The sequence below is a fragment of the Streptomyces peucetius genome, assembly GCF_025854275.1.
GTDB lineage: Bacteria > Actinomycetota > Actinomycetes > Streptomycetales > Streptomycetaceae > Streptomyces > Streptomyces peucetius_A.
In genome coordinates, this window is record NZ_CP107567.1 from 7,020,254 (window position 1) to 7,250,939 (window position 230,686).

Genomic DNA, 230,686 nt, shown 5'->3' on the forward strand with positions numbered 1-230,686 from the left:
GCCGTTACGCGTCTGGTAGCGCTCCCCGGAGAGCCTCAGCATGTCGTTCTCCCCCTGCCGCATCGCAGGGCTGTCCGACTAGGTCGCGCCGCCAAGGACCGTACCGAGGTTCTTCTGGAACTCGCCGAGCTGGTCGAGCTGGGTGCGGGTCAGCTCGTTCGGGTTGTCGGGGCTGGACAGGTCCGCCCAGAACTCCAGCATGCCCTTCGGGCCGACCTGGGTGGCGAACTTTTCCTGGAACAGCGGGTCGTTCCTGTACGAGGCGAGCAGCCCGTTGAGCTTCTGGAACTGCTCGGGCGACATCTCGTCGCCGTGCTCCTCGATGAGCTTCGTGGCCTCTTCCGCCTTGCGCAGCGCTTCGATCGCGGAGTCCCGGTCGCCGTACGAGGCGCCGGAGAAACCGTACTCAGCCTGGTCGACCAGGGCGCGCAGCACGGTCGCCGCCGTCGAGTCGCTTTCCGTCGCACGGTTCAGGATGCGCTGGACATCGTCCCGCAGGTGCTCCGCATCCTGCGGTGAATGGTCGGGGATTTCGTGGCCCTTCGCGGCACGGTCCGGGTGGAGGATCACCGTCACGGTGAAGCCGCCGCCGCCGATCGGGGTCACCGTGAGGTTTTTCTTGCGGCCCCGCTCCAAGGCCTGATCGAGCCCCAGTTTGTAGCCTTCGAGCTCGTCGCGGGTGCCCCGCAGGATGTCATGGATCGACTTGGCCTCAGTGTGGGCGTCGCCGAACTCGCCTGCGGTCTTGGTGACGAACTCACGCGAGACCGTCGCGTTCGCACCCGCGCAGTTGGCCCTGTCAGCCTTTGCCTTGAGATCGTCACGGGCATCCGTCTCCAGCGTCTTGAGCTTGTCCACCACCCCCTTCCAGGCCGTGATCGCCTGGTTGAGCTGAGTGAAACTCGCGTGGCGCAGCGTCTCGAGGTCCATCAGCGCTGCGTCCTCTCCGTGAATCCGGCGTCAAGTGTCGCGATACTGCTCACGACGCTGTGGATGTGGTACTCGTCACCGGCGTGGGCGCCCTTGGTGTAGTCCATGTGGTTGGAGATGTGGGCACAGGCGTCCAACAGGGTTTTGAGCTGCTTCTCCCACTTGTCCTGCACATGATTGAGCGCTCCGCCCAGTGCGAAACCCTGGGTGCTCAGGTCCTTGGCGGCGGTCTGGCTGATGGACCAGGCGTCACGGCCATTTTTGCCCAGATTGTCGAACAGCCGGAACGCTGCGTCACCGACCGCCGCGAGGTCCTGCTGACTGGCCCTCAGCTCAGGGCCACCGGAGGACGCACCGCCCCCCTCGGCCGGGAGGCCGTTGAGGTGCATTGCCGTCGAACCTCCGTCAGCGGCCTCGCTCTTGAGTTACTCCCACTCGTCCCAGGCCATTCAGGCCCCCTCCCCCGTGCTGTCCGCTCTCCTGTTCAGGAGCGAAACAAGATTCGATCTTTCATGCCGAGTGTCAACCTAGCAACTGGCAGTCCCGGCAGGGCTCCCGGACGGGCTGCCGGCAGAGCGGTCCCGTCTGCGGCGAGGCCTGTTGGCGCGGACTGCTGCACGAGAACGGGTGTGTCTGGTGGTGCGCGAACGTCCTAGGGTGAGCGGCATGATCTCTGAGGGAATCGGCGGCGCCCCGCGAACCCGGTGGGCGGCCGCCGTGGCGGCGGTCCTGACGGTGGCCGTGGGACTCGGGGTCAGGGCGCTGCTGGGGGGAAGCGTTGCCGAACACGCGGGGGACGCGCTGTACACCGTCCTGATCCTCGCCCTGGTGGTTCTCGTTGCCCCCCGGCTGCGGCCGCTGACGGCCGCCGGTGCGGCGCTGGCGTTCAGCTGGGCGGTCGAGCTGTTGCAACTCACGAATGTGCCCGCCGAGTTGTCCCGGCGCAGTGTCGTCGCCAGGCTCGTCCTGGGCTCCACTTTCAACGCGCCCGACCTCCTCTGGTACGCCGTGGGCGCGGCCGCGGGGTGGTGCGGCCGCCGTGCGCTCGCCGGCCGCCGGGCTCGGCCGGCCCCGGCGTCCGCCGCCCGCTCCTGACGCCGCTCGCCCCGGCGCCACCCGGAGGCGCCGCCGGAGGGTTGCGCTCAGATGAGCGCGCGCGTCACGATCTGATCTCGGCCGCTTCCGGAGTCTTGCGTTCCAGGTCATGGAAACGTTTCCATCTCCTCGTGTAAACGTTTCCATGGGTTCATCGGCCCATGGCGCGAAGGCTCACGGAAACCACAAGGAGGTGGTCCGGACATGGCCGGCATCAAGGATGTCGCCGCTGCGGCGGGGCTGTCCGTCGCCACGGTCTCGCGGGCGCTCAACAACCACCCGTCCGTCAGCCCTGACGCCAGGGCCCGCGTCCTCGCCGCCGTCGAAGCGCTCGGCTACCGTCCCAACGCCGTCGCCCGGTCGCTGCGCACCGACCAGACACGCACCATCGGACTCGTCATCAGCGACGTCCTCAACCCGTACTTCACGGAGCTGGCGCGCTTCGTCGAGGAAGAGGCCCGCACCCTCGGCTACAGCGTCATCATCGGCAACGCCAACGAGGAGCCCGACCTCCAGGACCATCACGTCCGCACGCTCCTCGAACGACGCATCGACGGACTGCTCGTGTCGCCCGCCGACGGACGCTCCCCGCTGATGGTGGACGCGGCGGGTGGCCGGACGCCCATGGTCTTCGTCGACCGCTGGATCCCCGGCGTCGACGTCCCCGTCGTCCGCGCCGACGGCCGGCAGGCGATCCGCGACCTGGTCGCCCATCTGCACGGCCTCGGCCACCGCCGGCTCGCCATCATCGCCGGCCCGGCGGCCACCACCACCGGCCACGAACGCGTCGAGGCCTTCCGCGAGGCGCTGCGGGAGTACGGGCTGCCCCTGCCCGACGCGTACATCGGGCAGGGCGACTTCCAGGCCGACAGCGGCCGCCGCGTCACCGAGGAGTTCCTCGCGCTGCCCGAGATGCCCGACGTCGTCTTCGCCGCCGACAACCTGATGGCCCTCGGCGCACTCGACGCCGTCCGCGCCCGGGGCCTGCGCGTCCCTCAGGACATCGCCCTCGCCGCGTTCGACGACATCCCGTGGTTCGTCCACACCGATCCGCCGGTCACGGCGATCGCGCAGCCCGTCGCCGACCTGGCCAGAGCCGCCGTACGGGCACTGGTCGACCTGATCGAGGGCAGGCCCCCGCAGTCCGTGACCCTCCCCGCCCGCCTCGTCGTACGCCGCTCCTGCGGCGAGACGCCCTCCACCCCCTCCCCGAACAGGAGCAACTTGTGAGCAGCCAGGACGAGTTGCTGCGCATCGAAGGAATCCGCAAGACGTTCCCCGGCGTGGTCGCCCTCGACTCCGTCGACTTCGACCTGCGCCGCGGCGAAGTGCACGTCCTCCTCGGCGAGAACGGAGCAGGCAAGAGCACCCTCATCAAGATGCTTTCGGGCGCCTACCGCCCCGACAGCGGGCGCATCCTCGCCGAGGGACACGAGGTCCGCATCCACGGCGCGCAGGACGCCGAACGTCTCGGCATCGCCACCATCTACCAGGAGTTCAACCTGGTGCCCGACCTGACGGTCGCCGAGAACATCTTCCTCGGCCGTCAGCCGCGGCGCTTCGGCATGATCGACCGCAGGACGATGGAGGCGGAGGCGCAGAAGCTTCTCGACCGTGTCGGCGTGCGGGTCTCGCCCCGGGCGCGCGTCCGTGAACTGGGCATCGCCCGCCTCCAGATGGTGGAGATCGCCAAGGCCCTCAGCCTCGACGCCCGCGTCCTCATCATGGACGAGCCGACCGCCGTCCTGACCTCCGAGGAGGTGGACAAGCTCTTCCGGATCGTCCGGCAGCTGCGCGCCGACGGCGTCGGCATCGTGTTCATCACCCACCACCTCGAGGAGATCGCCGCACTCGGCGACCGCGTCACCGTCCTGCGCGACGGCCGCTCCGTCGACCAGGTACCCGCCTCGACCCCCGAGGACGAGCTCGTACGGCTCATGGTCGGCCGCTCCATCGAGCAGCAGTACCCGCGCGAACGCCCGAAGACCGGCGAGCCGTTGCTCTCCGTCCGCGGACTGACCCGTAACGGCGTCTTCCACGACGTCAGCTTCGAGGTGCGGGCCGGAGAGGTCGTCGGCCTCGCCGGACTCGTCGGCGCCGGCCGCACCGAGGTCGCCCGCGCCGTCTTCGGCGCCGACCCGTACGACAGCGGCAGCGTCGACGTCCTCGGCCGGGCCCTGCCCACGCACGACGTCACCGCCGCGATGGGTGCCGGCCTCGGCCTCGTACCCGAGGACCGCAAGGGCCAGGGCCTGGTCCTCGACGCGTCCGTGCAGGAGAACCTGGGCCTGGTCACCCTGCGTTCGGCGACCCGCGCCGGGCTCGTCGACCTCAAGGGCCAACGCACCGCCGCCGCGCGGATCGCCGAGCAGCTCGGTGTACGGATGGCAGGTCTCGGCCAGCACGTACGGACCCTGTCGGGCGGCAACCAGCAGAAGGTCGTCATCGGCAAGTGGCTGCTCGCCGACACCCGGGTGCTCATCCTCGACGAGCCCACCCGGGGCATCGACGTCGGCGCCAAGGTCGAGATCTACCAGCTCATCAACGAGCTCACCGCCTCCGGGCACGCCGTCCTCATGATCTCCAGCGACCTGCCGGAGGTGCTCGGCATGAGCGACCGGGTGCTGGTCATGGCCCAGGGCCGGATCGCCGGCGAACTCGACGCGCAACAAGCCTCCCAGGACGCGGTCATGGCCCTCGCCGTCACCGCGAACCCCACGACGAACACCGCAGTGAACGAAGAGGAGAGCCCCCGTGGCCACTGACACGCTGAAGAACGACACGGGTGCGAGCGGCGCCTCGACGGGAGGTGCCGCACTGCGCCGCATCCTCCTCGACAACGGCGCGCTCACCGCGCTCGTCGTACTGCTCGTCGCGATGTCGCTGCTCTCCGGCGACTTCCTGAGCACCCAGAACCTGCTCAACGTCGGCGTACAGGCCGCCGTGACCGCGATCCTCGCGTTCGGCGTCACGTTCGTCATCGTCGCGGCCGGCATCGACCTGTCCGTCGGCTCCATCGCCGCGCTCTCCGCCACGGTGCTCGCCTGGACGGCCACCAGCGAAGGCGTGCCGGTGTGGCTGGCCGTCATACTCGCCGTCGCGACCGGACTGGCCTGCGGATTCGTCAACGGCGCGCTCGTCTCGTACGGCAAGCTCCCGCCGTTCATCGCGACGCTCGCCATGCTGTCGATCGGCCGCGGGCTGTCCCTCGTCATCTCGCAGGGCAGCCCCATCGCCTTCCCCGAGTCGGTCTCCTCCCTCGGCGACACCCTCGGCGGCTGGCTGCCGGTGCCCGTCCTCGTGATGATCGCGATGGGCCTGATCACCGCCCTGATCCTCGGCCGCACCTACATCGGCCGCTCCATGTACGCCATCGGCGGCAACGAGGAGGCCGCCCGTCTGTCCGGCCTGCGCGTCAAGCGGCAGAAGCTCGTCATCTACGCACTGTCCGGCCTGTTCGCCGCCGTCGCCGGTATCGTCCTCGCCTCCCGCCTCGCCTCGGCGCAGCCGCAGGCCGCGCAGGGCTACGAACTCGACGCGATCGCCGCGGTCGTCATCGGCGGCGCCAGCCTCGCGGGCGGCGTCGGCAAGGCGTCCGGCACCCTGATCGGCGCGCTGATCCTCGCCGTGCTCCGCAACGGCCTCAACCTCCTGTCGGTCTCCGCCTTCTGGCAGCAGGTCGTCATCGGCGTCGTCATCGCCCTCGCGGTGCTGCTGGACACACTGCGCCGTCGCGCCGGATCCGCAGGCGGCGGCTCCGCGGCCGCCGGGACCGGAAGCGGGGGCGGGAGCGCCGGGAACGGGGGGAAGAAGAAGAGCGCGGCGCAGTTCGCGATCGCCGCGGTGATCGTCGCGGCCGTGGTCGGTGCCGTCACCCTGCTCAACCCCGGCTCGTCGTCCACCACGACCCGGATCGGCATGTCGCTGTCCACACTCAACAACCCGTTCTTCGTGCAGATGAAGGACGGTGCGCAGGCGGAGGCGAAGGCCGCCGGCATCGAACTCACCGTCACCGACGCCCAGAACGACGCCTCCCAGCAGGCGAACCAGCTGCAGAACTTCACCAGCTCCGGAGTGAAGTCGATCATCGTCAACCCGGTGGACTCCGACGCGGTCGGCCCGGCCGTGCGCGGCGCCAACAAGGCCGAGATCCCGGTGATCGCCGCCGACCGCGGCGTCAACAAGGCGGAGACCGAGGCCCTGGTGGCCTCCGACAACGTCGCCGGCGGCAGGCTCGCCGCGAAGACGCTGGCCGAGAAGCTCGGCGGCAAGGGCGAGATCGTGATCCTTCAGGGCACCGCCGGCACGTCCGCCAGCCGCGAGCGCGGCGCGGGCTTCGCCGAGGGTCTCAAGGACTACCCGGGCATCAAGGTGCTCGCCAAGCAGCCCGCGGACTTCGACCGCACCAAGGGCCTCGACGTCATGACGAACCTGCTGCAGGCCAACCCCGGCGTCGACGGCGTCTTCGCGGAGAACGACGAGATGGCGCTCGGTGCGGTCAAGGCGCTCGGCAGCCGGGCCGGGAAGTCGGTGTCCGTCGTCGGCTTCGACGGCACCCCCGACGGCCTGAAGGCGGTCGAGGCGGGCACGCTGTACGCGTCGGTCGCCCAGCAGCCGGCCGAGCTCGGCAGGATCGCCGTGCGCAACGCGGTCAGGGCCGCGCAGGGCAAGGAGGTCGAGAGCACGGTGAAGGTGCCCGTCAAGGTGGTCACCGCAGCGAACGTCGCCGACTTCTCGTGATGTCCCAGGAAGGCACATCCCGTATGTACGACTACGACCTGCTGGTCGTCGGCTCCGCCAACGCCGACCTGGTCGTCGGTGTCGAGCGCCGTCCCGCCGCGGGCGAGACCGTCCTCGGTTCGGACCTCACCGTCCACCCGGGCGGCAAGGGCGCCAACCAGGCGGTGGCCGCAGGCCGCCTCGGGGCCCGTACCGCACTGCTCGCCCGCGTCGGCGACGACGCCCACGGGCGGCTGCTGCTCGACTCGCAGCGGGCGGCCGGCGTCGACACCGCGGGCGTACTCGTCGGCGGGGCGCCCACCGGCGTCGCGCTGATCACCGTCGACCCGTCGGGCGACAACAGCATCGTCGTCTCACCGGGCGCCAACGCCCGGCTGACGCCCGACGACGTGCGGGCCGCGGCGGAGCTGCTGGGCCGGGCCCGGGTCGTCTCCGTGCAGCTGGAGATCCCGCTCGGGACGGTGGCGGAAGTGGCCCGCACGCTGCCGCCCGGCGCCCGGCTCGTCCTCAACCCGTCCCCGCCGGCGCCGCTGCCCGCCGATGTGCTCGCCGCGTGCGACCCGCTGGTCGTCAACGAGCACGAGGCGCGGTACATCCTCGGGGAGACGGGCGAGGCGGGCGAGGCGGGCGAGACGGGCGAGACGGGCGAGACGGGTGAGGGTCCCGAGGAGTGGGCGCGGGCCCTGCTGGCCCTCGGCCCCCGCTCGGTCGTGATCACGCTGGGTGCACAGGGCGCGCTCGTCGCCGAGGACGGCGCGGACGCCGTCCGCGTGGCCAGCCCCAGGGTCGGCGCGGTCGACACCACCGGCGCGGGTGACGCCTTCACGGCCGCCCTCGCCTGGCGGCTCGGCCTCGGCGAACCTCTCGCCGCGGCCGCGGCCTTCGCCGTGCGCGTGGGCGCGGCCGCCGTCACCCGCGAGGGAGCGCAGGAGTCCTTCCCGACGGCACAGGAGGTCGGCGCCCTGTGAAGCGGTCCGGCATTCTCAACCGCCATCTCGCGGGCGCGCTCGCCGAACTGGGCCACGGCGACGGTGTCCTCGTCTGCGACGTCGGCATGCCGATCCCGGCCGGGCCGCGCGTCGTGGACCTGGCGTTCCGCGCCGGGATCCCGTCGTTCGCCGACGTGCTGGAGGGGCTGCTCGACGAACTGGTCGTCGAGGGCGCGACAGCCGCGTCCGAGGTCCGCGAGCGGAACACCCCTGCCGCCCGGCTGCTCGAAGAGCGCCTGCCGGACCTGGTGTTCGTCCCGCACGACGAACTGAAGGCGTTCACCACGGGAGCCCGCCTCGTGATCCGCACGGGGGAGGCCCGCCCCTACGCGAACGTCCTGCTGCGCTGCGGCGTCTTCTTCTGACGCCCGCCCCGCCGTGTCAGGGCCGCCCTCTGGGGCCGCCGTCGATCCCGCAGGACCGCTGCCGCGAGGTGGCGGTCCTGCGGGCGCGCCGCCTCAAGTGTCAGTTCGCAGCGCGCAACTGATCCAGCTCACCGCTGATCGCCTTCCGCAGCGGGTCGTGCCGCGGGCCCAGAGCGAACCGCTCGTCGTTCCATCCGTCGCGCGGATACCGCCACACCGGCATGCGCACCAGGTCGGAGGGCTCCCACGCGAATCGCGGCCACACATGCGCGTGCAGAAACCCGTCGGTGTTGCCGAGGATCTCCAGATTGACCCGCCGGAAGGCCGGGTCCATCGTGCGGCAGGCACGCTCGACGGCCTCCCCGAGCCGATCCATGTCGGACAGGAACAACAGCCGCCTCTTCCTGGGAAGATCCGACAGCCTCTCCACGTCCGGGTCATCCACCAGCAGCACGGAATAGCCCGGTAGGAACTGCACGTCACCGATCACTGCGAACCCGGCGTCCAAGCGCCGCAGGGTTCTCACCTCTCAGGGCGCTTCCGATCCGGTCCGTCCGCCAGTCGTCAACCATGGCCGGAATCTACCCGCGGCGACTGCGCGTCTCCCGGCCGGCGCCGAAGCCGCCGTGGAACGTGTCCGGCGTCCCTGCGGAAGCGGGGGCTCAGGTCAGCAGCCGGATGCCGGGGGACCGGTCGTCGGCAGCGAGCGGGGCTGCGCAGTGAGCACAGGCCGTGCTCACCGGGCGCACCATGTTGCTCTGCGTGCTGAACGCCCCTTCCTTCCCCGACTCGGCGCAGTGGTATCCGAGGTACAGACGGACCCACGGGGCGCGCGTCAACGCTGTCGCCGGTCGGTCGCGCTTGGTGTCGTGGAACGGTGCCCACCAGTAGTCGACGACGGACCGGATCCTCAGCCGGTCCTGCACGCTGGTGACGTCGAAGCCGGCGACACGGGCCGCTGCGGGGTGCTCGACTCTTGCGTCTCCCGTGCACACCGCCCGTTCCTCGCCGTACTCGAAGCGAGTGGTGCGGCCGGTGCGTTCGCAGACGAAGCAGTCCAGACTCAGGTCGAGCTTCCTCTGCCAGTGCAGGTTGTGGAAGTGCTCGCGCGGCGGCGGCAATGTCAGTTCGGCGGTGATCTCGACGGCTCGCAGCATCGTCCGATCTTCCCAGGCGCTCGCCGCGCACACGGCCAGGAGCCGGTGGACGCCACCACGACGGCGGTCGGCATCTGCCGCAGATTCGCCGAGCGCCCTTCCGTCCCTCCGCGCGGATCTCGCCCTGCTGCTGGCCGTTCACGGCGTCTGCATCGCCCGGCGGCTCTGTGCCGAACACCGGCAGGCAGACTCCACTCGTCCGGATCGAGATCCTGTTGTTGATACAGGGCCTCTCGATCGGCATGGTGATCGGCCCCGTCACGGCCGCATTGATCAGCAACCTGCCGTTGGAACAGGCCGGTGCAGGATCGGCCGTCACCAACACCGTGCGACAAACCGGCAGTGTGATCGGAATCGCAGTAGGCGGCACGATCATGTCGATCATGTACCGACGTGCGATCGAACCTTCGCTGGAGGGTGTACCCGGTCCGGTGCAGGATCAGGCGCGAGTTTCCGCCGAACAGGCCCGCCACGTCGCCACCGCTGTCCACCGTCCCACTCTTGCCCAGGCTGCTGACAATGCGTTCATCCATGCCATGCACGTCGGCGCGGGCTGGATCGCGGCCATCGCACTCCTCGGAGCAGCTGTGCTGCTGATTGCCTTGCCTGCTGTCGGAAAGAAGAAGGGTCCGATACCGGAGCCGGACTGCGAAGAGGCCCGCAGCTCCGTCTGAGAGCGTGGGGGCAGAACCCGGGCTCAGGCCCGCCGCAGGGCAGCATCAAATACCAGCTTCCGCAGCTCAGCAGGCACATTGGGCGCATCGCGCCAAGCGTCTGCGATCGCGAGAAGCGCCTCCCACGCGAGCTCGGCGGCCACGCCGGGCTGACCACTGTCGATCTCGGCGAACAGCCGCTTGCAGAGGACGTTGGTGACGTCATACAGGGCGCCCGAGGCGCGGGCCACATCGGCCACACCCGAGTCCGCAGCATGAGGGTTCACCGGGAAGCCGAATCGCAATCGAACCCGCGGAGTAACTCCGCCCATGAACGAAGTCACGCAGAGCGCAGAGTTGATCTCGGGTCGGCAGGGACGGCTGGACAATGCGCTCGGTCACCAGCCGACTCTGTCGGTGCTGCCCCCCGCCGGCCCCCCCGACGCTGGTTCCAACTCCCGTGGCCAGGTTCCGACTACCGTGTCCCGGCTCATCCAGACCTCTGTTCATCGCCGCCGCAGACCGCCACTATGGCGCAGTCATCGCATCCATGACGCATCGTCATGTCGGTTAGGCGCACGCCGAGAACGGACGATCATGAACAGAGGCCTCACCACGGCGGTGGTCGCCGCCGCACTGTCCCCGCTCCTGGCCGGCCTCGGGGTGATCTCCCCCGCCGCGGTGGAGGAGCCCCGGCCCGGCACGGCCGCGGGCCGTGCGGCCGTACGACCCGCTCCCGCCGCCACCGACTGGACGCCCCCGCTCAGCACCCGCGGCCGCTACATCGTCGACGCCCACGGCACCCGCTTCAAGCTCAAGTCCGGCAACTGGCACGGCGCGAGCGGCACCTGGACCGGATCCGGCGACCGGAACGACCCGGCGAACCACCACGCGGGCGAAAAGGCGGACCGCATCCCGCTCGGCCTCGACCGCGCTCCGCTGTCCGAGATCGTCGACGGCTTCCGGGAGCTGGGGCTGAACAGCATCCGGCTGCCCTTCTCGAACGAGATGGTGCACGACGAGCGACCCGTCGCCGATACCTCCGTAGCGGCCAATCCCGCACTGCGCGGCCGGACTCCGCTCGAGGTCTACGACGCCGCCGTGGCCGCCCTCACGGACGCCGGGCTGGCCGTCGTCCTCAACAACCACACCAACACCACCCGCTGGTGCTGCGGGATCGACGGCAACGAACGCTGGAACGCGAGCCGGAGTGATCAGCAGTGGCAGGACGACTGGCTCCTCATGGTCCGTCGGTACCGCGGCAACCCGCGCGTCGTCGGCGCCGACCTCTACAACGAGGTGCGCCGCTCCGTCTGGGACGACCCCAACTGGGGCCTCGGTGACCGGCACGACTGGTTCGCCGCGTCGCAGCGCCTCGGCGACCGCATCCTGCAAGAGGCGAACCCGGACCTCCTGGTGATCGTCGAGGGCATCAACTGGACCGGCATCCCCGTGGACGGCCTCCCGCACGAGCGTCCCGCCCTCGAGCCCGTCCAGCGGCTCTCGCACACCCTCGTACGGTCGGGGAAGCTCGTCTACTCCGCCCACTTCTACGGCTACACCGGCCCACGCCACAGCGGTGCCACCGGCATCGGCGAAACGTCCGACCCCCGCTACCGCGACCTCAGCCGGGCCGAACTCTTCGACGTACTGGACCGCCAGGCCTTCTACGTCACCGCCCAGGGCGACCGGCACTTCACCGCGCCGGTGTGGATCAGCGAGTTCGGGGTCGGCGGACGAAACGAACACGGCGAGAAGCAGCGGGCCTGGTTCGAGAACTTCGTCGACCGTCTCATCGCCACCGACGCGGACTTCGCGTACTGGCCGCTCGTCGGCTGGCACGAGAACAAACAGGGCAACGGCTGGGCCCTGCTGCACTGGGACGCTGCCGGCCGGCGCATCGGTGTCTTCGACGGCGACGACTGGCGGGCCGGCGCCTGGAGCCGGCTGGTCGGCGCGGTGGGCCGGACCGGAACGGTCCCGCCCACCGACCGCTGGTCGATGCTCAGCCCCGACCACGGCGACTTCGTCCAGAGCCTGCGGATGCGCGCCGCCGGGGACTGGGACGCGGGCGGCCGCAAGGCCGCATGCCCCGACGGACAGCGCCTCGCCGGCCTGAGCCGCACCGGCAGCCGGAGCCTGTGCACCGACACGGGGGCTCCCGCCCTGTGGGCGGCGGACGGCCGGTACGAGGTGGTCCGTGACGAACGGCATGTGCCGCCGGGCGGCGACTGGGCGGCCGGCTGGACCAAACTCCAGTGCCCCGCCGACCACTTCCTCGTCGGCTACAGCCTCCGCGGCGCCGCCGTCTCCACCGCGCTCTGCGCCGCTGCCCGGAGTCGGCTGGGGACCCCCGGCCGCACCGTGTGGTTCGACCGGGGAGACAACCGCCCCGCGGCTGCCCACGGCGGCGACTTCGCCCACGGTCACTTCAAAGGCCAGTGCGCACACGACGAGTACGCGGCGGGCGTCGCGTACACGGGCCGCCTGGGATCGTCGCGCACACCGGACGCACTGCTGTGCCGACCGCTCGACTGGCCGTTCCCCGGGAGCCGGCTGCGCTCAGCGCAGGGCCTTGACCCGGCTCAACGCGGCCACACCGGCGGCGGCGAGGGCGATCTGGACGAGCCACTCGATCCAGTCGACGCCGTCGGTGTCCGCCACACCCAGCGCGGCTGCCAGAGCCGTGCCGACGAACGCGGCCACGATGCCGACGGCGATCGTCCACAGGACGCCGATGCGCTGCCGTCCCGGCACGACCAGTCGCCCGAGTACGCCGATGACGATGCCGATCACGAGCGCGCTGACGATGCCCGATATCTCCATGGGACACCCCTCTCGGATTCTCGTCCGGGCGGCTTCCGTGTCCGCCGAACCGGCCTACGAGTGCCCCATGCGTGGGAAGTCACGCCTCCTTCGCGGCAGTCCCGTCGGTGCGGTGCTGCCGCAGGCCGCGCGGGCCGAGGAGGGCCGCACCGTCGCAGCCGTCCCTCGGGGCGCGGTGGCAACTTGTGCAACCTTCCTGTTTCGGAGGCGAGTTGGGGGGAAACGTTGTCAGGCCGGGCCGAACGCAGGGCACGGCACCACCACGCGGACCACAAGAACGGGAGACGCCAGTGACGGATGGTGCGAGGAAGACGTTGCGCAGACTTGCCGCCGCCGCGAGCGCGGTACTGACCGTGGCGGGTCTCGGCCTGGCGGCGGCCCCGCCGGCCGCAGCGGCCGACTACTACTACGAACTGCCGTATCCGGCGGGTGAGTCCTACCGCGTCACCCAGGGGCCCGAGGGCACGTACTCGCACACCGGGCCCTACAACGAGTACGCCTGGGACTTCGGGCTCCCCGCGAACTACGAGGTCTCCGCCGCCCAGGGCGGCACGGTCCTGGTCTCCGACTGGTCACCGTACTGGCAGAACGGCATCGAGGTGATCATCCGGCACTCCAACGGCCGGTGCACCCACTACGCCCACCTCAACCGGGCCATCTACAACACAGGGGACTGGGTCCCACAGGGGCGCATCATCGGCTGGTCCGGCGCGACGGGCGCGGCCGACGGCGCCCACCTGCACTTCCAGGTCATCGACTGCAACACGCGCGTCGGCATCCCCGCCACCCTCCAGGGCTGGACACCCCCGACCGGCTCCTGGCCGGTGAGCGTCAACTCGCGCGCCTGACCGGGCCGCACCGCCCGTTCCGCACCCGGGCCCGTCCGCCGGGTGCGGAACCGCGTCCGGAAGCACCGCCGACGAACGGCGGGCGCTCGGCGCCGCGTCGGCGGCCGACGGCGCGGCCGGCTGCGCCAGCCGCCAGCCGTCCACCGCAGCCGTCGCCGTCCCCGTGTACCTCCGTACGCCGTCATGGACAGCGGACCGGGCGGGTCAAGAGCTGTGCACGTAGCAGGTGTAGTCGCCGGTCACCGACGTCTCCGTCTTCCCCGCTCCGTGAGAGACGCTCACCGACGACGACCCGTAGATCACGTACCCGCCCGGACTGCGGCTGTCGCTCACCCAGTCCTTCGGAGCGTCGGCGTACGCCTCGCGGCACAGCTCCGACGCGAACGTCCTCCCGTTCTCGACGGGCTTCTTGCCGGGGAAGCTCCGGTCCACCGTGACCTGGGCGAACACCCGTATGTCGTGCGGCTCCGCGCAGTCGACGGGGCGTACGACTGCTGGGCCGGTCATACCGGTGTCGAGGGCGGCGCAGCGCCCGCCCGCAAGCGTGCCGACGGGAACCAGCACCTTCGAGGCGTCCTCGATGCCCTTGGCCGGTTTCCGGGTCTGCAGTGGTTCGCCGAAGGCGCTCAGCCGGTACGACGCCTGCAGGCGGGTGACGCCGACGATGACCTTGTTCGCGTGGAGGCTGTCCAGGAGGGGCCCGAGGTCGGCGCTCACCTCGGTCAGCCGCCCCTCGGTGTCCAGCCGGACGGACAGCTCGACAGGCTCGGAGCCCCAGCTGCCTCTGCCGGTCTTCAGGGCCCGGGGCAGCAGTTCGGCCGCCACCTCGGGAAGTGCTGTCACCCGGTAGACCCGGCTGCCGTCCGCCTCCCGCTCGGGCTCCACCCGGGGAATGGTGCGGGGGACGAGGTCGGCGAGGGTGCCGCTGAAGGGCGCCACGTCACCGGCGGCGTGTCCTGACAGGTCGCCGGTGGGACTGCCGAGCTCGTTGAACGCGGCGGGCGTGAAGCGCAGCCAGGTGGAATCGTCGCGACGGACGTAGACGTCGTCGGCCGCCGTGGCCAGGGTCCGCTTCACGTTCGAACCCGGCTCACCGAGGAACTCCGCGTCCTTCTCGGGGAAGTCTGCGGGAACGTGGGCGACGAAGGTGGCGCGTGACGTCTTCCCGGCGTAGTCCTGGCTGCCGGTGGTCCGGTGCACGGCCTTCTCGCCGGCAGCCGTCGTGTACGTCAGCGTGGACACGAAGCGAGCGGTGCCCGCCTGCCGGGTGGCCGCGGTCGCCGCGTGGAACTGCTCCGCGAGCGGCTGTCCGTAGACCGCCTGCCCAGGTTCTGCGGCGTCGCCCGTCCCGCACGCGGCCGTACCGACCAGCGCCGGCAACAGCACGAGGGCGACTCTCCAGTGACCTGCGGTCTTCACGTTTTCCCCACCTCTTGTATGTCTTGTGCGCACACATGCTCCTCGCTCCGTGCGGGATCGCACCAGCACGGAAGGATCACGATCACCGCAGGTCAGAGCGGTGGATCCCGGCCGATGACCGACCGCCGCCACGTCTCAGGTCGTGAGGCCTGTCAGCGGTGCGGATAAGCAGTGGAGGCCCGGTCGTCGGTGATGACAAGGTGAGGCACATGCCGTCGCCCGCACCCGAACAGCTCCTCCGTGAACTGCACGCCTCGCTCACACTGCGCAAGCGCCCGGAAGATGTGGCCCGGCTCATCCAGGATCTGTACGCCGCCCAGGGCACTGACCTCGACGCAGCGACCGAGACGGCGCTCGCCAAGGCCGCTGAGCACTCGCTGCGCAACCTCTGGCACGGATACACATCGATGCGGGAGGAGTTCGCCCGTCCGGTCGGCGCACAGCGCCAGCTCGCCCGGGCAGCGAGCCTGTTCGTAAGCGTGCCGGAGCTGCCGGACGACGCCGGGGACGATCCCGCCCGGGTCGAAGCGGTGATCCGACGAGCGGGTGAGGAGATCGGCCGCGCGTACGGACAGAACGACTTCGGCCTCGACCGCCGCAACCGGGCCGAGCGCACGGCGGCAGGCCTCGGTGAGATCTCCAAACGCCAGTACAACAAGCGCTTCCGACTGCTGCGCCGCATGGAAGCCAAACTGGCCCGGCTCGTCCACGAGCAGAGCCGCCGCGAAGTGACCATCACCGGCAAAGGCGCGCTCGCCCGGGCCCTGCCGTACGGGCTGTTCGCCACGGACACGGACACGGCAGCCTTCATCGCCTACATCACGGCACGCGGCTGCATGCGCAGTGTCTTCACCAACGGACGGCAGCGTCAGGTCTACGACGAGGTCGCCGAGGCCCTGTTCCAGCGCCTGCGGAACGGTCCCACGCGGACCTGCTGGTACGCGGTCGCGCACGTGCACCCCACAGCCGAAGTGCTTGCCCAGGTGTCCGACCAGGACCTCACACAACTGCTGGTTCAGTGGAACAGATTCCTGCGCAAGGTCGCCGGCCTGCTGGAGGACGCCTGGAACCGGCATCCACTGGAACGCGACACGATGATCGTGCGCTGTGGCGACGACTCGTCGACGTGGAACCAGGCCGCTCAGGCCTGGAACACGGCCAGGGCGCACTGGTTCGCGCTGCTGAGCGAGTTGGGCCATGACGAAGTCCTGGACCGGATCTGCCCCGGCAAGGTGCCCCGCCTGATGGCGGCCGACGTGGCGTACTGGCACCGCATGAGCGGCGGCGGGCTGCATCCCGACACCTACGTCTGGGCTGAGCTTCCTCTCCCCTGGGAGGTACTTCGCGGTGAGAAGGAATGCCCGCGCTCGCTCGTCGAAGCAGTCTGCGCCCGGCATCGGGTGGACCCGACAGCCGGCGCCTGGACCGCTCCCCGGCCAGTGGCTGAGGCGGTCGACTTCCGGCGGACGCCCGAGACGGTACATGGAGTCGCCGTCGCCGACCCACTCATGGCCGGCGCGCTCCGGTCGGCAGGGGTCTTCTCCGGCAAGGACAAGCGTGCTGCCGCTCAAGAGTGGACGTGATCGGCGACAACCTCCGCGCGCGCCCGCCCCGGCAAATCGGTTGACCCACGCGGTGGCCCAAACAATGATCACGGTGGCGACGAGGAAGCTCTGCGGAGGAGCGCCCGGCTCTGATCCCGGGTGGACGCAGGTTCGAATCCTGCCCTCGTCGCCTCCTCACGTCCACTTCCCGGAACAAGGTCTCCGAGTCCGGCACCGGCAACCTTTGCTCGCCCGGCGGCGACTGGCGGAGAAGCAATGGCCCCGAACATCGCTTCCTCACCCCCAGGAGGGCACGTGCGAATTGGACAAGGCGGGCGCCGCAGGCGTTCGAGCCGTATGCCGAGAGTTGTAGGAGTCGCTGCCTCCGTAGCGGCTGCGGGCTGCCTGGCCGTCGGCAGCCTGGCAGTGGCGTCGCCGAACGGGACGGTCGGGCCGGACGGCACGCACGGGACGACGATGTCGTCCCTGCCCCGGCCGGCGGCCGCGCTCAACGCCGGCGCCGTCACCGTGCAGGCGGAGAACCTGGACCGCGGACTCGTCAGTGTGCACGACGGCGCCGGCAACCTCGTCAGCTGGCGGCTGCTGGCCACCGACCCGGCCGGAGTCGCGTTCAACGTCTACCGCGGCGGCGTCAAGGTCAACTCCGCGCCGATCACCGGCTCGACGAACTTCCGCCACCACGACGCGCCCGCCCACGCCGACTACCAGGTGAAGGCCGTCGTCAACGGCCAGGAGCAGGGCTCCTCCGCGCACGCCGTCCAGTTCCGCGGCGGCTACCTGGACGTCCCCGTCTCACGGCCGCCGGGCGGCTTCGGGTTCACCTACTCCGCCAACGACGCCTCCGTGGGGGACCTCGACGGCGACGGCGACCTGGACATCGTCCTGAAGTGGGACCCCTCGAACTCCAAGGACAACTCGCAGGCAGGCGTCACCGGAAGCACCGTCGTCGACGGCTACACGCTCCAGGGCGAGCGCCTGTGGCGCATCGACCTCGGCCGCAACATCCGCTCGGGCGCGCACTACACCCAGTTCCAGGTCTTCGACTACGACGGCGACGGCAAGGCCGAGGTGGCGATGAAGACCGCCGACGGCACCCGCGACGGCAGAGGCACGGTGATCGGCAACTCCGGGGCCGACCACCGCAACAGCGAGGGCCGGATCCTGAGCGGCCCCGAGTACCTCACGATGTTCAGCGGCTCCACCGGAGCCGCGCTGTCCACGGTGGACTACGTGCCCGCGCGCGGCAACGTCTGCAACTGGGGCGACTGCTACGGCAACCGCGTCGACCGCTTCCTGGCCGGCACCGCCTATCTGAACGGCAGCACCCCGTCCCTCATCATGGCCCGCGGCTACTACACCCGTAGCGTCATCGCCGCATGGGACTTCAGGAACGGGCAGCTGACCCGCCGCTGGACCTTCGACACCAACAGTTCCACCAACGCCGGCAAGGGGTACGACGGCCAGGGCAGCCACAGCCTCTCCATCGGCGACGTGGACGGCGACGGCAGGGACGAGGTCGTCTACGGTGCGATGGCCGTCGACGACAACGGCCACGCGCTGTGGACCACCCGCACCGGTCACGGCGACGCACAGCATCTGGCCGACCTCGACCCCGACGACCCGGGCCTGGAGTACTTCAAGGTGTCCGAGTCGAGCAGCCAGCCCTCCTCGCTCTACATCGACCCTGCCAACGGCAGCATCCGCTGGAGGACCGGATCCGGCAGTGACAACGGCCGCGGCGTCGCCGGTGATATCTGGGCCGGCAACCGCGGGGCGGAGATGTGGTCGGCCGCCGACTCCTCCATCCGCGACACGAACGGCGCCACGCGCGGCCGCGAGCCGTCGTCCGCCAACTTCCTCGCCTGGTGGGACGGGGACACGACCCGCGAACTGCTGGACGGCACACGCATCGACAAGTACGGCACCGGCGGCGACACCAGGCTGCTGACCGGCTCCGGCGTGCACTCCAACAACGGCACCAAGGCCACGCCGTCGCTGTCGGGCGACATCCTCGGCGACTGGCGCGAGGAGGTCATCTGGCCGAGGAGCGACGACAACGCGCTGCGGATCTACTCCACGCCCGTCGCGACGGACAAGCGGTTCGTGACCCTGCTCCAGGACCGGATGTACCGCACGGGCCTGGCCTGGCAGAACACCGCGTACAACCAGCCGCCGCACCCGGGCTTCTTCCTCGGCGGCTGAGACCGGCCCGCGTCGGCACGCGCCACCCAGCGGGCACAGTCGGCACCCTGGCCCGCGGGCAGGCCGCCCCGATCGGCGGCCTGCCCGCGGCAACGGCCTGACCGTCAGGCGTCGGCGACTGCCTCGGTGCCCGCGGCGCCGACCAGTTCGCCCAGTGCCTCCGCGAGCGCGCCCAGGCCGGGGCCGGCGGGGCCGCCGGGCTCGGTCATGTAGACGTCGCGGCGTATCTCGATCATCAGCGCGCTGACGCGCCGGTCCTTTTCGTAGTGCTTCAACGGCACGTACGCGCCCGCGAACGGGCTGTTCAGACCCGTGCCGCCGAAGCCCGCGAACGCCTTCTGTGCCGCGGCCCGCAGCTCCGGCGGGGTGTGGAAGGCGTCCGTGCCCAGGCAGATCGGCGGCCGGGGGCCGTCGCCGTGCAGCTCGTACGGAAGCGGCTCGGTCGGGTACGAGTGGACGTCGATGACGACGGCCCGCCCCACGGCGCCGAGCCGCTCGTCCACGGCGGCCGTCATGGCCGCCGCGTAGGGGTGGAAGTACCGGTCGATCAACGGCTGCCCGTCGAAGCCGGCGGCGCGCAGGTCCGCGCGGTGGGTGGTCCGGGTGTAGACCGCGCCCATGCCGACGGCGAGCATCTCCTCCCGCTCGTCGGGGAAACGCTCGGGGTCGATAACCAGCCGGGACAGCTGGTTGACGAACCGCCAGGGAGTGACGGCCGCGGCGGCGGCCGCCCCGGCCGCGATCCCGGAGGTGTGGGAGTCGGTGATGTGGTCCAGCTCCCGCTCCAACGCGGCGTCGTCGAGCACGATGCCGCCGCGCACGTCGGCCGGCACGGCGCGGGAGGAGTGCGGGACGTGGAGGATGACGGGGGAGTCGGGGGCGCCGGGGAGGAGGCGGAAGGACGCCGAGGTGTCGGTCACGTGTGGTTCCTTGCTGTGCGTGGATCGAGCTCGGAGAGGCAAGCACGCCTCCCCACCAGGAGTGTGGTCTGCCCGCGCGGTGTTGGGCGACCAGGGAAGGACTCTAACGGGAGGGTCTGACAGCCCAGTCGGACCCGGTCGCCCGTCAGCCCTGGGCGACCTCGACCGGGACGACCGGGGCGACCCGGAGGCGTTCCTGCCCCGGGCCCCACCCGCGGCGCCGTCCCGTCCGGGCCGCGGGTAGCGTGCCGGTATGACGTACACCCGGCGGACCGGTCCGGAGCCGGCCTCCGCACCGATGACGGACGAGGGCGGCGGCCGACTGCCGCGACTGCGCTTCAAGGACGTGGTCGTGCGCGGAGCCGTGCAAGGGCTCGTCGCCGTGGTGCTGCTGGCGGTCGGCTCGCTGTTCGTCGCCGACCACCACGGCCGCGAGACGTTCCTGGCCGTGGTGGGCGGGTTCGCCATGGCCGGCTCGGGGGTCGGCGTCGTGTTCGGGGGCCTGTTCTGGGCTGTCTGCGGGGGCGACGTCAGACGGTGGCGCGACTGGCGGACCATCACCGGACAGACCGGAGCAGTGACCGTCATGGCGCCCGCGCTCGTCCGGCTCGGTGTGCTCGCGCTCGTACTGTTTCCCGGGGCCTTCGGCCTCTACCACCTGGTCGACAACGCGCCGTACGACAGCTTCCTCCACGGGTCCTGACCGGCCTGCCCGCCGGATGTCCTGATGCGGCACCCGGTGCGCTGTGGCCGATGCTCGACGTTCATGTTTGTGAATGAAAGTCGAGTATGAGTATTGACGGCGCCGTTCGGTGCCCTTAGCTTTCCGGGGAAAGCGCTTACCCCAAGCGATTGGTCAGTGCTTACCCGCTCCGGGGAGCGGTACTCCGTTCCACGCACGCGTTCACCATGCAGAACACCGCACCGTTGCCCCGGACCGATCGAACGTCAGCCCTGCGCAGTTGCTCGACCCCCCATTCACCGACCGCTGGTCGCACGAGTCAACGAACCTGGAGACGAACGATGCAATTGAGAGCCGCCATCGCGTCCGCCGGCCTGCTCACCGGCGCGCTCGTCGCGCTGTCCGCCAACCCGGCGCAGGCCGACTCCGTCCGCTACGAGGCCGAGAGTTCCTCCGCCGTCTGCACAGGCACCATCGACTCCGACTGGAGCGGCTACACCGGCAGCGGCTTCTGCAACGGCACCAACCAGACCGGCGCCTACGCGCAGTTCACCGTGAACGCCCCCGCCGCGGGCACGGCAACGCTGAAGGTCCGCTTCGCCAACGGAACAGGCACCGCGCGGCCCGCGAGCGTCACGGTGAACGGCTCGACGGCCGCCTCGGCCTCCTTCGAGAGCACCGGCACATGGGACACCTGGTCGACGAAGACCCTCACGGTGCCCGTACGGGCCGGCAGCAACACGGTTCGGCTCAGCCCCACGTCCTCCGCCGGCCTGCCCAACATCGACCACCTCGACGTCGAGACGAGCGGCGACACCACCACCCCGCCGCCCTCGGGCTCCGCGCTGTACGTGGCGCCGAACGGCAGCGACAACGCGTCCGGGACGCAGTCCGACCCCACGACCCTCACCTCCGCGATCAGCCGCGTCACTCCCGGCGGCACGATCTACCTGCGCGGCGGGACGTACCGCTTCTCCCAGACGGTCACCGTCCCCCAGGGCAACAACGGCACCTCCGGCGACCGCACCGAACTGTCCGCCTACCCGGGCGAGACCCCGGTGCTGAACTTCTCAGCCCAGAGCGAGAGTTCGTCGAACCGCGGACTGGCCGTGAACGGCTCGTACTGGCACGTCAAAGGCATCGTCGTCGAACGCGCCGGTGACAACGGGATCTTCGTCGGCGGCAGCAACAACATCTTCGAGCGCACGGTGACACGCTTCAACCGCGACACCGGCCTTCAGCTCTCACGGATGCTCTCCAGCACCCCCCGGGACCAGTGGCCTTCCAACAACTTGATCCTGAGCGCGGAGTCGCACGACAACGCCGACTCCGACGGCGAGGACGCCGACGGCTTCGCCGCGAAGCTCACCTCCGGACCGGGGAACGTCTTCCGCTACGCCGTCGCCCACAACAACATCGACGACGGCTGGGACCTCTACACCAAGTCGGAGACCGGCCCCATCGGCGCCGTGACCATCGAGGACTCCCTCGCCTACGAGAACGGCACCCTCTCCGACGGCACCCAGAACTCGAGCGGTGACCGCAACGGCTACAAGCTCGGCGGAGAGGACATCGAGGTCGACCACGTCATCCGTCGCAACATCGCCTACGACAACGGCAAGCACGGGTTCACCTACAACCGTAACCCGGGCACGATGACGGTCTCGGACAACATCAGCATCGACAACGCCCAGCGCAACTTCTCCTTCGACGCGGGCACCTCGGTGTTCCGCAACAACACCTCGTGCCGCAGCGGCGACGGGTCGAACGACAAGACCGTGGGCAACGTCGACGGCTCGAACCAGTTCTGGTCCGGCTCGAACGGCTCCCGCTGCTCCTCGTACGCAGGCGCCCTGAGCTGGTCCTACGCCGCGGACGGCCGCCTGAACGTCAGCTTCGGCGGCCGGTCCGCCACGCCGTAGCCGACCCCGTCACGCAGGGCGCCGGCTCCGGCCACGCCCGCCATCGCCGCCCGGCCCGTCCGGTTCGTCCGGACGGGCCGCCGCGTACGAACGGAAGGCGTCGTCGCGCGGGCCCGGCGCGGGCAACCACGACCGCAGGACGGCGGCGGAGGGCGGAAAGAGCGCGGCCGGCAGCGCGTTCACCTCGAACCACTGCCACCGCACGATCTTGTCCGGCTCCCGGACCTCCGCCGTGCCCGTGATCCGGTCGACCCACGCGGCCGCCGTGACACGTGCCATGCCGGCAGCCGCGTCGACCAGCACCGCGCCGATCCGCACATTCGCGGCGTCCGCCGTCAGCCCGGTCTCCTCCGCCAGTTCGCGGACCGCCGTCTCCTCGAATCCCTCCCCGGCGTCGACCTTGCCACCGGGCAGCTCCCACCGCCCGTCGTGCCCGAGCCCCAGAAGTACCCGCTGCCGCGGGTCGCGTACGACGACACCCACACCGATGAGCCCGTTGGGCGCAGGACTCGCCCGCTCCGGACGCTCGGCGGGAACGGGGCTGCCGGGGCTGCCAAGGGCCATCTCCGAACCTCCTCCAGGACGGACGACGTCGACGCCTCGGCCACCTGCCCGAGAGGTCCGCTGCGCCGAACGCTACCGGCCCGGACGGGCCCCTCTCCCGCCGGGCCGTGGGGAGCGGTCGGCGCGCTCATGCTCCCTCCAGGCAGGGGCCGGGGCCTGCGCGTTCAGGCGCTGATAGATTCGCCGGCCATGCGATCACGTGAATACGACCTCGACTTCCGCGACCGGGCCGGACGGATACGCGCCTGGGGCGCCGGCCTGCTGTCCCTGGCGGCCGTCCTGTGGGCGTGGTGCGCCGTGTTGCTGCTCACCCCGTACACGGTCGACGAGGAGCCCGACGACCGCTACCCGGCGGAGTGCGAGTCACGGCTGTTCACCGACCGCGGGACGGCCAACGAGGGCCTGTACAGGAACGACCACTGCCAGAACGAACGCGACTGGCCCGAGGCCCTGGCCGTACTCGGACTGTCCGTACCGATCTCCGCCGCGGGCACGACGCTGCTCACGATCGGTGTCCTGAGCACGCGGATGAGCGCCCACGCCGAGGCGATGCGCGAACTGGACCGGCTCGCCGACTCCCGATAGCCGCAAAGCCGAGTACTTCTCACAGAGCTGCATCGAAGCTCTGGACCGCGCTCTGCGCGTCACTTCGCGGGTTCGATGGAGAACACCTGGCCGCCTTTGTCGACACAGCGCCGCGCCATGACGACCTCGAACCGTCTTCGCCCTGGTGGCCCTGTTCTACGAACCGGATGTCGGCCGACTGCTGTTCGACGGCCGGCCGGCCACGGAGCCAAGCCGCGCCGAGTGCCGGGCGCGTAACGCCGTCGTCGACCAGAACACCCACGTCGTACAGGGCTCGCTGTGGGACAACATCACCTACGCGGTGCCCGACGCGACCGAGACGGATGGCGGGTGGGTCGTCGAGCTCGCCCAGCTCGGAGAGCTGGTGGCACGGCTTCCGGGAGGGCTGGCCTGCCCGCTCAGCGAACGCGGGCGGAAGCCTGTCGGCGAGTGCTCCGTGCTGTTGATCGCCCACCGCCTCCCCAGGGTGCAGCACGCCGACAAGATCGTCGCGATGGAGGACGGACGGGCCGTCGCCTGCGGACGTCACCAGGACCTGCTGTCGACGAGTCCGGCCAACCGGGGAACTGGCATCGACGCAGATGATCCGGGGCTCCGGACCGGGCAGGAGGTTACGCCGGCCGGTGGGTTCCGCTGTTCGCCTCCGGGGCGGCCCCGCGCCGACACGGGCGCGGAAGATGACGTCCGGGAGAGGGGACAGCTTGTACGGCCCGGTCATCACCGACTCAGCTCCCGGGGCGACACCGCCCCGCCGCCCGCACCCACCACCCGCGGCCGGAGCGAGCCCGCGTGTCCGGCGGCCCGGCGTACGCACGCAGGCCCTCCCGGCTTCCGGGGAGTCCCCACGTGCGGAGCATCTCCGGGAAGCCGGTCCACCGCCATGCGTCCTCCTCGACCGAGGCCAGGACCCGTACGAAACGTTGCTCACGAGGGTCCAGGTCCCCGAACACCGGCAGCACGCCGGGGCGTTCCGGCCCGAAGGCCAGACGCAGGCCGGCCCTGGCGACGGCGAAATGGGCGGGTACCGAAGCTGCCGCCAGGCCGTCCGTCACGGCGTCCAGCGTCTCGGTCGGGTACAAGTCGGTCAGCTCCGTGAGACAGGCCGTGGCATAGCCGCGCAGACCGCCCTCGTGGAACGGAACTCCCGGAGGGCCAGGCTCCGGAGGCTCCGCCTCGGCAGCCGCCAACTCGCCGAGCGCCACCGCGCCCACAGCGGTCTCGACGTCCATGCCGCGCACACGTACCAGTGCCGTCGCTGCCGCCCAGCGCACCGTCTGCTCCTCGGCCGCGAGGAACGGCTTCAGGCGGCCGGCGAGCGCGGCGTCGCCCAGCAGACCTGCCGCGACGAGCGCTGTGGCGGCCACAGCCGGTAGCGCCTCGTGATCGAGCAGCCGCAGGAGACCGGGCAGAGCGTGCGCGGCCTCCTCCGGGAACCAGGCGAGGAGGTGCGCCGCCGCGGCGCGCACCGACGGATCCCTGTCGTGCAGCAGCCCACACAGACCGGGCACCTCGCGCCGCACGGCGTCGTACGCCGGCAACTCCGCTTCGTCCGACCGGAGTTGCCCCTCGAGGTCGAACGTGGCGCGCCACCTGTCGCGTGCTCGGTGCTCCTCTTCGTCGGGAGCCCGCGGCGGCAGGCGATTCGACGGTGGTGGCCAGCTGTCTGCGAAACGCCAGTGCTGTCGGACGATGGCTGGCCCGGCTCGGCTACGGGACCGCGGAACGTCCCGTCCTGGTGATCGCTGCTGGTGAGCGGTGGCCGGACGGAAGCCTGCGGCCTGCGCTTGAGGACTTGCTGGGTGCCGGGGCGATCATCGCCGAACTGGAGTCACGAGGAGCTGGCCCGCTGTCCTGCGAGGCGGCTGCCGCAAGGACTTGCTTCGCGCAGACCGCCGATGTCACGAGTGCCGTGGCTGCCTGTTCCTCGGGCATTGAACTGGCCCGGAGCGGGTTCGCCGACGACGTGGCCATCGCCACGGAGTTCGACGCCAGCGTGACCGTGCCCGTCCTCACCGACGGAGCCTTCGACCACGGCACCGACGCCACGGCATCGATCCCGAACCCATGAAGTTTCGGCAGCACCTTGCACGAGTTCGCCGGAACATGTGCGCTTTGGAGAAGGACTCGTTGGAGGCGATGGCGACACTGTTCTTCTCCTTGCGTTCGGTCAGGACCTGGAAGAGAAGTTCGGCGCCGCGGCGGCCGAGTTCCATGTGTTGGGTGGGGGACGGGACGCCGTGCACCGTTTCCGGTGTCGGTTTCCCCGTCCCCGCCCGCCGAACCGGACGTGCTTGGCCGAGCATCCGGCTCTCCACGTGATCCGACGTGTCAGGCGAGGTATTCGCTGACCTGGCCGACGAAGGCCACATCGTCGTGGTTCGTCCGGCGGAAGCGTGCTCCGTCGGGGTCGACCTCGTCGATGTTGTATGGCGTGCTGATCTGCGCTCCCCGGAACTGGTAGCGCTGGACCTTCGTCTTCGCCGGGTTGTAGAGGACGATCCCGCCCTCGGTGATGCGGTCGGCCCCGTAATAGCGGCGCCGCAGCTGTTTCCAGGTCAGGTGGGGATGCTTGTAGCGAATCCAGAGAAGCAGTCTCCACCACGCGTACCAGCCGAGGTAGGAGAACGTTCTCTTGGATGCGCCGTAGCGGAAGTAGGCAGCCCAGCCTCGAAGGACCGGGTTGACCGTCCGCAGCACCTCCTCCAACGAGAGCGAGGTCGTGCTTCGCCCCGTCAGTTTCTTGATCTTGTGCATCACCGACGCCAAGGCGGGCTTGGACGGGATGGTGAGCACGACGCGACGGCCGTCGCCGAAGGGCCTTCGCTGGATGTGGAAGCCCAGGAAGACGAAGCCGTCGTCGATGTGGGTGATGTGGGTCTTCTCGACCGAGAGGGTCATCTTCAGCTTGCGGGCCAGCAGTTCACCGATCTCCGTCTTGAGCGTTTCGGCTTCGGACTTGGTGCCGTGCACCAGCACGACGAAGTCGTCGGCGTATCGCACCAGACGGTAGTTCGGCAGCCCTTTGCGCCGTCGGGATTGCCGCCGTGCTCCGGGGTTCATCTCGGTGTTCCAGATCCGCGAGAAGTGCCGGTCCAGAACGGAGAGATAGATGTTGGCCAGCAGAGGGGAGGCGACTCCTCCTTGCGGAGTGCCCGTGAGGGTCTCCGCGAATCCACCGTGCAGCTCGACGACTCCGGCCCGCAGAAAAGCGCTGACCAGCCGCAGAACCTTGCGGTCCTTGATGCGCTCGGCCACCAGGTCCATCAGGACGTGATGGTCGACGTTGTCGAAGCAGGCCTTGATGTCGCCTTCGATGACCCAGTCGTAGGTCGACGGCTTGCGGGTGAAGTGGTGGATTTCGGCGATGGCATCCTGAGCCCGACGTCCGGGTCGATACCCGTAGCTGGACGGGTAGAAATCGGCCTCGAAAATCGGCTCCAGGACCAGCTTGAGGGCCATCTGCGCGATGCGGTCCCGCAGGGTCGGGATACCCAAGTAGCGGACTTTGCCGTTCTTCTTGGGAATCACTGCCTGCTTGACCGGCAGGGCAGTGAAGGACCCGTCCTTGAGTGAGGAGCGAAGCTCCTCCAGGAACGGAATCACTCCATGACGTTCCTCGACGTGGTAACGGGTGACCGCATCCACGCCTGCTGGTGAGGGCGGCTGCGGAGTTCTTCGGGCCCGGCGTCGGGGTCGGCTGCTTTGCGGGATATGCGGGTCTCGATGTCAAGCCACTGGTCGTAGTGAGCCGAGGCAGGGCTCGGTGTCATGCCGTCCACTCCGATGCGATCGATGGTGAACTGGCCCCCGGCGAGGAGTTGGGGAGGTTGCTTCACAGCCCCACGAAGCGTTGTCAGTGGCCGGGGAGACACTGGTGCCATGAAGTCTTGCTCACCCACCGCAGCCAGTTCGTCCGAGAATTCCCTCACCTGGGTCGAGTCGATGGGCGTGTCGGCGGCCGTGGCAGAGTCCAGGTGTGCGGCCAGTTGAGTCCCGGCTGATGGCCACCAGAATTCCAGGTGGATGGCCGTCCGGCCTGCGGTGTTCCTGATTGCTTCCGTAGACGAAGGAGACCCCTTCGTTCGGTTTGCTGGTGTATGCGAAGCATCAGCGAATCGGTCGAAGAGGTCCTGTGACGAAGTCTGACAGAGAGATCATGGAGATATTCGAGGCGTACGACCTGACCGAGACGGTCTGGTCGGCAGCCGCCCTCACGGGGCACGACCCGAAGACGGTCAAGCGGTATGTCGAGGCCCGCGCCAGCGGGCGGAACCCGTACGAACGCGAGCCGCGGCCGAAGATGATCGACGCGTTCCTGGAGAAGATCGAGGAGTGGGTCGAGCAGTCGAAGGGGACGATCCGCGCCGATGTGGTCCACGACAAGCTGGTGAAGATGGGCTACCCGGGCAGCGCGCGCTCGACTCGGCGGGCGGTGAACGCGGCGAAGACCGCGTGGAAGGCCGGCAAGCGGCGGACCTACCGTCCGTGGATCCCCGAGCCCGGGTGGTGGCTGCAGTTCGACTGGGGCGAGGGCCCGAAGATCGGCGGGCGGCGGACCTGGTTGTTTTGCGCGTGGCTGTCCTGGTCCCGGTTCCGGGTGGTGATCCCGGTCTGGGACTGCACCTTGGGCACCCTGGTCGCCTGCCTGGACACCACGCTGCGGCGGATCGGCGGGGCGCCGACCTACGTGCTGACCGACAATGCCAAGACGGTCACTGTCGAGCACATCGCCGGGATTCCGGTCCGGCACCCGCAGATGGTTGCCGCGGGCCGGCACTACGGCTGCCAGGTCGTCAGTTGCGTTCCCTATGACCCCGAGTCCAAGGGCGGCGCGGAGGCCACGGTCCGCATCGCGAAGGGCGACCTGGTCCCGACCGAGGCGAACCTGCTGCCCGCCTACGACACCTTCGCCGAGCTCGCGGACGCCTGTCTGATCTGGTGCGACACGGTGAACACGCGTCGGCACCGGGCGACCGGGCAGATCCCGGCCGACCGGCTCGATATCGAACGCACCACGCTGCACGTCCTGCCCGCCGAGCCGCTGGCGCTCGCGCTTGGTGAGGAGCGGGTGGTCGGCACTGACCGCACCGTCAGCTTCAACTCCGTGCGCTACTCGACCCCGCCCGGCTACACCGGTGCCAGGGTCTGGTGCCGGGTCGTCGGCGACGAGCTGTCGATCACCGCCCGCACCAGCTCCGGTGACCTGTCGGAGATCTGGCGTCACCAGCTGTCCACGCCCGGCGTCCCGCAGATCATCGATGCGCACTACCCCGGCCACCCCGATGGCCGCTCGGTCCATCAGCCCAGGCTGCGACCGCGCTCGGAGGCGGAGGTCGCGTTCGTGGGCATCGGCCCGGGAGCCGGCCGCTGGCTGAAGGAGGCCGGTCCGCCGGTGCGTCCCGGATCCGCGCCAAGATGGCCCATGCCGTCGAGCTCGCCGTGGTCCTGGGCAACGACCGGGTCGACCAGGCCCTCGGGCTCGCGGCTGCGGCCGGGCGCTTCGCCGAGGACGACCTGGTCTCGATCCTGGAACACGTCGCGGCCAACAAGCACGTCGGCCAGGTCGTCCGCGCGGACGAGGCCCACTCCGTCCAGAACGGCACCATCGCTTGGCAAGCCCTGGGGCGACAGCAGAGGGCGGCTGGGGAGTCGAGGGCCGACTGACCGCAGTCAGTCGCCGATGAACCACAGGTACAGGTGCAGCCCGCGTTCCACGACCTGGCACAGCTCGCGGGCCTGCACGACCCAGTCACCGCCCAAGTCGGCTGGAAGCCGGTCGAGTTCCGCCAGCAGCAGCGGCACTTGCCGCTGGTTGAAGACCGCATCCCCATACGGCGTCAGGGCCCAGAGCATCGGGAACTCCGCCGGGTCCAGATCCGCGAAGCCGGCCGTCCACTCCACACCGGCTTGGGCGCGAGCCACGACGTTCCTGCTGTCCCCACGCACCGCCATATTGATCATCCGCCGAGCCTATCGGCGCCCACCGCGACCCACGAAGGAATTATCGACCGTGACGTTTCCCCAGGCTCCGGCCCTGCCCGAGGAGCTGGACAAGCTGATGCGCCGGATGCGCCTGCCCTACACGCGCAAAGCCGCACCCGATGTTCTGGCGACCGCCCGGGCCCAGCGGTGGGATCCCGCCGAAGTCCTGCGACTGCTGATCTCCGAGGAGGTCACCGGCCGCGACGCGGCCACCCGGCGCCTCCGGCGCCACTCGGCGAACTTCCCCATCGGCAAGACCCTCGCGTCCTGGCGGGCCGAAGACTCCACCATCCCCGAACCTACCCAGAACTCTCTGATCACCCTGGAGTGGATCGGCCGCGCGGAGAACCTGGTGATCGCCGGCCCGTCCGGGACCGGGAAGTCGCACTTCACCGAGGGGCTGGCCCAGGCCGCGATCGAGAAGGACCTGCGGGTCGCCTGGTTCACCCTGGAGACCCTCGCCGCCGCGATCGGCAAGTCGAAGGTCGACGGCTCGACCGCCCGCACGGTCGCCCGAATCTGCCGGGCCGATCTGATCGTGATCGACGACATCGGCCTGCTTCCGGTCGGCGAGGACGCCGCCGAGGCGTTCTACCGAATCATCGACGCCGCCTACGAACGCCGCTCGATCGCGGTGACCAGCAACATCCGCCCCTCAGGGTTCGACACGATCATGCCCAAGACTCTCGCCGGGGCCAGCACCGACCGCCTCATGCACCACGCTCACCTGGTGACCACCACCGGCGACTCACACCGCCTCGCCGAGGCCCTCGCCGGCAAGGGCGTGGTCCTCTTGACCTAACCCCCCATCCCCAGGAACACCGCTGGCCACAGGCATGGATTTCTGACGGCCACCAGCCCGGACACCCGATGGCCGCCCACCTGGGCATCTCAATGGCCGTTGACAGGGCGGCCCTCTGATCGTCGTACCGGTTTCCGTATTGGACGGATGGCACGGTTGCACGGAGTCGGGTCTGGTCATTGGCGACGGGGACGTCCCGGACGACTACGACCGCGCCTGCGAGGTGGACGGTCTCGCGGGAGTGATTGCCATCGGTGGAGGCGGCCCGCGAGGGCTTGTCCTGGCGGACGAGCCCGCCACCACCTGCTATTTGCCGGAACCCCGAGTCTTCGTCCGCTGGCTCGGAGCCAACTCGGATGCCGATCTGATCGAAGCAGCCAGCGCCGTCCTCACCGACCCCACGACCGAGTGGGAAGAGTGCGGTGTCTGGGAGACGGACGGGCCGGCAGTGCTCATGGACTCTGTCACCGCCGGGAACGAGCTGGACGTCGAGTACCCCACCGGCGGCGGACTGCCGGAGCAGGCGCCCGTCGCGATACCACCCGGCCGCTGGACGGTCCGCGCCGTCCACACCTCGGCAAACGAGGAAACCTCGGTGGGTCTTGTTCAACTTCTTCCTGGTCACAGAGCCGATGACCTGGTCCCATCACTGGGAACATGACGTCAGGAGGCTTCTCCCTCGAGTGGCTGAGGAGTCCGTCAAAGATCTGCTCGCGGGCCATCTGTCCCTTGGCCGCCCGCGTCGTCCCGCCGGCGTTCGAGCGTGGGCCGGAACTCCATCGTGGCGACGAAGAGCGTGCAGGGCTCGCCGAATGACTCGAGACGGCAGTTCATCTCGACCGGACGAGCGCAGCAGCCGTTTCCGAGCATCCGGCGGTGCATCATCCGGGCGGAGCTCGGCCATCTCCGAGCCTCGGCGTTCGCCGGTGGCTGCTGGGCGAGCGTAAACGGCCTGGCCACGACCACCCGCCACCACAACACCGCCCTGCACGCCACCACCCCCCTGGGCACCGGCCTCCTCAACACCGCCTCCTGACAGCAGTGGTGGGGAGTGTGGGCGCGACCGTGCTGCGACGGCAGTGCACCTCCGGGTCCGCCTGGGAGCCGATGCCGCCTTGGGGCGTCAGGAATGGCCCTCGCCCGCGTTGCTCGAGTGGTCTTCCGGCGCCCGTCCCGGTCCGCGGCGCCGCGCGAACCGGGCACGAGCGGCCGCGTGTGCGTCGCGCAGAAGCCGCACAACGGTGTCCGTCGTCCGCTCACCGGGATTGACGACAGAGATCCAGCCGACAGCGCCGTACACCGGGTGCGGCATCACGGTGTCCGCTGCCGCGTAGTCGCGAGGGCGGCGGAGGCTGTGCGGCTCCTCGCCGGTGAGCTCCTGGAACGTCGCGCGGTCGAGGTGGATGTTGACACGCCGGCGGCCTGGAGGGTCGAGGTCGGAAGCGGTGTCGTCGGGGTAGTCCTTGGTGACGATCGTCGCGTAGGGCTGGGCGTTCGCAGGTGTCCGGCCGTCGGGGGCGTAGTAGAAGAACGCGTCCCCCCACGCGATCTCGGGGAAGTCGCTTCCCGGTTCGGGGAGAAGTACGAGCGCGCCGTCGAATCCTCGTACGGTCGCGATGATCTGTTCCATACTCATGGTTCAAGCATCACCTTCAAGTGCTCATGTGGGGTTGGCAGGTGGGCGAGACCACGAGCGGCTGGCGACGAGTCCCGCTCAGAACAGTCGATGTCGCCAGGGAGTCGGGATACTCGGTGCAACAGGTCCGCGACCTGGAGCGGCTGGGCGTGATTCCCCCGGCCGCTCGATCGAGCAACCGCTACCGCGCCTATACACCTGTGCACGTGCACGCTCTTCGCGCTTATCGCGGACTGGCACAGGCCGTTGGGCCTGTCGAGGCACGGAAGATGCTTGCGGAACTGCGAAAGGCGACGATCGCTGTGGCCGCCGCGGCGATCAACTCGGTGCATGTTCGGCTTGCGCGGGAACGGGACGAGGCTCTGCGTGCGCAGAAGGCGTTGCGTGCGATCCAAGCGGAGGGGGCCGTTGACGAGTTCGAGCAGGAGAGCGACACCATGACGATCACCGAGCTCGCCGGAGCAATTGGTGTACGTCCGTCGGCCCTGCGGTTCTGGGAGCAGGAAGGGCTGGTCGCCCCAGAGCGCGTCACGTCACTGAGAGCACGGCGCTATGGCCCTACGGCGATCGGAGCGGCCCGCATCGTCGCGGCCCTGCGCGGCAGTGGTTACGGCGTTTCCGCGGTGCGCGACGTCATGAACTCCCTGCACCGGCTCGACGGCCTGGAAGAGACCGAACGCACCCTGCAACAGCGTCTTGACCAGATCGCCGGACGCACCGTTGCGCTGCTTCGGGCGGGCACAGATCTGGCAGCCGTCATCGCGTCCGATCAGGAACCCGACGACCGCCTGTCCGGAGCCACCGACGGCAGGTGACACCCGGCCGGACCCCCGACCGGCACCTGGCGACCGCCGGAGGCGTGCCTCCAGGGCACGCGCCGGCCGTCCTGCGCAAGCTCTCCCTGCTCCAACCTCACGCCTCCGGGCGCGCGGTGACATCCTCGGTGCTCACTGACTTCGGCCGCGGGGAGTCACCAGCCCACCGCCTCGGGGCGGCGGCGTTGCGGCGGGCATCACCGGAGCGGGAGGTCGACTCCGTACTCGTCTCTGGGCCGGGGGCCGTGGATGCGCCGGTCTGCCTCCGGGATGGCGACGTCGTTGATGCTCGCCTCCCGGCGCCGCATGAGGCCACGCTCGTCGAACTCCCAGAGCTCGTTGCCGTGACTGCGCCACCACTGGCCTTCCGCGTCGTGCCACTCGTATTGGAAGCGGACGGCGATCCGGTCCTCGTGGAACGCCCAGAGACTCTTGCGCAGCGCGTAGTCCAGTTCGCGCTCCCACTTGGCTGCCAGAAAGGCGACGATCTCGTCGCGGCCGTTGATGAACGCGTCCCGGTTCCGCCACCTCGAGTCCGGCGTGTAGGCCCGCGCCACCCGATGGGGATCGCGGGTGTTCCACGCGTCCTCGGCAGCCTGGACCTTTTGCAGGGCCGTCTCCTGCGTGAAGGGCGGGTAGGGCGGGCGGTTTTCCGGCACTGCTGCCTCCTCGTCGCGGTGAGAACGTTCGTTCTCAATGATGGGTCTAAGGTAGGGAACGACCGTTCTCAACGTCAAGGAGTCTGGCATGCCCGCCCCGCTCACCGATGAGCAGAACCGTCTGGACCGCGAGGCACTGCTCGACGCAGCGGAGAGGCTCCTCTGCGAGCGTGGCATCCAGGCGGTCGGTATGGACGAGATCCGTGCGGCATCCGGCCTGCCGCTGAAGCGGATCTACCGGTTCTTCGCGGCGAAGGAGGACTTGGTGGTCGCGATGCTCAAACGTCGCGACCTGCGGTGGAGGGGAAACCTGTCCGCCCGCGTGGAGCAGGTTCCGGATCCGCACGAGCGTGTACTCGCCGTCTTCGACTGGCTTGCCGAGTGGTTCGCCGAACCCGGTTTCCGTGGATGCGCCTGGATCAACGCGTTCGGCGAACTCGGGGCGTCGTCCGAGGCGGTGCTGGCCGAAGTCCGGTCGCACAAGGAGAAGTTCCACGATCAGGTCGCGGTGTGGGTCCACGCCACCGGAGTCCCGGTGGTCGAACCCGTATTCCTGCTCGCCGAAGGAGCGATCGTGACAGCCGGCATCAACGGCGACCCTGCCCCGGCCCGTCACGCACGCGCAGCCGCCGCCGTACTGCTCGGGAGGCCCTGATCCCTGGCCGCACCGGCCGGCACCGCCGCGTCGGCCGACACTGCCCCTCCAGCCCCACGGGGCAGCCGGGAGCGGGCTGCCGCGTGCGTCAGCCCGTCAGGTTGGCGTGAGACATCCGGTCAGGTCGGCAGGCGGACCCGGCCACCGGTCTTCGCTCGGAGCGTGGCTTCCAGCCGGTCGCATGCCTCGGTCTGGGCGGCGATCCGCTCGAACCTTCTCCCGCCCGACGCAACGCCCCTCATGGGCCTCATGCGACGGTCAGCGGCGAAGGAGTACGTGTCGCGGAATCTGCGCGGTCAGCGGCGGCTCGGCCTCCCCCTCGTACCCCAGGTGCAGTTCGTGCCGCGCTCGTGTCGCCAGGACGTAGTACGCCATGCGGAGGGCCGCCGATGTGGGGTCGGTCCCGGCGTCCGTGTGGGTGTCCGGGACCACCACGTGGTCGAAGCCGAGGCCCTTGGCGCTGGCCCGGTTGACGATGACGACGCCCGGCCGCGCCAGGTCGAGGGTGCGGTAACGTCCCTGAGTCGCCTGGGCGGTGTACATCTGGGGTTTGAGGCGAGGCGCGGTGCGCTCCAGCCGGGTCAGCAGGTCGAACTGGGCCATGGTCGAATTCAGGACGACTCCGATGGTGCGCCGCGGGTATGACTGCGCCATGCCGACGAGCAGGTCGGTGACCGCTCCCGGGCGGGAGAGGGAGTGGAGAAACGGCGGAGGTCCGTCGCGCTCGGGCAGCGCCGGCACGATGCGGCCGACGTGGAAGTGCTGTGCCAGCTCCGCGATCTGCCGCGTATTGCGATGGTTTCCGTCCACCTCCCGCATCTCGCACCCGCCGAGTGCCTTGCCGATCTCTGCCAGTGTGGAGTGGGTGTCGGTCAGGCGCTGGCACTCGTCCGCGTACACGGTGACGCGGGCGCCGAGCACACGGCAGAAGCGGTAGAAGCCGACGGGCAGGTCCTGGCCCTCGTCGACGACGACCGAGAGACCGGGCACCGGTTCTGTCAGCGCCGCCTGCTGGACAAGGGCACTCCAGTCGTACCAGCCGTCGTCCGTGCGCGGTGCCTCGACGCCCGCCCGGTCCTGGTACCACCGTGCCAGCCACGAGTGCGCAGTCGCCACGACCACACCGTCCCGTTCGGGGCCGAGCGCCTTGACGGCGGGGTTGATCGCCTGCCGCAGCAGGTTGGAACGCGTCAGCAGCACGGACGGCCCACCCGTGAGGGCCAGCATGACCGCGCGCTGCGACGCCAGCAGGCTCTTGCCACTTCCGGGTGGTCCGCTGATGACGTGATGCCCGTCGAATGGAAGGCCCTCGAGCGACGCCCGTTGGCCCGGCGTCAGGTCCAAGTAGGTGACAGTCATCCGTGCGGTCACTCCATTGCTGCCGCTGCGGCCGACCGGGCAGCCGCGACGATCGGTTCGAAGTAACCGGGCACCTGCGCGCCGCCGACGACGAGCGCCCGGTCCAGGAGCGTGTTGCCCGTCTCGCAACTGGTTTCGGGCAGTAGGGCGCACGCATGGCAGGCCGCGCGGTTGAGGTTGTCGAAGCCCTGCCCCGTGTGCTCGGCGCACAGCGGATCGGCCGAGCACCAGGCGGCGGCCTCCGTCATCCGCAGCAGCGTCTCGGCGAGCCGCGGCGCCTCACCCTGCCGAACCAGGCCGCCCAGGGTGCCTTCGGCGTCCCCGGCGGCGGTGTAGATCAGCACCCCGTACTGATCGTGCTCAGGCCGCCCGTACACCCGCTCCCGCAGACTGGCCGTCGAGTACCCCGACTCGAACGAGAGCTGGCGGATCAGCAGATGCGCCAGCGTGTGCAGCAGCACGAAACGCGGGGACAGTTCGTCGCCGGCCACCCTGGCGAGCCGGTCGGCCTGGAACGAGCGCGTCAGGTCGTCACGCATACCGGCGACCCGCTCACGCACCCGCTGGTCCTGCTCCCAGGCGTTCAGCTCGGCCTTGTCGAGGGTGAGGAAGACTCCTTCGCCGAAGACTTCGACGGCGGGCAGCCAACGCGCCTTTCGCGCCGTGTCCGCCGGGACGAACGACGAGTTCGGTGAGACCCGCCGGAACCCTTGCAGCGCCCGCACTTCGCGCAGCCGGTCCGCCAGCACGATCCGATCGACCCGCCTGCCCAGCCCTGCCCACGGCTCCGTCGCCTCATGGGTGAGCCCGAGGTCTGTCGCGCGGACGGCGAAGTCGCGGGTCGCGGGCGGAGCGGGGGACATGAAGGCCGCCCACTCCTCGCGGCTCAGGTCGGGGACGACCGGCTCGTCGGGGGCGTCCTGCGGAAGGGTCCCCTTGGCAGTCGGGGGAGCGGCGGCGCCCGTCTCCTCTGTGAGGAGGGCGTCGAGCAGTGCGTCGTCCGCTCCTGTGTCCTCCTTGATCATCTCTCGGAAGGCGTCGGCCCGCGGCGTACCCGCCACCCGGCACAGCGGCACCCACAGATCCGACGAGCGCACTCGTTCGGCCAGAAGCTCGTCACCGAACATGGCCGGGGCCTCGCTCTCGGGGATGTCGAGCGCGCTACTGACCACCGGGTAGTACACGTTGCCCGCCGTACGCTGGACGATCTGGACCGGCTTGACACACTCCGCGGCCTCGTTCCGCCGCTGCCACGGGTTCCGCCCGGAGCAGCGCATCCCGTGCGTACCGAGCACGTCGAGCAGATCACGGGATGCGTCACAGCCCGTGGCCGTGCAGACCACGGACAACGCCTCGAGTCCGGTGGCCCGCTCCGACACGTTGAAGCGCAGCCTGTCACGCGTCGTACACGCCTGCCGCGCTGCCGGATCAAGGCCGGAGTGCGCCCAGAACCACCAGTCGACGTCTCCGAGGTGTCCGCCCGCACAGATCTGCACGAACCGCATGGGCGCCAGCTGCCGCACCGGCGAACAGCTCGGGCAGCGCGGCGGTGTGCCCGGCTTCTCGTCCGCGATGCGCCAGCGGACCATGCGGCGGCACGCGCCGCAGAACAGCCACGAGGGGAATCGGATGTACGGGGCGCCGGCCGCGTCCTGCCGGTCGAACCGGTCGTCGGCGGCCGGGGGAGCGGCGTAGAACCCGCTCACCTTCAGCTGGTTCGCCAGCCGCGGGGATTCGACCGGCTGCCGCTGCTTGGGCCAGTCGCCGATGCCGGTCGCCACGAACGACTCGCCCTGGATGTCGAACACGGCCCCGACCCCGAACGGCAGCACCGTCTGGGCCTGCCGCACCCGCAGTCGCCTGCTCACAGGTCCGCCCCCTTCACCGTCACCTGGCACTCCCGGTCGACGTTCCGCATCGAGTGCGGGGTCTCCCACAGGCCCCCGTACTGCTCGAAGTTCTTCAGCAGGTTCATCTGTCCCTTGCCCTGGCTGCGGTAGTACAGCTCCTTGCCCTCCTTGCGGGCGTCGAGCGCCTGCTGCTGCCAGGCCGACAGCAGTTCGTCCAGTTCCTCGTGCACGGCCGAGGCGGCCTGCGGATCACCGGCGGCGGCACGTGCAGCCAACTGCTCTGCGAGCGCGACCACGGCCGGCAGCCGGTCCAGCACGTCGCCCGCCTGGTTCTCGGCGGACAGGCCCAGCCCGTGCCGTACGAGGATCACCAGCGCGGCGTGCAGCGCACGGCGACGCGACGGTGTCGACCACGGCGTCACACTGGTCGGTTCGACATGCCGATACAGCGACCGGTGGTAGACGTCGAACGTCTCGTAGTGCGAACGGTCCCTGGGGCGTGTGGCGTTGAAAAACGTCACCACCAGGCCCGGCACCGAATGACGGCCGACCCGGCTGGTCGCCTGGATGTACTCGGCCGTGGTTTTCGGCTGTCCCTGCATCAGCATCATGGCGAGCCGCTTCACGTCCACACCGACCGACAGCATGTTGGTGCAAGGCAGGAACGACACCGCGTCTGAGGCGGTGTACGGCTTCTCCAGCCGGTCCAGCAGCACCGGTTGCTCCGCGCGCGGCAGGTTGCTCGTGAGCTCCTGCACCTGATGGTCGGTCAACTTCCGCGTGCCCCGGCCGCCGTCGAGGCCGGCCAGCTGCGCGGGGATGTCGTCTGCCGCGGCCGTTACCGTACGGCCGAGCTCGCGGAGGCTGTGGTGGTAGGCCACCAGCGTCCAGTACGCGTCCCGGTGCTCCTCCGGCAGCTCCCACGCCCCCTGCAGCATCGCCGCAGCCGTGGCGACGGAAGCCCGGCCGGCCGTGTGGCCCTGCGCCATCACGCCGACATAGCGACGGCCGGGCCGCGAGGCGTCGGGCTCTGCGAAGTACGAGTGGCGTGCGTCGAGCCCGGCGGGCGGGAACAGCTGCACCTCGCTCCCGTACAGCGCGCGCACCTGCTCCCCGGAGCGGCGGATCGTCGCCGTGGACGCCACCACCTTCGGGCCGATGCCGTCGCGGGTGCACAGCCCGAGCACGGCCGACTCGTACAGGCCGACCGTCGAACCCAGCGGACCGGTCAGCAGATGCAGCTCGTCCTGGATGACCAGCGACGGCGGTGCGTGCCCGGTGCCGGAGCCGAACAGGCGCCCCGAGCGGGGCTCCCATGCGAGCCGGGCGAACTTGTCCACCGTGCCCAGCACGAACGTCGGTGGCCGGTCGTACAACTGCTCGTCTACGACGGACACCGGAAGCTCGTCGTGGAAGACACACGCGTCCCGCGGGCAGAAGAACGCGAACGAGCCGGCCTCGGCCCGCACCCCGTAGTCCCCGATGTCAGGCGACTTGTGGCTCGGCAGGATGCGTGTCCCGCACCAGGGGCACCGGTCCAGGATGAACACGTCCTCGGGCCGGGCGGCGCCCCGCACGTCGCGGAAGGCCTGCTGCGCCGCCTCGTAGGTGTTCGGGGACGTCGCCAGACCCACCCACAGCCCGATGGAGAACGGCTCCTCGCCGAGCGTCGCCGGATCCTCGCGCCGCAGTTCCTCCAGCGCGCACACGGTGGTCGCGGCGCGCTGGAACTGCTGGGTCGTGAGCAGGCTCAGCGTGTAACGGCTGAGGACCGCCGTGCCCCCGCCGTCCGGCTCACGCCGCCGCAGCACCATCACGAACGCCGCCAGCAGCAGATACGCCTCGGTCTTGCCACCACCGGTGGGGAACCAGATCAGGTCAGTGACGCTGCGGTCCTGGTGGCGCGGATCGACCACGCCGTCGAGTGCCAGCAGGAAGAACGCCAACTGGAAGGGGCGCCATGCGGCATCAGGGTAGGGCTCGGGGTCGGCGGCCACCGGGTCGCGGCGCGCTCGCCGCTCGCCGGCCTGGTCACGTGCCGAGTGGCGCATCTGCAGGGCCATGGCCCGGTTGGCCGTACGGAACGCCGCCACCAACTCGGGCCGCCGGGGGTCGCACAGGGTGCGTACGCCGGACTCGATCCGGTCGACCACCGCCGCGATCCGGTCGAGGATCCGGTCCGCAGCCTCCCTGCCCCACATGGGGATCTCGGTGTTCCGCTGCTGCTCGTACCACTTGCGGTAGTCGGCCGCGAACCCCAGCAGTTCGTCGCGTAGTTCATCGGCGGGGACATCTCTGTCCGCCAGATGCAGCACCCGGAGCACGGGCAGCCCGACCGGGCCGGCGGCCTTGGCGGCCGGCACTTCGGACTCCGGCATGACGGCGGCCGCCACACCGATGATGTGCCCGGCCTGGTCGTGGACCTCCTTGACCGCGCAGCCGTGGCCGACCGCGTGCGTGAGCACGTGCCGGTACTGCAGCCGCAGCTCCTGCTCCTCCGGGTCGCGGCTGGCGAGCCGCACGCTCGGGTAGGGCCGGATCCGGCCGCCGACGGGCCGGGCCTCGAGCCGCACCTGGAAGAGCATCCGGTCCCACTGCGTCACCCGCCCGCTCTCCGCCGTCGCGGGGGCAGCGGTGTGCGCGGTGTTCACCAGCGCCACGGTGACGAGTTGCCCGCCGCCGAACCGGCGCCGCCGCACCCGGATCTCGGTCCGCTTGTCGAGCACCGTCCTGCGTTCCTCGTCCGCCGCGAGCGTGATCGTCTCCACCGGGAGTGTGTCGCGGTGCCAGCGCCTGCCGCGTTCACCCTGCCGCGTCTCGTACCGCGCCGCCCCGCACAAGACCTCCACGGCAGCGGCATCCGTGTAGAAACTGAACCCGAGCGACGACGGCAACCACGAGTTGGACTCCGGTATCGGGTCCGTGGCCGGTGCGGCGTCCTCCGCCGCGTCTTCGGCGCCAGGGCCCTCCAGCACTTCAGCGGTCTCGGTCAGCCGCCGCTGGAGATCGGCGTCCTGCGGGTACAGCGTCCCCATCAGGTATTGGCGGTCCGGCGGCGCGTCCAGTACCTCGTCCTCGCCGAACGCCGGACCGACCAGCTGCAGGCGCAGGTAGTCGACGAGCTCGTCTCGCGGATTCACGTACTCGGTTCTCCTTGTTGTCGTGGTGAGGGAAGCGCCCTGGCGCTTCGAAGTACTGCTACGTCAGGCGGTTCAGCCCCGCCGCCACCACCTGCGCGGATCCGGCCCCTGTGGCTCTGCAGGAGGCGGCGTGGGGACGGGCCCCGGCGTCATGGCCCCCGCCGCCAGCTCGGCGATGCGCGCCCGTGCGGCCTCCTGCACCTCGGCGACACGCCGCTCGGCCCACCGCTCCACCGCCTGCACACGCTCCGTCGCCTCGTGCTCCAATGCCTGCGCCGCTTCGACCCGCTCGGCGAATGCGGCCTCGGCCTCCTGCAGCCGTTCCTCCAGCGCGGCCAACTGTCGGCGCGACGCCTCCTCGACCTGACGGATCCGGTCCGCGTACTCCCGCTCCATCTGACGCAGCGCATCGCCGTGGGCCTGCCGGGCCCGTTCCTCTGCGGACTCCTGAGCCTCGGCAGCCTGCAGCTCGGCTTCGCGTCGTGCTCCGGCGGTCCGCAGCTCGGCTTCGCGTCGTGCCTCGGCGACCTGCCGCGCCACGTCAGCCTGTGCCTCGGCCCGCGCCTTGTTCCGCTCGTCTGCCCGTGCCCGAGCAGCCTCCTCCGCCACGGTGGCGGCGAGCTCCGCCTTCATGCGCTGCACCGTCTCGAGCGTTTCGGCCTCCGCCTGGGCGCGGGCCCTGTCGCGCTCTTCTGCGCGGGCCGCCGCAATCTGCGCGGCCACGCCGGACTGCGCCCGTTGCTGCACCGCGTGCGCCTCCGCCAGCGCCCGGTTGCGTTCCTCGGCGCGGGCGCGTGCGATGCGTCGGCCCACATCGGCCTCCAGCGCCAGGAGCCTCGACTCCACGTGCGTGGCGGCGGCTTGTGCCTCATCCAGGGCGACCTGCGCAGCGCTGTCCACGGGCTCCGGTGCGGCCGGCGGCTGCACCGCTTCCTGCGGTTGCACGTCAGTCCTGGCCGGATCCACCCCGGGCTCCGGCTCCGTCTCTGATCCGGAAGTGCCTGGGCGGCTCGGCTCGAACTCCTTGAGTGCCTGTGAGAGCGCCAGGCGTCCCTCGGGCTTCACCAGAGGGTGCGTGGCCAGATAGGCCCTGGGGGACCGGCCCAGCAGGGCTGGCGACGGGCACTCGAAGAAGTCCTCCGGCCGCAGCCGCCGCTCCTTGAGAGAGTCCAGCACCTTGACGAGCACCTCGAGCGCCTGCGTGACCGGCCGGTCCGGCAACTGGTCCCCACCAGCCACCTTGGCGACCGTGAGCGCGGGATACAGGCCGAGGATCTCACCCAGGAGCAGGTGACCGAGGGCGAGATGCACATAGTGCGCCATCCATCGCACACTGCGGTTGAGCGTCACGGACAGCTCGACGGCGTCTTCCCATCGCCCTGTATAGAGCTCGTGCGCCTCGGCCTGTCGCGCCGCCGGCTCTTCAGCGGGCCGAACCGATTGCGGATTCAGCTCGGACTCCGGCTCGGCTCCGGACTCCGGCTTCGGTGCGGCCGTCGGCTCCGTTTCGGGCCGCAGCTCGGGCTCGTCGGGGTGTGTCTGAGGGGCCGGCGTGTGAGCGTCAGGCTTTTTCTCCGCCGCAAGGCCGCTCCCCTGCGGCCCCGTCGCCAGGGTCGGGCTTGCATTCGATGTGCCGGTCTCCTCGGGCTCTTCGGGCTCCGCTGCGTCCGAGACCGGGGGCAGCAACAGTGCGCGGCGCTGTACCGCTCGGGCAAGAGCCCGCTGACGGAGCTCCCTCCGGCGCTTCAATGCCTCGTGTTTCCGCTTGGCGGCGAGTTTCGGCGCGTCCCACCTGAAGCCGACCAGAGAAAGAATGACCTTGCGCTGTGCCGGGATGCGGTCGCCTGTCTCACCGGCTTCCGCGCGCTGTTCGGCTGCCCAGCGCCCCAGTGGAAATCCGTCCTCGAGGTGGTCGTGGCTCGGGCGGGCGTGTCCTTCCCGGGCATGGAAGGAGCGCATGGCGTCAACCCCGGCGCGCCATTGGCTGTTTCTGAGGGCCTTGCTGACCGAGCTCACGGGGTTGCCGCTCTGGGCCGCTGCCAGCATGCGGTTCAGCGCAGTAATCGGATCGGCCGCGGTGGCCTCCAATGCGAACCTCAGGACGGCGAACACCTGACTCTCCAGCTGCCTCACCCGCTCGCGCGTCACGCCGAGCTCGGCGCCGATGACGTCCAGTGTGGCCGGCTCCTCGTCGTCGAGTCCGATGCGCCGGTTCACAACATGGGCGTAGCGCTCGGGAAGCAGTGCCACGAGATCGTGCACGTTCCGGTCCGCGCAGGACTGCAGGACGGCACCCTCGACCGACGGCAGCGCAGTGCGGGCCGTGATCAGCTCTCCGAGGTGGGCGCCGTCGCCGATGATCCGGTCCAGCGAGTCGGTGACCCGGCTGATCCGACGGATCTCCTCGACCTTTGTGATGGACATCTCGCAGGCCACGGCCACGGCGGCGGCACTTCGCGAACGGCCGGCAGAGAGCAACTCGCGCTCCACGCGAGCGACCTTGCGGACCTGCTCGTGCATGTGTACGGGGATGCGGATGGGGCTTCCCTCGCCGGCCACGGCCCTGGTCGCGGTCTGTCGTACCCACCATGTCGCGTACGTGGAAAACTTGTTGCCTTGCCGAGGGTCGTACTTGCGGGTGGCTTTGATCAGCCCGAGGGTGCCGTGCTGGTACAGATCCTCGTAGTCCAGGCCCTGGCCGATGTACGCGCGTACGACGGAGTGAACGAGCCGCTGGTTGTGTGCGGCGAAGCAGTCGCGGGCCCTGCGGCGTACGTGCGTGGCCGGTAGCTGCGCCAGTTCTTCGGCGGTGGGCTCGACGCCGATGCGGTCGGGGCCACCACGCAGCAACACGCTGAGACCGACTTCCTCATCAGCCAGAAGAATGCGCTTGTCGGGGCGCACGTTGAACCGGTCTTCCTCGAGGAGTGTCAGCGCCGCCGAGACGGCCCGGTCGATGTCGCCGTCCTCCGGCAGCGTCGGTGCCCCGGCTTCCGCACTGGGCACGGGGAGAGCAGGGGCCGGTGGAGTGCCGGTGTCGAGGGCTCCGGGAACGGCCTCGGAGCGTGGCGACGTAGCGGCACGGGTCGATACGGCCACCACGTCGGCGACCACGGTGAACCGCGCCGCCGCTGCGGCCCTCAGCTCCGCCGACTCGGTGCCCGTGAGCCCTGCGAGCCTCGCCGCGCCGACAACGACCCGTTCCGGCACCGAACCGTCCGCGGAGTACCGCGCCACCAGATTCAGCGCCGTCCGAACGCGCGACCGAGTCGCGCCCCCCGTTTGTGTGGTACTCGTGCGCGGCCGTACAACCTTCTTCACATCCTGCGAGTCTGAAGTGGTTGAGAACTGAACAACTGAGGTGTCCAGGCGCAGTCCCATCCGGTCCAGCTCGCAGAGCAGCCTCGCTCGCGCGGTGTCGTCGAGCCCCAGGTCCGCCACTTCGGCTTCGAAGGCAGCCGGCTGTACGACGCCGTCCACCGCCGCCTCGACCAGGTTGCGATACAGGGCTGCGAGCGAGGTCCTGAGATCCAAGGCCACCCAACTTTCACGCGACAAGTGACGGGCTGGTTTGGACCGCCCGGTTCACGAGTCACCATACGCTCAATCCGTTTACGTTGTAAACACTACATTGCATTGGTCAAGAGTCGCTCAGTCGTGTACGCTGTGCCGGCCGGATCGGTCCATCGGTGACGATGGGGTGCCGGCAATCGCCAAGGGGAGGCGTGCGCCCTGGATCAAGGGGGCACACAGGGAGCGCGCACGAGGGAGTGGCCATGGACCTGGAGACGGTCGCGGGACGATTCCGGCTTCGCGGACCGGTTGGCACCGGGAACATGGGGGAGGTCCACCGAGCCGAAGACCTGCAGGCCGGGGAGGGAACGCCCGACCGCCTGGTCGCCGTCAAGCTGATCCTCCGCCACCGCTCCGGCGCCGTCGTCGACACCCGCGCCGACGCCAAGGCCGTCGACCGGTTCGCCCGCGAGGTGCGGATCATGCGCCGCCTGATGCACCCCAACATCACCCGCATCATCGACGGCGGCGTGGACGCGAACTACGACACCGCCAAGGGCGGCCTGCCCTACCTCGCCATGGAGCTCCTCGACGGCGACACTCTCGGCGACCTGGTCGACGAGGAGTCGCAGCTCCCGATCGCCTGGGCCGCAGCCATCGGCGCCCAGATCGCCGACGGACTCTCCCACGCTCACACAGCCCGCGTGATCCACCGTGACCTCAAGCCGCGCAACGTGATGCTCACCCGCGGCGGTACCGTCAAGGTCCTCGACTTCGGGATGGGCCGTATCGCCGACGATCCCGAGGACGCCCGCCTCACCAGCAGCGGCGTCGCCGTCGGCACCGCCCGCTACATGGCCCCCGAGCAGTTCAAGGCCGGCCTCGTCACTCAGGCCGCCGACCTCTACGCGCTGGGCTGCGTGCTCTACGAGATGCTCACCGGCGTCCCGCCCTTCACGGACGGCTCCGCCTACGACCTCGCCGAGAAACACGTCAACGCGGCCCCCACCCCCCTGCGCCTGATCCGTCAGGACGTCCCGCGTGAGCTCGTCCGCCTCGTCGACCGGCTCCTTGCCAAGGACCCGGCCGAGCGCCCCGCCGACGCCGCCGCCGTGCGCGACGCCCTGCTCCCGCTCGCCGCCTTCGATGGCGCCGGCTCCGAGATTCCCACCTGGGGTGCCTTCGACCCCGTCGAGGGCCTTCGGGTCCTGCGCGCCGCGCAGAAGACCGCCGCCCAGCAGCCCGTCGCCGCCGCCACGGAACCCGCCCCCGACGACGAGCCGCATCGCCCCGCCCCCGCCCCCGGCATGGACGTCTTCGGCGTCCATCGCACCCTCATCAAGGACTACCGATCCTTCACCGAGGGCGGCACCGTCATCCGCGACGAGGCGGTCAAGCAGTTCGTCGCCGACGACCTCAACGCCAAGTCCCAGTGGCCCGACCCCTGGCTCTCCCTCAACCCGTTCTTCGCAAGTGGCGGCACCGTCCTCGAACTCGCCGGCCAGAAGGTCCTGCACGAGGAGTGCGCCCGGATCTTCCAGGCGAAGAAGACCGAGGGCGGCACTGTCTGCGACGGCCGCCCCCTCACCCTCCACCAGCACCAGCGCGAAGCGATCGACGCCGCCAACTCCGGCGCCTCGTACGTCCTGACCACCGGAACCGGCTCCGGCAAGTCGCTCTCGTACATCGTTCCGATCGTGGACAAGGTGCTGTGCGAGCGCGACGCCGAGGGACCGAGCGCGAACAAGCGCGTGCGGGCGATCATTGTCTACCCGATGAACGCCCTCGCCAACAGCCAGCTCAAGGAGCTGGAGAAGTACCTCCGCGACGGCTACGGCGCCGGCCGTGAGCCCGTCACCTTCGCCCGCTACACCGGCCAGGAGGACGACGCCCGCCGCAAGGAGATCCGCGACAACCCACCGGACATCCTGCTCACCAACTACGTGATGCTCGAACTGATGCTGACCCGCCCCGCGGACCGGGCCAGCCTCATCAAGATGGCCCGCGGCCTGGAGTTCCTCGTCTTCGACGAGCTCCACACCTACCGCGGCCGCCAGGGCGCCGACGTCGCCCTGCTGGTCCGCCGTGTCCGCGAGGCCTGCCAGGCCGCCGACCTCCAGTGCATCGGCACCTCGGCCACCATGTCCACCGAAGGCACCTGGGACGACCAGAAGAAGGTCGTCGCCGACGTCGCCACCACCCTCTTCGGCACCAAGGTCCGCCCCGAGCACGTCATCGGCGAGACCCTGGTCCGCGCCACCGACCCGGCACCGGACACCGTGCCCGCCGAACGCCTGCGCACACCCGCCGCCCCGCGCGCCTACGCCGACCTGGTCCGCGACCCGCTCGCCCGCTGGATCGAGACCCGCTTCGGCCTCGCCACCGACGAGACCACCGGCCGCCTCGTACGCCAGCGGCCCGCGAAGATCGAGGACGCCGCGAAGGAACTCGCCGCGCAGTCCGGTGTCGACGAGGCCGCCTGTATCGCCGCGATCCGCGCCACTCTCGAAGCCGGTTCACAGGCCAAGAACCCGGTCACCGAACGCCCCCTTTTCGCCTTCCGCCTCCACCAGTTCCTCTCCAAGGGCGACACCGTCTACGTCACCCTCGAGGACAAGACCTCACGCCACCTCACCCGCTCCTACCAGCTCGAACAGCCGGGCAGCGGCGGCAAGCTGCTGATGCCGCTCGCGTTCTGCCGCGAGTGCGGGCAGGAGTATCTGACGGTCTGGCGCGACGAGAAGAACGGCGACGTCCGCTACGAGGCCCGCCGCGACACCATCGCCACCGGCGGCCGTCAGGGCGACGGCTACCTCTACATCGACCCCGACCGCCGCTGGCCCGCAAGCCCGCAGCAGGCCGTCGTCGACCGCCGGCTGCCCGAGTCGTGGCTCGAGGTCGACGACAAGGGGCAGGAGGTCGTCCGCAAGTCCTACCGCGACCGCGTCCCACGCCCTGTCACCGTCGATCCGCTCGGCTACGAGGGCCGCGGCGAGCTGGATGCCGCGTTCATCCCCTCCCCGTTCCTGTTCTGCCTGCACTGTGGCGTCTCCTACGAGCAGACCCGTGCCAAGGACTTCGCCAAGCTGGCCACCCTCTCCCAGGAGGGCCGCTCCTCCGCGACGTCCCTGATCTCCGCGTCCGTCGTCCGCTCGCTCAAGTCCGTCCCGGCCGAAGCCCTCGACAAGGAGGCGCGCAAGCTCCTCACCTTCGTCGACAACCGCCAGGACGCATCCCTCCAGGCCGGCCATTTCAACGACTTCGTCCAGATCACCCAGCTGCGCGGCGCCCTCTACCGGGCGGCACTCGACGCCGGCGAGGACGGCCTGCACCATGAGGACCTCGCCTCCGCCGTCGCCAACTCGATCGCACTCGACCCGGTCGACTACACCGGCGACAGCGACCTGCCCCCGGCCCTCGCCCGCAACGCCGCCCGCACCCTGCGCGACGTGATCGCCTTCCGCCTCTACCTCGACCTCGAACGTGGCTGGCGCATCACCATGCCCAACCTGGAGCAGACCGGCCTGCTGGAGATCGACTACGAGGACCTGGCCTGGGTCGCCCAGAAGCAGGACCGCTGGGCGAACACCCACCGCGCGCTGCGCGACGCCGACGCCGCCCTGCGCGCCGAGATCATGAAGACGCTCCTCAACGAGATGCGCCGCGGTCTCGCCATCGACGTCGCCTACTTCCGCGACGACTTCGACAGCCTCCAGCGCGCCAGCGAGGAGCGCCTGATCGACCCGTGGATCCTGACGGCCGCCGACAAGCCGAAGGTAGCCACCGTCTACCCGCACCCGTCCCGCCCCGGACTGGACCGCTCCAGCGTGTTCCTCTCCGCCCGCGGCAAGTTCGGCAAGTACCTGAAGCGCGCCGACGCCGCCTTTGACGAACTCGACCGGGACGACCTCCAGCTCGTCATCGAGGAACTGCTGAAGGTCCTCACCAAGGCCGGCCTGGTCAAGGAGGTCTCCGAGGCCCCGCAGCGCGCCGGCCGCTTCCGCCGCCCCACCGGCCCCGCCCCGACCGGCTACCGGGTGGCCGCACAGTCCCTCATCTGGCGCGCCGGTAAGGGTGAGACCGGCGCCCACGACCCGCTGACCCGCACCTATCAGAGCGGCGACGGCCCGCGCGTCAACACCTTCTTCCAGCAGCTCTACAAGGACGCCGCGAACGAACTCGCCGGCCTGTTCGCCCGTGAGCACACCGCGCAGGTCTCCCCGGAGGAGCGGCAGAAGCGCGAGGACGCCTTCCGCGACGCCGAACTGAAGCTGCTGTACTGCTCGCCGACGATGGAGCTCGGCGTCGACATCTCCTCCCTCAACGCGGTCATGATGCGCAACGTGCCGCCGACGCCCGCCAACTACGCCCAAAGGTCCGGTCGAGCGGGCCGCAGCGGCCAGCCGGCCCTCGTCACCACGTACTGCGCCACCGGCAACAGCCACGACCAGTACTACTTCCGCCGCTCCGAACGCATGGTCGCCGGCGCCGTCGCCCCGCCGCGCCTGGACCTCGCCAACGAGGACCTGGTCCTCTCCCACCTCCAGGGCATCTGGATCGCGGAGGCCGGGCTCAAACTGGGCCGCGCCATCCCCGAGGTGCTGGACGTCTCCTACCCGGACACCGGTGACCGGCCGCAGCCCGCCCTGGGTCTCCAGCCCGACATCCGCGACGCCTCCCTCGACGGCGACGCCCAGCGCCGCACCGTCGACGCAGCGCTGCGCGTACTCGCCCCGCTGATCCCGCAGTTCGCGGAGACGACATGGTGGTACGACGACTGGATCCAGGACCGCGTCCGCACCGTGCCCGTCCGCTTCGACGCCGCGTTCGACCGCTGGCGCGACCTGTTCCGGTCCGCCCTGGACGACCAGTACATCCAGAACAAGCGCCGCCTCGACTACAGCCTCACCGAAGGCGACCGGATGCGTGCCAACGCCCGCCGCCGCGAGGCCGAGACACAGCTCAACCTGCTGATGAACGAGAGCGTCGACAGCAAGTCCGTGCTCTCCGACTTCAACCCGTACCGCTACCTCGCCTCCGAGGGCTTCCTGCCGGGGTACTCCTTCCCCCGCCTGCCGCTGGCCGCCTACATCCCGACCGTCGGCCGACGGCGCGGCGACGGCGACTACCTCCAGCGCCCCCGCTTCCTCGCCATCCGCGAATTCGGCCCCGGCTCGCTCATCTACCACGAGGGCGCCCGCTACCAGGTGACCCGCATTCAGCTCCCGCCGGACGCCTCGGGTGACCTCGCCACCACCGAGTCCCGCCGGTGCGCCCAGTGCGGCTACCACCACGACCCCAAGGAACGCGCCGACCGCTGCGAGATGTGCGACGAGCCGCTGGGCTCGGCCACGTACGGCCTGCTGCACCTGCACACCGTCTACACCACCCGCCGCGAGCGGATCTCCTCCGACGAGGAGGAACGCCGCCGCGCCGGGTTCCGCCTGGAGACCTCCTACCGCTTCCAGGACCACGGCACCCGCAAGGGCCGCCAGGACGCCAAGGTCACCGACGCGTCCGGCGAGCAGCTCGCCGTCGTCGCCTACGGTGACTCGGCCACCGTCCGCATCACCAACAACGGACGCGTCCGCGCCAAGAAGGACGAACCGGCCGGCTACTGGCTCGACCTCGCCGACGGGCGCTGGATGAACGACCGCGACGCCGCCGACGCCTCCGGCGACTCCGGCGAACTGCCCGTCATCGACGACGACGGCAACGAACGCCGCCGCAAGAAGCGCGTCATCCCCTTCGTCGAGGACCGCCGCAACATCCTCGTCGTCACCCTCGACGAGCCGCTGCACGAGCCGGTCGCCCTGTCCCTGATGTACGCGCTGGAGCGCGGCATCGAAGCGGCCTACGAGCTGGAGGACTCCGAACTCGGCAGCGAACTCCTCCCGCCGGACGACGGACCGCGCAACCGCGTCCTCTTCATGGAGGCCGCCGAAGGCGGAGCGGGCGTGCTGCGCCGCCTCCAGGCAGAGCCGGGCGGCCTCGCCAAAGCGGCCCTGCGCGCACTGGAGATCTGCCACTTCGACGCCGACGGCAACGACCTCGCCCAGCCCGCATCCGAACGGCCCTGCGCCCGCGGCTGCTACGACTGCCTGCTCACCTACGGCAACCAGTCCGACCACGCCCACATCAACCGGCACTCCATCAAGGACCTGCTGCTGCGCCTCGCCTCGGCGACCGCGGAGCGCGAGAAGCGCGGCGAGTCCCGCACCGAGCAGTTCCAGCGACTGCTAGGGGAGGCCGGCGCCACGCCGACCGCCGCCGAGGCGGCGGTGGGCGCCGCCGTGGCCGAGGGGGTGAGCGGGACCGTGACCGAGGCCGTCGCCCAAGACAACCTGCTCACCTGGCTCAAGGCCAAGGGCCTCAACCTTCCCGACGACGGCGAGACCCTCATCACCGAGGCCAACGCCCAGGCCGACTACGTCTACCGTCTCGGCAACCTCAACATCGCCGTCTTCGTCGACCTCCCCGGCACCGAGACGACCGCCCTGCGCGACGAGGACGCCGAGGAACGCCTCCTCGACGCCCGCTGGGACGTCGTCCGCTTCCCGCACGACGCCGACTGGGACACCATCGCCGCCGCGCACCCCCGCTACTTCGGCACTGCCGCCCACTGACGCCTGCTCACCACAAGGACTTGATCACCGACATGGCACTCACATACTCCGCCGGTTCCCTGGTGACGGCGCGCGGCCGCGAATGGGTGGTGCTCCCCGAGAGCGCATCCGACATGCTCGTCCTGCGGCCCCTCGGCGGCTCCGACGACGACATCGCCGCCGTCTTCCCCGCCTTCGAGGACGTCAGGGGCGCCGAGTTCGCCGCCCCCGAACCCTCCGACCTCGGCGACCAGCGAGCCGCCGGCCTGCTGCGCACCGCCCTGCGCATCGGCTTCCGCTCCGGCGCCGGCCCCTTCCGCTCCCTCGCCGGCATCGCCGTCGAACCCCGCGCCTACCAGCTCGTCCCGCTGCTGATGGCGCTGCGCCAGCAGACCGTCCGCATGCTCATCTCCGACGACGTCGGCATCGGCAAGACCGTCGAGGCGGGACTCGTCGCCTCCGAACTCCTTGCCCAGGGCGAGGCCACCGGCCTCGCCGTGCTGTGTTCGCCCGCGCTGGCCGAGCAGTGGCAGGGGGAGCTGCGCAGCAAGTTCGGCATCGACGCCGAACTCGTGCTCTCCTCCACCGTCTCCCGACTGGAGCGCGGCCTGGACCTCGGCCAGTCCCTCTTCGACAAGTACCCGCACGTCATCGTCTCGACGGACTTCATCAAGTCCACCCGCCACCGCGACGACTTCGTCCGCCACTGCCCCGACCTCGTCATCGTGGACGAGGCCCACACCTGCGTGGCCGCCGACGACGCGGCCGCCGGCGCCCAGAACCAGCTGCGCTACGAACTCCTCAAGCGCGTCGCGGCCGACACCGAGCGCCACCTGCTGCTGGTGACCGCCACCCCGCACTCCGGCAAGGAGTCCGCGTTCCGCAACCTGCTGGGCCTGGTCAAGCCCGAGTTGGCACGCGTCGACCTGGACAGCGAGGCCGGCCGCAGGCTCCTCGCCCAGCACTTCGTGGCGCGCAAGCGGGCCGACGTACGCCAGTACCTCACCAAGGAGGACGGCCTCAGCGACGACAGCCTTGCCGAGAAGACCGCCTTTCCCTCCGACCGGTACTTCAAGGACGAGACGTACAAGCTCGCCCCCGCCTACCGGGCCCTGCTCGACGACGCCATCGCCTACGCGAGCGAACGCGTCGAGGCAGCGGGGGAGCAGGGCAAGCGGGAGGCCCGTATCGCCTGGTGGTCCGCGATCGCCCTGCTGCGCTCGCTCGTCTCCTCGCCGCGCGCCGCGTACCAGACCCTCCGTACCCGTTCGGCCGCCGCGGTTGCCGCCTCCGCCGAGGAGGCCGACCGGCTCGGCGCCCCGCTGACCAGCGACTCCGCCGACAACGATGCACTCGAAGGCATGGACGTCGCCCCCGGTGCCGAGACGGAGGAGTCCGACGAGAACGCGGGCAGCCGCCTCGCCGAACTCGCCGACCGAGCGAAGGCGCTGGAGGGACCGGAGGGCGACCTGAAGCTGAAGGCGCTCATCAAGCACCTCAAGGGGCTTCTCGCCGACGGCCACAACCCCATCGTCTTCTGCCGCTACATCCCCACCGCCGAATACCTCGCCGACCAGCTGTCGAACGACCCGCAGACGAAGAAGCGCGGCCCGCTCGGCGCGAAGACCGTCGTCAAGGCCGTCACCGGCACGCTCTCCCCGCAGCAGCGCATCGAGCGCATCGAGGAACTGGCGGCCGAGGCCGGCCCGGACGCAGCCGCACGCCGCGTGCTCATCGCCACCGACTGCCTCTCCGAAGGCGTCAACCTCCAGCACCACTTCGACGCCGTCCTCCACTACGACCTGGCCTGGAACCCGACCCGTCACGACCAGCGCGAGGGCCGCGTCGACCGCTACGGGCAGAAGAAGGACCAGGTCCGCGTCATCACCCTGTACGGCGACGACAACGGCATCGACGGCAAGGTCCTCGAAGTGCTCATCAAAAAGCACCGCCAGATCAAGAAGGACCTCGGCATCTCCGTGTCCGTACCGGACGAGATGTCGACCGGCGTCACCGACGCGATCGTGGAATGGCTGCTGCTGCGCGGCCGCGAGGGCGAACAGCAGACGCTGTTCGGTGCGGACTCCTTCCAGCAGAGCTTCGGCGACCTGGAGAAGGACTGGAACTCCGCCGCCGAGAGGGAGAAGGCCTCCCGCTCCCGGTTCGCCCAGCGTTCCATCCACCCGCAGGAGGTCGCCCGCGAGGTCGCCTCGGTGCGCGAGGCACTGGGCAGCGCGGGCGAGATCGAGACCTTCGTACGCGAGTCCCTGGGCGCACTCGGCGGCGTATTGCTTGACGCCGGCTCCGACTTCACCGCCGAGGTGGGCGGCACACCCGCCGGCCTGCGCGACGCGCTCGCCCCGGTCGTCGGCGCGGAGGTCGTGGAGAAGGACCGCCCGATCCCGTTCCGCCACGACCCGGCGGTGGCGCGCGGCGAGGCCGCGCTGGTGCGCACGGACCCGGTGGTCGGCGCGCTCGCGGGACATGTCCTGAACGCCGCGCTGGACAAGGACGCGGAGGGTGTCCGCCCGGCCCGCCGTTGCGGCGTCATCACGACGGATGCGGTCGACACCCGTACGACGCTGCTGCTGGTCCGCTACCGCTTCCACCTGACGCTGCCGTCGCGGAGTGGCGAGAAGCAGCTCGTCGCGGAGGACGCCCGGCTCCTCGCCTTCCGGGGCGCGCCGAAGAACGCGGAGTGGCTGACGCAGGAGGAGGCGGTGGCGCTGCTGGACGCGACGGCGTCCGATAACACGCCCGCGGACTTCGGTGAGCGCACCATGACCCGTATTCTCGGCCAACTCGACGTGGTGACCGAGCATTTGGAGTCGTACGCCGACGAGCTCGCCGTTGAACTGGACGCCTCCCACCGCCGGGTACGCGCCGCGTCAGGCGAGATCGTCCGCGGCCTGACCGTAACACCGCAGAAGCCCGCCGACGTCCTCGGCGCCTACGTCTACATGCCCGCCGCCGTGTCCGGAGAGGCCGCCGCCTGATGTCTGCCACCACCCGCAACCAGGTCTTCTCCGCCGTCCAGACCGTCGGCGCGCTGCTGCCGGCCGACATGCTGGTCCGCATTTCCGAGGCCAAGGCGTCCAAGGGCCTTGGGGGCCTCGCCCCCGCGGACTACCGCATCGCGGGCTCCCGGTCGGTTCGCGACGAGGCCGAGCGCCACTGGGACCATCTCAAGTCGCTGTGGCGGGAGCTGCGCGAGAAGCTCCCCGCCGAGCCCGAGGTGTCGGTACGCCCGGACAGCACCGGCTACGCCCGCGCCAACTGGGTGGAGCCCCTGTTCGAGGCGCTGGGATTCGGTCATCTCAGCCAGGTCGGGGCGGAAGGTATCGCGGCCTCGGACGGCAGCAAGACCTTCCCGGTGAGCCACCGCCGTGACTACACGCTCGTGCACATCACCGCCTGGAACGCTGCGCTGGACAAGCGCCTCGGCCCCGGTATCCCGGCACCCCAGTCGCTCCTCCAGGAAGCGCTGAACCGAACCGACCCGCACCTGTGGGCCCTGCTGACGAACGGCCGTCGGCTCCGCCTGCTGCGCGACTCCAGCGCCCTGGCCACCACGTCGTACGTCGAGTTCGACTTGGAAGCGATCTTCGACGGCGAACTGTTCAGCGAGTTCGTGCTCCTGTACCGGCTCTTGCACGCCTCACGGTTCAGTGCCCCGGACGGCGCCCCCTCGCAGTGGAACTGTTGGCTGGAGGTGTGGCGGGACGCCGCGATCCGCCTCGGCGCACGCTTCCTGGACGACATCAGCGAAGGCGTGCGGCTGGCCCTCAAGGAGCTCGGGACGGGCTTCCTGAAGCACCCGGCCAACACGGCCCTGCGGGAGAGCCTCGACGCCGACGCCTACCATGCCGCCCTGCTGCGCCTCGTCTACCGCCTCCTCTTCATCTTCGTCGCCGAGGACCGCAACGCCTTGCACCCGGACGGCGCTGGACTGGAGGCGCGGCAGCGGTACGCGGCGTACTTTTCCACCTCCCGGCTGCGCGAACACTCGCGCCGCCGACGTGGCACTTCCCACTCCGACCGGTACCAGGCCCTGTCCCTGGTCCTGGACGCCCTCGGCCACGAGGGGGGACGCCCCGAGCTCGGCCTGCCGGGCCTTGGCGGCCTCTTCGACGTGACGGATGCGGACGCACCTCTGCGCGGGCTGAGCCTCTCCAACGAGCACCTGCTCGCTGCCGTGCGCCACCTCTCCGTCGTACGGGACTCGGAGGCCGGCCGGCTGCGGAAGGTGGACTACCAGACCCTGGACGCCGAAGAGCTGGGCGCCATCTACGAGTCGCTGCTCGCTCTTGTCCCCAAGTACAGTGCCCGCAACCGCTCGTTCGAGCTGGTCGTACGAGCAGGCAACGAGCGCAAAAAGACCGGCTCGTACTACACCCCCAGCTCACTCGTCGACGTCCTGCTCGACTCGACGCTGGATCCGGTGATCGACACGGCCCAGGAGCGCGGCGAGAAGCGCGCCACCGAGAAGCGGCAGACAGGCGCGGAAGCAGCCAAGACGGTGGTCGACGAGCTGCTGTCCCTGACCGTCTGCGACCCGGCATGCGGGTCGGGCCACTTCCTGGTGGCGGCAGCGCGACGCATCGCGAAGCGGGTGGCTGCCGTCCGGGACAACACTCCGGAACCGACGCCGGACAGCGTGCGGCATGCCTTGCACGAGGTCGTTGCGAGGTGCGTGTACGGAGTCGACCTCAACCCGATGGCCGTGGAGCTGGCCAAGGTGTCCCTGTGGATGGAGGCTCTGGAGCCGGGCAAGGCCCTGGGCTTCCTCGACGCACACGTCAAGCTCGGCAACGGACTCATTGGTGCGACACCGGCGCTCCTGCGCGGCGGCATCCCCGACGAGGCGTTCAAGGCCGTGGAGGGCGACGACACGGCGGTCGCCCGCAGGTGGCAGCGAGAGAACAAGGAGCAGCACAAGGGCGTCTTCACCTTCGACGCCGAGGCCGACGCGATGATGAGCGTGACGAACGCGAAGTTCGCCTCCGAGCTGCGCACGCTCGTGGACAGCTCTCCCACGGACGAGCTGGGCCAGGTTCGGGCGCTGGCGGCGCGCTACCACGCGTGGGTCGAGTCCCCTGCGTACGTCAACGCGCTCCACGTTGCGGACGCCTGGTGCGCGGCCTTCATGTGGAAGAAGACGGACGCGGCGCCGGCCGCAGTCATGCAGGGCGTCTTCAAGTCGCTCCAGAACGAGGAGGGTTCGGGTGCAGGCGCGCTGGAGGAGACCCACCGCGAGATCGTCCGGCTGAGCCAGGAGTACCGCTTCTTCCACTGGCACCTGGAGTTCCCGGAGGTCTTCCAGGTGCCGGAGGACCCGGCGGCGGAGGAAGTCGACCCGGTGACAGGGTGGGCGGGGGGCTTCAGCTGTGTGCTGGGGAACCCGCCATGGGACAAGGTCGACTTCGAGGACAAGAAGTACTTCAGCGTGGTCGAGCCGTCGCTGGCAGAGATTTCGGGGACTGCTCGGCGCACGGCCATCGCGAAGTGGGCGGCGGAGAACCCGGAGGAGGGCGAGCGGTACACGGCTGCACGGCGGCGGGTGAAGTCGTCGTTCCTGTTCCTGGGGTCGTCGGGGGCGTATCCGCAGCTGCGAAAGGGACTGTCCGTCAAGGGCGTCAATTCCCTCCAGACGGACCAGCTGTTCACGGAACGGTTCGTGTCCGTGACGGCTCCGGACGGGCGCTGCGGGACGGTCGTACCCACGCAGATCGCCACAGGCGCGGGGGCGCAGTTCCTGTTCCAGGACTTGACGCGGCGTGGTGCGGTGAAGCACCTGTACGACTTCGAGAACGGCAAGCGGGAGAAGCTGTTCCCGGCGGTTCACTCCAGCTACCAGTTCGCGCTGATCTCGCTGACCGGTCGCGGCATGAGAGAGGAGGCTGCGCAGTTCGCATTCTTCCTGGGGCATCCGGACGAGCTTGCCGACGGTGGCGCTGTTTTTGCCCTGTCGCCCGAGGAGATCGCGCTCATCAATCCGAATACGGGGACGCTGCCGGTCTTCCGGACCCGGAGGGACGCGGACCTGACGGCTGCGATTCAGCGGCGGATTCCGGTGCTGGTGAAGGAGGGGGATGAGGGCGGCGATCCTTGGAGTATTACCTTTAGGCGTCTCTTCGACATGACCGACGACTCCGACCTGTTCCGTGGCCGAGTCGCGCTGGAGGCGGAGGGCTGGACTTTGGATGGGAACGTCTTCACAAGGGACGGAGAGCGGATGCTGCCCCTGTATGAAGGCAAGATGGCTCATCTATTCGACCACCGCTGGAACTGCTACTACGGACTGGAAAACGACGACTACGAATCCGTGCTGCTGGAGGATAAGAGGGATGCGTATGGGGTGGCGCTCCCTCGCTACTGGATCCGGGAGAGTCGTCGCGTCCGCACGGACCGCAACCGTAGAGAGGTGGACGTCCCCGGTGTGAACCTCCGCCTGGAGGCGCTTGAATGGGAGCGGGAGTGGCTGCTTGGCTGGCGCGATGTCGCTCGGACAACAGATGAACGGACCGCTATTCCGGCTTTCCTGCCGAAGGCGGGCGTCGGTCACACCTTCCCGCTGATGTTCCCCGCCGGCTCCGTCGAGCTGACCACGGCACTGGTCGCCGCCCAGAGTTCGCTGGTCTTCGACTTCGTGGCCCGCCAGAAGGTCGGCGGCATCCACATGGCCTTGATGACCTGGAAACAGCTTCCCGTCCCGCATCCGGACGACCTAGCTCCCCACACTGCCTTCATTACCCCGCGCGTGTTGGAACTCGTCTACTCGGCCTGGGAGATGGAGCCTCTGGCCCTCGACCTCGGCGACACCGACGCGCCCTTCACCTGGAACGAAGACCGCCGCGCTCAGCTCCGCGCCGAGCTCGACGCGTACTTCTTCCACCTCTACGGAGTTTCCCGCGAGGACGCCGACTACATCCTGGAGTCCTTCCAGACCGAGAACGGCGGTCTGAAGAACAACGAGATCGGCAAGTACGGCGAGTTCCGCACCAAGCGCCTCGTCCTCGCCGAGTACGACCGCATGGCGGCGGCCGGCGTCAGCCTGATCAACCCCCTCGTGGACGGCGAGAACTACACCTCCACGCTCATTCCGCCCCCGGGCCACGGCCCCCGCCACCCGGCAGCCTGACATCCACCACGCCTGCGCGGCCCGGTTCGGGGGAGAGCCCCGGCCCGGGCCGCGACCGGAAAGGACTCGACCATGGATGACGAGATACAGCTGTTCAGAGACGGTGATGGCCTGGCGGTCATCGGAGACCCGGCGGCGGTCGAACGCTTCCTCGTCTCGGAAGGACTGCCGACGAAGGGCTCCGGAACGCGGCGGTTCGGGTCTGTCCTCGGCGACGCGGCCGGGTTCGTGCAGGCGGGTTCCGACATCGCCGCCGGCTCGGGGCGCTGGGTGAAGCTGAGCAAGGAGTCCGCGCAGCGGATCGACAAGATCGGGCTGAGGAAGAGCGCCAAGACAGGTTTCGAAACAGGCGTGCTGAAGGGGCCCAAGGGCCAGAGTAAGGGGTTCGTCGAGTTCGCGAAGGGGTCGGGACCGCTCCGGGGCAACCCGGCGCAGCTGGCCAACATCGCGACGGTCATGGCACAGCTGGCGATGCAGCAGGCCATGGACGAGATCGCCGACTACCTCGCCACGATCGACGAGAAGGTCGACGACGTGATCCGCGCCCAGCAGGACCAGGCAGTGGCGCAGATGATCGCAGTGGACTTCGTGATCAAGGATGCCATTACCATCCGGGAGCAGGTGGGCCGGGTCTCCGAGGTCACGTGGTCGAAGGTGCAGGAGTCGCCGACGACGATCGCGTACACCCAGGCGTACGCGTTGCGTCAGCTCGACGCACTCGCGGAGAAGACGGAGCGCAAGAGCAAGATCGGTGATCTCGCCAAGGCGTCCAAGGAGATCGAGACGAAGGCTCGGCAGTGGCTCGCCGTTCTGGCGCACTGCTTCCATCTCCAGGACGCCTTTGCCGTGCTCGAACTCGACCGGGTGCGGGAAACGGATCCGGATGAGCTGGACTCGCATCGCCTCGGGCTTCGGGCCGCCCGGAAGAACCGGATGGATCTCATCGCAGAGAGCACTGAGCGTCTGGTGGACAGGATGCACACGGCCGCCGGCACGGCCAACGCGAAGGTGCTGCTGCACCCGACCACGTCTCGGGAGGTGGTGTACGCGCGCAATCACGTCGAGGTGGCCGTCGTCGACTTCCACGGGCGGCTCGGGATCGAGCGCGATCAGGAATCGCTGGAGGCGCGACGCTGGAAGGACGCGGCCGTGGAAGTGAGGGACAAGGCGCTGGAGAAGGGCGCGGAGAACGTCGATGCCGCCTGGCGCCTCGGCACCGAGACCCTCGACCGGGCCAGATCGGCGACGGGCAAGCTCTCCAGCGGGATCGCCGAGCGAGCGCGCCGCCAACGCGGGGACGAGGAGGAACGCGTCGCGGAAGGCTGAGAGAGCGGAGACCGTGAGCCAGGTGGGCCCTCGAGGTCTGCCGCGAGCCGGGCCTCACGTGGGCTGCTCCGGCCTTGTCAGCGGCCTCCTCCTCTGAGATCCATGCGCCGACGGTGAGTGGTCGCTGCTGGAGCCAGCGGACTGAGGCCCCACCAGCACCCTCGACTGCGATGAGCCCCGAAACAGCCCAGCCCGCCCCCGGACGGGCCCGCATCTCAGGAGTCTTCTGCCATGATCCCGCCCAAGCCCGCCGATGAGCCCACGCTCCCTGCCGCTACTGTCGCCGCGCCCGCCAGAGTCCGACCGTCCAGCCGCGCCGCTGTACTGGCGGCCGTTTGGACGGTGCTCGTCGCCGGGGTGTCCTCCGGCGTCACCGTCGCCATCGTGGGCGGCGACGACCCAGGCGGGACTTCCGCGCCCGCGTCCAGCCCGTCGGTATGGCAGGACACGCGCACGTACCCCGACGATGCCGCGCAGGGTCCGGAGGAGCAGCCCAGTCCGTCTCCCACCGCTGACAGCTACGCCATGGGGGAGAAGGCGGAGAGCGGCGGCGCGACCGTGGTCGTCAAGAAGGTCCGCGAGTCCGCGACAGTGACCATCGACGACTTCGAGACGACCAAGACGCTCAAGGCCGGCGCGGGCGCAAAGTACGTCATCGTGGAGACCACCGTCTACAACGACGGCACCAAGTCCTTCGATCCCGTATGCGGCGGTGGGATCTCGCAGGGTCTCATCGACGCCAAGGGCCGGACGTTCGACGTCATCGAGGACGTGTATCTGGTCGAGGAGAACGCCAAGGCCAAGGCATGCGGTGAAGAGGTACAGCCTGGGTTCAAGCGCGACGCGTTCTTCGTCTACAAGCTTCCCGCCGACGCGCGCCCTGCCCAGTGGGCGTTCTCCGGCTCGCGGGGCCAGGTTGAGGAAGACCAGGCGGTCGTGACGATCGCCGGTACTGCCGCAAACTGACGCCCCACCGCCGTGACACCTGGACGCGATCGCTCATCACCAGAGGGCGGTTCACCAACTGACCTCCGCGGAGGGAGAGCCTGGCTGCGGATGCCTCCGTAACGCACGGCGAGCATCCGCTCGGCGGCTGCATGGTCCGCGGCCGTCCGGAGCCGGTTCTATCGGGCGGCGGTGAACTGCACGAAACAAGCCCAACCAGCAGGGCCCACCGCAATATGGGGCAGGCCCACGTTCTTGGAATCGCGTACGAGCACCGCGCCATCGGCAGCGGCGACCTCAACGCACTCGCCCCCGTCCCCCGCGCTGTAGCTGCTCTTGAACCACTTGAGTGCAGGAACGCTGTATGAGTTCGGCTCGACGTTCATGAGTCTCCCAGCATCTTCTCGATCAGGACCAAGGACTCGTGAGGGCTGAGTGCTTGGCCACGGACGCAGCCGTACCGCGCCGCCAGGATACGTACTTCCTCGGGGTCAGTGATGAGCCGATTGACGCTCTGAACCTCAACGTACGCCACAGGCGGCTTGCCCTTCGGAGCGAGAAGGATGAACGGACCTTCCAGAGCAGCGTGGTCCTCGCAGCTCATCGGAAGCACCTGGACTGTCGTGCTGCGCAATCGGCCGAGTCGGAGGAGCTGACGCAGCTGCTCTCGCCGGACAGCATCGCCTCCTGTCATGCGGCGCAGCACGGATTCGTCGATGACGGCGCTGACCATAGGGGAGGGCCAGAGCGTGAGTATTTCCTGCCGCGCAAGCCGGGCAGCGACTCGTTGCTCAATCGTCGCTTCGTCAAGAAGCGGCTGCCGAACGAGGAAAGTTGTCCGTGCGTATGCCTCGGTTTGTAGCAAGCCAGGCACGGTCACGGTGCTGAAGAAACTGATCTCGACAGCTTTGCTCTCCAACTGGGCGTAGTCCCGAAACCACGCCGGATGCTTCACCCTCGCCCGCGCCTTCGCCCGCTGTACGTCCTCCGTAGCCGCCCGCAGCAACCCACCCGCGCCCAGCAAATCGTCCGCCGCAGCCAGGAACTCCGGTTGCGGCGTACGCCGTCCCCGCTCCAGCGAGGAGATCAGGTCCTCCCCGTACCCCAACCGGTCGCCCAACTCCCGTTGCGTCAGCCCTGCCCGCTCCCGAAGCAGCCGCACCTGCCGGCCGATCGCGCGGAAGAGGTCCGACGCGCCGTCGCCGTCCTCGTCCTCCGGTGGCTCGGGCCGCCGCCCGTTTCCCGCGTCCGACATCGACATTCCACGACCCCCGTCCGTCCGACACCCGGTCCGCACACCACCCGCGGCGCCCGCCCGTACGGCATTCTCCGTACCGAAACCAGCGGCCCTCACCAGGCTAGAACGCCCGTCCCCACCTCCCGCCCCTCGAGCCTTCAATTCACCCGAACCAGTCCCACCGCTCCAAGACCGTGTGCCGTTGGCAGCGCCTCCGCCGGGCGTGCTTCGCCCCGAGAAGCGTTTTCGAAGGAAGGGGCCAACACGGAACAGCGTTCTCCTCCTACCGGTCGGACAGTCGGCCGATACCCGTGCAGACGTGCCAACGCACTCGTACTAAGTTGATCACCACGTCTGCAACGGGGGAGGCAGCACAGTGAGCGGGCTCGCACCTGACCTGAAGTTCATTGCCGAAGGAATGATCCGCGGCTCCATGGGACTCATCGAGTCCATGCGCGGTGCCCGCGACACCGCCATCGCGCTCGGGCACGAGCTCGCACGGCAGCATGGCATGGCCGGTGACGACGACGCGGGGCGGGCGTTCGCCAAGGTGTACGTGTCCGCTGCCTCAGCCACTTTGAATCAGATGGGATTCAGCTCCTATGTCCTTGGGGAAACGAGCCGCGGCCTCATGCGCACCGCGCGCGAGTTCATGTCCCAGGAGAGCAAGCTGGTGTCCCAATTCCTGGGGAAGCAGGTCGACCTGACCGTAGGGATGGGCGACCCGGGGGCCGACTGCACCGAGAACTATCTGGGGCTCGGCCGCGAGCTCCCCGAGGTGGTCGGCGAGACGGCCTGGCACGACCAGTACGCCCCCATGGGAAGGAGCGACCGGTTCCGGGGCTCGCAGGAGAAGATCCGGGACGTCGCCGGGTCCTGGCGCCAGGCCGGCACTCTGATGCAGCGTTTCCTGGAAGACGCGCAGACCTATTCCGGCACCGCCGGGAAGGCCCACTCCGGTGAGGCCGCCGACGCCTTCCGCGCCTACGTGAAGCACTTCGTCGGTCTCACCTGTCCTCCGGCGAAGGCGGAGGTCGACGAGCCGCTGGTGACCAATCTGGTCGCCGCCTGTTCTCAGCTGGCAAAGGCATGCGACCGGTACGCGGACCACGTCGAGGCGGCCAAGGAGAAGATCCAGCACCACCAGAACGACCTGTTCACCGTCGACATGCCTTGGGACCAGCCGATGTTCGGCGCGAACGGGTACGACGGAGGGCTGCGCGACGCGGTGCTCAGCGACCCGTGGATACAGGACCTGGGGAACGTGGCGCATGCGCTGGATTCCTCGGCCGAGCGTGTCAAGCTGCCGCAGCCCGACGGCCCGACCCCTCCCGGCCTTCCAAGCGTGCCGTTCTTGCCCCCTCCCATCCGCCTTCCCATACCGGTGCCGATCCGACTGGCGGCCTTCACAGGGAGCGCCCCCGCGCTGCTCCCCACCGTCAATCCCGTTGACCCGGCAATACCCTTCGCCGACCCGATACCGCCCGCTCCGGGCACCAGCCGTCTGCTCAACGCCTCGGAGCAGCAGCAGTTCCGCGCCTGGGCGAACTCGCTCACACCGGGCGGACTGGCCGGCGGCGGCGGACCGCACAGCCCGGACAACGCCTACCAGCTGCGCATCGCGGGCTACCCCGAACGTGAGGTCCCGCTGGCGGGCCGAAAGCGTGGGCTGATGGTGGACGGCGTACGTCCGGCCGACGGCCACCTCGTCGAGGCGAAGCACGTACGGGACCCGGACTGCAAAAAGAAGAGTTTCAGGTCCCTGGACAGAGTTGAAGACACGCTGACCAAGCCAGTGAGGGTCAACGACAAGGGAAAGATCGCTTGGGACCCTGTCGTGGACTCCATGTACGCCGGTGACGAGAAGGAACTCGTCCGGTACAAGCAAGCCATGGCCAACCCGGCGAACAGCGAGATACGTGGTTTGGAGATCGTCACCAACGGCCGCGACAACGCAGCCTACTGGCAGTCCATGATGGCCATGACGGGTACGCCCGGTTCAACGCGATACGTGCCGTGACACGAAGGAACACAGTGCCGACCGAACGAAACATCCGCACCAACTTCGCCTTCTACCCGCCTGCGGAGGCCAAGGACGCCTGGCAGTCCACACTCCTGTCCCTCGAGCGGGCCCTGCGACAGGCGTTCCCCGAGCCCACCGTGGAATACCGGACCTCCGGCATCCACCACATCAAGGTGCTCGACTTCGAGATCGAACTCGCACCTGACGTGTGGATCGACGGCACCGCGGCGATGGAAGCGCCGGACTACGCGTACATCACGCTCACCGACGTGACCGCCGACGAGGCCGCCGTCTTCGCCCAGTGGCTCCGCGACTCCTTCGCACCCGCGCCGCACCTCGTCCGTTTCTCCAGCAGTCTCGCGATGGCGAACGGAGAACAAGAGCCGTGGCCTGTGCCGGCAGAGGGCGATGGCGACGGCATTCTGGCGGAGATGCGCAGGCACATCGAAGCCTTGGACGGACTGTAGACACACAATGGGCACCGAACCGGACATACGGGTATGTCTGCCGTGGGTCCTCGGTGTGCCGCTGGTGGGTCTTCACGTCGTCGCGGGGTGGTTCTGCCGGACCGCGCTTACCGCCCGGCTTTCGGGACCGTGGGACGACGACGCCCGCGCCGGGTCTCCTTGTCCTGCCTGCTGACCATCGCCGCCGCGGGCCTCGCTCTGCTGATCACCCGCACCCCGTCGGCGCGAGGTCGGCCGCAGTGACCTCCACACCTGTCCGGGCGATCCCCTGTCGTGGTCAGGTCGTCATCACGGCACCGTGAACCAGCAGATGTCACCGGAGTCGGGCAGGCGGGAATGCTCCTCGACATCTGCTGTGATTCGCGCCAGAACCTGAGTTTTGTCCCCTGGCCAGGGCGCAAAGGGGTCCTTCGTCGACTCCGTCAGATCGCCGGCTCGTGCTCCTGCGTCGTACAAGTCGCCGACGATCCGTAGGAGCAACGCCAGCTGCTCCTGGAACGACGCGCCGCGCCCGAGGAGGGTGCCTACGGAGCCGCTGATGACAGAGAATCCCAGCCAGTCGTCCTCGGCGTACTGGGCCAAATAATCCAGCTCGCGGCGGTATGCATCCTGGTTCACCATGAATCAGTCCCCGTGTTGCGGTATGTGGAAGCGTTTCATGTCCAGGCCGTCCACGCCGTTGTAGTCGATGGTTGCTCCACCGGATTTGCTGAACGGTCGATAGGTGACGGTCGCCTTCGGGTCGTCCGACAACTGCCACACCTCGATGTTTCCCTTCGGCGTGGTCTTGACATCGGGCTCGCCCAGTTTGGCATGCAGATCCAGGCGGATCCTCTCCAGCTGCACGTCATCGATCATTCTGACCCCGGGGCTGTCTTCCTCTCCCATCATATTGCCGTCGCCGTCGACGGCCGTCTCGCGAGCGGAATCATGACGAACCTGGTCGTCGGGGTCGAGGCATTTCAGTCCGAGTGGGTCCAACCAGCCGAACGGGTTGGGCACGAACGCATGATGGTTGGGTGCGGCACTCAAGCCCAGCGGATCGGCTGAGAGATAGGCGGCGACTTCGTCGTCGTAATAGCGGAAGTAGTTGTAGTTGAGGTCGGTTTCCGAGTCGCGGTACTGGCCCGGAAAACGGATAGGGCAGTCGGCCGACGACGAGCCGGGCGGTGCCGGCAGGCGGGTGCCCCATACGGTGGTGCGTTGTTGCCAGGCTATGCGTCCGTCCGGTGTCACCAGCTCCGTGGGGGTCCCGACGACGTCCGTGATCACCGCGTGGAAGCGCGCTTCGCATTCCGTCGGGGCGTCACGGTCTACTTGGGCCAGAGGACGATGAGTGCCTGGGGCGTAGTCCCAGGTAGTTGTACGCCCCTCCATCGTGGTCTGCTCGACGAGCCGGGTGCCGTCCCAGGTGAATGTGATGCGCTCCGTGATCGTGCCGTCGTCTGCCCGGCGGTGTTTGGCAGTACGGCGGCCCAGCGGGTCGTAGATGTACTGCCAGTGGTCGCCGTCGGGTGTGGTCGCGTCGGTGAGGCGGTCTTCCGAGTTCCACGCGAAGGTCCACGTGCGCTGCTGCCCGTTCAGCAGCTTGCGCGTGCGGCGGACGAGGCGGCCTTGGGCATCGTGTTCGTACACCGTACGCCCGGCCCGGCGGATCAGGGTTCCGCCGAAATCACGGTCGCCGGTGGAGGGGTGGTGCGGGGCGGTGGCGTGTGCGAGGTTGCCGAGGTCGTCGTAGGCGTACTTCTCGGTCCAGCCGTGCGCGTGGACGGCGGTGATCCGACCGGTCGGATCGAGGTCGTAGCGTCGGGTGCCGGTGGTCAGTTCCCGGATCTCGGTGACGTGGTTGTCTGCACGGTAGGCGTAGGTACGGTGTTGGAGGAGATCTTCGCCGGCCTCCGGACCGCGGGTGAGCGACTGTACCGTGAGGCGGTCGACGGAGTCCCAGATCTGCACAAGGCTGATGCCGTCGCCGAAGGAGCGAGAGGTCTCGCGGCCGGCTGCGTCGTACTCGAAGTCCAGCCTGTGTCCGGTAGCTGTCAGTCGGGTGGGGCGGCCTTCGGCGTCATAGGCCCATTCGGACAGGGTGCCGGCAGGCGTGCGGCGCGAGATGCGGTGGCCTCGTGGGTCCAGTGTGTAAAGGCTGGTGCGGCCGCCGACCGACTCGGCGACGAGGCGGCCGACGGCGTCGTACTCGCGGTGAAGGTCCACGTCGGGATTGGCGGCATGGATCAGGCGGCCCGCAGGGTCGTAGGCGTGGACGGTTTCCGTGCCGTCGTCGGCGCGCGTGGTCACCGTCCGGCCGAGTGCGTCACGAGTGAAACGGAGTGTTTCGCCCGCCCCGTTGGTTCGGGAGGACAGTCGCCCTGCTGCGTCGTAGGTGTAGGCGAGGGATCGGCCGTTGAAGTCGGTTTCGGATGTCAGACGGCCGGCAGGGTCGTACTCGTAGCTCCACGTCAGGCCCTGAGGGTTGGTCACCTGCTTCAGCCGTAGCTCGGTGTCGTACGAGAAGGCGTAGCGCGCGCCGTCCGCGTCGGTACGGGTGGCGGGCAGGTCGAAGTGGGTGTGGGTGTGCCGTGAGGTGTTGCCGGCGAAGTCTGTGTGTGCGACGAGGTTGCCCTCCCCGTCCCACGCCCACGTCTCGCGCGTGCCGTCCGGACGCTCGCGCCAGGCGGGCCTGCCGTCGATGGTCCATCCCTGCCTGGTGGTGTTCCCGAGGGGGTCAGTCATCGCCGTGATACGCCCGTGCGGGCCGCGGCGAACAGACGTAGTGTTGCCGAAGGGGTCGGTGACCGCCATGGGAAGACCCGTCTCGTCGGTGGCGATGACGGTGGTGTGCCCCAGTGCGTCGGTGACGGCGCTCAAATGGCCGTGGTCGTCGTACGCGTATTGGGTCAGGGCGCCCGCAGGGTCGGTGGCTGAAGTGCGATTCCCGCGTGTGTCGTACGTGTATCGCCAGAGGGCGCCGTCCGGCTCCCGTACCTCTACCGGCAGGGCCAGTTCGTTGTACTTGGCAGACCCCGTCGTGCCATCCGGGCGTTCCGCGCGCTGGAGTCGACCGGAGTCGTCGTACGCGTAGCGTGTTGTGTTGCCGAGCGGGTCGGTCACGGCGAGACGCAGCCGGTTGGTCTTGTCCCACTCCGTGTGGGTGGTGTTGCCGAGAGGGTCTGTCACTGCAACCACTTTGTACGCCTCGTTGTAGACGTAGGTGGTCCTGTGACCGAGGGAGTCGGTGTAGACCGTGGTGCGGGCCGCATCATCGTAGTGAAGGCGGCCGGTCATCATGCCGTCCGAGCCGACGGTCCGCAGGACGCGCCCGCGCCGGTCGTAGACGTAGCCGAACTTGGTACCGTTGCGGTCGGTCCACGCGGTGATTCGGTGTTCGGCGTCGTACGTGTAGCGCAGGGCCTCACCGGTGGAGTTGACGACCTCTGTGAGGTCACCTACTGCGTTGTAGACGAAGGTGGCCAGCGATACACCCTGCTCCCTCGTGCCCGTTCCAGAGCCGAGGAGTCGCAGGCCGGTGACACGCATCTGGGCGGGATCGGTGTCGATGGCGATGCGGTATCCGCCGGAGTGGGCGATCTCTACGGGAAGCCCTTCAGGGCTGTATCCGACGGTGATGCGGTGTTCGTTGCGGTCGGTGATGGCGTGGAGAGCGAGTTCGGTCGCCTCAGCCACGGGCAGAGGCGCGAAGTGGAGGGTCCGGTCACGCTCCGGCATGTGGATCGTCATCGCGCCGCCGGGCTCGCCGTCCCAGTTCAACGGCCAGTGCGGGCCGCTGATGGGGAGGGTCTCCATATCGGGGCGAGGAATGGGATACCGCAGCAGCATGCCGTCGTCGGCGATGTAGACGACGCCCTTGTCGTCCATTTCGAGTCGTTGGTCGAGGGTGGCGGCCCACGTGCGGCCGAACCAGCCTCCGCATGTGTGCCCGGAAACGTAGCTGCGTTCGAGAACGAGGGGAAGGGCCCCAGGGAGGGAGACGTCGGTGGCGAGGATGACCATTTCGCCGGTTGCTACGTCGATCGGCTCGCCGGTAGTGCATTTCTCACTACCGCACTTGTCATGCTTCCCCGGTTCGCCGTCTGCCCGGTCACCGGCGCTTCCGTCGCGGCCAAGGGCGTTCTGGCGATCAGTCAGACGTTTCAGAGCACTTCTGGCCGCGCTGCCGCCGCGCACCACTGCGCCGCCACCGCCTGTGGCGAGGGCCAACAGCAGGTCAGGGGTTAGTTGTCCGGCGGCCCGCCATGGGTTTCGCGACCACTCGTCCCAGTTCGCGACGGCCTTGGCGAACTCCTTCGGGTTCTGCACAGCGTAGGCCGCCCCATCGGCCATGCCGGCAAGTTGCATGGCGAAGCCGTTGACGTCACCGTCGGCCAGCGGTTCCACGATGCCGAAGAGGTTGTCCACGCCGTCCGTGAAGCCACCCCAGAAGTCGCCTCCCTTCTCCTTCGCAGCCGCCAACCCCTTGGGCTTGTCCGGTGCGTCCTTGGCGCTCTTGTTCAGTTTGCGCTGTGAGTCGGCGACGACTGTTTGGAGCTCTTCAATAAGCTTGTCGAGCCGTTCTATGCACTTGGTCATGGCAACGGCGCCGGGGTCGCTCTCCGGCGGGCGCTCGGGCAGTGGATCGTCGCTGCGCTCCACGGCAGGGTTGTACGCCTCGACGTCCTCCCAGTGACGCTTGGATGTCGCCCGAGCCTCGTCAGCGCCCTCAATTATCGGGGTGCAGCGCTTCTGCACAGAGCGAAGTTTGTCAGCGTATGCATCGAGGGCGGAGGCCGCGAGGAGGAAGTGCTTGTTGGCCGAGCTGAGCTCCTTGGGCAGACTCTCGATCGCCTCCTCGAAGGCGCTCGCCCCTTCGCCTGCCCACTCCTTGAGCGACAGCACTTGCAGCTGATCACGCCCGTCGTAGAAGGCTCCGGCGTAGGCGCGCAGTTCGATGACCAGGTCGTCGACCTTGTCCGGATCGCCGTAGATCAGGTCCTTCGGCGTACAGCCGGCCGGTATCCGCTCCGGTGCCGGCCTGTCGTCCAGCATTATGCGCTCACCTCTGTGGGGTCTGGCGGCCATTCCTCCTGGAGGAACTGCTTCGGAGGGTCGAACGTGGGCTTCCCGACGTTGTCCCATGTCCACTTGCCGAAATCGCCGATGGGCAGTTTGGAGATGTTGTCCGCTGTGGGGGAGAAGTTCTGGACGCCCAGCAACTCCGCCAGCATGTAGGCGGCGATCACCTCATGGAGGCGCGCAGCGACCTCGGTGGCGTGGTCGGCGACTTGGCCCATGCCAAAGCCCCAGGCCGTCAGGAAGCCTTTTCCGGAGTCCAGGATCTCGAACGTTGCGTTGCCCTGGAGATGCGCGGCCAGCCTGTCCCTGTGGTCCTTGACATTGCGAGCGGCGACGACCGACTCTTCCAAAGGGTCGATCATCTTCCGCACCGAGGTCCACTCGATCCTGTAACCCTCGCCGGGCTTCATACCGTCACCACTTTGGCGTCCGTGCATGGCGTCATGACTCGTCAAGGCGCAGGTCCCCCTGGATGTCTTGTCGGTTCCGGTCGCGGGCGGCCGCCGGTTCCAGCAGCGCGTCCACATCCAGCAGGAACGGTTGCTCACTGAGGGGGTCCACCAGGGCCCGGACGCCTTCGGGGAGGAGCTCTGCGATGTCGCCGGCGGTGGTGAACGCCCATGCACACGCACCGGCGAAGAGGGCCAGGTGCTTCACCGACGTGAACAGAGGCACCACTGGCCCCAGCTCAGTTTCGCAGACCAAGAAACCCGGCTGGTCGGGCCGTTGGAAGTACAGGCGCGTCGCTCGCGCCGCAGCAATCTTCTCGCCATCCGACATGCTCGTAGCCGCTTCTCGCCGCGCCTGATCCGCCAGCATCTGCAGGCCGCTGGATTGATGCACGCCACCCCCACCCGTGTTCATGCCAAGAATGATCACATGGGGCATATTGCTGGCGCAATCGAGCTATGGGCACGTCAATGCCGTGGTGGTCCACAGCCCGGCCAGTGCATGCGCCACGTCTACCGCACCTGCCACCAGCACCGGCGAGTTGAACGAGAACGCGCGCCCGTCCGCGTCGAGCACCGCCCGGCCCCGGTCCCGGCAGAGCGCCACTCCCGCCGCGACGTCCCATGGCTTGGGCGCGATGCACACGCATGCGTCGAGCCAGCCCTCCGCCACGCCCACCAGGTCGAGGGCCATGGAGCCCTGCATCCGGACCCGGTAGGCCTCGTCCTGGACGCGGTCGAGGAACCGGCGGGGCCCGCCGTGGGCCGAGCCGGTGCCGGAGACGCCCACGACAGCGCGGGCCAGGTCGTCGGCCGAGGGTACGGGTGCCTTCGGGAGCGGTGTCGTCCAGCGCCGGCCGAGAGCGGGGGCGTGCACCACGCCCACCAGCGGTTCGCCGTCCTGCACGTAGGCGAGCGATACGGCGTACATCGGCCCGCCCCGCGCGAAGTTCATCGTGCCGTCGATCGGGTCCAGCAGCCAGCACCGCGCGGGCAGTGGCAGTGGCTGCCCCGCCGCCGACGATTCCTCACCGACGACCGGGATGTCCGGTGTACGTGCCGCCAGCACCTGCGTCACCCGGGCTTCCACCTCGACGTCGGCCGCCGTCACCTCCTCGCCCGACGCTTTGAAGCGTGCGGTGGACCATTCCCGGCCCGCCGTCGACAGCCAGTCGACCGCAGCGTCGACTGCCTCCTCGGCGACGGGCAGCAGCTTGCCGCTCAAGTCAATCACGCCGGGACCAGAGGGAGTTCCAGCAGCGTCTCGGCGTGGGCGCCGTGCTGCCCCATGACGTAGAAACTGAGCCGGTCGAAGACCCACTCCTTGGGCAGAGCGACCCGGTCCTGCGCGGTGCGGACCAGCTCCAGGGCGGTTTCCTCCTCGGCACGGCCCAGCGTGATGTGCGGGGCGTAGGCGTCCCCCGTGTAGCGGTAGCCGTAACGCTCGTAGCTGGTCCGCTCGTTCTCCGTGAAGCGGGAGACGTCCTTGTCGCCGTCGAAGGCCGCCCGGTCGAGGTGCGGGTCCAGTGCCGCCAGTGCGGCCTTCTGCAGTGCTTCGAGCCGTGGCGGACGCTCCAGGGAGAGGAACAGCCAGCCGATCGGCTGGTAGACCACGCCCGTGCTGGACAGCGACACCTCGCCCCGCAGTCCGCCTCCGGCCGCCGACCCACCGATCGACTCCAGCGCCTGCGCCGGATCGAGCGAGCCCGCGAACGGGCCCTGGAAGACGGTGACATGGGGCAGGTTGCCGTCCGGATGCAGGGGAGGTTGCAGAGCGGTCTCACCGCCTATGTCCCGCTGCAGTTGTACGGCGGCACGCAGATGGTCCGCTCGTGGAAGCAGTGCGACACCGAGCCATCTCGTCACGGGTGAGCTCCTATTTTCTTGATCACGTGCAGCGCCGCGTCCAGTCCGCGCCGCATGCAGGCCGCCGGGGACTCGCCGTGCAGCCACCCCGCGACGACGCCTGCGTCGAACGCGTCGCCTCCGCCCGTCCTGTCCACGGGTTGCACGGGGACGGTCGGCTCGTGGATCAGTTCCCCGTCGGCAGTGGCCCACACGGCGCCCTCGGCGCCCATGGTCACTATCACATCACCCGCGACCGCTTCAGCGATGCGTAGCGCCGTCCCGGCTGTGTCGGGTGCGCCGCGGGCGTACGGCAGGCGGGCAGCCTCATCGGCGTTCATGAAGTTGAGCGACGCTCCACGCGCGAGTGAGCGCATGTCCCTGCCGTTCCACTCGACGGAGACACTGCGTCCGGCCCGGTGCGCGAGGTCGACGACCCGTGCGAGCGAAGGGGTGGGCTCGCCCACGACGTGTACGTGATCCGATCCGCGTATGTCGTCGTCCGTGACGGCGTCGAAGGCGAGACCACGGTCTGCGCCCGCGAACGTCAGCATCCGCTTGCCGCCGCCTGACGACAGGACGACGGCCATGCTCGTCAGTGATCCCGTCTGCACCTGCACGAGTGACGTGTCGACACCTTTCGCACGCAGCACCTCCAGGCACATCGCGCCGGCGGCGTCGTCACCCACGGCGGACACCAGCCGGGCGGAGCACCCCTGACGCACGAGCCCGACCGCCGTGTTCGATGCCGCGCCTCCCGGCAGCACACGGCACTCTTTGCCCCGCAGCTTCTCGTGTTCCGCCGGCAGACGGTCGGCCTGGGCGATGACGTCGAAGTTCACACCGCCCACGACGAGCACACGCTTCGGCTGCCCGGTCACGGCCGCCCCCAGCGGTAGCTTTCGAACAGCACGTGACGCACCAGCCGTTCGCGACTCTCCGGGACGCTCTCCGGCGGGAACGAGGCATGGGTCACCAACTCGCGCACCAGACGCTCGTACGTCTCGTCGTCCGAACCGCACTCGTGGAACGACCGCATCAGCTCCCGATACAACTCTCCGGGACGCATGTCCAGCTCCTCCAGCCATGCCCGGTTCGCGATGAACACGTTCGCGGCGGCGGAACGCAGTCGCGTCTGGGTCCGGGCGGGGAGCATGTCGGAGTTGAGCAGCTCGAAGTACGCGTCGTCCTCCTGCGCGTGCATACGCAGGTTCTGGCCGCCGACCGCCAGGACGTCCCTGTTCAGATGGAACAACTCCAGGCCGAGATGGTGCGGTACGTCGAGGACCGTTACGCCCATGTCCGCCAGACCCGCCTCGTCGGTCGACAGGGCCGAGAGCAGGTTGGCGAACATGTCGCTGTGCTTGGGCACCGCGATCTGCGCACCTGCCGGATCGGCCAGGAACTCCTTCGCCGTCACGCCGCCCCACCGGCCGGCACGGGCGCCCAGCAGATAGAAGTTACGGCCGCCCATCGAATAGCCCACCCGTCCCACGGGCACCACCTGGTCGCGGATGGTCTGATCCGTCTCCAGAAGGTGCAGCACACGCTGCTCGTTGTACACCGCTGCGTCGAGAAGCCGGGCAGAGACGTCCCGCACGAGATTGTCCGACCAGGGGAGCTGGACCGGCACCACATGGTGGCCGCGCTGCGCCAGCGTCCGCTCCAGGCCGCAGGCGAGCAGTACGGCCTTCACCACGATCAGGGTCGAGTCGGCGAGGCGGGTCGTGCCGGTACCGCGCCGGCGGTCGGAGAGTTCGTGCCGGACGGCGTCCTCTTCGAGGGATCGGCTGGTCTGCCCGTACCAGACCGCCAGTTGGGTCAGGGCGTTGAGACACGGCCGGACGTCCTCGGCGGAGATCTCCTCGGTCGGTGAATCCTGCGCATGACTGCCGTAGTTGCCGTAGTTCTGGATCGTACGCACGGCCAGAACGACCTTGGGAGGCACCAGATTCTTCGCCGACAGCACGGTCAGCAGGGACTCGAGCGTCGGCTTCGAGCCGATGGCCTCGCGAATGGCGATGTCCAACAGGATCGACTCCGCTGCTCTCCTCGCCGTGCCGAGGAAGACCTCGGGGTCCGATTGGGCGTACCTCAGAGCCTTTCTGTACAGCCGGAGCGGCTCCCCCTCGTTGCCCGTCACCCCGTGCCCGCATCCTCTTCTCTCAGGTCCGCGGACAGAAACCTAACAGCGTGATCAAGGCCGGGTACAGGCAGTATCCGGTCGCTGTGCCGACGATACGTCGTCCTGCCGTGAGGGCGATCAGCGAATGTCGCTCGAGTCCCTGCCGCGCAGGGAGGACAGCACAAGACGTCCGTAACGTGTGGTGAGGACCAGGGCGGTGGCGGCCAAGGCGGCAACGAGCGCGGCGACGACGGCGGTCGCGCCTTTAACGCCGAGCACTTGGAGAACGCTCAGCGCCGTGCCCACGGGCAGTCCCAGGATGGTGAGGACACCGAGGGCACCGGCGATCTGCTGACTCTCCTGGGTCTGGACGAGCCGCGCGTAATCGGCAGCTTCGGCGAGGATCTCGCTGAAACGCTCGGGCAGGCGGTGCTGGGCCTGGAAGCTCAGCAGCAGTTCGTTTGCGGGGCCGTGGGCGGTGAGGTGTTGGCGCCAGTAGGTGCTGCGGAAGGCGGCGATGTGGCGCTCGAGGGCGGACACCCGGCGCGCGAGTTTCGGGCCGTCGAAGACACCCGAGAGCCCGTCCGTGAGCTCGTCGATGTGGTCGCGCTGGACAGTACCGAGGAGGAGGGCGTCCAGGTAGACGGTGCGGCAGTGAAGTTGTGCGAAGCCGTAGAAGTCGCCGTCGCCGGGGTCGGCGCGGTGCCCGAGGAACGCGGCACCGTGGCGCAGCACCAGGGCGCTCCAGTCGGCGGATATCCGCAGGGCGTGCGCTGTGCGATCGGGCCACTGTTCGAGTGGTGTGGGGAAGTCGGCGTCCGTGGAGCGCGAGGCGAGGTGCCAGAGCCATCGGTCTGCCGTCTCCGGCAGCCGGCCGTCCTGACGCAGAGCGGGCGTATGGTGCGCGTCGGGGGTGAGGAAGGCGACCGTGTACGGGCGGGCGATGGCGAACGGGGCCGTGGCGCCGCGTGGCTGGGCGACACCCTCGAGCAGCACAGCGGGGGAGAGCGGCCCGTCGAGCGGGTCGGGGGCGGCGGGGCTGCGGTGGCCGATGGCGCGCAGCGTCTCCAGCAGGGCAGGTCCCTCGACATCGAAGTGCAGTACGGCGAGGGCGAGGTGGGGGTGCCGAGCTGTGGCGGTACGCAGTAACTCGATTCCGCGCAGGTGCAGCGACTGGTGTCGCATCTCCATGAACCGGTGCCAGCGACAGGGCCGTTCCGGAGTGCCGTAGAGGGCTCGGGCGGCGGCCGGGGTGAAGTACGTCTGCCGGGTGGCCGTGTCCGTGCGGCGGGAGCCGAGGTCGAACGGTATCGGCCCGGTCGGCCAGTCGGGCGGAGCGGTCAGCCGCACGGGCACCACGACGGCCATTGCCTGCCGGACGCCGGTGACGGAGCTGAGGTCCGTGGTCAACGGGTGTGCCTCCGATGCGCAACCGATGGTCAAGTGCCGGACGGTCCTCAGGATACGGATCTTCGCGGGAGGGGCGCTCTGGGCTTCGAGCGATCGCGCGTTTCGCCACGCACGACGGGCGGTACTGAGGGTGGCGGCCTTCCGTACAGGCCGTCGCCGTACCGACTGCCCGGCTGGTCAGCCGCGTGTGCGCCCCGCCACGCTGAGTGACATGAACGCATCTCATCATCAGCTCGTCACCCCGCAGCAGCCCGAACGTCCCGCCCCCGACGGCCGCCGTTTCACCGTGCTGCTTTCGCCTACACGGCGCGGAGCACGCCTCGCTCGCCGACTGACGGGACGCCAACTCGCCGACTGGCAGGTGCCGTCCGAGGACGCCGAGCACATCGTCGCGGAGCTCGCCGCCAACGCGGCCCAGCACGGCCGCGTACCTGGACGTGACTTCCGGCTCTACCTCGCCCTCGACAGTGCCGGCATCCTGCGGATCGAGGTCACCGACGTACGCGCCGAGCGGATTCCCGGCACTGCGACGGCGCCGGAGGCCGAGCAGGAGAGTGGACGCGGCCTGCTGATCGTCGACGCGCTCGCGGACGACTGGGGCGTCGACATCAGTCCGGAGCCGCCGGCCCGCAAGACCGTCTGGGCGACACTTGCGCCGCCTACCGCGCCCTCGTCACCGAGCGTTGAGCGACGTCATGCCGCGGCGGGGCTCAACCAGCGCACGTGACGGAGAACGGGGATCACCCTGAGGTGCGCGAAGGCGATCACGGGTGTCTCGTCGTCCTCGGCCGGGAAGTGCACGGCGTGCCGGAACCTCTCGTCTTCCTGTGGAGCCTTGAGGTCGCAGGCATGGCCCTCGAGGCTGCCGGACTCCGCGCGCACGGAGACGCCTCGCCGGGCTGCGAGGGACCGCAGCTGCTCGTGGCCGAAGCGGTCGGCCAGTTCCGCCGTGGTGAAGGATTTCTTGATCCGGGGCCGCTCCCCGTCCACCCAGACGGTATAGGCCATGATCCGCAGGGCGGCTGTGCCCGACGGGCGAGCGATGCCCACGCGCAGCCGGTTGTGCAGGTTCGACAGGGCCGCGGGAATGGCGGGGACCACAGCAGGCTGGTAGAGCACCAAGTCACGCTCCTCGTTGTTCCACCGGGTGTCGTGAACCACCAGCGCCGGGCGGCCTGACAGCTGCAGTGTCCACTCCGTTGCTGTACCGGTCGCCGCCACACCGCTGCATGTCGTGCCCGATTTCCGGGGCAGGGTGGCACCGCGTTCCAACAGGAGACCGCTCACGAGCATCATGATCGGCGATCAACCTCCGTAGATGATGGGAATTGCCGGCTGTAAGCAGGCATCGGAAGCCCGGCATTGGCGCATTCAATTCACCTGCGCCGTCCATGGCTTGCAGCCCGAGGTGGTGAAGAACTCGCCCTCGTTCAACGTCACGAGGGCCCGCCCCTCGGTCATGTCGTTGGTGAGGACGGAACCGCTGTCTCCCGAGGCGTCGCTCATTCGGGCCCAGTAGCAGCCGCCGGAGACGTCGGCCGGACCCTTGGCCGTGTAGGTGCCGGGAACGAGGAACTCGTCGTCGAGCGAATCGAGGGCGTCCTCGTAGTCCGGAGCGTCGTCCGTCACCTCGTACGTGCCCGGGTGGACTCACAGTGTCTCTCCCAAGGCATCGTCGATGTCCGCGAGGGCTGCTTCGAACTCGCGCCGGGCGTCTTCGGCTGCCTGGTCGTCTGCTGCCTGAGTGGCGGCGGGCGGGGACGGCGACGGTGCCGATGTCTCGGTGACCGGGGTGCTCGGCGTTGCCTTGGCTGCGGAGCCGGAGCCTGCGCAGCCGGTGAGACCGAGGGCCACCAGAACCGTGGCGGCCACGACGGGTCTGCCGTTCATGGGTGCTCCGCTTCGTGATGTGTGTCAACGTGTCCCGGTCGATGCGCAGCTGCCCGAACCGACGATCACGGGCATTCCGTCGTCCGTCCGGTAGACGGCAACGGACCAGCGCGTGTAGTTCCACTTCTCGTTGCTGCCGAATTCCGTCATGAACTTCCTGCAGCCGGTCTTGGAGACGATGCTCAGGAGGTGTGACTGCTGGGCCCGTCCGACGAGGCTGCCGGAGCTGTCCCAGGCCCACACGTACGCGGCGTTCTCGACGGGGTCGAAGCCCAGGGTGACGTCACCGGAGGTGAAGGGGTCGAGGCCGTGTCCTTCGGCGGCACGCTTGTTCCATGCAGCGGTCACCGCCTTGACCGTGGCATCAGCGACACGTATCTCGGCTTGGTCGCTGCTCGGTATACCCGCGGTGGTCAGGCCGGCCTCAGAGCCGTGCCATTGGCCGGCGATCTCGGTGAAGCAACCCCCGGTGGCCCGCCCGAATCCGAGGAACGGCGGGTCGAACTGCACCTCGGCGTCCTTCCACAGCACGTAATAGCGACCGTACAGCCATGTGGTGGGGCTCTCCTCGAGGCGGCGCGCCAGTACCGTGCACGCCGCCATTTCGCCTGCCCTGCGGAACACCTCCTGGTTTTCGAGGGGCAACTGGGGTACGGGGCCGCCGGTGACCATCACAGTCTGCGCACGCTTGTTGAAGGTGACAGTGGCATCCATGTAGTCCATGCCCTTGGTTGCGAGCATCGACGTCACCAGGCTGCGGATCTGCTGGGCGGCCTCCTTCTCCTCCGGGCTCCTCGCGGACGTGCTGGCCCTCCATTCCGAGGTGTGCGGCTGGTTCTCCTCCACACGTGTGAAAGCGGGATCGAGCACTCCGGCCAGCGGGTCGTGAGGGACATCCACGGTGCGTGGATCGACCGGCCGTTCGTTCCTACCATCGTCGGATTCGGCCGGGCCGGTTTGCGTGGGGACGGCGGACGGGACGACCGGGTCCTCGGTGGTGGTGCGGCTGTCGGCGGAGGCGCCGGCGGTACTCTTCGCGAGACCTGACGGAAAGGCCAGGGCACCACCCGTGATGCCGCCGACGACGACCGCGGCGATGAGAACGGACACGACGGTGCGCCTTCGGTGGAAAGGCCGGGGGAAGTGCCACGCGGGATCGTCCAGGTCAGGCATCTCCCACTGTGCCGCGACCAGTTCACCGACACGCGTCGGCTCGAGTCCGACTCCGTCCGCGAGGACCTGCGTGGCCTGGGATGCGAGGAGGTGTGAGCACCTCTCTTCCGCCGAGGATGCGGTTATGCGGTCGGCGGGCTCCTTGGACAGTGCCTCGGTGACGATCGCTCGCAGGTCGGCGGGTATCCCTTCGAGATCGGGGTCGCCCGACATGACACGGAAGGCCACGACGTCCGGGGCCCCACCGCCGAACGGCAGGCGGCCGGTGGCGGCGTAGGCGATGAGCGCACCCCACGCGAACATGTCGCCTTCCGAGCCCGCGGTGCCGCTGCGATAGTGCTCAGGGCTGATCCAGCCTGGCGTGCCTGTCATGACGCCGGTGCGGGTGACGCTGGTGCCGTCGACGGCGTGGGCGATACCGAAGTCCAGGAGCCGTGGGCCGGCGGGGGCGAGGATGACGTTCTGGGGCTTCACGTCCCGGTGAACGACGCCGGCGGCATGGATGGCGGCCAGCGCTTGAGCGGTACCGGTGGCGAAGGCGTAGAGGGTGCCACCGGTGAGCGGGCCGTGCTCGGCCAGATGACGGCCGAGAGAGGGGCCAGGGGCGTACTCGGTCGCCAGCCACGGGGGGTCGGCCTCGGTGTCGGCTGCCAGGAGAGGGAGAAGACAAGGACCCTGCACCCGGGCCGAGAGCAGGACCTCGCGTCGGAAGCGGGCGAGGAACTCGGGGTTCTCGCACTGCGCTTGGTGCACGACCTTGACCGCGACCCGGTGTCCGTCGGGCGTCAGACCTGCGTAGACGGTGCCCATGCCACCGACCCCCAGACGACCGGTGATCCGGAACCGGCCGATGCGGGACGGATCGCCGGGGCGGGGCGGCTGGACTCGTCCACCGGAGCCGGCAGCACTCACAGGAAGTCCGTTTCTGGTGTGCGGTCGAGTGACCGGCGGCTGAAGAGAGAGCGAGCAGAGGTTCCCGGCGTCGCACTGCGGTGGCGGCTCGGGCCGGGACGCGGGCGGCCGCCGTCCCGGAAAGCGGATTCGCAGCGCAGACTGTACACGGGTGCGAGGAGTCGCGACTAGAGTGTTGCGTTGGCGATGTAAACGGGTGTTTCCTGAGTTCAGGTTGGCCGATGCCGACCCCGTGAGGACGTCGTGTGAGGCCGACGCACTTGCGTGCCTGGACGCGAGCAGTGGAGGGGCGTATGCGCATCATCGAGGGAACGCCGCGAGAGATCGCCGAGTACCTGCAGCTCACCGGTCAAGGAAGGGGCGGGGCAGTTGGCGTCGAGGGTGTCGTGGCCGAGGAGACCGTCGTCGAGTCCGTTCACGTCGAGACGGACATTGCTTGGCCCGACATCGAGCGGCTGGTGCACGACCGGGCGCGGACGACGAGTATCGCGACACGCGTGCTCGACTACCTGCGCAGCGCGGTGGCGTTGGGCGATGTCGAGATCGGGCCGGGGGTGTCGGAGCGCACGCACGACGGCCTCACCGACTACATCATGGTGCGGGACGCAGGGCCCAAGCCCCAGCGGTACGGGGCTGTCGTCTACGTGAAGGCGACGAACGGCGGGCTCACTCTGCGGCTCACCGAGGAAGATGTGACAGATCTGGACGACGACCCCCACATCGGCTTCCGGGACGTGCGCGACGGCCATCAGTACGTGGTGAACTGCCCGCTGCGCAGCGAGAGCGCGATGAAGCTGGCGCTGTCGCTCACCGAGCGTGCCCTGGCCAAGGTGCGGGCGTAGCCGCAGCGCGCGCCGGTAGGGTCCGTAGAACGTGATGGTTGAGGAGTGAGTGTGAGCGAGCAGCCGGGCGGGGCTCCCGAGCGCGTGCAGTACCCGGAGTTCCTGCTGCGGTTGCCGGGCGGGGGGCCGCAGGCACGTGGCCGCCTGCTGGCCGAGAAGGGGACGAACGGAAGCCAGAAGTTCGTCGTCCTGGCGGGCGCTCCGGCCAGGCCCGAGGTCGTCCCCTCCTTTCCTGGCCGTATGCAGTCGTCGCACCGCCTTCGCGAGTCACTGATCGCGGAGGGGTTGATCACGGAGTCGACGACTTGGCCCGGGTGGCTGGAGACGGTCCGCGACATCGAGTGCAACTCGCCTTCGGCCGCCGCGGAGATCCTTGTCGGTCGCAGCGCCAACGGCTGGGTGGAGTGGAAGACCGCCGACGGGCATCCGCTGGCCGACTTCCTCAGCAACGCGTGGTGGGGCCCCAACAGGGCATGGCTGGTGCGTGGCTCCAACGTCTCCGGAGTCGACCTGGTGCAGCGCATGTGGCTGCCTGCGCAGCAGGTTTCCGTCCCGGCCGGCCGGTTGCGGCAGGGTGTCGAGCCCGGTATGGCGAAGGACCGGCTCCGCGCCATGGTGGAGGAGGATTACGACGCCGCCGCCACGTACAACCAGAAACGGGAGCTCGTCGAGGAACTGCATGCCTTCGTCTCCCGAATGAGGCCGGGCGACGTGGTGTGCACGATCTCCGCCGGGCGGCTCCATGTCGGTGAGATCACCGGCTCCGTCGAACAGATCGCCTCCGACGACGGCCGGTCCAATCTGCGGCGCCCGGTCGAGTGGCAGGCTGCCGGCTATCCGTACGAGGAGCTCCCGGAGGAGCTCCAGCAGAAGCTGTCCGTGCAGCATGACGTGGTCGACCTGACCGTCGTCAAACCGTTGCTCGAAGGGCTCGGGCTCTCCGACGCCGAGCTGGCCATCGAGGCCGAGGCGACCGCCGACGCCGACGCGAGCGCCGAGATCGCCGCTATCACCGAACGCCGCCGGGAGCTGGAGCTGCCCGAGCCCGGCCAGGAGCTCGCCGACGAGCTCCTTGTGCACGACGTGGCGTGGCTGCGAGAGGTGCGCGACCTGCTCTGGGACGAGCGTCAGCTCGTCCTGTACGGGCCGCCCGGGACCGGGAAGACCTACCTCGCGCTCAAGCTCGCCGAGTTCCTCGGAAGCGGTCCCGAGCAGGTGAAGCTTGTGCAGTTTCACCCCTCCTACTCGTACGAGGACTTCTTCGAGGGCTTCCGGCCCCGAGAGGATCCCGAGACGCGGGAGGTGGCGTTCCGACTCACTGCCGGGCCGCTGCGTGAGCTCGCCGACCTCGCGTCCCGCGAGGGCAACCGGCACATCCCGCACTTCCTGATCATCGACGAGCTCAACCGGGCCAACCTGGCGAAGGTCTTCGGCGAGCTGTACTTCCTGCTGGAGTACCGCAACAAGTCCGTGCGTCTGACCTACTCCGGGGACGATTTCGCGCTGCCACCGAACCTTTTCGTCATCGGCACCATGAACACCGCCGACCGCTCCATCGCGCTCGTCGATGCCGCCATGCGCCGCCGTTTCGCGTTCGTCGAACTCTCCCCGCGCGCGGAGCCGACCAACGGATTGCTGCGTCGTTGGCTCGCCGACCGGAAACTGGGCGCCGAGCCCGCCGACCTGCTCGACGCCCTGAACGCACGCATCGACGACCCGGACTTCCGCATCGGACCGTCGTACCTCATGAAGAAGGGGGTGTACCGGGACGGGGGCCTGGAGCGGACGTGGCGCACGAAGGTCCTGCCGTTGCTGGAGGAGCACCACTACGGCGACGGCATCGACGTCAGGGCACGCTACGGACTCGAGGCCCTTCGCAAGCAGTTGGAGTCCGGGGCGTGACCACCATCGATCTCGTCGAGCACGCACCGCCCGAGCCGCACCGCTTGGCGGACGCCGTCGGCCGGGCGCTCGCCGCCTCCGGCGTGGTCGATGCCAGTCCCGACCCGTACCTCGCCGGGCACTGGCGGCTGCGCGCCGGCAGCAAGGTAGGCGCGCTGACCCTGACCGCCCCCGGAGCCGGGCCCGTCACCCTGCGCATCGCACCCAAGGTGCCGATCGCCCGGCTGTTCTTCCTCCTCGGTTACGCGCTCTCTCCGAATCTGGCACCCGAGGGCGACCCGGTGGACGTCGCCGAACACTCCGGGGTCCTCCCCGCGTTCGCGCACGCCTTCGAACGGCAGACGGCACGAGCGCTCGCACAAGGGCTCGTCCAGGGCTATCGCACCATCGAGGAGAGCGCCTTCGTCGTACGCGGCCGCATCAGGGAGGCCGATCAGATACGGCGCCGCTTCGGCAGTACGCTTCCCGCGGAGATCGTGCACGACGAGTACACCACCGACATCGCCGAGAACCGCATCCTGCGAGCCGCTGTGGAACGCCTGATGCGTCTACCAGAAATTCCTGCAGATGTGCGCCGGCGTCTCGCGCACCATCGGGCGCGACTGGCGGACGTCGCCTGTCACGTAAGCGGACGTCCTCTGCCCTCCTGGCGCGCCACCCGCCTCAATACGCGCTACCACCACGCACTCCGCCTGGCCGAGAGCCTCCTGCGCGATGCCTCGGCCGAGCACGGCGCGGGCGGGCTGCACATCGACGGTTACCTCTTCGACATGAACAAGCTGTTCGAGGACTTCGTCTGCACCGCGCTGCGTGAAGCCCTCGTCCCTTACGGTGGCCGCGGTGAACTCCAGGCCCGCGGCGTGCATCTAGACCGGGACGCCGCCGTCCGCATGCGCCCGGACCTCGTCTGGTACGCCGATGACGGTACGCCCCGCGCGGTCGTCGACGCCAAGTACAAGGCGGAGAGGCCCCAAGGGTTCCCCGACGCCGACCTGTACCAGATGCTGGCCTACTGCACCGCGCTCGGCCTGTTCGAGGGGCATCTTGTCTACGCCAAGGGCAACGTCGGGCACGCGTCACACCGGATCCGCAACGCCGGCATCACCATCCACCAGCACGCGCTGGATCTGGACCAGTCGCCGACGGTGCTCCTGGCCCAGGTGCAGGCCCTCGCAGGGCGGCTGGCCGGGACCACCCCCGTATGATCTTCATTCATGCTCCAGCGGCGCAAAGGAGTCCGTTCCGTGCCTCAGCTCGCCTTGGCGAACACGTTCTGGGAAAGCTTCGACGCCCTGGAGAAGCACGTCAAAGCCGGTGTGCGCAAGGCGATGGACAAGTTCCAGAAGCTGAGCGTCGCCGAACTGCACGCCGACAAGGGGCTCCACCTGGAGTCGGTCGACAAGGCGCGCGACCCCAGGATGCGGACCATCCGCATCAACGACTTCTGGCGCGGAGTCGTCCTCGCCCCCGACGACGGCAGTGACACCTTCCTGCTGCTGAACGTCGTGCCGCACGACGACGCGTACACCTGGGCGGCGAAGCGCCTCTACACCGTCAACATTGCAACCCGCGGACTCGAGGTGCGCAACGTCGCCGCCATCGAGCAGCTCACCCCGGCGCTGGAGAAGGCGGCGAGCGCGGCGCCGGCGCTGTTGTTCGCGCAGTACAAGGACAGCGTCCTACGGGACCTCGGCATCGACGACCAAGTGCTCAAGGCCGTGCGCACCATCATCGACCGGCCTCAGCTGGACGCGTTCGGGACACTGCTGCCCGAGGACCAGTTCGAGGTACTAACGTTCCTTGCCGAGGGGTTCAAGCCCGCCGAGGTCTACCGCGACGTCGTCGCCGTCCGGCGTCCGGCGCAGGCAACGGCCGAGCCGACCGAGGACCTGGCCACCGCCATCGCCAACACCAGCAGCCGGATCACACTGATCACCGAACCCGACGAACTCGCGGACATCCTGGAGAAGCCCTTCGCCGCCTGGCGGGTCTTCCTCCATCCGTCGCAGCGGCGACTCGCCTACCGGGTCTCGTACAACGGCCCGGCACAGGTCTCGGGTGGGCCGGGCACCGGCAAGACCGTCGTCGCGCTGCACCGGGTCAAGCACCTGCTGTCACGCTCGCCCGATTCACGGGTACTCCTCACCACCTACACGAACGCGCTGGCCGCCGCTCTGAGGGAGAACCTGGCGCTGCTCCTGGACGACGAGGCGCAGCTGGCACGGGTGGATGTGACCACCGTCAACGCCTACGCCCACCGGATCGTCCGGCAACTCGGCGGGCGGTCACCGTCCCCCATCGGTGACCAGGAAGAGCGCCGGATCTGGCAGAAAGTGGGCAAGCAGCTCGGTCTGCCGTGGACCGAGCAGTTCCTGGCACAGGAGTACCGGCATGTGATCCTCGCTCAGGGCGTGCGGTCGGCAGAGGAGTACCTGGCCGCCACACGCAAGGGCCGTGGCACGGCGCTCGGACCGCTGAAGCGGGCACAACTCTGGAGGGGGGTCGAGTCCTTCCACTCCGCGCTGGCGGAGAAGGGGGACAGCACCCACCTCCAGGTGTGCGACGAGGCGGCACGCCTGCTGGATCGTGCCGACCGGTCCGTTCACGGTTACGCCCACATCGTCGTCGACGAGGCGCAGGACCTGCATCCTGCCCAGTGGCGTGTACTGAGGGCAGCGGCCGAGGCGGGGCCCGACGACCTGTTCATCACCGGCGACCCGCACCAGAGGATCTACGACTCGAGGGTTTCACTCGGTTCGCTGGGAATCTCCGTGACCGGCCGCTCCAGCCGACTGCGAGTCAACTACCGCAGTACGGAGGAGATCCTTCTGTGGTCGACCCGCATCCTCGCCGACGTGCCGGTCGACGACCTCGGCGGTGACGGCGGCGACAGCCTGAGCGGCTACCGGTCGCTGCTGCACGGTCGCAGGCCGCACGTCGACGGACACCCGTCCGAGCAGGCAGAGGTGACCGCGCTGGTCGAGCGGGTGCAGGAATGGATCGAGCAGGGGATCCGGCCGGCCGAGATCGCGGTGTGCGCGAGGTTCAACGTGCTGCTGGACAAGGTGCGCGACCGTTTGGACGCTGCCGGCGTTCCCATGGTGAAGGTCAAGGACAGTCCGCCCGCGGACGCCGACGGCGTGCGACTGGCGACGATGCACGCCATGAAAGGGCTCGAGTTCCGTTGCGTCGCAGTGGTGGGAGTGACCGCCGGAGCCGTTCCGTTCGCGCGCGAGATCACCCCGACCGAGGTCGACCGGCTGCAGCACGAGTCGGACATGCTGCGGGAGCGGTGCGTGCTGTTCGTGGCCTGCACCAGGGCACGGGAAGCTCTGCACGTGTCGTGGAGCGGTTCCGCGAGCCCGTTCCTGCCGGCGTGAGGCCCGGCGCCTCGGTCATCCGTCCGCCGGTGGCGGTGCCAGCGCACCGCCCGTGAGGCCGTCGCGTGCCAGGGACGCGGCACGCTCGCTGAGCTCGGCGAGCTTCTTCACATGCTCCTCGAACTCCGAGAGCGCGCGGAAAGCGGCCCCGTAACGGCGTTGCTCGTCGATGCCCATCTGTGGGATGCGTGCTCCTCGGGCGTCCGTGCGAAACGTTCCGCTGGCGCTGGTCGAGCGCCGGTTGTTGGCGGCGCTCCTGAGAAACCCGTTGAGATAGTCGGTGTCGAGTTGCTCGCTGGTCGACACCGCAGAGTCCGCGGACGTCTCGATCAGCCCGGCGCGCGCCAGGTCGGAGAGGCTGACCGTGGCGCCATCCTGCAAGGTGCCGGTAGCTCCGGCCTCGAGGACGGGGAGAAGATCACTCAGCACGGCCAGTTGCTCGCCGATCGCGCGCCGGGTGGCCGCGTACTCGGCGGCGAAATCGGTGAGCCTTGCGGCGATGTGCGCGGTCGGCGTCAGATCGACCGTGTCGTCGAGCAGATCGATCCGTGACACCTCGGCGCTCTGGTCGGCACGTGGTTCGAACGGCTCCGAGGGATCGTTCTCGGTGAGATCCGTCATGCGCACGAAGTCGGTGCCGGCACCGGTGTCGGAGCCCGTGGGCCGCTTGAGCAGCCACAGGTGGACCGACAGCGCGTGTGCTGCGGCCAGGCCCGGCGGCAGAGCGACGACGTGGGTGAGGAGTCCCCGGCGCACGATCTCGGCACGGATACGGCGACCCGCCTTGCGATACGCCACGGAGGCCGGCATCACCATGACCACCACGCCGCCGGGGGCGGTGTGGAAGTAGCAGTGCTGAAGCCAGGCCAGTTCACTCTCGGCACGCGAAGGGACACCGAATTCCCAGCGCGGGTCCAGCAGAAGGTCCTCCCGGCCCCAGTCGGCCACACCGACGGGCGGCTCGCACACCACGAGGTCCGCCTTCAGGCCGCGGTGTGCGTCCGCGCGCAGGGAGTCGCCCGTGCTGACAGTGACGTCGAGGATGCCGGTCAGGCCGGCACGCAGGGCCGCATAGCGGGCGTTGACCGGGTCGATGTCCTGACCGACGAGCGCACGCGCGCGGGGCCCGAAGGCGAACAGCAGCGAACCGATACCGCAGGCCGGATCGAAGACGGTTCCCTGCTGATCACCCGCGAAATGCTGAATGGCCCGGATGAGTTGCGGTGAGGTGATCCCGTCCGACCCGGCCCGGCCGGAGGCTTCGATATAGCGTGCTGTGAGGTCGGTCAGCAGGTCCGCCGGTGACATGCCGGCGGTCAGCTCGTCGATGAGCGCGTCGAGGGCGGGATCGCTTTCGGCTCGACTCGTGTCGTCTTCGTCGCTGAGGATCTCCGCGACCGTGGTGAGCCCCCGGATCACGTCTTCACCGTGCGCGCCTCTCAGGAACTCCCACAGTCGGACCTCGGCGGACAGCTCCTGCCCCTTGCGCTGCTGTTCGAGCCAGGCCCGGACCTCGGTCAGTGAGAAGAGCGGGCTGCTCGAGCTCCCGGCGGCGGGCGCCGGGAAGTTCCCGTGACGCCTGCGCCAATTGGACACAGCGGCACGCGTGACTCCCGCGAGCCGGGCGATCTCAGCTGCGGTGACGAGGGGCTCTGTGGGGGGCCGCACGGCGTCATCCTTCATGGTCCTCACGGTACACGGTGGGTTCGGGAAAGTGAGTGGAGCGCGTGTGTTGGCGTTGTAAACGAACTCAGAGTGACGGAGTGAGTGCGGCGGAGGGTGCTGTGGCGTCGTTGCTCGCCTCGGGTGGCGGCCTGGTCGGAACGGGTCTGCACAGAGGGCAGGCGGCGATCTCTCATCGAGAGAGTGAATCTGTTGGCATGGCTTTCGCGATAATACTTACCTTGAGGGGTATTCGTTGGGGCGGTGTCCCGCGTTTTTTGCTGGGACAGGAGAAGTGTCGTGAGGAACCCCCATCAGCCCCACCGACCGGTTTGGTCCGAGGGCCAGTGGCCGTACGGCCCGCCCCCGCTGCCGCCCGCCCACCTGCGGAAGAGGCCGTCCCGCGCCAAGGCGTGGCTGACGCACGGCGGTACGGCGTTCGCCGCCCTGATTGCCGGCGCCCTTGTCGCCGCCGTAGGGATCTGCGGCAGCGGCGAGGTGGAGGCGGGCACGGACACCGGGGCCGCCGTGCCAACGCCCACCGCGACGGCGACCGGGACCGCGAAGGCGGCGCCGGCGCCGGCCGTGACACGACGGTCACGGCCGAGCCTGCGCCGCTCCTGACGACCGCGGTGCCGGGCCGGGTGACCTTCCCACAGGGGGAGCACTTCCGGACGGAGGGCTGCGCGCAGTGGGCGGGTCGGGTGACCGACCGCCTCCGCCTCGAGGTGACGGGCCGGCAGGCGTACATCACCTGGCGCTTTCGCCCGTCCCGGTAGGGGAGGCCGGGTGCGCGGCGGCACCAGCCGTCTCGCCCGTGCGGCGGAGGCGGCCGCGACCCGGGAACGACGCGTGGGCCCGGGATCGCCCGGGACGATCGACGGGTTGGTCTTCACACGCCCGGATCGGAGCATCACCATGTTGAAGCAGACCCTGCGCACCGCTGCCGTTGTCGCCCTCGTGGCCGCCGTGGCCGCACCCGTTGCCGTCGCGGCACCCGCCTCCGCCCCGCTGGCCGCACGTCCCCCTGCCGCGGTCGCCGCGCTCGTGCCCGGAGCAGCCCCCGCCGCCCAGGCGGCCGTTGCCCGCACCTCAGTCCTCGAGGGGGAAGCACGGCTGGGTTACGAGGTCGCCGAGGAGGCGGTGCGAGTCACTGTCGACGCCCGATCGACCTACGCCGTGGGCAGCATCCCCACGCGCTCCTGGGGTACGTTCCGCATCTCCCACGCCATCGACGGCCGTGACTACTGGGGCGACTTCGAGGTCGACTGCCTGACCACCGGCGGGCCCACCGCCACCGTGACCGGCCGGCTCGTCCGTACCAGCGCGGACCACCTGTGGCAGACGCACCTGGATCCCGGCACACGCATGGGTCTGAGCTTCTACGTTCCGAGGGACAAAGAGGCCCGTGTCGGGCTGTCCGGCGCGACGGCGAGGGGTGCGCCGCTGCTGACCCGGTGCATGGCGCCCGCCGCCGACATGGCGGTCGTCGACGGGGGTTACACGTTGCGGGACAGGGAGACGAAGGGGCCGGGCGACCGTCGAGGGTGACGTCCGGGGGCACATCGGGCGTGCCATCGGCGCGTTGCCGGCGCTGCCGTGGGCGGCGATGAGTTCCGGCGACGTCACCGGTCTGCTCTTCTGACGGCACAGACATGAGGAGACGACCATGACCGAGTTCGAGACCCGCACGCTGGACACGACCGGTGCCACGATCCGGTACGACGTGCGGAGCGGCCCGACCGCGGGCGGGGGTGCCGGCGAGCCCGCCCTGCTCCTGGTCGGGTCACCGATGGACGCCGCCGGGTTCGCCACGCTGGCGTCGCACTTCACGGACCGGACCGTGGTCACCTACGACCCGCGAGGCGCCGGCCGGAGTGTCCGGACGGACGGGGCGGCGGAGACCCTGCCCGAGGAGCACGCCGACGATCTGCGGCGGGTGATCGAGGATCTCGGGGCCGGCTCGGTGGACATGTTCGCGAGCAGCGGCGGTGCCGTCAACGCGCTCGCCCTGGTGACGCGTCACCCGGACCTGGTACGGACGCTCGTCGCACACGAGCCGCCGGCGGCGCCCGTTCTGCCGGACCGGGAAGCGGCGTTGGCAATCTGCGCCGACATCCACGCCACGTATCTGCGCGACGGCACGGGGCCCGCGATGGCGAAGTTCATCTCGATCGTCAGTCGCAAGGGCCCCTTCCCGGACAACTGGGCGGACGAGCCCGCCCCCGACCCCGCCGCCTTCGGACTGCCGACCGACGACGACGGCTCCCGCGACGACCCGCTGCTGGGCCAGAACATGCGTGGCTGCACCTCCTACCAGCCCGACTTCAGCGCCCTGCGCGCCGCCTCCACGCGCATCGTCGTCGCCGCGGGCATGGAGTCTGAGGGCGAGTTCTGCGCCCGCGCGGCCACGGAGATCGCAGCCGGACTCGGCACCGAGCTGGTGGTCTTCCCCAGCGACCACGGCGGCTACTTGGGCGGCAAGTACGGACAGCACGGCGCGCCTGCCGAGTTCGCGCAGACTCTCCACGAGGTGCTGGACACCGCCCACTGACCGGCGCGGACCCATCCGTGCGAGTACGAGCCGGCAGCCGCGCCTCTGCGAGGTGCCAGGGCGTGTCAGCGGTGGCCGGTCACCGGGTCCATCCAGGCAGGGACCAGCACACCGGCACGGTCGTAGAACTGCAGGGTGCTGATGCTCAGGGCCCTTGACCAGGTCGAGGGTCGATTCCGTTCGAGTGCGACCACGTGTCGCGCGATCCGAGCGACCAGCGGTGCTTACTGTCTTCTTGGCTTTGTCCCCGATACGCGATCCACCGCACTCGAGGAGAGCAGCATGACCGCTACCTACACCTTCGATGTCTTTTCCAGTCTCGACGGCTTCGGCGCCGCCGGCGGCAACTGGACCGGCTACTGGGGCAAGCAGGGCCCCGAGCTCCTCGATCACCGCCTCGCCCTGTACCGCGAGGAGCAGCGGATGGTCTTCGGAGCCAACACGTATCGGGCGTTCGCGCGGATGCTGGCTGCGAGCACCGAGGAGTCCGAAGTGCGTGACCCATGGGTCACACGGATGAGGGGCCTGCCGGCAACGGTGGTGTCGACCACATTGGAGGGATCCCTCGACTGGCCGGATGCGAAGGTCGTGAGCGGCGACGCCGTCGACGTCGTCGCTCGGCTCAAGGAGGAGTCCGAGGTGCCGTTGCGCTCGCACGGCAGCCTGTCGATGAACCGGGCGCTGATGGCCGCCGGCCTGGTCGACCGCGTCCAGGTGACGCTGTTCCCCGCGATCACCGGCCGGACCGGGCTGGATCCGATCTTCCAGGGTGCGGCCGACTTCGACCTCGAGTTGATCGAGCACCGGACGCTCGACGGCCACATCCAAGAACTCATCTACCGGCCCACCCTGCATGTGTGACGTTCCTTTTTCCGTCCCCAGTCGAGCTCCCGGTCGACCGTCCACTCGACGTGGTACTCGCCGCCGGGCTTTTCACGAGGTCGACCAGCACCGTTCTTCACGGATGAGGCACGGATGCGGCCCAGCGGCGGGGAGTTCGTCACTCGCGTCATGTCATGAGCGGCCGCCCGGCCCGGTGGCCGGCTCGTGCTCGGTGGTGCCGGGGTCGGTGGCGCCGGGAGCGGGGCGTTCCGCCGGGGTGGCCGAGGGCGAGGCGGTGGCCGCCAGGCGGAGGAGTTCGTCGACCGGCCATTGGTCGTAGACGTGCTCGCCGTACTTGGCGGCGAGCACGCGGCCCTCGCTCGCGATCAGGAAGTCCGCGGGCAGGCCGAGCCGGCCGCCGTTCGGTGTGCGTGAGGGGAGACGTTCGCGGCCGCGCAGGACGTGCCGCAGGCCGCTCGTCACCGCCCGGACGATCGGCCACCAGGCCCGCGGGCTGAGCAGTGCGCGCGGCGTGGACTCCACTCCGAACTGGGCGTAGAGCCGTTTGGCGGGGTCCGCGACGACGGCGAACGGCAGGTCCTCGACGTGCCGGCGCAACTCCTCGGCGGGCGAATGGAACACCACCACCTCACGGATCCCGGCGGCCTCGATCTCGTCGTGTCTGCGCACCACCGACCGCAGATGCAGGTTGCAGACAGGGCAGCCCGCGAACCGCCGGAACTGGAGGTGGACCAGCCGGTCCGGGGCGGGAAGCTCCACCTCGGCGCCGGAGACGGCCGTGAGACGACGCGCGGAGACGGTGTCGCCGGGCCTCGTCGTCGTGCGGGGCATGCGCATGGGCGGTCCTCCCGTTGGTGCGACCGGTGAGTGTACGACGTACGCCTACAAGCGTAGGCGTATCCCGTACGCTGTCAACCGTCATGCCGCGCCCCCGTTCACTCACCCACGCCCAGCTGGCCTCCGCCGCCCTCGCCGTCATCGACCGCGACGGGCTCGCCGGACTGTCGATGCGTGCCGTCGCGAAGGAACTCGGCATGAGCACCATGGCGCTCTACCGGTACGTGGACGACCGGGAGGAACTCGAGCAGCTCGTCGTCGAGCTCGTGCACAGCACCGTCGACACCCGGGCCCCGGATCCCGACGCGCCATGGCGCGAGCGGGTCGAGACCATGGTGCGGCGCCTGCGGGACGCCATGAGCGCCCACCCGGCCGTCGTGCCTCTGACGCTCGCCCACCGGCATCGGACGCCCAGCGGGCTGCGCTGGTCGGAGACGGTGCTCACCGTCCTCACGGAGGCGGGCATCGACGGCGAACGGCGGGTCGTCGCCCTGCGGGGTCTGCTCAGCTACGTCATCGGGGCGATCCAGCTGGAGCACCTCGGCCCCTTGTCCGGCGCGGGCACGCGCGCCATCACCGAACTGCCGCCGTCCGCCTACCCGCTCATGACCGAGACCGCCCGGTACGCAGGCAACGTCGGCGCGGACCGGGAGTTCTTCGAAGGCCTCGCCATGGTGTTGCGTGGCATGGAAACGGCGCGCGAGGCGTGAGCGCGCCCGGGCCGCCGGCCGGCGGCCCCGCCAAGTGCCGTCACGTCACCAGGGGATGACGGCAAAAGCCTCCACCTCGACCAGCAGCTCCGGCCGCACGAGGGCGGCGACCTGTACCGCTGTGTTCGCCGGCGGGCGCGTCGTGTCGATGCAGGCGTCCCGGGCGGACCGCGCCTGAGGCAGGACGGAGATGTCGGTGACCCAACGATAGGGCGCAGAAGCCTTGTTGCCGGTGCCGGTGCCGGTGCCGGTTGCGGTTGCGGATTCGAGAGACGTGGAGGGTGTGCCCGGCCCGACGTCATGATGGCGGCATTTGCGATGACACACCTGCCGCAGAGGCGCTGATCGTGGTGGACGTCCAGTCGGCCTTCGTCACTGGTGGCGGGGCGGTGCCGGACGCGGCCCGGCTCGTGGAGCGGACGACGGACCTGATCGCGCGGGCGCGGCGGAGCGGGGCGCTCGTCGTCCACCTGCAGAACGACGGGGCCCCGGGGTCGGACGACGAGCCGCACACGCCTGGCTGGGAGCTCCACCACGCCGTCGAGGCCGGCCCCGCAGAGGTTGTCGTCCGCAAGCCCCGGGACGACGGCTTCGAAGGGACGCCGCTGGGTGACCTGCTCGCCGCTTCGGGGGTGAAGGCGCTCGCCGTCTGCGGTGTGATGTCGGAGATGTGTGTCCAGGCGACCGCCCGTACGGCTGCGGCGCGCGGGTACCGGGTCGTGCTGCCGTACGACGCGCACGCGACGCAGGACATCCCCGCGGCGCCGGGGATCAGCGACCGGATACCGGCGGCCACAGTCTCGCGTGTCGTCGCATGGGCCCTCGGGGGCGGCGGTGTCGAGACCACCGTTCGCGCGTCGGACGTCGCGTTCACCGCCGCACTGGCAGGGTCCGCCTGAACCGCCTGAACCGCCTGAACCGCCTGAACCGCCTGAACCGCCTGAACCGCCCGGCCCTGTGCTCGGCGGCTCGCCCAGCGCCCGGCCAGGTCTATGTGCAACTCACGGGTTGCGGGTGTGTTCAGTGATATGCAACTCTGGAGTTGCACTCAATGGTGACGGACGAAGGAGCCCCTCATGAGCGAGGACCGGATCGAACGCGAAACCCTGATCGCCGCCCCTCTGGAGCGGGTCTGGTCGCTGGTGGCCGCACCCGGGTTCTGGGTGGACGACACGGCGGCCCTGTCGGGCGCGGTGGCGGAGGAAGGCGCGTCGATGGTGGCGAAGAACGCCGAGTACGGCGACTTCCCGGTGCGCGTGGAGAAGGTCGAGCCGCCTGCCTACCTGGCCTATCGCTGGGCCAGCGCCTTCCCGGGAGAGGAACTGCGCGAGGACAACAGCACCCTCGTCGAGTTCACGCTGACCGCGGAGGGCGACAAGACGCGGCTGCGCGTCGTCGAGAGCGGATTCGCGGCGCTGGCCGGGTCCGAGGAACTGCGCGGCAAGGCGATGGAGGACAACTCCGGCGGCTGGCCGCAGGTGCTCGACGCGCTCAGGAAGCGCGCGGAACAGCCGTCCGCGTGACGGACGAGCAGCGGCGCGACGCGGCGGCCGAGGACGTCGACAGCGTCCTGGCCGCGCTCGCCGACCCGACGCGACGCCGACTGCTCGACGTACTCGCCGCGCAGGGCGAACTCACCGCGACGAAGCTCGCCGAACGGCTTCCCGTCTCCCGGCAGGCGGTCGTCAAGCACCTCGCCGTCCTGGATGCCGCCGGTCTGGTCTCCGGCGACCGGGTGGGGCGCGAGGTGCGGTTCGCGGTACGGCCTGCGGCGCTGAACCTGACGGCACGGTGGATGGCCGCACTCGCGGCCGACTGGGACCGGCGGCTGGCCAGGATCAAGCGCGTCGCCGAGGCGCCGGAGCGGGAGGCCGACCCCCACCGGGCGCGGGACGGGGGAGCGGAACAGGACCGGGGCGAGGGCCGGGAACACGACCGGCACCAGGGGCGGGACGACCGCCGGGAAGGGGGCCAGCGCCAGAGGCGTGACCAGAGCCGGGACCGCTGAGGCCGGCAGGTCTGTCCGTGCGGGAGCGTCCTGCGCGGACAGGCGGCCGGCCGGGGGCACGGAGGAGCGGTGTTCGCCCGCCGCCCGGGGACCCGGAGGGGGAGAGGGTGTGGTTAGGGTCTGTGGCATGTCTGCCGGTCCTGATTCCATGTCCGCCGCTCTCACGCTGCGCCCCGCGGCCCGCGCCGACCTGCGGGCGGTGCTCGCCCTGCTCGCGGACGAGGAGCGCGTGGTGGACCCGGCGACGGTCGCGGTCACGGAGGCGTACGAGCGGGCCTTCGCGGCGATCGACGCCGACCCGCGCAACGAGATGCTGGCTCTGGTCGAAGACGCCGACGGCCGGGGGAACGGCGGCACGGTGGTGGGCTGCCTGCAGGTGACGTACATCCCCGGGCTCGGCAAAGGCGGTGCCGAGCGGGCTCTGATCGAGGCGGTACGGATCCGCGCGGACCGGCGCGGCGGCGGGCTGGGCCGGACCCTGATGGAGCGCGCGGTCTCCCGCGCCCGCGAGCGGGGATGCGCGCTCGTCCAGCTGACCAGCAACAAGCAGCGCGAGGACGCGCACCGCTTCTATGCCGCGTTGGGTTTCTCCCCCAGCCATGAAGGGTTCAAGCTCGCACTCTAGGATCGGCCGCCCGTCGTGATCGTCCGGGGCGCAGGCCGCAGCGCGGGCTCCTGGGCTCCTTCCTCCGGACTCGCGATGCACGGCACCGGGCGCCCCGCTCACTGATCCGGCCCGACTCAGACGGAAGACCTCTGGTGCTGCGGTGTTCCGGCCGGCGTCGGCACCGGCATGTCCAGTGCGCGGGCCAGGGCGGCGGTGACGGGGGCCGCGTGGTCGGGGAGATGGGCAGCCGCCCAGTCGGCGGCCAGTCGGAGGAAGCAGGCCAGGTCGCGCTCGGCGCCGTTGAGCAGGCGGCGCAGTTCGGGGACGGGCAGTTCGATGACCGGGCTGTCGTCCTGCTCCGCGTCGACCGTCAACCGGACAGCGTCCCCTGCGCGTTCGAGCATCGGGGTCGGGTCGTGACCGAACCAGCCCCGGCCCCCGGCACCGTCACCTCCGCTGTGGCCGTCGACCGCGTCGAACCATTCGCGCCAGTCCTCCAGCCCGTTGCAGCAGCCGGGCACCAGCGTCGCGCCGTTGACTGTGTCGGTGACCCGCAGCCCGCCGGGCGCGAAGAGCGGGGCCATGGTGAGCAGTCCGTGCAGAAAGCTTCCGAGGGGATCGACGGGACGGGACGGGCGGTAGTCGTGGTCCGGGTCGACGTCGTTGCACGCGGCGATCCGCATCACCGCCGTGCCGACCTGAGCGGGGTCGAGCGCGCCGTTCAGCGGCAGGAAGCCGTGCGGCCCAGGGTCGGCCACCGGCCACAGATCGAAACCGGCGGGTGCGTACGTCTCCAGGACGGGCTGTAAAACGATCACCCGGAGAGTGTGCGGCAGAGCGGGCCCTGATCGCACTCGGATTTCGGTGCCGGCGCCCGAGCAGGCGTCGGCCGGGTACGCGCCTCCCGCCGGCCTCTGCGGTGGCCGCGCGTGGGCGGGGTCACGCGTCCGCCGCGTACCGCCAGAGGTCCCGCATCGGCTCGGGGAACGACGGGCTCGACATCTGCAGTTGGGTGAGCAGGATGGTGACCGCGCCCGTGGACGGCGTGATGTGCGCGGCGGTGCCGGTGCCGCCGACCCAGCCGTAGCGGCCGGGGACGCTCCACGGCTCGACCGCCTCGATGTCGACGGCGCCGCCGAAGCCCCAGCCCATTCCCTCCAGGAACAGGCCGCCGGCCTTGCGCTGGGCCGGGGTCAAGTAGTTGGTGGTCATGCGCCGTACCGACTCCGGGGTGAGCAGGCGTCGGCCGCCGCCCGCGGTCCCCTCGGCGAGGAGCATGCGCGCGAAGGCGTGGTAGTCGTCGACGGTCGACACGAGACCGCCCGCTCCGGACGGGAACGCGGGCGGGGTGCTCCACTGGCCGTCCGGGGCGTCCGCCAACTCGGGCGTGCCCGCAGGGCCGGGCACGTAGTAACTGGTGAACCGGTCCAGCTTGGCGCGAGGGACGTGGAAGGCCGTGTCGGTCATGCCGAGCGGTTCGAAGAGGCGCTCCGCGAGGAAGTCGGGCAGGGGAAGGCCGGAGGCCCGGGCGACGAGCATGCCCTGGATGTCGGAGCAGATGTTGTACAGCCAGGCCTCGCCCGGCTGGTGCAGCAGCGGGATCCGGGACAGTGCCGCCATCCAGGCGTCCGGCGCCGGGACGCTCCGGGGCTGCGGCGGGCCCTGCTTCAGCTCGCTGACCAACGGCGCGACCGCCGGCAGGGAGAAGTCGGAGGGGAAGCCGTGTCCGGCGCGGGAGGTCAGCAGGTCGAACACGGTGATCGGCCGCACCGCCGGCACCACGTCGTCCACGGGACTCTCCGGCGTACGGACGACCATCGGCGACGCCAGCTCCGGCAGCCAGGTGCCGACCGGGTCGTCCAGCGCGATCCTGCCGTCCTCGACGAGCATCATGACCGCCGCGGCGACGACGGGCTTGGTGATGGAGGCGATACGGAAGATCGAGTCCCTCACCATCGGGGCCGTGCCCGCCACGTCGACGTGGCCGACGGCCGCCACGTCCACCTGATCACCGCGGCCGACGAGAGCCACCGCACCCGGCACCGAGCCGTTGTCGACGTGCCGGCTCAAAAGTTTGTGCAGCATGGGGCCACCTTCTCGCGCTGGACGGACGTGAAGAAGGACCGCCACAGCGACGAGAACTCATCGGTCGGCGACACGCGCATCAGGCACGCCGCCTCACCAGCCGGGGTGCCGCCTCGATCAGCCGCTGCCAGTGCCGGTGCGCCGGTGCCGTGACGCCGCGCCGCAGGTCGGCGGCGGCCGCCTCGCGTGCCGCCGCCGACCTGCGGGCGCCTCTCAGCCCCGCAGATGCCCCAGCACGGAGGCCACCGCCCGGGTCACCGCCTCGCGTGCCGGTTCGGTGTGATCGATCGTCTCGAACCCGTGGTGGCCGCCCGGTACGTCGACGATCTCGACGTCGGCCCCGCACTGCTCGGCGGCCGTCAGGAACTCCTCCACCGTGACCGCGATCTCCGCCATCTCCAGTTCCACCCGGGTCAGCACGACCGGCAGCCGTCCCGCGGACCGCACGGCGGTCGCGGGCCGCAGGCGCTCGTCGGAGATTCCCCAGCTCGGCAGCGGCGCAAGGACGGGGTAGGTCACGGCCACGCACCGCAGCCACGCCGGAGGCGACGCCAGGTACGCCGCGGACAGCAGTCCGCCGGCGGAGAAGAACCAGATCGCGACGCGCTCCCCGTCGACGCGCGGATCGGCTCGTACGAGGTCGACCGCCGCCGCGACGTCCTCGGCGGCACGGCCGTAGTCGGCGAGGCTGTGCAGCCCGTGGTCCAGGGTCACGCCGACCGCGCCCAGGCTCGCCAGGTACTGGGCGCAGCCGACGAGGCCAGGCCAGTCACGTGGTGTCGGACGCACCTCGGCCGGTACGGGACCGCCGTGGACGAGGACCACGGCCGGTCGCGGCCCGTCGGCGTCCGGCAGGTGGAGGTCGACCTTTCCCAGCCGCTCGCGGCGCCGCTCGGGCACGTCCAGCAGGAACGGGCGCAGATGCGCGGGCGGTTCGCCGGCCGTCCCGGTCAGACGGTGCCCCTCGTCGGCGGCCGCCCGGAGCAGCACCTCGGCCAGTTCGCCGGGGGAGGAAAGCATCGGCCAGTGGCCGGTGTGGAGTTCGAAGAACGTCACCCGCGGGTCCGTCAGGGCCTCCAGGCGGGGATCGCCCAGTCCCACCAGTGCCTCGACCATGGCGATGCTCGACCCGTTCGCCGTGCACAGGACTCCCGTCGACGGCAGCTCCAACACCGCGTCGGTCAGCCGGAGCGGCTGGGTGAGGGTGGCCCGCGGCTGCGGCGCGGCAAGTTCGGAGAGCCGGGCCAGCGCCTCTTCGGAAAGACCGGCGGTGCTGCCCCAGCGCTGCCATCCGTCGGCCGCCGGCGGCGGGATGCGCCAGTCGTCGTCGGGGCCGGCGACGGACTGCGACAGGCGGTCGCGGACCGCCGGGTCGGTCACCGAATGGAGGGCCGGCTCGCCGTCCTGCGGCATGCCCGCGTCCAGATGGACGATCCGGGCGATCCGCTCCGCGCGCCGGCCGGCGGCCCCGAGCACCGGATGGATGCCGTAGTCGTGACCGACGATCACCACCTTGGGCGTGTCCACCTCGTCGATCAGCCGCACCACGTCCTCGATGTGCGTCTCCAGATCCGTGTCGGCGCCCGCCAGGTGCCGGCGGTCGCCCATGCCGGTGAGCGTCACCGGATACGTCCGTGCCCCCGACTTCCGCAGCTGATCAGCCACCTCCTGCCAGACCCGGTCACCGGTGAACGTGCCCGACACCAGGATGAATGCCGTCATGAAAGTCTCCTCGCACACCTCGGTCCCCGCGGTTGGCCGCAGAGGCCGTCCGCCGTGGCAGGTACGGTAGGAACTCCCCCTGAGGGAGGTTCAAGCCTTGTCCGACGACGGCTCTCTGCGTGATGTCGTGCCGCCTTTCGGCACGGCCTCGCCCGACGGCATGTGGAGCATCGGAGAACTCGCCGAGCAGGCCGGCGTCACCGTCAAGACGGTCCGCTTCTACTCCGACCGGGGCCTGCTTCCCGAAGCCGCCCGCAGCAGTGGAGGACACCGCCGCTACGGCCACGAGGCGGTCGACCGGCTCCGGCTGATCCGTTCGCTGCGCACCCTCGACCTGCCCGTCCCGGACGTGGGCCGGGTCCTCGACGAGGAGGACGCGCTGGAGGACGTCGTGGCGAAGCAGCTGCGGGAGGTCGGCTCCCGACTGGCCGCACTGCGCTGGCGGGAGGCCGCCCTCCAGCTCGTCCAGGACTGCGCCCCGCAGGAGCGTGTCGAACGGCTGCGCCTGATCGGCGCGGTCTCCGCCCCGCCGAGCACCGCCCCGGTGGCCCGCTTCTGGCGGCGCTGGCTGCTGCCCGCACGGCTCCCGTCCCGGCTGGTCTCCGCGATCGTCGAAGCGGCGGTCCCGCAGCCTCCCGCCGACCCGGCTCCGGAGCAGGTACTGGCCTTCGCCCGGTTGCACGCCCTCACCTCCGGCGACTGCTCGGGCACCGGACCCTGCCAGCCCGCCGCACACCGGCCGGAGGCCGGCTTCCGCCCCGCGGTGCTCTACGACGGGCTCGTCGAGGCCTACGCGCTGGCGTCGGCGGAGTTGCGGTCGCGGCGGTCACCGCACGAGGGCGAAGCGCTGGACTGCTTCGTCTCCGCCTACGCCCACGCGTGCGGCGCCCGCGACACCCCCGCGTTCCGCCGCGGCCTCAGCGGGCAGCTCACGCAGGACCCGCGGATCGACCGCTACTGGGACCTCACCGCCGAGGTCCGGGGCGCGTCGGAGCCGACGGCGGGCGCCGCCCACGACTGGCTCTGCGCCGCCCTGGACACCGGGACGGCCCGGCCCCCCGCCTGAACCCCGGGACCGTGCCCGCGGCCTGAACCCCGGATCGTGCCGCGGCCCGAACCGGCGCCCTGCGGCGCGGCGGTGGCTGAACTGCCTTGCCTCCGGCATCAGTTGCTTGCCGCGTCCGGTCCCCCCTGAGAAGATCACGGGATCGTCCGCACCGCAGAGACCGGACGTCGAGCATCCAGGGAGCCTCGCATGACCGGGACCGAGCCGGCCGCCACGCCGATCGACACGACCAGGCCGCACCCGGCCCGGGTCTACGACTGGTTCCTCGGCGGCAAGGACAACTACCCGGTCGACGAGGAACTCGGCCGGCACATCATGGGCGTGGACGGTACGGCCAAGCATGTGGCCAGGACCAACCGCTGGTTCATGCAGCGCGTCACCCGCTGGCTCGCCCGCGAGGCCGGTGTCCGCCAGTACCTCGACATCGGCACCGGCATCCCCACCGAGCCCAATCTGCACCAGGTGGCCCAGGCCGTCGCCCCCGAGTGCCGCGTCGTCTACACCGACAACGACCCGATCGTGCTGACGCACGCGGAGGCCCTGCTGCGCAGCACTCCCGAGGGCGTCACCGACTATGTGCAGGCCGACGTGCGCGACACAGGCCGCATCCTCGCGCAGGCCCGCGAGAGCCTTGACTTCACGCGTCCGGTCGCCCTGTCCCTGGTGGCGCTGACGCACTTCCTCGGGGACGACGACGCGCCCCACGACCTGGTGGCCCGCCTCGTCGACGCGCTCCCGTCCGGCAGTTACCTCGTCCTGTCGCAGCTCACCGCCGACTTCGACCCCGTGGCCGTGCAGCGGGGTGTGGCCATGTACGCGGCAGGGGGTGTCACTCTCGCGCCGCGGACGCGGGCCGAGATCGCCCGGTTCTTCGACGGCCTGGAGACCGTGGAGCCCGGGATCGTCCAGCTGACCGACTGGCACCCCGAACTCGGTGTCGACGAGACCGTCGACGAGGACGCCGTGATCTCGCTGTACGGCGCGGTGGCCCGGAAGCCGTAGACCGGGGCCGTTCCGTCCGGTCGGGCGAGGGGAGGCCGGGAGAAGCCGGGCAGGGCAGGGGAGTACCTCCACCGGCCCCCAAATTTCGCTTATGATGCACCGGTGTTCGATTCCCGGCACATCATGACGTTCCATGAGGTGGTCAGGACCGGTTCGTACTCGGCCGCCGCCCGCGCCCTGGGCTACACCCAGCCGGCGATCACCCAGCAGATGAAGGCCCTCGAACGGGACGTCGGCACACCCCTGTTCGTCCGGGTGGGCCGCGGGATGCGGCTCACCGAGGCGGGGGAGGCGCTGGCCAGGCACGCGACGGCCATCCTCGACTCCATGTCGGCCGCCCAGGAGCAGATGAACGCGCTCACCCGGCTGCGGGCCGGCCGGGTCCGCGTCTGCGCCTTCCCGAGCGCCAACTCCACCCTCGTGCCCGAGACGCTGGCCCGGCTGACGGCCGCCCACCCGGCCATCCGCGTCGATCTGCTGGAGAACGAGCCGCCCGAGTCGCTGCGGCGCCTGGCGCGCGGCGAGTGCGACGTCTCGCTCGCCTTCACCTACCCCGGTCTGCACGAGCAGGTTCCCGATGACCTGGTGGAGATACCGCTCCTCGAGGACCAGTTGACCGTCCTGCTGCCCGCCGGGCACCAGCTGGCCCGCCGGCGGGTCCTACGGCTCACCGACCTCGCGGGCGAGCGCTGGATAGCGGGCTGCCCGCGCTGCCGCGCCAACCTCCTGCACGAGTGCGCGGAGGCGGGCTTCGTGCCGGACATCGCCTTCATGACCGACGACAACCTCGCCGTGCAGAGCCTGGTCGCGGAAGGGCTCGGGGTCGCCATGATCCCGGCGCTCGTACTGAACTTCATGCGCCACGCGAAGGTGGCCGGGCGCCCGCTCCAGCCCGCCTCTCGGCGCAAGATCTCCGCGTACGTGCTGCGGGAGCACCTGCGCGTTCCCGCCACGGCGCTCGTGCTCGACGAGCTGAGGACGGTCGCCGCGAACAAGACCGGCTGCTGAGCCGGCACCGCACCCCCGCACCGGACCGGACCGACCCGCACCGCTCGCACCGCACCGCTCGCACCGCACCGCTCGCACCGCACCGCTCGCACCGCCCGATCCGCATCGTCCGATCCGCACCGCCCGGACCCTCGCCCCGGACCGGCCCGTATCCATAAGCGCCGCTTGGGACGTGCGAAGAGAACGTCGTTGGACGTCATGGTTCCGCCGGTCCGACGCTGCCCGTATGACACAGGCCTCCATCGCTCCGGGCGCCTTCACCGCCGCCCGCACCACCGAACGTCTCGACGCCCTGATCGCCGACGTCCGCGAGGCCGTCGGGCGCGGTCTGCCGCCCGACCTGACGGCGTATCTGGTCGGCGAGCGCCTCGCACCGCACCTCGGCGCCGCAGACCTGCTCACCGCCGAGCAGCGCGAGAGCGATCCCGCCCGCTACCGCCAGCACCTCCTGCACGCCGAGCACGACGGCAGCTTCTCCGTCGTCGCGCTCGTCTGGCTGCCCGGCCAGGGGACGTCCGTGCACGACCACGTCTCCTGGTGCACCACGGGCGTCCACGAGGGCCAGGAGCGCGAGCGGCGCTACCGGCTGGTCCCCGCCGCCGGCGCGGACGGCACCGCGCGGCTCGTCGCCACCGCGGACGTGGTCAACGCACAGGGCGAGTTCTGCGGCTTCGCGCCGCCCGGGGACATCCACCGGGTGTGGAACGCCGGCCCCTCGGCGGCGATATCCCTGCACGTCTACGGGGCGGACATATCCCGCCTCGGCACCAGCGTCCGGCGGGTCTACGACCTGCCGGCCGACCGCTGATGGCGCTCCTGCGGGAGCGTCCGGCCGCCGCGGTCCGCCGCAGCGGCCCGCGGCGCACCCGGCGCCACGGGCTCGTGCTCGCGGTGGCCGGAGTCGCCCTCGCCTGGTCCGTGCACCGGCTGCTGCCCGCCGTTCCCATGCTCACCGCCGCCGTCGTGTTCGGTGTCGTCGCCGCCCATCTGCCCCGTCTGCGGGCGACCGTACGGGGAGCGGCGCGGCCGGGGCTGTCGTACGCCGCGAAGCGGCTGATGCGCGTCGGGATCGTGCTCCTCGGGCTGCAACTCGGCCTCGACGACGTACGCCGCCTGGGGTGGGCGACCGTGGCCATGGTGCTGGTCGTCGTGACGGCCACGCTGCTCGGGACCTGGTGGCTCGGGCGGCGGCTGGGCCTGCCGGGGGACCAGCCGCTGCTCGTGGCCACCGGGTACGCGATCTGCGGTGCCTCGGCGATCGGGGCGGTGAGCGAGGCGACGGACAGCGACGAGCGGGACGCGGCCACCGCCGTGGCGCTGGTGACCCTCTGCGGGACGCTCGCCATCGCGGTGCTTCCGCTGCTCCAGGGGCCGTTGGGGCTTGGCGACGCCGAGTTCGGCCGGTGGGCCGGGGCCAGCGTGCACGACGTCGGCCAGGTCGTCGCCACAGCGCAGACCGCCGGCGGCCCGGCGCTCGGCGAGGCCGTGCTGGTGAAGCTGATGCGGGTGGCGCTGCTCGCCCCGCTGGTCGCCGTCGTGGCGCTGTCCGTACGGCGCAGGCGCAGCGAGACGGCAGGGTCCCACGGCGCCGGGCGCGGGCGGACCCCGCTCGTGCCGCTGTTCGTCGTCGGCTTCCTCGCCGCGGTGGCCGTGCGCAGCACCGGGCTGCTGCCCGCCGCCGCGCTGGACGCCGCCCGCATCGCGCAGGAACTGCTGCTGGCCACCGCCCTGTTCGGGCTCGGCAGCGCCGTCCACCTGCCCTCGCTCGCCCGCACCGGCGGCCGTGTGGCCGCCCTCGGACTGGTCGCGTGGCTGGTGGTCGCGGGTGTGTCGTACGCCGGGGTACTGCTGACGGCCTGATGAGCGCGACGTGAGCGCGGCCTCGCTGCGGTGCCCGGGACCGGGACTCCCATGGCTTCACGATCACGGCCGTATGTGGGGTTGAGCCGTGATCGGTCGGCATCCCGGCTGTCCCGGGCACGAGAGGGAAGTTAGGGCCGCCGGAGGGGCGCCGCCTATCCGGAACCGGAGATGTACCTATACGCAAACAACCAGCCGGTGCGGACGACCACCGCCCCGCCCCTGCCCCGCACCCTCCCGCCGGGTCACTCCGGGCGCGGGGAGCGGGTGCGCGCAAGACTCTGCCGTGACTGCGACTCCAGCTTCCGCCGGGCCCTGGACACGTGCTGCTCCACCGTACGCGGCGACAGATGCAGCGTCGCCGCGATCTCCCGGTTGGTGAGGCCGGTCGCCGCAAGGTCGGCCACCTCCTGCTCGCGCGGCGACAGTTGGTCCCCGTAGCTGGGACGGCCGCGCGGCCGTTGCTCCTCGGAGGGCTGGTGCGACCGCAGCTCGGCCCGGATGCGGGCGGCGTCCCAGACCGCGCCCAGCTCGGTCAACTGCTCGACGCACGAGCTCAGTTCGGCGACAGCGGCAGCCGTGTCGGTCCCCGCCGCCAACCGGCAGCGGGCGGCCCCCTCGGTGGCCAGGACCGTCGCGTACGGGCGCGGGAGGCCCGCGTAGCGGATGGCCGCGCGGCGGTACAGCTCAGCGGCCTCCCGCTGGTCGCCGTCCGCCTCGGCGAGCAGCGCGCGGCACCAGTTCAGCGCCGCCGACGACGCGGGCGCCTGCCGCCCCTCGAGCCCCACCTCGTACTCGAGGACCATGCCGTGCGCCGTGTCCCGCCGGCCGGCGCGCAGCGTCGCGTCGACCGCCCAGGGCGCGAGTTCGGCAGCCCACACCCAGACGCCCTTGTCCCTGATCCTGTCCCATGCCATCGACGCCTCCGCCACGGCGGACTCGACGTCGTCGCGGACCAGCGCCATACGGATCAGCGCACCCGAGGCGGTGGCCACATGCGGTACGGCGGAGCCGTTCGTCTCCCGCGTGCCCTCACCGGCCAGCCATGCCGTCGCCTGCTGCCACTCGCCCCTCGACAGTGCCATCAGCCCCAGCACCGTGCGGCCGTCGACGCCCTGGCCCGGCATGGTGTCGGCCTCCGCCACGAACGCGCGTGCCCGGGCGGGCAGTTCGGACCAGTTGCCCTCGGCCCAGTCGAGCAGCAGCAGGGTGCCCCGGGCGCCCTGTTCGACGTACGAGGCCCCGCTGCGGGTCGCCAGTTCCACACCTTCGGCGAGCAGCTCGCGCGCGGGGCCGAGCTGGCCGAGCCAGAGCGCGCCGTCCGCCGCGTTGCACAGGCCACGGGCGACGTGCTGACGGCAGGCGGGGTCCTCCGTCTCCCTCGGCAGCTGCTCCAGCACCTGCCAGGCCCCCGGATCCCCGATGTACATCAGCGTGCCGGCCCGGTTGGCGGCGACCGCCGTGGCCGCCTCCTCGTTGCCGCTGTCCGCGCCGGCCTTCTCCGCGCGCTCCAGCCAGTACATGTTCCGTTCCAGCGGGACCGTCGACAGCAGGGGCATGGCCAGCGCCGCCATGGCCCTGGCCGCCATCAGCGGGCGTTCCTGCAGCTCCTCCACCGCCTGCTGGAGCTCCAGCCAGCCCTGCATGCCGGCGACCGCCTGGTTGCAGAGCAGCAGCCCCAGGTCGAGCCGGATCTGGCCGCGCACGGCGGCGGGCAGGGACTGCTCGTCGAGAATCTGCCGCAGCACCGTCACCGTCTGGTCGCTGCGCAGTCCCAGTACCGCACTGTGCGCCAGCAGCGGCGCGAGCCTGGCCCGGGCGGCGAGCGGCACCGTGGGACGGGACAGGGTCCGCTCGAGAAGGTCGATCGCGGCCTGGTGATCGCCCTCGGCCGCGCACTGCAGCGCCGCGTGCTCGACGGCCCGCAGCCACGCCTTCACCTGGCCGCCGTGGCGGCGGTGCCGGGCCAGTGGCACCCACGGCACCGGATGCCGGCGGCCGAGCGCGGCGGCGGCCCTGCGGTGCATCTCCCGCCGGACCGGGCCGGGAACCTGCCCGTACACGGCCGCCGCCGCCATCGGGACGAAGAACCCGTACCGCCCCTCGCCGTCCTCCCGCAGCACACCCGCGCGCAGCGCGTCGACGAGGGCGTCCCGTCCCTCCTCGACGGTCAGGCCGGCCACGGCGGACAGTTCCTCGCTCTCCACCGGCTCGTCGAGCACGGCGGCGGCCCAGGCGACGGGCCGTATGCGCTCCCGCAGTGCCGCGGTCCGGCCGAGGGCCAGTTCCGCGAGGCGGGGCGGCACGCCCGCCGCGTCCAGGTCCCTGACCGAGAAGCGCTCCCGGCCGTCGCCCGACTCGCTCAGCAGCCCGACGACATCGGCGACGACCTGCGGCACTCCGCCGGAGCGTTCGACGATCCGCGTGATCAGGTCCGAGGGGCAGCGGCTCTCACCCAGCCCATCGGCCACCAGCGCACGGACCTGCCCGGCGTCGAGCGGGGCGAGCCGCAGCCGCAGGACCGTGAGGCACGCGGGGAAGTGGGCGCCCCTGCCGAGCGCCAGACCGGGCTCCGGCAGCTCTTCGGGGCGGTACGTCACGACGGCGGTGAGCCCGTCCGGCGGCCGGTCCACGAGCCTGCGCAGCAGATCGAGCGCGGCGCCGTCGGCACGGTGGGCGTCCTCCGCGACGAGGAGGAACCGCTCGCCCCTTTCGCCCCGTTCGAGCAGCGGGGCGAGGGCGGCGGACAGCCCGGCGGCCCGCGCGTCCGTGGCCGGCGGAGCTGTCGTCCGCGGATGGGCGGGCTGCGGACCGGCGGGCTGGGGACCGGCGGGCCGCTCGTCGGTGGCACGCTCGTCGAGGGCACGCTCGTCGGCGGCGTGCGGATCGGACGCGCGTGGATCATCGGCCTGCGCGGCCCGCGGATCCGTGGCGGCGGAGGAGGCCGGCGCCGCCGCACGGCGCGCCCGCGCGCCGCCCGTGGCCGGCGGCGCCGCGGCGGCCTGGGGGCGGCAGACCGTGACTCCGTACGACGAGAACGAGACGGTCACGCTGTGTACGGACTGGTTCACGGCGGTCGCGACGAGCCGGCTCGCCAGCCGGGTCTTGCCCGTCCCCGCCGCCCCCTCGACCAGCAGCAGCGCGGGACCGCCCGGACCGGACCTTCGAGCGGGTGGCGCGGACAGTGCCCGCTGCAGCCATCGGTCCGCCGCCTCGTCACTCGACGTGTCCACCGAATCACTCTCCTAGGTGTTTCCCAGGCATTTCGATTCTTTGCGTATACGGGTTTCAGTGTCCCTGATTGAACGCGAGGTGTCCGAATACGAATGTTGAGGTGCCGCAGAAGATCTGCATGGCTTTCGACGGCCCGGTGAGACCAACGCTCGCGGCCGCTGGACCTGAGTCAGGGCGACACCGCCCGACCGAACAGGAGCCCAAGTGATTGCCATAGAACGTGCCCCGAGCCCCGCCCCCCGGCGGGCCGGGCCCACCTCCACGCTGCGAAGCCTGGCCCACTGCGCCATGCCGGCTTCGCCGGAGGCCGCGCGCGCACTACGGCGCTTCGCCCGGGCAGCCGCACGCCGATGGCGGCTGGCCGAGCACTTCGACGAGGCACTGTCCGTCATCGTCACCGAACTGGTCACCAATGTGGTGCTGCACAGCGGCAGCCCCTGGGTGTCCACGGTGATCAGCGTCCGTGAGGACGCGCTGACGGTCGAGGTCATGGACGGAGGCTGCTGGAAACACCGGGTGAGCCGCCGGCAGGAACCGCTCGACGCGGACGTCCCCTGCGGGCGTGGGCTGCGCCTGGTCGACGCCTACGCGACGCGAACCGTGACCCACCGGATGGAGCGGGGCAGCGCGGTGCTCGCGGAGATCGCGCTCCACGGAACGCCGCCGCCGGTCGTGCGCGACCCGATGCACGCGCTCGACCCGTATCTGTGACTCCGCCGGAGCGGCCCGGCGCTACGGGGCGCTGGCCCCGTACCGGCCACGGGCCGTCGGGTCTTCCCGGCCAGGGACGGCCTGGACCGTCCGGCCAGGGACCGCCCGGCCTGTCCGGCCACGGGCCGTCCGGCCCGCCCCGGCGAGAGGATGCCGGGTACACCCAGCCAGTGACCGCCTGAGGCCGTCCGGCCGGGGATCGCCTTGCCCGTCCGGCCAGAGGCCGCCGGGCATGTGCCGTCGAGCCGCTCCGACCACGTCGGAGAGGAGCCGCCCCGACCACGTCGGAGCGGCCCCGCCGCGAGAGGACCGCTCAGCGCGCGCCGAGCAGGTGGTCCATCGCCAGCTGGTCGAGGCGCTCGAACGCCATTCCGCGCTCGGCCGCGGCGTCCACGTCGAACTCCTCGAACGCGGACCGGTCCGCCAGCAGCGCGGCCAGACCGTCCCCGGCCGTCGGACGCGCCAGTTCGTCCAGGCGTGAGGCCCGCAGCGCCTCCTGCACCTCGGGGTCCGCCCGGAACGCCGCGGCACGCTCCTTGAGGATCAGGTAGTTGCGCATGCAGCCCGCCGCCGACTCCCACACGCCGTCGAAGTCCTCGGTCCGCGGCGGCTTGAAGTCGAAGTGCCGCGGGCCCGCGTACCCGGCCGTCTCCAACAGGTCGACCAGCCAGAACGCGGAGCGCAGATCACCGGCGCCGAAGCGCAGGTCCTGGTCGTACTTGATGCCGCTCTGCCCGTTCAGGTCGATGTGGAAGAGCTTGCCCGCCCACAGCGCCTGTGCGACGGAGTGCGGGAAGTTGAGGCCCGCCATCTGCTCGTGGCCGACCTCCGGGTTGACGCCGTAGAGCTCCGGCCGCTCCAGCCGCTCGATGAACGCCAGCGCGTGGCCGACCGTCGGGAGGAGGATGTCGCCGCGCGGCTCGTTCGGCTTCGGCTCGATGGCGAACCGCAGGTCGTAGCCCTGCTCGGTGACGTACTCGCCCAGCAGGTCGAAGGCTTCCTTCATCCGGTCCAGCGCGACCCGCACGTCCTTCGCGGCGCCCGACTCCGCTCCCTCGCGGCCGCCCCAGGCGACATACGTCTCGGCGCCCAGCTCGGCGGCCAGATCGATGTTGCGGATGGTCTTGCGCAGCGCGTACCGGCGCACGTCGCGGTCGTTGGCGGTGAAGCCGCCGTCCTTGAAGACGGGGTGGGTGAAGAGATTGGTCGTGGCCATCGGCACGACGAGGCCGGTGGCGTCCAGCGCCTGCCGGAAGCGCTTGATGTGCGACTCCCGCTCGCCGGCGCTCGCCCCGAAGGGGATCAGGTCGTCGTCGTGGAAGGTCACACCGTAGGCGCCGAGACCGGCGAGCCGCCGGACGGACTCAGCAGGGTCCAGGTGCGGCCGGGTCGCGTCCCCGAACGGGTCCCTGCCCTGCCAGCCGACCGTCCAGAGGCCGAAGCTGAACTTGTCCTCGGGGGTGGGGGTGAAGCGTTCCGTCATGGCCATGTCCGCCTTGGATCACTGGTTTGTTTTCCGACCTTACTAATAATGCACGGATACCCTGGATGACAGAAGCCCTCCTGGGCCTGTTGTCGCGCGGGCGCGTGACGTAATTTGTTCCCAGCTCGGCCTAATGGCCGCGCACGAGGCTGACGGAGAGGTGCGGCAATGCCTGCGAACGCGGTCGTCATCGGGGTGGACAGCTCCACTCAGTCCACAAAGGCGGCGTTCACCGACGCCGCGACCGGGCAGCTCCTCGCCGTCGGCAGGGCACCCCACCGGGTGACCGGCGAGGCGGGCGCGCGGGAGACCGACCCCGAGGTGTGGTGGGCGGCGCTCGCCGAGGCCGTCTCCGCCGGCCTCAAGGAACTGGACGGACTCGGCGTCAGGGCGACCGCCGTCACCGGCATCGCGGTCGCCGGACAGCAGCACGGGCTCGTCGTCCTCGACCGCGCCGGTGCGCCCCTGCGGCCGGCACTGCTGTGGAACGACACCCGCTCCGCCCCGCAGGCCGCCGCACTGACCGAGGCGCTCGGCGGCCCCGACGCCTGGACCGCCCGCACCGGCTCCGTGCCCGTCGCCTCCATGACGGCCGCCAAGTGGCAGTGGCTCCGGGAGAACGACCCCGCCGCCGCGGCCGCCGCCGCGGCGGTGCGTCTGCCGCACGACTTCCTCACCGAACGCCTCGCGGGCGTCGCCGCCACCGACCCCGGCGACGCGTCGGGCACCTGCTGGTACTCGACCGCGACCGGCGCCTACGACCCCGAGCTGCTGGACCTCGTCGGCCTCGACGCCGCACTGCTGCCGCCCGTCGCCCCCACCGGCGGCGCGCGCGTCGGCTCGCTCACCGCCGCTGCCGCCGGGCGGCTCGGACTGCCCGCCGGGATCGCCGTCGCCGCCGGAACGGGCGACAACATGGCCGCGGCGGTCGGACTCGGCCTCGGCGGGGCGGGACTGCTCGACCATCCGGTGCTCAGCCTCGGCACGTCCGGGACGGTGTTCGCCGCGACCCGTACCCGACCCGCCTCCGCCGCGCTCGCCGGGTTCGCGGCGGCGGACGGCACGTACCTGCCGCTCGCCTGCACCCTCAACTGCACGCTCGCCGTCGACAAGGTCGCGTCCCTGCTGGGCCTGGACCGGGAGGCCGCAGAGGCGGGCGGCGAGGTGGTCCTGCTGCCGTACCTCGACGGCGAACGCACCCCGGACCTGCCGGGTGCCTCCGGCCTGCTCACCGGACTCCGGCACTCGACGACCCGTCAGCAGATCCTCGGCGCGGCCTACGAGGGCGCCGCCGTGACCGTGCTGCGCGCCCTCGACGAAGTGCTGCGCGCCTGCGGCCAGGACCCGGCCGCACCGGACACGGCGGCCCGCCCGCTCCGGCTCGTCGGCGGCGGGGCGAACGGCCGCCACTGGGTCGAGACCGTCCGCCGTCTCTCGGGCCGCCCGCTCCTCATCCCGTCCAGCGGCGAACTCGTGTCCCTGGGCGCGGCGGCACTCGCCGCTGCCGCGGCGACCGGGCACGACGCGGTGGCCCTGGCCGCCGGCTGGGGAGCGGCGGCGGGGACGGAGCTGCCGGCGGTGGAGCGCGACATGGAGACGTGGGAGCGGGTGTCCGCCGCGGTGGAGCGGGCGAGCGAGGCGCGGGTGGGTTGAGGAGGAGTGGCTGCGGCGGTCCGCGGGGCGCGGGTGGGTTGAGGAGGAGTGGCTGCGGCGGTCCGCGGGGCGCGGGTGGCTGTGGAGTTGAGCCAGTGGGGCGGTCCGCGAGGCGCGAGTTGAGCCGACGGGGCGCGGTTGGGCCGGCGCGGGGCGGGCGACGCCCGCGGCCCCTTCGCGTGACCGCGTGACCGTGCGTACGCGCCGACGGAGGTCCCGCGGGGTCAGTGCGCGGCGCGCGGCGCGTAGGCCACCGGGTCCGTGAGCACGTCCTGGACGACGAGGGCCGCCGCACCGCGCGCCGCGTCGGCGGCCGGGGAGGACGCGCGCACCCGGGAGCCCGCCGCCGGCCAGAGACCGGAGACCACACGTGTCTCCAACTCCGCGCCCACCGGCGGGGCCAGCCACGGCAGCAGCGGACGGTAGATGCCGCCGAGCACGACCGCGTCCGGGTCGAAGAGATTCACCGCACCGGACAGGGCACGGCCCAGCGCACGCCCGGCCCCGGCCAGCGCCGCCAGCGCGGCGGAGTCACCCTCGCGGGCACGGCGTTCCAGCTCGGCCACGCCGGAGGCGCCGGAGAGCTCGTCGAGGCCGGCCGCCCGCAGCAACGCCGACTGGCCCGCGTACTGCTCCAGGCAGCCGCGTGATCCGCAGCGGCAGCGGGGGCCGTCGTCGGAGACGGACACATGGCCGATCTCGCCCGCGAACCCGTTCGCACCGCGCAGCAGTTCGCCGCCCAGCACCAGCGCGCCGCCGACCCCGATCTCACCCGTCAGGTACAGGAAGCTCCGTACGTCCCCGAGGCCGCCGAACCACAACTCGGCCAGCGCCGCCAGGTTCGCCTCGTTCTCCGAACGCACCGGCAGCGCCGGCTCCTCGGGCCGCAGCGCGGCCAGTGCCCGCTCGAACGGCGCCTCGGCGGGGACGGCCGTCCAGCCGAGGTTCGGCGCCTGGAGGACCGAACCGCCGGAGACCAGGCCCGGCAGGGCCAGCTCCGCGCCGACCGGCCACAGCTCCTGCTCCGCGGCCGACCCGAGCGCCCGGGCCGCGATCCGCGCGGCCCGGCCGAACACCTCGGCCGGTGCGGCGCCCCGGTTGTCCAGATGCTCCACGAGCCGCACCCGGTCGGTGCCGGCGAGGTCGACGACACACACCGACACATAGTCGACGTTGATCTCGACGCCGATGCCCGCGACTCCCGTGCGGGCGATCTTCAGCACCGTACCCGGGCGGCCGGCCTGGCCGCTGAACGTCTTGCCCGACTCGGACAGGAAGCCGCTTTCGAGCAGCTGCTCGACCAGGGAGGAGACGGCGGCACGGGTCAGCCCCACGCGGGCGGCGACGCCGGCGCGCGTGGCCTCGACCTGGTCGTGGACCGCCCGCAGCACCAGGCTGAGATTGTGCCGGCGCACCGTCTCGCGGTCGGCCTTCGTGCCCAGGGGGGCGCGTCGGGCCTCCGCGGGCGTGCGGGCGCTGCCTGATTGATTGCCGTTCATATTGCCGCCGAGCCTATGGGATGGCGTCGGGCCGCATCGCTGCGGCTTCCCGAACCGGGGCACGTCCCGCGGCGGGGGACGGCGTCGCGGTGGTGCGGGCGGGCGGCGCCTGCGGCGGGCTTGTCCCCTCCCCGCCCCTTCCCGAAACCGGGGCTCCGCTCCGAGCCCCGGTCCGCCCTCTGGGCGGTGCGCGGGCTTCGCCCGAGCGGTGTCGCCCTCCGAGGGGTTTCGGGGCTCCGTCCGGGCCCCGGTCCGCCCTCTGGGCGGCGCGCTGGATTCGCCCACCTGTGCCGCCCTGCGGGGTGTTCGGGGCTCCGCCCCCCGTGCCCCGGTACGCGCTTCGCGTGGGGGCCACGATCTCCCCCTACGGCCTGGCGGCCGTGGGTGGGGGTGCCTCCCCGGCCGCCAGGCGTAGGGGGAGTGCCCCCGAGCCGGGCTGGATGTGCGGCTGCGCGGCACCCGGCTCGCCGGGCACGTCAAGCCTTGCCGGCGTTTGAGGCGCGGGGGTTTGGGGCGCAGCCCCGACCGGGCCGGCGACTTCAGCCCCGCCGGCGATTTAGGCGCAGGAGGTGCGGTGGGGCGGAGCCCCGACGGGTCCGGCCGTACCCGGCCCCGTCGGCGATTGAGGCGCGGGGGCCCCGGGGGCGGAGCCTCCGGTTACGGGAAGGGGCGCGGTGGGGCGAACAGGCCCCGCACAGCGGAGACGCAGGCGTGCGCCCGCATCACGCGCCCGCCGGGTCCGTCTCGCGTTCGTCGTGGGGGGTCTTCGCGGTGCGCAGTTCGCCGTCGCTCAGCGGCGGGCCGGGCAGGGGCGGCAGCTTCGGGCCGCGCAGCACCGCGAGGGCGATCTCCGGCCTGACGAGCGAAGCAGTCGGCGCGGACAGCGTCATCACGTCGAACAGTGCCTTGGCGACCAGGGGCCGGCCCGTGGCCGTGAGCATCAGCCGGTCGACGTAGCTTCGCAGGAGCCGGGCCGCGGGTCCGGGGTCCTTGCCGATCGCGCCGGGGTAGAGGATGTCCTGCCCGGTGGCCAGGTCCCAGGCCGTGGCGACCGGGCCGGCGACCGCCCGCTGGACGCGGCGGCCGAGGCCCGGGGAGGCCGCGTCCCGCGCGGCCGCCAGGGCCTGCCGCAGTGCGAGGACGCCCTGCGCGGCGACCGACATGCCGTGCCCGTAGACGGGGTTGTACGTGGCGACCGAGTCGCCGAGCGCGACGAAGCCCTCCGGCCAGTCGCGGATCTTCTCGTAGTAGCGCCGGCGGTTGACGGTGCTGCGGGAGACGACGACGTCCGTCAGCGGTTCGGCGTGGGCGATGAGGTCCGCGACGACCGGGTGCCGCACGGAGCGGGCGAAGTCCTCGAACTCGTCGGCGGCGTTGGTCGGCTGGCCGCCGCGCGTACCGGACAGCGTCACCAGCCACCGTCTGCCCTCGATGGGCACGATCGTCGCGGTGCAGCCGGGCCGCGGCTCGCGCGCGTCGGCCTGGACGTTGACGACCGGGTAGTCGTCCGAGCCCTCGGGCGCCCGGAAGATCCTGCTCGCGTACGCGAGGCCCGAGTCGACCTTCTCCTCGCGCACCTCGTCCACGCCCAGGGCCCGCAGCCATTCGGGGGCACGTGAGCCGCGGCCGCTCGCATCGACGACGAGATCCGCCGGGAGGACCCGCTCGCCCTCCGCGTCGCTGCGCACCCGTACACCGTCGACCCGCCCGGCGGGGCCTTCGAGGCCCAGCAGTTCGGTACGTTCGAGGAGCGTGACCGGGGAGCCGGCGAGCACCTGCTCCCGTACGACCCAGTCGAGCAGGTCCCGGCTGCACGCGACGAGGAACTGCATCTCGGGGAAGCGGCGGAACCAGCCCTGCGACGACATCGACACCAGCCCCGTGGGCAACGGGATCCGGCGGGCGCCCGCGGCGAGCCAGCGTGCCGTGGTGCCGGGCATCAGCGACTCGATCGCCCGTGCCCCGCCGGACCACAGCAGATGCGCGTGGTGGGCCTGGGGGAGGCTCTTGCGCGAGCGGGGCCCGTCGGGCAGGACGTCACGCTCGACGACGGTGACCTCGTCCACGTACGCGCCGAGGACCTCGGCCGCCAGCATGCCGGCCAGGCCGCCGCCGATCACGACGGCTCTGCGGCCCGGGTTCAGGCGGGTTCTCAAGGGATCGCTGCTCATAGGGTGCTGCTCTCTGACCTGGCCGAACGCATGCGCGCTGCTTCGACGACGGGTGAATGACGCAGCGCGAGGGACATGCGCACGAGGTCGCGCGGTCCCGCGGCTGCCACGGATGTGTAGGCCTCGGCAGACCTGACGATCTGCCCCTCGGGGTCGGCCGCCCGGGCCCGCAGGGCGGCGGCCACCATCGCGGCGTCCGCCACCGCGTGGGCCTGCCGGGGATCGGCTCCGCCGGCGAGCGCCTCGGCGTAGGACTCCTCACGCAGCGCGTGGTCGAAGTACGGGTCCAGCTGCAGCATCCCGTCGTGGATGTCGGACTCCCGCTGGATGACGCGCAGTTCGGCCGGCGAGAACAGCGAGATGCGTACCGAGGGCGTGCCCTGCGGCGCGATGGAGCGCAGTTCGCGCCAGAGCGTGCCGAGGCGGCGGTAGACCGCCCAGGCGTGCCAGCTGTCGGACAGGCGCTGTCCGACGAGGGGCAGGATGAAGCCGGCGGCGCTCAGCAGCGCGCCGGCCGAGGCCAGCGGCGGTGCGGCCAGTGTGGAGAGGTGGTCCCAGTCGTGTCCCGCCCAGCGTGCGGTGACGGCGGACGACTTGGTGACTCCGTACGCGAGATTGAACAGCGATCCGACGACGATGATGACCAGGCCGCCGCGGAGCCAGCCGCTCACCTTCAGCGACCAGCGCCAGCACAGCACGGTCATGCCCACCGCGGCGACGCTGTGGGCAGCGAGGTAGAGCGCGATCATCTCGCGGATGTAGGGCGTCCTGGCGTAGTACGTGTCCAGGTCCCGCAGCCGCTCCACGGGGGCGTCGCCCAGCAGGAAGAGGACGACGAGCGCCACCACGACCACGCTGTACGCGGCCATCCAGCGCAGCGAGATCCGCCGGGTCTCCTCCGGCGGTCCGCCGCGCCAGTTGACGAGGAGCACGAGGCAGGAGGCGCTGAACGCGGACAGGATGCAGTAGACCAGCGGCGCCGAGAAGTTGGGCACGCCGGTGATGCGGTTCACCTCGGCGATGGTGGGCGGCGCGGCGAAGAAGAACGTGGACGCGCCGAGGATCAGCAGGGCGCACACGGACCGGAGCAGCGGGTCGCGCCAGTCCCGCCTCATCCCCGGTATTTTGAACGCGAGTGCGATTCCCAGTGCGGCGGCGGGGATGTAGTAGTCCGGTCCGTTCACGCCTCAGCCCTGTGGCCCGCGGTAGCCCAGGGACGCCTCGATACGACCGGCGAGGCCTTCGCGGCGGACGGGCCCACGGCCGTTCGAACCGGCGAGCCAGGCACGGCACTTGCTGCCGAGCAGCAGGCCGAAGCTCTCGGCCTCGTTCTCCTCCGCCTGGTCGAAGCGGGTGCGCGCCGCCACCTTCAGGACGGTCGCCTGCAGATCGGCCTCGTCGGACAGCAGCCGTGCGGCCACGGCCGCGCCCTCGACATGGTGGCTGCAGTGACCTGCCTTCATGTGCCACAGCTCGTGGCCGAGAATCACCAGTTGGTGGTCGGGCGCCGTGCGCTCCTCGATGACGACGAGGTCCTGCTCGGCCATGTCGAGCCACAGTCCGCTGGCGGTGCCCGGCGGGAAGGACGCCGTGCGGTAACGCACCGGCCTGCCACGGTGTTTGCTCATGCCCTTGCACAGGGCGGAGTAGAGGTCGGCGGGCTCTGCGGGGGCGGGGAGATCGATTCCGCCGACCAGCTCGCCGCACAGTCTGCGCATCTCTTTGCCTATGCTCACCGCTCTCCTCTCCCCGTCAGAACCTTCACAGACACGTCCAAATCCAAGCCTGTCCGGAAATCAGGGCTCTGTGCGAGTGTCCGGAGCGGGCTTCACGCTCTCCAGGAGCATGTCGAGCCATTCGGTCACCTTGTCCCGGTGCTTGTCGCTGGGCAGTTGCGCCGCCCGCCAGGCGATGCCGCGTACGCCGTGGTCCTGGAGCAGCCGCTCCAGCGGGTCGCCGGCGTCGCCCGCGTAGTCCTGGAGCAGGCGCTGCTCGGTGCGCCGGAGGGCGCCGTCGAGCGCGTCGGCGTCGTCGGCGGTGAGGAAGCCGGCGTGCACCTTGAAGAAGCGCTGGATCGCGTCACAGTGCTCCATCGTCGGCCGGCGGTCGCCGTTGATGAGCGCGCCCGCCTGCTGGCGGGACATCCCTGCCCCGTCGGCTATCTCCTGCTGGGTGTACCGGCGGCCGTTGGCCTTGAGCCGGGTACGTCGCAGCAGGTCGAAGCGTTGCAGAAAGCGTGCCTGGAGGTCGGGTTCGCCCGCCGGGCGCCCGTCGAGGAGGGCGCGCACGACATCGGCGGGAACGCCGGACGCCTCGGAGAGCTTCTGGACGTCGAGAACCTCGCCGTGGCTCATTCCGAGCTTGTCCGCGAGTTCGGTGACCCGGGCAAGTGATGCCGCCAAAGGGCCTGTGGCCGTTGGACCCGGAACCGAGAAGCCGTCTGTCACCAGTAGGTCTCCTAGATCACGCGAGGCAGCCCCGCATCCTGTGAGGCTGCCGGAAGTTAACCCTATTCCTGTCGTGGCAGCCAAGGTCTTGCCACAGCTGTGGCGCGAATTGAGCGCTCAGCGCCGTGAAATGCCACGATAGTTGACATCCCCTTGTTCGCGGTAGCAGGATCGCCACGCGGTGTGAAGATCCAAAGGGTGCTGTCGCAGCGGGACTTGCGACGAGCGCCGAGAAGGGTGGCGTTCTCGATGACACACGAGGTGGGCGTCGGGCGCCGGGGTGTCCGCGGACGCCCGAGCGCCGCCGGCACTGCTCGGGCCGCGGCCCGCACGAAGCGGCTCGGTGACGCCCTCAGACGCCGCCGCGAGGAACTCGGACTCAGCCTCGAGGAGGTCGCGGCCCGCCTGGGCATCACCGCCTACACCTACGCCACCTGGGAGCGCACGCCCGGCCGTGACTGGCCGGAGGACACGCTGTGCGCCCTCGTCGACGCCCTGGAGCTGAACGACCAGCAGGGCGGCCGGCTGCTGCGCCTCGCCGCCGACCCCGAAGCGCCCGTCGCGGCCGGTGGCGCCTTCGGCGGGCACACGCCCGTCAGGCCGTCGGGCCCGGTGCCGCCCTCACGGCCGGTGCGCCGGCCCGACCCGCACCGGCCCGCCGTCCCCGTGCCGCCGCCGGTGCCCGTGCGTCCGCCGGATCAGCAGCCGCCGGTACGGCCGGACGGGCCCCAGGACCCCGAGACGCAGTCCTACCTCCGGGACTACGCCGCGGTGATGGACACGGTGCCGCTGCCGTCGGTCCTCTTCGACCGGCACTGGGACGTCGTGCACACCAACCCGGCCTTCGACGCCCTCTTCCGTGACATCGGCCCGCACCCCACGGCCATGCCGGACCGGAACTTCCTGCGGTTCGTGCTCTTCCACCCCGAGGCCCGGACGGTGCTCGGTGAGCACGAGACCAGCTGGTGCCTGCCGTTGATGGCCCAGCTCGCCGCGGCGCTCGACAAGCACGGCGACGACGGTGCGCTTCAGGCCATTCGTGACGACATCGCCGACGACCCGATCATGGACGCCGCCTACCGGTGCGGGCTGCCGCACTGGATGAGCGCGGTGGGAGCCGCGGCGATCCATCACGACGGAGCCGTCCGGCCGGTGAACCACCCCGATCCGCGCTGGGGCCGCACGGACTGCCGGATCATCGACGAGACCCCGGTGACGCTGCAGGACCAGGGGTATACGCGGATGACGCTGGCCCTTCGCGAGAACCGGTCGGCCGGTGCGCCGGGCGTGGGCCGTGGCAGGGGCCACCTGCGAGCCGTCTCCGGCGGCTGACGGGGCGCGTGTCCCTTGTCTTTCCCGGGGGCTCCGCCCCCGGGCCCGCGCGCCTCAATCGCCGGCATGGCTGGAACTTGCCCGTCTCGTCGGGGCTCCGCCCCGAACCCCGCGCCGCAATCGCCGGCGGGGCTGGATGTGCCCGGCCGGGCTGGTTTGCCGCGGAGCGGTTCCGGGCGGAGCCCGACGGGCCCGGTACCGACGAACCCGGTGCTGACGGCCTGGTGTCGACGGGCCCGCTGTCGACGAACCCGGTGCTGACGGTCTGGTGTCGACGGCCCGGTGACGGCCGGCCCCGTCGGGTCAGTCCATCGAGGCGACGGCCCACTCCGCCACGACCGCCACCGCAACGCCGGTGCCGAGGACCAGGGTGGCCCACCGGGTGCGTCCGGCGCGGCTGAGGACGAGGGCCGTGCCGGAGAGGATCAGTGCGATGCCGTAGAAGCCGACGGTGAGCACCGAGTGCGTGCTGCCCAGCCGCAGCACCAGCGTGGCGGCCACCGCGAGCATGATCGCGGACGAGAGTGCTATCCGCACGCCGCGGGCCTGGCGCGGTGTGAGGCCCTGCCGTTCGGGGCCTGTGTTCGCTTCTGACATGCGCAGAAGCCTATCCCGGTGGTTGTCCTCGTGGTCCGGTGGGATCAGTTCATCCCCTGGCCGGCCCGCCCGCCACCGCGGGCCACCGCGGCGTCGTGCCGGTGATCTGACACACCATCAGGTAAAGCGGAATGGGTGGCGTATAGGGGCTCGGGCCCGTCGGCCGGCGGATGAGCCGGGCGTCGGTCGCGGGCACCCTGGCCCCGGGGGCGTAGTGGGAGGGGAACGGCCATGTCAGGTCCAGGTCGGAGCCGGCCGGGACGATCCACCACCACCACGCGCCGTCGGCGAAGACGCAGCCGGTGCTCTGCAGTCTGCCGAGCAGGCGGAATCCGTGACGCGCGGGCACGCCGACCGCGTCGCACCCGAGATCGGCGCGGAGGACGGCTGGGACGTCGAGCCGGGTGAGGTGGTCGGCGTGGTCGTGGCGTACGCCCCGGGAGCGGAGCGGCGCCAGGTTCCTCAGCACAGCAGCTCCGCCGCCGGCGGTCCGTCGCCGAACGGCGGCCGTGGCGCGTACGGCAGTTCCGCCCATACGACGCGGCCGGTTCCCGGCGCGGCGTCGTACGTGCCCCATGCGCAGCTCACCGCCTCGACGAGCAGCAGACCGCGTCCGCGCTCGCCCTCTGCCCCGTGGCAGACGCGCGGACCGGTGGCCGCGCAGCCCTGGTCCTGGACGGTGATTCGCAACCGGTCGGCTCCGAGGTGGAGTTCGCAGGCGACCAGACGGCCGTCGGTGTGCACGATGGCGTTGGTGAACAGCTCGGAGACGACCAGCAGTGCCGTCTCGTGCGGGTCCCCGTCGACGCCCCGGGCCGTCAGCCGTGCGGAGACCAGCTTTCTCGCCCGCGAGACATGTTCGACGCGCGCCGGCAACTCGAAGGCGTACCGGGTGAGATCGGTCCCCGCGCAGGGGGCCAGGAGCTCGGGGGCGAGCGCGTCACGGTTCACACGACCACTCTCCCGCTGCAACCATCACCTTGGCAACCCCCACTCTGAAAAATGCAGAGTGGGCATATTCATCGTCCGGGTGCCGTGGCACACTGCTCGCACCAACAGCACGTGGGGAGGTCTCGAAGTGAGTGAACCGCGGTCCGCCCCCACCGTGGGTCAGGTCGTTCTCGGCAAGCGCCTGCAGGATCTGCGGGAACGCGCCGGTCTCAAGCGCGAGGAAGCCGCGAAGGTGCTCCGCGTCGCCCCCGGCACCATCCGCAGGATGGAGACCGCCGAGGTCGCGCTGAAGATCCCGTACGTGCAACTGCTCCTCGGCGCCTACGGGATCGGCGACGAGGAGGCCCGCGGCTTCGTGGAACTGGCCGAGGAGGCCAACAAGCCCGGCTGGTGGCAGCGTTTCCACGACGTCCTGCCCCACTGGTTCAGCATGTACGTCAGCCTGGAGGGCGCCGCGAGTCTCATCCGTGCGTATGAACCGCACTTCGTGCCCGGACTGCTCCAGACGGAGGACTACGCCAGAGCGATCATGCTCGGCGGAGCCATCGGCCACACCGACCCCGAGGACGTCGAGCGGCATGTGTCGCTGCGCATGGAGCGCCAGTCCCTGCTGACCCGGCCGGACGCCCCCCGCCTCTGGGTGGTCATGGACGAGACGGTCCTGCGCCGTCCCGTCGGGGCACCGGGCGTGATGAAGGGCCAGGTCGAGAAGCTGCTCGAGGGCGCCAGGCTGCCGAACGTGACCCTGCAGGTCGCGGAGTTCGCGGCAGGCCACCACCCCGGGACGTACGGGCCGTTCGTCCTCTTCCGGTTCGCCGTGCCCGAGCTCCCGGACATGGTCTACAGCGAATACCTGACCGGCGCCGTCTACCTCGACGCGCGCCCCGAGGTCGCCACGCACCTCGAGGTCATGGACCGCATGGCGGCACAGGCCGCGTCGGCACAACGCACGAGGGAGATCCTCGACGATCTCCGCAAGGAGCTGTGAATGGACCGCATATACAACGGGATGCCGGCCGCCGAGCTCGGCGAGGACGGCTGGCACAAACCCTGGAGCGGCGGCAACGGCGGCAACTGCGTCGAGACCATGAAGCTGGCCGACGGCCGGGTGGCGGTGCGCCAGTCCGCCGACCCCGAAGGCCCCGCCCTGATCTACACCCCGGGGGAGATCGAGGCGTTCATAGAGGGAGCGAAGTCCGGCAAGGCGGACTTCCTGGTCAGCTGAGCTGCTGCCGCGGGGGCAGCAGCGTCACCAGGAAACTCTTCCCGGCGGACACGTTCCCGGCGGAGTCGACCGTCCGGTACTCGACTGTGTGGGTGCCGTAGTCGGGCGTCGCGTCGTCCCAGGGAACCACGCGGGGCGTGCCCAGCTTGCCGTACACCAGGTCGTCGATGACCGTGCCCTCCGGTGTGAAGCGGTACGGCGCGTCGGCGTCGGTGGGCCAGCCGTAGTACGTCTGCCAGCCGTCGCCGTCGACACGGAACTCGCTCACAACATGGCCCTCGTGGTCGTCGCGGGCGGTCAGACGCATCGTGAACGGGCCGTCGTACACGTACTCCACCGGCCGGCCCGGACGGCGGACCGTGCGCAGCGGCTCTGACAGTTCGTACGTGCTCACGGCGGGGGACGCGTCCACCGTCCAGGCGAGTTCGGCCGCCGTGCCCGGGATACGGGCCGTCAGCCGGTGACTGCCGGGCCGCAGCCTCAGCGCGCCCAGGTCCAGGTCCCGGTCGTTGCCCGGGTTGGCCACCGGACGGCCGTCGAGCGCCCAGCGCACCGCGACCCGGCGGCCCGCCGGATGGGTGGTGTCGGCATGGACGACGGAGGCGGCGCCGACCGGCGCGCCGGTCGGCGTGTGACCGGTGAACGCGGGCTCCACCGTGTCCGGGGGAGTGGTCAGCGAGGTGTCCACCGTCCACGTCACCGTGCGGGTCAGCGCCTCGGACTCCCGGATCGCCGGGTCGCGCACGAACGGCGTGGGGTCCGTGACGGTGGCCGTCAGCGTGTGCGTGCCGGGCCGCATGCCGATCCGGCGCAGATCCACCGTGCGGGCGTCGCCCACCGCGCGCAGCCGCTTGCCGTCCAGCCGCCACACGACGTCCAGTTCGCCCGCCACCGGGTGCAGGGTCTCCACCCACACGGTCCGGTCGGCGCCGACGGCGGCGGTGTTCGGGGCGTGGTCCGCGACGATGTTCACCTTGGCCGAGATCCTCTGCACCATGATCTCGCGCTGGACCTGGTCGAAGGGGTAGCCGAGCGTCTTCATCATCGAGTGCCTGCTGGGCCGCCACACGCCTTTCGTGCTGTACAGCCCGCCCTCGTGAGCGCCGATGGGCCCGCCCGCCACGGACTCCTCGCCCAGCCAGCGCCACCACTTGGCGCGCTGCTGCCGCATCTGGTCCTCGGTGAGCAGCGTGTGGTGTGCGGAGGCCGGTTCACCGCCCTCGTACGCACCGCCCGGGACACCGCGCGCGTAGTAGTCGTACTCGTCCTGCAGCCTGCCCAGCGAGTGCCCGATCTCGTGCGGTGTGATCAGCGACGACAGCGCGTTGCCGCCCGACGCGGTGGCGTACGTGCCGCCCGCGCCGCCGTACGTGTCGCTGTTGGCGAGCGCCACGATCTGGCGGTTGGCGCTCGCGGTGCCCGGCACCAGGTCGGCCAGCGCGGTCGCCGCGCCGCTGTCGACGGTGAGCAGCCGCTGCACGCTGTTCGCGTTACAGCCGCCCCAGAACCCCATGCCGAGCGGGGTGTCGCGGCGCGGCGCGTCCAGCGAGGGGTCGCAGTCCACACCGGATTCGGCGGACGGCAGCTCGACGGCCCACACATTGATGTACGACCGGTACGACGCGAACGGCTCCGTCGACCAGAGCACGTTCATGTGCTTCTCGACGTCCGCCCGGAAGGCGGGCATCTCCTGTGCCGTGTACCCGTCGCCGAGTACCACCAGGTTGAAGCGCTTGTCGGCCGGCCCCGTGGACTGCACCGGCACGACCCTCGCCCCGTCGGTCACCGGGGGCCCGGCATGGGCGTCCGGCGCGGCCGTGCCCAGCGCGAACGCGACAAGGACAGCACCCGCGGTGGTCAGCAGCGCCGCCCGGCGGCCAGAGGAACCGGCTGAGGTCATGGTGATGCAGCGTACGGGTGTCATCAACGCTGCGTAAAGACGAGGGAGTTGACCAAGTGCTCCGCGGGAGAGGGAAGTCGCAGGGGACGGTTGCCGGGGGTGATGGACCCGAGGACACGTGCCGCGCGGGCCCCTGTGCACGCGGGCACCGTGCCCGCGACGCCGTGAACGGTCAGAAAGCCCAGCACGGCGAAGGCGTCGCCCCCAGCGGCCGCAGCGCGTCCGCGACGGTCCGCGCGGTCAGCCGGGTGAGCGTGGCGACCACGTCCTCGTGCGGCAGAGCACCGAAACCGGCCAGCGCGGCACGCAGATACCCGGTGTGGAACAGCTCCTTGCCGGTGGTCTTCGGCGGCGGCAGCCGGTAGTACGGCTCCGCCAGCAGCCGCCTCAGCAGCGGCTCGTGCACCCGGCCCGCCGCCGCCGTCGCACCGTCCTCGTCGTACGCCCGCCGGCCGCCGGTCGACTCCACGACCGCCGCGTCCACCAAGGCGTTCGCCGGACCCGTGTCGAAGGCGACCGGACCGGCAGGCGTCGCCCGCCACGGTCACATTGGCGATCCCGCCCAGATTGAGCGCCACGGGTACGCCCGGCCTGCCGCGCAGCCACAACACATCACCAGGCTCACCAGCGGGGCGCCCTGTCCGCCCGCCGCGACGTCCCGCGGCCGGAAGTCGGACACGACCGGCCGGCCCGTCGCCTCCGCGATCCACGCCGGCTGCCCCAGCTGCAGCGTGTCGTGCACCCGGCCGTCCTCGGCCCAGTGGTACACGGTCTGCCCGTGCGAGGCGACCAACCCGGCCCGGCCGCCGCACAGTTCACGGTCCGCGCGGACGGCGGCCGCCGCGAACGCCTGCCCGATCCGGGTGTCGAGGCGGCACACCCGCGTCAGCGTCGTCGTCGTCGCCGGCGGCAGCGCGTCGGCCAGGGCCGCACGCAGTCGTCGTCGTGTCCCTCGCTGATCAGACCGGCGAGGTCGGCGGCCACGGCGTCGATCGCGTCGTACGACGTCCCCGACATCCACCGCCGACTTCTCGCGGTAGGTCACAAGTTGGCGTGATAGTTTGTGAGCTGTGCCACTCACGTGAAGCGGGCGTTCAAGTACCGCTTCTTTCCAACGGATGCGCAGGCGGCGGAGCTGTCGCGCACCTTCGGTTGCGTGAGGAAGGTCTACAACATGGCGCTCGCGGCTCGTACGGAGGCGTGGGCGCGCCAGGAGCGGGTCAACTGCAACGCCACGGCGGCGATGCTGACGGCGTGGAAGAAGACCGATGAACTGGCGTACCTGAACGAGGTGTCGTCGGTTCCGCTCCAGCAGGCGCCTCGGCACCTTCAAGTGGCGTTCACCAACTTCTTCGGCAAGCGGGCGAAATACCCGCGCTTCAAGTCCCGTAAGAAGTCCCGCAAGTCCGCCGAGTACACCACCAGCGCCTTCCGTTTCCGCGACGGTCGGCTGACCCTTGCGAAGATGAGCGAGCCCCTGGCGGTTGTGTGGTCCCGTCCCCTGCCCGAGGGTGCCAAGCCCTCGACGGTGACCGTGTCCCAGGACGCGGCCGGGCGCTGGTTCGTGTCCCTGCTGTGCGAGGACCCGTCCGTCAAGACCCTCCTCCCACCGATCAGGCGGTCGGTGTGGATGTCGGCCTGGACCACCTGCTGACGCTGTCGACCGGGGAGAAGGTCACCAACCCGAGGCACGAACGTCGCGACCGTGCCCGGCTTGCGAAGGCTCAGCGGAACCTTGCCCGCAAGGCCAGGGGCGACGGAGCGAACCGGGCCAAGGCCCGCCGCAAGGTCGCCCGTATCCACGCCCGGATCGCCGACCGGCGCCGTGACCTGCTGCACAAGCTGTCCACTCGACTCGTCCACGAAAACCAAGTGGTCGTGATCGAGGATCTGACCGTTCGGAACATGGTGAAGAACGGCAAGCTCGCCCGCGCCATCAGTGATGCGGCGTGGCGCGAGTTCCGCTCGATGCTGGAGTACAAGGGCCAGTGGTACGGCCGCGACGTGATCGCGGTCGACCGCTGGTTCCCCTCCTCCAAGCTGTGCTCCACCTGCGGCACCCTCGCCGAGGCGATGCCGCTGAACGTCCGTACCTGGACGTGCGACAGTTGCGGCACAACCCACGACCGGGATGTGAACGCGGCGAAGAACCTTCTGGCCGCCGGGCTGGCGGTGTCTGTCTGTGGAGCTGGTGTAAGACCTCAACGGAGTACTCCGGGCGGGCAGTCGGCGACGAAGCAGAAACCCCCACGGCGCGAGCCCTGAGAATCCCCCTCGTTCACGAGGGGGAGAAGTCGATCCTGATGCTTGCCTGCCACCGGCCGCAACGCGCCCTCATCCGCCGGCGGCCCGGCCGCCGCCTGCCCGCCGCGCCACCGCCGCAGCACCCACCCGACGAGCACCGCCACGGCCGCGAGGGCGTACGCGGTCGTGCCGATCGTCTCCCCGTCGGCGTCCAGATGCACCGTCACGTACTTCGCCGCACCGGCCGCCGCGACACCCAGCCACTCCCACCTGCCGTCGAGCGCCACCAGCGCCACCAGCAGCAGCGCGTACCAGGAGTAGCCGGGAGTCAACAGCAGGAAGGCCGTACCCGTCACCGGCAGCGCCCCGCTCCACGGGCGCTCGGGGTCGCCGCGCCGCAGCACGTACCCGACGACCACCACGGTCACGACCACCACCGCGGGCAGCGCCCACGAGTCCGGCAGCACCAGCCGCAGCAGCGCGTACCGGTTGCGGGCGGACGGGTCGTCGTAGCCCTCCTCCTCGGTGTAGCCGCTCAGATAGCCGAGCACGGAACTGTTCGACAGCAGGACGTACGGCAGGTACGACAGCGCCACGAGGGCCGCCGCCGGCACCAGGACCGCCGCCGCGTCCCGCCACCGCCGCACTCCCGCCAGCGCGCCCGGCAGCACCACCGCCGGCAGCAGCTTCGTCGCGACCGCCGCGCCGAGGAGCACCCCGCCCTCCACACGCCGGCGGACCACCACCGCGAGCCCCACGACCGCCAGCAGCACCCCGAGCACATCGACGTGCGCGTTGTTCACCGCCTCCAGCGGAACGGCGGGACACCACGCCCAGTACACCGCCGTCCGCGGATCGCCTCGCCGCCGCAGCACGAGCACCAGCGCGACCGTCGTACCGACGGCGATCAGTGCACCGCCGGTCTGCAGCGCCTTGTGCCGCGCGTCGTCCGGCGAGACGGCGTGCACCAGCAGGAAGTAGCCCTCCGCGAACGGCGGATAGATCGTGTGGACACCCGGCCGGTTGATCCGGGTGCAGTGCACCTCGCCCTTGGGCCCGGCGATCCGCGCCCGCTCCGGCATCTCGCACTCCGCACCGGTCGGGAAGAGCCAGTCGTCCCGCAGATCAGCCAGCTCCGGATCGGCCGGCGGATGGTCGTACGGCGAGATCCCCGCTGCCTGCACCCTGCCGTCCCAGGCATAGCGGTACGAGTCGGTGCTGGTACGCGGCGGGGCGAGCAGCCCGGTCGCGGCGACCGCGATGCCGCCCGCGACGATCAGCAGCACCGCGTGCCGCACCGGCGCCCGGCGCACCGCGAGGGCCGCCGCGGCGAACAGGATCCAGCAGACGGCGTACCACCAGGCCAGGCCGCCGGGATCGGTGATGTAGCCGTCCTTGCGTACGGTCACGGCGAGCACGGAGGCCAGGCCGGCGACGAGAACGCCGGCCGTGAGTGAGCGCATGTTGATCACGGCGCCCAGCCTGGCAGCCGAACCGGCCCGAACGGCGCAGCCGCCTCCCGACGTCCGCGTTCCGTAAGGTGTCGGATCCCTCCTTCGGGTGGCTGACGGGGTTCTCATGGAAGACATGAGGATCAGCAGGGGCGTACCGCCGCTCACCCTTCGGCCGCCGACGTTCGCAGGCCGGCTCCACGACGCCCGCACCGCCACCGCCGTCGGCCGGTGGCTCGGCGCGGCGATCGTCGTGTGCTTCCTGACCGGCGTGCTCAGCCACTACGTGCAGCGGCCGCCGGACTGGCTCGCCGGCATACTGCCCAGCCGCCCCTCCTGGGGCTACCGGGTCACCCAGGGGCTGCACGTCGCAAGCGGCATCGCGGCAGTACCGCTGCTGCTGGCGAAGCTGTGGGCCGTCTACCCGAAGCTGTTCGTGTGGCCCGCGCTGCGGTCACTGCGGCACGCCCTGGAACGGCTCTCGGTGGCCGTGCTCGTGGCGGCGGCCGTCTTCCAGCTCGGCACGGGCCTGCTGAACACCGTCCAGTGGTATCCGTGGCCGTTCTCCTTCGTCCCCGTGCACTTCGCGGTCGCCTGGCTGCTCCTGGGCGCGCTCGTGCTGCACATCGCCGTCAAGTACCCGCAGATCAGGGCCCACTGGGGCAGGCGCTCGCCCGGGACGCTGGAACTCCCGGCCGAGGACGGGCCCGACCGGCGTTCCCTGCTCGCCGGGGTCGCGGCGGCCGTCGGCGCGGTGACCCTGACGACCGTCGGCCAGTCGCTCACACCGCTGCGGCGGCTCGACCTGCTCGCGCCCCGCCATCCCGACCACGGCCCGCAGGGCCTGCCCGTCAACCGCACGGCCGCGGCGGCCCACGTCAGCCGGTCCACCGTCGCCGACTGGCGGCTCACCGTCACCGGCCCCCGCCCGTACACCCTCACCCTCGACCAGCTCGCCGCCCTCCCGCAGCACACTGTGACCCTGCCCATCGCCTGCGTCGAAGGCTGGAGCAAGTCCGCACGATGGACCGGCGTACGCGTCCGTGACCTGCTCGAACGCGCCGGCGCGCCGCCCGGCAGCGCACTGCGGGTGGTGTCCGCGGAACGGCGCGGCGCCTACCGGGTGATGGAGATGGGCGGCGGCTACACCGACGACCCGCTCACTCTCCTCGCGCTCCGCCTGAACGGCGAGGTCCTCTCCCTCGACCACGGCTACCCCGCCCGGATCATCGCCCCCAACCGGCCGGGCGTGTGGCAGACGAAGTGGGTCAGCGGGATGGAGGTCATGTGATGCGGATCGCGCTGGGCGCTGCCGGCGTCGCCCTGATGAGCATCGGCCTGGCCCTCCTCGTTGCCGGCGGGCAGTTCAAGGACGTCGCCCTGTGGCTGGCCGGCGCAGTCGTCCTCCATGACCTCCTCGTCGCACCGCTGGTTCTCGCCGCCGGCCTGCTCCTGGCCCTGCTGCCGGCCCGCGGCCTGCTGCGCGGCGCCCTCGTCACCGCCGGCTGCCTGACGGCGATCGCCCTCCCGGTCCTCCTCGCCCCGGGCACCCCGGGCAACCCCTCCGTGCTGCCCCTGGACTACCCGCACAACTGGCTGCTGTCGCTCGCCGCGGTGGCCGCCGTGACCGGTGCCGCCCTGGCGTGGCGGTGGCTGCGAGGCAGACGGGCGCGACGCACCAGGACAGGCGGAGGGCATCAGGGCCTGTGATGTCGTGATCAGTCGGCGGGTTCATCGAGCCCAACCGGCCGATCGGTCACTGCGGGCGTCAGCCGGCCGCACCGTCGTCGGCCGGAGTCCCGGCGGGCGTGCGATCGGCCGGGCGGCGGCCCTTGGGCTGCTGCGGTTCGGGCAGCACCGGCGCAGGCGGTACGGCACGCTCCACCGGCCGGTCCGCGGACACGGTGAGCGGCTCGCCGTGGTGCAGGATCCGCAGCGGGTTCCCTCCCTCCATGGTGTAGCGCGCCGACTGGCGGCGGATGTCCACCCGCAGCCTGCGCCCCTGCACGAGCACCGTGAACCGCAGACCGGTCAGCCGCTCCGGCAGCCGGGGCGAGAACTCCAGCGTGCCCGCCGTGCCGTCCTTGCCCTCGTGCCGGCGCATGCCGCCGAGACCGTTCACCAGGGCCATCCACGTGCCGGCGAGGGAAGCGATGTGCAGCCCGTCGCGGGTGTTGTGCTCCAGGTTCTCCAGGTCCATCAGGGCCGCCTCGCCCAGATAGGCGTAAGCGAGCCGCATGTGCCCGGTCTCCGCGGCCATCACGGCCTGGCAGCAGGCCGAGAGTGACGAGTCCCGCACGGTCAGCGGCTCGTAATAGGCGAAGTTGCGTGCCTTCTCGTCAGGCGTGAAGTCGTCCCCGCAGGTCACCATGGCGAAGACCAGGTCGGCCTGCTTGACCACCTGCTTGCGGTAGAGGTCGAAGTAGGGGAAGTGGAGCAGCAGCGGGTACTGCTCGGACGAGGTGTTCGCGAAGTCCCAGTGCTGGAAGCCGGTGAAACCGGCCGACTGCTCGTGCACGCCGAGCGCCGCGTTGTACGGCGTGGCGATCCGGGCGGCGGCGTCCCGCCAGGCGGCGGTCTCCTCGTCGTCGACGCCGAGTTCCTCGGCCCGGTCCGCGTGGCGTGCGGCCGTGTCCGCCGCGGCCAGCAGGTTCCGCCGCGCCATCAGGTTGGTGTAGAGGTTGTCCCGCGCGATGGCGCTGTACTCGTCGGGACCCGTGACTCCGTCGATGTGGAAGACGCCTTCCGGGTCGTGGTGGCCGAGCGAGTGCCAGAGCCGGGCGGTCTCCACCAGTAGTTCCAGCCCGGGGCCTCGTTCGAACGCCTCGTCGCCGGTCGTCTCCACGTACCGCGCCACGGCGAAGGCGATGTCCGCGTTGACGTGGAAGGCGGCCGTGCCGGCGGGCCAGTAGGCCGAGCACTCGGCGCCGTTGATGGTCCGCCACGGGAACGCCGCTCCCGCCAGCCCCAGCTGCCGGGCCCGCTCCCGCGCCGCGGCCAGGGTGGAGTGCCGCCAGCGCAGCACCGGGGCGACCGCCTGCGGAGCGGTGTAGGTGAGCATGGGCAGAACGAAGGACTCCACGTCCCAGAAGGAGTGCCCGTCGTACCCCGTCCCCGTGAGGCCCTTGGCGGGGATCGCGCGCTCCTCGCCGCGGGCCGCGGCCTGGAGCACGTGGAACAGCGAGAAGCGCACGGCCTGCTGGATCTGGGCGTCGCCGTCCACCTCGACGTCCGCGCAGGACCAGAAGTGGTCCAGAAAGGCTCGCTGTTCGGCGAGCAGCCCCTCCCAGCCCGTGCTGCGGGCGGTGGCGACCGCCGCGTCGACCTGGTCGTGCACGGCCGGAAGCGAGCGCTGGCCGGACCAGCCGTACCCGACGAACTTGACCAGCCGCAGCCGCTCTCCGGGCCGGAGGGTGCAGGTGACCGTGAGCCTGCTGACGTCCGGCTCGCTCTCGGCGGACCAGGACGTGCCGGCCGGGCCGTCGACCAGGTGGTCCGCGGCGGCGCCCACCCGCAGTCCGCTGCGCCTGGTGCGGTGCACCAGGCGCAGCCGGGTGTCCTGGGCGAAGTCCTCCTCGGGCTCCAGCGGTGAGTCGACGGCCGCGGCGACCCGGGGGTCGCCGGTGTCGTGGGGCATCTGCTCGTTCGCGACGAGTTCGGACTGGACCGCCAGGGAGACGGTCCCGTCCAGTGGCTCCACCTCGTAGGCGATCGCGGCGATGGCACGCTGGGTGAAGGACACCAGCCTCTCGGAGGTGATGCGGACGGACCGGCCGGCCGGCGAGGTCCACTCCGCGGTGCGCCGCAGGAGGCCGGAGCGGAAGTCCAGTACCCGCTCGTGGGAGGTGAGTTCGCCATAACGCAGGTCGCAGGGATGGTCGTCCACCAGCAGTCTGACGATCTTCCCGTCGGTGACGTTGATCATGGTCTGGCCGGACTCCGGATAGCCGTACCCGGCCTCGGCGTACGGGAGGGGATGGAGTTCGTGGACTCCGTTGAGATAGGCGCCGGGCAGTCCGTGGGGCTCGCCCTCGTCGAGGTTGCCGCGCCAGCCGATGTGGCCGTTGGCGAGGGCGAAGACGGATTCGCTCTGGGAGAGGACGTCGAGGTCGAGCCCGGTCTCGCGCAGGGACCACGGCTCGACCGTGTAACCGGAGTGGCTGATCATCGTGACTCCATCAGTTCGGCGAGGTCGTTCACTACGACATCCGCCCCGTGCCGCCGCAGCTCGGCGGCCTGACCGGTGCGGTCGACGCCCACGACGAGGCCGAACCGCCCGGCCCGGCCCGCCTCCACACCGGCGAGGGCGTCCTCGAACACGGCCGCGTCCCCCGGCGCGACGCCCAGGGCGCGGGCGGCGGCCAGATAGGTGTCGGGTGCGGGCTTGCCGTGGAGGCGCTGCTCGTGTGCGACGACTCCGTCGACGCGTTCGTCGAACAGGTTCTCGATGCCGGCAGCGGCGAGCACATCCCGGCAGTTGGCGCTGGACGAGACGACCGCGGTGCGCATGCCGGCGTCGCGAACGGCGTTGACATAGGTCACGGAGCCCTCGTACGCCTCCACGCCGTCTTCGCGGATTCTGCGGAGTACGAGGTCGTTCTTGCGGGAGCCCAGGCCGTTGACTGTCTCCCGGCCCGGCGGGTCGTCGGGTGCGCCCTCGGGCAGCTCGACACCACGGGAGGCGAGGAAGGTGCGGACGCCGTCCTCGCGCGGTCGGCCGTCGACGTACTCGTCGTAGTCGCGCACGGCGTCGAACGGCACGAACGCCGCCCCTTCGCGGTCGGCCCGCTGCCGCAGGAAGTCGTCGAACATCTCCTTCCAGGCCGCCGCGTGGACCTTCGCGGTGCGGGTGAGGACGCCGTCGAGGTCGAACAGACAGGTGCGCACATGATCGGGAAGCCCCAGCATACGGTCGAGGCTAGGAGGCGACGGCGACCGCCGGGGGCAGGAGCCGAGTCCCGCCGCACCGCGGGTACCCCGTACGGTTGACGCGCCGGGTGCCATTAGGAGCAGCCGGCCTCCGCCGGGCACTTTGCCGCACCGACGGCGGGAGTGGCGTGGGCGGTCCGGGGCGGGCAGGCCGGGAGGCCGGGCGCCTGCGGGTGGCGGGCATCCGGGGGCCGGGTCCCGGGTTGCACATGGCGGGTCACCGACGGTCCGGCAGACTCCAGTGGTGCGGCGCGATGAGCCGGTTGATGCTCTGGGGCCCCCAGGAGCCGGGGGCATAGGGCTCGACCGGCGGCGGGTTCTGCAGCAGTGGGGCGGAGACCTCCCAGAGCCGTTCGATCCCGTCGGACCGGGTGAACAGAGACTGGTCGCCGAGCATCGCGTCCAGAATGAGGCGCTCGTACCCCTCGAGCGCGTGCCTCGTGTTGAACGACTCGGCGTAGCTGAAGACCATCTCGGCCTCGCTCAGCCGCATGGCCGGCCCGGGGGCCTTCACCAGGAAGCGGGCGGCGATCCGGCCGGGGTCGTCGAAGTCGATCACCAGTTCGTTGCTGCGGGTGCCGTGGCCGCGGGCGGCGAGCGGGAACATCCGCAGGGCGGGCTCCCGGAAGGCGAGCGTCACGACGTGCCGCGCCTCGCCGAGCGACTTGCCGGAGCGGAGGTAGAACGGCACGCCCGCCCAACGCCAATTGTCGAGTTCGACGCGCAGCGCGACGAAGGTTTCGGTGTCCGACCGGGGGTCGACGCCGGGCTCGTCGCGGTAGCCCGCGTACTGGCCGCGCACCACTTGTGCCGGGTTCAGCGGCCGCATGGACTGGAAGACCTTCTCCTTCTCGTCCCGCAGAGGCTTGGCCGCGAGAGCGGTGGGGGGCTCCATCGCCACGAAGCCGAGCAGTTGGAAGAGATGGGTGACGATCATGTCCCGGAAGGTGCCGGTCCCCTCGAAGAACTGGGCGCGGCCCTCGATGCCGATCTTCTCCGGCACGTCGATCTGCACATGACTGATGTGGTCGCGGTTCCACACCGGCTCCAGCAGGCCGTTGGCAAACCTCAGCGCCAGGACGTTGTCCACCGACTCCTTGCCGAGGAAGTGGTCGATGCGAAAGATCCGCGACTCGTCGAAGACGGAGTGGATCGTCGCATTGAGGGCCTGGGCCGAGGGCAGGTCCGTGCCGAACGGCTTCTCGACGATGATCCGCGCACCCTCCGCGAGGCCCGTCGCGCCGAGCATCTCGACGACGGAGGCGAACGCCTTCGGCGGCACTGCGAGGTGGAACAGCCGGCGGGGGCTGCCGCCGACGGCCTGCCCGGCGTCGCGCACGGCCTCCAGCAGCGGCTCGGGGTCCTCGGGGTCGGCGGCCCCGAAGGACAGCGACTCCTCGAACTCCTGCCACGCCCTGCCCTGTGGCCCGGACCTGCCGAACTCGGCGACCGCCTCCCGGGCCCGTTTGCGGAACTCGTCGCCGCTCAGCGCCACCTGGGCGGGCGCGGAGCCGACGATCCGGTAGCGGGCCGGCAGCAGTCCCGCCTGGGCGAGATGGAACAGCCCCGGCAGCAGCTTGCGCCGGGCGAGGTCGCCGGTGGCTCCGAACAGCACGATGACGTGGTCGTCGGGGACCGCACTGGGGTGCTCCGGCCGTGGGCGGCTGGTCACGGTCACCCCGCCTTCTCGGCGTGCCCGCCGAACTCGCCGCGCATCGCGGACAGCACCTTGTCGGTGAACTGCCCGAGCCCGCGCGATTCGTACCGCTGGATCAGTGCGTTGCTGATGACGGGCGCCGGCACGCTCTCGTCGACCGCCGCCAGGACCGTCCAGCGGCCCTCGCCCGAGTCCGAGACCCGGCCGGTGTACGCCTCGAGCTCTGGCGAACGGGCGAGCGCGTCGGCGACGAGGTCGACCAGCCAGGAGCCGACGACCGAACCGCGCCGCCACACCTCGGCGACCTCGGCCACGTCGATCTCGTACCGGTACGCCTCCGGCTCGCGCAGCGGGGCGGTCTCGGCGTCGACGGCGCGGGAGCGCAGGCCCGCGTCGGCGTGCTTGATGATGCCGAGCCCTTCGGCGATGGCGGCCATCATCCCGTACTCGACGCCGTTGTGGACCATCTTCACGAAGTGCCCGGCGCCGCTGGGCCCGCAGTGCAGATAGCCCTCAGGGGAGGTCCCGTCGGTGCGGGTCCTCCCGGGCGTGGGGGCCGCGTCGCCGAGGCCCGGGGCGATGGAGCGGAAGACCGGGTCCAGCCGTGCCACCGGCTCCTCCTCACCGCCGATCATGAGGCAGTAGCCGCGTTCGAGACCCCACACCCCACCGGACGTGCCGCAGTCCACGTAGTGGATGCCGCTGGAGGCGAGCCGGCCGGCGCGGGTGATGTCGTCGCGGTAGTACGAGTTGCCGCCGTCGACGACGGTGTCGTCGGGTGCCAGCAGTGCCGCCAGCTGGTCCAGGGTCGGCTGAACCACGCCGGCTGGCAGCATCAGCCAGAGGTTCCTGGGCGGCTCCAGCTTGTCGACGAGGTCGTGGAGCGAGGAGGCGGCGGTCGCCCCTTCCTTCTCCAGTTCCTTGACGGCCTCGGTGTCCAGGTCGTAGACAACGCAGCGGTGGCCGTCCCGCATCAGCCGGCGCACCAGGTTGGCGCCCATCCGGCCGAGTCCGACCATGCCCAGTCGCATGGGTGTGTCCGTGGTCATGGTCGTTCTCCCTCGGTGTCGGTGAGTGCGGACGGTCTTCGGGGCTGCTGGGCGGCGGGCCGCCACGGCGCCGCCTCCCGGCAGGCCTCTCGCGGGCCCGGCGCTGCCACTGGTCGCGCTCGCACCGTGTCCGCGGCGCCCAACGAACGGCCTCATCTGCGCCGGGTGAAAGCCCGTGGCGTGAGGGTGCCCGGCATGGGTGCTCCGCCATCGGCTGCACGCGTCAGCGGTGCGGGACGACGGCCACGGGGCAAGCGGCGTGGTGGATCACAGCGTGGGTCACCGAGCCGATGTGCGAACCGGAGGCCGCCAGGCGTCTGCCCACGATCACGAGGCGGGCATCCGTGGCCGCCTCCACCAGCCGCCAGGCCGGCCGCCCCGTCGGCGACTCCTCGGACACCTGCACGGCCGGGAACCTGTCGCGGAAGGGGCGCACCGCTCGTGACAGGGCCGAGGCCACCTCCGCCTGTGCGTTCGAGCCCCCGTCCCCGGCGGCCCGGTGGTGGTGGAAGAACGGGTCGTGCCAGCTGTGCACGATGCGCAACGGGACATCGCACCGTGCCGCGTAGTCGAAGGCGAACTCCATGAGCTCGTTCCTGGCGTCGTTTACGTCGAGACCTAGGACGACCTCGCGCTTCCCGTCCGCACCCGGTGCGGCGTGCGCATCGTCCCGGTGGTCCGGTCTCACCAGCACCACCGGCTGTTTCGCGTCGGCGACCACCTCCTGCCCCACGGAGCCGATGACGAAGCCACCGACGCTGCCGAGTCCGTGCGACCCCACGACCAGCACGGCCGCCCGGGACGCCGCTTCCAAAAGCACCTTCGCGGGCGAGTCCTCGATCTGTTCGGCGGTCATGGCCAGCTCCGGCCGGCGGGCACGGACGCGCTCCTCCATCGCGCCGAGGACGCCCTCCGCCTGACCGGCCCGGTCCTCGTGCGACACCCGAATGGCCGGCAACTGGTGCTCGGCCCACCGGGTGGCGTTGACCAGCCGCAGGGCGGTGCTGCGCAGCGCGGCTTCGTCGGCGGCCCAGTCCACGGCCGCCAGACTTCCGTCGGATTCGTCCACTCCCACGACGATGGGTCGGGACATGCTGCCCTCCTTGCCTCGGGCTCTTGCGAAGGGCCGGGCGCGGTGGGCGCGGCCGTCACGCGAGAGGACACCTGATCAAGAACGTACCGACCGGCCTGGAACGGCGCTATCCGGGAGATAACGGCCAGTGACGGCCAGTGATGGCCAGTGTTGGCCGGTGACGGTCAAGACGGAAGGGGCGTGGCGGCCCCTCACCGCCGCTGCCGCGGCCACGCCTCGGCCGCCCATGGGCACCGGAGTCCGCGATCCCGCTGCCGACACCGGACGGGGTCACCGCGCCCGGAGCGGTCACGACAAACGCGTTTGGCCTGCTCATGCTCAACCTTTTCCGTTGGGGTACCACCACGGGCGCGATCCCCCCGCATCCGTGCGGCACAACTCGTCCTCGATACGGGAGAGCTGTGCTGTGAGGCTGCGCAGCCACAGGTCGAGGTCGACGAGCGCGGGCAGCGGCGGCCCGGCCGGCCCCGGGCGCACCGGCCGAGTGCCGTCCGGCGGCGGCCGCTCGCCGGTGCAAAGGTCGGCGAGCCGGGCGGTGGTGTCCGCCAGCGCCCGTGCGCCGGCCCGTGCCCGGTCGGCGGCGTCCGGGGGCAGGGCAGTCGCGGGCTGGTCGATACGGGGCAGCCACTGGGCACCGAGCAGGATCTGGTTGGCGGCGATGAGCACGCCGTGCCAGTCCACGGTGACGGGGGCACTGCCCGCCGGCTCGCTGCGGAACTGGTTGTAGGCGGACTCGGCGAGACGCAGCCGGCGCAGGACGGGGAGCGTCGACGGGGAAGGCGCGGAGCCCGGGGGCACGGCCGTCAGCACAGCGACGGTGCCCTGGATCAGCGGGCCGCACTCACGCAGCAGGCCGGCCATGGTCCTGCGCACCTCCCGCCGGGCCCCGGCCGGCCAGGCGAACATCGCGCACAGCAGACCGATGGCGCTGCCGGTCACCACGTCCACGATCCGCGCCTCGGCCAGCCGCCAGGTCGCCGGAGAGACCTGGGCGAAGGCGGTTGCCACCACGAGGGTGAACAGCCCCTGCGCCCACGCGATGCCCAGCAGCGGCCCGAGCGCGAAGGCGATCAGCATGCCCGGTGCGAGGATCGCGGCGTATGCCTCGGCGTGCTGTCCGACGCCGATGAGCAGGGCGCCCGCCGCGATGGCGCCCACGAGGTTGCCCGCCACCGCCTTGCGGATCGCCGCCCAGGTCTCCCCGACGGTGGTCCTGCTCAGCGTCAGCACCGCCAACAGCACCCAGAAGCCGTGGGTCAGGTCGAGTGATCCGGCGACCAGCCGGGCGGCGCCGAGGGCCAGCGCGATCCGGACGGCGTTCTGGAACTGCACCGAACGGAGCGTCATGTTGCCGGCCACCCGGCGTAGCCAGAGCCGGGCGGCGGGGGCTTCCGTGTACCAGAACAGCTCCCGCGGCTCGATCGGCCGAGTGCGCCGCCCGTCGAGACCGACCCGTACGGAGATCTCAAGGATGCGCACCGACTCGGCGACGGCCAGTACCGCCGCCTGTCGGCGCAGCACGGGCGCCGGCGGCACATCCTCGGGCGGCCCCGTCACCTGCCGCATGCGCATCTGCTGGAAGCCTCCGATCGCCTCGTCCATCCGCTCCGGGCCCGGGTCGGCCCGGCCCGCGCGCAAAGCCGCCGCGATGTCGTCGCACCGGGACGCCATCTTCGGCAGCAGCGACTCGGTCGCCGTGTCGATACGGCCGCCGCCTCGTGCGCCGTCGACGTCGCCGTCCCGGTCGAGGCTCCCCAGTACGCCCGTCTCGATCAGAAGCGCAAGCTGCTCGAGCAGTCGGCGGGCGGTGGAACCCGCCTGGCACAGGCCGCGGGCCGTGCGTCCTGCGCCCGCGGGCCGTTCCGCGGGCGGGAGCTTGGACAGCCTCAGCCGTGCGCCCGCGGCCCGCAGGGCCTCGGGCGGGAGCCGGGTGCGCCCCGTCAAGGTGTCGCCCGCGGTCGCCACGGCCTCAGCGAGGCTCACCCGGTACGGGGGGCCCGCCGGCTGCGGCAGCAGGAACAGCTCGCACAGCGCCAGCAGCACCACGCCCACGGTGAGCCCGGTCAGCCGCAGCCACAGGGTCTGCGGTTCGTACGGCGGGAAGCAGGCCAGGATGTAGAAGAGCTGGAGTCCTGGCGCCGCTCCGGCCGACCGCGGCCCCGCGATCGCCGCGAAGGCGAGGAGGAAGCCCACCACGAGCATGCCGAGCACCGCCGCCCAGGTCCGCACCGCCAGCACGGTCCCCAGTGTCACCAGCACCAGGCCGACCGGCAGGGCCTTCAGCATCACCGCGGCCCGCTGCCGCCCGGAGCCGGGGATCGAGGACAGCAGTCCGAGGGCGACCGGTGCGAACAGCGCGTACAGCGCCGGTACGGGATCCTGTAGCCCGTACTGGAAGGGATAGAAGCCCGCGGCCGCGGCGAGAGTCACCCGGAGGGACCGGTGCAGGATCTCCGTGCGCTCCGCCCCGCCCTTCACGGCAGCCCTCCACCGCGCGTCGCACGCGAGCCGAACGGCGGCACCCCGCCGAGGATCACGAGACGGCGACCTCCGGCCATGACGACCACGGAGGCCGCCAGGATCACCGCGCCGCCCGGCGCGACCAGGAACGTCATCAGAGGGCGCACGAGACCTCACCAGCCCGCTCGGTGGCCACGAGCTGCGGGCGGGCGACGCCGGCGAACAAGTCCACCACCGTCAGCGTCCTCGAGACGGAGAAGGCTGTGGCACCGGACGCCTCGGAGAAGACGGGCAGACCCGACGTCGAGAAGTCGAGCAGGCTGAACGACAGGGTGGCCGCGGACGCGAGGAAGGTCCGTGCCCACGCGGCCGACGAGGACACAGCGCCGCGCATGGCACGTTCTTCTCGGGTGGACGCCGCCGCGGCGTCCTGGACGGGCCGTGCATGCGCCCCACGCCCCGCTGCCCGTTGTCGGCCGACCCGTACGGAGCGCAGTCCGGCAGCTGAGCCGGATCGCTCCGGTCCGGCGACCACGGCTCCGTCCGACCCCGTCCGCGTGTCAGTCATACTCCGATTCTCGAAGTGCCCCGGTCTGTAAGGACCTGAGGTGTCTTCATGTGATGTCACCTTCCGGTAGGGATCAAGGCGAATGCGTCAGGCCACGGGCGCCCTCTGCGTAGGGCTCCATCTTGACCGTGAACATCACGACTTGCCCTGCATCGACACCGATGCCGCCGCCGTCATGACACCCGGAGGACGAACGTGACGTCCGGATCGGAGTCGGTGCCCGGGCGGAAGCGGTGACCGATCCGGTCGAGGAGCGCGCGCGGCCACCGGGAGTCCTCGTGCGAGGAGTGCCCGTGCACGACATCCACGCCACCGTCGATCAGCCGTGCGAGGAGGGCCGGAGCATGACGGACGGCCGGCAGCTCGGGTCCGCCTGTAGGCGGCGGTGGCGGACCAGCGGCCGGCTCAGGCCGCGTACGGGCGGTCGCGGCGCGCGTCGCGCAGGACGGAGCCCCACCACATCAGCTGGTCGAGCATCGCCTTCGCCGCGCCGTTCGGGCCCTCGGGGTCGATGAGCGTGCCGTCGGGGCCGAACAGTTCGTAGTAACGGGGGAACGGGACCACGTCGCGCACGGAGGCAACCGCGCGAAGCGAGGTACCGGGGCCCGGGGCGGAGCCCCGGTTCGGGAAGGGGCGGGTAGGGGAACGGCCCCACGCAGCGGCCCCGCCCCGCCCGCGCCCTACGCTCCGCCCCGCCCCAGCGACACGAACCGCCGTGCCCCCACCCCCCATTCGTCCCGCAGGGACCACCCCGCCCCCCGCCCGTACCGCAGCAGCGCCTCCGTGCCCACACGCGCCCAGGGGAACGGCGTGCCCTGGGCCGCGACGCCGTCGAAGACGCGGACCCGGACGCGTTCGTCGACGTCCAGCGGCGCGGTCTCCGCGAGCAGCAGCCCGCCCGGGGCGACGAGTTGGGCGACACGTGACAGGAGTGCCCGCGGGTCGCCGCCGATGCCGATGTTGCCGTCGATCAGCAGTGCCGTGTCCCAGGAGCCCTCCCTCGGCAGAGGGTCGAAGACCGACCGGCGCAGTGCGCTGCCGCCGATGCGTATCGTGCGGGCCACGGCCTCCTGGCTGACGTCGATGCCGAGCACCGTCCGTCCTCGCGCGGCGAGCGCCGCGACGAGGCGGCCGGGGCCGCAGCCGATGTCCAGGACCGCGCCGTGGCTGCGGGTGAGGACCGTGCCGTCGGCGGTGTCCGGTTCGGCGCACCAGCGTTCGACCTCCAGCGGCAGCAGCCAACCGTCGGTCCGCCGCAGGTAGAGCGGCCCGCGACCGGTGCGCAGGGCGTCGGTGTACGGGTCCGCCTGCCAGGCCGGTGCCGCCGTCATCGCGCCCGGGCCCCGGCCATGGCGGCCAGCGCCGCGGCGAACCGCGTGCCCGGCGCGCCGGCGGCGACCCACCGGGCGTCGTCCGGCGTGTCCACGTCCCGCAGTCGCGGCAGCTCCCGCACCGCGAGCCCGGCCCGGACCAGCCGCTGCCGCTGCGCGGCACCCGTTCCGGGCGACGACATGGGCACACCGCGCACCAGCCGCCCGTCCGGTTCCGCCAGTCCCAGCGCCCAGAAGCCGCCGTCGTCCGCCGGACCGAACGCGGCCTCTCCCGGGCTCAACTCCAGTCCGCAGGCCAGGAGTCCGGAGGACACCTGAGGCGTGTCCATGCCGATGAGCAGCGCGGGCCCCTCGCACAGTGCGAACGCGGCCGCGAGCCGTTCGTCCAGCCCGCCCCCGCACTGCGGCACGACGTCGATGCCGGACGGCAGCCATGCCCCGGGGGCGCCGTCGAGTACGAGGACACGGCGCCGCGCGGGTGTGGCGAGCACCGCGTCGAGGGTGTCGCTCAGCGCGGCCTCGGCGAGGGCCGCCGCCTCCTTGGGCGTGTGGACCGGAGTGAGGCGTGTCTTGACCCGTCCCGGCACCGGCGCCTTGGCGATCACCAGCAGCGTTCCGCTCATCGCGCGCCGCCGTCCACCAGGGGGCGCGGGCGGGGCTGTTCGGCGAGCACCGCGCTCATGTCCCGTACGGCCTGCCAGGTGCCCCGCCATGTGCCGGTGACCTTCGACTTCCCCGACCGCGGCAGGTAGGGGACGTCGACCTCCGCCACCCGCAGGCCCGCGTCGACGGCGCGGACCACCATCTGGAGCGGGTAGCCGCTGCGCCGGTCGGTCAGGTCGAGCGCCAGCAGGTCGGCGCGGCGGGCCGCCCGCAGCGGGCCGAGGTCGTGCAGCCGCAGCCCGGTGCGCCGGCGCAGCATGCGGGAGAGGACCGCGTTGCCGGCCCGTGCGTGCGCCGGCCACACACCCCGGGTCTGCGGGCGCCGCCGCCCCAGCACCAGATCGGCGTTCCCGGCGGCGATGTCGCGTACGAACCCGGTCAGCAGCCCCGGGTCGAGCGACGCGTCGCAGTCGCAGAAGCAGACGTACTCCGCCTGAGCCGCGCTCAGCCCCGCATGGCACGCCGCCCCGAAGCCGCGCCGGGGCTCGTGGACGACGTGCGCGCCGAGCCCGCGGGCGATCTCGGCCGAGCCGTCCGTCGAGCCGTTGTCGACGACGATCGCCCGCCAGCCGGTCGGGATGCGCGCGAGCACCCACGGCAGCGCCTCCGCCTCGTCCAGACAGGGCAGGACGACGTCCGCGCTCAGCATGCCGCACCCCGCAGCCCGCTCGCGGCGAACTCGGCCATGCCCTCGTCGAAGCCGACCCGCGCCTTCCAGCCCAGTTCGGCGCGCAGCCGCGCCGAGTCCGCGGTGATGTGCCGCACGTCGCCGAGCCGGAACTCGCCGGTCACGACCGGCGCCGGGCCGCCGTGCGCGGCGGCCAGCGCGGCCGCCATCTCGCCGACGGTGTGGGGTGTGCCGCTGCCGGTGTTGTACGCGGTGAGCGCGCCCGGCTCGCGGCCGTGGACCGCTTCCAGGGCGATCGCGTTGGCCTCCGCCACGTCCCTCACGTGTACGAAGTCCCGCCGCTGGCCGCCGTCCTCGAAGACCCGCGGTGCCTCGCCTCGTTCCAGCGCGGACCGGAAGAAGGACGCGACGCCCGCGTAGGGCGTGTCGCGCGGCATCCCCGGCCCGTAAACGTTGTGGTACCGCAGCGCGACGGCGCGCCCGCCCGTCGACCGGGCCCAGGCCGCCGCCAGATGCTCCTGGGCCAGCTTCGTCGTCGCGTACACGTTGCGCGGGTCGACCGGCGCGTCCTCGCCGACGAGACCGGGGGCCAGCTCCTCCCCGCACTCGGGGCACCGAGGCTCGAAGCGTCCGGCTTCGAGGTCGGCGGCGGCACGCGGGCCGGGCCGCACCCGGCCGTGCGAGGGGCAGTCGTAGCGGCCTTCGCCGTAGACCACCATGGACCCGGCGAGCACCAGGTCCGCGACCCGCGCCCGGGCCATCGCGGCGAGGAGCACGGCCGTGCCGTGGTCGTTGCAGCTGACGTAGTCGGGCGCGTCGGAGAAGTCCGTGCCGAGGCCCACCATCGCGGCCTGGTGGCACACGGCGTCCACGCCGCGCAGGACGTGTGCCACCGCTGCCGGGTCCCGCACGTCCGCATGGACCCATTCGGCGTCGGCGTCGGTGTCGGGCGGTCGCGGAGGCCGGGGGTGGGCGGCGGGAAGGAGGGCGTCGAGCACGACCGGGTCATGGCCGTGCGCGGTGAGCGCCGTGACGATCTGCGAGCCGATGAAGCCCGCGCCACCTGTGACGAGTACACGCATGTCCGCGACGCTACGGCGGGAAGGGCGGCGGACGGCCGTTCCGCGCCGTGCCGTCACAGGTCGGTAAGGAGTCGGCTGCTCCGCGCGGGTGAACGGTTCCCACGGCCGGCTCAGGTACGGTCACCCGCCCGCGCGGTGACCGGTTCTACGGCCGGCTCAGGTACGCGAGGCCCGGATGCTCGGCGAGGTAGCCGTCGACGAGACGGCGCGCGACGCTCACCGAGTCGATCAGCGGATGCAGCGCGAACGCCTTCACCGCGCCCGCCCGGGAACCGCTCGCCACCGCTGCAAGTACCTCGCGTTCGACTGCTTTCACCGCGGTGACGAGCCCGACCGCGTGGCCGGGCAGCGGGTCCACCGCCACCGGGTGCGCGCCGTTCGCGTCGACGAGGCACGGGACCTCGATCACGGCGTCCGCGTCGAGCACGGACAGGGTGCCGCGGTTGCGGACGTTGAGGATCAGCGTGGTGCGCTCGTCGCGGGCGACGGCGCGCATCAGGGCCAGCGCCACCTTCTCGTACCCGCCGGACTCCAGGTCGTCCTCGTCCCGCTCGCCGACGCCCGCCGCCTCCCGGTTGGCGGCCATGTAGGTGGCCTCACGCTCGGCGAGCGTACGGTGCCAGGTGGCCAGCGGGGGCGTGCCGGGACGCTCCATCTCCTCGTAGAAACCGGCCTGCTGGGCACGGAGGAACGCGCCCCGGGTCTGCTTCGCCTCCTGATAGGCGCGGACCGTCTCACGGTTGAAGTAGTAGTAGTGCAGATACTCGTTCGGCACGGCGCCCAGCGACCGCAGCCAGTCCGGCCCGAAGAGGCGGCCCTCCTCGAACGAGCCCAGCGCCTTCGGGTCGGCGAGCAGCCGCGGCAGTTCGTCGCGTCCGCCGACGCGCAGGCCGCGCAGCCAGCCGAGGTGGTTGAGGCCCACGTAGTCGATCCATGCCGTCGCCGGATCGGCGCCGAGCACCTTCGCCACCCGGCGGCCGAGGCCCACCGGCGAGTCGCAGATGCCGATGACCCGGTCGCCGAGAACCCGGCTCATCGCCTCGGTGACCAGGCCGGCCGGGTTGGTGAAGTTGATGACCCAGGCGTCGGGCGCGAGCGCGGCGATCCGGCGGGCGATGTCCACGGCCACCGGCACCGTGCGCAGTCCGTACGCGATGCCGCCCGCGCCGACGGTTTCCTGCCCGAGGACGCCCTCGGCGAGCGCGACCCGCTCGTCCGCCGCACGGCCCTCGAGGCCGCCGACGCGGATCGCGGAGAAGACGAAGTCGGCGCCCCGCACGGCCTCGTCGAGATCGCGGGTCACCACCACCTCGGGCGCTTCGGGCTGCTGCGCCGCCTGATCGGCGAGGACCCGGGCCACCGCGTCGAGCCGGCCCGCGTCCACGTCGTGCAGGGTGACGCGGGTGACCCGGCCCTCCGCCTGATCGCCGAGGAGCGCCCCGTACACGAGAGGCACCCGGAACCCGCCGCCGCCGAGAATCGTGAGCTTCATGCCCGTCACGCTACTCGGCGCCGGCGGCCCGCCGCCGGTCAGCCGAGGTCGAGCGCGTTGGGCAGACCGAGCCGGTGGCGGGTGCGGTCGTGCCGCTTGAGGGGTTCGAGCTCCGGAGCGCGGAACAACGGGGTGACCGTGCAGCGGGGCGCGGTCGAGCCGGTGCGCTCCAGCAGCGCGTTGACGGCCGCCCGTGCGGAGGCGTTGGCGCCCTCCATCGTCGCCAGGTCGATGTCGACCGAGACGTAGTCGCCGGCCAGGAAGAAGTTCGGGACCGACGTCGCGGCCCGCGGGCGGTTGTGGAAGGTGCCGACGGGGTGGATGAGGAGTTCGTCGTCGTTGGTGGGGTTCGGTGTACCGAGGCCGTCGACGCCGGGGTCGAGGAACCAGGAGTGCAGCGCGCTGTCCTTGAGGACGGCCCTGCCGGTGTCGTTGAGCGCCGCCTTCAGCTGGGCCCACACCTCCTTGGCGACCTCGGCGCGGGTGCACTGCTTCGCGGTCTTTCCGTAGAGGATGCGGGGCCGGTCCCACTCGGAGACGTCCACCGACAGGCAGTCGACGGCCGCACCGTCGCCGTAGTCGGCGGGGAAGTCGCGGCCGGGCCAGTGCGCCGCCTGCTGGATGGCCGTCAGGGACCAGGGGGAGTCGATGAAGTTGAGGTGCCCGTGCAGCAGCGGGGCACGCTCGGTCAGATAGAACTGGATGCCGGTCATCCAGTCGGTCCGCAGCCGGTCGCAGCGTGCGAGCTGCGGGTCCGCGGCCCGGAGTGCGGGGCCCCAGGTGCGCCGGGCGTGCTCGACGGGCATCGCGGAGACGTAGTGGTCGGCGGTGACCGACTCGCGTGCGCCCTGTGGGTTCTCGACCACGGCGGCACGGACGCGCCCGGAGCCGTACGTCACCTCGTGCACGGTCCAGCCGACCTTGAACTCCACTCCCAGCGACGTCAGATGGGCCACCCACGGATCGATCCACGCCTCGTTGGTGGGGGCGTCGAGGATCCGGTCCAGGGGGCCGTCGGCGCCGCGGCCGAGCCCGTTGAAGAGGAACGCCTCGAGGAGAGTGGCCACGGTGCGGGTGCTGGCCTCCTCCGCCTTGGTCGCCACGATGTTGCGGGTGAGCCCGACGGCGAGGATGCGGCGGTAGTCGTGGCTCATCGCGTCCGCCCTGATGAACTGCCACCACGGGGTGGCCTCCCAGGTCCGGTCGCGGCGCTCGTCGCAGCTGGTGAGGAAGACGAGCATGCGGTTCACGAAGTACGCGGTCTCGTGGAACGGGATGCCGAGCGCCGTGTCCAGCAGCGCGGTCAGCGCGCGGCGGATGTCGTCGAGGCCGAGACCGGGCGGCCGGTGGCCGGGCCAGGGGAGCGGGATGCGTAAATCCTCGCGGCCCGTGCGGCTGAAGGACATCTCGGACGGCGCGACCAGGTTGTCCCAGACGCCGTTCGGGTTCCCGGCGAAGGGGATGCGGCGCATGGTGTCCGGCAGGTTGTGGTAGATGCCGGGGATGAAACGGAAGCCGTGCTCGGCGGGCAGCGGTCTGCGGCCGCCTCTGGCGCTGTCGGGTACGTCCATGCTCCTGGCCTTGCCGCCCAGGGCCCGGCGTTCGTAGACGGTGACCTCGAAGCCGCGTTCGGCGAGTTCATGAGCGGCTGTCAGGCCCGCGACGCCGCCGCCGAGCACGGCGACGGAGACGGCGGGCGCGGCGGTGGTGTGCCGGGTGGCGGCGGCCGCGGTGCCGGTGCCGGCGGCACCGGCCAGGGCCGCGGCTCCGGTGACCTTGGCGGCGCCGGTGATGAAGGTGCGGCGCGAGGCGCGTCGCGCGGTGGTCCGTGAGCTCGGCGAGGTGTCGTGTGTGGTGCCCTGCGGGGTGCCTTGCGAGGTGCGTCGTGAGGTGCCAGAACGATCCATCCGATGCCCCTTACCGACGGTAACTTTCGCTTCCGGCGCCGGAGCATACGGAGATCCCTCGCGACTCGGAAGCCACAGATGCGCCCCTTCGCGCAATGGCTGGAGAATGAAGCCATGTCCCGACGAACCAAGCGCACCAGAGGCACCACCCCTCCCGCCCTCACCGCAGATTCGCCCTGCCCCTGCGGGCTGCCCGCCACCTACGGCGAGTGCTGCGGCCGGTTCCACGGAGGAGAGGAGTGGCCGCCCACCGCGGAGCTGCTGATGCGCTCCCGCTACAGCGCCTTCGTCGCCCACGACGCGGCATATCTGCTGCGCACCTGGCACTCGTCGACCCGCCCCCGTCACCTCGAACTCGACCCGGGCATGGAGTGGACGTCTCTCGAGATCGTCGACACCACGGACGGCAGCGCCTTCCACACCAGCGGCACCGTCACCTTCCGCGCCCGCTACCGCCACCACGGAAAACGGGGCGAGCTGCACGAGCGCAGCAACTTCGAGCGCCAGAAGGGCGCGTGGGTGTACGTCGACGGCACGTTCATCGAGTGATCGCCGGCCGCGCGGTCAGGTCCGTCCGGAACGGCCCGTGGCACCTGCTTCAATGCGGGCATGGTCGAACTCGTACTGCTGGGGGCACTGGCCTCACTGATCGGCTGGCTGGTGCACCGCAAGCAGCGGCAGCGCTCCTCGGGCGTGGCCGCGGGGGACGAGGCCGGGATCGGGTGCATGCTCAAGGGCGGACCCGCTGGCGCACGCTGGCGCCCGGGGCGGCTGTTCGTCGCATCGGGTCCGCTCACCTGGAAGGCGTCCTGGGGCGGGCGGACGGTCGCCCTGCCCGCCGGTCTGCGCCGCACGGGGCTCCGGCCGCCCTCGACGCGGGAGGCGCTGGGGCTCAACCCGAGATCCCGGATCGTGGAGTGCGAGGCCGGTGACGAGGTCATCCTGATCGCCGTGATGCCCCAGGAGCTGGACCCGGTCGTGAAGGCCGTCGACAGCGCGTGAGCCGGCGTGGCGCTGCCCGGGCGGTCCCGGCGGCCCCATCACCGCGGCACGGGACTGCTCGCGAGGAGGGAAGGGCGCTGTTTCCGCGGCCGGTTCAGCGCCCGCGGCGCGGTCCGACCGTGAGCCGGGGGTCGTAGGCGGCGAGGACCTTGTTCGCCCGGGCCAGCGTGGACAGCGCGCGCTCCCTGTCCATCCGGTCCTCGGCGCACAGCGGCCCGCGGAACAGGCCCACCTCACGTGCGGCGCACTCGGCGTCGATCTCCGCCTGCAGGATGTGGACCGGCATGCAGGAGCCGATCAGGGCCGCGACACGGTCGGGGATCGGAACCGGGACGAGGGGGGAGGCGGTCACGTCAAGTCCTTCTTTACCGTCACGGGTCGCCCCGTTGTCTTCTCGATACGCGGGAGCAAGCTGCCACGTGAGCAGGTGCCGGGTCCCGTCAACTCGCCGATCGCGTCCCGGTGGGGCCGGCCGGCCAAGGACGGTGTCGTACGAGAGGCGGGCACCGTCCCTCGTCCGGCCGTCCGTCTCCGGCGGCACCGCCGACACACTTTACGCGAACGCCGCCGGCGCACCCGAATCGGTGATTCGGCGACGCGAGAGGCGACGACCGCCGCCGGCAACCGGTCTCCGCAGCCGATTCCGCAGGTCACGTCGGCGAAACGGGTGAGGGCCCGATCGCCGCGGGTCCTGAGGCCGGCGGTCCGGGCCGCGGTGATGTCCCGCACTCGCCACGCGCCGACCATGGTCCACTTCGCCGCCCGGGCGGCCGGTCGGTTGAGTGTCCGGAGCCGTGCCGGCTCCTCCGTGGAGCCGATCGCCCGGGTCCATCGCGGCGGCCGCGCAGGTCAGGACCGGTGGCGGAGGCGGCGGGGTACGTCCGGCCCTGCCCCGGCCCCACGGCGGGCGGGGGACGCACGACCCCGGCCCGGGGACCCCTGGCGGCCAGGGGCGGTGACATCGGACACACTCGGCCGTGGCGTCCCCGGCGGCATCAGCGACCGGCGACCGGCGACCGGCGACCATCCGGCCCGTCGGCCGCAACTCACGGGCGCCACGGCAGGCCCAGGACCGGCTACGGCTGAAGGGGCCGGAACCGCGGCCCGGACTGTGTACCGGACCGCGTGTACCGCCGGCCGACCGCTTGGCCCGCCGCAGCGCCACCCGTGCACCGAGCCGGTAGGCGCCGTGGAGCGAGTCCAGGCTGCGTCCCTCGTACGCCTCGAACCGGCCGAAGCGGCGCAGCATCTCGTCGCGCAGCGGTGAGGGCGCCGACGGTGAGGGGACCTGCTCGACGAAGACGGAGGGTCGCAGCCATCAACGAGTGGCTGTGACCAGCACTTTCAAAACGCGCCGCAGTCGCAGTACTCAACGAAAGGCTGTGATGGGTTCGTCCGACCGCTGTCGCCTACGGCTCATATAGGGGCAGAAAGTGAATGACTGCCTCCTCGTAGGGATGGGCGTCGCGAACGGCCTGCTGGACAGAACGGGCCTGGACCGCATCACAGACCGATTCGATCCGGCACTCTTCGCTGTGCTGCACGACGCCCACTTCACCGTCGTATGGCTGTGAGCCGGGCAGGGCCTGCCAGTTGCCAGTCACCTTCCAGATGCTGGAGCACCGCGTATACCCACCCACTCGTCCCGCGCCTGCCGCGTGGAGAGCCTCGATCACGGTCTCCACGTGACTCTCAGGGACTGATATCTCGATCTTCAGACGCGTCATGCCTGGACCTTAACAACCCGTGTGACCAGTACTTTCACGACGGGCCTTAGGAGCAATCTCGGCCACATCAGTCGCGGGACCTCATCCCGAATGCTCTCGCTGACACGCGTTGTCAGCCTGTGATCACGGCCCCGCGTACATCGGGCCAAACGTTCGTTCTGGGCATTCTTCCTGTGGTGTCGACGACTTCGGCCTCGGCGTGCAGCCAGGTGCGGGCCGCTTCGGCGTAGGGCTCAAGGTATTGGAGACGGAACGGGGAGTTGGGGCCGCCGCTCCTCGACGGCCCGACGGCGGCCAACCCGGAGGTCCACTTCAACGCCCCGGCCGGCTGACCCGTACGGCCCCAGGGGGGCGGACCCCGCCGTTCCACTCGTACCGAACGCCCTGGCAGGGCGGTGCGCCCCGGTCAGCCCGCAGGTCGGCCGGGGTGCCGGTGGCGGCCGGAAGACAGCGGACCGCGCGGCACCGGCCTTGCAGGGTGCCCGTGCCCCTGACAGTCTTCCGGCGCGCGCCCTGCGGCGGCCGGGGCACGGGCCAGACCCCCGGTCGGCCCCCCACCCGTTGGCTCTGCCCGATGGACGAACCGACCAGGAGTGCCCGCCATGCCGCGTACGACCTTCCGTGTGCCCCGCACGCTGCTCGCCGCCACGGCGACGGCCGCCCTCGCCCTCGCCACGGCCCTCACCACGGCGACCGCCCCGGCCGTCGCCGCCCCGGCCGCCGAAGCCGGGACCATCGCCCAAGCCCCCAAAGCCGGGACCACAGGGGCCACCGGGGCCACCTCAGGCTTCTGGGCCTGCTCCGTCCCGTCCGGCTACACGTACACCTCGTCCCGCAGCTCCTACACCTGCTCGGGAGGCAGCAGCTACCGGACCACCGAGTTCTACGTCCAGCCGCCCGCCGACGGCCTCTGGGCCTGCACCACCATGCCCGGCTACACCCACACCGGGGTCATGAGCAGCTACACGTGCTCCGGCGGTGGGAGCTACACGACCAGCCAGTTCCTGCTCCGCAAGCCCGCGACCGGCATGTGGGCCTGCTCCGTGCCGTCCGGGTTCACGTACACGGCCACCCAGCAGAGCCACACCTGCTCCGGCGGCGCCAGCTACACCACCACCCAGTTCCTGCTGCGCGCCCTGTAGACGCCGAGGGCCCCGGGCCCGGACGCGCGCTGGGTCACGAGCCCGGTCTCCAGCCGGAGGACTACGGGGTGCTGATCCGGCTGCGGCTGCGGGATCCGGGGCTGCCCTCGGGGATCTTGCCGCTGTCGGAGGAGTTCAAGGCGTCCGGCTGGAGATGGGCGCCAGCCGTCTGCGCAGGATAGTTGTCACATAGGCAGGCTTGTTGTCATCTGCATGGTTTGGCGTCGGAGGGTCGTGCTCTCATCTCTTGACGGCCTCTGCGATCTGTTGGGCGGCCTGGGCGGGTGTGAGGTGTGTGGTGTCGACGACTTCGGCCTCGGCGTGCAGCCAGGTGCGGGCCGCTTCGGCGTAGGGCTCAAGGTATTGGAGACGGAACGGGGAGTTGGGGCCGAGAACGGTGTCGCCCGCGATGCGCGCCTTGCTCAACACGCCATTCCAGTCCGGCACTTCGTTCTCCACGCCGACCAAGACACCCTCCGCAACCGGGCCGTGGAGGACAGCGGCTGGCCGGTGGCACCCAACGACGACTCTTACCACACGGAGCTGCCGCCGCTGCGCACACCGGCCCCGCCCGTCGCCCCGTCACCCGGCCCGGCCCCGGTCGACCGACGGGCCTGGATCCGGGCGGAGTCAGGCATTCCGGCCACCGTCCTCGCGGCGTACCGCGGCGCCGAGACGCGGACCGCGCGCAGCCACCCGGGCTGCCGCCTGCCGTGGCAGCTGCTCGCCGCCATCGGGAAGGTGGAGTCCGGCCACGCACGCGGCGGCCGTGTCGGCGCGACCGGCACCACCCTGACGCCGATCCTGGGCCCGTCCTCGACGGCAACGGCTTCGCGCACATCGCGGACACCGACAACGGCGCCTGGGACGGTGACACCCGCTACGACCGCGCGGTCGGGCCGATGCAGTTCATCCCGTCCACCTGGGCGAACCGGGGGCAGGACGCGAACGGTGACGGGCGCAGGGACCCCAACAACGTCCACGACGCCGCGCTCGCCGCGGCCCGCTACCTCTGCGCCGGCGACCGGAGCCTCGCAGTGAAGGCCCACCTGGACCGGGCGGTCCTCAGCTACAACAACTCGCAGGTGTATCTGCGCACCGTGCTCGCCTGGTTCGACTTCTACCGCAAGGGCGTCCACCCGGTGCCCGACGGCAAGGGCGTGGTCCCGGTCAGCCCGGGCGCCGGGGGGAGGAGCCCGGCGAAGGAGCCCGTCGGCGGAGGAGACGCGGACGGCGGCGGCGAGATCATCATCGGCTCGCAGCCCGGCTCACCGGCCCCCGGCCCCTCACCGACCCGTGGCCCGGGCCCGTCCCCCGACCCGTCACCGGAACCGAGCGATTCCCCCGCGCCGAGCCCCGACCCCTCACCGGACCCCCTCGCCCGACCCGAGTCCCGATCCCTCACCCGACCCGAGCCCCGACCCCTCGCCGGACCCAAGTCCCGATCCCTCACCCGACCCGAGCCCCGATCCGTCGCCGGACCCGAGCCCCTCTGCCTCCGACTGTCCGTCGCCCACGCCGTCCGAACCGGCCCCCGAGCCGTCCGCGCCGTCGCCCGGCCCGAGCGACGCTCCGGCCGCGGCGGACGGGACCTGCTCACCGTCCTGACGGGCTCAGCACTTCACCCAGGTCGTAGCTCACCGGCTCCTCCAGCTGCGCGTACGTGCAGCCGGCGGGCTCCCGGTCCGGCCGCCACCTGCGGAACTGCGCGGTGTGCCGGAAACGGTCGCCCTCCATGTGGTCGTAGGCCACCTCCACCACCCGCTCCGGACGCAGCGCCACCCACGACAGGTCCTTCTTGCCCGACCAGCGGCTCGGCGCCCCCGGCAGCCGGGCGCTCTCATGGGCGCTCTCCTCCGCCCAGGCCGCCCACGGATGCTTGTCCACCGGGTCCATCCGCAGCGGCTCCAGCTCCGCCACCAGCTCCTCGCGCCGCTTCATCGAGAACGCCGCGCAGACCCCCACGTGCTGGAGCCCCCCGGAGTCGTCGTACAGCCCGAGCAGCAGCGATCCGACGACCGGGCCGGTCTTGTGGAAGCGGTAGCCGGCGACGACGACGTCGGCGGTCCGCTCGTGCTTGATCTTGTACATGAGCCGGGCGTCCGGCCGGTACGGCAGGTCCGGCGGCTTGGCGACGACGCCGTCCAGTCCCGCGCCCTCGTAACGCTCGAACCACTCCTGCGCGACCTCGATGTCGGTGGTCGACGGCGCGAGGTGCACGGGCGGCCGGGCGTTCTTCAGGGCCTCGGTGAGCAACTGCTGCCGGGCGCTGAGCGGTGCGTCCAGCAGCGACTCGTCACCGAGCGCCAGCAGGTCGAAGGCGACGAAGCTCGCCGGTGTCCGTTCGGCGAGCATCCGCACCCGGGAGTCGGCGGGGTGGATGCGCTCGGTCAGCCTGTCGAAGTCCAGCCGCCCCTCGTGCGCGATGACGATCTCCCCGTCGACGACGCAGCGGTCCGGCAGATTGGCGAGCAGCTCCGCGACCAGCTCCGGGAAGTACCTGGTCAGCGGCTTGCCGGTACGGGAGCCGAGCACCAGCTCGTCGCCGTCGCGATGGACGATCGCCCGGAAGCCGTCCCACTTGGCCTCGTAGTGCATCCCCGGCGGGATCTTCTTCACGGACTTGGCCAGCATCGGCTTCACAGGCGGCATCACGGGTAGATCCATGGGTCGATTCTGCCCGATATGCGGCCTTGTCGCCCTCGGCCTACGGTGGCGCACATGGGTGCAGCGGTGGAACTGGAAGCAGGCGGACGGACCGTACGGGTGTCCAATCCGGACAAGATCTACTTCCCTGAGCGGGGCTTCACCAAGCTCGACGTGGCGCAGTACTACCTCGCCGTGGGGCCCGGCATCCTCCGCGCCCTGCGCGAGCGGCCCACGACGCTCGAACGCTATCCCGACGGCGTGGAGGGCGAGTCCTTCTTCCAGAAGCGCGTCCCCAAGTACCTCCCCGACTGGATCCCCACCGCGCACATCTCCTTCCCCAGCGGGCGGACCGCCGACGAGATGTGTCCCACCGAGGTCGCCGCCGTGATCTGGGCGGCCAACCTGGGCACCCTGCCCTTCCACCCCTGGCCGGTACGCAGGGATGCCGTCGACCACCCCGACGAGCTGCGCCTCGACCTCGACCCGCAGCCCGGCACCGACTTCAAGGACGCCGTGCGCGCGGCCCACGAACTGCGCGCCCTGCTCGACGAGTACGGACTGCGCGGCTGGCCCAAGACGTCCGGCGGCCGGGGCGTGCACGTCTACGTACCGATCGAGCCGCGCTGGGAGTTCACCGGCGTGCGGCGCGCCGCCATCGCGGCCGGCCGGGAGCTGGAGCGCCGGATGCCGGGACGGGTGACCACGGCCTGGTGGAAGGAGGAGCGCGGCGAGCGGATCTTCGTCGACTACAACCAGACCGCCCGCGACCGCACCATCGCCTCCGCCTACTCGGTACGGCCCCGCCCCCACGCCCCGGTCTCCGCGCCGCTGCGCTGGGAGGAGCTCGACGACGTGACACCGTTCGACTTCGACATCGCCACCATGCCCGGCCGCTTCGCCGAAGTCGGCGACGTGCACGCCGACATGGACGACCACGCCTTCTCGCTCGAGGGTCTGCTGGAGCTGTCGCGCCAGGACGAACGCGACCACGGCATGGGCGATCTTCCCTACCCGCCCGACTACCCGAAGATGCCGGGCGAGCCCAAGCGCGTCCAACCGAGCCGAGCGAAGAAGCCGGCCAACGGCTGAGCCGCCGGGGCGACTCCTGAGGGGTCCGGCCTCAGGACGCCCGCGGCCCCGGGGCCGCGAGGTAGTCGGCCAGTGACCTGCGCGGCCGCCAGCCCTGCGCCAGCGCGCGCGTCACGTCGAGGACGACCGTGCGGGCGAGCTGGTCCACCGCGTACCTGCTGAGCGCCGGCTCGCGGCGCCGGCGCCGGGCGACGGCCTCCGCCGCGACGGCCGCCACCCGGGCCGCCCCCGGTGGCACATGCACGATCCGGGCCGCGACCCCGTGGGCGCGCAGCACCGCCCGTACCGCAGCGTCCCTCGCGTACGGCCCCGGGTCGGCGATGTTGTACGCGCCGGGCGGCCAGCCGGCCGCGGCGAGGCACGCGTCGGCCAGGTTCTCGACCGCCGTGAGGCTCAGCCGTACGTCCGGGCCCGGCAGCAGCAGCGTTCCCGCCCTGGTGCGGGACAGCAGGCGCGGCAGGAGTTGCGTGTCACCGGGCCCGTACACGGCTCGCGGACGCAGCACCACCGCGCCGGCCGCCAGTGCGAGTGCGTCACCGGCGGCCTTGGTGCGCCCGTAGGCGTTGAGGTGCCCGGCCCGGGGATGGTCCTCCCGGACCAGGGCACGGCCGGCGCGCGGATCGTAGACGCTGGCGCTGCTCACCCAGACCACCGGCCGGCCGCCGGCCGCCTCCAGCAGCCGCCGGGTGCCCTCCACGTTGACCGCGTGCATCCGCGCCTCCGCGGGCGAACCGGGCGCCGGGTCGCCGACGGCTGCCGCGCAGTGCACGACCAGGTCGGTGACGGACAGGTCCGGGGCGCCCGACGCGGCGTCCCAGAACCGGAAGGCGCCCGTCGGCCCCGGCCGGCGTCCCAGGCACACCACCTCCGCGCCGGCCGCCGCCGCGGCCCGTGCGACATGGCCGCCGCAGAAGCCGGAGGCACCGGTCACGGCGACGCGGAGCCCGGCGGTCACCGCTGCCCCCGGCCCGCGGTGGCACGCAGCGTCAGCGTCCGCCAGCCGGGGAGGGCCGCGCGGCGGTCGGCCCGCGCCCGCACAACGGCCGGGCGGTACGGGGCCAGCGCCGCGAGCAGGTCCTCCAGCAGCGCCCCGGCGAGGCCCGCTCCGGGACAGGTGTGCGGCCCGGCACCGAAGACCAGACGGGCCACGCCCGGCGGCGCGGGGCGGAGCGCGTCCGGGCCGCTCGCGTGTGCGCCGACGGCGTGCCGGGCGACCAGCAGCAGCCGGTCACCGGAGCGCACCGGGCACCCGCCGGCCACGCCGTCAGCCGCCGCGACGCGGGGCAGCAGCGGAGAGGCGGCCGTGACGCGGAGCAGTTCACCGGCCAGGCTCCGGCGCAGCGTGTCGTCCGCGGCCTGTTCCCACAGGCCGGCGTCCGCGCACCAGGCGGCTGCCCGGGGGAGGGCCGCGACGGTCGTGTTCACCGCCGCGACGGCCACCATCGCGGACAGCGCCTCGTCGCCCCTGTTGTCCCCGTCGCCCAGCAGGTGCCGCAGCCGGGCCGTCGCCCGCGCGACGGCGGCCCGAGCGCCGGGGCGGGGCAGGCCGGGCAGCTCGCCCCGGACCGAGAGCGCGGCGACCTCCGCGGCGGCCGCGGCTACCGCCTGAGGAGCGGCGGCGGAGCCCAGCAGTGCGCGGACGACCGTGCCCGCCAGCTCCCGGGCGAGTGCGACGACGTCCACCGTGCCGCCGGCGGCGAGCGGTTCGAGGCGGTGTGCGATCAACGGCCGCCACAGCGCCCGCAGTTCGTCCACGCCCGCCGTTCCGAGGTCGCGTGCCAGAGTGCGCCGCAGCGCACGGTGGGCGTCGCCGTCCTGGTCGAACAGGACACCGGCGTCCCCTGTGTTCCCGGTGTTCAGGGTGCCTTTGGCCTTCCGCGCGCCGAGTGCCGACCGCGCCGCGCCGCCGGTGGTCCCCGGCGCCGTACGGTCCAGCGGCAGCCGGGTCAGCACCTCGCGGCAGGCGTCCGCTTCGTGGACGAGCACGGTGCGGCCGATCCGGCGCACCGGGCGGCCCCGGGTGGCGGCGAGCAGGGCGAACAGCAGCGGGTGGGCCCGCAGATACACCCGGCGGTCACGGCGCCGCGCCCGCGCGTGTCCGGTGCCGCGAGCCCGGGCACGGCCCGGCTCTCGGTGGGCCGGGCGCCCGCCGGCCGGCTGTGCGGCACCCGCTGCCCCCGCGCCCTTCGTGCGCGGGCCGTCCGGACCGCCGCCGGCGGTCACCGGACATACGGCGTCGCCGCTGCCGCCACCGCCGTGCCGGTCCGACGACGGAAGGGACGAACGCCCGGTCATGTCCGCACCCCCGCGCGTCCCGCCGTGCCCAGGCGCTCCGCCGCGAGGAGCGCCGTCGCCGCCCGGTCCGGCTTGCGTGAGCGGCCGGACAGCGGCACGTCCGCGAAGAGCAGCGCGTCCGGCCGGGCCGAGCCCATCCGCCGCAGCGGCCCGGCGAGCGCGGCCCGCAACCGGGCCTCGTCGTGGCCCGGCCGGGGCTGGACGACGGCGACCAGCCGTTCGTCGCCGTCGCCCGCCGGAACACCGACCAGCACGGCGAGTTCGACGCCCGGTACATGCAGCGACGGTTCGTACAGTCCCGGGTAGATGTTCTCGGCACGCCGCAGCACCATGTCCTTGCAGCGGCCCTCGAGCACGATCCGGCCCGAGGCGTCCAGATGCGCCCGGTCGCCGGTGCGCACCCACGGGTCGGGGTCCTGCCCGAGGTAGCGGTTCCTGGCCGCCGCGCCGGACAGCAGCAGCTGGCCGGCCTCCGTCCGCACCTCGACGCCCGGCAGCGGAGCACCGACGAGGTCCCCGGCCCCGTCGTACGCCGTCTTGTCGCGGGACTCGACCGCCGCGGCGGGGAACAGCTCGGTCAGCGCGTACACCCCCCACGCCTCCGCCGCGCCCGCCGCCCGTGTCCGGCCCAGCAGTTCGGCACTGGCCGGCGCGGAACCGGTCCACACCCTGCCCGTGAAGCGGGCCCCGGCGTTCAGGGCGTCCCGCAGCTGCGGCGGGGTCAGATACGTGCCCTGCGGGGACAGCCGGTGGAGCTGACGGGCCAGGATCTTCGGCGAGCGCGCGGGCAGCGCGACCGGCGCGCCCTGCGCGAGTGAGGGGACGAGCACGAAAAACGTGCCCCCGAGGACCGGTTCGCCCGGCCGGGCACGGAACAGCGCGGCGACCGTGCTCATGCCGGCGGCGAGGCCGGAGCGGCTGTGCACGACGGCTCGCGGCCGGGACGTCGTCCCGGACGTGAACACGATGACGGCGTCACCGTCGCCGTGGTCGAGGACGGGCAGGCGTGTGTCGGCCCTGCCGAGCGCCGGTGCGCAACCGGGCAGCCGGCGGCCGACCGTGGCCACCGGACCCAGCTCCTGAAGGGGCGGCAGGGCGAGCCGCGCCCGCGCCGCCAGCGGCCGGGCCCATCCGGCGACCGCCTGCGCGGCGGCGTCGGCCAGCACCAGCGAGGGCCGGACCGATGCCAGCCGGGCGCGCAGCACGTCGGGCCCGGCGCCGGGGTCGAGCACGGCGCCGCGCAGCCCGAGCCGCCACAGCGCGAGCAGGACGGCGAGCGCCCGGGGGCCGGGACGCACCGCGACACCGACGGTGTCACCGGGGCGCAGGCCGCGTGCGTACAGGGACGACGCGTACGCGTCCGCCAGTTCCGCGAGTTCGCCGCGGGTGGCCCGCACCCGTGTCCGCCCGGTGCGTGTCGCGCCGAGCACGGCGGGCCGCTCGGGCGCAGAGCGCAGTGAGTGGTCGAGGAGGTCGAGCATGATCAGCCGTCCACGGTAGGAAACGGGTGGGAAGCGGGGGAGCGGTGCGTCCGCGCAGGGCAGGGGGCGCGTCAGCGGGGGTCGTCCCCGCGTCCGTCGCTGCCCCGGTCGAGGTACCAGCGGGCGGTGCCCCGGATGCCGTACGCCCGGAGCCTGCGGGTGGAGTTCTCCACGACCATGGCCGGGCAGCGCACGATCCGGTCCGTCCGCCGCCGCACCCGGTTCAGGAACAGCCGGTCCGTCGGCGACGGGCGGCGCGGCATACCGCCGCAGGCCAGATACAGGTCCGCGGTGATCGCCATGTTGTTGCCGGCGTGCATCCGGTACGGCGCCAGATAGCCGTTCCTGCGCGCGTGCGCGGGCCGGAGCCGGCCGAACAGGGCGGCCAGCGACACCAGTACCGAGAACCCGGCCCGGCCGAGCGGACCGTGTTCGTCGCGCCGGGCGACGAGGCGCCCGCACACCATGGTCGGGCCGGGCCCGACGGTCATCGCGGCACGGGCGGCCCGCGTCCAGCCGGGCCGTGGCAGACAGTCGGCGTCCGTGCGGGCCAGCAGCGTCGCACCCCGCTCGATGGCGTACCGGAAGCCGGTGTCGACGGCGCAGCCCACCCCCTTCTCCGGCTCGTGGAGCACCTCCACGGGGAACGGCGCCCGTGACGCGAAGTCCCTGGCGACCGCGCCCGTGCCGTCCGACGAGCCGTTGTCGACCACCAGCAGGGTGAAGTCCCGGTCCCGCTGCGCCGCCAGCGCGCGCAGGGTGCCGGCCAGCCGCTCCTCCTCCTGGTACGCGGGCACGACCACCCACAGGCCGCCGTGTGCGCTCATGACTTCTCCCAGACCATCGTCATGATGCTGATCCCGCCGCCGAGGCCCACGAACAGCACCCGCTCGCCCGCCGCCAGCTCCCCGTACACCCGCTCCAGCTGCACACCGATGCTCGCGCTGGCGATGTTGCCTAGCTCGGGGACGGTGACGACGAGCTTGTCCGCGGGCGCCCCGGTCAGCTCGGCGAACCGCTCCAGATACGGCACGGTCACCTGGTGCACCAGCACCTTCGCGAAGCCGTCCCAGTCCAGGCCCGCCCGGTGCAGGGTCCGTTCGACGACCGAGGCGCCCACCTTCTCGAACACGCCGCGCAGTTCGCGGCCGTCGCCGCGGAAGTAGGTGTGCTCGTCGCCGCGCGGGTGGCGCGAGCCGCCGCCGGGGATGCCGCCGACCTCCCAGTGCTCGGAGTGCGTCTCGGTGTCCACGTCGAGAATGCCGCCACGCCCGACTTCCTCCAGGACCACGGCGGCGCCCGCGTCGCCGAACGTGTAGCCCGCGAAGCCCGCACGGAACTCGGCGAAGCCGCCCGGCGCCCGGCGTATCGCACGGGTCGGCGTCTCGCCCGTGACGACCAGCGCCCGCCGGGCCCGGCCGGCCAGGATGGTGCTGCGGGCGACGTCGATGCCGTTGACGAAGCTGTTGCAGGCGTTGGTGACGTCCAGGGCGTGCGCCCGGGAGCCGAGACCGGCCTGCACGATGTGCGCGGTGGCGGGCTCGACCATGTCGCGCGACGCGGAGGCGAACAGCAGCAGATCGATGTCGTGCGGATCGAGCGACGCCTCGGCCAGCGCACGGCGGCCGGCGCGCACCGCCAGCGTCGAGGCGTACTCGTCATGGGCCGCGACGCGCCGGGTCTCGATGCCGGTGGCCTGCGTGAGCAGCGTGTCGGGCAGGGACCTGTCGAAGTGCGCGGCCGCCTCCTGCTGGAGGCTGCGCGATGTCAGCACCGCGTCCGGCAACGCGCTGCCGACGCCGGTGATCCCGACCCGCCGACGCGGATCGCTCGAGTGTTTGAGCATGCGGCGATCGTCGCAGCGGCCCGACGGCGGGGCCTGAGTACATCTGCTCAATTCCGGCGTCCGGCGGCTGAGTAGCGGCACGGGTGGCGGAACACGGCTGCCCCGCCGTCCCGGACGGGAGGGCGGGGCAGCCGGCTCGTCGAGCCGAGGGCCTTTCGTTCCTTGGTCCTGCCGGGTCAGAGCTCCTTGATCCTGATGTCGCGGTAGGAGATCACGTCCGTCGTGCCGTGGACCTGGAGGCCGACGTAGCCGGTGGCGTACCGCCGTCCGTCCGTGCCGGGGTCGTCGGACCGCGGCGGCTCGAACACCTGGCCGCCCGTGTTGTCGAACTCGTTGATCAGCTTGCCGTTGCGGAAGACCGAGTAGTGCTGGCCCTCCACCCGGATCTCGTAGTCGTTCCAGGTGCCCTTCGGCGTGACCCCGGCGCCGGCGAGCCCGACGCGGTCGAAGCCGTAGATCGAGCCGGACTTGTACATGTCGCCGTCCGGGCGGTCCAGGATCTGCACCTCATGGCCGTACTTGATGGCGACCCACTCGGGGCGCGACTCCTCCGGGTTGTCGTGGACGTTCGGGAAGCGCACGAAGACACCGCCGTTGGCGTTGCCCGAGCCCGGGGCGTCGTCGCGCCACTGGAGCTTCAGCGAGAAGTCCCCGTACTGCCGCTGCGGGAACCACAGCATGCCCATGCCCGGCACGGTGGTGCTGCTGGTCATGGCGCCGTCCTCGGCCAGGGAGAACTTGCCGCCGCCGACGTGCTGCCACTGATTGAAGGTGTCCTCTGTGCCGTCGAAGATCTTGCGGTAGCCGTGGGTCTGTCCGGGCTTGCCGATACCGGACTCCCTGGCCGCGCGCATGATCTCCCGCTGCTCGCGGCTGTCGATGACGCCTTCCTCGACGAGCGTGTCGAGCACCTCGTCCACGTGCTTGAGGAACAGCGCGTGCGAGGACCAGTCCTTCTCGTCCTCGATCAGCTCGTTGATGGTGCAGCGGCTGCCGGTCATCCGGTTCGGGATGCCGGTGTCGACCGTGCCCACGATCACCGTCGTGCGCTCGTCGTACTCGGGGCAGTTGGGTGCCGGGACACCGCCGCCCTCGGCGACACTGAAGGAGACGCTCTTCGCCTCCGAGGTGTTGCCCGCCCTGTCCGTCGCCCGGTACAGGACCGTGTGGTAGCCGACCCGGTCGACGATCACCGGCTCGGTGTAGGCGAGGTACGGGCCGCCGTCCAGGGAGTACTCGATCCGCTCGACGCCGGAGCCTCCCGAGTCCACCGCGACGACGGTGACCGTGGCCCGCCCGATGTACGCGCCGTCGGAGTTCTGGTCGCCCGCGACGCCGACGGTGGTCTGCGGCGGCTCGTTGTCGTCGGCCGGCGGTTCGACGACCGTGAACTGCACCGACTTCTCGGCGGCCGTGTTGCCCGCCTTGTCGGTCGCCCGGTAGCGGACCGTGTGCGCACCCGTCTCGTGCACCATCACCGGCCCGGTGTACGGCCGCCAGGCACCGTCCCCGAGCGCGTACTCGACGGTGTTGACGCCCGAGCCCGTGTCGGAGGCGGTCACGGTGACCGTGGCCATCCCCAGGTACCGGCCTTCGGCGTCCTTCTCGCCGCTCACCGTGGCCGAGGTCTCCGGCGCGGTGGTGTCGTCGGTCGGCGGAGCGGCGACGGTGAAGTCCACCGACTTCGCCGCCTCGACGTTGCCCGCCTTGTCGTAGGCGCGGTAGCGGATCGTGTGCGAGCCGACCTGGTCGACGATGACGGGCGCCGTGTACGGCTGCCACGGGCCGTCCGCCCCGACCGCGTACTCGATCTTGTCGACGCCGGCCCCCTCGTCGGTCGCCGCGAGGGTGACGGCCGCCTGACCGATGTAGGCGCCGTCGGCGTTCTTGTCGCCGTCCACGCTGGCCGTCGTGACCGGCGCGGTGGTGTCCTCACTGCTGCCCGCCGTGACGGTCAGGATGCCCTGCATGGTGCCGTGGCCGGGGATGGTGCAGTGGTAGAAGTACCGGCCCTCGGTGAGGTTGACCTGTGCGGTGTGCCTGCCGCCCATGTCGTCGTTCGGGTTGGCCAGCAGGTTCAGCTGGACGTCGTTGTTGAACTCGACGTCCGAGACGGAGAACGTCAGCGTGTGCGGCATGCCGGTGGTGTTGCCGGTGGCCGCGCTGTTCTCGAAGACGATCGTCGCGGGGCCGGCGACCGCGGTGGCCGGGAAGGACAGGTACTTGTCGATCGGGTCACCGGCCGTCCAGGTGAGCACCTGTTCGGCGGCGGCCTCCTGGCTTTCGGCCGGCTTGCCGTACGCGGCCGCGGACGTCAGTCCGACGACCATCACCACGGCGGCCAGCAGGGCGGTCCACAGGCTCGTGGCCCGGTGTCTGAAGCTCACTGCGCCGCCTTCCTCGCGAGCTGGTCGGCGGCGGGGGTCGCCCCGCCGCCCTGGTAGGTCACGCGCCACAGCGCGGAGTTGGAGTCGGAGGTGAAGAATCCGCGCCCGTAGTCCAGGACGTACAGCGACCCGTCGGGTGCGAACTTCCAGTCCATGAGGTTGCGGATGCCGCCGGAGCCCACCGGGACGATCTTCTTGAGGGACTCGGCGTGCACGGGCAGGCCGCCCCTGCCGACGGTCCTCGGGTCTGTCAGCACCGCGTGGCGCGGCTGGTCGCCGTCGTAGAAGTCACCGACGAACCACTTGCCGTCCCAGTACTCGGGCCACTTGACCTCCGAGCCGCTCGACGCGTCGTAGCGGTAGACGGGGCCGTTCATGGTGGCCTGGCCGCCGCCCTTGAGCCACGGCAGCAGCAGCTTCTGCTCCTCCTGCTTGTAGCTGGGGATGCCGTTCTCGTCCCGCGGGTAGTCGACGCCACCGCCCTGCGGCGAGTACCAGATGGTGTTGGGCGTGACGGGCGGCAGGTTCACCAGACCGTCGTTGTTCGGCGACTCGTTCTTCGGGGCGTCGCAGTCGTACCAGCCGAGCGGCTGGGACGGGTCCGGCAGATTGCGGTCGCGGTAGGGCTGGTTGTTGCCCATGCAGTACGGCCACCCGTGGTTGCCGGCCTTGGTGATGGCGGCGAAGGTGTCGTACTTGGCCGGACCCCAGGTCGTCGAGGGGGCGCCTGCGTCCGGGCCGACCCAGCCGGCGTAGAGGATGTCCGTCTGCTTGTCGACGAAGATGCGTGCCGGGTTGCGCACCCCCATCACATAGATCTCGCCGCGGGTCTTGCCGCCGCCTTCCGCGGTCTCCTCACCCGTGAACAGATTCCCCTCGGGGAGGGTGTAGGTGCCGTCGTCCTCGGGATGGATCCGCAGGATCTTGCCGTTGAGGTTGTTGGTGTTCCCCGCGGTGCGGCGCGCGTCGGCGAAGGAGACGCCCTGGAAGTTCGGCTCCGGGTTGTTGCCCGAGTAACCGCCGCTGAAGCCGGACGAGTTGTTGTCGCCGGTCGCGATGTACAGATTGCCCTTCGAGTCCCAGGCCATGCCGCCGCCCGCGTGGCAGCAGCTGTGGATCTGCACCGGCCAGTGCAGCAGCACCTTCTCGCTCGCGAGATCCAGCCGGTTGGTGGCGAGGTCGAGCGTGAAGCGGGAGACCCGTCGCTCGGCCATGTGGGTGTCACGGTTGATCTCGGAGTGGGGCGTGTAGTGCAGATACACCCAGCCGTTGGTCATGAAGTCGGGGTCCAGCTCGATCCCGAGCAGCCCCTCCTCGTTCTTGACCAGCTCGTCGCCGCCGCCCTTGTTGCCGAAGACGGTCAGCGCACCGGCCTTGGTGACCTTCTTCGTCGCCGGGTCGTAGACGTGGACCTCGCCGTTGCCCTTGCCGATGTCGGGGTCGTTCCAGTCGCGGACGACCGGGACGCTCGAGTCGGCTCCGCCGCGACCGATGTAGAGCACCCGCCCGTCGGGGGCGACGACCAGGCCGTGCGGTTCGCCGATCTGGTCGTTCTGGCCGGGCTGATTGGGCTTGGTGACCCGCTCCGCCGTGTAGTTGGCGTCGATCGTGGCCTTGCAGTCGGCCTGCGAGAGACGGGACGTCCAGGCGAGCGCGCCGCGCAGATGCTCGCGGAAGTCGGTCTCGGCGAAGGTCTCGACCGTGCCGCCCATCCCGGTGTAGAAGGACCGGCCGCCGTCGTAGTCACGGCACCAGGAGACCGGGTGGTCCCAGCCGCCCGGCTTCGCCGCCGGGGTGTACGAGCTCTCCTTGAGCCGGGCCACGGTGTGCACCGTGCCCGAGGGGTTCTGTGCCCAGTTGAACCACTTGTCGGGCCGCTTCCACTCCAGCGGCAGCGACTTGGTGGCCGGATGTACCCGGTCCCCGACCTCGACGACTGCCCGCTGCGTGCTGCTGGGCGCCCCGGTCGGCCGGGCCCCGATCAGGCCGGTGAACCAGTCCGAGTACGGCTCGGTGCGCGCCGCGTCGTGGATGCCGACGAAGCCGCCGCCCGCCTCCAGGTACGACTCGAGACCGGCCTCCTGCGCGGGGTCGAGCACATCGCCGCCGCCGGTGAGGAACACGACCGCGTTGAACCGGCCGAGCCGTTTGGCGTCGGTGAAGACCGCCGGGTCGTCGGTGGCCTCCGTTCTGAACCGGCCCGCCACCGGCCCGGTCTCCCCGATCCTCTCGATCGCCGCGATACCGGCGTCGACGGTCGGGGACTCCGCGCCGGCGGACGCGTGGAACACCAGCACCCGCACATTCGCGCCGCCCGGCGGCGACGGAAGGGACAACGTTGTCGGCGGTGCCGGATGCGGTGCGGCGCCGGCGACGCCGCCCCCTGCGAGCAAGGAGGCGGTCAGGGCCCCGGCGCCGAGGGCCGCCGCCAGGGGGCGTTTCAGGGATCTTGTTCTTCCGGACCTGTGATGTGGTGCGCGCTGCATGTGGTCACCCATCCCTCTGTGGTCACAACAGCCGTTGAAGCTAGACCTCTTTTCGCGGTTCGCCAATAGGTATGACTGCAATCCGAACGAACTTTGTCCTGACTGTGGAGAAACAAGGACCGCCCGGCTACCGTGTGGGCCGTCCCCCGGGGTCAGTACGCCCCGTCAATCTCTGCCGACGATCGGAGAGTTCGACATGGACAGACGGAGCTTCAACCGGCGCCTCCTCGCGGGCGGCGCCGCCGCGGCGGCCACCGGAGTGACATCGTTGTCGGTCGCTTCCGCCTCCAATGCCGCCCCCGCCCCGGCGAAGGGCGCACCCAAGACTGCCCAAGCGGGCGGTCAGATACGCCACTTGCAGCTGTACGCCGAGAAACTGGCCGACGGGCAGATGGGATACGGCCTGGAGAAGGGCCGGGCGACCATTCCCGGTCCGTTGATCGAACTCGTCGAAGGCGACACGCTGCACATCGAGTTCGAGAACCTGATGGACGTCCCGGTCAGCCTGCACCCCCACGGCGTCGACTACGACATCGCCAACGACGGCACGAAGATGAGCCGCAGCCATGTCGAACCCGGCGCCACCCGCACCTACACCTGGCGCACCCACACCCCCGGCAGGCGCTCCGACGGCACCTGGCGGCCGGGCAGTGCGGGGTACTGGCACTACCACGACCACGTGGTGGGCACCGACCACGGCACCGGCGGCATCCGCAAGGGCCTGTACGGTCCGCTGGTGGTGCGCAGGAAGGACGACATCCTGCCCGACAAGCAGTTCACGATCGTCTTCAACGACATGACGATCAACAACCGGCCGGCCGCCGACCCGCCCGACTTCCTCGCCACGGTGGGCGACCGGGTCGAGATCATCATGATCACGCACGGCGAGTACTACCACACCTTCCACATGCACGGTCACCGCTGGGCCGACAACAGGACCGGCCTGCTCGCCGGCCCCGAGGACGTCAGCCGGGTGATCGACAACAAGATCACCGGCCCCGCCGACTCCTTCGGCTTCCAGGTGATCGCCGGTGAACACGTGGGCGCCGGCGCCTGGATGTACCACTGCCACGTCCAGAGCCACTCGGACATGGGCATGGCCGGCCTCTTCCTCGTCGCCAAACCGGACGGCACGATCCCCGGCTACGAACCGCACCATCCGACGGCCGCCGGCTCGGACGCCGGCTCGGAGGAGGGTGGTCACGCGCACTGAGGCTGGTGGGGCGGCGGCTGCCCGGAGGCAACCCGGGCCCGGTTTCCGGCATACGGCCCGCCCCGTGCGCCAGCCCAGGTACCCGTACGCTGCGTCAGCGTACGGGTACGCTCGGTGGACACGGCTCGTGACCGCGCGTGACGATGGGGGAGTTGCGGCACGGTACGTGGAGGTGGGCGGCATGGCGGCAGGCGACAGCGGCATCGCTGTGGGGGACAACGGGCGGACGGCGAACGGGACGGAGCCGGAGAGCTCCGACAGCCTCAAAACGTTCGGGGAGGTCGTCAAGGCGCTCCGCAGGAGGGCGCGGCTGACACAGGAGCAGTTCGCGCCGCAGGTCCGGTACTCGGTGCCGACGGTCGCGTCGATCGAGCAGGGGCGCCGCTTCCCGCCGATGGACTTCGTGGACCGGGCGGAAGAGGTACTCGACGCGTTCGGGGTGCTGAGGGGCGCGGCGAAACACCTGTCGCGGCGGCCGGGGATCGCGAGCTGGTTCCGCCAGTGGGCGCAGCTGGAGGCGGAGGCGGTCAACCTGTACACGTACGAGTGCCGGTTGGTCCCGGGCCTGTTGCAGACGGAGGCGTACGCGCGTGCGCTGTTCTCGGAGCGCCTTCCGCCGCTCGGTGACGAGCAGATCGAGGAACGGCTCACGGCGCGTACGGAGCGTCAGCGGCTGCTGCGGGAGCGCCCGAACACGGCGTTCAGCTTCATCGTCGAGGAGCATGTGCTCCGGCGTGGCGCGGAGGCGTGCGCGGAGCTGCTGCCCAGCGTCCTCGCGCTGGCGGAACTCCGGAACATCGAGGTCCAGGTCATGCCGCAGTCACGCGTCACGCACGCCGGGCTCGACGGGCCGATCCGCCTACTGGAGACACCGGACAACAAGTGGTTCGCGTACTGCGAGGGCCAGGAGAGCGGCCAGTTCATCTCGGAGCCCAAAGTGGTCAGCATGCTCCACATGCGGTATGCCAGGATGCGGTCACAGGCCCTCTCGTTGGAGGAATCCGGGGGCCTGTTGCGTCGGATGCGAGGAGCAGCATGAGCACCACACAACTGGCCTGGTTCAAGAGCAGCTACAGCGGGAGCTCTGGCGACGACTGCATCGAGGTGGCGACGACGCCCGGGACGGTCCACGTCCGGGACTCCAAGGTCGAGCGGAGCCCTCAGCTCGCCGTCTCGCCCGCCTCGTGGACGAGCTTCGTCTCGTACGCCACGGAGGCCTGACGACCCCGCAGGCGGGCGCCCCGGGAACGGTTTCTCGCCGGCTCCGGGGCGCCCGCCGTCGCCGGGGCCGGCCTAGGAGGCGGCGGCCAGGTCCCAGACCTCCCACGCGGTGTACGGATCGGCCTGGACGAACAGGCGCGAGCCGCGGGCGACGACCCGGCGGCGACCGACGGGCGATCCGTCGGGCCGGACGAGCGTGCTGTGCAGATACGGGGCGGCGGTGCGTTCGGCGGGCGTGCACAGCACGAGCCGGTCCTGCTCCTGGCCGTAGCCGCCGAAGAAGGCGACAGCGCCGCTGTGGACGGCGGTCGCCTTCGCCCCTGCGACCGGTGAGTCCCACACGCGTACCGAGCCGTCGGCGCGTACACGGACCAGCGGGAAGTCGGTGTAGTAGTACGCCCAGGCCTCTCCCCGGTGAACGTTCAGGGCGTAGCAGTCCGCCATGCATCCACCGGCGGTGGACGGCGGCAGTTCCCACAGCGGCTCGCCGGTGGACGACCAGCGGCGCAGACCGGCGTGGCCCAGCGCGTCGTCACCGAACACTCCCTCGTCGAAGTACCCCACCCACAGGTCGCCGCTCTCGTCGGCCAGCAGATGCTCGATGCCGTCACCGACGGCGAACGCCCAGGAGGTCCTGCCCAGCGTGTCGAAGATCTGGACGTGGTCGGCCCGGCCCCGGCGCCGGGCGTCCGCCACGACGAAACCCCCGTCGGGGAGGGCGTCCAGCAGCGGATGGCGTGCGGTCACGGCACTCAGGTGCGTCTCCTGGACTCGGCCGTCGTCGACGGTGACGACCATCGCGTCGTAAGGGGTCCCCTCCGAGCGGGAAGCGCCACTCAGCAGCCAGTGGGCGCGGCCGAAGGCGTCCACGGTGCTGTGCAGGACGTGCTGCTGGGCGTGGGCACGCGGCAGCCGGGCGTAGAGGGTCAGCGAAGTGGTGTGCGCAGGGGTGGGCATGCGGCGGTGCTCCTCGGCGGTGGCTGATGGACCTGGCGTACGGATCGGCCGGTCCGGCGGCGCGCGCCCCCGGGGCAGCGGCAGGCGGCTACGCGGCATGCGCCCTTCTGGTCGTCATGGGCACGGATCCTGCCGGACCCGCGGCGCCGTCGCAACGCGATTGCGCCAGGGGCGGGCGGAGATCACGTCCGCGTGGACGTTTCCCGGGCGATTGCAAGGGCAAGCGGCCGTCGGGGACACCCCGTCCCGGACCGGCACCCGGATGGCACCACAACGCGAAGCCGGTCCGCAGCCGGGCCGCTGCCGGAACCGACTCGCAGAAAGTGACACAGACATGACTGCGCAACAGGAGACCCTGGACGTCGAGGTGGAGATCGTCGACCCCGGCACCGCGATCCTGGTCGTCGGGGGCGAACTGGACGTGGACACCGCCACGCTTCTGCACCACCACATGGCCAACCAGTTCCTGCACGGCCGCCGACATCTGGTGCTCGACCTGTCGTCCCTGACGTTCATGGACTCGTCCGGGTTGAACGTCCTCATCAAGGGCGCCAGGGAGGCCCGGCAGTTGGCGGGCGACCTGCATCTGGTGGCGCCGACCCCCGCCGTGGGCCGGCTGCTGGAGATAACCGGACTGAATCTGACCACACCCCTGCACACGGACGTGGACGAGGCCCTGGCCCAGGTGCGCGGGGCCACGGGGCTCGTCCCCGTCGCGGGGGACGAGGACGACAGGCCGAGTGGGCGGTTGCCCACCTGACCGGGAACAGGGCCGGTGCCCGGCCCCCGTGGCCGGGCACCGCCGCCCTGCCCCGTCCGGTGACCGGTGGTCCGTCGCCCGGAGCCGTCGGCTCTACCGGGCGGGTCAGCCGACGCCCGCACGGGACCCGTGTGGGCCCCGCGCCGCGCCCCGGTCCGCGGCCGTGCCGCGGCCGGGACCTGCCTCGGCGCCGGCTGCCGCCGCAGCGCCCGCGTCCCCGTCCACCCCTGTGCACCGCAGGGTGAGAGCCAGTGTGTCGTCGGCGTGCAGGACCACTGTGTGCATGTCCGCCGCAAGCGCCCCCGGAATCTCCTCGATGGGGGATCTCGCATGCCTGGTGGCAGAGAAGATGAGACGGCGCTCGCCCTCCAAGGGGTCCCTGCGGCTCTCGGTGAGACCGTCCGTGTAGAGGACCACGAGGTCCCCCGGGTCGAGGTGGGTCTGAAGGACCTGTTCGCTCCCCGGCAGCGGGTAGCCCACGCCGCGGCCCCGGGCCTCCAGGAACTCGGCGCCGCCGTCGGCGCGTACGACCAGGGCGGGCGGGTGGCTTCCGTTGGCGACCAGCATCTCGCCCGTCGCGGGGTCGATCCGGGCGAGGAGGACCGAGGCCATCAGCTCGGGGTCGACACCGTTCAGCACGTCGCTGGCCCGCCCGACGACGGACTTCAACGGGCAGCCGTCCAGCGCCAGCGTCCGTACGGCATGCGTGACGTTCAGCGCGGAGCCCGTGCTGCGCACCCCGTGTCCCAGCGCATCGACGATCGTGATGTGGACGCTGCCGTCAGGCAGGACGAACCAGTCGTACAGGTCGCCGCCGGTCGGCGCGTCGGTGTCGGCGGGAGCGTAGTGCACGGCGAGTTCCAGCCCCGGCACCCGCAGCGGCGCGGGACGCAGCGCGTCCTCGAGCGCGCGCAACATCTGGCCGTGGGCACGGCGCAGTTGCTCGTCGCGTTCCTCGAGCTGGACATAGAGGGCGAGCACCCCGCTGTTCGTCTCGTCCAGCTCGTCCTTGAGCCGCTGATGGTCGGCGGAGAGGGCGTCGGAGGCGGCCAGGACGGCGGCGACCTCCTGCTCCGTCGGATCGTCGGCGTCGTCGGCCGCGGCCGGATCCTCGAACGCCGGCACGGCGAGCGGGACGTCCCACACCACCGCCCCGTCGTCCGACGCCGCCGCGGGAAGGGGGAGTCCCTGCGGCGGCCCCGCCTCGGCGGCGTGGTCCAGCCGCACGCTGAGCGTCCGTGGGCCGGACCGTCCGTCACAGGGCACGTACAGCGCCGTCAGGTGCACGGTACGGCCCAGGGCCAGCGACGGCCGTGCCACCGCTGCGGCCGACACGGCGAGCCTGGCGCGGGTCTCGACGGGCACGCCGTGAACCGCGGCCAGGCCACGCACAGCCCGGCGCAGACTGGCAAGGTCCGTCAGCGGGCCACTTCGCCACACACGCTCGGTCATCGCAGTCCTGTCAGGCTGAGGGCGGAGGCATCGTCCCGTGACCGGCGGTAGCGATGCGCGAGAGCTGCCGGCAGAAGCTCGGCGGGGAGACGGAGGAGGAACGGCGGAGGGTCGTGCGACCAGCGGGCCTCGATGCCGTCGGAGTGGAGGACGAGCACCTGGTTCGGCGCCACCGGAGCGGACCGCACCTGCGGTGTCGGCAGGTTCCACCCGACGACTCCCGGCCGGCCGTCCAACCGGCGCTGAGCCGCGTCCCGCGACAGCACGCAGAGCCGCACATTGCCGACCCCGCAGAACTCCGCGGCACCGGGCCGCAGCCGCAGCAGGCCGACAGCCGCGCCGCGTGTGTGCCGCAGCGCCCGGTGGAAGGCATTCATGATCTCGGGCAGCGGCTGGTCGCACACGCCCCGGAAGGTGCGCAGCGCGCCGCGTGCCGCACGGGCTGCCTCACTGCCGTGGCCGAGCCCGTCCACGACGACGGCCGTGCGTCCGACGTCCGTGTCGAACACCGCGCAGCCGTCCCCGCACTCCTGCTCGCCGTCGGCAGGCAGGCACACCGCGCCGGCCCCCGACGCCGGAGGGTCCTGGTCGGCGGCCGTGATCCGCGCCGCCACCACCGTGCCGCCGGGCACCTGGGTTCGGACGACGAAGACCGAGGCGACCCGTTTCACGGCCCCGAGTCCCGTACCGAGTGTGCCCGTTGTCGTGAATCCGTCGGCGAGGCAGCGCTCCAGCCGCTCCATGCCCGGCCCCCGGTCGACCGCGATGATTTCCAGTCCGGCGTCGAGGGCGAGCGGCTGCACGTAGACGATGCCGTCGGTCGCGTGCTTGTCGAGGTTGCTCGCCAACTCGCTCGCCACCGCGGCCGCCTTGTCGGGCAGCGCCCCGGTGAGGCCGCAGTGGACGGCGGCTTCACGGGCGCGCGTGGCGGCCAGGTGCACGGCACTGTAGTGGTCGATCGGTATCTGCGCGGTGGGCAGGCGCGCGTACTCGTAGCTGCTCAACGGCCGGCCCACCGCACCGCGCGCACCGTGGTGCCCTGCCCCGGAGACGAGTGCACCTCGAACTCGTGCATGAGGCGCTGTGCTCCACCCAGGCCGTGCCCGAGGCCCTCGCCCGTGGTGAAACCGTCGGTGAGGGCTCCGTCGAGGTCCGCGATGCCGGGCCCGTCGTCCCGTACGACGAGCCGCAGGCCGACGCCCGCGGTCCCGTAAACGCCCTCCAGCGACAGCACGCCGCCGCCGCCGTGGACGAAGGCGTTGCGGGCGAGTTCGCTGGCCGCGGTGACCACGCGGGTCTGGTCGACCAGGCTGAAACCCAGCTGCTGCGTGGCCGCCCGCACGGCGTGCCGGGCGGCCAGCAGGTCCTCCTCCGTGCGCACCGGGCATTCGGTGCGCACAGAGGTCGCCGCTCCCGTGCGGCCGGTCCCGGTCCCGGCCCGGCCGGCGCCACGCTGGACTCCGACGGCAGGCCGTCCGACGACGAGCCCGCCGCCGTAATGCCCGACGGTGAGCGGCCCTTGTGGCCGTCGTCCCTCGGCGCTCATCTCTACTGTGCCCCATCCGCGGTTCGCGGTGCAGAGGGCTCCTGTCGCACGGGCGTCCGGGACCAGCCGAGGGCGGCCATCCCCTGCTCGGCGTTGAGCGCCGTCTCCACACCTTTGAGTTCGATACCCAGTTCCACGAGAGTGACGGCCACCGGCGGACTCATCCCGGCGACGATGACGCGCGCACCGAGCAGCCGGGCCATGGTGCTCAGTTCCATCAGTGCGCGTGCCACGAACGAATCGATGATCTCCACCCGTGAGATGTCGATCAGCACGCCCCGCGCGCCATCGGTCGCGATCCGCTTGGTCAGCTCGTCGGCCAGCGCGACGGCCGACGCGTCGTCCAACTCGCTGAGCAGCCCGGTGACCAGGGTGTCCCCGAGTCGGAGGATCGGCAGGTTGATGGGTTCTCTCCCGTTCATCGGCCCTCCTGCACTTCGTCGGCCCATCCCGGGGCGACGCCCGGTTCCGACCGGAAGGCCTCCTGCTGGGTGAGGCGCATGGAGGTCTCGAGGGCGTCGGCGAGGGTCGCCCGGGTCAGGATGTCGGACAGGTCGATGCCGAGCTGCACGATCGTCTGCGCGATCGCCGGGCGGACCCCGCTGACGACGCATTCCGCGCCCATGAGGCGTACCGCCTTGACCGTCTGGATCAGGTGCTGGGCGACGGAGGTGTCCACGGTGGGGACACCGGTGATGTCGATGATCGCCACCAGTGTCCCGTTCTTCTGGATGGCTTCGAGCAGGTTCTCCATCACCACCTGGCTGCGGGCGGTGTCGAGGTTGCCGATCAGCGGAACCGCGAGAACGTGCCGCCACAGCCGGACCACCGGTGTGGAGGCCTCCAGCAGTTGCCGGCTCTGCCTGCGGATGATCTCCTCGCGGCCGAGGACGAACGTCTCGAAGCACAGGGCGCCCGCCGCGTCGAGCACGCGGTTCAGCGCCAGAACGGCGACGTACAGCTCGTCGGTGTCGAACGACTCCTGACGGACCGCCTCCAGCACGGCCTCCTTCAGCGCGAACACCGCCAGTGACGCCTCGGTGGGCGCCGCGCCGGCCCGCGCCCGGCGCATCGACATGTCCACCACCGCGTCGTGCAGCCCGGCGTGTTCGGTGGCCCGCACGAGGGGGACGTCACCGGCCAGACAGGCGCGGAAGGCTTCCACGAGCAGGTCCGCCTCCTCACGCCATTCACCTTCCACCAAGCTCTCCGAGCCGGTTCCGGTGCGCTCCTCCTGGAGCTGCACCCACCGGTCGGCGATCTCGGCGCCTCGTCGCGTCAGAACCTCGCTCAGACGTGCTCGTACGGCGGACTCGGGGGTACTCATGTTCGCCTCTCGCTGCGCTTCTACGTGGGTTGGCGACCGAATCCACGGCCCGTCCCAGATGGTAACGGCCCCGGTCGGAGCGGACGGACGGCCGGTGAAACGCCGGCGCGGAGCGCAACAGGCCCGGCGGGTCGGCCTCGGATGCTCGCCGACTGGCGAGAGGCCAGGGGCCGTTCAGGCGCTTCGCCGTAGCGGCGCGGGCCGGCGCGTGGCGGCCGGGTGGGCGGGCGCGGCCGCCACGTCGGCGGCCTCCAGCTCCTGCCGGGCGGCGGCAAGGGCCGCCTCTATGGTTCGCGCTCCCGTCGCCGCGCACAAGGCGCAGGCGGCGTCCAGCAGTTGCGTGTCTATCCGGCTCGAGCACTCCGCCTCGTGCAGTGCAACGAGCTCGCGGTACTCCTCGACGACGTTCCGCAGGATGGCCGGGTGCGGCATCAGCACGTTGCTCCTCCTCTGTCGGCGACCGGCCGAGATCGACTGGCCGGCATGATCCCGTTTGCCCGGCACGCGGGCTCGCATTCGTCCCGGAACTGCCGGGTGGCACGGGTCACGCCGTGGCGTCAGTCGGCGAGGCGGACGATGGCGTGGATCGTCTTGCCCTCCGCAGCGGAGGTGATGGTCACCTCTTCGCTCAGCCTGTGGACGAGAGGCCAACCGTGCCCGCCGGGGACCAGAGCATCCGGGGCGCGGAGCATGCGGGGGCGGACGGGGGAGCGGTCGGTGACGCTCAGACGCAGCGCGCCCTCGGTGACGGAGAGGGTCAGGGCGGTCACACCGCCGGCGTGCCGGAAGGCGTTCGTCGCGAGTTCGGAGGCGACGAGGAGCGCGTCGGTGACGACAACGATGTGCTCGGGGCCCGGCGGCATGGGGCAGAACTCGTCCTCCAGCAGGCGGCGGACCTCGTCGCGCGTCTCCGCTGCAGAGAGGGGAAACACGGTGCGGTCGCGGCCGCTCCGGACCGTCGTCATGCGTCCTCCAACTCGTCTTCCGTGGGCTCCGGCGCTGGTCCGTCTACCCGGGAAGCCTGGTCGCACACGCCCTCTTGCAGACCTGCTGGCGGGTGTCAAGAGGACGTGGGCAAGGCGCGTTCTCCGACGGCCCGCGCCCGAAACGCGCTCCCGGAGGCTGTTGATACGTCATTGAGCCGGTGTTTATCGGCCATCGGCAAGGTGGTCCGTATGCCGATCAACACCATCTTTCCCACCGCCGAGGACGAACTCTCCTGGCAGGAGGGCGCGTTGTGCGCCCAGGCGGGTCCCGAGTTCTTCTTCCCGGCGCCAGGGTCCTCCACCCGCGAGGCCAAGCAGCTCTGCGGAGCGTGCGAAGGCCGGGTGGCGTGCCTGGAGTACGCCCTGACCCACGACGAGAGGTTCGGCGTCTGGGGCGGCCTCTCGGAGAAGGAACGCCTCCGCCTCAGGCACGCCCCGCGCTGAGGCGGGGCAGTGGCGGACGGTCGGGAGCCGATGCGGAACGTCTCCCCGTACCCGCGCCGCGGGCCGGGAGCCGACGTCATGGTGCTGATGTCCAGACCCGGGTCGCCCTCGGGGCGCTGCGGCTCATCGTCCGCGCCCAACCGGACGGAGCCGGCGACGGCCGTCGGGGCGCCGGGCCGGCGCCCCGGCCGGCGTCACTGCGCCGCTGCGCGGGCCGCCATCCGGGCCTTGCGGGCGGCGAGCTTCTCGTCGAACTTGAGCGCCTCGGAGTCCAGGCCGTTCATGTACAGGCCGAGCTCGTCCTGCGCCTTCTGCCCCTCGGGCCCGAGCCCGTCGATGTCCATGACCTTCAGGAAGCGCAGCACCGGCTGCAGCACGTCGTCGTGGTGGATGCGCATGTTGTAGATCTCACCGATCGCCATCTGCGCGGCGGCACGCTCGAAGCCCGGCATGCCGTGCCCCGGCATCCGGAAGTTGACGACGACGTCCCGCACGGCCTGCATCGTCAGGTCGGGGGCGATCTCGAAGGCCGCGCCCAGCAGGTTGCGGTAGAAGACCATGTGCAGGTTCTCGTCGGTGGCGATACGCGCCAGCATCCGGTCGCACACGGGGTCACCCGACTGGTGGCCGGTGTTGCGGTGCGACACGCGCGTCGCGAGCTCCTGGAAGGCCACGTACGCCACCGAGTGCAGCATCGAGTGGCGGTTGTCGGACTCGAAGCCCTCCGCCATGTGGGCCATCCGGAACTGCTCCAGCTTGTCCGGGTCGACGGCGCGCGACGTCAGCAGGTAGTCGCGCATCACGATGCCGTGCCGGCCCTCCTCGGCGGTCCAGCGGTGCACCCAGGTGCCCCAGGCGCCGTCGCGGCCGAAGAGGGACGCGATCTCGTGGTGGTAGCTCGGGAGGTTGTCCTCCGTGAGCAGGTTCACCACCAGCGCGATCTTGCCGATGTCGGTCACCTTGGACTGGCCGGGCTCCCAGGCCTCGCCGTCGTCGAAGATTCCGGGGAAGTTGCGGCCGTCGGAGAAGGGAACGTACTCGTGCGGCATCCAGTCCTTGGCGACCTTCAGATGGCGGTTGAGTTCCTTCTCCACCACCTCTTCCAGCGCGTACAGCAGCCGGGCGTCTGTCCACGCTTCCGAACTGCCGAGGTGGGGAGAGGTGATCGTCACGGGGGCTCCTGGGGGACGGGAGAGTTACCTACGTAGTCGTAGGTTACGAAACCGTAGGTTAAACGCGTCATAAGGTCCGGGCCAAGCCCGGATCCCCGATGTCCGGTTACGTAGGGTTATGGGGCCTGCTCCCGCAGGGTGCGGCGAGAGGCATGTCACGCATCCGGCCCTACCCCCCGGCCCCGGGAACCCGCCGCCCCGGGGCCCGGGAATCCGCCGGCCCGGGCCCGGGAACGTGGAAACCCCGCCCGCTCCCGCCCCCGGCCGTCATTCCGCCGGGAACGCCTCCTCCCGCAACTCCTCCCGCGAGGCGTCCCGCAGCTCGCCGTCCAGCAGCAGCCACCGGGTGATACCGATCGAATCCAGGAACACCGGGTCGTGGCTCGCGACGATCAGCGCCCCCTCGTACGACTCCAGCGCCGCCGTCAGGCTGCGCACGCTCGCCATGTCGAGGTTGTTCGTCGGCTCGTCCAGCATGAGCAGCTTCGGGGCCGGCTCGGCCAGCAGCAGGGCCGCGAGCGCCGCGCGGAACCGCTCGCCACCCGAGAGCGTCCCGGCCGGCTGGTCGGCGAGCGCGCCCCGGAACAGGAAGCGCGCCAGCCGCGCCCTGATCCGGTTGTTCGTGGCGTCGGGCGCGAACCGGGCCACGTTCTCCACCACGCTCAGCTCGTCGTCGAGCAGATCCAGGCGCTGCGGCAGGAAACGGAGCGGGACCTCGGCCACCGCCTCGCCCGCCACCGGCTCCAGCTCGCCCGCGATGGTGCGCAGCAGCGTCGTCTTGCCCGCGCCGTTGCGTCCCACGAGCGCGATCCGCTCCGGCCCGCGCACCTCGAACCCGCCCTTCACCTCGGCGCCGTACCGCAGCCGCAGGTCCTGCAGGCGCAGTACCTCGCGCCCGGGGTGCACCTGGGTGCTGGGCAGTTCGATACGGATCTCGTCGTCGTCGCGCACCGCCTCCACGGCCTCGTCGAGACGCTCCTTCGCCCCGGCGAGTTTCTCCGCGTGCATGATGCGGTGTTTGCCGGCCGACTCCTGGGCCGCGCGCTTGCGCGCGTTCATCACGATCTTGGGCTCCCGCTTGGTGTCGTACATCTTCTGGCCGTACCGCTTGCGGCGGGCCAGCTTGACCCGTGCGTCGGCGAGTTCGCGCTTCTGGCGCTGCACGTCGGCCTCCGCGACCCGCACCATCCGCTCCGCCGCCAGCTGTTCGACGGCGAGCGCCTGCTCGTACGCCGTGTAGTTGCCGCCGTACCAGCTGACCTCGCCGTCCCGCAGATCGGCGATCTGGTCGACCAGTTCGAGCAGCCGGCGGTCGTGGCTGACCACGACCAGGACTCCGGACCAGCGCGCCACCGCGTCGTACAGGCGCCGGCGGGCGAACAGGTCGAGGTTGTTCGTCGGTTCGTCGAGCAGCAGCACATCGGGCCGCGCCAGCAGCAGTGCGGCCAGCCGCAGCAGGACGCCCTCGCCGCCGGAGACCTCGCCGAGGGTGCGGTCGAGGCCGATGTGCCCGAGGCCCAGCTCGTCCAGCGTGGCCCGGGCGCGTTCCTCGACGTCCCAGTCGTCGCCGACCGCGGTGAAGTGCTCCTCGGAGGGGTCACCCGCCTCGATGGCGTGCAGCGCGGCGCGGGTGCGCGCGATGCCGAGGACCTGGTCGACCCGCAGGCCGGTGTCCAGGACGACGTTCTGCGGCAGGTGGCCGACCTCGCCGAGGGTGCGGACCGCTCCGCCCGAGGGTGCGACGGCACCGGCGATCAGTTTCAACAGGGTTGACTTCCCTGACCCGTTGAGACCGATGAGGCCGGTCGTGCCGGGCCCGATCGTGAGATCGAAGCCGTCGAACACGACGGTGCCGTCGGGCCAGGAGAAGTCGAGCGCGGAGCAGGTGACGAAGGTGGGGGAAGTAGACACAGGGCCTCCCGGTTGCTTGGTGCGGAACGGGCAACAGGTGGAGACACCGGGGGCGGGGCGACGGACGCCCAGGAGGAAGGTCCTGGTCGCGGAGTGGACGGCATGAGTCGTCGAGGTCGCACACGCGGGGCACGGGCCGAAGGCCGTACCGCAGGGTGTCTCAAGACCTCAGACGAGCAACGTCCTACTCCGATCGACGACAACAGAACCGTCGTGAACGGTAGAAGGCCGCCGAGCCGCAGTCAACGGGATTTAGAACTCCTGACGAAATGATCTTCGAGGTGGTTGGATCACTCCGGGACTGATGATCCGGGGGTGCGGGGTGGCCCGGCCGAAGCCGTGGGCAGTCGATGACGAGTTGTGGGCGGTGATCGAGCCGCTGTTGCCCAAGGTCGAGCGTCGAACCCGGCATCCGGGACGCAAGCGGCATCCGGACCGGCTCGTGTTCCAGGGCATCCTGTTCGTCCTGCACACCGGGATCGCCTGGGAACACCTTCCGCAGGAACTCGGCTTCGGCTCCGGCATGACCTGCTGGCGCCGGCTGGCCGAGTGGACCGAGGCCGATGTGTGGCCGCGACTGCACGAGGCCTTCCTCGCCAAGATCCGCGGCGCAAACGCCCTGGACTTCTCCCGGGCGGCGGTCGACGGCTCCCACATCCGGGCGTTAAAGGGGGCTCCAAGACCGGACGAAGCCCCGTCGACCGGGGCAGGGCGGGCAGCAAGCATCACCTGATCACCGACGCCACCGGCATCCCGCTCGCCGCCACCCTGACCGGCGGCAACCGCAACGACGTCACCCAGCTGATCCCACTCCTTCAGGCCGTGCCGTCCGTGCGGGGCAAGCGTGGCCGGCCCCGGCGCCGCCCGGACGTAGTACTGGCCGACCGCGGCTACGACCACGACTAGTACCGCCGTCTCGTCTGGGACCTCGGCGTGAAGCCGTTGATCGCCCCGAGGCACCGAGCACGGCCCCGGGCTCGGTACCCAACGTTGGGTCGTGGAACGCGCCTTCGCCCACCTGCACTGGTTCCGTCGCCTGCGCATCCGCTGGGAGATACGCGACGACATCCACGAAGCCTTCCTCACTCTCGGATGCACACTCATCTGCTGGCGGCGCCTGGCCGCAGTTCAGCGCCGCCACTCATAGGCACCCGGTGAAGACTCCAGCACTTCGCTCGGCCACTCCTGCAGCACCTGCCTGAGTAGCTTCCGCTGCTCGCCGATCCAGCCCTCTTCAAGACTCATGGGAAGGAACACGGAGACGCACGAACTGCCCAGATCTTCTACACGGACAGCGACAGTCTCATGCTCCTCGTTGTACGGCTGGATCTTGATCTCGGGGCTGTGGTCGTCATCCCTCCAACAGATGTCCTGACCGGCGGCAAGCAGGTCCAGAGCACGGGACCACTCCTCCAGGTCGGAAGGGAACAGGGACATGGCCAGCCGACCGCCGACGAAGCTGCTGGTCACAATGACCTCTGCGTCGAGCTGGTCGTGACATTGCAGCACGCCCGGCGACCTACGCCCCAGCACACGCACCCGGAAGCTGTTGTCACCATCCGAGAGGCTGATCAGTTCCACCCTGCACCCTCTGCCCTGCCCGCTCACATCTGTCAGAGCTCAGGGTCTCTGAACCAGATCAACGGGCACAAGCAGGTTGTCCCCGCCTCATTCCGTAAGGGGTTCTCAGTGCCACGGGACCCGCCCGCCCGATCACGATGATGCCGGAAACCCGCCAGCCCGGTGGCGACCAGCCCTGATTGAGTGCTCGCCATGACGAACCTCCGCGATCTCGCCGACCACTTCCGTGCCCTGCACACCCGGGACCGCCCGCTGGTCCTCCCCAACGCCTGGGACACCGCGAGCGCCCGGATCATCGCCGAGGCCGGCGCGCCGGCGATCGCCACCACGAGCGCCGGCGTCGCCTGGGACCTGGGCGCGGCGGACGGCGAGCGCCTCGGCCGCACCGCGGCGCTCGAACAGGCGGCCCGCATCGCCGCCGCCGTGGACGTGCCCGTCAGCGCGGACATCGAGGGCGGTTACGCGAAGGACGCCGACGGCGTCGTGGCCACCGTCCGCCAGGTCCTCGACGCGGGGATCGTCGGCGTCAACATCGAGGACGGCCCCCGTTCCGCCGCCGAACACGCGCGGCGTGTCGCGGCGGCGCGCAGGGCCGCCGACGCCGCGGGCGTGCCGCTCTTCGTCAACGCCCGCGTCGACGTGTACCTGGCAGGCATCGGCGCCGCGTCCGACCGGCTGGAGGAGACGCTGAAGCGGGCCGCCGCCTGCGTCGCGGCCGGCGCCGACGGCATCTTCGTACCGGGCGTGACACAGCCGGCCACCGTGGCGGCGCTGGCGCAGGGGATCGGCGCCCCGCTAAGCGTGATGGCGGGCCCCGGCGCGCCCGCCGTGGCGGAGCTGGGGCGGCTCGGCGCGGCACGCGTCAGCGTCGGCCCCGCGATCGCACAGGCCGCGCACGCGCTCGTACGGTCGGCGGCACGGGAACTCCTCGACGAGGGCACGTACGGCTCCCTGGCGGGCGGATACGACTACGGGGAGCTCGACGCGCTGCTGGGCGGGTGACGCGGCCGGGGCGGGACCGGCCGACCGGTGGGCAGAAGAGTAAGTCGGTACAGCTCCTCGAGTGTGCGGGCCCGGTATCACTGCTTGCTGAGATCTTGGGGGGTCTTGTGCAGAGGAAGACCGACCGCTGTGACCGCTGTACTGGTATGCCTGGTGGGTTGGCGCAGCCTTGACCAGCTGCGTCAATGAGGCTTTTGCATCATCGGTCCGAGCCGGCCAGATGCAGGTCCTCGGTGAGCCCGTGGACGGTATCGGTCCTGGGGTTTCTGGCGCCGGTGAAGACGACGTCGCCGAAGTGCAGGCCGGGGGTGCGGCTGGTAGGGCGGCAGCAGGGCCGAGGCGTGCGCGTTGCGTGGGCGGCGCAGCCGGGCCCCTGCCGGGGCCCGGTCGGGCGGGAGCGGGTGCATTTAGGACGGCAGCGACCCGGACAGCGCACCAATGGATGCCGTACCCACGCCGGTACGAACCAATGGGAGGGAGGCGGCGGCGTCCGTCGTCGAGTTCGGTGCGGGAAGGGGAACGGTGGACCTCAGGATTCTCCCGCTCGCCGTCACCATGATGGTGGGCCCACAGATCATGGCCGCCATCATTTTCGTCACCACCCCGCGAGCGGTGCGCGTGTCCCTGGCGTACCTTCTCGGCCTGGCGGTCGCCACGACGGCGGGGATCGCAGTCACGCGGGGCATCTTCGCCCTCTTCGGCCACGCGGGCTCGGCGAGCATGCCATCCGACAAGGGATCGGCGGTAACCATCGTCCAGTTCGTACTGGTCGGCCTGCTGCTGATCACCGCGGTGAAGACATACGTGAAGCGCGAGACGGCCGAGCCGCCGAAATGGCTCGGAACGCTGATGGACGTGGGTCCGAGAAGGGCCTTCTGGATCGCTCTGGTCGTGATCCTGCTGATGCCGTCCGACATTGCGGTCATGCTGACCGTCGGTGCACACATGGAGCAGCACGATGTGGGCCTGGGTGCGGCACTGCCCTTCATCGGAGCCACCATTCTGATCGCGGCGCTGCCGCTCCTGCTGTATCTGCTGTTCGGCAAGCGCGCTCAGCGGAGGATGCCTCGGCTGCGGCAGTGGGTGAACTCCCACAGTTGGCTGGTCAACATCGCTGCCTGCCTGATCTTCATCGCACTCATCCTCAGCGAATGAGCCGCCGTTTGACGATCTGCACCAGACGGCGCCGAAGGCGGCAGGGCTGCCGTAGTAGTGGCGGCGATCGGCCTCGAAGTCGGTGGTGACGGCGTAGTCGACCGTCGGGCAGGTGGGGGATGGCAGACCCTGGGCACATGCTCAGCAGGGTGCCGCGCAGGCGGTCGACCACGCGGGTGCGGTCCTCCACCAGGTCGGCCCGGCGTCCGGTCAGCAGCTCGATGGCGGCGTCGTCGCCGGGGCGGATGGGTCGCAGGTCGCGGCGCATCCTGGCCTGGTCGGCGATGACGTAGGCGTCGCGGGCGTCGGTCCTGCCCTCGCCGCGGTAGCCGTCGGAGGCCCGGTTGACCAGGCGGGCGGGCATGTAGAGGGCCTCCTGGCCGTGGCCCACGAGGAGGGCCGGCAGCAGCGCGGGCTCTCCGCCGGTGCGGGAGGTAGCGCCGCTGGACCCCCGTGCGGTCCACGTGCAGGATCGCGTCCTTGACGTCGCGCAGGTCGTGCTCGGGTGGCCGATACATCAATCATCTGCCAACCAGAAAATCGGCGCTTGACCTTGTGGCTACTGTAAGGACGAAGATAGTGCCATGCTTTCCATCAGCGAATTCGGCGAAATGTGCCATCTATCACCGCAGACGCTGCGGTTCTACCACTCCGAGGGTTTGCTCGTCCCGGCCGACGTCAATGGACGGACCGGATACCGTTCGTACACATTTGAGCAGGTCGAGCAGGCCATGTTGATCACAGTGCTGCGCGGCACGGGGATGAGCGTCAAGGCTGTCCGGCGCGCTCTCGACGAACCGGACACGACACCTGCCCTGTTGCAGCAGCACACTACTGAGGTGCGGCGCCAGCGGCAGGCCCAGGACGAGGCGATCAGCGACGCGTGTGAGCTGGTCAACTCGTGGCCAGAGGTGCGCCTGCGCCACGTACCCGAGATGACCGTCGTCTCGAAGCTAGTGCCCGGCCTGTCGGCCGGGCGCAACCAGTACGACTGGGACCACGATGTCGCCCTCGCCGCCACCACCATTCAAGACGTGGTCAAGACCGTGGAGTCGCGCGGAGCTGTTGTGTCGGGGACGCCTTGGCGAGCCTTTGCCATCGAGACCCCGGGGCAAAAGAGGCAGATCCACACCGACGAGGGGCCGCACTGGCTGGTGAAGATCCCCATCACGGCGGATGAGAAAGCAGTCGCAGCTCTGCCCGGCGACGTGGAGGTGCAGACCTTCGAGGCCCGGGACGAACTGTCGATATTCATCCCGGGCAAGAGCTCGATAGTCAAGTACTGCACTGCGCTCTCGCGCCTGGTCACGCATCCCCTCGATGGCGCCTTCGTCAACCACGCCTGCATGCGCCAACTGCTGCACGACGACGGCGTCGAAACCGCCGCGCCGATTTGCAAGCTCCACGAGACCGACATGGTCAGCTGACTGACGAACGGCGTTCCCCTGCCCGAGGTGTTGGAGAGCGCGGCAGCTCCAGGCTGACCCGGTCGGCACGCGTGGGCTGGCCGGGCACGAAGTCGCTGTGCCCGCTGGTGGCCGTGGGTCGATGTCCTGGCCCGGGACGCAGCCGAGCACCGCGATGGTGCGCTGCGTCGGGAGCGGTAGGTGCGCCAGGTCCTCGTCGGTGAGCAGCACGCCCCCAGGCCCGCGACGACTGCGGACCAGCGCCATTCAGTACGAGTCGCTGCTGGCCATCGCCCGGTTCCGCGCCATCCAGTTCGCATCCGCAACGCAGCAGCCGTCCAGGAGGGTGTTCGGCGGCAACACCGACGCCCGCGGAAACCACGCCAACCGGATATTGTCCCGTACCGGTGAGGCTGGCCACGCTCCGTTCATTTTTTCGGGCACGGATGCCAGTGTCCCCGCATCGGGTCGGCGCCAGCAGACGCCGGATGTCGCCCCACGCCGTGGTCAGACCACCGTCGACCAGGATGACCGTCGGGGCCGCCGTGCCAAGGGACTGAGCAAGCGCCGCGTCGTCGCACGGCAGCCCGATGTCGTCCTCGCCGGCAAGGATGTCAACCCCGAGGAACAGCAGCAGTCTGGGCAGGCCGAGACGTCCGGCCGCCCGAGCGGCGGCGATGCTGGCCAGCAGGATGACTCCGCCGATGAAGGCCGGTGACGGTCTTGCGGGTGATCGTGAAGTGCTCCAGGTGCGTCTCGGCCTCCCGCAACCGGGCCTGCAGGCCGTCGATCTGTGCGCGGAGCTCGTCGGCCAGGGCCCGGGCGGCGTCTTGTTGGAGATCCAGGGCATCGAGCAGAGGCCGGATGTTCACGCTGCCGCCGCCTGCGCCACGCGCCAGGTGGGGGCGTTCGCGCCGGTGAGGCGTCGGGTCATGACGTGAGTCATCGCCCAGTGGACACGGGAGGCGGAGGGGCAGTGCTCGTAGTCACGGACCAGGCGCCGGTGCAGTATCAGGATCCCGTAGGTCTGCTCGACCCTCCACCGCTTCGGCTGCGGCACGAACCCCTTGTCCTGCGGGTCGCGTGCGACGATCTCGACGTCAATTCCCGGGCCGGCGCCGTGTTCGACGACCCGGTTCTTGAAGCCCTGGTCGACCAGGGCTTTGCGGACGGTTCCGCCGGTGTGCTCGGCGACCTGGTCCAGCAAGATGATGCCCGCGGCGTTGTCGTGGGTGTTCGCGGCGAGGACGACGACCGCGACGACCAGGCCGAGGACGTCCACGGCCAGGCCGCGTTTGCGGCCGGGCACCCGCTTGGCAGGATCGTGGCCGGTCGTGGAGGCGGGGACCCCGGCGGCCGCATGGACACTCTGGGTGTCCAGCACTACCAGGGCCGGGTTAATCGGCGGGCACGTTCACGGACCTGGCAGCGCAGGAGTTCATGGATGACCTGGTCGGTTCCGTCGTCCCGCCAGGCGGCGAAGTAGTAGTAGGTCGCGCTCTTCGGCAGGTCGTGCGGGAGGTAGGCCCACTGGCAGCCGGTCCGCCCCTGGTAGAGGATCGCGTTCACGATTTCCCGCATGTCGTAGGCGCCCTGATGGCCGCTGACCGAGCGGTGCCGGTCCCTCCACGCGGTGATCACCGGCTCGATCAACGACCACTGCTCGTCGGATAAGTCACTCGGATACGGCTTGCGTTCACTCACCCGATCACATCACCAGATCAGCTACCGCGGACCGGTAGATTCCGCCCCGCCGCCACACCATCAGGCGACAGCACATCCACTCAAAGACTCACGAACCCCTCACTCACAACGGCCCTTTGCCGGAGCCGCTCCGCCACGACGAACACACCTCCTGCGGAAACTCACAGCTGCTGCGGTCGACATGGCCACCGGCCGAGCGGGCAACGCCACCGCTTTGGTCGTCGACCTCGCGTAGGGCCCAGCGGACGGCCGCCCGCGGCAACCCGCGGGGCGGCCGGCGACCTGCTGGGCAAGGATGTGAAGAACCGCGGCCTGATCCGCGCCTCGGCCGCGGTATCCCGCTGCAACTCGCCTGGCAGCGGCACCGGCCGGAGGCTGACGCAACGTCAGCCTCCGGAGACCGTCGGCCGCTCGTGGGTTGCCGGGGCCTTCGACGGTTTACCACGGCCGTTCCCCTGCCCCGGGCGGAACGGGCCCGGCCGTCAGGCACATGCGCTGCGACGAAACGGACTCGATGTGTCCCTGTCAATAATATTGAAAAGCCATGTGACATGTGCCATTTTACAACGCAACCCGTCGCGGACGGGACCCCCTACTCCCATCCCCAGGAGTGAATCTTGCGCGCCATGGCCGTCGCCACCGCCCTGCTCGTAGCCGCCGTCGCGGCCTCCCCCGCCCAGGCCTCCCAGGCCGATCCCAAGCCGGACCACGTCTTCGCGGACCCGGGCCAGCGCCCGGCCCACGGCAATGTCAAAGGCGCCCCCGGCGCGGCCGGGACCACCGGCGGCAAGCTGGAATCGCGCATCCTGCCAATCGTCCACAACTGCAGCCCGACGCTGCGGATCCGGGCCCAGGAGATGACCGCCGCCCAGCTGACGGCGACCTGCGCGAGCCTGGCCAACCAGGACGCCTACTTCCACAGCGTGGTCAAGGACTCGGGGCCGGTCGCGAACGACTACAACACCACCCTGGAGGTCGATGTCTTCAACTCGAGCGCCGACTACAAGGCCTACGCGAGGAAGATCTACGGCATCGACACCAACAACGGCGGCATGTACCTGGAGGGAGACCCCGCCAAGACGGGCAACCAGCCGCGGTTCATATGTTACGAGCGCACCGACGTGAGCCCCGGCTGGCAGATCTGGAACCTCAACCACGAGTACACCCACTACCTCGACGGCCGCTTCGACCTGTACGGCGACTTCAACGCCAGCCAGACCACCCCCACCGTGTGGTGGGGCGAGGGCATCGCGGAGTACATCTCCTACTCCTATCGCGGCGTCACCTACGCCAGCGCGGTGGCCGAGGCCGGCAAGCACACGTACTCCCTGCGCACGCTGTTCGACACCACCTACGCCAACAGCGACGTCAACCGCACCTACAACTGGGGTTACCTCGCCGCCCGCTACATGGTCGAAAAGCGACCGGCCGACGTCGCCACCGTGCTCGGCCACTACCGCGCCGGAAACTGGACCGCCGCGCGTGCCTTCCTCACCTCGCTGGACTACGAGAGCGACTGGAACGCCTGGTTGACGGCCGTGGCGGCCGGCGCCTGACACGTACGCCTGCTACGGCCGGACTTCCCCGCACAGGCACCGAAGGAATACTGAAACGACGAAGATCCCGACCGATCAAGAAGATCGGTCGGGATCTCGTGGACGACCGGCTGTGCCTGCAGGGCATAGCCGGCTGACCAGGGTCCGCGTGCGGGTCTGTCAAACGAACGGCCCTGTCTCACATTCGGTGGTGACGGAGCGTGCTGGTTCGTCGTTGACGTGACGTGCGGAATGTCAACGAGCTTGTAGATGTGGTGTTTTCGGGTCTGTCCCCGCTGGTCATCGCAGATGTGGTCGACGAAGGTGAGCGGATCGTGGTGCGGGCACGGACTCCGGGGGACACTGCGGTCTGCCCGGTGTGCGGGGCCCCGTCGGAACGCGTGCACGGCTATCACTGGCGGACAGTCGCGGACCTGCCGGTCGATGAACGACGGGTGGTGGTCCGTGTGCGAGTGCGGCGTCTGGTGTGTCCCACGCGTGGCTGCCGCCACACCTTCCGCGAACAGGTGCCCGGTGTCCTGGACCGGTACCAGCGACGCACCGCTCGTCTGACCAAGCAGGTAAAGGCCGTGGTCAAGGAGTTAGCGGGCCGGGCGGGGGCACGTCTGCTGGCGATACTCACCGTGGGCCTGTCGCGTCACACTGCCCTGCGCACCCTGCTGCGCATCCCGCTGCCCACCCGGCGGGTGCCCCGCGTGATCGGCGTCGACGACTTTGCCCTGCGCCGGCGTCACCGCTATGCCACCGTGATCATCGATGCCGAGACCCATGAGCGGATCGACGTGCTGCCCAGCCGCACGGCCGACACCCTGGAGGCGTGGCTGCGCGAGCACCCGGGCATCGAGATCGTGTGCCGTGACGGCTCAGCGACCTATGCTGAGGCGATCCGGCGCGCGCTGCCTGACGCGGTACAGGTCGCGGACCGGTGGCATGTGTGGCACAACCTGTGCGAAGCCGCCCTCAGAGAGGTCAAGGCGCACAGCACCTGCTGGGCCGCCGTGCTGGACGCGCCGATCTACGACGGGCCCCGCGCCCAGACCACCCTCGAACGCTGGCACCAGGTCCACGGCATGCTCGCGAAGGGCGTGGGCCTGCTCGAATGCGCCCGCCGCCTGGAACTGGCCCTGAACACCGTCAAACGCTACGCGCGAGCCGAGAAGCCCGAGCGCATGCTCCTCGTCCCCAAATACCGCGCCAGCCTCGTCGATCCCTACCGCGAGCACCTGCGCAAACGCCGAGCCGAGGACCCCGCCGTCCCCGTCCAGCGCCTCTTCGAAGAGATCAAGGCCCTGGGCTTCACGGGCTGCCTAAACCTCCTGCACAAGTACATCAACCAAGGTCGCGCGGATGCCGAGCGCAGCCACATCTCCCCACGGCGGCTCGCCCGGATGCTGCTGACCAGGCCCAACAACCTCAAGGCCGAGCAACACGCGCTCCTGGCCAAGCTCACCGCCGCCTGCCCCGAGATGACCCAACTGGCCTCAGCTATCGGCGCTTTCGCCCCGCTCCTTGCGCCCCACGCCGACAATGCCGACGCACTCTCGCGCTGGATCGTCCAGATCCGCGGCGCCGACCTGCCCCACCTGCACGCCTTCGCCCGAGGTCTGGAACGAGACCGCGATGCCGTGACCGCCGCCCTCACGCTGCCGTACAGCAACGGCCCCACCGAGGGCGTCAACACCAAGACCAAGCGGATCGCGCGCCAGATGCACGGACGCGCCGGCTTCACCCTGCTTCGCCACCGCATCCTCCTCGGATAGCAGCACGCGCCGTCACCACCGAAAGTGAGACAGGGCCAAACGAACGGCTCTGTTCCGTAGTCGGCGGTGACGGGTGGCGTAGACTCTGTATGTCAGATGTCAACTCCCTTGCAGGAACGGAGTTTTCAGAACTATCGGCGCTGGTCGTCAATGACGTGGCGGACGGCGGCGAGATGATCCGGGTCTTGGCCCGGACTCGAGATGTTCCCTTTCCCTGCCCGATGTGCGGGTGCCGACGGGGAAGGTGCACGGTTACCACGTCCGGACGGTTGGGGAAGTGCCGGTCGACGGCCGCCGGGTCGACTGCCCGGCCCTGGGCTGCCGGCGGCAGACCTTCCGCGAGCAGGTCCGGGGCTGATCGAGCGCCTTCAGCGCCGCACCACACGTCTGACCAGCCAGGTCTCGGGGGTGGTCAAGGAGTTATGCGGCCGGGCGGCCTCCCGTCCCACCGGGATACTGACCGTGCCCGTCTCGTTCGTCACCGCCCTGCGGGTGCTGCGGTCCCTCAACAGGCGGTACGGGTCCCGCGGGTGGTCGGGGTCGACGACTTCGCCCCGCGCCGCCGTCACCGCTACGCCACGATCATCATCGACGCTGAAACAGGCGAGCGCAGCGATGTCCTGCCCGACCGCGCCGAGGCGATCCGCCAGGCCCTTCCCGACGCGGTGCAGGTCAGCGACCGCTGGCATCTGTGGCGGAACCTGTGCGACAAAGTCCTGGCCGAGGTCCGCCCCCACGCTCCCTGCTGGGCGCATGGGGCAGGTCAAGTGCGGCAGGATTAGCGCGGATTGTCCGCCGCTCCTCGGGGGCGGCGGACCACACCGGCGGGCCAGCCCCGAGCGTCGGGTGCTCCAGGGCCCGCCGGTCCAACCGGCGGGCCGACGCCGTGTCTGAGCCTTGCGGGGGTGTCTGCGCCATGCGCTACGCAGCGTCACCGAACGGCCCTGGAGACATCACCGATTACTCACCGTCAACCGATCCACCGCCACCCCCGCTGCTTGCTTCGGCCAGATACGCCAGGTGCAGCAGGATCCCGTGCGCACGCAGTCGCGGGCCCAGTAGCCGGAGCACCGCCCCGGTGACACCCCGGCACGTTCCCCGAGCCGACCTGAGAACCCCTAAGCGGCGTCGCGCAGCAGTTCCGTCAGGTCCTCGTCGAGGCCCAGATACAGGTGCTCGCACCCCGCCGGGACCAGCTCGTGCACCCGCTCGAGGAAACGCCGCAGCTCCCCGGTGCGGATGTGCACCATGGCCATGCCCTCCGGGGCGTGGAACTCCAGCACCGTCCGGTCGTAGCCGTACGGCCGCACCCGCACGTCACCGAGACCGGCGGGCTCGTGGAACCCCTCCGCGAGCAACTCCCGCGAGAACGCCCAGGACACGTCCGTACCCTCCAGGGTCGCCGGGCCGGGGAAGTCGATCCGCACGGCGAAAGGGTCCCGCGGGTCGTAGTGCAGCGTCGCCGGGACGGACTCCATCTGGGGCGCGGAGGCGACGAGTCGGGCCTGGACGGCCTGCTCGATGACGGTGGACAAAGGTCCGCTCCTTCGATTGCGGCTCGACGGATCCTGTGGCGCAGGTTCTGCTGACACCACAGAAGACGTCGGAACGAGTGGTTCCGTGCACCGTCGTGAAGCGTGACATGTGTCACCGCCCGCCCCCGGCGGTGTGTTCCGGCCGCCTACGCACCCTGGACGCCCTCCGGCGGCTGGGCTAGCTTCCAGCGCCATGACGTCCAACGGGGAGACGAGAAGAACGGTGTCCGTGGGGTTGTGCGCGGCTGCCGTGGCGGCCGTGCTGGCCGGCCCGGCCCAGGCGGCGCCGGTCACGGAGCCTACGGCGAAGGCCCACACCCCGGGCTGGAGCCTGAAGGACACCGGGACGGACGTGCGGCTGCGCGGGCTGGCGCCGGTGAGCCGGACGACCGCGTGGGTCGCGGGCTCCAGGGGCACCGTGCTGCGCACGGACGACGGCGGCCGCAGCTGGCTCGACGTGTCGCCGCCCGGCGCCGAGGGGCTCGAGTTCCGTGACGTCGAGGCGTTCGACTCCCGGCGCGCCGTGGTCCTGGCCATCGGCGAGGGAGAGGCGTCGCGGCTGCTGCGCACCGAGGACGGCGGGGCGACCTGGACCGAGTCGTTCCGCAATACCGACCCCAGGGCGTTCTACGACTGCGTCACGTTCTTCGACAGGCGCCACGGTCTGGCCATGAGCGACCCGGTGGACGGCAAGTACCGCATCCTGTCCACCGCCGACGGCGGCCGGTCGTGGCGGGTGCTGCCCGACGCCGGTATGCCGCCCGCCCTCCCCGGTGAGGCGGGCTTCGCCGCGAGCGGGCAGTGCCTCGTCAGCTCCGGGCCCAAGGACGTCTGGCTGGCCACCGGCGGCGGTGCGACGGCGCGCGTCCTGCACTCCGCCGACCGGGGCCTGAACTGGTCCGTCGCCGAGTCCACGATCCCGGCCGGCGATCCGGCCCGGGGCGTCTTCGCGCTGGCGTTCCGCGACCGGACGAACGGCCTCGCCGTCGGCGGTGATTACCGCCCCGACCAGCCCTCGCCCCGGGCCGCGGCCGTCACACGGGACGGCGGCCGCAGCTGGCGGCAGGCGAAGAACCCGCCGGCCGCGTACCGCTCCGGCGTGGCCTGGCTGCCGCACAGCAGGTCCGCCGCGCTCGCCGTCGGCCCCACCGGGACGGATCTCACGACCGACGGCGGCCGCAGCTGGCGCACGGTCGACACCGGCTCGTTCGACACCGTCGACTGCACGCCCGACTTCGGCTGCTGGGCGTCGGGCGAGAAGGGCCGGGTCGCGCGGCTGGAGTTCTGATCTCCCGACGGGCCCTCAGGAAGCCGGCTGCTGCCGGTAGGGAGCCAGCTCGGGGGCGGTCTTCGTCGCGATGAACTCCGTGATCCGGTACGTGCACACCGCGCCGGTGATGAAGGGGTCGGTCGCCGCGATCTTCTCGATCCGCGCGCGATCGTCCCCGACGGCCAGGATGATTCCGCCGTCGCGCGGCTTCTTGCGGCCCGACGCGATGAAGACGCCCTCTTCGTAGAGTGCGTCCAGCCACACCACATGGGCTTCCATGAGCGGTTCGACACGCTCGACCGGCGCGGTGTAGGTCAGTTCCATCACAAACATGATCGCCAGGCTACCCGGCGGCCGGACCGACAGGATCCGGCCGACTGTCGCGCGGTGGATCCAGTCTCATGTGTTGGCCGCTGTTACAGAAGCGTCCTTGTCGGCACGTGATTCGATGGCGGGGGAAGAAGTCTCGCAACTGATGCTTTGCGGCTGCGCGCCGTGCATACGGATGCGGCCCTTTCCTGCGGCTTTGGCCTCGTACATCACCAGGTCGGCGTTGTGCAGGAGTTCGCCCGGTGTGATCCCTGGAGTGGCTACCGCGATACCGATGGAAGCCGCTACCACCGCATGGGTACCGCCGATGCGGTACGGCTTCATAAGAGCGGACAAGATCCGCTCCGCTACTTCCCTGGTCCGGGAAGGGCATGCTCCCGCGTCTCCCTCCAGCAGCGCGGCGAATTCGTCGCCGCCCAGGCGGGCGACCGTGTCCGCCGCCCGTACAGATGCCTGGAGCCGACGGGCAGCCTGTACGAGCAGGTCATCACCTGCCGCGTGACCGGCCGAGTCGTTGACGGCCTTGAAGCCGTCCAGGTCCAGGAAGATCACCGCAGGCGGGGTGGCGTCGGCGGTCCGCTTCTGCAGCGCATGCTTGACCCTGTCGATGAATAACGCGCGGTTGGGCAGGCCTGTCAACGCGTCGTGGAATGCCAGGTGCTGGAGTTGTGCCTGCAATGTCACTCGCTCAGTGACATCGCGACTGTTGAAGATCAGCCCGTCTGTGTGGTGGCTGACTGTCGACTCGACGTGGCGCCACTGCCCATCCATTGCTCGAATCCGAAACGCAAGGCAGCGGCCCGGGCCGCACGTACCTGACTCGGCTTCCTGCCGCAGCGTCTCGACAGCTTGCATCAGTGGCGCCACGTCGTCGGGGTGGGTGTACAGGGGCAGGCGAGCGCCTACGAGCTCCTCAGGGCGGTATCCGAAGACCTCATGGACGGCCGGGCTGATGTAGAGCACGCGACCATCCAGACCGACGATGGTGATCACGTCGCTCGAGCCATCGACCAGTTTGCGGTAATGGGCCTCACGGGCTGCCGCCTCTCGAGTGAGCTGCAGGTGGTCGGCGTGAGCAACGCCTTGCCGGGCGCTGAGCCCGAGAAGCACAGAACCTGTCAGGGCGAGCATCACAACATCGGGGTGGCCACCAGCCAGTACGTGCGCAGCCATGGCGAGAACGCAGACGACCACGGGTACGAAGGCCACGACCACCCCGGCGACAGGCATCTCCCGCCGGTCGGCTCCCATAATGCTGGCACCGCCGGGCAGCCACGGCACGAGGGCCACGAGGAATGATCCGGCCATCGAACAGACCGCCGCGAGAGGAATCCCGGACCACACGCCCGGAGCGGGCAACAGGATGCGCAGAACGTCGCTCATGGCCAAAACGGAGAGGGCCACGGCCGCCACAGTGACCGCGGTGCGCTCTCCGGATCTCCGGCTGAAACGCAAGGCGACCAGTAGCCCCAGGATGAGGACGTCCGTCGTCACGCGGGCGAGAGCCAGCAGCGAATACGATACGTCACCGCCTTTGTCGACGCGATGCAACAGAAGCACCCAGCTCAGCGTGAGCAGCGATGCTGCGGTCATCGAGCCGTCCAGGAGCCGCCGTAGCCAGATCAGGGTCGTGCAGCCGTCCGCGGCTGCCACGACCAGTCCGGCGACACCCAACCCCAGACAAATGACGATCCCGGCGGTTGCGAGCAGTTCGACCATGGACTGGAGAACGCCGGCAAAGTGTGCCTGCGCTGTGCGGGGTTGCCCGGCCAAAAGGTGGTGAAGACCGCCTGCTGCCGCCGAAACCGCGAGCAGCACCAGGCGCAGGCGCACCCTTCCCATGACCGTTCGGGCGCGTGCATAGATGGAGAGTGCGGCTACCGCGTGCGCAGATGCCACCCCTATGCCTGCCCCCAGCAGCGCTGCCACGGTGAGGCACCCCCCCACGGCCACGGCAGCCACGAAGCCCACGCCCAGGGCCTCGCACGCTCCTGCCCCGTGCAGCCGGCCGATACGGGCGGCGTGGGTCGAACCGCCTCGACCGGCCGATCCTGGCACCATGCGAACCTCCCGGAGTCACCCGGCTCAGGAGGGCAGCAGACACAAGCCCCTTGGAAATCGCGAGTGCGATAAAAGGGTAGGACGATCCACCGACCAACGCACGTGCCGCCTGGGGGCTTCACCTGAAATAACGACAGCATCCCTGTGCCGCTGACGCGGTGGGATCGAACTGGTAGGGAAGACAATGCCGCTCCTCGTCAACCAGTGCCGTGGCGAATCGTTCCTCGTGGCATCACCGCCACACAATGAACGTTCTCCCGGGGGTAGTAGGGGCACGCCCCTTATGGTGGGCGCATCATGAAGATCGTCGAAGCGCCCGCCGGCTGGCCCGTGAACGAGGAACAGGCCCTGGCCGTCCAGGACGAACTGCGTGGCCGCGTCGTCCTGGACGAGCCGGGCCCGCCGGTCGGCACCGGGCTGGTGGCCGGCGTCGACGTGGCGTACGACGACGAGCGCGACGTCGTCGCCGCGGCGGCGGTCGTGCTGGACGCGGCGACGCTGACCGTGGTCGAAGAGGCCACGGCGATCGGCCGGATCACCTTCCCCTACGTGCCCGGGCTGCTCGCGTTCCGCGAGATCCCGACGGTGCTGGCCGCGCTCGGGACCCTCACCTCGGACCCCGGCCTCGTCGTCTGCGACGGATACGGCCGGGCGCACCCCCGGCGCTTCGGGCTGGCCAGCCATCTGGGAGTGCTGACCGGGCTGCCGGCCATCGGCGTCGCCAAGAACCCGTTCGTCTTCACCTACGGACAACTCGGTGCCGAGCGGGGCGACTTCGCTGCCCTGGTCGCCGACGACGGGGAAGAGGTCGGCCGCGCGCTGCGTACGCAGCAGGGCGTGAAGCCCGTGTTCGTCTCCGCCGGGCACAGGGTCACGCTCGACGCGGCCTGCGCCCACACACTGCGGCTGGCACCTGGGTTCCGCGTCCCGGAGACGACACGGCGTGCCGACGCCCTGTGCCGGCGGGCGCTCGCGGAGGCGACGGGCGGGTGACGGGCCCGGGTCCGGCGTACGTACCGAGCGGGGCCCGTCACGGGGGTCGCGGGGCGCCCGCTCGCGGTCAGGCGGCCTTGCCGCTGTCGACCGCCGCCGAGTATCCGAAGGCCTTCACGGCCTGGTAGTACGTCCACGCAGTCGAGTTGCAGGCAGTGCGTGTGCCGCCGGAGTACCTGTTGCACACGCGCTTCAGGTCCTCGTAGAACGCCGAGTCCAGTCTGGACTTGTGGGCGTCGAAGCGGCCGACGGCCTTGTAGTTCCGGTAACCGAAGTCGTGGCGTGCGCATGACATCTTGAAAGGGAAGCCGAACGGGTTGTCCGGCGACGAAGAGCAGTAGTCCGTGGACCAGTTGAAGCCGTAGGCGCTCCACGCGCCCTGGTTGGCCCGGGCGGCGGCCCAGGCGTTGTAGCTGGAGGCGCTGGTCTGGGTCCAGGAGCTGAGCACCTGGAGCTTGTCGGCGGGGGCGGCGGCTGCCGAGCCGGCGGGGATCAGTGCGGCGGGCAATGCCAGTACGGCGGACACGAGCGGCAGGGCGAAACGGCGACGCATGCAGAACCTCCATGTGCGGAACGGGGGTTGGTGCGCCACGTGGCCTGTCCACGGGCAGGTCCAGAGTCCCGCTATACGCGCGTCCTGCACAGCCTTTGCGTCACATGCAACGGATGAAATCCTGGTGTCGTCCAGCCGAGAACCCACCGCTCGGTGGACAAGAGCGAGCACACCGGCACAGGACGGATGGATGCCCGCACCGGCAAGCGGCGTCCACGCCGGCGTGCCCCGGCGCAAGAGCGGTCCACAGTCGGGGGCCCTGCGCGGCCCCACGCGGCGCGTACCGCCGGGGCCGGAGGAGGCGGCCGCTACCCGGAGTGCGCCACCCGGAAGCGCAGGCCCGCCCGCTGAAGCCGCGTCAGCAGCGCGTCGCCCATCGCCACCGCCGGCGTCACCTGGCCCGACGTCCTCGGCAGCGCGTCGGCCGCGAGGCACATCGCCGACTCCGCGAGGATCTTCGCCGTCTCGTCGTAGCCCGGGTCCCCGCCCGTGACCTCGGTGAAGACACGGCGGCCGCCGCCCTCGCCGACGAAGCGGACGGAGAACCAGCTCTCCGCGCGGCGCTTCGCACTGGGGCCGTCACCCGGGGCGTAACGGCTCATCAGCCACCGCCGGGCGGCCGGGAGCTGGGCGACGGCGAAGCCCGCGCCGACGGCGGCCGGACCGGCGAGGGCCATCGGCAGAGTCTTGACCGCCGCGTAGTGGCGGTAGCGGAAGTCGGGGCCGTAGCGTTCGAGCGCGCGGGCCGAACGGGCCACGATCTGCGGGTCGATGGTGGGCAGCGGAAGCGCCCAGGCCCCGATCTCGGGGCTGAAGCGGGGACCGCCGAGGGGGGACCGGGCGCGACGGCCGACGAGGCGCGGCTCGTGCAGGCGGCGTTCCCGTGCCGCGCGCAGCGACTCGCGCCCGCGGCCCATCGCGTTGAGCGCGGAGGCCAGCGTCCCCCCGGAGAACATGGCGTTGGAGCGGACGAAGCCGTCGACGGTGAGTGGCACCCCCTCGGGCAGCTGCCGGACGGTGAAGTACACGCCCAGGTCGTGCGGCACCGAGTCGAACCCGCACGCGTGCACGAGCCGTGCGCCCGTCTCCCGGGCCCGCGCGTCGTGCCGCACGTACATCAGGTCGACGAACTCGGGCTCACCGGTCAGGTCGGCGTAGTCCGTACCGGCCTCGGCGCACGCGGCGACCAGGCCCTCGCCGTACCAGACGTACGGGCCGACCGTCGTGGCCACGACACGCGTGGATCCGGCGAGCTCCCGCAGTGAGGCGGCGTCCGCCGCGTCGGCCTCGATCAGGGGCAGGGCGGCGCACTCGGGGTCGATGACCGCCAGCCGCTCCCGCAGCTCCTCGAGCTTGTCGCGGCTGCGCCCGGCGAGGGCCCAGCGGCAGCCCTCGGGCGCGTGCCGCGCGAGGTACTCGGCGGTGAGCGCGCCGACGAATCCGGTCGCCCCGAAGAGCACGATGTCGTACGGGCGCTGCGCGCGATCCGTCCCGTTGTGGCTGTTCACTGGCTCCTCCGCCGTCAGGCCGTCCGGCGGATCAGGGCCGGCGGCCCCTGCCCCACGCCGATGTCGGTGGCTGAGGCTAGCGCGCGACGCGGCCGTGCAGAAGATCCGTTTCCCTTCGGTGATCCGCAGGCGTCCCATCGGTGATCCGCAGGGCTGCCCGCGGTGATCGGCTGGGCTCCCCGCGGTGATCCGGAGGTGCCGTACCAGGGGGCCGTACAGGCGATCACGGCGTGTCGCTCAGCTCTAAGCGCTTGCTCGGCCGAAACCCTTGTGCGGCTCGGAACGCGTTCTTATCATCACTGGTGTTACATCAGTTGTGTCACATAGCTGCTGGGGGCTGGATGACGGCGTCAGGGAACGGCCCGCTGGCCGGGGTGCGCGTGGTGGAGCTGGCCGGCATCGGGCCCGGCCCGTTCGCCGCGATGCTCCTCGGCGACCTCGGGGCCGATGTCGTACGGATCGACCGTCCCGGCGGCGCCGGGCTCGCCATCGACCCGGCGTACGACCTCACCAACCGCAACAAACGCTCGGTGCTGATCGACCTCAAGTCCGAGGACGGCCCCGGCCACGTCCTCGACCTGGCCGAACGCGCGGACGTGCTCATCGAGGGATACCGCCCCGGCGTCGCCGAGCGGCTCGGTGTGGGCCCCGACGCCTGCCTCGCCCGCAACCCGCGCCTGGTCTACGGGCGGATGACCGGCTGGGGCCAGCAGGGGCCGCTGGCCCAGCGGGCCGGTCACGACATCGCGTACATCGCACTGACCGGCACCCTCTCCATGATCGGCAAGGCCGAGGAGCCGCCCGTCGTCCCCGCCAACCTCGTCGGCGACTACGCGGGCGGATCGCTCTACCTGGTCATCGGCGTGCTCGCGGCGCTCCAGCACGCCCGCGCGGAGGGCGGCGCCGGCCAGGTCGTCGACGCCGCCATCGTCGACGGCGCCGCGCATCTCGCCACCATGATCCACGGCATGATGGCCGCCGGCGGCTGGCAGGACCGCCGCGGCGCCAACCTCCTCGACGGCGGCTGCCCCTTCTACGGCACCTACGAGACGTCCGACGGGCACTCCATGGCGGTCGGTGCGCTGGAGCAGCAGTTCTACGACGAGTTCGTCGACCGGCTCGGCATCAGGGACGACATCCCGGCCCGCAAGGACTTCGCTCGCTGGGGCGAGCTGCGCCAGGCGGTCGCCGACCGGTTCAGGTCCCGCACCCGCGCCGAGTGGACCGCCGTCTTCGAGGACTCCGACGCCTGCGTGGCGCCCGTGCTGTCCCTGCGGGAGGCCCCCGCACATCCGCACCTCGCCGCCCGCGGCACCTTCACCGACCACGGCGGCATCACCCAGCCCGCGCCGGCGCCCCGCTTCTCCGCGACCCCCGGGGCCGTGACCCGCGGGCCCGCCATGCCCGGCGCGGACACCGGGGAGGTCGCCCGCGACTGGGACGTGCACCTGACTGTTCCCGAGGAGGACCGTTGAAGCGCCGGATCTTCACCGCCGAGCACGAGGCGTTCCGCGAAACCGTCCGCACCTTCCTCACCAAGGAGGTGCAGCCGCACTACGAGCAGTGGGAGAAGGACGGCATCGTCAGCCGCGAGGCGTGGCTGGCGGCGGGCCGCCAGGGCCTCCTCGGCCTCGCCGTGCCCGAGGAGTACGGCGGCGGAGGCAACGACGACTTCCGCTACGCGGCCGTGCTGCACGAGGAGTTCACCCGGGCCGGTGCGCCGGGCCTCGCCATCGGCCTGCACAACGACATCATCGGCCCCTACCTCACCTCGCTCGCCACCGACGAGCAGAAGCGGCGCTGGCTGCCGGGCTTCTGCAGCGGCGAGACCATCACCGCGATCGCGATGACCGAGCCGGGCGCGGGCTCCGACCTCCAGGGCATCCGCACAACCGCCGAGGACCGCGGTGACCACTGGCTGCTGAACGGCTCCAAGACCTTCATCTCCAACGGCATCCTCGCCGACCTGGTCGTCGTCGTCGCGAGGACGACCCCGCAGGGAGGCGCGCACGGACTGTCGCTGCTGGTCGTCGAGCGCGGCACGGAGGGCTTCGAACGCGGCCGCAACCTCGACAAGATCGGCCAGAAGTCCCAGGACACCGCCGAGCTGTTCTTCAACGACGTCCGCGTCCCCAAGGACAACCTCCTCGGCGAGCGGGGCGGCGCGTTCATCCATCTGATGACCAACCTCGCCCAGGAGCGGATGGCGATAGCCGTCGCCGGGATCGCCGCCGCCGAGCACCTGCTGGAGATCACCACCGAGTACGTCAAGGAGCGCGAGGCGTTCGGCCGGCCGCTCGCCAAGCTCCAGCACATCCGCTTCGAGATCGCGGAGCTGGCCACCGAGTGCGCCGTCACCCGCGCCTTCCTCGACCGCTGCATCGAGGACCACGCGAAGGGCGAACTGGACGCCGTCCACGCCTCGATGGCCAAGTGGTGGGCCACCGAACTCCAGAAACGCGCCGCCGACCGCTGTCTCCAGCTCCACGGCGGGTACGGCTACATGAACGAGTACCGCGTCGCCCGGGCCTTCACCGACGGACGCATCCAGACCATCTACGGCGGTACGACCGAGATCATGAAGGAGATCATCGGCCGTTCCCTCCTTGGCCAAACCTCCCGAAAGGCTTAACTGGTGAGCACCGAAGCGTACGTGTACGACGCGATCCGCACCCCGCGCGGACGCGGCAAGGCGAACGGAGCCCTGCACGGCACCAAGCCCATCGACCTCGTCGTCGGACTGATCCACGAGATCCGGGCCCGCTTCCCGGACCTCGACGCGGCCGCGATCGACGACATCGTGCTCGGTGTCGTCGGCCCGGTCGGCGACCAGGGCTCCGACATCGCCCGGATCGCGGCCATCGCCGCCGGACTGCCCGACACCGTCGCCGGCGTACAGGAGAACCGCTTCTGTGCCTCGGGCCTGGAGGCGGTCAACCTGGCCGCCATGAAGATCCGTTCCGGCTGGGAGGACCTCGTCCTCGCCGGTGGCGTCGAGTCGATGTCCCGGGTGCCGATGGCCTCCGACGGCGGCGCCTGGTTCGCCGACCCGATGACCAACTTCGAGACGAACTTCGTCCCCCAGGGCATCGGGGCCGACCTGATCGCCACCCTCGGCGGCTGGTCGCGGCGCGACGTCGACGAGTACGCGGCGATGTCGCAGGAGCGGGCCGCCACGGCGTGGAAGGACGGCCGCTTCGAGCGCTCCGTCGTCCCCGTCCGCGACCGCAACGGCCTCGTCGTCCTCGACCACGACGAGCACATGCGGCCCGGCACCACCGCCGACTCCCTCGCCTCCCTCAAGCCCTCCTTCGCCGGCATCGGCGACCTCGGCGGCTTCGACGCCGTCGCCCTTCAGAAGTACCACTGGGTCGAGAAGATCGACCACGTCCACCACGCGGGCAACTCCTCCGGCATCGTCGACGGCGCCGCCCTCGTCGCCATCGGCTCCAAGGAGGCCGGTGAGCGGAACGGCCTGAGGCCGCGCGCCCGGATCGTGTCCGCCGCCGTCTCCGGCTCCGAGCCGACCATCATGCTCACCGGTCCCGCGCCCGCCACCCGCAAGGCGCTCGCCAAGGCCGGGCTGACCATCGACGACATCGACCTCGTCGAGATCAACGAGGCCTTCGCCGGCGTCGTCCTGCGCTTCGCCCAGGACATGGGCCTGTCCCTGGACAAGGTCAACGTCAACGGCGGCGCGATCGCCATGGGCCACCCGCTGGGCGCGACCGGGGCGATGATCCTCGGCACCCTCATCGACGAACTGGAGCGCCAGGACAAGCGGTACGGCCTCGCCACCCTGTGCGTGGGCGGCGGCATGGGCATCGCCACCGTCGTCGAGCGTCTCTGACACCCGTCCTCTTCCGCCCTTCGCCTTACGGAGCAGCCACCACCATGAGCGAGCCCACCACCATCCGCTGGGAACAGGACGAGACCGGCGTCGTCACCCTCGTCCTCGACGACCCGAACCAGTCCGCCAACACCATGAACCAGGCCTTCAAGGCCTCGATCACCGCGATCGCCGACCGGGTGGAGGCCGAACAGGACTCCATCCGCGGCATCGTCTTCACCTCCGCCAAGAAGACCTTCTTCGCGGGCGGCGACCTCAAGGAGATGATCCAGGCAGGGCCCGACGACGCACAGTTCGTCTTCGAGGCGGGCATGGGCATCAAACGCGCCCTGCGCCGCATCGAGACCATCGGCAAGCCCGTCGTCGCCGCCATCAACGGCGCGGCCCTCGGCGGCGGTTACGAGATCGCCCTCGCCTGCCACCACCGCATCGCGCTCGACGCGCCCGGTTCCAAGATCGGTCTGCCCGAGGTCACCCTCGGCCTGCTCCCGGCCGGCGGCGGCGTCACCCGCACCGTACGGCTCATGGGCATCGCCGACGCCCTGCTGAAGGTACTGCTCCAGGGCACCCAGTACAGCCCGGCGCGGGCGCTGGAGAACGGCCTGGTCCACGAAGTGGCCACCACCGAGAAGGAGATGCTCGCGAAGGCCCGTGCCTTCATCGACGCCAACCCCGCCTCGCAGCAGCCGTGGGACGTCAAGGGCTACAAGATCCCCGGCGGCACCCCGTCCAACCCGAAGTTCGCCGCCAACCTCCCCGCGTTCCCCGCGAACCTGCGCAAGCAGACCGCGGGCGCCCCCTACCCGGCGCCGCGCAACATCCTCGCGGCCGCCGTCGAGGGCTCCCAGGTCGACTTCGAGACCGCACAGGTCATCGAGGCCCGCTACTTCACCGAGCTGGTCACCGGCGCGATCGCCAAGAACATGATGCAGGCGTTCTTCTTCGACCTGCAGGCCGTCAACGCCGGCCGCAGCCGCCCGCAGGGCGTCGAGCCGCGTCCCGTGCGCAAGGTCGCCGTCCTCGGCGCCGGCATGATGGGCGCGGGCATCGCGTACTCCTGCGCCCGCGCCGGGATGGACGTCGTCCTCAAGGACGTCACCGCCGAGGCCGCCGCCAAGGGCAAGGGCTACTCGGAGAACCTGTGCGCCAAGGCCGTGTCCCGGGGACGCACCACCCAGGAGAAGGCCGACGCGCTGCTCGCCCGGATCACGCCGACCGCCGAAGCCGCCGATCTCGCGGGCTGTGACGCCGTGATCGAGGCCGTCTTCGAGGACACGGCGCTCAAGCACAAGGTCTTCCAGGAGATCCAGGACGTCGTCGAGCCCGACGCGCTGCTCTGCTCCAACACCTCCACCCTCCCCATCACCGTCCTCGCCGAAGGAGTCTCGCGGCCGGACGACTTCATCGGGCTGCACTTCTTCTCGCCCGTCGACAAGATGCCGCTGGTGGAGATCATCAAGGGCGAGCGCACCGGCGACGAAGCGCTGGCCCGCGCCTTCGACCTGGTCCGGCAGATCAACAAGACGCCGATCGTCGTCAACGACTCCCGCGGCTTCTTCACCTCCCGCGTCATCGGCCAGTTCATCAACGAGGGCGTCGCGATGGTCGGCGAGGGCGTCGACCCCGTCTCCGTCGAGCAGGCGGCCGCGCAGGCCGGCTACCCGGCGAAGGTGCTGTCCCTGATGGACGAGCTGACCCTCACCCTGCCGCGGAAGATCCGCAACGAGACGAAGCGGGCGGTCGAGGAGGCGGGCGGCACGTGGGCCGGCCACCCCTCCGACACGGTGATCGACCGGATGGTCGACGAGTTCGGCCGCACCGGCCGCAGCGGCGGCGCGGGCTTCTACGACTACGACGAGGACGGCAGGCGCACCGGCCTGTGGCCGGGCCTGCGCGAGCACTTCACTCGCGAGGACGCCGACGTCCCCTTCGACGACATGAAGGAGCGGATGCTCTTCTCCGAGGCGCTGGACACCGTCCGCTGCCTCGAGGAGAACGTCCTCACCTCGGTCGCCGACGCGAACATCGGCTCCATCATGGGCATCGGCTTCCCGGCGTGGACGGGCGGGGCCCTGCAGTACATCAACGGCTACGAGGGCGGCCCGGCCGGCTTCCTGGCCCGCGCCCGTGAGCTGGCGGAGCGCTACGGCGAGCGCTTCCAGCCGCCCGCGCTGCTGGTGGAGAAGGCCGAGCGCGGCGAGGTGTTCACCGACGCGTGACGGACGCCCGGGTGGCGGCTACCGGCCCCGCCGGTAGCTGCCGCCGTCCTTCGTCCGGGTCAGCAGCCCGGCGACCACGAGATAGCGGCGCAGCGCCGCACAGTCGTCGTGCACGGCGAGCAGCGCGTTGTTGACCTCGCGCTCCGTGTAGTCGCGGCCCGGTTCGAAGAGCGTCTCGGCGAGGTGCGCGAGCAGCTGCTCGCGGCGGGCCGGTTTACGGGGGATCGCGGTCAGCCGCCCCTGGGAGAAGAGGGCGTGGACGCTGCGCGCGGAGCTCGTTCCTTGATCGGCCATGCGGGGAGCCTCGCGCACCGGCCGGAGCCGGGCAACGCATTTACGTCTCCGCCATGGCTCCCGCTAGGGCTCCTCGGTCGTGAACGCCGCCCGCAGCTCCTCCCGAAGCGACCGCTGGAACGCCGTCACCAGGGCCTGGATCACCATCGGCTGCATATGGGCGGACAGCGACTTCATGGCCGCCACATGGTCGGAGTCCGCCTCACGCGCACGGTAGGGGCCCCAGACCTCCTCACGGAAGAGCCGGCTCAGGTCCTGGGCCGCGGCCCGCGCGTGCTCCAGCAGCACCGTACGGGAGGCGAGGATCGTCTCGTGCGCGATCGGCACGTCCAGCAGCTCCACGCCGAGCCGCAGCAGACCGCCGTCGAGCCGGTACGCGCCCGCCCCGGCCCGGTCCAGGACGCCCATTGCGGCCAGCCGGTCGACATCCTGCTCCGACAGCGCCCGGCCCGCCCTGCGCTCCAGCTCCTCCCGGCCGACCTCCTCCGCCGACTCCGGGGCCCACGAGGCCACCAGCGCACGGTGGATCGCGAGATCCTGCGCGCTCAGGTCGGTAGGCAGCTGCCCCAGATAGCGCTCGATCGCGGCGAGCGTCATCCCCTGGTGCTGGAGCTCCTCGATCAGCGCCAGCCGGGAGACGTGCTCACTGCCGTAGTGCCCGACCCGGCGGGGACCGATCACGGGCGGAGGCAGCAGACCGCGAGTGCTGTAGAACCGGATGGTGCGCACGGTGACCCCGGCGCGTGCGGCCAGTTCGTCGACGGTGAGCGTCGGCTCCTCGGTCCCGGTCGCCATGACCCTCCTTCTGCTGTTCGGTTCAACAGTATTGCTGTCTCACCAGTCTTGTGAAAGATGCCGGCGGGGCCGACCGCAGCGCCTGGTGATCAGGCGGAGCCGGTCAGTACGGGCGGCGGCTTCGGAGCTCCTGACGAAACTCGACGATGTCGGCGATCTGACTCTTGATGAACTCGCTGGTGGAGCCGGGATCGGGGAAGGGGGCGTCCCTGCGGTCGGTCACCCGCCCGGAGAAGGGGGAAACGCAGGCAGCGGGTCTCGTCACCGTCGGTGGCAGGGTCTCGGCGTTGTGGAGAACAAGCATGTCGGCGACAAAGCAGGTGACGGCTCCTTCGGCATCGCGACCGATCCACACGGGGTAGCTCCCGTCCCCGTAGCCGCTCAGATACGCGATCAGGTTGATGCCGCTCGCGGGATCGGACACAGTGCATGAGTCCCTGTCGGCCTCCCACTCCGTCAGCTGCTGTTCAAAGATCTTCGGGAGCGTGTCCCGGCCTGAGGCGTCGAGGAAACAGGCCGTGCCTGAATCGACCCCGAACCCGTAGAACTCCCCGGAGCCCAGGAGGCGGGCGTCCTCTCCCGGCCGTAGCGCGAGCTCCCAGCGGGCGGCCGGCTTGTCGAGGATCCGCAACATCGCGGCGGGAGTCTCCCCCCAGCCGTCCCCCTCCCAGCGCATGGTGGAGATCAGAACGGGGTAGTCACCGGGCGGCACGGTGACGGTGAACGGCAGAGCGTCGTCGATGGTGCAGGGATCACCTGCGATCACGGAGCCGGTGGGAAGACTGAGCAGTCCCGCCCCCGCGGGCTCTGCGATCACTGCAGTGCGCTCCTGGTCGAAAGCCAGACGTGTTCCGGGGGTGAAGAGTGCTTCGAGGTGCCGCGGCTGCAATGGCATGGGAGCAGACCACGAAGCTGCCCCAGGGGAGACCGGCGCTTCCGCGCGGGGTGGTGTCTGAACCAAGGTGATCGGGCCGGCCAGCCCGAGCATTCGGGCGTCGACGTAGCCCGTCCACGCACCGAACTCGGCCTTGGCCACTGTGCGGTGCTCAGCGGGGACCTCTGCGCCGACCTGCAGCGATCCACCGGCGTCCAATATCCGGCATGCCCGCCCGTCCGGGTTGATCGTCAGGGTGAACCGCCAAGCACTTTCAGGAGAATCGGTCCCGGTCCCGGATGCGGGGCGCCGCTGCTCGTATCTCCGCAGGTGCAGTCGGCCCGCCTCCAGTTGTCGGTACTCGTACTCCTGAGTTCGCCGCGCCTGGCCGTCGAAGAGGAAGAGCCCGAGGTACCCGTGCCGCCAGTCCACCTGGAACAAGGCCTTCGCCTGCCCTTGGAAGGAGAGCAACACGGCGTACGGCTCACCCGATTCATCCCGGCGGCGGGTTTCACTCTCCGGCATGCGGGTGCCCGCCGCGCGCGCTGCGGGATCCCAGCCCTCGCAGTACGTCACTTCCACCGTGCAGACGCTCTCAACCGCCATGCCCACTCCTGTTCGAACCTTGTGTGATCCCGGTCGCGTCACGTAGCGACCGGCACCGACAGCCAGCGGCGCGGGATGTCGCACGGCACCGGCAGCCCAGCAGGCACTTGGCGCGGTCCGATGTCAGTGGCGGACCGTACGGTTGTGCCATGTCCGAGATCAGGTATGTCCGGGGGGACGCCACCGCGCCGCAGGGCAGAGGCGTCAAGCTGATCGTGCATGTGTGCAACGACCTCGGCGGCTGGGGAAAGGGCTTCGTGCTCGCCCTGTCCCGCCGCTGGCCCGAGCCGGAGGCGGCCTACCGCCGCTGGCACCGCGAGCGCGCGGGCAATGACTTCGGGCTGGGGGCTGCCCAGTTCGTGCAGGTGGGCCCGTATCTGTGGGTGGCCAACATCGTGGGCCAGCGGGGCACACGCACCGGCAGCAAAGGCGTGCCCGTGCGGTACGAGGCGATCGACAGGGCTCTCGTCGCGGTGGGGGACAAGGCCCTGGAGCTCGGGGCGTCCGTCCATATGCCGCGCATCGGCTGCGGCCTCGCGGGCGGCAAGTGGTCGAGGGTCGAACCGCTGATAGCCGGCCGGCTGACGGCCCGAGGGATCGAGGTCACGGTCTACGACCACGGCGACTGAGCTGCGCACTGCGGCACGCCGGGACGGCGGCATGCTGAGGTGCCCAGGCCCGCTACGGCGCACGCCGAGGGCGTGCCCGCTGCCGCGGGCACGCCCTGTCGCGCGCGGGACCTCGGGGTCAGTAGACGGCGACCCCGTAGGCGCTGAGTGCCTCCTGGACCGGCTGGTGGAGGGCCGAGCCGCTGCTGCCCGTGCATCCGGCGCTGCCCGAGTGGATGCCGAGCGCCGTGGAGCCGGCGAAGTGGGCGCCGCCGCTGTCGCCGCCGGCGGAGCATGCGGTGGTGCGGACCAGGTTGTAGACCGGGCCGTCGCCGTAGTTCACGGTGACGTTCACCGCCGTCACCGTGCCGCTGGTGAGCTTGGTGGTGGAGCCGCTCTTGCGGATGGACTGGCCGACGATCGCGTCCGCCGAGGCGGTGATGTCCTGGTGGTTGCCGTTGTAGAGGTTGACGTCGCCCGCCGGCTGCGAGCCGTCGGTGTAGCGGACGATGCCGTAGTCGTTGGTCGGGAAGCTGGTGCCCTCGCGGGTGCCGATCGCGGGTCCTCCGGAGGTGGCGGACCAACTGCTCGCGGAGTTGGTGCAGTGCCCGGCGGTGAGGAAGTAGCGGGTGGTTCCGTGGGAGACGTTGAAGGCCGCCGAGCACCGGTAGCCGCCGCCGTGGATCGCGTCGCCGCCCGCCACCTCCTTCTTGAACGCGCCGGGGACGCGCTTGATGCTGACGGCGTCGCCGAGCCGTGCGGCGACGCTCAGCAGCTTCGCCATCGAGGCAGCGGAGACGGTGCTGTCGGCCTCGACGACGACCTTGTTGGCCGACGGGTCGATGCCCCATGACGTGCCGGTGATCTTCGCCTTGGACTCCAGGGTGTCCATGGCGGCCGTCAGCTGCGCCATGCTGCGTTCGACGAGTTCGGCGCGAGCACCGGTGGCCCGCACCTCCGTCGAGGCCTCGGCGTCGGTGACGGTGACGACGAGTTCGCCGCTCTCCGCGTCGAGGTACGAGCCGGCGGTGCGGTCGCCGAGGTCCCGTTCGAGCGAGGTGTGCAGCGCGTACTGGGCGGGCGACGCGGCCACGCCCGGGCTCGGGTTTCCGCCGGCGCCGGTGGCATCGGCCGCACCGGCCGTTCCGGAGCCGAGTCCGACGGTGGTCAGGGCCAGCAGGGCGGGAAGGCAGATGCGCGCGCGAGGCGTGCGTCTCATGGGGGGCTTCTCCTTCGTACGAGTCCGTGTGGGGGATTGCCTGACGGCAATGTGGACTGGACCAGTCCGGAGTGCGGACTCAATGTGGCATGGCCCTGACATGGACACAAGGTCACCGTCGGTGGCTTGCGCCTACTGGCCGGAGGCAATCACCGGATAGTGGTCGGACAGATTCGTGTACGTATAGGTGGTGCCCCAACTCGATACCGACCAGGGCGCACTCCGTTCCTTGATCACCTCATTGGTCCAGCCGGACGGCTTCACGTGCCCCGCCCGGTGCAGGACGAAGTCGAGGTCCTCGCGCGGGTCGTCCGGGTAGCGCTCGGCGGCGATCGAGTTCTCCTGTGTGTCGAACGAGTACGGGTGACCGGTGCGTGTGTCCGCCCCCACCAGACCGCCGTCGGCCAGCATCGAGGCGTACTCGGGGGAGCGCGAGTCCACGTTGAGGTCGCCGGCGACGACGACCTGTTCGGACGCCGGGATGTTCTTGCCGTCCAGGAAGGCGTCCATCGCACGGAACTGACGGCTGCGCATCTCGGCCGCCTCACCCGGGTCGCAGCCCGGATCCGTGGACTGCGCGTGGGTGCCCACAACGTGCACCCGGGTGCCGTTCACGTCGAGGACCGCGTAGACGAATCCCTTGTTCGACCACCAGTCCGCGCCGCACGCGTCCTTGTAGACGTACTGCTCCTTGCGGACGATCGGCCATTTGCTGAGGACGGCGACCCCGCCGTCCTCCGGGGTGGTCGACGAGTACGAGCCGCCGGTCGCGTCCCAGCCGTCCCTGCTCCGGCCCACCACCGGCGTCCGGTGCGGATACTGGCCGGCGGCGCCCTGCATCAGGGCGTCCGACGAGGAGTTGTCGAAGGCCTCCTGGAGCACGACGACGTCGTTGCCCTGGAAGAACGGCGCCGCGGGTATGGCCGCGGCCCGGTGGTCCTGGCCCCAGTTGGGGTAGAGGGACTTGCTGAAAAGGAACGCGTTGTAGGTGAGGACCTTCAGGTCCGGCGTTCCGGCGGCCGATGCCGCGGCCGCCGACGGCGCCGCGCCCACCAGGGCGGAGGCGGCGAGCACGGTGGACAGGGCTGCGGACACGGCCGCGCCGGAGGCACGGCGGAGCTCGGACTGCGGCACTGGATCTCCCGTTCGTGGTGGGGGTTCCCGTCGGCCTGTGGACCGGCGCCGCACATCAAAGCAGCAGTAGTTACCTTTCGTAATAGGCGGGTGCCGCTTCCCTTACGCCGTCCCACGATCAGGGGCGGATCCCGTCGCAGGTGATGGGCAGATGCCGGGGCCCGCGCAGCACGGCGTTCTGGCGGTACGGGGGCGGATCCTCCAGCAGACGTGGGTTCTCCAGCCTGCGGGCCAGTTCCGACAGGGCGAGCTGGGCCTCCAGCCGGGCGAGCGGCGCGCCGAAGCAACTGTGGATGCCGCTGCCCAGGCCGAGGTGCTGGATGTCCCGGCGGTCGGGGTCGAAGCGGTCCGGGTCCTCGAAGCGCTGGGGATCGCGGTTGCCGGACGCCAGAACCAGCCAGAGGGAGGCGCCCTTGGGGATGGTGACGCCGCGGACCTCGATGTCGGTGAGGGTGGTGCGCTGCGGCACCAGCTGCACCGGCGGCTCGAAGCGCAGCAACTCCTCGACGATGGGCACGGCCAGCCGCGGATCCGCACGCAGCCGTTGCAGGACGTCGGGGTTGCGCATCAGGGTCAGCATTCCGTTGGTGACGAGGTTGACGGTGGTCTCGTGCCCCGCGATCAGCAACAGCGCGGCGGTGCTGAGCAGTTCCATCGTCGTCATGGTGCCGTCCTGGCCCTTGGTCGTCGCCAGCTCGGAGAGCATGTCGTCCCCGGGCTTCTTGCGGCGCTCCTCGATCAGGCCGGCCAAGTACATGCCCAGCTGCATACGGGCGTCGTGCGAGACCTTGCCCCGTTCGGCGGGATCCGCGTCCGGGTCGGGGTCCAGGCTCGCGGCGATGGTGTCCGCCCAGGTGTGGAAGCGCGCCTCGTCCTCGCGCGGCACCCCGAGCAGCCGGCAGATCACCGTCACGGGGAAGGGGTACGAGAACTGCTCCACCAACTCGATCCGGCCTGGGTCGCCGATGCCGTCGATGAGGCCGGAGACGATGCCGTGGAGCTCTCCACGCATTCCGTCGATCCGGTGGGGGGAGTGCGGCGGGCCGAAGGTCCGGTTCGTCATGTGTCGCAGCCGATCGTGCTCCGGCGGGTCGAGCCGCAGGAAGCTCGGTGGCAGGGCGCTCTCCTCCTCCTGTGCCGACTCGGCCAGCGGGTCGCGGACGGTCGATGCCAGATTGCGGGCGTCGGAACTGATCCGGGGATCGTGGAGGAGGCTGCGGATCTCGTAGTAGGTGCTGACGACGTACGGCCCGTCTTCTTCCCGGTGGACCGGTGTCTTGCGCAGCTCTTCGTAAATCGGGTACGGATCGGCGCGGTTGGCGTAGTCCAGGATCTGGTGCAGCAGGGATTGCGTCATGGCGGGTCCTCGTGGCCGTGCGGGTCGGTCAGTGCGCGGGGGTGAACGTCATCCTGCGGTCGGCCGGCGAGTATCCGCTGAGGGTCACAGTGGGGCCGTGGGTCGGGACCGACGGGTCGGGGAAGTCTGCGTCCATCGGCCGCTGTCCGTCCGGGTGCCGGTCGACCGTCGGGAACGGTGGCGGGAACGGCGCGGTGGTCTCGATCAGCTCCTGGTAGAACGGCAGCCACCGGGCATGGTCGAAGGCGACCGTGCCGATGACGCGACCCTGGTATCCGTAGACGCCGATGAACCTGCGACTGTCGAGCGTGCCCTGCGAGACCATGATCTCCGTCCCCAGCGACGGCACACCGACGGACTTGATGTTTACGCCGAACTGCGAGGACCAGAAGGCCGGCACCCACATGTGGGGGAGTCGGTCGGCGCTCTCGCTGAGCATGTTGTGCGCCGCGATCCCGGCCTGGGCGACGGCGTTGCCCCAGTGCTCCAGGGACAGGAACTGGTAGCCGAACAAGGCGTGCGGGGAGCGGGCGACGTCGCCGGCCACATAAATGTCGTCGGTCACGATTCCGCGGATGTCGAATGCGCGGCAGCCGGCGTCACAGGCGATGCCGCGGGGGCCGGCCCCGAGTCCCGACCCGGCGAGCCATTCGGTGTTGCGGGTGGCGCCGAGCGAGACGACCACCACGTCGGTCTCCACGGTGGAGCCGTCGGACAGATGCGCCGCGCGTACCCGTCCGGAGGAGTCTCCTTCCAGAGCGGTGACCATGACCCCGCACCGCAGATCCACGCCGTGCTCGCGCTGGAGGTCGGCGGCGACGGCGCCGACCACCCCGCCGAGCGCGCCGACCAGGGGTGTGGCACCGCGCTCTGCGACGGTGACGGGGAGGCCGCGTTCGCGGCAGGCGGAGGCGATTTCCGAGCCGGTGAACCCGGCGCCGATGACGAAGACCCGCTTCGGGCCCTCGGCGAGCCGCCGCGCGAGCGCGGCGCCGTCCTCGCGTGTCCGCAGCACGAAGACGCCGTCGAGTTCCGCCTCGGCCTCACGCGGCCACGGTCGGGCCCGCACGCCGGTTGCGATCAGCAGCCTGTCGTACGGCACCTCGTCGCCGTCGGCCAGCCGCACTCGCCTGGCGGCCATGTCCAGCCCGGTGGCCGGGACGCCGAGCCGCCAGGTCGCGTCGACGGCCCGGCGCCTGGGCAGCGCGGTGCGGTCGGCGGTCGTCATGCCCAGCAGTACCTGCTTGGACAGCGGGGGTCGGTCGTACGGCTCGTAGGGTTCGTCGCCGATCATCGTCAGTGAACCCTCGAAGCCCTTGTCGCGCAGGGTCTCTGCAGCCCGCAGGCCCGCCAGCGAGGCGCCGACGACTACGATGCGACCCTCACGCTTGAGCCGTTCCAGGGATCCGTCAGCGGTCACCGGACACCGCCTCGGCCGGTTCGTCCATCTCATCGACGAGGATGGCCTGGACGGGGCAGGCTGCGGAGGCCTGTGCCAGCCTCTCGCGCTGTGCCTCATCGGGCTCAGGGCTGTAGAGCAGCCCCTCCTCGCCGTGCATGACGAAGACTTCGGGGGCGAGGAAGGCGCACTGCGCGTACCCCTGACAGCGGTTCAGGTCGACGACAAGCTTTACCAAGGGATCGGTCCTCTCCAACGGCCTCGGGTCCCTCCCTGAGACAACCTTCGGGGGTCGAAGGAGATGCGGCGACGAGGAGAAGACCGTTGGAGTGAGCGCCGCACCGGCTCAGACCGGGTCGGCGGGCCGTGACCGGGTGGGGCGCCGGCCTCCCAGGATGTACAGGCCGACGACCAGGGCCCAGGCCGGAAAGACCAGTTCGGACCACGGCAGGTCGGCTCCGACCACGAGAAGCGTCAGGCCTGTCAGATAGCCGAGGAAGACAAGCGGGCGAGGGAAGATGCCGAGTCGGCCACCGATGCTCGAGGTCGTGAAGATGAACACCGCCGCCATCCGCATCGTGTACGTGGTCAGCAGGGTGTAGGCGAAGTGGCGGCCGAAAGGCGAGGGCTGCTGGCTCTGGTCCAGCACGGTCCCGGCCGCGGCGGCGCTGCCGAACAGCGTGGCGACGAAGACCAGTCCGCTGCCCAGGAACACGGTGGATACGAACCGGTCCTCCGCCTCACCGGCCTGTTCGCGCAGGGCGCCCATGAACCACAGGAAGGCGATCCCGGCGAACGGAAGCAGCGCAAGCGCCGTCTGCACGGCGTCCCGTTGCCCGGCGTCGACGGTGATGTCGTCCCCGTCAGCCCCGCCGGGCAGGGCAATGCGCACCAGGACGATCGCCGCAGCCATCAGGATGGCGAACACCACCCCGGCGATCCCGGCAGCCCGCGGTGTCCCGAGGCGCTCGTGCTTCGATCCCATGCTTCCTCGCTCTCTGTACTTCTTTCGTACAGACAGCAGTGCTTCGGAAGATCGCGCCACCGGGGCCGCCCGGGAGGACGAGCGTGGTGCGCCGTACAGGTCACGCACGACGCCGGCTGTCCGATGTCGTCCGGCGGGGCTCGCCGGGCCGCCGCCGAGGACGAGCAGCCCGCATCCACTGCTACGGCTCGGGGCGCCGGGCCGGCTCTCCACGCCGGCTCCGCCCGCGTCCGCCGACGTCAGTCGGAGGTTGTCAACTGGAGCTTGAACCCGACGTGCGAGGCGGTGAAGCCGAGTCGCTCGTAGAACCGGTGTGCGTCGGTGCGGGTCGCGTCCGAGGTCAGCTGGACCAGCGAGCAGCCCTGCCGGCGGGACTCCTCGATCGCCCACTCGATGAAGTGCTGCCCGAGACCCCGGCCCCGCTCCGAGCCGGCCACGCGCACCCCTTCGATGATCGAGCGGGTACTGCCGCGGCGCGACAGGCCGGGCACGAAGGTCAGTTGGAGCGTGCCGACCACGGCCCCGCCTCGCTCGGCCACCATCAGGAACTGGTCCGGATCGGTCCGCAGACGCTCGTACGCCGTCCGATAGGGCGTCATGTCGTCGGGCGACTCCCGGGTCGCCCCCAGCGGGTCGTCGGCGAGCATGGCCACGATGGCGGGGAGGTCGTCCGCGACGGCGGACCTGATCACAACATCCGTCATACGCCGCAGGCTATCCGGGCACCGGTCCGCCACCCGGCGCGGCCCGTGGACCCCGCACCACGAGATCGTGCAGATGTGCGACCGCGCATATCGGGGACGTGCTCGCCGGCCCGTCGATGGCGGGCCGGCGAGACGTTCGGGACAGTGGTCACGCCTGTATGCGCAGCCAGGTGTCGCCGGTGCGGAGGCACAGGACGCCGTCGCGGCCCTGGCCGCACCGCATGACGACGCGCCCGGTACATGGGAAGTGGGGAGTATCGGAACCGATCGTGCGGAGACCCACCCACCCTGGTCAGTTCTCGGTTCCGCAGGAGCCGGAGCGGGACGAGTTTGGTGGGGCCAACTGCATCGATAGAGCCAGGACGTGGTCGGCCTGGTCATCGCGGTGGTGGTGCCGGCCGTCTCCGCTCACGACAGCGGAGCAGATGCTCAGCTCCGCCATCAGGTTTCGCTGAAGGTTCGTCGGTAGGCGCCGGGTGTGGTGCCGAGATGGGCCCGGAATCGGCGGCGCAGGTTGACCGCCGAGGCGAGTCCGACCCGGGTGGCGATGGTGTCGACGGGTAGGTCGGTCTGTTCCAGCAGCGCCCGTGCCACGTCGAGGCGCTGGCCGAGCAGCCACTGTCCCGGGCTGGTGCCGAGCTGTTCGGTGAACCGCCGGGCGAGGGTTCGGCTGGACAGTCCGGCGCGTTCGGCGAGGTGGTCGAGGGTCAGTCGGGTGTCGAGGTGGGAGGTGGCCCACTCCAGCAGCGGCGCCAACGATTCGTCCGCCCTGGCCGGTGCGGGCTGGGCGGCGTACTGGAGTTGGCTGCCCTCCCGGTGCGGCGGCAGGACCATGCGCCGGGCGATCTGGGCGGCGTACGCCGCGCCGTGATCGGAACGCACCAGGTGCAGGCACAGGTCGATGCCCGCGCCGGTCCCGGCGCTGGTCGCCACGTCGCCGTGGTCCACGAAAAGCACGTCCGGATCCACCTGCACCTCGGGGAAGGTGGCGGCGAACCTGGCGGCGCTGCGCCAGTGGGTGGTGGCACGGCGGCCGTCGAGCAGTCCGGCCTGAGCGACGACGAACGCCCCCGTGCAGATGGCGACGATTCTCGCCCCGCGCCGGTGGGCGCCCCGCAGCGCCTCGGTGACGTTCGGCGGCACGGGTGCGCCGGGCGGCTGCCAGCCGGGGACGACCACGGTGTCCGCCTTCCGTAGGGCGGCCAGCCCCGCCTCGACGAGCATCGCGTAACCGGCGGTGGTCGGCAGAGGTCCGGGACGCTCGGCGCAGACCCGGAAGCTGTAGTGGGGCGGCGCGTCCTGTGGGACGGTGCTGAAGACTTCGGAGGCACAGGCCAGCTCGAAGGGCGACTGCGGCGGGGTGAGCAGGGCCACCACCCGATGAAGGGGCATGGCAGGAATGTACCTGAGGATGTCGTTCTAGACTCTCGGCGGGGAGGGCCGGCCCCGGTCACAGTGGACCCATGAGCGAAATCACCGAAACGACAGTGCTGCGGACCGAGATCCAGGTCGACGGCGAGACGGCCAGCTACCTGACCGTGGAGCAGGACGGCCCGGCCGTGTTGCTGCTGCACGGAACGTACTGGAGCCGGGTCTGGCTTCCGGTGCTGGACCGCCTTGCTGAGGCGGGGCTGCGACCCGTCGCGGTCGACCTCCCCGGACTTGGGCGCTCGGGAGGTGAACTCACCCTGGAAACGGGCACGGTCCCAGCCCTCGCGGACTGGGTGGCGCGCTTCGCGTCTGCGCTGACGCTCTCCGGGCCGATCGCCGTAGCGGGTCATGACATCGGCGGCGCCGTCGCCCAGCACCTCCTCGTCCACGATCAGCTGGAAGTGTCCCGGCTGGCATTGGTCAATTCGGTCACCTACGATTCCTGGCCGGTGTCCAGCGTGGCCCGTTTCCGGGACCCGGAGGTCGTCGCCGCGACCACCGCCGATGAGATTCTCGCCGCCCGCCGGCAAGCCGTGACAGCAGCGCTGGCTGATGCCGCCACCGAGCAGCGGATCGCGGACTACCTGGATCCGTGGACCGATGCGCGGGTTCGCCGCTCCTGGATGGCCATGGCCGGCGCGGCCGACAACCGCTACACCCGCGATGCCGTTCCCGCGCTGCGGCAGAACGCGACACCCAAGTTGCTGATCTGGGGCGAGGACGACGGCTTCCAGAAGGTGGAGTACGCCGAGCGGTTCGCCTCGGAGATCCCGCACACCACACTCATACGTGTCCCGGATGCAGGGCACATCCCCACGGAGAACGCGCCCGGCCGGATCGCCCGCGCGCTCGTCGACTTCTTCACGGCGTAGAGGTCCCGACTGGCCATTTCAGGATGAATACGGATGCCGGACGATCTTGCGTGTGATGACCTGGGGCAGCGTGCGGCGCCGCCTACTTCCCACGGGTCTCCTTGGAGGAGTGAGGGATGCCCGACTCGTGACGTCAGCCGGTGGGGCGGGGTTGGGTTGGAAGGACCCGCACTCGTGTCGCGGGGGTGGTGAGCTCGGTCCGCAACCGCCGGTTTCCGCGGTGAGTTGGTGGACAATCCGGACGAGGGCTTCGAGGTCGGTTTGGAGGCGTGCGATCTCGGCTTCGTCGCCTTCCCGGAACTCTTTGAGCTTGACGATCTGCTGCCGCAGGCGCTTCGGGAGGCCATCGGCTACTTGACCAGCCGGTGCCGCCGCCCGACCGCGGGCCGCTGCCCCTGCGGCTGGTGCTGCCAGGACGAGTGGGCCGCGTTCGTGTCACTCGCTGCGGGGTAGTGCCGGCGGGGCGGCACTGCCGCGAGTCGCATACTGGGAGGTGACCGACCGGGCACACCCCAGGAGAGCCGATGAGCCCCGCAGCCAGCGACGAACCCCTGCCGCCTCAGCCCGGAGGCGTGCTCTGGGGTCTCGCCGGTGACGTCCGGGCCCTGCTGATGCTGCCCGCCGCGCTCACCATGCAGGTCGCCCACCCCGCCGTCGGCGCGGGTGTCGACGAGCACTCCGTCTTCCGCACCGACCCCTGGGGCCGCGGCGAGAGGTCCCTGCGCTCGCTCCAGCTGTGGATCTACGGCGGCGAGGCGGCCGCCGCGGAGGGCCGCAGGCTCCGCGAACTGCACCGCACCATCCAGGGCACCGATGCGCACGGCCGCCGCTACCACGCGCTGAACCCGGCCTACTACTCCTGGGTCCACGCCACCGGCTTCCCCGTCTACCGGCACGCCGCCCGCTATCTGGTCCGCGAACTCACCGACGCCGAGGAGCGGCAGCTGTATGCGGACTGGCTCCAGGTCGGCCGGATACTCGGCATCCGCGACCGGGACATGCCGCAGACTCTCGAGGAGTTCTGGCCCTACTACCGCAAGGTGCTCGCCGACGAGCTCGAGGCCACCGTCGTCGTACGGGAACTGGTGGATGTGGACCAGCCGGTGCCGCCGCCCGACCGCGGGCCGCTGCCCCTGCGGCTGGTGCTGCGCGCACTGTGGCCGCTGCTGCTGCCGCCGCTGGCCCGCTTCCGCCGGTTCATGACCATCGGGCTGATGCCGCCGGACGCGCGCGAGGCCATCGGCCTGCCCTGGACCGACGCGCAGGAGCGCCGGCTGCGGCGCTTCGCCCGGGTCGTACGGGCCGTGGTGCCCGTACTCCCCGAGCGGCTGCGCTACCTGCCCCTGGCCCGCGAGGCCCGCCGGGCGGAGCGGCTCAGGTCAGGCCGCCGCGCGCGATGACATCGGCGTACCAGTGGGCGCTGTCCTTGAAGGTGCGGCGCTGCGTCGCGAAGTCGACGTGCACGATGCCGAACCGCTTGCTGTAGCCGTACGCCCATTCGAAGTTGTCCAGCAGCGACCACAGGAAGTAGCCCCGTACGTCCGCGCCGTCGTCGATCGCCCGGTGCACCGCCGAGAGGTGGGCGTGCAGATAGGCCACCCGCTCGGGGTCGTGGACCTCGCCGGACGGATCGGCGTAGTCGTCGTACGCCGCGCCGTTCTCGGTGATCACCAGCGGCACGCCCGGCAGGTCGTCGCGCAGCCGGATCAGCAGGTCGTGCAGGCCGTCGGCGTCGACGGGCCAGTCCATCGCGGTGCGCGGGCCGGGGGCGGGCAGGAACCGCACGTGCTGCTCGGCGCCGGCCCACGGCGAGGGCGACTCGGAGGAGCCCGCGGCGACGACGGTGGGGGAGTAGTAGTTGATGCCCAGCGAGTCGATCGGGGTGGCCGCCGCCTCCAGATCGCCGTCCAGGACGAACGACCAGTCCGCGACCGGCGCGGTGTCCCGTACCAGGTCCTCCGGCAGACGCCCGCGGAAGACCGGGTCGAGGAAGATGCGGTTGCCCACCGCGTCGATGCGGCGGGCCGCGTCCAGGTCGGCCGGTGAGTCCGTGTGGGCCCGTACCGCGTGGAGGTTGAGGGTCAGTGAGATTTCCGCGGCCGACGGGAGCCCGGCGCGCAGGACCTGCGCGGCCCACCCGTGCGCCAGGTTGAAGTGGTGGGCGGCGCGCAGCGAGGCGAGCGGGCTGGTGCGGCCGGGGGCGTGGACACCGTTGCCGTAGCCGAGGAAGGCGGCGCACCACGGTTCGTTGAGCGTCGTCCAGGTCGCCACCCGGTCGCCGAGCGCCTCCGCCATGATTCCCGCGTACTCGCCGAACCGCTGGGCGGTCTCCCGCTGCGGCCAGCCGCCCGCGTCCTCCAGTTCCTGCGGCAGGTCCCAGTGGTAGAGCGTGGCCACCGGCCGGATGCCGGCGTCGCGCAGTTCGTCGACGAGCCGACGGTAGAAGTCGAGGCCCTTCTGGACGGCGGGGCCGCGGCCGGTCGGCTGCACCCGCGGCCAGGCGATCGAGAACCGGTAGTCGGTGACCCCGAGGCGGCGCATGAGGGCGACGTCCTCACGCATCCGGTGATAGTGGTCGGCCGCGATGTCACCGGTGTCGCCGTTGCGGACCTTGCCCGGGGTGCGGCTGAAGGTGTCCCAGATGGACGGGGTGCGGCCGTCCTCGGTGGCCGCGCCCTCGATCTGATAGGAGGCGGTGGCGGTGCCCCAGCGGAATCCGGTGGGGAACCGGAGCGTCGTGGTGGTGTCGGGGCGGGCGTCGAGCGCGGTCATGAGGTGGTACTCCCGGTAGTGAGCGGAGTGAGACGTGGAGCGAGGAGGGTGCAGGTGCGGGCGTGTATCGGCCCTGATCCGGACGGAGGGCCCTAGCCCTTGACCGCGCCCTGCATGATGCCGCCGACGATCTGCCGGCCGAGCAGGCCGAAGACCAGCAGCACCGGCAGGGTGCCCAGCAGGGTGCCTGCCATGATCACGGACTGGTCGTGGACGTATCCGCCGCCGAGCTGGCGCAGCGCCACCTGGACGGTCGGGTTCTGCGAGGAGAGCGCGACGATCGGCCAGAAGAAGTCGTTCCAGGCGGCCATGAACGTCAGCATGCCGAGCACGGCCATGCCGGGCCGTGCGACGGGCACCACGATCGACCAGAAGATCCGGGCGGTGGAGGCGCCGTCGACGCGGGCGGCCTCGATCAGCTCGTCCGGCAGCGACTGCACCAGGTACTGGCGCATGAAGAACACGCCGAACGCGGAGACCAGGCCCGGCAGGATCACCGCCTGGAGCTGGTTCACCCACTGCAGTTCGGCGATCAGCATGAACAGCGGGATGACGCCCAGCTGCGGCGGGATCATCATCGTGCCGACCGTGACGGCGAGCAGCGCGCCACGGCCGCGGAAACGCAGCTTGGCGAAGGCGAAACCGGCGAGCGTGCAGCACAGCACGGTGCCGACGGTGATGGAGCCCGAGACGATCAAGGAGTTGAGCAGCGCCTTGCCGATGTCGGCCTCCTCCATCACCGCCTCGAAGTTGCGGATCAGGTTGGGGCCCGGCAGCAGCGTCGGCGGCACCTTCGCGAGGTCCGCGTTGGAGCGGCTGGCGGCGACGATCGTCCAGTAGAACGGGAACGCGGAGAAGAGGAAGGCGACGATCAGGACGGCGTAGGCGAGCTTGCCGCCCTTCGTCGTGCGGCCCGCGCCCGACCTCCGGCGGCGCCGGGCCGGGGCGGGCTTCGCGGCGGCCGGCTGCTTCGCCTGCGGTGCGGCGAGCTCCTGGACAGGGTCCAGCGCGGTCATCGGCCGGCCTCCTTGCGGGCACGGCGGCGCGCGATCAGGGCGTTGACCCCGACGAGCACCACGATCAGCAGGAACATCACCCAGGCGATGGCGGCGGCGCGCCCCAGGTGGAAGAAGCCCCAGCCCTGCTCGTACATGTACAGCCCGAGCGTCTGGTACTGGTGCGAGATGCCGCCGGAGATGGATCCCTCGAACAGCAGCGGCTCACCGAAGAGCTGGGTCGCGCCGATCGTGGAGACCACCACGGTGAACAGGATCGTGGGGCGCAGCCCCGGCAGCGTCACATGGAAGAACTGCCGCCACCGCGAGGCGCCGTCCACCTCCGCCGCCTCGTACAGCTCGGTGGGGATGGACTGCATGCCCGCCAGATAAATCAGTGCGTTGTAGCCGGTCCAGCGCCAGATGACGATGGTCGACACGGCGATCTGGGAGGCCATGGTGCCCGTCTGCCAGTCGACCGGGTCGATGCCGACGAGGCCCAGGACGTAGTTGATCAGCCCGAAGTCTCGCCCGAAGAGCTGGGCGAAGACCAGCGTGGCGGCCGCCACGGACGTCGCGTACGGCAGCAGCATCGCGGTGCGCAGGAAGGTGCGGCCGCGCAGGCGGTAGTTGAGCAGATGGGCGAGGCCGAGCGCCATCACCAGCTGCGGCACCGTGGAGAGCACCCCGATGGTGAAGGTGTTGCGCAGCGCGGTCCAGAAGAACTCGTCGCCCAGCAGCGTGGTGTAGTTGCCCAGTCCGCGCCACTCCATGTCGCCCGGGGTCTGCAGTTCGACCCGGTAGAGGGAGACGAACGCCGTGTAGATCAGCGGGAAGAGCCCGAAGGCGGCGAACAGGGTGAAGAACGGGGCGATGTAGGCGTACGGCGAGAGCTTGCGCCAGGCGCGCCGCACGGCCGGCGGCCTGGGTGGCGAGACCGGCTTCGCGGAAACGGTGAGGGTCACGGGGCGGCCCTTCGGGACGAGTCGGTACGGGGCGGGCTCGGGGCCGTGCCTCACGGATCGTGCGGAACCGTCCGATCGGTGAGGGACGGCCTTCGGGCCGGTCCGGTGCGGGGGTCGAGTGACGACGGACCGGCCCGAAGGGGCTGGGGGATCGTCCGGATCAGGCCGGGCCTGACGAACCCGGCGTGATCCGAACGAGAGGCGGCGGGCGTCAGCCGATGGTGTTCTCGACGCCCTTCTTGGCGTTCCCCCAGGCCTTCTCCGACGAGATGCCCTTGCGTTCGACCTCGTTCAGCGCGTTGGTGATCTGCTGGTTGACGTTCTGGTCGTGCACGCCGAGGACCTGCACCGGGGCCGCCTTGGCCGCGTCACCGAAGATCTGGCCGATCGGCGCGCCGGAGAAGTACGGGTCGGTGGCGTCCGCGACCTTCTCGATGGCACCGGTGGAGGAGGGGAAGTTGCCCTGCTTCTGGAAGAGCTTGGCCTGCTGCTCGGGGGCGGTGAGCCACTTGATCAGCTCGTACGCCTCCTTCTTGTGCTTGGCCGCGCGCGGGACGGAGAGGTACGAGCCGCCCCAGTTGCCGGCGCCGCCGGGCAGCTTGGCGATGTCCCACTTGCCCTTGCCGCTGTCACCGGCCTGGCCCTTGATGTAGCCGAGCATCCAGGCGGGGCAGGGGATGGTGGCGAACGAGCCGGCGGCGAACGCCTGGTTCCACTGCGGCGACCACTGGTCGAGCTTGGCGCTCAGATCGCTCTCGGCCGCCTTGACGGAGGTGTCCCACGCCGTCTTCAGCGCCGGGTTGGTCTCCCAGATGAGGTTGCCCGACGCGTCGTAGTAACGCTCCTCCTCCTGGCCGATCATGATGGAGAAGAGGCTGCCGACGCTGTCCAGCCAGGCGCTCTTGGCGGGTGCCTTGGCCTTGTACTGCTTGCCCAGCTCGAGGTAGCCCTCCCACGTCGACCACTTCTTCGCGAGTTCCTCGCGGTCGGTCGGCAGCCCGGCCTGCTTGAACAGGTCGGTGCGGTAGCACATGGCCTCGGGGCCGACGTCGGTGCCGAGGCCGAGGACCTTGCCGTCCTCGGTGGTGGCCGCGGCCCACTTCGCCTCGGCGAACTGGCTCTTCAGCTTGTCGGCGCCGTACTCGGTCAGGTCCTCGAACTTGTCGGACTGCTGCTTCGTGACCGAGGCGATCCGCCCGACCTCGATGCCCTGGACGTCCGCGAGACCGCCGCCGCCGGCCAGCCGGGTCTGGAGCGACTTCCAGTAGTCCGCCTCGTCCTCGGTGTCGGTCTGCTTGATCTTGACGCCCGGGTGCAGCTTCTCGTACTCCGCGTAGAGGCCGGCCTCCTTGTAACCGAAGGAACCGAAGAGGTCGACGGTGATCGTGACCTTCCCGCCCTCGCCGTCGGAGGCGGTGTCCGACGAACCGGATCCGCAGGCGGCGAGCACGGCCCCGGCGAGCGCGACTGCACCGAGGCGGACGGCGGCCCTTTTGGCGGCTCTGGCTATGGGCATGGGGAAGCCTCCCTTGGCTTCGGGGTGGGACGAGCACTTGAGAGCGCTCTCAAACATGCGCTTGGAGAGTGCCCCGCCGGCGCTCACCTCGTCAAGACTCGAAGGCGTAACGGCTTGGACTCGGGCCCAACTGCCCACTGTGTTCGATGTATTGACACATGTGTTTCAGGGGTTTTACGTTTCGGCCATCTGAGAGCGCTCTCAGCCATCCGTCCCGTGACGACTTGAGGTGCCGCATGCCAGCCCCCCGCACCAGGCCAGCAGCCGCGCTGGTCCTGGCCTCAGCCCTGGCCGTCGTCGGCCTGGGTCCGGCCGCCGCGCCGGCGGCCGCCGCCACCGTCCCCGTAGGCTCCGGCAGCTACTCCGACACCCGCCCCGCCGGTACGTCGGGCCCCACCACCAACACCGGCACGCCGGTCACGCCCAAGGTGACCACCGCCGCGCGGAACCGGCCGGTGCCCACCAACGACTGGTGGTCCTCCCTCGCCTTCCAGCGCTACGGCGACAACCCGTACTCGACCCCCATGTACGGGCACCCCCTCACCTACCAGGCCACGGCCGGCGGGCTCGACGTCGGCTACCCGACCTCCGCCGCGATCGTCGGCGACGGCCGCCAGTACGAGTACGCCCACAAGCGTGACCTGACCATCGGAGTGACCGGCCTCAACTCGCCCGACACCAAGGCCGACGACTGGTCCGACTGGACGGTCACCCCCTACTGGTCCGACGGCGCCCGCACCCTGCGCACCACCATCGGCCACGGCTCCCCGTTCGTGTACGCCAAGGGCTCCGGCGGCAACGCGCAGATCACCACCGCCGGCGCGCCCACCGTCTTCGCCGACCAGGGCAACGTCCTCGGCATCACCGTCGCCGGACACCACTATGCCCTCTTCGCGCCGACCGGCAGCGACTGGAACGTCTCCGGCTCCACCGTCACCGCCGGCCTCGGCTCCAAGGACTACTTCTCCGTCGCCGTGCTGCCGTCCACCGGCGCGCTGGCGACCTTCCGCAAGTACGCCTACAGCTTCGTCACCGGCTCCAAGGCCACCTGGAGCTACACGGGCGGCACCGTCAGGGCCACCTACACGCTCACCACCGAGGCGAAGGAAGGCACCGAGCGCGGCACGCTCCAGGCCCTCTACCGCCACCAGTGGCTGAACACCACGGACCCGCTCACCTCCTACACCTACGTCTCCCCGCGCGGCACCATGAAGGTCCGCGAGTCGGCCTCGTTCACCACGACCCAGAAGGCCGCCGCGGTGCTGCCAGCGCTGCCCAAGTCGAACGCCGTCGACACCGCCAGGCTGCGCGGCTACCTGAACGAGGTCGTGAACGCCTCCGACCCCTTCTCCGGTGCCTCCGACACCTACTGGACCGGCAAGGCGCTCGGCCGCCTCGCCCAGCTCGTACCGGTCGCCGAGCAGATCGGCGAGACCGGCACCCGCGACCGGCTCCTCGGCCTGCTCAAGGGCAAACTGCAGGACTGGTTCACCGCGGGAGGCGGAGGCGAGTTCAGCTACGACAAGGACTGGAAGACCCTCACCGGCTACCCCGCCTCCTACGGCAGCGACACCGAACTCAACGACCACCACTTCCACTACAGCTACTACGTCTACGCGGCCGCGATCGTCGCCCAGTACGACCCGGCATGGGCCGCGGACTCCGCCTGGGGCGGCATGGTCAAGACCCTCGTACGCGACGCCGCCAACCCCAGCCGCACCGACACCGCGTTCCCCTTCCTGCGCGGCTTCGACGTCTACGCCGGCCACAGCTGGGCCTCCGGCCACCAGGGCTTCGCCGCCGGCAACAACCAGGAGTCCTCCTCCGAGTCCACCAACCTCAGCGCCGCCCTCGTCCTGTGGGGCTCCGCCACCGGTGACACCTCGCTGCGCGACCTCGGCACGTTCTTGCTGACCACCGAGTCGGAGTCGATCGCCCAGTACTGGTTCGACGCCGACGAGCAGGTCTTCCCGTCCTCCTTCGGTCACGACACGGCCGGCATGGTCTGGGGCAGCGGCGCCGCCTACGCCACCTGGTGGACCGCCAACCCCGAGGAGATCCACGGCATCAACGTTCTGCCCGTGACCGGCGGATCGCTCCACCTGGGCGGCGAGAAGACCGCGATCCGGCGCAACCTCGCCGAGATGGAACGCGAGAACGGCGGCCCGGCCGTCGAATGGCGCGACCTCCTGTGGGAGTTCCAGTCGTTCGCCGACCCCGGCACGGCCAAGGCCAAGTGGGACGCCGGCCACGCCGGCTACACGCCGGAGCAGGGCGAGTCGAAGGCGCACACCTACCACTGGATCAACACCCTCGACACGCTCGGCGCCCCGGACGCCACGGTGACCGGTGACATCCCCACCTCAGCCGTCTTCACCAAGGGCACGGCCCGCACCTACGCGGCCCACAACCACGGCCCGACGGCCCGCACCGTCACCTTCTCCGACGGCAAGACCCTGTCCGTACCGGCCCGTTCCACCGCGAGCGGCACCGGGACCGGCGGGGGCGACACCGACCCCGACCCGGAGCCGCCGACCGGCAACACCTTCCAGCTGCGCAGCGGCGGCACTCTGACCACGGCGACCGGCGGCACGGCGGGCAGCGACACCATCGCCTCCGCCGGGGGCGCCAACCACGACGGCACCCCGTACCAGCCGCTCGTCTACGAGGTCCGCGGCGTCAACGGCACCCTCACCCCGGGCGCACAGACCGCCTTCCGGCTCCAGGTCGACGCGGGCACCGTGGTCGGACTGGGCCAGCAGGCCCGGATCAGCTACGACTTCACCGGCGACGGCCGCTTCGACCGGACCGAGACGTACCACTACTTCGCGACCGACCCCGTCACCGGCTGGGAGGAGTACTCGCAGGCACGCGGCATCAAGGCGACCACGGGCACGCCTGGCAACCTGGCCGGCGGCACCGTACGGCTCGAGGTGTGGAGCGCCATCGGCAACGCTCCCTCCAAGCTGCAGACCGGAACGGACAAGTCCGTCCTGGTGATCCCCTACAACTGACCACCACCACCACCACCACCGACCGGGCGGGCGGCGGGCATCGGAGTCAGGCCGATGCCCGCCGCACCAGCGTCGTCGGAGTGATCACGGACGCCGGGGCGGCGCCGCCCGACTCGTTCAGCAGCCGCATCAGCAGCCGGACCATCAGCCGGCCCATGCCCTCGATGTCCTGGCGCACCGTGGTCAGGGCCGGATCCGTCGTGCCGACGACCGAGGCCATGTCGTCGAAGCCGACCACGGCCACGTCCTTGGGCACCCGCCGCCCGCGCTCCCGCAGGGTGCGCAGCGCCCCCGACGCCATCAGGTCGTTCGAGACGAAGACCCCGTCGAGGTCCGGGCGGCGGTCCAGCAGCTCCGCCATCGCCCGCGCGCCGCTCTCCTCCGTGAAGTCGCCCTGGCAGCACAGGCCGGGGTCGGCGTCCACGAGGACGTCGTGATAGCCGTCGGTCCGGTCCTGCGCCGAGGTCTGGTCACGCGGACCCGCGATGTGCGCGATGTTCGCGCAGCCGCGCGACACCAGGTGCCGAACGGCCTCCCGGGCGCCGCCGCGGTTGTCCGCGTCCACGTACGGGACCGTGAGATCGGATCCGCTGACCGGGCGGCCGCCGAAGACCATGGGGATCTTCGTCCGGCCGATGACCGCGGGCAGCTCGTCGTCGTTGTGGAGGGAGAAGGCGAGGGCGCCGTCGACGTGCCCGCCGCCCAGGTAGCGGGCGATCCGGTCGTGGTCACCGGGGCCCTCCACCCACAGCAGCACCAGTTGCGAGTCGTACGCGGTGAGCTCACGGCTGATCCCGCGCACCTGCTGCTCGAAGAACGGGTCGGAGAAGATCCGCATCTCCGGTTCCGCGATGACCACGGCGACCGCGCCGTTGCGCCGGGTGACCAGGGTGCGGGCCGCGTGGTTCGGCACGTAACCGAGCTCCTCCACCGCCTGGCGCACCTTGTCGACCAGCGGCGCGCGCACCCCCGCGCCGCCGTTGACGACCCGGGAGGCCGTGGCGCGGGAGACACCCGCGCGCGCCGCTACGGCTTCCAGGGTGGGGCGGGACCCAGCGGTCTGCTCCGGCACGTGAGGCGCTCCTCGTCTGCTCCAGGGGTCGTACCAGTGCGCCGGTCGGCGACATGATCTGACGCCGACAGGATATCTTCCCGGTCACACGGCCTGAGAGCGCTCCCAGCATGTGGATGGTCATGGAGGTCATGAGCCCGGCCGGCACCCTCGTCAGGTAGGGCACCGGCCGGGCGGCTCGGAGGCTACGGCGCCGGGGGTGGCGACGCGGCGGTGATACGGGCGACGGCGTCGACGGTCAGCGCACGGTCGTGCGGTTCCGTGTCGAGCGCGCGATGGATGGAGAGCCCCTCGATCAGCGCGTCGAGCTGACGGGCCGTCGCCGGGTCGAAGTGCCGTTCCAGCGCCTGCCGGCTGCTGCGCATCCACTCCCGGGTCAGTTCCCGGTACGCCGGCTGCCGGGCGGCGAGCGTGTACAGCTCGTGGGTGAGCACCAGGTCGCGCTCCTCGGCCCCGGACAGATCGTGGATCAGGTCCGCGACCGCCGACCGGGCCTCGTCGGGGGAGCCTGCGGCGCCCAGGCGCTCCTCGAACAGCTCCACGACCGTCCGGGAGAAGCGGGTGAACGCCTCGCGCAGCAGCTCGTCCATGCTGCGGAAGTGGTACGTCATCGAGCCGAGCGGAACGCCCGCCCGCGCCGCGACCTTGCGGTGCGAGGTGCCCGCGACGCCCTCCTGGGCGATGAGGTCCAGTGCGGCGGCGATGATGCGCTCCCGGCGCTCGGGGTCGACCCGTCCCGTCGCCATCGCCTCACACCTCGACCGAGCGGACCACACGGGCCGGGTTGCCGAGGGCCACGACGTTCGCCGGAACGTCCTTGGTGACGACGGCGCCCGCGCCGATCACGCTGTTGTCGCCGATGGTGATCGGCAGCGCCGCCTCCGGCCTGTCCCGGCGCGGCCCCGGCTCCACGGGGTGCGTCGGGGTCAGCAACTGCACGTTCGGACCGATCTGGCAGTGGCTCCCGATGGTGATCGGGGCGACGTCCAGCGCCGTGAGGCTGTAGTTCACGAAGGTGCCCTCGCCGACCGTGATGTAGGTCCCGTAGTCGACGAACAGCGGCGGCTTGATGTGGGCGCCCTCCCCGAGACTGCCGATCAGCTCGGCGACGACCGACTGCGCGGCATCCGCGTCCCGCGCGTACGCGGCCAGGTACTCGGCGGCCAGTCGCACGGCACGCTGCGCCTCGCGGGCTGCGAGGTCGGGGTCGTCGACGATGTAGAGGTCGCCCGCGAGCATCCGCTCCCGGTTGGTCCGGGGGTCGCCGGCGAAGTGGTCGGCCATGTGTACGACCGTACACTACGAGGCGTACGGTCGTACACATGCCGGCGCGGACCGCTGCGTCAGTGCGCGTGCTCGGGCCTGTGCCCGGGGCCGTGATCGTGGATCGTGTTCGTCGCGGCGATGGACTTCCACGACTTCGGCCGCTCGGGCCCGGCGGCCGACCGGGCCACGCCCGCCCCGGCGGCGGCCGGCGCGGCCGGCTTCGACGGCTCGTACAGCCACGTGTCGAACAACCCGGCCAGCGGCTTGCCCGAGACCCGCTCCGCGTACGCCACGAAGTCGCCGACCTCCGCGTTGCCGTACGCGTGCTTGGCAGGCCAGCCCTTGAGGATCGCGAAGAAGTCCTCGTCGCCGATCTCGTTCCGCAGTGCCTGGAGCGCCAGTGCGCCGCGGTCGTAGACGGCCAGGTGGAACTGGTTCTCCGGGCCCGGATCGCCCGGCGCGACGGTCCAGAACGGGTCGTCCGCCGGGTGCTGGGCGTAGACCCAGTCCGCCAGCTCCTGCGCCGTGCCCTCACCCTCCTTCTCCGACCACAGCCATTGGCTGTACCGGGCGAAACCCTCGTTGACCCAGATGTCCTTCCAGCCCTCGACGGACACGCTGTCGCCGTACCACTGGTGGGCGAGCTCGTGCACGACGACGGACACGTTGGAGCCGTTCGCGAACTGCCGCGGGCTGTAGAAGGGGCGGGTCTGGGTCTCCAGGGCGAAGCCGCTCGTGACATTGGGCACGTAGCCGCCGAGGGCGTTGAACGGGTACGGCCCGAAGACCTCCGTGAGCCACTCGGCGACCTCGCCGGTCCGCTCGACGCTGGCCCGCGCGGCGCCCGCGTTGTCGCCGAGGTCCTTGCTGTAGGCGTTCAGGACCGGCAGCCCGTCGGCGGTCGTGCCGGTGGTGATGTCGAACCTGCCGACGGCGAGGGTGGCCAGATACGACGCCTGCGGCTTGTTCGAGCGCCAGTTGTAACGGGTCCAGCCCAGCCTGGAGCTCTGCGACACGAGCACGCCGTTGCTGATGGCCTGCGAACCGTCGGGGACCAGGACGGACACGTCGTATGTCGCCTTGTCCAGCGGATGGTCGTTGCTCGGGAACCACCACACGGCCGAGTCGGGTTCCTGCGCGGCCACGCCGCCGTCGGGCGTACGGTGCCAGGCCGTCCAGCCGCCGATCTCCAGCTCGGACGGCTTGCCCGCGTACCGCACCACCACGGAGGTCGCCCTGCCTTCGGCGAGCGGCGAGGCCGGGGTGACGACGAGCTCCTGGGCGCCTTCCTTCCTGAACTCCGCCTTCCTGCCGCCGACCCTGACCTCGCTCACCTCGAGCCCGAAGTCGAGGTTGAAGCGGCTCAGGTCCTGCGTGGCGGTGGCGAGCAGCGTCGCCGTGCCTTCCAGCAGGTCCGTCTCCGGCCGATACTTGAGACGCAGGTCGTAGTGCGAGACGTCGTATCCGCCGTTGCCGGCGGCCGGGTAGTACGGGTCCCCGATGCCCGGTGCTCCTGCCGAGGGGTTCGCGGCCGAGGCCGGGATCGCCAGCACGAGGGTGGCCACGAGCGCGCTCGGGACGGTCAGTCTGCGGTGCACGGATGCTCCAAGTCGTCGGAACGAACGATTCCTTGGACCCTAGGCACGGCCATGCCCTCCGGTCAGGAGCGAACCTCGGCCTTTCCGAGGCGCGTCCCGTGCCGGATGATCTCCCGGTGGACGAGGACGAACTGATCGATGCCGTAGGCCGCCGCGCCGGCGACCGCGAGCTGCCGCCCCGGGCGTCGTCCGCCGATGTCACGGCGTTCGAGGCGGTGGTCGGCCATCGGATGCCACAGCTTCTGCGACGGCTCTGTCTCGAGGTCGCCAATGGCGGATTCGGCCCGTGGGAGGTGCTGTCGCTGACCGACACCGACGACTGGTTCGGTGACTTCTTGGGGGCGTCGCGCCGACCGTGACGCCGCCCGGCCGGGCGGGAGGAGTGCCCGAACGCCCCCTGTCGCACGGGAGTTGACCGGAGTACCTTCCGCCCATGCCGATACGCGTGCGGAGAACCCGCTTGACGTGCAGATCGCTGGTGACGGCGGCCTCGGCCGCCCTCGTCGCCCTGACGCTCGCGCCCACCGGCGCGCAGGGCGCGACGCCGGCCGGGGAGAGCAGACCGGTCTACTCGTACGACGACGCGATCCGGGAGTCCGTCTGGGTCGACACCCGGCTCGACGAGGACGGCGACGGCCGCACCGACCGGGTCGCCGTGGACATCGTGCGGCCCCGGGAGGCGGCGCAGCGCGGCCGCCGGGTGCCGGTCGTCATGGACGCCAGCCCGTACTACGCCTGTTGCGGGCGCGGGAACGAGAGCCAGCGCAAGACGTACGACGCGGACGGGAACCCGGTGCAGTTCCCGCTGTACTACGACAACTACTTCGTGCCCCGCGGCTACGCCTTCGTCGCCGTCGACCTGGCCGGGACCAACCGTTCCGACGGCTGCGTGGACGTCGGCGGGCGATCCGACGTGCAGTCGGCCAAGGCCGTCGTCGACTGGCTGAACGGCCGCGCCCGCGCCTACACCACCCGTACCGGCGGCGAGCGGGCGAGCGCCCGCTGGTCCACCGGCGCCACCGGGATGATCGGCAAGAGCTACGACGGGACCGTCGCCAACGGCGTCGCGGCCACCGGGGTGCGCGGGCTGAGGACCATCGTCCCGATCGGCGCGATCTCCTCCTGGTACGACTACTACTTCGCCCAGGGCGCGCCGCTCTACGACTCCGGCCCCGAGTGGCTGTCCCACTACGTGGAGAGCCCTGAGGCGCGCGAACGCTGCCGGGCCGTCCAGCAGCGGCTCGTCGACGGGTCGCCGCGCAGCGGCGAGTTGACGCGGATGTGGGCCGAGCGTGACTACGTGCCGGACGCCGGCAAGGTCAGGGCCAGCGTCTTCGCCGTGCACGGCATGCAGGATCTGAACGTCCGCTCCAAGCACTTCGGCCAGTGGTGGGACGCCCTCGCCGAGCACGGCGTCGAGCGCAAGGTGTGGCTGTCGCAGACCGGGCACGTCGACCCGTTCGACTTCCGGCGCGGCGAGTGGGTGCGCACCCTGCACCGCTGGTTCGACCACTACCTCCTCGGCTACGAGAACGGCATCGACCGCGAGCCGATGGCCGACATCGAGCGTGCCCCGGACCGCTGGACCACCGACCGCGTCTGGCCGCCCCGCACGACCGCCGCCACCGCGCTGCGCCCGGGCAACGGCACCCGGCCGGGCGTCGGCACACTGTCCCTGAAGCCGGCCCGGCCGGGCGCCACCGAGACCTTCACCGACGACCCGAGCCAGGACGAGACCGACTGGGCCGCCGCGATCGACACCCCGACGGCTGCCAAGGCCGGGTTCGTCACCCGCCCGCTCGGCCGCGATGTGCGCCTGTCCGGTTCCTCCCGGGTGACGGCGACCGCCACACCGTCGACGACCAGCGCCCACCTGTCGGCCGTCCTCGTCGACCTCGGCCCGGACACCATCCGCGACTACGCGGCACCGGGCGAAGGCATCATCACCCTTGCCGAGCGCACCTGCTGGGGCCCGAGCACCACGGGCGACAGCTCCTGCTTCAAGGAGACCGAGGCACGCACCACCGCCGTCGGCCACACCGTCTTCAGCCGCGGCTGGGCCGACCTCGGCGGCTACCGGGACGAGGCGCTGACCCCCGGCAGGGCGTACACCGTCACGATCGACCTGCACGCGAGCGACCACGTCGTCCCGGCGGGCCACCGGCTGGCGCTCGTCGTGGCCGGCACCGACAGGTACCTGATCGACCCGCCCGACACCACACCGCGGATCTCCCTCGATCTCGCCCGCAGCACTGCGAAAGTGCCCGTCGTGGGCGGCGCGTCCGCCTTCGCCCGCGCGGTCGCGGGCCCGGTGCCCGCTCCGGCCGACTCCCGCCTCGGCGGCGTCGCCGAGCCGCGTCCGATCCGTCCGATCCCGGGAGGCGGCAGCCGATGAAGCAGCCGAGTGTCCGCGCCCGTGCGCTCGCCCTCACGACGGCCGCCGTCGCCCTCGCCGTGCCGCTGTTCACCGGGAACGCGCAGGCGGCGCACACCGTGCCCCGCACCGGCTTCGAGGCCGGTGGGGGAGAGAGCTGGACCAGCGAACCGGAGGAGCACGCCTTCCTCGCCGCCGTCGACCGGGGCAGCGGCCGGATGTCGTACGAGCGCGTCGGCACGACGAAGCAGGGCCGCCCGCTGCACCTCGTCCACCTGGGGAACGACAGGTCGCCCCACACCGTGCTCCTTGTCTGCGCTCAGCACGGTGACGAGCCGGCCGGCCGCGAGGCATGTCTGACCACGATCCGCGACCTCGCCTTCGGCCGGGACGGCAGGACCCGCGAACTGCTGTCCCGTACACACGTGATGGTCGTGCCGACGGCCAACCCCGACGGCCGGGCCGCGGACACCCGGGGCAACGCGGACGGCGTCGACGTCAACCGCGACCACATCGCGCTCAGGACGGCCGAGGGCCGGGCGCTCGCCGCCGTCGTCCGCGACGAACGGCCGGACGTCGTCTACGACCTGCACGAGTACGGCGCCACCCCGCCGTACTACGACAAGGACCTGTTCGACCTGTGGCCGCGCAACCTCAACACCGATCCGCGGGTGCACGAGGAGGCGCGGACCCTCTCGGGTTCCTACGTCCGTCCGGCCGCCGGCCGCGCCGGATACAGCACCGGTACGTACGGAATCTGGACCGACCCGGTCACCGGCGACCCCGTCAGACAGACCGCGGGCGACGGCCAGGAACGCATCCTGCGCAACGCGTCCGGCGTCAAGAACGCCGTCGGCCTGCTCATCGAGAGCCGCGTCGACGCACTGAGCGCCGACGAGCAGGCCGACCCCGCCCTCAACAGGCGCCGCCGGGTGGACAGTCAGCTCGCGGCGCTCGACGGACTGCTGTCGTACGCCGACGAGCGGCGCGGCCGGATCGAGGCGGCCACGGCCGCGGCCCGGGTGTCGGGCTTCCAGGACCGGGGGCCGGTCCACCTCGGCGGGGCGGACAACGATCCGCCCGCACCGGAGGAGACCCTGCAGGACCCGCCCTGCGGCTACCGGCTCGAATCCGCGCAGTACGCGGAGGTGGGCGACGAACTCGCGCTCCACGGCGTGAGTTCCCGGCCGGACGGGGAAGGCGTCCTCGTGCCGCTGCGGCAGTCGCAGCGGGAACTCGTGCCGCTGCTCCTCGACACCCGTGCGGCGTACCACCTCGCTGCCGGGCAACCGGTGCAAGCCTGTTGATACCGGGAGGAGTGTTACTTGTGTGGTAGGGGGTACCGGGGAGTGAAATCAGGCTCCGCATATCGTGAAAGGTGCCTCCGTGTCCCACGAAGTACAGAAGCCACAGAAGCCGGGCAAACGGCTGTGGTATCCGGTGAAGGCGGCGCTGCCGGGCCGCCATCCGCACGAGGACCGACCTCCGGTCACGGACCGGGTGGTGTTCGGCATCTCGGCGGTGCTCACCCTCGCCTTCGTGTTCTGGGGTTCGGTGTTCACGGAGACGCTGGAGAGCGCCTCCGACACGCTGCTGAGCGGCCTGATGCACAACGGCGGCTGGGCGTTCGTCCTGGCCGCCTCGGGATTCGTCGTCTTCGCGCTGTGGCTGGCCGTCAGCCGCTACGGCCGCATCCCGCTCGGGCAGGAGCACGAGGGGCCGGAGTTCCGCACGGTCTCGTGGGTCGCGATGATGTTCAGCGCGGGCATGGGGATCGGCCTGATGTTCTACGGCGTCAGCGAGCCGCTGGCGCACTACACGAACCCGCCGCCGGGCACCACCCCGGTCGACTCGGCGGACGCCATGCAGACCGCCCTGGCCACCACACTCTTCCACTGGACGCTGCATCCGTGGGCCATCTACGCGGTCGTCGGTCTCGCCATCGCCTACAGCACGTTCCGGCGCCGCAGGCGGCAGAACATCAGCGCCGTCTTCACGCCGCTGATGGGCGAGAAGCGCGCCGCCGGCACTCCGGGCAGAGTGGTCGACATCCTCGCGATCTTCGCCACCCTCTTCGGATCCGCGACGTCGCTGGGCCTCGGTGCCCTGCAGATCGGCAGCGGCTTCCGGGAGCTGAACTGGATGGACCGGGCGAGCACGGGGCTGCTCATCTCCATCATCGGGGTCCTGACGGTGTGTTTCGTGGTCTCCGCCGTCTCCGGCGTCGAGCGGGGCATCCAGTGGCTGTCCAACACCAACATGGTGCTGGCGGTGATCCTCGTCGTGTTCGTCTTCATCGCCGGCCCCACCATCCTCGTGCTCGACCTGATTCCCACGTCGCTCGCCTCCTACTTCGGCGAACTGCCGCAGCTGGCCGGCCGTACGGAGGCGGCGACCGGCGGCGGTGACGTCGCCGACTGGCTGAGCAGCTGGACGGTCTTCTACTGGGCATGGTGGATCTCCTGGACGCCGTTCGTCGGCATGTTCATCGCCCGTATCAGCCGGGGCCGCACGATCCGCCAGTTCGTCGGCGGCGTCATCCTGGTGCCGAGCACCGTCAGTCTGCTCTGGTTCGCCATCTTCGGCGGCACGGCCATGAAGCTCGAGGAGCGCGGAGAGCTGGGCGGCGAGACGACGCCGGAGGGCCAACTCTTCGGTGTGCTCCAGGAGTTCCCGATCGCGGGGGTGATGAGCCTCCTGGTGATGATCCTCGTCGGCATCTTCTTCGTGTCCGGCGCGGACGCCGCCTCGATCGTGATGGGCACCCTCTCCCAGAAGGGCACCTTCGAACCGGCGCGGCTCGTCGTCATCTTCTGGGGCGTGGTGACCGGCGCGGTCGCGGCCGTCATGCTGCTCGTCGGCGAGGGCAAGGGCGACGCCCTCGCCGGCCTTCAGCATCTGACGATCCTGGTCGCCGCCCCCTTCGT

The 230,686-nt window shown here is 70.9% G+C and carries 193 protein-coding genes, 1 tRNA gene and 16 pseudogenes (2 of these 210 cut by a window edge); 89 read left to right on the plus strand and 121 right to left on the minus strand.

All coding sequences use genetic code 11. From position 1 onward, the window contains the following. The 3 genes in view from OGH68_RS31690 to OGH68_RS31700 are tightly spaced (at most 36 nt apart) and all read right to left on the minus strand, a layout consistent with a single transcriptional unit that may run on beyond the window. On the minus strand, nt 1-42 hold the 5' end (the start) of the coding sequence (locus OGH68_RS31690; RefSeq protein WP_264248806.1) for a hypothetical protein. The gene continues 1,149 nt to the left of window position 1, outside the view; the window shows 42 of its 1,191 coding nt (coding positions 1-42); its start codon is at nt 40-42; its stop codon lies off the left edge, out of view. A gap of 36 nt (nt 43-78) precedes the next feature. After that, nucleotides 79-930, minus strand: coding sequence for a hypothetical protein (locus OGH68_RS31695; protein ID WP_264248807.1), 852 nt, complete (start codon nt 928-930; stop codon nt 79-81). Beyond that, on the minus strand, nt 930-1,319 hold the full coding sequence (locus OGH68_RS31700) for a hypothetical protein (RefSeq protein ID WP_264248808.1): 390 nt from the start codon (nt 1,317-1,319) through the stop codon (nt 930-932). Before OGH68_RS31700 ends, OGH68_RS31695 begins: the two co-directional genes overlap by 1 nt. Before the next feature lie 277 nt (nt 1,320-1,596). Between OGH68_RS31700 and OGH68_RS31705 the strand changes: the two genes are divergently transcribed. The 6 genes from OGH68_RS31705 to rbsD all read left to right on the plus strand — a co-directional run bounded on the left by OGH68_RS31705 (nt 1,597) and on the right by rbsD (nt 8,119). After that, a complete protein-coding gene (locus OGH68_RS31705; RefSeq protein ID WP_264248810.1) occupies nt 1,597-2,025 on the plus strand; it encodes a DUF2809 domain-containing protein in 429 nt (142 codons plus the stop codon). A 204-nt stretch (nt 2,026-2,229) separates the two neighbouring features. After that, nucleotides 2,230-3,255, plus strand: coding sequence for a LacI family DNA-binding transcriptional regulator (locus OGH68_RS31710; protein ID WP_264248811.1), 1,026 nt, complete (start codon nt 2,230-2,232; stop codon nt 3,253-3,255). Continuing rightward, entirely contained in the window at nt 3,252-4,790 is a 1,539-nt protein-coding gene (locus OGH68_RS31715) for a sugar ABC transporter ATP-binding protein (RefSeq protein ID WP_264248813.1), read from the plus strand. Before OGH68_RS31710 ends, OGH68_RS31715 begins: the two co-directional genes overlap by 4 nt. Next, a complete protein-coding gene (locus OGH68_RS31720) occupies nt 4,780-6,765 on the plus strand; it encodes a substrate-binding domain-containing protein (RefSeq protein WP_264248815.1) in 1,986 nt (661 codons plus the stop codon). Before OGH68_RS31715 ends, OGH68_RS31720 begins: the two co-directional genes overlap by 11 nt. Nucleotides 6,766-6,788: 23 nt before the next feature. Next, the gene (locus tag OGH68_RS31725; RefSeq protein WP_264250378.1) at nt 6,789-7,733 is read left to right on the plus strand and encodes a ribokinase; all 945 of its coding nucleotides are present in this window, start codon (nt 6,789-6,791) and stop codon (nt 7,731-7,733) included. Beyond that, nucleotides 7,730-8,119: a D-ribose pyranase gene (gene rbsD / locus OGH68_RS31730; RefSeq protein ID WP_264248817.1), complete on the plus strand. Its 390-nt coding sequence runs from the start codon at nt 7,730-7,732 to the stop codon at nt 8,117-8,119. The genes OGH68_RS31725 and rbsD overlap by 4 nt, the downstream gene beginning before the upstream one ends. A gap of 100 nt (nt 8,120-8,219) precedes the next feature. On the opposite strand, the pseudogene OGH68_RS31735 reads toward rbsD, so the two are convergent. Next, nucleotides 8,220-8,691 (minus strand): annotated as a pseudogene (locus OGH68_RS31735) (diadenosine tetraphosphate hydrolase). 90 nt (nt 8,692-8,781) lie between these two features. After that, nucleotides 8,782-9,276 carry a hypothetical protein gene (locus tag OGH68_RS31740; RefSeq protein ID WP_264248818.1) on the minus strand — a complete coding sequence of 165 codons (495 nt, stop codon included), beginning with the start codon at nt 9,274-9,276 and terminating at the stop codon, nt 8,782-8,784. Between the two features lie 167 nt (nt 9,277-9,443). Here OGH68_RS31740 and OGH68_RS31745 point away from each other — a divergent pair, with 167 nt between their 5' ends. Further along, nucleotides 9,444-9,950, plus strand: a complete 507-nt coding sequence (locus OGH68_RS31745) for a hypothetical protein (RefSeq protein ID WP_264248819.1) — start codon at nt 9,444-9,446, stop codon at nt 9,948-9,950. A 23-nt stretch (nt 9,951-9,973) separates the two neighbouring features. Here OGH68_RS31745 and OGH68_RS31750 read toward each other — a convergent pair whose 3' ends face one another. After that, on the minus strand, nt 9,974-10,189 hold the full coding sequence (locus OGH68_RS31750) for a hypothetical protein (RefSeq protein WP_264248820.1): 216 nt from the start codon (nt 10,187-10,189) through the stop codon (nt 9,974-9,976). A 337-nt stretch (nt 10,190-10,526) separates the two neighbouring features. On the opposite strand from OGH68_RS31750, the pseudogene OGH68_RS31755 reads away from it, so the two are divergent. Beyond that, a pseudogene (locus OGH68_RS31755) lies at nt 10,527-12,461 on the plus strand (glycoside hydrolase family 5 protein); the annotation flags it as partial. Between the two features lie 30 nt (nt 12,462-12,491). Here the strand turns inward: OGH68_RS31755 and OGH68_RS31760 are convergent. Beyond that, nucleotides 12,492-12,755: a GlsB/YeaQ/YmgE family stress response membrane protein gene (locus OGH68_RS31760; RefSeq protein WP_264250379.1), complete on the minus strand. Its 264-nt coding sequence runs from the start codon at nt 12,753-12,755 to the stop codon at nt 12,492-12,494. A gap of 314 nt (nt 12,756-13,069) precedes the next feature. Between OGH68_RS31760 and OGH68_RS31765 the strand changes: the two genes are divergently transcribed. Then, nucleotides 13,070-13,603, plus strand: a complete 534-nt coding sequence (locus tag OGH68_RS31765) for a M23 family metallopeptidase (RefSeq protein WP_264248821.1) — start codon at nt 13,070-13,072, stop codon at nt 13,601-13,603. A gap of 204 nt (nt 13,604-13,807) precedes the next feature. Here the strand turns inward: OGH68_RS31765 and OGH68_RS31770 are convergent, their stop codons facing one another. Continuing rightward, nucleotides 13,808-15,022: a septum formation family protein gene (locus tag OGH68_RS31770; RefSeq protein ID WP_264248822.1), complete on the minus strand. Its 1,215-nt coding sequence runs from the start codon at nt 15,020-15,022 to the stop codon at nt 13,808-13,810. 209 nt (nt 15,023-15,231) lie between these two features. Between OGH68_RS31770 and OGH68_RS31775 the strand changes: the two genes are divergently transcribed. The 3 genes from OGH68_RS31775 (at nt 15,232) to OGH68_RS31785 (ending at nt 18,789) form a co-directional block, all read left to right on the plus strand. After that, nucleotides 15,232-16,605: a hypothetical protein gene (locus tag OGH68_RS31775; protein WP_264248823.1), complete on the plus strand. Its 1,374-nt coding sequence runs from the start codon at nt 15,232-15,234 to the stop codon at nt 16,603-16,605. Between the two features lie 78 nt (nt 16,606-16,683). Further along, nucleotides 16,684-16,756: transfer RNA gene (locus OGH68_RS31780), tRNA-Gln, on the plus strand. Nucleotides 16,757-16,923: 167 nt separating this feature from the next. Next, entirely contained in the window at nt 16,924-18,789 is a 1,866-nt protein-coding gene (locus OGH68_RS31785; protein WP_319020255.1) for a rhamnogalacturonan lyase, read from the plus strand. Between the two features lie 104 nt (nt 18,790-18,893). On the opposite strand, the gene OGH68_RS31790 is transcribed toward OGH68_RS31785, so the two are convergent. Continuing rightward, on the minus strand, nt 18,894-19,709 hold the full coding sequence (locus tag OGH68_RS31790; protein ID WP_264248824.1) for an N-formylglutamate amidohydrolase: 816 nt from the start codon (nt 19,707-19,709) through the stop codon (nt 18,894-18,896). Nucleotides 19,710-19,962: 253 nt separating this feature from the next. On the opposite strand from OGH68_RS31790, the gene OGH68_RS31795 reads away from it, so the two are divergent. Both OGH68_RS31795 and OGH68_RS31800 read left to right on the plus strand, forming a co-directional pair. Continuing rightward, nucleotides 19,963-20,412, plus strand: a complete 450-nt coding sequence (locus OGH68_RS31795; RefSeq protein WP_264248826.1) for a DUF6336 family protein — start codon at nt 19,963-19,965, stop codon at nt 20,410-20,412. A gap of 320 nt (nt 20,413-20,732) precedes the next feature. Then, the gene (locus tag OGH68_RS31800; protein ID WP_264248828.1) at nt 20,733-22,313 is read left to right on the plus strand and encodes a carbohydrate-binding protein; all 1,581 of its coding nucleotides are present in this window, start codon (nt 20,733-20,735) and stop codon (nt 22,311-22,313) included. Nucleotides 22,314-22,322: 9 nt separating this feature from the next. Here the strand turns inward: OGH68_RS31800 and OGH68_RS31805 are convergent, their stop codons facing one another. Next, a complete protein-coding gene (locus OGH68_RS31805) occupies nt 22,323-22,877 on the minus strand; it encodes a nucleotide triphosphate diphosphatase NUDT15 (RefSeq protein ID WP_264248829.1) in 555 nt (184 codons plus the stop codon). Between the two features lie 189 nt (nt 22,878-23,066). Between OGH68_RS31805 and OGH68_RS31810 the strand changes: the two genes are divergently transcribed. Beyond that, nucleotides 23,067-23,462: a hypothetical protein gene (locus tag OGH68_RS31810; protein ID WP_264248831.1), complete on the plus strand. Its 396-nt coding sequence runs from the start codon at nt 23,067-23,069 to the stop codon at nt 23,460-23,462. A 725-nt stretch (nt 23,463-24,187) separates the two neighbouring features. On the opposite strand, the gene OGH68_RS31815 is transcribed toward OGH68_RS31810, so the two are convergent. Next, nucleotides 24,188-25,000: a HEAT repeat domain-containing protein gene (locus OGH68_RS31815; RefSeq protein WP_264248832.1), complete on the minus strand. Its 813-nt coding sequence runs from the start codon at nt 24,998-25,000 to the stop codon at nt 24,188-24,190. 110 nt (nt 25,001-25,110) lie between these two features. On the opposite strand from OGH68_RS31815, the gene OGH68_RS31820 reads away from it, so the two are divergent. After that, on the plus strand, nt 25,111-25,530 hold the full coding sequence (locus tag OGH68_RS31820) for a 2-phosphosulfolactate phosphatase (protein WP_413471058.1): 420 nt from the start codon (nt 25,111-25,113) through the stop codon (nt 25,528-25,530). Nucleotides 25,531-25,578: 48 nt separating this feature from the next. On the opposite strand, the pseudogene OGH68_RS31825 reads toward OGH68_RS31820, so the two are convergent. Together OGH68_RS31825 and ltrA are read right to left on the minus strand one after the other, a co-directional pair. Further along, nucleotides 25,579-25,678, minus strand: a pseudogene (locus OGH68_RS31825) (AAA family ATPase); the annotation flags it as partial. 112 nt (nt 25,679-25,790) lie between these two features. Then, nucleotides 25,791-27,107 (minus strand): group II intron reverse transcriptase/maturase, encoded by a 1,317-nt coding sequence (gene ltrA / locus OGH68_RS31830; RefSeq protein WP_264248834.1) that lies wholly within the window; start codon nt 27,105-27,107, stop codon nt 25,791-25,793. 511 nt (nt 27,108-27,618) lie between these two features. Here ltrA and istA point away from each other — a divergent pair. Further along, nucleotides 27,619-29,126, plus strand: a pseudogene (gene istA / locus OGH68_RS36530) (IS21 family transposase). A gap of 6 nt (nt 29,127-29,132) precedes the next feature. Here istA and OGH68_RS36535 read toward each other — a convergent pair. Beyond that, nucleotides 29,133-29,384 carry a hypothetical protein gene (locus OGH68_RS36535; protein ID WP_413471059.1) on the minus strand — a complete coding sequence of 84 codons (252 nt, stop codon included), beginning with the start codon at nt 29,382-29,384 and terminating at the stop codon, nt 29,133-29,135. 136 nt (nt 29,385-29,520) lie between these two features. Here OGH68_RS36535 and istB point away from each other — a divergent pair, with 136 nt between their 5' ends. The 3 genes from istB (at nt 29,521) to OGH68_RS31850 (ending at nt 31,282) form a co-directional block, all read left to right on the plus strand. Continuing rightward, complete coding sequence (gene istB, locus OGH68_RS36540) at nt 29,521-30,246, plus strand: IS21-like element helper ATPase IstB (RefSeq protein WP_413471139.1); 726 nt, start codon at nt 29,521-29,523, stop codon at nt 30,244-30,246. 115 nt (nt 30,247-30,361) lie between these two features. Continuing rightward, nucleotides 30,362-30,907 carry an Imm21 family immunity protein gene (locus OGH68_RS31845; protein ID WP_319020282.1) on the plus strand — a complete coding sequence of 182 codons (546 nt, stop codon included), beginning with the start codon at nt 30,362-30,364 and terminating at the stop codon, nt 30,905-30,907. Nucleotides 30,908-31,027: 120 nt separating this feature from the next. Beyond that, on the plus strand, nt 31,028-31,282 hold the full coding sequence (locus OGH68_RS31850) for a hypothetical protein (protein ID WP_264248835.1): 255 nt from the start codon (nt 31,028-31,030) through the stop codon (nt 31,280-31,282). Between the two features lie 87 nt (nt 31,283-31,369). Here the strand turns inward: OGH68_RS31850 and OGH68_RS31855 are convergent, their stop codons facing one another. Continuing rightward, entirely contained in the window at nt 31,370-31,876 is a 507-nt protein-coding gene (locus tag OGH68_RS31855; RefSeq protein WP_264250383.1) for a DUF6194 family protein, read from the minus strand. A 32-nt stretch (nt 31,877-31,908) separates the two neighbouring features. Here OGH68_RS31855 and OGH68_RS31860 point away from each other — a divergent pair, with 32 nt between their 5' ends. Beyond that, on the plus strand, nt 31,909-32,697 hold the full coding sequence (locus OGH68_RS31860) for a MerR family transcriptional regulator (protein WP_264250385.1): 789 nt from the start codon (nt 31,909-31,911) through the stop codon (nt 32,695-32,697). 197 nt (nt 32,698-32,894) lie between these two features. Here the strand turns inward: OGH68_RS31860 and OGH68_RS31865 are convergent, their stop codons facing one another. Next, nucleotides 32,895-33,356, minus strand: coding sequence for a nuclear transport factor 2 family protein (locus tag OGH68_RS31865; protein WP_264248836.1), 462 nt, complete (start codon nt 33,354-33,356; stop codon nt 32,895-32,897). 88 nt (nt 33,357-33,444) lie between these two features. Between OGH68_RS31865 and OGH68_RS31870 the strand changes: the two genes are divergently transcribed. Beyond that, complete coding sequence (locus OGH68_RS31870) at nt 33,445-34,011, plus strand: TetR/AcrR family transcriptional regulator (protein ID WP_264248838.1); 567 nt, start codon at nt 33,445-33,447, stop codon at nt 34,009-34,011. Nucleotides 34,012-34,269: 258 nt separating this feature from the next. On the opposite strand, the gene OGH68_RS31875 is transcribed toward OGH68_RS31870, so the two are convergent. From OGH68_RS31875 to OGH68_RS31890, 4 genes are all read right to left on the minus strand, one after another. After that, nucleotides 34,270-35,370 (minus strand): DNA helicase, encoded by a 1,101-nt coding sequence (locus tag OGH68_RS31875; RefSeq protein ID WP_264248839.1) that lies wholly within the window; start codon nt 35,368-35,370, stop codon nt 34,270-34,272. Nucleotides 35,371-35,378: 8 nt separating this feature from the next. Further along, a complete protein-coding gene (gene drmB / locus OGH68_RS31880) occupies nt 35,379-37,238 on the minus strand; it encodes a DUF1998 domain-containing protein (protein WP_264248841.1) in 1,860 nt (619 codons plus the stop codon). Further along, nucleotides 37,235-40,360, minus strand: a complete 3,126-nt coding sequence (locus OGH68_RS31885; protein ID WP_264248842.1) for a helicase-related protein — start codon at nt 40,358-40,360, stop codon at nt 37,235-37,237. The genes drmB and OGH68_RS31885 overlap by 4 nt, the downstream gene beginning before the upstream one ends. A gap of 72 nt (nt 40,361-40,432) precedes the next feature. After that, entirely contained in the window at nt 40,433-43,894 is a 3,462-nt protein-coding gene (locus OGH68_RS31890) for a sigma-70 family RNA polymerase sigma factor (protein WP_264248843.1), read from the minus strand. Nucleotides 43,895-44,136: 242 nt separating this feature from the next. Here OGH68_RS31890 and OGH68_RS31895 point away from each other — a divergent pair, with 242 nt between their 5' ends. From OGH68_RS31895 to OGH68_RS31915, 5 genes are all read left to right on the plus strand, one after another. Further along, nucleotides 44,137-50,499, plus strand: a complete 6,363-nt coding sequence (locus tag OGH68_RS31895; RefSeq protein ID WP_264248844.1) for a protein kinase domain-containing protein — start codon at nt 44,137-44,139, stop codon at nt 50,497-50,499. 32 nt (nt 50,500-50,531) lie between these two features. Further along, the gene (locus OGH68_RS31900; protein ID WP_264248845.1) at nt 50,532-53,474 is read left to right on the plus strand and encodes a helicase-related protein; all 2,943 of its coding nucleotides are present in this window, start codon (nt 50,532-50,534) and stop codon (nt 53,472-53,474) included. Further along, nucleotides 53,474-57,619: an Eco57I restriction-modification methylase domain-containing protein gene (locus OGH68_RS31905; protein ID WP_264248846.1), complete on the plus strand. Its 4,146-nt coding sequence runs from the start codon at nt 53,474-53,476 to the stop codon at nt 57,617-57,619. Before OGH68_RS31900 ends, OGH68_RS31905 begins: the two co-directional genes overlap by 1 nt. A 72-nt stretch (nt 57,620-57,691) precedes the next feature. After that, nucleotides 57,692-58,945, plus strand: a complete 1,254-nt coding sequence (locus OGH68_RS31910; RefSeq protein WP_264248847.1) for a hypothetical protein — start codon at nt 57,692-57,694, stop codon at nt 58,943-58,945. A 231-nt stretch (nt 58,946-59,176) separates the two neighbouring features. Then, complete coding sequence (locus OGH68_RS31915; RefSeq protein WP_264248849.1) at nt 59,177-59,911, plus strand: DUF4352 domain-containing protein; 735 nt, start codon at nt 59,177-59,179, stop codon at nt 59,909-59,911. Nucleotides 59,912-60,069: 158 nt separating this feature from the next. Here OGH68_RS31915 and OGH68_RS31920 read toward each other — a convergent pair whose 3' ends face one another. Continuing rightward, a complete protein-coding gene (locus OGH68_RS31920) occupies nt 60,070-60,276 on the minus strand; it encodes a DUF397 domain-containing protein (RefSeq protein ID WP_264248851.1) in 207 nt (68 codons plus the stop codon). Then, a complete protein-coding gene (locus OGH68_RS31925; RefSeq protein ID WP_264250387.1) occupies nt 60,273-61,145 on the minus strand; it encodes a helix-turn-helix domain-containing protein in 873 nt (290 codons plus the stop codon). Before OGH68_RS31925 ends, OGH68_RS31920 begins: the two co-directional genes overlap by 4 nt. A 358-nt stretch (nt 61,146-61,503) precedes the next feature. Here OGH68_RS31925 and OGH68_RS31930 point away from each other — a divergent pair, with 358 nt between their 5' ends. Together OGH68_RS31930 and OGH68_RS31935 are read left to right on the plus strand one after the other, a co-directional pair. Beyond that, the gene (locus OGH68_RS31930) at nt 61,504-63,147 is read left to right on the plus strand and encodes a restriction endonuclease fold toxin-2 domain-containing protein (RefSeq protein WP_264248852.1); all 1,644 of its coding nucleotides are present in this window, start codon (nt 61,504-61,506) and stop codon (nt 63,145-63,147) included. Between the two features lie 14 nt (nt 63,148-63,161). Next, nucleotides 63,162-63,617, plus strand: coding sequence for a hypothetical protein (locus tag OGH68_RS31935; protein ID WP_264248854.1), 456 nt, complete (start codon nt 63,162-63,164; stop codon nt 63,615-63,617). A 288-nt stretch (nt 63,618-63,905) separates the two neighbouring features. Here the strand turns inward: OGH68_RS31935 and OGH68_RS31940 are convergent, their stop codons facing one another. The 9 genes from OGH68_RS31940 to OGH68_RS31980 form a co-directional block, all read right to left on the minus strand. Beyond that, nucleotides 63,906-64,238 carry a hypothetical protein gene (locus tag OGH68_RS31940; protein ID WP_264248855.1) on the minus strand — a complete coding sequence of 111 codons (333 nt, stop codon included), beginning with the start codon at nt 64,236-64,238 and terminating at the stop codon, nt 63,906-63,908. Between the two features lie 3 nt (nt 64,239-64,241). Further along, nucleotides 64,242-68,657, minus strand: a complete 4,416-nt coding sequence (locus OGH68_RS31945) for a putative T7SS-secreted protein (RefSeq protein ID WP_264248857.1) — start codon at nt 68,655-68,657, stop codon at nt 64,242-64,244. Next, nucleotides 68,657-69,094: a hypothetical protein gene (locus tag OGH68_RS31950; protein ID WP_264248858.1), complete on the minus strand. Its 438-nt coding sequence runs from the start codon at nt 69,092-69,094 to the stop codon at nt 68,657-68,659. The genes OGH68_RS31945 and OGH68_RS31950 overlap by 1 nt, the downstream gene beginning before the upstream one ends. 31 nt (nt 69,095-69,125) lie before the next feature. Then, complete coding sequence (locus tag OGH68_RS31955) at nt 69,126-69,563, minus strand: SseB family protein (RefSeq protein ID WP_264248859.1); 438 nt, start codon at nt 69,561-69,563, stop codon at nt 69,126-69,128. 27 nt (nt 69,564-69,590) lie between these two features. Continuing rightward, nucleotides 69,591-70,367, minus strand: a complete 777-nt coding sequence (locus tag OGH68_RS31960) for an inositol monophosphatase family protein (protein ID WP_264248860.1) — start codon at nt 70,365-70,367, stop codon at nt 69,591-69,593. Next, nucleotides 70,364-70,999 carry a 2'-5' RNA ligase family protein gene (locus OGH68_RS31965; RefSeq protein ID WP_264248861.1) on the minus strand — a complete coding sequence of 212 codons (636 nt, stop codon included), beginning with the start codon at nt 70,997-70,999 and terminating at the stop codon, nt 70,364-70,366. Before OGH68_RS31965 ends, OGH68_RS31960 begins: the two co-directional genes overlap by 4 nt. Continuing rightward, complete coding sequence (locus tag OGH68_RS31970) at nt 70,996-71,859, minus strand: carbohydrate kinase family protein (protein WP_264248862.1); 864 nt, start codon at nt 71,857-71,859, stop codon at nt 70,996-70,998. The genes OGH68_RS31965 and OGH68_RS31970 overlap by 4 nt, the downstream gene beginning before the upstream one ends. Further along, nucleotides 71,856-73,121 (minus strand): DUF4145 domain-containing protein, encoded by a 1,266-nt coding sequence (locus OGH68_RS31975; protein ID WP_264248863.1) that lies wholly within the window; start codon nt 73,119-73,121, stop codon nt 71,856-71,858. The genes OGH68_RS31970 and OGH68_RS31975 overlap by 4 nt, the downstream gene beginning before the upstream one ends. Nucleotides 73,122-73,241: 120 nt before the next feature. After that, entirely contained in the window at nt 73,242-74,513 is a 1,272-nt protein-coding gene (locus tag OGH68_RS31980) for a hypothetical protein (RefSeq protein ID WP_264248864.1), read from the minus strand. Between the two features lie 211 nt (nt 74,514-74,724). On the opposite strand from OGH68_RS31980, the gene OGH68_RS31985 reads away from it, so the two are divergent. After that, nucleotides 74,725-75,240 (plus strand): ATP-binding protein, encoded by a 516-nt coding sequence (locus tag OGH68_RS31985; protein ID WP_264248865.1) that lies wholly within the window; start codon nt 74,725-74,727, stop codon nt 75,238-75,240. Here OGH68_RS31985 and OGH68_RS31990 read toward each other — a convergent pair. From OGH68_RS31990 to OGH68_RS32005, 4 genes are all read right to left on the minus strand, one after another. Then, the gene (locus OGH68_RS31990) at nt 75,207-75,800 is read right to left on the minus strand and encodes a hypothetical protein (protein ID WP_264248866.1); all 594 of its coding nucleotides are present in this window, start codon (nt 75,798-75,800) and stop codon (nt 75,207-75,209) included. The two genes, OGH68_RS31985 and OGH68_RS31990, sit on opposite strands and share 34 nt — an antisense overlap. Nucleotides 75,801-75,884: 84 nt before the next feature. Next, nucleotides 75,885-76,142, minus strand: coding sequence for a hypothetical protein (locus tag OGH68_RS31995; RefSeq protein ID WP_264248867.1), 258 nt, complete (start codon nt 76,140-76,142; stop codon nt 75,885-75,887). A 21-nt stretch (nt 76,143-76,163) separates the two neighbouring features. Beyond that, a complete protein-coding gene (locus OGH68_RS32000) occupies nt 76,164-76,403 on the minus strand; it encodes a hypothetical protein (RefSeq protein WP_264248868.1) in 240 nt (79 codons plus the stop codon). Between the two features lie 24 nt (nt 76,404-76,427). Beyond that, on the minus strand, nt 76,428-78,386 hold the full coding sequence (locus OGH68_RS32005) for a serine/threonine-protein kinase (protein WP_413471060.1): 1,959 nt from the start codon (nt 78,384-78,386) through the stop codon (nt 76,428-76,430). A 395-nt stretch (nt 78,387-78,781) separates the two neighbouring features. Here OGH68_RS32005 and OGH68_RS32010 point away from each other — a divergent pair, with 395 nt between their 5' ends. The 4 genes from OGH68_RS32010 to OGH68_RS32025 are packed head-to-tail and all read left to right on the plus strand — an operon-like array spanning nt 78,782 to nt 84,612. Beyond that, nucleotides 78,782-79,330, plus strand: a complete 549-nt coding sequence (locus tag OGH68_RS32010; protein WP_264248870.1) for a hypothetical protein — start codon at nt 78,782-78,784, stop codon at nt 79,328-79,330. Between the two features lie 45 nt (nt 79,331-79,375). Continuing rightward, a complete protein-coding gene (locus tag OGH68_RS32015; RefSeq protein ID WP_264248872.1) occupies nt 79,376-81,232 on the plus strand; it encodes a DUF4357 domain-containing protein in 1,857 nt (618 codons plus the stop codon). Beyond that, nucleotides 81,229-82,437 (plus strand): McrC family protein, encoded by a 1,209-nt coding sequence (locus tag OGH68_RS32020; RefSeq protein ID WP_264248873.1) that lies wholly within the window; start codon nt 81,229-81,231, stop codon nt 82,435-82,437. The genes OGH68_RS32015 and OGH68_RS32020 overlap by 4 nt, the downstream gene beginning before the upstream one ends. A 39-nt stretch (nt 82,438-82,476) precedes the next feature. Beyond that, a complete protein-coding gene (locus OGH68_RS32025) occupies nt 82,477-84,612 on the plus strand; it encodes a UvrD-helicase domain-containing protein (protein WP_264248874.1) in 2,136 nt (711 codons plus the stop codon). A 15-nt stretch (nt 84,613-84,627) separates the two neighbouring features. Here the strand turns inward: OGH68_RS32025 and OGH68_RS32030 are convergent, their stop codons facing one another. Next, nucleotides 84,628-86,295 (minus strand): N-6 DNA methylase, encoded by a 1,668-nt coding sequence (locus tag OGH68_RS32030; protein ID WP_264248875.1) that lies wholly within the window; start codon nt 86,293-86,295, stop codon nt 84,628-84,630. 279 nt (nt 86,296-86,574) lie between these two features. Between OGH68_RS32030 and OGH68_RS32035 the strand changes: the two genes are divergently transcribed. From OGH68_RS32035 to OGH68_RS32050, 4 genes are all read left to right on the plus strand, one after another. Then, nucleotides 86,575-86,898: a hypothetical protein gene (locus OGH68_RS32035; protein WP_264248876.1), complete on the plus strand. Its 324-nt coding sequence runs from the start codon at nt 86,575-86,577 to the stop codon at nt 86,896-86,898. Between the two features lie 294 nt (nt 86,899-87,192). After that, the gene (locus tag OGH68_RS32040) at nt 87,193-87,825 is read left to right on the plus strand and encodes a hypothetical protein (RefSeq protein ID WP_264248877.1); all 633 of its coding nucleotides are present in this window, start codon (nt 87,193-87,195) and stop codon (nt 87,823-87,825) included. A 118-nt stretch (nt 87,826-87,943) separates the two neighbouring features. After that, the gene (locus OGH68_RS32045; RefSeq protein ID WP_264248879.1) at nt 87,944-88,828 is read left to right on the plus strand and encodes an alpha/beta fold hydrolase; all 885 of its coding nucleotides are present in this window, start codon (nt 87,944-87,946) and stop codon (nt 88,826-88,828) included. Between the two features lie 282 nt (nt 88,829-89,110). Next, nucleotides 89,111-89,689 carry a dihydrofolate reductase family protein gene (locus OGH68_RS32050; protein WP_264248880.1) on the plus strand — a complete coding sequence of 193 codons (579 nt, stop codon included), beginning with the start codon at nt 89,111-89,113 and terminating at the stop codon, nt 89,687-89,689. 153 nt (nt 89,690-89,842) lie between these two features. Here OGH68_RS32050 and OGH68_RS32055 read toward each other — a convergent pair whose 3' ends face one another. Then, nucleotides 89,843-90,508, minus strand: a complete 666-nt coding sequence (locus tag OGH68_RS32055) for a peroxiredoxin-like family protein (protein ID WP_264248882.1) — start codon at nt 90,506-90,508, stop codon at nt 89,843-89,845. 83 nt (nt 90,509-90,591) lie between these two features. Here OGH68_RS32055 and OGH68_RS32060 point away from each other — a divergent pair, with 83 nt between their 5' ends. Beyond that, a complete protein-coding gene (locus OGH68_RS32060; protein ID WP_264248883.1) occupies nt 90,592-91,218 on the plus strand; it encodes a TetR/AcrR family transcriptional regulator in 627 nt (208 codons plus the stop codon). A 45-nt stretch (nt 91,219-91,263) separates the two neighbouring features. On the opposite strand, the gene OGH68_RS36240 is transcribed toward OGH68_RS32060, so the two are convergent. Next, nucleotides 91,264-91,545: a RidA family protein gene (locus OGH68_RS36240; RefSeq protein WP_319020257.1), complete on the minus strand. Its 282-nt coding sequence runs from the start codon at nt 91,543-91,545 to the stop codon at nt 91,264-91,266. 20 nt (nt 91,546-91,565) lie between these two features. On the opposite strand from OGH68_RS36240, the gene OGH68_RS32070 reads away from it, so the two are divergent. The 4 genes and pseudogenes from OGH68_RS32070 to OGH68_RS32085 all read left to right on the plus strand — a co-directional run bounded on the left by OGH68_RS32070 (nt 91,566) and on the right by OGH68_RS32085 (nt 93,851). Next, the gene (locus OGH68_RS32070) at nt 91,566-92,117 is read left to right on the plus strand and encodes an isochorismatase family protein (protein WP_413471061.1); all 552 of its coding nucleotides are present in this window, start codon (nt 91,566-91,568) and stop codon (nt 92,115-92,117) included. 177 nt (nt 92,118-92,294) lie between these two features. Then, a complete protein-coding gene (locus tag OGH68_RS32075) occupies nt 92,295-92,741 on the plus strand; it encodes an SRPBCC domain-containing protein (RefSeq protein WP_264248885.1) in 447 nt (148 codons plus the stop codon). Then, nucleotides 92,738-93,082, plus strand: a pseudogene (locus OGH68_RS32080) (ArsR/SmtB family transcription factor); the annotation flags it as partial. The gene OGH68_RS32075 and the pseudogene OGH68_RS32080, both read left to right, overlap by 4 nt. Nucleotides 93,083-93,353: 271 nt before the next feature. Further along, the gene (locus tag OGH68_RS32085; protein ID WP_264248887.1) at nt 93,354-93,851 is read left to right on the plus strand and encodes a GNAT family N-acetyltransferase; all 498 of its coding nucleotides are present in this window, start codon (nt 93,354-93,356) and stop codon (nt 93,849-93,851) included. Nucleotides 93,852-93,967: 116 nt separating this feature from the next. On the opposite strand, the gene OGH68_RS32090 is transcribed toward OGH68_RS32085, so the two are convergent. The 3 genes from OGH68_RS32090 to OGH68_RS32100 form a co-directional block, all read right to left on the minus strand. Beyond that, nucleotides 93,968-94,651 (minus strand): hypothetical protein, encoded by a 684-nt coding sequence (locus OGH68_RS32090; protein WP_264248888.1) that lies wholly within the window; start codon nt 94,649-94,651, stop codon nt 93,968-93,970. 121 nt (nt 94,652-94,772) lie between these two features. Then, nucleotides 94,773-95,918 carry a serine hydrolase domain-containing protein gene (locus OGH68_RS32095; RefSeq protein WP_264248890.1) on the minus strand — a complete coding sequence of 382 codons (1,146 nt, stop codon included), beginning with the start codon at nt 95,916-95,918 and terminating at the stop codon, nt 94,773-94,775. Between the two features lie 213 nt (nt 95,919-96,131). Then, nucleotides 96,132-97,640 (minus strand): alpha/beta fold hydrolase, encoded by a 1,509-nt coding sequence (locus tag OGH68_RS32100; protein WP_264248891.1) that lies wholly within the window; start codon nt 97,638-97,640, stop codon nt 96,132-96,134. Between the two features lie 160 nt (nt 97,641-97,800). Here OGH68_RS32100 and OGH68_RS32105 point away from each other — a divergent pair, with 160 nt between their 5' ends. From OGH68_RS32105 to OGH68_RS32125, 5 genes are all read left to right on the plus strand, one after another. Further along, entirely contained in the window at nt 97,801-98,706 is a 906-nt protein-coding gene (locus OGH68_RS32105) for a MerR family transcriptional regulator (protein ID WP_264250389.1), read from the plus strand. A gap of 189 nt (nt 98,707-98,895) precedes the next feature. After that, on the plus strand, nt 98,896-99,708 hold the full coding sequence (locus tag OGH68_RS32110; RefSeq protein ID WP_264248892.1) for an SAM-dependent methyltransferase: 813 nt from the start codon (nt 98,896-98,898) through the stop codon (nt 99,706-99,708). A gap of 102 nt (nt 99,709-99,810) precedes the next feature. Further along, complete coding sequence (locus tag OGH68_RS32115; RefSeq protein WP_264248894.1) at nt 99,811-100,716, plus strand: LysR family transcriptional regulator; 906 nt, start codon at nt 99,811-99,813, stop codon at nt 100,714-100,716. Between the two features lie 226 nt (nt 100,717-100,942). Continuing rightward, a complete protein-coding gene (locus tag OGH68_RS32120) occupies nt 100,943-101,524 on the plus strand; it encodes a cysteine dioxygenase family protein (RefSeq protein WP_264248895.1) in 582 nt (193 codons plus the stop codon). Next, on the plus strand, nt 101,524-102,576 hold the full coding sequence (locus OGH68_RS32125; protein WP_264248897.1) for a YeiH family protein: 1,053 nt from the start codon (nt 101,524-101,526) through the stop codon (nt 102,574-102,576). The genes OGH68_RS32120 and OGH68_RS32125 overlap by 1 nt, the downstream gene beginning before the upstream one ends. 245 nt (nt 102,577-102,821) lie before the next feature. Here OGH68_RS32125 and OGH68_RS32130 read toward each other — a convergent pair whose 3' ends face one another. Next, nucleotides 102,822-105,809 carry an ATP-binding protein gene (locus tag OGH68_RS32130; RefSeq protein ID WP_264248898.1) on the minus strand — a complete coding sequence of 996 codons (2,988 nt, stop codon included), beginning with the start codon at nt 105,807-105,809 and terminating at the stop codon, nt 102,822-102,824. Nucleotides 105,810-106,014: 205 nt separating this feature from the next. On the opposite strand from OGH68_RS32130, the gene OGH68_RS32135 reads away from it, so the two are divergent. Next, nucleotides 106,015-106,521: an ATP-binding protein gene (locus OGH68_RS32135; RefSeq protein ID WP_264248900.1), complete on the plus strand. Its 507-nt coding sequence runs from the start codon at nt 106,015-106,017 to the stop codon at nt 106,519-106,521. Nucleotides 106,522-106,834: 313 nt separating this feature from the next. Here OGH68_RS32135 and xylA read toward each other — a convergent pair whose 3' ends face one another. Then, complete coding sequence (gene xylA, locus OGH68_RS32140) at nt 106,835-108,004, minus strand: xylose isomerase (RefSeq protein ID WP_264248901.1); 1,170 nt, start codon at nt 108,002-108,004, stop codon at nt 106,835-106,837. Nucleotides 108,005-108,172: 168 nt separating this feature from the next. Here xylA and xylB point away from each other — a divergent pair, with 168 nt between their 5' ends. Beyond that, complete coding sequence (xylB, locus tag OGH68_RS32145) at nt 108,173-109,657, plus strand: xylulokinase (protein WP_264248902.1); 1,485 nt, start codon at nt 108,173-108,175, stop codon at nt 109,655-109,657. A 224-nt stretch (nt 109,658-109,881) separates the two neighbouring features. Here xylB and OGH68_RS32150 read toward each other — a convergent pair whose 3' ends face one another. The 5 genes from OGH68_RS32150 to OGH68_RS32170 form a co-directional block, all read right to left on the minus strand. Continuing rightward, nucleotides 109,882-111,156, minus strand: coding sequence for an ROK family protein (locus OGH68_RS32150; RefSeq protein WP_264248903.1), 1,275 nt, complete (start codon nt 111,154-111,156; stop codon nt 109,882-109,884). Between the two features lie 722 nt (nt 111,157-111,878). Then, entirely contained in the window at nt 111,879-113,327 is a 1,449-nt protein-coding gene (locus OGH68_RS32155; protein WP_264248904.1) for a pyridine nucleotide-disulfide oxidoreductase, read from the minus strand. Further along, the gene (locus OGH68_RS32160) at nt 113,324-114,511 is read right to left on the minus strand and encodes an MAB_1171c family putative transporter (protein WP_264248905.1); all 1,188 of its coding nucleotides are present in this window, start codon (nt 114,509-114,511) and stop codon (nt 113,324-113,326) included. Before OGH68_RS32160 ends, OGH68_RS32155 begins: the two co-directional genes overlap by 4 nt. A 3-nt stretch (nt 114,512-114,514) precedes the next feature. Beyond that, the gene (locus tag OGH68_RS32165) at nt 114,515-115,045 is read right to left on the minus strand and encodes a toxin-antitoxin system, toxin component (protein ID WP_264250390.1); all 531 of its coding nucleotides are present in this window, start codon (nt 115,043-115,045) and stop codon (nt 114,515-114,517) included. 78 nt (nt 115,046-115,123) lie between these two features. Next, entirely contained in the window at nt 115,124-115,774 is a 651-nt protein-coding gene (locus OGH68_RS32170; RefSeq protein WP_264248906.1) for a helix-turn-helix domain-containing protein, read from the minus strand. 249 nt (nt 115,775-116,023) lie between these two features. Here OGH68_RS32170 and OGH68_RS32175 point away from each other — a divergent pair, with 249 nt between their 5' ends. Next, on the plus strand, nt 116,024-117,106 hold the full coding sequence (locus OGH68_RS32175) for a helix-turn-helix domain-containing protein (RefSeq protein WP_264248908.1): 1,083 nt from the start codon (nt 116,024-116,026) through the stop codon (nt 117,104-117,106). A 303-nt stretch (nt 117,107-117,409) separates the two neighbouring features. Here OGH68_RS32175 and OGH68_RS32180 read toward each other — a convergent pair whose 3' ends face one another. From OGH68_RS32180 to OGH68_RS32190, 3 genes are read right to left on the minus strand one after another with little or no spacing between them, the layout of a single operon-like run. Next, nucleotides 117,410-117,703, minus strand: a complete 294-nt coding sequence (locus tag OGH68_RS32180) for a hypothetical protein (protein WP_264248909.1) — start codon at nt 117,701-117,703, stop codon at nt 117,410-117,412. A 49-nt stretch (nt 117,704-117,752) separates the two neighbouring features. Continuing rightward, nucleotides 117,753-118,172, minus strand: a complete 420-nt coding sequence (locus OGH68_RS32185) for a hypothetical protein (protein ID WP_413471062.1) — start codon at nt 118,170-118,172, stop codon at nt 117,753-117,755. Next, nucleotides 118,166-118,654, minus strand: a complete 489-nt coding sequence (locus tag OGH68_RS32190; protein ID WP_264248911.1) for an ATP-binding protein — start codon at nt 118,652-118,654, stop codon at nt 118,166-118,168. The genes OGH68_RS32185 and OGH68_RS32190 overlap by 7 nt, the downstream gene beginning before the upstream one ends. 127 nt (nt 118,655-118,781) lie before the next feature. On the opposite strand from OGH68_RS32190, the gene OGH68_RS32195 reads away from it, so the two are divergent. Both OGH68_RS32195 and OGH68_RS32200 read left to right on the plus strand, forming a co-directional pair. After that, nucleotides 118,782-119,642 carry a helix-turn-helix domain-containing protein gene (locus tag OGH68_RS32195; RefSeq protein WP_264248913.1) on the plus strand — a complete coding sequence of 287 codons (861 nt, stop codon included), beginning with the start codon at nt 118,782-118,784 and terminating at the stop codon, nt 119,640-119,642. Continuing rightward, on the plus strand, nt 119,643-119,879 hold the full coding sequence (locus tag OGH68_RS32200; protein ID WP_264248914.1) for a DUF397 domain-containing protein: 237 nt from the start codon (nt 119,643-119,645) through the stop codon (nt 119,877-119,879). Here OGH68_RS32200 and OGH68_RS32205 read toward each other — a convergent pair. The 3 genes and pseudogenes from OGH68_RS32205 to OGH68_RS32215 form a co-directional block, all read right to left on the minus strand. Beyond that, the gene (locus tag OGH68_RS32205; protein ID WP_264248916.1) at nt 119,872-121,779 is read right to left on the minus strand and encodes a M64 family metallopeptidase; all 1,908 of its coding nucleotides are present in this window, start codon (nt 121,777-121,779) and stop codon (nt 119,872-119,874) included. The genes OGH68_RS32200 and OGH68_RS32205 overlap by 8 nt on opposite strands. A 172-nt stretch (nt 121,780-121,951) precedes the next feature. Further along, nucleotides 121,952-122,716 (minus strand): annotated as a pseudogene (locus OGH68_RS32210) (anhydro-N-acetylmuramic acid kinase). Continuing rightward, nucleotides 122,665-122,796, minus strand: coding sequence for a hypothetical protein (locus tag OGH68_RS32215; RefSeq protein ID WP_264250468.1), 132 nt, complete (start codon nt 122,794-122,796; stop codon nt 122,665-122,667). Before OGH68_RS32215 ends, OGH68_RS32210 begins: the two are co-directional and overlap by 52 nt. A 46-nt stretch (nt 122,797-122,842) precedes the next feature. Between OGH68_RS32215 and OGH68_RS32220 the strand changes: the two are divergent. Next, nucleotides 122,843-124,044 (plus strand): annotated as a pseudogene (locus OGH68_RS32220) (RNA-guided endonuclease InsQ/TnpB family protein). On the opposite strand, the gene OGH68_RS32225 reads toward OGH68_RS32220, so the two are convergent. Next, nucleotides 123,981-125,486 carry a glycosyltransferase 87 family protein gene (locus tag OGH68_RS32225; RefSeq protein WP_264250393.1) on the minus strand — a complete coding sequence of 502 codons (1,506 nt, stop codon included), beginning with the start codon at nt 125,484-125,486 and terminating at the stop codon, nt 123,981-123,983. The pseudogene OGH68_RS32220 and the gene OGH68_RS32225 sit on opposite strands and share 64 nt — an antisense overlap. Before the next feature lie 115 nt (nt 125,487-125,601). On the opposite strand from OGH68_RS32225, the gene OGH68_RS32230 reads away from it, so the two are divergent. Beyond that, on the plus strand, nt 125,602-126,765 hold the full coding sequence (locus tag OGH68_RS32230) for a molybdopterin-dependent oxidoreductase (RefSeq protein WP_264248917.1): 1,164 nt from the start codon (nt 125,602-125,604) through the stop codon (nt 126,763-126,765). Further along, complete coding sequence (locus OGH68_RS32235; protein WP_264248918.1) at nt 126,765-127,184, plus strand: hypothetical protein; 420 nt, start codon at nt 126,765-126,767, stop codon at nt 127,182-127,184. Before OGH68_RS32230 ends, OGH68_RS32235 begins: the two co-directional genes overlap by 1 nt. A gap of 58 nt (nt 127,185-127,242) precedes the next feature. Here the strand turns inward: OGH68_RS32235 and OGH68_RS32240 are convergent, their stop codons facing one another. From OGH68_RS32240 to OGH68_RS32315, 16 genes are all read right to left on the minus strand, one after another. After that, nucleotides 127,243-129,642, minus strand: coding sequence for a glycoside hydrolase family 65 protein (locus OGH68_RS32240; RefSeq protein WP_264248919.1), 2,400 nt, complete (start codon nt 129,640-129,642; stop codon nt 127,243-127,245). Then, nucleotides 129,639-130,382, minus strand: a complete 744-nt coding sequence (locus tag OGH68_RS32245; RefSeq protein WP_264248921.1) for an HAD family hydrolase — start codon at nt 130,380-130,382, stop codon at nt 129,639-129,641. The genes OGH68_RS32240 and OGH68_RS32245 overlap by 4 nt, the downstream gene beginning before the upstream one ends. A 238-nt stretch (nt 130,383-130,620) precedes the next feature. Continuing rightward, nucleotides 130,621-132,075, minus strand: a complete 1,455-nt coding sequence (gene zwf, locus OGH68_RS32250) for a glucose-6-phosphate dehydrogenase (RefSeq protein ID WP_264248922.1) — start codon at nt 132,073-132,075, stop codon at nt 130,621-130,623. Nucleotides 132,076-132,077: 2 nt separating this feature from the next. After that, on the minus strand, nt 132,078-133,109 hold the full coding sequence (gene gnd, locus OGH68_RS32255) for a phosphogluconate dehydrogenase (NAD(+)-dependent, decarboxylating) (RefSeq protein WP_319020258.1): 1,032 nt from the start codon (nt 133,107-133,109) through the stop codon (nt 132,078-132,080). Nucleotides 133,110-133,332: 223 nt separating this feature from the next. Next, entirely contained in the window at nt 133,333-134,202 is an 870-nt protein-coding gene (locus OGH68_RS32260; protein ID WP_264248923.1) for a universal stress protein, read from the minus strand. 318 nt (nt 134,203-134,520) lie between these two features. Further along, complete coding sequence (locus tag OGH68_RS32265; RefSeq protein ID WP_264248924.1) at nt 134,521-136,680, minus strand: FUSC family protein; 2,160 nt, start codon at nt 136,678-136,680, stop codon at nt 134,521-134,523. Next, entirely contained in the window at nt 136,677-136,829 is a 153-nt protein-coding gene (locus OGH68_RS32270; RefSeq protein ID WP_264248926.1) for a hypothetical protein, read from the minus strand. Before OGH68_RS32270 ends, OGH68_RS32265 begins: the two co-directional genes overlap by 4 nt. After that, nucleotides 136,817-137,056 carry a hypothetical protein gene (locus tag OGH68_RS32275; protein ID WP_264248927.1) on the minus strand — a complete coding sequence of 80 codons (240 nt, stop codon included), beginning with the start codon at nt 137,054-137,056 and terminating at the stop codon, nt 136,817-136,819. Before OGH68_RS32275 ends, OGH68_RS32270 begins: the two co-directional genes overlap by 13 nt. 347 nt (nt 137,057-137,403) lie before the next feature. Next, a complete protein-coding gene (locus OGH68_RS32280) occupies nt 137,404-137,538 on the minus strand; it encodes a hypothetical protein (RefSeq protein WP_264248929.1) in 135 nt (44 codons plus the stop codon). Between the two features lie 97 nt (nt 137,539-137,635). After that, a complete protein-coding gene (locus OGH68_RS32285; protein ID WP_413471063.1) occupies nt 137,636-137,803 on the minus strand; it encodes a hypothetical protein in 168 nt (55 codons plus the stop codon). 107 nt (nt 137,804-137,910) lie between these two features. Then, nucleotides 137,911-138,561 carry a class I SAM-dependent methyltransferase gene (locus OGH68_RS32290; RefSeq protein ID WP_264248930.1) on the minus strand — a complete coding sequence of 217 codons (651 nt, stop codon included), beginning with the start codon at nt 138,559-138,561 and terminating at the stop codon, nt 137,911-137,913. After that, a complete protein-coding gene (locus OGH68_RS32295; RefSeq protein ID WP_264248931.1) occupies nt 138,558-139,184 on the minus strand; it encodes a DUF2064 domain-containing protein in 627 nt (208 codons plus the stop codon). The genes OGH68_RS32290 and OGH68_RS32295 overlap by 4 nt, the downstream gene beginning before the upstream one ends. Beyond that, nucleotides 139,181-139,873 carry a glycosyltransferase family 2 protein gene (locus tag OGH68_RS32300; RefSeq protein WP_264248932.1) on the minus strand — a complete coding sequence of 231 codons (693 nt, stop codon included), beginning with the start codon at nt 139,871-139,873 and terminating at the stop codon, nt 139,181-139,183. Before OGH68_RS32300 ends, OGH68_RS32295 begins: the two co-directional genes overlap by 4 nt. After that, nucleotides 139,867-140,934: an NAD-dependent epimerase/dehydratase family protein gene (locus OGH68_RS32305; protein WP_264248933.1), complete on the minus strand. Its 1,068-nt coding sequence runs from the start codon at nt 140,932-140,934 to the stop codon at nt 139,867-139,869. Before OGH68_RS32305 ends, OGH68_RS32300 begins: the two co-directional genes overlap by 7 nt. Nucleotides 140,935-141,079: 145 nt before the next feature. Further along, the gene (locus tag OGH68_RS32310) at nt 141,080-142,426 is read right to left on the minus strand and encodes a 6-phospho-beta-glucosidase (RefSeq protein ID WP_264248934.1); all 1,347 of its coding nucleotides are present in this window, start codon (nt 142,424-142,426) and stop codon (nt 141,080-141,082) included. Between the two features lie 38 nt (nt 142,427-142,464). Beyond that, complete coding sequence (locus OGH68_RS32315) at nt 142,465-144,333, minus strand: FAD-dependent oxidoreductase (RefSeq protein ID WP_264248936.1); 1,869 nt, start codon at nt 144,331-144,333, stop codon at nt 142,465-142,467. 114 nt (nt 144,334-144,447) lie between these two features. On the opposite strand from OGH68_RS32315, the gene OGH68_RS32320 reads away from it, so the two are divergent. Both OGH68_RS32320 and OGH68_RS32325 read left to right on the plus strand, forming a co-directional pair. Further along, nucleotides 144,448-144,882, plus strand: a complete 435-nt coding sequence (locus OGH68_RS32320) for a YchJ family protein (protein WP_264248937.1) — start codon at nt 144,448-144,450, stop codon at nt 144,880-144,882. A 60-nt stretch (nt 144,883-144,942) separates the two neighbouring features. Next, nucleotides 144,943-145,335 carry a DUF2550 domain-containing protein gene (locus tag OGH68_RS32325; protein WP_264248939.1) on the plus strand — a complete coding sequence of 131 codons (393 nt, stop codon included), beginning with the start codon at nt 144,943-144,945 and terminating at the stop codon, nt 145,333-145,335. A 94-nt stretch (nt 145,336-145,429) separates the two neighbouring features. Here OGH68_RS32325 and OGH68_RS32330 read toward each other — a convergent pair whose 3' ends face one another. The 3 genes and pseudogenes from OGH68_RS32330 to OGH68_RS32340 form a co-directional block, all read right to left on the minus strand. Continuing rightward, entirely contained in the window at nt 145,430-145,687 is a 258-nt protein-coding gene (locus OGH68_RS32330) for a hypothetical protein (protein WP_264248940.1), read from the minus strand. A 789-nt stretch (nt 145,688-146,476) separates the two neighbouring features. Then, nucleotides 146,477-146,635: pseudogene (locus tag OGH68_RS32335) on the minus strand (PucR family transcriptional regulator); the annotation flags it as partial. A gap of 109 nt (nt 146,636-146,744) precedes the next feature. Continuing rightward, nucleotides 146,745-147,062 carry a hypothetical protein gene (locus OGH68_RS32340; protein WP_264248941.1) on the minus strand — a complete coding sequence of 106 codons (318 nt, stop codon included), beginning with the start codon at nt 147,060-147,062 and terminating at the stop codon, nt 146,745-146,747. Between the two features lie 602 nt (nt 147,063-147,664). On the opposite strand from OGH68_RS32340, the gene OGH68_RS32345 reads away from it, so the two are divergent. Continuing rightward, nucleotides 147,665-148,204 (plus strand): hypothetical protein, encoded by a 540-nt coding sequence (locus OGH68_RS32345; protein WP_264248943.1) that lies wholly within the window; start codon nt 147,665-147,667, stop codon nt 148,202-148,204. Between the two features lie 240 nt (nt 148,205-148,444). Here the strand turns inward: OGH68_RS32345 and OGH68_RS32350 are convergent. Next, nucleotides 148,445-148,624: pseudogene (locus OGH68_RS32350) on the minus strand (ATP-binding protein); the annotation flags it as partial. On the opposite strand from OGH68_RS32350, the pseudogene OGH68_RS32355 reads away from it, so the two are divergent. Further along, nucleotides 148,568-149,812 (plus strand): annotated as a pseudogene (locus OGH68_RS32355) (lytic murein transglycosylase). The pseudogenes OGH68_RS32350 and OGH68_RS32355 overlap by 57 nt on opposite strands. On the opposite strand, the gene OGH68_RS32360 reads toward OGH68_RS32355, so the two are convergent. Continuing rightward, a complete protein-coding gene (locus OGH68_RS32360; protein WP_264248944.1) occupies nt 149,801-150,871 on the minus strand; it encodes an ATP-dependent DNA ligase in 1,071 nt (356 codons plus the stop codon). The pseudogene OGH68_RS32355 and the gene OGH68_RS32360 overlap by 12 nt on opposite strands. A 54-nt stretch (nt 150,872-150,925) precedes the next feature. On the opposite strand from OGH68_RS32360, the gene ligD reads away from it, so the two are divergent. Further along, the gene (ligD, locus tag OGH68_RS32365; protein WP_264248945.1) at nt 150,926-151,942 is read left to right on the plus strand and encodes a non-homologous end-joining DNA ligase; all 1,017 of its coding nucleotides are present in this window, start codon (nt 150,926-150,928) and stop codon (nt 151,940-151,942) included. Between the two features lie 31 nt (nt 151,943-151,973). Here ligD and OGH68_RS32370 read toward each other — a convergent pair whose 3' ends face one another. The 7 genes from OGH68_RS32370 to OGH68_RS32400 all read right to left on the minus strand — a co-directional run bounded on the left by OGH68_RS32370 (nt 151,974) and on the right by OGH68_RS32400 (nt 162,437). After that, nucleotides 151,974-152,897, minus strand: coding sequence for an NAD-dependent epimerase/dehydratase family protein (locus OGH68_RS32370; protein ID WP_264248946.1), 924 nt, complete (start codon nt 152,895-152,897; stop codon nt 151,974-151,976). Beyond that, complete coding sequence (locus OGH68_RS32375; protein WP_264248948.1) at nt 152,894-154,237, minus strand: cytochrome P450; 1,344 nt, start codon at nt 154,235-154,237, stop codon at nt 152,894-152,896. The genes OGH68_RS32370 and OGH68_RS32375 overlap by 4 nt, the downstream gene beginning before the upstream one ends. Beyond that, nucleotides 154,234-155,718, minus strand: coding sequence for a class I adenylate-forming enzyme family protein (locus OGH68_RS32380; RefSeq protein ID WP_264248949.1), 1,485 nt, complete (start codon nt 155,716-155,718; stop codon nt 154,234-154,236). The genes OGH68_RS32375 and OGH68_RS32380 overlap by 4 nt, the downstream gene beginning before the upstream one ends. A gap of 71 nt (nt 155,719-155,789) precedes the next feature. Then, nucleotides 155,790-156,545: a glycosyltransferase family A protein gene (locus tag OGH68_RS32385; RefSeq protein WP_264248950.1), complete on the minus strand. Its 756-nt coding sequence runs from the start codon at nt 156,543-156,545 to the stop codon at nt 155,790-155,792. After that, nucleotides 156,542-157,564, minus strand: a complete 1,023-nt coding sequence (locus tag OGH68_RS32390) for a 3-oxoacyl-ACP synthase III family protein (protein WP_264248951.1) — start codon at nt 157,562-157,564, stop codon at nt 156,542-156,544. Before OGH68_RS32390 ends, OGH68_RS32385 begins: the two co-directional genes overlap by 4 nt. 176 nt (nt 157,565-157,740) lie before the next feature. Further along, nucleotides 157,741-159,894, minus strand: coding sequence for an OmpL47-type beta-barrel domain-containing protein (locus OGH68_RS32395; RefSeq protein ID WP_264250396.1), 2,154 nt, complete (start codon nt 159,892-159,894; stop codon nt 157,741-157,743). Nucleotides 159,895-159,947: 53 nt separating this feature from the next. Beyond that, nucleotides 159,948-162,437, minus strand: coding sequence for a ThuA domain-containing protein (locus OGH68_RS32400; protein WP_264248952.1), 2,490 nt, complete (start codon nt 162,435-162,437; stop codon nt 159,948-159,950). Between the two features lie 196 nt (nt 162,438-162,633). Between OGH68_RS32400 and OGH68_RS32405 the strand changes: the two genes are divergently transcribed. The 3 genes from OGH68_RS32405 (at nt 162,634) to OGH68_RS32415 (ending at nt 164,871) form a co-directional block, all read left to right on the plus strand. Then, complete coding sequence (locus tag OGH68_RS32405) at nt 162,634-163,650, plus strand: multicopper oxidase domain-containing protein (protein ID WP_264248954.1); 1,017 nt, start codon at nt 162,634-162,636, stop codon at nt 163,648-163,650. 181 nt (nt 163,651-163,831) lie between these two features. After that, on the plus strand, nt 163,832-164,689 hold the full coding sequence (locus tag OGH68_RS32410; RefSeq protein WP_264248955.1) for a helix-turn-helix domain-containing protein: 858 nt from the start codon (nt 163,832-163,834) through the stop codon (nt 164,687-164,689). Continuing rightward, on the plus strand, nt 164,686-164,871 hold the full coding sequence (locus tag OGH68_RS32415; RefSeq protein ID WP_264248957.1) for a DUF397 domain-containing protein: 186 nt from the start codon (nt 164,686-164,688) through the stop codon (nt 164,869-164,871). Before OGH68_RS32410 ends, OGH68_RS32415 begins: the two co-directional genes overlap by 4 nt. Nucleotides 164,872-164,943: 72 nt before the next feature. On the opposite strand, the gene OGH68_RS32420 is transcribed toward OGH68_RS32415, so the two are convergent. Continuing rightward, complete coding sequence (locus OGH68_RS32420) at nt 164,944-165,828, minus strand: hypothetical protein (RefSeq protein ID WP_264248958.1); 885 nt, start codon at nt 165,826-165,828, stop codon at nt 164,944-164,946. A gap of 334 nt (nt 165,829-166,162) precedes the next feature. Here OGH68_RS32420 and OGH68_RS32425 point away from each other — a divergent pair, with 334 nt between their 5' ends. Beyond that, complete coding sequence (locus tag OGH68_RS32425) at nt 166,163-166,588, plus strand: STAS domain-containing protein (protein ID WP_264248960.1); 426 nt, start codon at nt 166,163-166,165, stop codon at nt 166,586-166,588. Between the two features lie 105 nt (nt 166,589-166,693). Here the strand turns inward: OGH68_RS32425 and OGH68_RS32430 are convergent, their stop codons facing one another. The 7 genes from OGH68_RS32430 to OGH68_RS32460 all read right to left on the minus strand — a co-directional run bounded on the left by OGH68_RS32430 (nt 166,694) and on the right by OGH68_RS32460 (nt 171,878). Then, nucleotides 166,694-168,040, minus strand: a complete 1,347-nt coding sequence (locus OGH68_RS32430) for a PP2C family protein-serine/threonine phosphatase (protein WP_264248961.1) — start codon at nt 168,038-168,040, stop codon at nt 166,694-166,696. Further along, nucleotides 168,037-169,044 (minus strand): SpoIIE family protein phosphatase, encoded by a 1,008-nt coding sequence (locus tag OGH68_RS32435; RefSeq protein ID WP_264248962.1) that lies wholly within the window; start codon nt 169,042-169,044, stop codon nt 168,037-168,039. Before OGH68_RS32435 ends, OGH68_RS32430 begins: the two co-directional genes overlap by 4 nt. Next, nucleotides 169,041-169,439 carry an ATP-binding protein gene (locus tag OGH68_RS32440; protein WP_264248963.1) on the minus strand — a complete coding sequence of 133 codons (399 nt, stop codon included), beginning with the start codon at nt 169,437-169,439 and terminating at the stop codon, nt 169,041-169,043. Before OGH68_RS32440 ends, OGH68_RS32435 begins: the two co-directional genes overlap by 4 nt. 149 nt (nt 169,440-169,588) lie before the next feature. Beyond that, nucleotides 169,589-170,008 (minus strand): STAS domain-containing protein, encoded by a 420-nt coding sequence (locus OGH68_RS32445; protein ID WP_264248965.1) that lies wholly within the window; start codon nt 170,006-170,008, stop codon nt 169,589-169,591. Further along, on the minus strand, nt 170,005-170,913 hold the full coding sequence (locus OGH68_RS32450) for an STAS domain-containing protein (protein ID WP_264248966.1): 909 nt from the start codon (nt 170,911-170,913) through the stop codon (nt 170,005-170,007). The genes OGH68_RS32445 and OGH68_RS32450 overlap by 4 nt, the downstream gene beginning before the upstream one ends. 174 nt (nt 170,914-171,087) lie before the next feature. Beyond that, nucleotides 171,088-171,345: a DUF5133 domain-containing protein gene (locus OGH68_RS32455; protein ID WP_264250397.1), complete on the minus strand. Its 258-nt coding sequence runs from the start codon at nt 171,343-171,345 to the stop codon at nt 171,088-171,090. A gap of 125 nt (nt 171,346-171,470) precedes the next feature. Beyond that, entirely contained in the window at nt 171,471-171,878 is a 408-nt protein-coding gene (locus tag OGH68_RS32460; protein WP_264248968.1) for an ATP-binding protein, read from the minus strand. A 210-nt stretch (nt 171,879-172,088) separates the two neighbouring features. On the opposite strand from OGH68_RS32460, the gene OGH68_RS32465 reads away from it, so the two are divergent. Then, on the plus strand, nt 172,089-172,343 hold the full coding sequence (locus tag OGH68_RS32465; protein WP_264248969.1) for a WhiB family transcriptional regulator: 255 nt from the start codon (nt 172,089-172,091) through the stop codon (nt 172,341-172,343). A gap of 194 nt (nt 172,344-172,537) precedes the next feature. Here OGH68_RS32465 and OGH68_RS32470 read toward each other — a convergent pair whose 3' ends face one another. Then, nucleotides 172,538-173,515 carry an acyl-ACP desaturase gene (locus OGH68_RS32470; RefSeq protein WP_264248971.1) on the minus strand — a complete coding sequence of 326 codons (978 nt, stop codon included), beginning with the start codon at nt 173,513-173,515 and terminating at the stop codon, nt 172,538-172,540. 267 nt (nt 173,516-173,782) lie between these two features. Beyond that, entirely contained in the window at nt 173,783-175,426 is a 1,644-nt protein-coding gene (locus OGH68_RS32475) for an ABC-F family ATP-binding cassette domain-containing protein (protein ID WP_264248972.1), read from the minus strand. Between the two features lie 304 nt (nt 175,427-175,730). On the opposite strand from OGH68_RS32475, the pseudogene OGH68_RS32480 reads away from it, so the two are divergent. Further along, nucleotides 175,731-176,573: pseudogene (locus OGH68_RS32480) on the plus strand (IS5 family transposase). Here OGH68_RS32480 and OGH68_RS32485 read toward each other — a convergent pair. Next, on the minus strand, nt 176,555-177,007 hold the full coding sequence (locus OGH68_RS32485) for a DUF5959 family protein (protein ID WP_264248973.1): 453 nt from the start codon (nt 177,005-177,007) through the stop codon (nt 176,555-176,557). The pseudogene OGH68_RS32480 and the gene OGH68_RS32485 overlap by 19 nt on opposite strands. 192 nt (nt 177,008-177,199) lie before the next feature. On the opposite strand from OGH68_RS32485, the gene OGH68_RS32490 reads away from it, so the two are divergent. Continuing rightward, nucleotides 177,200-178,009: an isocitrate lyase/PEP mutase family protein gene (locus OGH68_RS32490; protein WP_264248975.1), complete on the plus strand. Its 810-nt coding sequence runs from the start codon at nt 177,200-177,202 to the stop codon at nt 178,007-178,009. Nucleotides 178,010-178,447: 438 nt separating this feature from the next. Next, nucleotides 178,448-179,164: a GAP family protein gene (locus OGH68_RS32495; protein ID WP_264248976.1), complete on the plus strand. Its 717-nt coding sequence runs from the start codon at nt 178,448-178,450 to the stop codon at nt 179,162-179,164. A gap of 163 nt (nt 179,165-179,327) precedes the next feature. On the opposite strand, the pseudogene OGH68_RS32500 reads toward OGH68_RS32495, so the two are convergent. Then, nucleotides 179,328-179,585: pseudogene (locus OGH68_RS32500) on the minus strand (IS110 family transposase); the annotation flags it as partial. A 4-nt stretch (nt 179,586-179,589) separates the two neighbouring features. Continuing rightward, nucleotides 179,590-179,676: pseudogene (locus tag OGH68_RS36245) on the minus strand (IS5/IS1182 family transposase); the annotation flags it as partial. Between the two features lie 72 nt (nt 179,677-179,748). On the opposite strand from OGH68_RS36245, the gene OGH68_RS32505 reads away from it, so the two are divergent. Continuing rightward, nucleotides 179,749-180,591 (plus strand): MerR family transcriptional regulator, encoded by an 843-nt coding sequence (locus OGH68_RS32505; protein WP_264248978.1) that lies wholly within the window; start codon nt 179,749-179,751, stop codon nt 180,589-180,591. A 199-nt stretch (nt 180,592-180,790) separates the two neighbouring features. Continuing rightward, nucleotides 180,791-181,288 (plus strand): hypothetical protein, encoded by a 498-nt coding sequence (locus OGH68_RS32510; RefSeq protein ID WP_264248980.1) that lies wholly within the window; start codon nt 180,791-180,793, stop codon nt 181,286-181,288. Between the two features lie 150 nt (nt 181,289-181,438). Here the strand turns inward: OGH68_RS32510 and OGH68_RS32515 are convergent. After that, nucleotides 181,439-182,274 (minus strand): annotated as a pseudogene (locus OGH68_RS32515) (IS5 family transposase). A 788-nt stretch (nt 182,275-183,062) separates the two neighbouring features. On the opposite strand from OGH68_RS32515, the pseudogene OGH68_RS32520 reads away from it, so the two are divergent. The 3 genes and pseudogenes from OGH68_RS32520 to OGH68_RS32530 all read left to right on the plus strand — a co-directional run. Continuing rightward, a pseudogene (locus OGH68_RS32520) lies at nt 183,063-183,824 on the plus strand (collagenase); the annotation flags it as partial. A gap of 260 nt (nt 183,825-184,084) precedes the next feature. Further along, nucleotides 184,085-185,590: an ISL3 family transposase gene (locus tag OGH68_RS32525; RefSeq protein WP_264250361.1), complete on the plus strand. Its 1,506-nt coding sequence runs from the start codon at nt 184,085-184,087 to the stop codon at nt 185,588-185,590. Between the two features lie 89 nt (nt 185,591-185,679). Beyond that, nucleotides 185,680-186,342, plus strand: a pseudogene (locus OGH68_RS32530) (ISL3 family transposase); the annotation flags it as partial. Between the two features lie 366 nt (nt 186,343-186,708). Here the strand turns inward: OGH68_RS32530 and OGH68_RS32535 are convergent. Next, complete coding sequence (locus OGH68_RS32535; RefSeq protein WP_264248981.1) at nt 186,709-187,125, minus strand: SsgA family sporulation/cell division regulator; 417 nt, start codon at nt 187,123-187,125, stop codon at nt 186,709-186,711. A gap of 193 nt (nt 187,126-187,318) precedes the next feature. On the opposite strand from OGH68_RS32535, the gene OGH68_RS32540 reads away from it, so the two are divergent. Then, the gene (locus OGH68_RS32540) at nt 187,319-188,413 is read left to right on the plus strand and encodes a WD40/YVTN/BNR-like repeat-containing protein (RefSeq protein ID WP_264248982.1); all 1,095 of its coding nucleotides are present in this window, start codon (nt 187,319-187,321) and stop codon (nt 188,411-188,413) included. Nucleotides 188,414-188,428: 15 nt separating this feature from the next. Here the strand turns inward: OGH68_RS32540 and OGH68_RS32545 are convergent, their stop codons facing one another. After that, nucleotides 188,429-188,728: a YciI family protein gene (locus OGH68_RS32545; RefSeq protein ID WP_264248983.1), complete on the minus strand. Its 300-nt coding sequence runs from the start codon at nt 188,726-188,728 to the stop codon at nt 188,429-188,431. A 66-nt stretch (nt 188,729-188,794) separates the two neighbouring features. Beyond that, the gene (locus tag OGH68_RS32550) at nt 188,795-190,654 is read right to left on the minus strand and encodes a sensor domain-containing diguanylate cyclase (RefSeq protein WP_264248984.1); all 1,860 of its coding nucleotides are present in this window, start codon (nt 190,652-190,654) and stop codon (nt 188,795-188,797) included. 429 nt (nt 190,655-191,083) lie between these two features. On the opposite strand from OGH68_RS32550, the gene OGH68_RS32555 reads away from it, so the two are divergent. After that, nucleotides 191,084-191,779 (plus strand): endonuclease V, encoded by a 696-nt coding sequence (locus OGH68_RS32555; protein ID WP_264248985.1) that lies wholly within the window; start codon nt 191,084-191,086, stop codon nt 191,777-191,779. A 67-nt stretch (nt 191,780-191,846) separates the two neighbouring features. On the opposite strand, the gene OGH68_RS32560 is transcribed toward OGH68_RS32555, so the two are convergent. Together OGH68_RS32560 and OGH68_RS32565 are read right to left on the minus strand one after the other, a co-directional pair. Next, nucleotides 191,847-192,332 carry a phospholipase gene (locus tag OGH68_RS32560; RefSeq protein WP_264248986.1) on the minus strand — a complete coding sequence of 162 codons (486 nt, stop codon included), beginning with the start codon at nt 192,330-192,332 and terminating at the stop codon, nt 191,847-191,849. Between the two features lie 308 nt (nt 192,333-192,640). After that, on the minus strand, nt 192,641-193,840 hold the full coding sequence (locus OGH68_RS32565) for a saccharopine dehydrogenase family protein (protein ID WP_264248987.1): 1,200 nt from the start codon (nt 193,838-193,840) through the stop codon (nt 192,641-192,643). Nucleotides 193,841-194,181: 341 nt separating this feature from the next. Here OGH68_RS32565 and OGH68_RS32570 point away from each other — a divergent pair, with 341 nt between their 5' ends. Genes OGH68_RS32570 through OGH68_RS32585 form a run of 4 tightly spaced genes read left to right on the plus strand, consistent with a single transcriptional unit; the run spans nt 194,182 to nt 199,909 of the window. After that, nucleotides 194,182-195,315 (plus strand): CaiB/BaiF CoA transferase family protein, encoded by a 1,134-nt coding sequence (locus OGH68_RS32570; protein ID WP_264248988.1) that lies wholly within the window; start codon nt 194,182-194,184, stop codon nt 195,313-195,315. Then, nucleotides 195,312-196,472: an acyl-CoA dehydrogenase family protein gene (locus OGH68_RS32575; protein ID WP_264248989.1), complete on the plus strand. Its 1,161-nt coding sequence runs from the start codon at nt 195,312-195,314 to the stop codon at nt 196,470-196,472. Before OGH68_RS32570 ends, OGH68_RS32575 begins: the two co-directional genes overlap by 4 nt. Nucleotides 196,473-196,475: 3 nt before the next feature. Then, nucleotides 196,476-197,690 (plus strand): acetyl-CoA C-acetyltransferase, encoded by a 1,215-nt coding sequence (locus OGH68_RS32580; RefSeq protein WP_264248990.1) that lies wholly within the window; start codon nt 196,476-196,478, stop codon nt 197,688-197,690. A gap of 44 nt (nt 197,691-197,734) precedes the next feature. Next, nucleotides 197,735-199,909 (plus strand): 3-hydroxyacyl-CoA dehydrogenase NAD-binding domain-containing protein, encoded by a 2,175-nt coding sequence (locus tag OGH68_RS32585; RefSeq protein ID WP_264248992.1) that lies wholly within the window; start codon nt 197,735-197,737, stop codon nt 199,907-199,909. A gap of 18 nt (nt 199,910-199,927) precedes the next feature. Here the strand turns inward: OGH68_RS32585 and OGH68_RS32590 are convergent, their stop codons facing one another. The 3 genes from OGH68_RS32590 to OGH68_RS32600 all read right to left on the minus strand — a co-directional run bounded on the left by OGH68_RS32590 (nt 199,928) and on the right by OGH68_RS32600 (nt 202,478). Next, complete coding sequence (locus OGH68_RS32590; protein ID WP_264248993.1) at nt 199,928-200,203, minus strand: DUF2087 domain-containing protein; 276 nt, start codon at nt 200,201-200,203, stop codon at nt 199,928-199,930. A 63-nt stretch (nt 200,204-200,266) separates the two neighbouring features. Then, nucleotides 200,267-200,998 carry a MerR family transcriptional regulator gene (locus tag OGH68_RS32595; protein ID WP_264248994.1) on the minus strand — a complete coding sequence of 244 codons (732 nt, stop codon included), beginning with the start codon at nt 200,996-200,998 and terminating at the stop codon, nt 200,267-200,269. A 103-nt stretch (nt 200,999-201,101) separates the two neighbouring features. After that, complete coding sequence (locus tag OGH68_RS32600; protein WP_264248995.1) at nt 201,102-202,478, minus strand: DUF4241 domain-containing protein; 1,377 nt, start codon at nt 202,476-202,478, stop codon at nt 201,102-201,104. A 149-nt stretch (nt 202,479-202,627) separates the two neighbouring features. Between OGH68_RS32600 and OGH68_RS32605 the strand changes: the two genes are divergently transcribed. Continuing rightward, complete coding sequence (locus OGH68_RS32605) at nt 202,628-203,107, plus strand: macro domain-containing protein (protein ID WP_264248996.1); 480 nt, start codon at nt 202,628-202,630, stop codon at nt 203,105-203,107. A gap of 118 nt (nt 203,108-203,225) precedes the next feature. Here the strand turns inward: OGH68_RS32605 and OGH68_RS32610 are convergent, their stop codons facing one another. The 8 genes from OGH68_RS32610 to OGH68_RS32645 form a co-directional block, all read right to left on the minus strand. After that, nucleotides 203,226-204,305, minus strand: coding sequence for a S1 family peptidase (locus OGH68_RS32610; RefSeq protein ID WP_264248997.1), 1,080 nt, complete (start codon nt 204,303-204,305; stop codon nt 203,226-203,228). A 132-nt stretch (nt 204,306-204,437) separates the two neighbouring features. Continuing rightward, complete coding sequence (gene sph / locus OGH68_RS32615; RefSeq protein ID WP_264248998.1) at nt 204,438-205,439, minus strand: sphingomyelin phosphodiesterase; 1,002 nt, start codon at nt 205,437-205,439, stop codon at nt 204,438-204,440. Between the two features lie 118 nt (nt 205,440-205,557). Continuing rightward, complete coding sequence (locus OGH68_RS32620) at nt 205,558-206,796, minus strand: cytochrome P450 (RefSeq protein ID WP_264248999.1); 1,239 nt, start codon at nt 206,794-206,796, stop codon at nt 205,558-205,560. A 28-nt stretch (nt 206,797-206,824) separates the two neighbouring features. After that, nucleotides 206,825-208,249, minus strand: coding sequence for an NAD(P)/FAD-dependent oxidoreductase (locus OGH68_RS32625; protein ID WP_264249000.1), 1,425 nt, complete (start codon nt 208,247-208,249; stop codon nt 206,825-206,827). Then, complete coding sequence (locus OGH68_RS32630; RefSeq protein WP_264249001.1) at nt 208,206-208,433, minus strand: ferredoxin; 228 nt, start codon at nt 208,431-208,433, stop codon at nt 208,206-208,208. Before OGH68_RS32630 ends, OGH68_RS32625 begins: the two co-directional genes overlap by 44 nt. 108 nt (nt 208,434-208,541) lie before the next feature. Next, entirely contained in the window at nt 208,542-209,180 is a 639-nt protein-coding gene (locus tag OGH68_RS32635; RefSeq protein ID WP_264249002.1) for a hypothetical protein, read from the minus strand. A gap of 239 nt (nt 209,181-209,419) precedes the next feature. Then, complete coding sequence (locus OGH68_RS32640) at nt 209,420-209,884, minus strand: GNAT family N-acetyltransferase (RefSeq protein ID WP_264249003.1); 465 nt, start codon at nt 209,882-209,884, stop codon at nt 209,420-209,422. A 441-nt stretch (nt 209,885-210,325) separates the two neighbouring features. After that, nucleotides 210,326-211,276: a GlxA family transcriptional regulator gene (locus OGH68_RS32645; RefSeq protein WP_264249004.1), complete on the minus strand. Its 951-nt coding sequence runs from the start codon at nt 211,274-211,276 to the stop codon at nt 210,326-210,328. A 71-nt stretch (nt 211,277-211,347) separates the two neighbouring features. Here OGH68_RS32645 and OGH68_RS32650 point away from each other — a divergent pair, with 71 nt between their 5' ends. From OGH68_RS32650 to OGH68_RS32660, 3 genes are all read left to right on the plus strand, one after another. Next, nucleotides 211,348-212,187: an alpha/beta fold hydrolase gene (locus OGH68_RS32650; RefSeq protein WP_264249006.1), complete on the plus strand. Its 840-nt coding sequence runs from the start codon at nt 211,348-211,350 to the stop codon at nt 212,185-212,187. A gap of 228 nt (nt 212,188-212,415) precedes the next feature. Beyond that, complete coding sequence (locus tag OGH68_RS32655; protein WP_264249007.1) at nt 212,416-212,640, plus strand: hypothetical protein; 225 nt, start codon at nt 212,416-212,418, stop codon at nt 212,638-212,640. 71 nt (nt 212,641-212,711) lie between these two features. Further along, the gene (locus tag OGH68_RS32660) at nt 212,712-213,587 is read left to right on the plus strand and encodes an oxygenase MpaB family protein (RefSeq protein WP_264249009.1); all 876 of its coding nucleotides are present in this window, start codon (nt 212,712-212,714) and stop codon (nt 213,585-213,587) included. Here OGH68_RS32660 and OGH68_RS32665 read toward each other — a convergent pair. The 4 genes from OGH68_RS32665 to OGH68_RS32680 all read right to left on the minus strand — a co-directional run bounded on the left by OGH68_RS32665 (nt 213,562) and on the right by OGH68_RS32680 (nt 218,435). Beyond that, nucleotides 213,562-214,959, minus strand: a complete 1,398-nt coding sequence (locus OGH68_RS32665; RefSeq protein WP_264249010.1) for a GH1 family beta-glucosidase — start codon at nt 214,957-214,959, stop codon at nt 213,562-213,564. The two genes, OGH68_RS32660 and OGH68_RS32665, sit on opposite strands and share 26 nt — an antisense overlap. A gap of 92 nt (nt 214,960-215,051) precedes the next feature. Continuing rightward, nucleotides 215,052-215,975, minus strand: coding sequence for a carbohydrate ABC transporter permease (locus OGH68_RS32670; RefSeq protein ID WP_264249012.1), 924 nt, complete (start codon nt 215,973-215,975; stop codon nt 215,052-215,054). Beyond that, nucleotides 215,972-216,919, minus strand: a complete 948-nt coding sequence (locus tag OGH68_RS32675; protein WP_264249013.1) for a carbohydrate ABC transporter permease — start codon at nt 216,917-216,919, stop codon at nt 215,972-215,974. Before OGH68_RS32675 ends, OGH68_RS32670 begins: the two co-directional genes overlap by 4 nt. A gap of 211 nt (nt 216,920-217,130) precedes the next feature. Then, nucleotides 217,131-218,435 carry an ABC transporter substrate-binding protein gene (locus OGH68_RS32680; protein WP_264249014.1) on the minus strand — a complete coding sequence of 435 codons (1,305 nt, stop codon included), beginning with the start codon at nt 218,433-218,435 and terminating at the stop codon, nt 217,131-217,133. 236 nt (nt 218,436-218,671) lie between these two features. On the opposite strand from OGH68_RS32680, the gene OGH68_RS32685 reads away from it, so the two are divergent. Beyond that, nucleotides 218,672-221,449, plus strand: coding sequence for a glycosyl hydrolase (locus tag OGH68_RS32685; protein ID WP_264249015.1), 2,778 nt, complete (start codon nt 218,672-218,674; stop codon nt 221,447-221,449). Nucleotides 221,450-221,495: 46 nt separating this feature from the next. Here the strand turns inward: OGH68_RS32685 and OGH68_RS32690 are convergent, their stop codons facing one another. The 4 genes from OGH68_RS32690 to OGH68_RS32705 form a co-directional block, all read right to left on the minus strand. After that, complete coding sequence (locus OGH68_RS32690) at nt 221,496-222,521, minus strand: LacI family DNA-binding transcriptional regulator (protein ID WP_264249016.1); 1,026 nt, start codon at nt 222,519-222,521, stop codon at nt 221,496-221,498. Between the two features lie 185 nt (nt 222,522-222,706). Further along, entirely contained in the window at nt 222,707-223,267 is a 561-nt protein-coding gene (locus OGH68_RS32695) for a TetR/AcrR family transcriptional regulator (protein ID WP_264249017.1), read from the minus strand. A gap of 4 nt (nt 223,268-223,271) precedes the next feature. After that, on the minus strand, nt 223,272-223,805 hold the full coding sequence (locus OGH68_RS32700; protein ID WP_264249019.1) for a sugar O-acetyltransferase: 534 nt from the start codon (nt 223,803-223,805) through the stop codon (nt 223,272-223,274). 59 nt (nt 223,806-223,864) lie between these two features. Then, entirely contained in the window at nt 223,865-225,385 is a 1,521-nt protein-coding gene (locus OGH68_RS32705) for a M1 family metallopeptidase (protein WP_264249021.1), read from the minus strand. Between the two features lie 116 nt (nt 225,386-225,501). Between OGH68_RS32705 and OGH68_RS32710 the strand changes: the two genes are divergently transcribed. The 4 genes from OGH68_RS32710 to OGH68_RS32725 all read left to right on the plus strand — a co-directional run. Then, entirely contained in the window at nt 225,502-225,744 is a 243-nt protein-coding gene (locus OGH68_RS32710; protein ID WP_264249023.1) for a hypothetical protein, read from the plus strand. Nucleotides 225,745-225,818: 74 nt separating this feature from the next. Continuing rightward, the gene (locus tag OGH68_RS32715) at nt 225,819-227,780 is read left to right on the plus strand and encodes a Xaa-Pro dipeptidyl-peptidase (protein ID WP_264249025.1); all 1,962 of its coding nucleotides are present in this window, start codon (nt 225,819-225,821) and stop codon (nt 227,778-227,780) included. After that, the gene (locus OGH68_RS32720; RefSeq protein ID WP_264249027.1) at nt 227,777-229,066 is read left to right on the plus strand and encodes a M14 family metallocarboxypeptidase; all 1,290 of its coding nucleotides are present in this window, start codon (nt 227,777-227,779) and stop codon (nt 229,064-229,066) included. The genes OGH68_RS32715 and OGH68_RS32720 overlap by 4 nt, the downstream gene beginning before the upstream one ends. A 79-nt stretch (nt 229,067-229,145) precedes the next feature. Beyond that, on the plus strand, nt 229,146-230,686 hold the 5' portion of the coding sequence (locus OGH68_RS32725) for a BCCT family transporter (RefSeq protein WP_413471064.1). Its footprint extends 259 nt past the window's final position; 1,541 of the gene's 1,800 nt are visible here — the first part of the coding sequence; its start codon is at nt 229,146-229,148; its stop codon lies off the right edge, out of view.

Excerpts from the sequence above, each read along its gene's own strand:
- OGH68_RS31695 (WP_264248807.1), bottom strand. The coding sequence starts at position 930 with ATGGACCTCGAGACGCTGCGCCACGCGAGTTTCACTCAGCTCAACCAG.
- OGH68_RS31700 (WP_264248808.1), bottom strand. The coding sequence starts at position 1,319 with ATGCACCTCAACGGCCTCCCGGCCGAGGGGGGCGGTGCGTCCTCCGGT.
- OGH68_RS31705 (WP_264248810.1), top strand. The coding sequence starts at position 1,597 with ATGATCTCTGAGGGAATCGGCGGCGCCCCGCGAACCCGGTGGGCGGCC.
- OGH68_RS31710 (WP_264248811.1), top strand. The coding sequence starts at position 2,230 with ATGGCCGGCATCAAGGATGTCGCCGCTGCGGCGGGGCTGTCCGTCGCC.
- OGH68_RS31725 (WP_264250378.1), top strand. The coding sequence starts at position 6,789 with ATGTACGACTACGACCTGCTGGTCGTCGGCTCCGCCAACGCCGACCTG.
- OGH68_RS31740 (WP_264248818.1), bottom strand. The coding sequence starts at position 9,276 with ATGCTGCGAGCCGTCGAGATCACCGCCGAACTGACATTGCCGCCGCCG.
- OGH68_RS31760 (WP_264250379.1), bottom strand. The coding sequence starts at position 12,755 with ATGGAGATATCGGGCATCGTCAGCGCGCTCGTGATCGGCATCGTCATC.
- OGH68_RS31775 (WP_264248823.1), top strand. The coding sequence starts at position 15,232 with ATGCCGTCGCCCGCACCCGAACAGCTCCTCCGTGAACTGCACGCCTCG.
- OGH68_RS31785 (WP_319020255.1), top strand. The coding sequence starts at position 16,924 with ATGCCGAGAGTTGTAGGAGTCGCTGCCTCCGTAGCGGCTGCGGGCTGC.
- OGH68_RS31795 (WP_264248826.1), top strand. The coding sequence starts at position 19,963 with ATGACGTACACCCGGCGGACCGGTCCGGAGCCGGCCTCCGCACCGATG.
- OGH68_RS31800 (WP_264248828.1), top strand. The coding sequence starts at position 20,733 with ATGCAATTGAGAGCCGCCATCGCGTCCGCCGGCCTGCTCACCGGCGCG.
- OGH68_RS31805 (WP_264248829.1), bottom strand. The coding sequence starts at position 22,877 with ATGGCCCTTGGCAGCCCCGGCAGCCCCGTTCCCGCCGAGCGTCCGGAG.
- OGH68_RS31810 (WP_264248831.1), top strand. The coding sequence starts at position 23,067 with ATGCGATCACGTGAATACGACCTCGACTTCCGCGACCGGGCCGGACGG.
- istB (WP_413471139.1), top strand. The coding sequence starts at position 29,521 with ATGCGCCGGATGCGCCTGCCCTACACGCGCAAAGCCGCACCCGATGTT.
- OGH68_RS31855 (WP_264250383.1), bottom strand. The coding sequence starts at position 31,876 with ATGGAACAGATCATCGCGACCGTACGAGGATTCGACGGCGCGCTCGTA.
- OGH68_RS31860 (WP_264250385.1), top strand. The coding sequence starts at position 31,909 with ATGTGGGGTTGGCAGGTGGGCGAGACCACGAGCGGCTGGCGACGAGTC.
- OGH68_RS31870 (WP_264248838.1), top strand. The coding sequence starts at position 33,445 with ATGCCCGCCCCGCTCACCGATGAGCAGAACCGTCTGGACCGCGAGGCA.
- OGH68_RS31875 (WP_264248839.1), bottom strand. The coding sequence starts at position 35,370 with ATGACTGTCACCTACTTGGACCTGACGCCGGGCCAACGGGCGTCGCTC.
- OGH68_RS31895 (WP_264248844.1), top strand. The coding sequence starts at position 44,137 with ATGGACCTGGAGACGGTCGCGGGACGATTCCGGCTTCGCGGACCGGTT.
- OGH68_RS31900 (WP_264248845.1), top strand. The coding sequence starts at position 50,532 with ATGGCACTCACATACTCCGCCGGTTCCCTGGTGACGGCGCGCGGCCGC.
- OGH68_RS31905 (WP_264248846.1), top strand. The coding sequence starts at position 53,474 with ATGTCTGCCACCACCCGCAACCAGGTCTTCTCCGCCGTCCAGACCGTC.
- OGH68_RS31910 (WP_264248847.1), top strand. The coding sequence starts at position 57,692 with ATGGATGACGAGATACAGCTGTTCAGAGACGGTGATGGCCTGGCGGTC.
- OGH68_RS31915 (WP_264248849.1), top strand. The coding sequence starts at position 59,177 with ATGATCCCGCCCAAGCCCGCCGATGAGCCCACGCTCCCTGCCGCTACT.
- OGH68_RS31920 (WP_264248851.1), bottom strand. The coding sequence starts at position 60,276 with ATGAACGTCGAGCCGAACTCATACAGCGTTCCTGCACTCAAGTGGTTC.
- OGH68_RS31925 (WP_264250387.1), bottom strand. The coding sequence starts at position 61,145 with ATGTCGGACGCGGGAAACGGGCGGCGGCCCGAGCCACCGGAGGACGAG.
- OGH68_RS31940 (WP_264248855.1), bottom strand. The coding sequence starts at position 64,238 with ATGGTGAACCAGGATGCATACCGCCGCGAGCTGGATTATTTGGCCCAG.
- OGH68_RS31945 (WP_264248857.1), bottom strand. The coding sequence starts at position 68,657 with ATGCTGGACGACAGGCCGGCACCGGAGCGGATACCGGCCGGCTGTACG.
- OGH68_RS31950 (WP_264248858.1), bottom strand. The coding sequence starts at position 69,094 with ATGAAGCCCGGCGAGGGTTACAGGATCGAGTGGACCTCGGTGCGGAAG.
- OGH68_RS31985 (WP_264248865.1), top strand. The coding sequence starts at position 74,725 with ATGAACGCATCTCATCATCAGCTCGTCACCCCGCAGCAGCCCGAACGT.
- OGH68_RS32000 (WP_264248868.1), bottom strand. The coding sequence starts at position 76,403 with ATGAACGGCAGACCCGTCGTGGCCGCCACGGTTCTGGTGGCCCTCGGT.
- OGH68_RS32005 (WP_413471060.1), bottom strand. The coding sequence starts at position 78,386 with ATGGGCACCGTCTACGCAGGTCTGACGCCCGACGGACACCGGGTCGCG.
- OGH68_RS32010 (WP_264248870.1), top strand. The coding sequence starts at position 78,782 with ATGCGCATCATCGAGGGAACGCCGCGAGAGATCGCCGAGTACCTGCAG.
- OGH68_RS32030 (WP_264248875.1), bottom strand. The coding sequence starts at position 86,295 with ATGAAGGATGACGCCGTGCGGCCCCCCACAGAGCCCCTCGTCACCGCA.
- OGH68_RS32040 (WP_264248877.1), top strand. The coding sequence starts at position 87,193 with ATGTTGAAGCAGACCCTGCGCACCGCTGCCGTTGTCGCCCTCGTGGCC.
- OGH68_RS32045 (WP_264248879.1), top strand. The coding sequence starts at position 87,944 with ATGACCGAGTTCGAGACCCGCACGCTGGACACGACCGGTGCCACGATC.
- OGH68_RS32050 (WP_264248880.1), top strand. The coding sequence starts at position 89,111 with ATGACCGCTACCTACACCTTCGATGTCTTTTCCAGTCTCGACGGCTTC.
- OGH68_RS32055 (WP_264248882.1), bottom strand. The coding sequence starts at position 90,508 with ATGCGCATGCCCCGCACGACGACGAGGCCCGGCGACACCGTCTCCGCG.
- OGH68_RS32060 (WP_264248883.1), top strand. The coding sequence starts at position 90,592 with ATGCCGCGCCCCCGTTCACTCACCCACGCCCAGCTGGCCTCCGCCGCC.
- OGH68_RS32075 (WP_264248885.1), top strand. The coding sequence starts at position 92,295 with ATGAGCGAGGACCGGATCGAACGCGAAACCCTGATCGCCGCCCCTCTG.
- OGH68_RS32085 (WP_264248887.1), top strand. The coding sequence starts at position 93,354 with ATGTCTGCCGGTCCTGATTCCATGTCCGCCGCTCTCACGCTGCGCCCC.
- OGH68_RS32095 (WP_264248890.1), bottom strand. The coding sequence starts at position 95,918 with ATGCTGCACAAACTTTTGAGCCGGCACGTCGACAACGGCTCGGTGCCG.
- OGH68_RS32100 (WP_264248891.1), bottom strand. The coding sequence starts at position 97,640 with ATGACGGCATTCATCCTGGTGTCGGGCACGTTCACCGGTGACCGGGTC.
- OGH68_RS32105 (WP_264250389.1), top strand. The coding sequence starts at position 97,801 with ATGTGGAGCATCGGAGAACTCGCCGAGCAGGCCGGCGTCACCGTCAAG.
- OGH68_RS32110 (WP_264248892.1), top strand. The coding sequence starts at position 98,896 with ATGACCGGGACCGAGCCGGCCGCCACGCCGATCGACACGACCAGGCCG.
- OGH68_RS32120 (WP_264248895.1), top strand. The coding sequence starts at position 100,943 with ATGACACAGGCCTCCATCGCTCCGGGCGCCTTCACCGCCGCCCGCACC.
- OGH68_RS32125 (WP_264248897.1), top strand. The coding sequence starts at position 101,524 with ATGGCGCTCCTGCGGGAGCGTCCGGCCGCCGCGGTCCGCCGCAGCGGC.
- xylA (WP_264248901.1), bottom strand. The coding sequence starts at position 108,004 with ATGACGGAACGCTTCACCCCCACCCCCGAGGACAAGTTCAGCTTCGGC.
- xylB (WP_264248902.1), top strand. The coding sequence starts at position 108,173 with ATGCCTGCGAACGCGGTCGTCATCGGGGTGGACAGCTCCACTCAGTCC.
- OGH68_RS32150 (WP_264248903.1), bottom strand. The coding sequence starts at position 111,156 with ATGAACGGCAATCAATCAGGCAGCGCCCGCACGCCCGCGGAGGCCCGA.
- OGH68_RS32155 (WP_264248904.1), bottom strand. The coding sequence starts at position 113,327 with ATGAGCAGCGATCCCTTGAGAACCCGCCTGAACCCGGGCCGCAGAGCC.
- OGH68_RS32165 (WP_264250390.1), bottom strand. The coding sequence starts at position 115,045 with ATGCGCAGACTGTGCGGCGAGCTGGTCGGCGGAATCGATCTCCCCGCC.
- OGH68_RS32175 (WP_264248908.1), top strand. The coding sequence starts at position 116,024 with ATGACACACGAGGTGGGCGTCGGGCGCCGGGGTGTCCGCGGACGCCCG.
- OGH68_RS32180 (WP_264248909.1), bottom strand. The coding sequence starts at position 117,703 with ATGTCAGAAGCGAACACAGGCCCCGAACGGCAGGGCCTCACACCGCGC.
- OGH68_RS32200 (WP_264248914.1), top strand. The coding sequence starts at position 119,643 with ATGGACCGCATATACAACGGGATGCCGGCCGCCGAGCTCGGCGAGGAC.
- OGH68_RS32205 (WP_264248916.1), bottom strand. The coding sequence starts at position 121,779 with ATGACCTCAGCCGGTTCCTCTGGCCGCCGGGCGGCGCTGCTGACCACC.
- OGH68_RS32215 (WP_264250468.1), bottom strand. The coding sequence starts at position 122,796 with ATGTCGGGGACGTCGTACGACGCGATCGACGCCGTGGCCGCCGACCTC.
- OGH68_RS32225 (WP_264250393.1), bottom strand. The coding sequence starts at position 125,486 with ATGCGCTCACTCACGGCCGGCGTTCTCGTCGCCGGCCTGGCCTCCGTG.
- OGH68_RS32230 (WP_264248917.1), top strand. The coding sequence starts at position 125,602 with ATGGAAGACATGAGGATCAGCAGGGGCGTACCGCCGCTCACCCTTCGG.
- OGH68_RS32235 (WP_264248918.1), top strand. The coding sequence starts at position 126,765 with ATGCGGATCGCGCTGGGCGCTGCCGGCGTCGCCCTGATGAGCATCGGC.
- OGH68_RS32240 (WP_264248919.1), bottom strand. The coding sequence starts at position 129,642 with ATGATCAGCCACTCCGGTTACACGGTCGAGCCGTGGTCCCTGCGCGAG.
- OGH68_RS32245 (WP_264248921.1), bottom strand. The coding sequence starts at position 130,382 with ATGCTGGGGCTTCCCGATCATGTGCGCACCTGTCTGTTCGACCTCGAC.
- gnd (WP_319020258.1), bottom strand. The coding sequence starts at position 133,109 with ATGACCACGGACACACCCATGCGACTGGGCATGGTCGGACTCGGCCGG.
- OGH68_RS32260 (WP_264248923.1), bottom strand. The coding sequence starts at position 134,202 with ATGTCCCGACCCATCGTCGTGGGAGTGGACGAATCCGACGGAAGTCTG.
- OGH68_RS32275 (WP_264248927.1), bottom strand. The coding sequence starts at position 137,056 with ATGCGCGGCGCTGTGTCCTCGTCGGCCGCGTGGGCACGGACCTTCCTC.
- OGH68_RS32290 (WP_264248930.1), bottom strand. The coding sequence starts at position 138,561 with ATGACGGCGGCACCGGCCTGGCAGGCGGACCCGTACACCGACGCCCTG.
- OGH68_RS32295 (WP_264248931.1), bottom strand. The coding sequence starts at position 139,184 with ATGAGCGGAACGCTGCTGGTGATCGCCAAGGCGCCGGTGCCGGGACGG.
- OGH68_RS32300 (WP_264248932.1), bottom strand. The coding sequence starts at position 139,873 with ATGCTGAGCGCGGACGTCGTCCTGCCCTGTCTGGACGAGGCGGAGGCG.
- OGH68_RS32305 (WP_264248933.1), bottom strand. The coding sequence starts at position 140,934 with ATGCGTGTACTCGTCACAGGTGGCGCGGGCTTCATCGGCTCGCAGATC.
- OGH68_RS32310 (WP_264248934.1), bottom strand. The coding sequence starts at position 142,426 with ATGAAGCTCACGATTCTCGGCGGCGGCGGGTTCCGGGTGCCTCTCGTG.
- OGH68_RS32315 (WP_264248936.1), bottom strand. The coding sequence starts at position 144,333 with ATGGATCGTTCTGGCACCTCACGACGCACCTCGCAAGGCACCCCGCAG.
- OGH68_RS32320 (WP_264248937.1), top strand. The coding sequence starts at position 144,448 with ATGTCCCGACGAACCAAGCGCACCAGAGGCACCACCCCTCCCGCCCTC.
- OGH68_RS32325 (WP_264248939.1), top strand. The coding sequence starts at position 144,943 with ATGGTCGAACTCGTACTGCTGGGGGCACTGGCCTCACTGATCGGCTGG.
- OGH68_RS32340 (WP_264248941.1), bottom strand. The coding sequence starts at position 147,062 with ATGACGCGTCTGAAGATCGAGATATCAGTCCCTGAGAGTCACGTGGAG.
- OGH68_RS32345 (WP_264248943.1), top strand. The coding sequence starts at position 147,665 with ATGCCGCGTACGACCTTCCGTGTGCCCCGCACGCTGCTCGCCGCCACG.
- OGH68_RS32360 (WP_264248944.1), bottom strand. The coding sequence starts at position 150,871 with ATGGATCTACCCGTGATGCCGCCTGTGAAGCCGATGCTGGCCAAGTCC.
- ligD (WP_264248945.1), top strand. The coding sequence starts at position 150,926 with ATGGGTGCAGCGGTGGAACTGGAAGCAGGCGGACGGACCGTACGGGTG.
- OGH68_RS32375 (WP_264248948.1), bottom strand. The coding sequence starts at position 154,237 with ATGACCGGGCGTTCGTCCCTTCCGTCGTCGGACCGGCACGGCGGTGGC.
- OGH68_RS32380 (WP_264248949.1), bottom strand. The coding sequence starts at position 155,718 with ATGCTCGACCTCCTCGACCACTCACTGCGCTCTGCGCCCGAGCGGCCC.
- OGH68_RS32385 (WP_264248950.1), bottom strand. The coding sequence starts at position 156,545 with ATGAGCGCACACGGCGGCCTGTGGGTGGTCGTGCCCGCGTACCAGGAG.
- OGH68_RS32390 (WP_264248951.1), bottom strand. The coding sequence starts at position 157,564 with ATGCTCAAACACTCGAGCGATCCGCGTCGGCGGGTCGGGATCACCGGC.
- OGH68_RS32395 (WP_264250396.1), bottom strand. The coding sequence starts at position 159,894 with ATGGTCGTCGGACTGACGTCCGCGGCCGCGTACGGCAAGCCGGCCGAA.
- OGH68_RS32400 (WP_264248952.1), bottom strand. The coding sequence starts at position 162,437 with ATGCAGCGCGCACCACATCACAGGTCCGGAAGAACAAGATCCCTGAAA.
- OGH68_RS32405 (WP_264248954.1), top strand. The coding sequence starts at position 162,634 with ATGGACAGACGGAGCTTCAACCGGCGCCTCCTCGCGGGCGGCGCCGCC.
- OGH68_RS32410 (WP_264248955.1), top strand. The coding sequence starts at position 163,832 with ATGGCGGCAGGCGACAGCGGCATCGCTGTGGGGGACAACGGGCGGACG.
- OGH68_RS32415 (WP_264248957.1), top strand. The coding sequence starts at position 164,686 with ATGAGCACCACACAACTGGCCTGGTTCAAGAGCAGCTACAGCGGGAGC.
- OGH68_RS32420 (WP_264248958.1), bottom strand. The coding sequence starts at position 165,828 with ATGCCCACCCCTGCGCACACCACTTCGCTGACCCTCTACGCCCGGCTG.
- OGH68_RS32425 (WP_264248960.1), top strand. The coding sequence starts at position 166,163 with ATGACTGCGCAACAGGAGACCCTGGACGTCGAGGTGGAGATCGTCGAC.
- OGH68_RS32430 (WP_264248961.1), bottom strand. The coding sequence starts at position 168,040 with ATGACCGAGCGTGTGTGGCGAAGTGGCCCGCTGACGGACCTTGCCAGT.
- OGH68_RS32445 (WP_264248965.1), bottom strand. The coding sequence starts at position 170,008 with ATGAACGGGAGAGAACCCATCAACCTGCCGATCCTCCGACTCGGGGAC.
- OGH68_RS32450 (WP_264248966.1), bottom strand. The coding sequence starts at position 170,913 with ATGAGTACCCCCGAGTCCGCCGTACGAGCACGTCTGAGCGAGGTTCTG.
- OGH68_RS32455 (WP_264250397.1), bottom strand. The coding sequence starts at position 171,345 with ATGCCGCACCCGGCCATCCTGCGGAACGTCGTCGAGGAGTACCGCGAG.
- OGH68_RS32460 (WP_264248968.1), bottom strand. The coding sequence starts at position 171,878 with ATGACGACGGTCCGGAGCGGCCGCGACCGCACCGTGTTTCCCCTCTCT.
- OGH68_RS32465 (WP_264248969.1), top strand. The coding sequence starts at position 172,089 with ATGCCGATCAACACCATCTTTCCCACCGCCGAGGACGAACTCTCCTGG.
- OGH68_RS32490 (WP_264248975.1), top strand. The coding sequence starts at position 177,200 with ATGACGAACCTCCGCGATCTCGCCGACCACTTCCGTGCCCTGCACACC.
- OGH68_RS32495 (WP_264248976.1), top strand. The coding sequence starts at position 178,448 with ATGGATGCCGTACCCACGCCGGTACGAACCAATGGGAGGGAGGCGGCG.
- OGH68_RS32505 (WP_264248978.1), top strand. The coding sequence starts at position 179,749 with ATGCTTTCCATCAGCGAATTCGGCGAAATGTGCCATCTATCACCGCAG.
- OGH68_RS32540 (WP_264248982.1), top strand. The coding sequence starts at position 187,319 with ATGACGTCCAACGGGGAGACGAGAAGAACGGTGTCCGTGGGGTTGTGC.
- OGH68_RS32545 (WP_264248983.1), bottom strand. The coding sequence starts at position 188,728 with ATGTTTGTGATGGAACTGACCTACACCGCGCCGGTCGAGCGTGTCGAA.
- OGH68_RS32555 (WP_264248985.1), top strand. The coding sequence starts at position 191,084 with ATGAAGATCGTCGAAGCGCCCGCCGGCTGGCCCGTGAACGAGGAACAG.
- OGH68_RS32560 (WP_264248986.1), bottom strand. The coding sequence starts at position 192,332 with ATGCGTCGCCGTTTCGCCCTGCCGCTCGTGTCCGCCGTACTGGCATTG.
- OGH68_RS32570 (WP_264248988.1), top strand. The coding sequence starts at position 194,182 with ATGACGGCGTCAGGGAACGGCCCGCTGGCCGGGGTGCGCGTGGTGGAG.
- OGH68_RS32585 (WP_264248992.1), top strand. The coding sequence starts at position 197,735 with ATGAGCGAGCCCACCACCATCCGCTGGGAACAGGACGAGACCGGCGTC.
- OGH68_RS32590 (WP_264248993.1), bottom strand. The coding sequence starts at position 200,203 with ATGGCCGATCAAGGAACGAGCTCCGCGCGCAGCGTCCACGCCCTCTTC.
- OGH68_RS32595 (WP_264248994.1), bottom strand. The coding sequence starts at position 200,998 with ATGGCGACCGGGACCGAGGAGCCGACGCTCACCGTCGACGAACTGGCC.
- OGH68_RS32600 (WP_264248995.1), bottom strand. The coding sequence starts at position 202,478 with ATGGCGGTTGAGAGCGTCTGCACGGTGGAAGTGACGTACTGCGAGGGC.
- OGH68_RS32605 (WP_264248996.1), top strand. The coding sequence starts at position 202,628 with ATGTCCGAGATCAGGTATGTCCGGGGGGACGCCACCGCGCCGCAGGGC.
- OGH68_RS32610 (WP_264248997.1), bottom strand. The coding sequence starts at position 204,305 with ATGAGACGCACGCCTCGCGCGCGCATCTGCCTTCCCGCCCTGCTGGCC.
- OGH68_RS32620 (WP_264248999.1), bottom strand. The coding sequence starts at position 206,796 with ATGACGCAATCCCTGCTGCACCAGATCCTGGACTACGCCAACCGCGCC.
- OGH68_RS32625 (WP_264249000.1), bottom strand. The coding sequence starts at position 208,249 with ATGAGATGGACGAACCGGCCGAGGCGGTGTCCGGTGACCGCTGACGGA.
- OGH68_RS32635 (WP_264249002.1), bottom strand. The coding sequence starts at position 209,180 with ATGGGATCGAAGCACGAGCGCCTCGGGACACCGCGGGCTGCCGGGATC.
- OGH68_RS32640 (WP_264249003.1), bottom strand. The coding sequence starts at position 209,884 with ATGACGGATGTTGTGATCAGGTCCGCCGTCGCGGACGACCTCCCCGCC.
- OGH68_RS32645 (WP_264249004.1), bottom strand. The coding sequence starts at position 211,276 with ATGCCCCTTCATCGGGTGGTGGCCCTGCTCACCCCGCCGCAGTCGCCC.
- OGH68_RS32650 (WP_264249006.1), top strand. The coding sequence starts at position 211,348 with ATGAGCGAAATCACCGAAACGACAGTGCTGCGGACCGAGATCCAGGTC.
- OGH68_RS32660 (WP_264249009.1), top strand. The coding sequence starts at position 212,712 with ATGAGCCCCGCAGCCAGCGACGAACCCCTGCCGCCTCAGCCCGGAGGC.
- OGH68_RS32665 (WP_264249010.1), bottom strand. The coding sequence starts at position 214,959 with ATGACCGCGCTCGACGCCCGCCCCGACACCACCACGACGCTCCGGTTC.
- OGH68_RS32670 (WP_264249012.1), bottom strand. The coding sequence starts at position 215,975 with ATGACCGCGCTGGACCCTGTCCAGGAGCTCGCCGCACCGCAGGCGAAG.
- OGH68_RS32680 (WP_264249014.1), bottom strand. The coding sequence starts at position 218,435 with ATGCCCATAGCCAGAGCCGCCAAAAGGGCCGCCGTCCGCCTCGGTGCA.
- OGH68_RS32685 (WP_264249015.1), top strand. The coding sequence starts at position 218,672 with ATGCCAGCCCCCCGCACCAGGCCAGCAGCCGCGCTGGTCCTGGCCTCA.
- OGH68_RS32695 (WP_264249017.1), bottom strand. The coding sequence starts at position 223,267 with ATGGCGACGGGACGGGTCGACCCCGAGCGCCGGGAGCGCATCATCGCC.
- OGH68_RS32700 (WP_264249019.1), bottom strand. The coding sequence starts at position 223,805 with ATGGCCGACCACTTCGCCGGCGACCCCCGGACCAACCGGGAGCGGATG.
- OGH68_RS32715 (WP_264249025.1), top strand. The coding sequence starts at position 225,819 with ATGCCGATACGCGTGCGGAGAACCCGCTTGACGTGCAGATCGCTGGTG.
- OGH68_RS32720 (WP_264249027.1), top strand. The coding sequence starts at position 227,777 with ATGAAGCAGCCGAGTGTCCGCGCCCGTGCGCTCGCCCTCACGACGGCC.